Here is a 230,686-nt window from a genome sequence, read left to right as displayed (position 1 = left end):
TCTACAAGATTATTCAGCAGTATAAAAAAGATTAAGACTTTATGATAGAACGCGGATTTTTAGGATCGTTATAATTTACACAGGTTATAACGATCCTAAAAATCCGCGTTCTAGTTGTATCAAGGTGTTGGGTCCAGCACGGCCAGCCGTTTGATGATCTCGGTTTTGCTCAGGAAAATATCCGGGTTCGTCCAGTGGTTTTGCTGGCAGGTGTCATAAAACCATTTATTGATTGCTTCCAGGTTTCGCAGGCGTTTGAGTTTGCCATTATCTCCCCAAACAAACAAGTAGTCTCCAAGCTTGCCCTTATTCTCATTGATGGCATAGACCTCATCGTAAAGAGCAATTTTTCCGATAGTCAGCCGCCGATACAGGCGGTTTTTAATCCGCGCAAACATCGTTGAGTCAGATCGCGGTAGAACGGAAGTATCAGCCCCAGCAAGGGTTAAGGTTTCAAATTGGAAGAAAGGAATTTTGACGCCTTTGGTATGGCCGTTCTGGTAAAATGTAAACATAGTGCCTTTGTTGTAGAGGAATCGGCCTTGTAGCAATGAGCCATCCCCTAATCGGCCTACTCCGTCATGAAGCTGATAAACAATCGGAACAATATAGGACGACGTACGGGGAATGACGACGGCATGGGGATATGGATAGGAACCTGGGCGGGCCGTCTGTCCATAGACGGTGCACATTGATATGAGTAGCAAACCGGTAATGCTCCATCGTTTCATAAGTGTGCAGATTAGTTGTATTCCTAAAACGCTATTTATGATTGTATGGATATGGTTTAATATACTTTTAACGGTTTCCTTTCGATAGATCAGTTATAAAAGAGTAGAGTTTGAATCGATGGTAAACTCTTTGTATATCGTGGCCCGAATTTTGATAGCCTGTCAATTACGCCCCCGTACCATCAGCAATCAGTAAATCGTGATGATTCGCCAGGGGTGTATGAAGCATCCTTCAATTGCGAAACGTATGTCTCTTTGCAAACAAACTCTTCTGGCTGCCAGTCTGTTAACACTAAGCACAATCTGCCACGCTCAGGTAGGGGTTCAAAAAAAGATGATCCGGCTTGCCAGGCCCCAGAGTGAACCGACCCCCATCACGAATCAGGCGACTGGTCAGCGCATGACCATCAACGAGTATAATGAACTGGTGAAAGCCGATCCCTTTGCGTATCATCTGGTGCCCAATTACGATGAGTTCGGCCAACCGACTACGTATACGATGCGATCAGCCACTCCGGAAGAGCACGAAACACATCGGTTTCGCGATCGTGATCCTGCTAAACAACCAAAGGCAGGGCAGTCGATAGCGCCTTTTGTGATGACCGATGTAGAAGGAAATACCTACCGTTCGGCTGACCTTTTGGGCAATGTTGTGGTGCTAAGTTTCTGGGTAAGCCTGGATAAATCGGTCTGGGATGATAAACAGGCGGCTGCTTTTAGCGAAGCGTTGCGTCTTTTTCAGTCGAAAACGGCTCCGGTTGTGCTGGGCGTTCTAAACAGTGAACAGGCAAAGGCGGAGAAGGGAGTAATTGGAAAATCACTTCCCTTCAAGCCGATTCCGAACGCCTATGGCTTTCATAACAAGTACCATATCACCACCATACCGACCATCGTAGTGATTGGTAAAGATGGAAAAGTAGTGGCTAACCTACAGGGTGCCTCCAGTATTGAAAAGCTCAAACAGGTCTTGTCGACGGTTTTATAGTAGCCCAACCTACGTTTCGGGAGACGTAAATGAACGGAATGTTATGCGAATAGGTTAGTCAACACGTTACCAGTGCTGATTAACCTATTCGTTCATATGCTTAAGCCGATTGGCGGCCTGTCCCCTTTTTATCTGCGTTCACTTTGTATAAGCGCGTTCTGGATGCTGGCATCACTGAGTACCACGGCTCAGTCAGATTCTACATCGTCTAAGCCCGTTAAGCAGCAGATCGTTTCGATGCCTGATTCGTCGGCTGATATCTGGGATGTCTATTACGGATTTATCAACAAGAAAGGCCATCGTTCGGCGGAAAGTGAAAAGCCAGGTTTCCATCCGTCTTTTTTTCCTGAGTTAGCCTACGCCCTGCAAACGGGTTTTGCGGTTGGCCTCAATGCAAACCTTTCCTTTACCAGTGCAGACCCTCAGCAGAACGTTTCGGTTATCTATTCAACACCCCAATACACCCAGTATCAGCAGGTTATTATTCCTATTGAAGCCAATCTGTGGACCAAAGACAATCGCTATAATATTCTGACCGACTGGCGCTACTATAACTATTCGGCCGATAATTTTGGATTGGGCGATGATTCCCGTTCCGATGTGGACGATCATCTGGAGTATTCCTATCTGCGATTATATCAGTCGGTTTTGCGGCAGGTAGCTCCCAATTTTTCGGCAGGGATTGGCTATGCACTGGATTATCACTGGCGGATTCGGGAAGAAAATAGCACTCCTCAATTGAATAATGACTTCCAGCAGTACGGCAATACAGGTCGTTCGGTGTCGTCCGGGCCGACCTTTACACTGCAATACACGAACCGACGGAACCCAAACAATCCGCAGAACGGCTTTTTCGGCAGTATCATGTTCCGGCCTAATCTACGTTTATTGGGCAGTGATCAGAATTGGCAGTCGTTACTGGCTGATTTTCGAAAATATATTCCATTGACAGCCGATTCAAGGCATATTCTGGCAATCTGGAATGTAAACTGGTTAAGCCTGGGTGGGCAGGCTCCCTATCTGGATTTGCCGAGTACGGGCTGGGATACACATGCCAATTTGGGTCGTGGCTATACACAAGGTCGGTTTCGTGGCCGAAATCTGCTGTATTTCGAAACCGAATACCGGGCTGTCATTCTGAACAATGGCTTACTGGGTGGGGTGGTTTTTGCCAATATGCAGAGTTATAGTGATTACCCGAATACGGCCCATTTCGGAAAGTTGCTGCCAGGCTGGGGTGTTGGGTTACGTATTAAAGTAAACAAGCACTCGAACCTCAATTTTGCCTTCGATTACGGCTTTGGGATTGGAGGGTCACAGGGCGTATTTCTGAACCTGGGTGAAGTATTTTAAACGGGTTTCAGGCTCCGGTTTGTGCTAACTTCTGCTTCAGGTCAAAGGTCTGGGCTGCAAATACGATTAGAATCTGATTGTTGTCGAACGTACGCTTAATAGCCATCATGGCTTCACTTAAGGCTGTTTGCGCGTTTGTGACAGCCGGGTTAATCCAGAACAAGAGCACAAACTGAACGTTGGCGTCGGTAAACTGACGGTAATGCAACTCGACCGGATGTGATGGCAGCACGTACGGAAGAGCCGAAACGGCAGCCTGAGCCAGTTGTTTGGCTTTCGCCATGTCATCGAGGTACGAAATTCCCGCTACTACCTCAATGCGCCGTTGCCCCATTCGCGAAAAATTGGTGATAGGTTTCTGGAAAACATCCTTACTTGGTATTTCGACGGTTTGGCCTTCGCCATTGTCAATGACGATGGAACGTAACTTAATGTCGAGCACTTTACCTGTATACCCATTTGTTTCGACTTTGTCACCCACCTGAATAGGTCGGGCCAGCGCAATCATCGCGCCTGATATAAAATTGGTGGTCAGGTCCTGAAAGGCGAACCCAATGGCCAGTGCGATAACCCCGGCACCAGCCAGTAATGAAGTTACGGTTTTGTCGAGTCCTAAAATTCCCAACGCCACAAACAGGCCAGTAGCCATGACAATAACGCGCATGACGGCTCCCGTAAGATTAATGAGCGAAACATTGGTGCTGACCCGGTCGAGGCCACGAACTACCCACCGACTCAGCCAGCGTGATAGAAAGGTAAAGAATAGTAACAGTAAAACGGCAACGGCCAGTTTGGGCATGTAGCGGATGGCGGTCCGAATCCAGGTTGATAATTCGGCGTACATAAGCCCGGCAGCCTGTGAAAGATTCATAGTGTATGCAACTAGTGGTAATAGCAGAAGAGTACAAAGGTACAGCGTGAATGAGCAAAGAGCGTTTATCTGTACAATTCACTCTTTAGATCCTACATTCTTTCCTCTCTAAAAACGCGTACCTTTGCAGAATCGACAAACATGCCTACCGATGACACCAAACGCTGCCGTTTATTTAGATAATGCTGCTACCACCCGACTTGATCCTGAAGTGCTTGAGGCCATGATGCCCCTAATGACAGAGCATTTTGGCAATCCGTCGTCTATTCATAGCCACGGACGTACCGTACGGACGGCTATCGAAAAAGCGCGTAAAACAGTAGCATCTTTATTGAACACATCGCCTGCCGAAATTTTCTTTACATCAGGTGGTACCGAAGCCGATAACACGGCCATTCGGAGCAGTATCGAAACCTATAGTCTGAAACACGCCATCACCTCGCCCCTGGAGCACCATGCCGTTTTGCATACGTTGCAGCATCTGGCCGAACAGGGAACGATTCAGCTTAGTCTGGTCAATATCGACGCCAAAGGACATATCGATCTGGATCATCTGGAAGAACTACTCCGGACGAACAGCCGCTCGCTGGTGTCGCTGATGCATGGCAACAACGAGATCGGCAACCTGTTAAATCTGAATCGGGTAGGGGAGTTGTGTCGGCAATACGACGCTATTTTTCATTCCGATACGGTACAGACCATGGGCCACTTCCGGCATGATCTTCAACAATTACCTGTCGATTTCATCGTTGGAGCCGGTCATAAATTTCACGGCCCTAAAGGGGTTGGGTTTCTGTATGTAAACGCCGACCGGGTCAAAATTCATCCGTTTGTGTACGGGGGAGCGCAGGAGCGCAATATGCGAGGTGGTACAGAGAACGTCTATGGGATTGTAGGTCTGGCCAAAGCGCTGGAGATTGCCTATCGAGATATGGATGCACATAAGCAATATATTACGGCCTTGAAAAGCCGAATGATTGAGCGGTTGCGTGCCCAAATGCCCGATGTTCTGTTTAATGGTGATTCGGACGATGTCGACAATAGTTTGTATACCGTGCTGAACGTTAGTTTACCGGCATCAGACATCAGCGATATGCTTTTGTTTAGTCTGGATATTGCCCGCATTTCCGCGTCAGGTGGATCTGCCTGTTCGAGTGGTTCCAATGTCGGATCGCATGTGCTGGCGGCTTTACCCGGCCTGGACCCTGATCGCGGCTACGTCCGATTTTCGTTCGGCAAGTACAATACTACCGACGAGATTGATTATGCTGTCGATACGCTGGTAGGGCTGTACCAGAAAGAATTGGTAAAATAAACGGTTACCCATAGTTCTGCTGCCATTCCTTTTTAAGCTTCTTGTAGTCGGGGTCTTCGCGGGCTTCCAGGTATTTACCATAAAAAATACGGGCCGATTCCGCTTTTACGGGATCTTCGTCGCGTGGGAGTTGCGCCCGTCCATGCGCCCCCGATCGACCTTTTTGCTCAGTCGGTACAGGGCCATCGTATTTCTGGCCACTGGCATGGTTCGCGTAACGCCTGGATCGGGTATAGCCCATCTGTAGAAACTTACGGGCCATGTCCATACCGATGAAGTCGCCTTTTTGCTTGTAGTCCAGAAAAAGCTGATAGATTTTCTCCGACGACTCACGGGCGATGTCGGGGGTTTTAAATTTCCAGAAGGGTAATATTTCGTCTTTGTAAGGTTTGACCAGTAAAACTCCCTGTTCACCTTTACCGACACGGTACAGCTCGGGGTGCTCCCGCATATTCAGCGTTCGGTAATCAAGATCGTAGTTGAAAGCGCGATTCGTTGCGGCCATTGTCTTGTTTGCCTGTTATTAGGTATATAACAGCAAGCAAGGCGATATGGCTATTGTCGGATCAGGCGCGGATCAAATTGATAAGGCCGTTTATCCAGAATAACTACTTCTGATGCGCGAGGATGGATTGGATTGATCAGGATGTTGTATTCACCTGCTACAACAGCTGAAGGGAATTTAAGTAATAAAAAGCGATTGTCTGAAATCCAGGTTTGGGTTATCGATTTGATGGCATCGGGTGGTGTTAATCCGTTCCAGCCATCGTAGCGACAGCTTTTTTGGACAAACCTCGCCGACTCAATTCGATCAGATCAAAAATGGATTGAATAGGAGGAGCGTTTTTAGGGCCAAAATACTGATTGATGGTCGTCATACTTATAGAGTGTAGCGTCAATTGTCGCAAATATAACGACAGTTGTCACTAGCTTGTTCACTTCCCCGAAAAAATTGGCTTTCCCTTCGGCGTTCGTTTAATCAGCCGGTAATCAGCCCATTGAATTAGGCCGAAACCTACCAAAATCAACAGCATAGAGAGGCCAAACCGTGAAAATGTATTTGCTAATTCACTCAAGGCATTGTCAGGAGCCATCGTTAATAGGCCAATTGCGATACCTACGCCAACTAATACCCCCAAGCTATACAGAACAAATGCACGTCGCTCGGTACGAGCTAACTCCTGCTTCTGAATCAGCCGCGTAGTAGTAATCGCAAACGAATAGCTGAGAGCCGTTTGTGGAGGTTCGCTGCTCAATTCCTCGAACAGCCATTGGTAGAGCCTGAACTCTCTGTCATCCGTATGAATGGGTGTAGAGTTATCATGATTTCGGAACTGTGCGTCGAGAAGTTCCTGAAGTTGCTGGTCGTTTAATTGATTCATCGGTTTTGTTCGCGTGTTTGGTGCAATTCTAAAGCGGTCTTTAATAGTTTTCGTGCCCGAAACAGGTAGTTTTTAACTGTACCTTCGGGTAAGGCCGTAACCTGTCCAATCTCTTCATACGAGAGTTCATCCAGATGATACAGCGTCAGAATGGTTCGGTATTGTACTGGCAGTTTGTCGATTTGCTGTTGTAAAAAGGTTCGCCAGTCATGGTGTAGCAACAATTCTTCCGGCGTCGGTACGTCTGAATTCAGGTCTAGTTCCATTACCTGATCTGTTGCTATTGTAACGGTTTCTTTTCGATACTTCTTCAAATAATTGATACCCGTTCGGTAAGCGATGGTGGCAATCCAGGTTGATAGTTTAGCATCGAATTGATAGCTGGGCAGGTGCTGATACACTTTGATGAACACTTCCTGACAGATATCTTCTACATCGGCCGGTTGCCGAACAATGCGTCGAATCATGTGCAGCACGAGACGCTGATACCGCTCGACCAATGTTTGATAGGCCCGAACGTTACCCTGCAAAATTTGCTGTACTAATGCCTGTTCGTCATTCATCGGCCTATGAGACAACGACGTTTCGGGAAAGGTTGCAGTTTCAAAAATTTTCTCCGCTCCTGCAACATTTCGAAATCCGACCCTGTCACATAGGCAAACATGACCAACAAGCCAATGGAAAAGGAATATGGTTTACAGGCCGCTTATGTCATCCTGTCGATGGCAATAGGCCTTTACCTGACAATGCGCCCACTCACTACCTATCTGTTACGTCGTAGACTGCTCGAATTGGGCCAGTGGACCGAACAGAGGCATAAACAAATGGAACAGGAACGCGACGCGCCCTTCGAAAGCCTTAAATGGGGCTTGATTTTACTCTGTTCGGGTATCGGGCTGATTATCGTTCATTTTCTGCCGGTTCCGTCCGAATCCAGCTTGAACTATGGCGTCATTATGGTGTCGTCGGCATTTGGCTTTCTGATTTATTATCGAATCGTAACCACAAAAAAATGAACTAATGCAGACGATGACATACACGACCAATACGTCAATAGAGCAGCGCATTTGGGGAATAGCTATGATTGTAGCCCCTTTATTATATCTGATATCGACGTTCTACTGGCAGAATGGCGAATATACGATCACAGGTGGTACGCTTATGGTAGTGGCAACGGTTTTCTGGATACCAGCCCTGGCAGGGCTATTTGCGAAACTAAAAAGTACAATGCCCAATTATGCCAGTTGGGGTTGGTTGATTGCTTTATGTGGCGTTATCAGTGGTAATAACTTTGGTATGCGGGGCATTTACGCCCAGGTATTTGGAATTCCGAAAGAAACGTTGTTACACGAAGCAGCAATTCATTCCGTGAGTTTCAACATCACTATGTTTATGTCGGGGCCGTTGTTTCCGCTCAGTTTACTGGTGTTGGGTATTCAGCTCATGCGAAAAAAGGCGGTTCCCTACTGGGTTGGTTTTTTGCTGTGCGCAGGAGCCGTGGCGTTTCCGGTAAGTCGGATTGCGCGGATCGAGTGGATCGCTCACGTAGCCGATTTTCTCCTTTTTATCCCGATTGCGTACCTGGGCTGGCCATTGCTTACTAGAAATCAGGGAGCCAGCCAGGTCATTTTGGATTCGGGTTCGTACTGAAAACGGGCGCGTAGTTGGCCTTCAGGACTTAAGTACAGGTATTCCATCGCCAGTGTCCGGCATTCGATAACCGCAAAATTTTTCCGCGCCGACTGGTTCGCTTCCTTCGATAGTATTTTGTCCGACACATCATCGGGATAGCCCGGATAAGGAGCCGATAATTCTGTACCCGGAATATGCTCCGAAAAGTAAAGCTTCCGCTCGCGTTCGGTAGCCGACTCCCAATGCTCATCGGCTATATAGTCGTCCGTATGCAGGCGGGTTTCTACCGTAAGGCGGAGTTGAACATGGCGCTGTTTATCCCAGAAAAGTAGCGTGGCTGTCGGAAATGCTTCGAGTTGAAGCACCTTCTCGGTCCGGGCGTCGGTATGGAACCACACGTACTTGTGCGACGTATCGACCCGACGCAAGACAACAATCCGGGCATCGGCTCCCCGATGCGTACAGGTCGCAACGGTCATGAGTTTGAATCCGTCCTGTTCGTGATTCGCACCAGAGGCAAGCTGATGCCAGCAGGCATTCTCCAAATCGGAAAGGTTGTTCGACGTAATAGGTTGTATAGTTTGGCTGGCGTCAGAAACTTGACTCATAGAATAACAGGGCGATTAATTCGGCGTTCTGAGAAGGCTGTTTGTCTGGGCGAATCGATATCCTTAAAATCGAAAGAAATCAGGAAATCTGCTCGCATTGAGGTAACCTGAGCATCAATTTATTTGTTTACCTGATACGGACATTTAATAAGCGCTTAATTGGATCGATTCAGTGCTTGCGGAACTTTACGGCCGTTTCTGATAAACCCAAAAAACTAATGTGTTACCATAAATCGCTGATTGTAAAAGGCCCCGAACTTGAAGAGCGGTACGAAGCTAATTTGCCCGAGGCTTCTGCGTTTCAGCCGGTCTATCACGCCAATGCATACCAGTTTCCGGCCTGGCCTATCCTGACTCACCAGCAGCCCGACCAGTTTCAATATATGCGTTGGGGCCTGGTACCGCATTGGACTAAAACGTCGGATAATGCGGATGAAATACGCACACGAACGCTGAATGCCCGCTGCGAAACGATTTATGATAAACCTTCCTTTCGGTCGGCGGCCCAATCTGAAAAACGATGCCTGATTCCTGTAACAGGGTTTTATGAATGGCATACGATCGGTAGTAAGAAATTTCCCTTTTACATCAACTCGACAGCGCAAGCGATTGTCTCTATCGCTGGCCTTTGGGACGAATGGGCCGACCCCGAAACGGGTGAACTAATCCGCACGTACACCCTGCTTACGACCGAGGCCAACCCCTTGCTGGCGGCTATCCATAATTCGAAAAAACGAATGCCGTGTCTGTTATCAGAAAAAGACGAAAAAATCTGGCTACAGGATGATTTGACCGAACGGGATGCGCTGGCGTTACTAAACAAACAATATCCAGTCAGTAAACTCCATAGTTACAGTATCAGCAAACGGATTACCTCCCGTTCAGAACCGAGCGATGTACCGGAAGTACTACAAGCCAGTACCTATTCAGAACTGAAAAACCATCCCGAACTGTTTGCTGCCTAAACGGGGTATTTGCCAAATGCGTAACGCATTGGTGAAAATTAGATTTTTTCAGGAAATTTGCGGCCAATTTTGGCCAATCGGACTGCCTTTTAGGCCAGTTTTGACAGAAAGCTTACCATAAACTCATCTACTTTATTCTTACTCGCATACAACCTGTCTATGAAAAACGTATTACGTTCTCTTTTTGTAAGTGCTGTTCTGCTGACGACTGCGGTCGGAGTCAGGGCACAATTCCCGGCTATGCCTGGCAGTGGGCAACCACAACGCCCAGCCGCCATTCCGGGCACATCGAGCGATACCTCGCCACGGGGGAATGCCAAACTTACGGGGGTAGTGACTGATTCGACCAGTGGAAAACCAGTCGAATTTGCCAGTATTGCTCTGATTGATTCAAAAACTAAAAAGACTATCGACGGTACTGTGGCCGACGATAAGGGGAAATTCACGCTGAATAAACTGCCGGAGGGGGACTTTCAACTGCTGATTTCGTTTGTCGGTTACCGTAATAAAACGATCTCCAGTGTCAAACTAAATCGCAAAGGCGATGTCGATCTGGGAGCCGTAAAATTATCGGCTGATGTACGAACGCTGAAAGAAGTGGAAGTAGTTGGGCAGGCATCGCTGGTTGAAGAAAAGGTGGATCGGCTGGTATACAACGCTGACAAAGACATTACGGCGAAGGGGGGCGATGCAACGGATGTGATGCGGAAAGTACCTTTGCTATCGGTCGATCTGGACGGTAATGTGAGCCTACGGGGTAGTAGCAACGTACGGGTATTGATCAACAACAAACCGAGTACGATTGTCGCCAGTAGTGTGGCCGATGCACTGAAGCAGATTCCGGCTGACATGATCAAGACTGTTGAAGTGATTACCTCACCATCGGCTAAATATGATGCCGAAGGGTCGGCGGGTATTATCAACATCATCACCAAGAAGAATACACTTCAGGGGTTTACGCTCAATCTGGATACGGGTGCTGGTAACCGGGGAGCCAACCTGGGGCTGAATGGAAATTTGCGGACGGGTAAAATGGGGTTCAGCCTGAGTGGTTTCGGCCGGGCCAATTACAACGTGGTCGGAAGTTTTGCGAACGCTCAGAAAACGTTTGGCAGTAACGGAACAACGACAACTGAGCAATCGGCCGACACACGCAACCACGGCTTGTTTGGCCAGTATACATTGGGCTGGGATTACGACATCAGCAAAAACAGCGCGATCACAGCCAGCCTACGCTACGGAGCCCGTAATAACTATGTCAATCAGGATAACTTTATCACCCGCACGGTTTCGCCAACGTCCTATTTTCCCGTTGTATCGGACAGAAATGTGTTGACCAAAGATCTGTCAGGTACGGTCGATGCCAACATTGATTACACACGTACATTCAAGCCGCAGCAGGAACTCAGCTTTTCGACCCAATACAGCCGGAACAACCGCAACAACGATTTTACGGCTGATATTATGAGTTCACCAGATTTTTCTACGATCGCATCTCGGTTGCAAAACCTGAATAATAGTTACAATCAGGAGAGTACGGTGCAGGGTGATTATCAAACGCCTATCGGGAAGAATCAATTGATCGAGTTTGGGGGTAAGGGAATTTTTCGGCAGGTTGAAAGCGCCTATAGCTATAATGTGGCTACGGGATCGGGCGCTTTTGTTGCCGATCCAACTCGCACGGCGAATACGTTAAATTATGATCAGACCATTGGGGCTGGCTATGTATCGTATACATTGACTACCAAAAATAAGTACACGATCAAAGCTGGTACACGTTACGAACATACAACGATCAATGCCAACTACAGCCAGAGTCAGACGGGGGATCAGAACGTGAAAGCCGGGCAGGATTTAGGAATACCGAGCTATAATAATTTTGTTCCCAGTGTCAATATCTCGAAAAGTCTGAAAGGAGGGAAAACAATTAAACTAGCCTATAACCGACGGTTGCAGCGGCCAGGTATTCAGTTCCTAAACCCAAACGTGAATACGTCGAACCCAACCAACATTACCAAAGGAAATCCGTACCTCTCGCCCGAATTGACCGACAATTTTGAACTAAGCGGTAGTGCCTACGTAAAAAGTGTTTACCTGAACGTGGCGCTGTTTGCCCGTCAGACCAATAACTCGATCACCAGCGTTCGGGATACGATTACAACGGGACTAGGGCAGGTAACCAATCCTACACTCTCGCAGGCGATTCAGACCACGTACCTGAACATTGGGCGTGAGTCAGCTTACGGAACCAATGTTTTCGGCAATGCTACGCTATTCTCGAAATGGCAGATTGGGGGTGGGGTCGATGTGTATTATGCTTACCTGACCAACAACAACTCTTTGCCAGCCTATAACGCGACGAACTCGGGTTGGGTAGTTACGGGCCGTTTCTTTACGAACGTAACCCTGAAAAATGGCTGGGGCATGCAGGGTTTTGGGTTTATCCGGGGTAAGCAGATCCAGTTGCAGGGCTATCAGGGCGGGTTTGCCTTCTATAGTCTTGGGGTGAAGAAAGATCTGAAAGATAAGCGGGGAAGTTTTGGTATTGCCGCAGAAAATTTCTTCAACATGCCGTTTACGATTCGGTCTGAATCCTCCTCGCCCCTGTTTGCGCAGAGCAGCAGCACAAGTCTGTATAACGCGGGCATTCGGGCCAATTTCAGTTATAAGTTTGGTAAGTTAAGTTTCGATCAGCCGCAGCGTAAGCGAGGCCGCTCAGTCGATAATGACGACCTGAAAGCAGGCGAAGGTGGTGATGGTGGTCAACAGCAGCAGCAACAACCCGCTCAAGGTGGAAACCGGGGCGGTGGACGGCCCAGATAAACGGGTAAATTGATACTAGTACGGGGCAGAGGGCTAATTAAAAATTATCCCTCTGCCCCGTACTAGTATCAATTTACCCGTTTCCTACAACATGGCTGCGCCAAAAACACCGGCGCTATCGCCTAGTTTGGGTTTCAGGAAGTGGGTGTTCAGATCGCCACTATTGAACACGTATTTACGGGCGCGTTCTACGCCTTGCGTATACAGTAAATCGACGTTCCCTACGCCACCACCGATAACAATGACATCGGGGTCAATGATGTTAACAATGACCGATATGGCCCGGCCAAAGTATTCCAGTAAGCGGTTAATAGTTTGGCTGGCTACCAGGTCATTGCCTTGCTGGTATCGCTCCATGATTTCCTGCATGGTGCGCTGCTCACCACTGATTTGCTGATAATAATGCTGGAGAGCAGGGCCAGAAATTACCTGTTCCACACAGCCACGCTTGCCACAATAACAAGGATAACCTTTTTCTTCCAGCGTGTTATGGCCCCATTCACCCCCCAGTCCCTGAAAACCGTTGAGCACAAACGGGCGGCCGTAGGGCTTATTATGTTTGCTGCGAACCACTATGCCTCCGCCAACTCCTGTGCCCATAATCACACCAAACACACTCTGATAATCGGGAACTACCTCGGGGACAATGCCCATCGTAGCTTCGGCCAAAGCCAGACAGTTGGCATCATTAGCAATTTCGATCGGTAGGCCAAGCAGGCGAGCCAAATCCTGCTTCATGGGTTTCCCATTCAGGGAGGTAGTATTACAGTTCTTCATGGCCTGACGCGACGGGTCGAAGGTTCCGGGCGTAGAGAAGCCAATCCGTTCAGGTTTTAATCCGGTTTCGGCTTTGAGCATGTCGATCAGGGAACCAACCTGACTTAAAATATGCTCGTAACCATGCTGTGCTTCGGTATCAATGCGCTTTCGGATAAGGACTGCATCAGGCGAAGGTCCTGAAAGAACTACGCCTTCAATTTTAGTTCCGCCAAGGTCAATGCCCCAGTATGATTTCATAGAAGGGTTTCGGTTAAGGTTGTTGAGCCTTATGTTTAGAAAGCCACTAAGTACGAAGTAAAGTCGCTTTGCCGCAATTAAATAATAATTATAATCTTCTTCTCACACTCAGGAAGTTGGTAGCTAATATGTTATCCAGCGGTCAGACAAACTTTGTTTTTAGTGTGTATTGAGCCTATTTTAACCCGACTCTACATCAGGAGTTTGGTTGCTGAACATAAATCTTTCATAAGTCATCATTCTTATATGGCCTGGTACCATAACTTTTTTCACGGCCTCCCTCAGGAAGCCTGGAAGGCGGCACAAACCGAAGAGCAAACCCAGTTTGATCTAGAACTATTGGTCGATACGTTGGAGTTTGGTCCTGGCGATCAATTACTGGATATATTTTGTGGCTATGGTCGCCACGCATTGCCGCTTGCCCGGATGGGTGCGCATATTACAGGCATCGATATTTCGCCCGAGTATGTAACCGAAATCCAATCGTTGGCTAAGGCAGAGAAACTACCCATCACTACAGTCGCTGATGATTTTTTGACGATACCAGCGAGCAAGTTGGGTAATGGAAATACATTTGATGCAGCCTATTGTCTGGGTAATAGTTTTAGCTTCTTTTCTCAGGCTGATATGCTGACTTTTCTAACCCGAATAGCCAATTTATTAAAACCAGGCGGTCGGTTCTTAGCTCATTCTGAGATGATTGCAGAATCGGTGTTGCCTGACTACCAGGCTCGCAACTGGTTACCCATTGAGACGGCAGATGGCGAATCCATCCTGTTTATGGTTGAGAATGACTATGTGCCACTGGAGGGTCGGATTGATTCGCATCTGACGTATGTTAAGGGGGGGATTGTACAAACCCGACTGGCGCAGCATTACGTCTATACGTTAGCCCAACTGCGACATCTGTTTACGGAAGCAGGCCTGCAAATTATAGATTGTTACGGAACGGTTACAGGTGATCCCTTTGCGCTTGGGGATGAAGCAGTGTGGATACTGGCAGAAAAGTAAATAGCTGAGATTCGAAGATTGGGTTTTATTTCATATAAGTTACTATGAATTGTGGGTGGTAAACTCGGTAACGGTCCATCGGAAGTAGGAAAATTGCTGTATTTTTTAAGAAATTATACATTAATGTTAGAAAGTTTCGACATTAATCTGTAGTTTTCAGTCAATTAACACCGTTAACTGAGATTACTTTTACTAACCTGCTTTTATGGAAATAATTGAGCGTAAGCCGCGTAACCGTGAGCAGACCCGCTCCGGCATTTTAAAAACGGCTAAAGCTATCGCCCGTAGGGAAGGGTGGCAGGCTGTTTCGATTCGTAAGATCGCCGATGCCATTGAGTATAGTGCCCCCATTGTCTATGAGTACTTCGACAGCAAAGATGTGCTGTTGGATGAAATCCGAAACGAAGGTTTCCGCCACTTATATCAGGAGTATGACCGCATCCTGACCCTTTACCGGGACCCCGAAAAACGTCTGTTCGAAATATCGCTTGTGCAGTGGGAATTTGCCCGTCAGCAGCCTGAAATCTATCAGGTCATGTACAATTTAGATGGTGCGTTGTGTTCGCTGCCTGTTCATCAGTCCGAAGCGATGCAGGCTGTTAGTCGTATTGTATGCAAAACGATCTTCTCGTTTATTCCGAAAGCGGAGGAAAGTATCAGACGGCTCTATTTTCAGTGGTGGTCGGTTTCGCACGGGATGATTACCCTAGCGATGCTCCTGAAAAATGAACAGCCTATTGAGCAGTCGGAACAGGTCTATCGCGAAACCATGCGCCGGTTTGTACGTGATTTACGGTAAGTAAACGGTGGCGCTGTTGTGCGGGGGCACTGAACGGTGGCTGACCAATTTCCTGGATTCGTATAGCGAGTTTCTACCCGCGTGAGCGTATTATGCACATTGCTATAGTGGGTGCCACAGGTATGTTGGGACAGCCTGTCACCCGTGAACTGATTCGGGCCGGTTTTGCCGTCCGCCTGATTGCCCGTGATGTGGCCAAAACCAAGGCAATGTTCCCGAACGTTGACGTCGTTTCTGCCAATTTGCGTAATGTTGATGCGCTACATAATGCGTTGGCGGGCATAGATACTGTTTATTTGAACCTATCCATCAGGCAGGACGAAAAACAATCCGATTTTCATACCGAAGCCGAAGGACTGCAAAACCTGATTCGGGCTGCTCAATCAACAGGCATTAAACGGATTGGGTACCTCTCGTCGATTATCATTCGCTATCAGGGGATGAATGGTTTTCGATGGTGGGTCTTTGACGTGAAGCAGGCGGCCATAGAACTAATTAAGGCATCCGGCATTTCCTACAGTATTTTCTATCCGTCCTGCTTTATGGACTCTCTGAACGGAACCCAGCGGGCCGGGCGGTTTATTTTGCTCGTTGGACGTTCGGGGGTTAAGCCTATGTACATAGCCGCCAGCGATTATGGCAGGCAAGTAGCCAGGGCGTTTCAGATGGGGCAGGACAAACGAAATCAGGAGTATGTGATTCAGGGGCCGGAAGCGATCACACAACACGAAGCGGCTGAACGCTTTATAAAAGCATATAAAAAAGAAAAGTTAAGTCTGTTGACAACACCTCCGATTTTAATGAAGTTAGGCCGTCTTTTCTCCGCACAAGCAGATTATGGCTATTCTATTACCGACGCGCTGAATAACTACCCCGAAGTGTTTGAATCGCAAAAAACCTGGGATGACTTGGGTAAGCCGACCACAACAATCGAGCAATTTGCGGGTAGTTTATAATCGTATTTTAGGTCTACTGGGTTGAACCTCACATTCGTACTGTGTGAATTCTGAAACTTGACCCAGTAGGCCTAAAACGCTACGAAGCGCTTCCCGCCCGACGTTTTTCCTCTTCAGCACCACCCGTCCGTCGGCGCGATGGAGTTACCGTATCACTGCCGAAGCGGTACGAAAACGAAATGGTCGCCACGCGCGTGTCCTGACGTTGGTTGAGTTGTTCAATGTAGTTGTTATAGGTCGACGTTGCGCGTAAAGGGCTGGTGTAGAAAATGTCGGTCATATTCAGTTTCAGCACTCCTTTCTTCGCCCACATTGACTTTTGCAGACCTACATTAAGCTGCCCCTGCGGACGAATGTCGAAGAAGCCATACAACTGATGCGATTGATAGAAGCCCCCCAGGTCGGCAGTCCAACCTTTTCCGAGCGTCAATATATTGGCTACATTGATACTGTAGGCAGGTAAACCCGTATTGAGCGAAGTGCCCGCCAGATCACCTATGAATCGGTTATAGTACGCCACAATATTGTTATCCATCGTCCACCAGCTTGTGGGTTGCATAGGAACCGTCAACGTGAGGCCGTAGTAATCCGAACGGGTTAAATTCTGGAAGGTCGACACCACCTGGCGATTGCCTTCGGGGGCTGGTTGAACCACGCTGATAATGGGTTGGTCGGTACGGCTATAACTGAACGACGTAATGAATTTCTGCTTAAATGTATGCGTCAGTTCAATGTTGTAGCTTGATTGAGGATACAGCGACGGATTACCCGAAAAGTACGTTGTGGCATCAATATAGGCCCGGAATGGATTGAGTTGATTGTAAGTCGGACGGTCGATTCGACGGCTGAGCGATATACCTAAATCGTGACTTTTCGATAGGGTCTGTTTGATGAATACGCTGGGGAATAGCTGGAAGTAACGCCGTTCAAAACCATCGTTTCCAACAAGTTGTAGCCCCTTTGCATTGGTTTGCTCACCTCGTAGACCCGCCTGAATCGAGGTTTTTTTGATGGTGCGGCTAACATTAATGTAAGCCGCATTGATGTTTTCTTCGTAACGGAACTGATTACTCTTGCCTGTGTCTATTACGGTTTTTCCTTCGCTGGTATTTGTAAACAGCACGTTATTGTCAGAGCGAACCCAACTCATTTTCACACCTGCTTCCAGACGCATCTTGTTTTTCAACGTATGAACGTAATCAACTTTTACCGAACTAATATCCAGGTTACCATTCAGATTGCCATCCAGGATCGTTGCGGGTCGTACAGGAACCGAAAAAGTTGTGGCCAGATTTTGCAGGCGGTGCGTTTCGTAATGGGCGTAATCCGCGTCGGCCGTTAACTCACGACGACCTGTTGAGTCGAAACTATGTTTGAGGTTCATGTTGACCGCCGTGTTGGGTGTGGATAGGTTCCGGCGATTGGCTGACTGATAGCTGGATTGTAAGGCACCCCGTTCATCATAGGTTTGGGTAACGTTCGGAATATGGGCCTCCGCGTTCATAACTAAACCATTCACAACAACGCCCATCAGCGTTCGTTTCGATAGCGTATAATCCAGTCCTGCCCGGTAGGTTTCGGATATGTACCGGGTTTTGCCAACGTTATCCTGATCACTGCTTCCGGCAAACAGACTGTTCAGATAAAAATCGCGGTGGACTGTCAGACGAGTATATACATTTCGGTCATTGTGGTTGAAACTGCCGAACAGATTCACTTTTTTGTGGCGATGATTCAGCGAAATGCCACTCGTGAGCTTGCCATACTGACCGTACCCATAACTGGCATTCACGCTCCCATTGGTTCCCTGCCGACTATCTTTTTTGAGTTTAATGGAAATAATGCCAGCGCTGCCAGCCGCGTCGTATTTGGCAGGTGGATTCGTGATGAGTTCAATTTTGTCCACCGAATTTGCTGGAAGTCCCCGCAGCATTTCAGCGAGTTCGGTGCCAGTCATCGGTACACGTTTGCCATCAATCAGTACCAGCACCCCCTGTTTGCCTCGTAAAGCCAGATTATCGTTCTGATCGACGGTGACACCGGGCGAACGGCTGAGAACTTCGAGGGAGGTGGCTCCTGCACTTAGTGGACTCCCATCGACATTAACCACGATCCGGTCGGTTTCTCGTTCAAAAAGGGGCTTACGGGCTTGAACGGTTACTTCTTTGAGCTGGGTTTTGCTACTGGGTTTCAGTAGGATAGGAGCAAGCAATTTGTCGTCGGAGGCAATAGCAAAGGGAGCCGTTTGTACCCGCTCGAAACCAACCTGCGAGGCCGATACAAAGTAATTTCCGGCGGGCAGATGATCGAAATGAAAGTTGCCCGATGCATCGCTGAATTCGGTTTTAACAACGGTCGAATCAGAAGCCCGGTGTAAGGCTACCGTAGCAAATTCGACCGTTGAGCCTGCTGGATCGCGAACGATACCGCTGAGCACAGGATCTTTTTTCGCAAAGGCGAAGCTGCTACCCGCGAATAGAATGAGAAGAAGTAAACAAATACGTAAACGAAACGCCATGATGGAGACTGTTTAGGTTGTTGAGATAATCTAGTTTTGTGAAAAGACCGGAAAACGATTTCTCAACAAGGCAATACTCCATAAACGGACTAAAACGGGTATTAATGGTGAAGGTTTTTTGCACAATTGCCCGTCCACAAGGTATATGCTGAACGGGCAATTGGCAGTTGATCGTGGCGGATTAATGCAACGGTAGGCTTTTTACTTTACCCCCCGCCACATCGTCGACACTGTGCTGAATGATAAAAGCATTGGGGTCGATTTCCAGTGCAATTGATCGTAATCGGCTAATTTCCAGGCGAGTTACAACGGTATACAACACGCTGTCGGTATGTTGGTGGCTACCATGTTTACCGTATCCACCCTGGCCTTTCAGGATCGTAAGCCCCCAGCCTTTATCAATGATTCGCAATCGAATGGCTTCATGCTGTTTGGAGATAATCAATATAGCCGTGTATTCTTCAATACCATGAATGACAAAGTCAACGGTTTTGGAAGCAGCAAAATAGGTGATCATTGAATACAGGGCAGGGCTTACCCCTAAAAAGAAAGCGGCTGCGCCGAATATGAGTATATTAAGTACCAGAATAACATCGCTAACTTTCAGTACAGGGCTACCCCGGCTGATGAGGAGGGCTGCTATCTCTGTCCCATCCAGCACGGCGCCACCACGGATGGTCAGACCAATACCGGCCCCAATAAAGAATCCCCCAAAAACAGCGGTCAGAAGAAGATCAGGGGTGACGTCGGGAAAAGGAATAACCGCCAGGCTTATCGATAGCCCGGCAATGGCCAGCGTACTTCTGAATGCGAACTGACGACCAAACTGCCGATAACCTAGTCCGATGAAGGGAAGGTTAATTAACAGCAGCCAAATAGGTAGGGGAACCTTGAACAGCGTAGCCAGAAGCATCGAAATACCAGTAACTCCTCCGTCGATAAAATGGCTTGATGTAAGAAAACCTTTGATGCCCAATCCAGCACTAAGTACTCCGGCAATAATGAAAATATAATCTTTTATCAGTCGAAAAGAAGTCGATTGTTGAGTCATAGAAGGTGTAGTAAGTGGCGTTGGGAAAGCAGTAATATACTGAATTCATCCACTAATACAACCCATCAATAGAGAGATACCGTTCCCCGGTATCGTAACAAAACGTCAAAATACGACTTCCTACAGGAATAGCGGGTAACTTTTTAGCGATGGCAGCCAGCGATGCACCCGAAGATATGCCGACAAAAATTCCCTCTTCCCTGGCCGACCGACGAGCCATTTCAAAAGCGTCGTCTTTGCTTACCTGAATGGTACCATCCAGTAGATCGGTATGCAGATTTTGTGGAATAAATCCGGCGCCAATGCCCTGAATAGGATGGGGGCCAGGAGCTCCCCCGCTAATGACAGGCGACAGTTCAGGTTCAACAGCATAGACTTTCATCGCCGGAAATTTCTGTTTCAAAACCTCACTTACGCCTGTTAAATGGCCACCCGTACCCACCCCTGTAATCAGCACATCGAACCCTGCCGGAAAATCGGTCAGGATTTCCTGGGCTGTCGTGCGTACATGGATATCAATATTGGCTGGATTCTCAAATTGTTGGGGCATCCAGGCACCGGGGGTTGACGCTACCAGATCATGAGCCCGCTCAATAGCCCCACGCATTCCTTTTTCGCGGGGAGTCAGATCAAATTCGGCCCCGTAGGCTGCCATAATTTTCCGACGTTCGATACTCATTGATTCGGGCATGACCAGAATGATTTTGTAGCCTTTCACCGCAGCTACCATAGCCAGGCCAATGCCTGTATTCCCGGATGTCGGTTCAATAATAGTGCTACCGCTTCGGAGCATCCCCTGGGCTTCGGCGTCCTCGATCATGGCAAGGGCAATCCGATCCTTTATGCTGGCTCCCGGATTAGCTCGTTCGAGCTTCGTCCAGACTTCATAACCTGGAAATAGCCGGTTTAACCGAACGTGAGGAGTTTGACCAATGGTATCGAGGATGGTAGTCGCTTTCATAGACAGTTAAATGACAAAATTGATCGGTTCAACAGTCTCCAGTGACTTTAAACGAACCTCTGTTTGATGTTGGTGAAATACGAGCGAATGGGGTTCTACACTGCTGGTTAGCCAAACGTTGCCTCCAATGACCGAATCGTGCCCCACTACGGTATGACCGCCCAATATGGTAGCATTGGCATAAATCACCACGTTATTTTGAATAGTTGGGTGTCGCTTTTTCTGCGCCATATTTTTGGCCACATACGTTGCGCCGAGCGTAACCCCCTGGTAGATTTTGACGTTATTACCAATCACCGTTGTTTCGCCGATAACGACCCCCGTACCATGATCGATAAAAAATGACCGACCAATCCGAGCGCCGGGGTGAATATCGATACCCGTTTGTCCATGTGCGTACTCCGTCAACATGCGAGGTAGCAGAGGAACGTTTTGATTCATTAGTTCATGGGCAATTCGGTAGACGGCAATCGCATAAAAACCCGGATAAACTGCAACCACTTCTTCAACCCCAATTGACGCAGGATCATTGTCGGCTATGGAGTGAGCATCGAGCAACAGGTCGTCATAAATCGCAGGTAACCGGTCGAAAAACTGGTCGGTAATCGCTTCGGGGCTGGCCGATAAATTCTTTTCAAGTGGGCACAATAGCTTGATAAGCTGCTCATGTAACGCCTGATAGGTTTCTTCGACGTGCTGCGAAACGGACTTGCAATCCTGTGTAACGGGAAATAACAGCCGCATTAACTGGTCGATAAATCGACCGGCGTCGGGTCGTGAAGGGAGTTTGTAGCGATACTGAGAGCGTTGGGCCTGTAAATGATCGAGAAACGTATTGGTCGCCGTGGTCATGGGGGTTGTCTTTAGCTGTAAAACCATTCGGAAGTAGTAGACGTTCGATTCAGAACGAGTAAAATTAGCGTATCGTATTCAGCATCCAGTTTATGGTTTGTATCAATCCTTTGCTGTGGAAAGTAGGGCATAATAAAGCCTGGTTCCAGCAATGTCAAATACAAGTGGTCTTCATCTGAAAAGTAGAAACAACACCCCATACTGTGGAAAGACTACACAATCTATTCTTTCGACAGATGCACGGAAAGCCAGCCAATAGCCGCCAACTACCTGCTTTTGTACAAAATACGGGCCGAAAAATCAAAAGGCTGAGCTTGGAACCTTTTTTGTAAGTCAAATTTTGACGACAAATACTGTGAACACTAATGATAAGTAAAGCAATCATCGCGTTAATGATCTCACTGGTAGCTACCTCGGGGGTTGCCTGGCTGATTTCGTCAGCCTGCGAACCTGCACAGGCAGAAAATGCCGTAGAGGTAGTTACCAATCAGATCGTACCAGCCGTGTCTGCTAATCCGCTTTCTGTAAAAAAAGCTTTATCCGCTAAAGTCGTTAACGCATACCCAAAACTCACCTTCGAGTCGCCAGTCGAATTTACCCATGCCAACGATGGGACGAATAGGGTGTTTGTTTTGGAGCAGGACGGCCGCATCCGTATTTTTAACAACGACTCCGAGGCAACCTCCGCTGAGACCTATCTCGATATTCGTAAGAAAGTGGCCTCTGGTGGCGAAATGGGTTTATTGGGCCTAGCTTTTCATCCGAAGTTTAAGGAAAACGGGTATTTCTTTGTCAACTATACAAAGAATAATCCACGCGAAACCATTGTTAGCCGTTTCAAAGCCTCATCGGCTAATTCCTCAACGGTAGATCCTGGTTCCGAAGAGATTCTCTTTCGGTTCGAACAACCCTATTCGAACCATAATGGAGGAAAAGTGCTGTTCGGCCCTGATGGCTACTTGTATGTTTCTACGGGTGATGGCGGCAGTGGGGGTGATCCGCAGAATAATGCCCAGAATCGAAGTAGCTGGCTGGGGAAAATCCTGCGTGTCGATGTCAACAGCACCGAAAAAGGGCATTATGGCATCCCGGCAGATAATCCATTTAAAGGCAATACGAGTGGTTATCGGGAAGAGATTTACGCCTACGGCCTGCGGAATCCCTGGCGCATCAGCTTCGACAGTCAGGGACGTTTGTGGGCAGGTGATGTGGGCCAAAATACGTTTGAGGAAATAGATCTTGTAACCAAAGGAGGGAACTATGGCTGGCGGATCAAAGAAGCTGGGAGCGACTTCAAATCCAACGGCAATACAGTTGATGCTGCCGGGCTGATCCCACCTATCTATCAGTATGGGCGCGATAAAGGTGATGTCTCAATCACGGGGGGCTATGTATATCGGGGCCAGTCGAATCCAGCCTTAAAGGGGAAATATATTTATGCCGATTACGCAAGTGGTCGAGTATGGGCTTTGACGATGAACGGTAACAAAGCCAGCGATAATCAGGAACTGATAAACAGAGCAGGTTCTATTTCGGCTTTTGGCGAAGACCAAAAAGCCGAACTCTACCTCTGTGATCATAGTGCTGGTAAAATTCTGAAACTGGTTTCGAATTGACAGTTAGAATATCATTGACAACCTCATAAAGCAGAAACGCCTTCGAGCAATTACTCGAGGGCGTTTCTATGAGAAGCCAGGTCCATTTGGTTTCGGATGGCTGTTATGGGGGTGAATAATTCAATTAATTGCGCTTGCTCATTTCATCGCGAATCTTAGCTGCTCGTTCATACTCTTCGTTGCCGAGCGCTTCTTCGAGCATCCGCTGTAATTCTTCTGAGGAGGCATTTTTCAACTGATCGCCAAACGACCGGGTTGTGGGGCGATTCGATGAACGGACCAGCTCTTCCTGCTCTTCCTCTTCATCGTTGCCACTGGCGGTAATGCCCGCTTCTGATAAGATTGACTCGTTGGTATAAATGGGTACATCGAAGCGAATCCCGATGGCAATAGCATCAGATGGACGGGCGTCAATAACTGATTCGCGTACGCCATCGAAGCAAACGATTTTCGCAAAGAAAATTCCTTCGCGTAAATCGGAAATAACGATCTCACGAACCGTAAACTTGAATTGTTCGGCAAACTGCTTGAACAAATCATGTGTCATGGGGCGGTTCGGAACGATCTTTTCAATTTCAATAGCAATGGCCTGTGCCTCGAACATGCCAATGATTATGGGCAACCGCCGATTGCCATATTCTTCACCTAGTACCAGTGCAAACGAGCCCGATTGCGACTGACTGGGCGAGAGTCCTAATATTTCCAGCTTAATCTTATCCACGGCGTAAATTTAACAAATTTTAGTCGTCAGTTATCAGTCCATAGTCGTCAGTAATTAATAAAATAATCATTACTGATGACTATGGACTGATAACCGCTCCGGATTCCGGTTACGACTACAGCGCCTGCACGGCCTTCGTAAGGCGGGGAAGGATGTCGAATACATCGCCGACAATCCCGTAATCTGCCGATTTGAAGAACGGGGCATCTGGGTCTTTGTTGATAACAACAATTACCTTCGAGGAGTTTACGCCCGCCAGATGTTGTATAGCACCGGATATACCACAGGCGATATACAGATTCGGGCTGATCTTAAGGCCGGTCTGCCCTACGTGCTCCGAATGTGGGCGCCAGTCCAGATCCGAAACGGGTTTCGAACAGGCCGTGGCAGCATGGAGAGCCTTGGCCAGATCTTCAACAATGCCCCAGTTTTCAGGGCCTTTCAATCCACGGCCCGCCGAAACGACCAGATCAGCTTCGGGCAGCAGTATATCGCCCGACGATTTATCGGTGCTTTTCACCGAAATAGAAAAATCGGCATCATTCAACGTCGGCGAGAAGGCTTTAACCGCTGCTGATGCTTCCGTTTCTTCAGGTGTGATGGTATTTTTTTTGATCGCCAAAATTTTAACGTCAGCTTTCAGATCATTATAGGCGAACGCTTTCCCAGTGTAGATGCTGCTTTTTACCCGAAAACCGTTCGACAGCTCAGGAAGCTCAACGACATTGGCGGCTAATCCGGCTTTCAGCTTGCCTGCCAGCCGGGCTGTCATGGCATCGCCCAGCGACGATTTTGCCAAAACGATAACCTTACTGCCTTCCTGTTGGGCTGCCTGAGCAACGACTGTTGCGTAGGCCATACCATTGGGTTCTGTCAGTTTAGCATCACTGGCGTGCAGAACATTCGTAGCGCCAAAGCGACCGGCTGAAGCCAGTTCGTCGTCGCTAGCCTGACCAATGACAATAGCCGTGGCCGACGTGCCCAGCATCTGAGCTACTTTGGCCCCGTAAAAGATAGCCTCCTGGGCGGATTTCTTAATCTTACCTTCGTCTAATTCAGCAAATATGAGGACTGACATAATTTTTTAGGAATGAAAAATGAGTAATGTGCAATGAATAATGGCATAAGCTCCTGCTTTCATTATACATTCTGCATTTAAATTACTTTGGCTTCCGTGTGCAGCAGTTGGATGAGCTTTTCGGCCTCGTCGGCAGGAATCATCTTAACGGCTCCGCGAGGGGCAGGAAGTTCGTAGCTGGCAACCGTGGTGAGCTTGTCAGTGCCTGCAGGCTCAACAACTTTGAGGGGCTTGGTACGAGCAGTCATAATGCCCCGCATGTTCGGGATTTTCCATTCAGCAATGGGTTCCTGACAACCGAGTACAAGAGGCAGTTTAGCTTCCAGACTTTCTTTGCCCCCTTCAATCTCACGTGTGATTTTAGCAGTATCTCCGTCAATATCAAGCAGCATTACGGGCGATATGGAAGGGATGCCCAGCATTTCACCCACAATGCCATGCACCTGACCACCATTGAAATCGATCGATTCGCGACCCATCAGAATCAGGTCGTAATTGGCTTCTTTAGCGATGGCAGCAATTTGTTCGGATACGAAGTACGCATCGGTTGGCTCGGCATTGACCCGGATGGCATCATCAGCACCGATAGCCAGGCATTTACGGATAACGGGTTCGGCATCAGCTTCCCCTACGTTCAGAACCGTAATTGTAGCACCGGTTTTCTCTTTCAGTTCAACCGCCCGCGCCAATGCATAATCATCGTAAGGGCCCGTGATAAACGTGACGCCTGCCTTATTTAATTTCGTGTTGTTATCAGTGAAGGCAATCTTGGTAGTGGTGTCGGGGACACTCGTCACACACACTAGTATTTTCATGCTTTCTGGGGTTTTAAGAGTGAATCGTCGGTTATTGTTAGCCGTCAGGGGCTTGTTTACTGCTACTGACGGGCAATCATGACTACTTTTACGGCTCAAAAATACTAATCAAACTTAAAAAATAGTATGCAAGCATACTATTTTTCTTGAACGGATGAATACCATACGTATTGAGCAATTAAAGCAATTTATAGAAGAAGAACCGGATGAGCCGTTCAATGTTTATGCACTGGCGATGGAATACCTCAGTAGTCGACCGGAGGAAGCCCGTGTTTATTTCGATCAGCTGCTGGCTAAACATCCGGATTATCTGCCTACTTATTACCACGCAGCAGCTTTATATGCCGAGCGGGCTGAGCGTGAGTATACGGCTGAGTTATACGAAAAAGGAATTGCGCTGGCTCAGAAACAGCAAAACCAGAAAGCCCTACAAGAGCTAAAACGGGCTCAGCAGGCATTTGAAGAGGACGATGATGATTAGTAAACACGCTTATCGTCTTCTGGGGTGCTTTTTTTGCTGTACAAGTTCCTGTTTGAACAGTAAGGGGATTGTAGACAGCTCAGGGACGGTATAGCTAATAGCCAGATAGGTTGCGTTTGGCACTTTGGGTAAATAGACTAAGCCTCTCACCGATTGACCGGCTGGGAGTGTTCCCGCTTTAAGGGCTAATTCACGCCAACGGTATTCTTCGTAGTCATAACGCTGCATCCGATTGGCGAAGTTACTGTAGTTTACCACTCGCTTCACGGCCAGCGATTGATAAGCCAGGTTGCTCAAGGTTCTATTTCTGAGGTATTCGCTGTAGGTACGGCTATTGCTGGACGATGACGCATCGGCTGCAATGACAGCTACCATCAGGAGCGTGTTAATCACCTTGGCGCGTTTTAGTCGCCTGGTTTCTTCTTTTCGTTTCAGGTCCATGCGCCCTACTTCATACGATGGGTCGGCTGCCGAACGAGTCAGGATTAAGTTCGGATTAAGTGGGTCGGTGAGTGTATCATTCACCGAGTTTAGCGCTTTAAAATGAAAATCGGCCGGGTTGATGTCAATCGGGTGATCGGTATGATTTTTTAGTTCAATGTCGAGGGCAACGTATTCCAGATCTTCCTTTTCAAACGAAGCGACCACACTCACCCCATTTTGCTCTGCCTTTGTAACCTGTCGCCCGTCAATTCGAGCCACATCGCCCGAAACCGGTTCGAGCTGATAGGCCGTAATGGTGGGCGAGCAACTGCTTAAAACGCCGGCCAATAAGCCAATAGCAACAATATAAGGATAGCGGAGTAGGTAGAGTGGCTTCATAGGGAGGGAGTAATTAGGCCCGGATAAACCAATTGCTTTTGTAAAAATACGTATGAAGGTAATTTGTTGTGCTTATAACGCAATTAGTTTTTTTACAAACGGCTTATTTTAGTTACCGTATGATTCATCGTCCAATCATGGACAGCCATTCGTCCGTTTCTGGACAGTGTTTTTTATCCTTATAGGCGAATATGCACTCTAAAGGGCTTTTTTTAGTCTGGCCTTATATTTGATTTAAAATATTGTATCTAATGTCTGAGTAAGCATATTGTATGAAAAAGACTGTATTGGGTGAGTTAGAAGAAATGGTGCTTCTGGTAGTGGCTGCCAGCACGGAGGATGTATATGGGGTGCCGGTTTTGGAGCAACTTCAGCAACAAACCGGTCGAAGCTTCACCATCAGTGCTATACATACGACCCTGTATCGACTCGAAGAAAAGGGCTTTCTGACCTCCTCAGTGGGTGGTGCAACGGCCGAACGAGGAGGACGAAGCAAGCGTTTGTTTAGCCTTACAACCGAAGGGGGAAGGGTGCTGCTGGAGATTCAGCAGATGCGAACCCGACTTTGGGAGGCTATTCCTCAAGGCAAATTTCAACTTCTGGGTCTTTAAGATTTAATAAACGCATGGGTAGAAAGCCTACTTCCTCACAATCTGGCCGACAATCACCACCTCGCTGGGCTGACAGACTCCTGGAATGGTTTGTTGCTCCCCACTTACTGGAGTATGTGCAGGGCGACTTACACGAAACCTTTCATAAACAGGTAATTGAGATAGGGCCTACCCGCGCCCGACGTGCATACATCCGGGCTGTACTTCATTGCTTGACTCCATTCTTTGCCAAACGACAAACAGCTGAGCCTTCCAGAACCATTGAACATAAGTACCCTAAACCCATGCTTTCTGCTATGTTATCAAACTATCTGACCATCGCTTTCCGCAATCTGTGGCGGCACAAGGCGTTTACTGCTATCAATATTGTCGGCTTAGCTATAGGGCTGGCAACCTGCCTGCTGATTGTGCTGTTCGTACTGCATGAATTGAGTTATGACCGCTATCATACCCATGCCGATCGATTGTATCGTGTGACCTTATATGGCCGGATGGATGCAAAGGATATTAACCTGGCCTATGCATATGGGCCAACCGGACAAACTCTCCTGCAGGAATGCCCTGGGGTAGAGGCTGTTACTCGTTTGCGTCGGGAAGGGGCATTCCTGGTAAAACATGGTGAGAACATCGTTAAAGAGGAAAATGTAGCTTTTGTCGACTCCAATTTTTTCTCTGTTTTCAATTTCCCAATGCTGAAGGGTAACCAGGCGAGGGCACTTGTTGAACCTAATACGCTTGTTCTGACAGAAACCATCGCCCGAAAATATTTTGGTCAGACAGACCCCATTGGGAAAACGTTGTCGATGGGCAATTTGGGCCTTTTTCGGATAACGGGTGTATGTGAAGATGTGCCATCAAATACGCATTTTCATTACGATATGTTTGGCTCATTACAGTCTGTCAAAACAGGCAATAAATGGCTAGCCAGTGGTGCCTACACCTATGTACGGCTTCGGGAAGGGTACTCTATCCAGCAGGTGGAAGGCATAAGCCGGGGGTTTGTCAGCAAATATATGGCCTCAGAAATCAATGAATTCTTTGGGATGACACTTTCTGAGTTCCTCAAAAAAGGGAATGGATTTGGCTTTGTTTTCCAGCCTATTACATCCATTCATTTACAGTCTAATTTAGATGATGAGCTAGCGCCTAATAGCGATATCAAATACGTCTATATTTTTTCAGTGATCGCGCTGTTCATTCTTTTATTGGCGTGTATCAACTTCATGAACCTATCCACCGTCGGGTCGGCAGGGCGTTCTAAAGAAGTGGGCATACGTAAAGTGCTAGGTTCGGTTCGTAAGCAATTGGTTAGTCAATTTCTGACTGAATCAGTTTTACTCACCTTTCTGGCCTTGGGGTTGGCACTTGGACTCGTTTTGTTCCTATTGCCAAGTTTCAATGCACTGGCCGGAAAACAGTTTACGCTCGGTGCCATTTTGAATGGTAAGATGCTCGTTGGGGTAGTAATAGCCTGCCTGGTGATTGGCCTATTGGCTGGTAGCTACCCGGCTTTTGTGCTCTCTTCGTTCAAGCCCATTACAGTGCTTAATGGCAGAATGCAGGTCAGTTTGCGGAGTGGATGGCTTCGTAATGCCCTGGTGACCGTTCAGTTTGTTGTCTCGATAGGAATGATCATCGCTACTATTGTCGCTAACCAGCAACTGCGGTTTATGCAGAACAAAAAGGTTGGTTTCGACAAAGAGCAAGTCTTGGTCTTACATGATACACAGGTGCTTGGACCAAAACTCAACGCATTTAAAGATGACCTGGCCAAACTAGCATCGGTAATTCAGGTATCGAAAGCTGGATTTCTGCCTGCCGGATCGTCGAGTCAGAGTGTGGATGGGATTCAGATTCAGGATGGAGCACGAAGCGGAGTGTATCGTACAAAAAGCTATTACGTTGATGACGATTACCTGTCTACGTTAGGTATTCGTTTGGCGCAGGGGCGCAACTTTTCGAAAGCCTATCCGGCCGATAAATCGGCTGTTCTGCTGAATGAAGCTGCCGTCCGGGAATATGGATTTAAAAATTCGCCCATTGGAAAACAGCTTTCGACAGTAGGCGATGGAACCGAAGGAAGTAAACAGACATATACCGTCATTGGCGTGGTAAAAGACTTTCATTTCGAATCCATGCACCAGCGTATCGCTCCATTACTGTTATTCTACGGTGGCGACAATGGACAGTTGGCCTTGCGTATCCGAACGGACGATATCCCAAGCCTGCTATCGACCATCGAGCAACGATGGAAGGCAGAGACTGCCAATCCGTTTGCCTACTCCTTCCTGAACGAACGATTCAACACGATGTACCAGTCTGATCAACGCATTGGCCAGCTCGTCAGTATTTTCGCCGGGTTGGCAGTGATGATTGCCTGCCTGGGATTGTTCGGTCTGGCGGCTTTTACGACCCATCAACGCACTAAGGAGATTGGGGTCCGAAAGGTACTGGGAGCCTCAATCGTCAGCATTATCACGCTGTTGCTGACCAATTATCTGAAGCTGATTTTTGTCGCTCTACTGATTGCGTCGCCAATTGCCGGATATGTTATGAGCCAGTGGCTCAGGGACTTTGCTTATAGAATAGAGGTGGAATGGTGGTTCTTTGCCCTGGCGGGTGGACTGGCCATACTCGTCGCCGTGCTGACAGTCAGTTATCAGGCCATTAAAGCGGCTTTGATGAATCCTGTCAAAAGCTTACGAACCGAATAGGTTTATACACTTTATTGCAGGAAGGTGCTACCCATTATGTATACTATGCGCGTTTTTAGCCTGGGCATTTTTGGATCAATGTTGTTGATCAGCTATCAGATAATTGGGTCAAAGTTTAGCGGGTAGCTGGTTAGGGATAACGTCGTTGCCCAATGCACCGGGTACTAGGCTGCAAGTTTTACCGAATAGTAGATTTTAGGCTAATTAATGCATTCATCCATAGTGGATTGGTAATAATAGTTCGGAATGATTTTTGCTATATTTACTAAGTATTTCCGTAGCCATTTTTATTATGAAAGTTTCTACTCTCGTTTTAGCCCTGATTACTTCTGGCCTTATGGCAGAGGTGCATGCCCAGAGTCAGGTAGTTACGCCTGATAATCAGGTCGTCAGTTTTCAATCACCTAACGGTACCTATAACCTGATCATCGGCCAAAGTACGAGTGCGGTTGTCGGTGGATCTGGCACCTACAATACCTTTATGGGTAGTCAGGCGGGACAGGGTAACACAACTGGCTCCTACAACACGTATTTTGGCTATAAAGCAGGCTTCCCCAACACAGTCGGTAGCCATAATACCTTTGTCGGTTATGAAGCGGGTAAACTCAATACCGACGGTAGTGATAACGTATTTATTGGTTTCAATGCCGGTCAGGGTAACCAACGCGGTAATCGGAACCTGTTTATAGGGCCAAATTCGGGTGTTAATGGCTTAAATGGGCAGGACAACACACTGATCGGCGCTAATGCCATTGGGGTAGGAGTTGGCTTGTCGAATGCAACAGCCATTGGCGCCAATGCTCGGGTATTAACCAGCAATGCTATGGTTCTGGGTAATAACGTTAATGTGGGTATTGGAACATCCGCCCCCCAAAATCGACTCGAATTAACAGCGGGTACAGATGGACGTAGTGGTCTTCGACTAACGAATATGACGGCAAACTCGCCAGTCAATAACGCAACGGCTGCTAAGTTCCTCACGGTTGATGAAAAAGGGGATGTGACCTTAGGAGCGCATTTGTCGGCTACGGCTATGCGTGTACAACCATCGTCAGAAAATCAATGGGCCGACTATGTATTTGCACCGTCGTATAAGCTCCCGTCGTTGACCGAGGTAGAAAAATACATTCAGCAGAACAAACACCTGCCCGGAGTGCCCAGTGCTACCGAAATGGTTAAACAAGGGGTAGACCTAACCACGCTGCTGGCCACGCTGGTAAAGCAGAATGAAGAAATGACTCTTCGGCTTATTGAACAGCAAAAGCGAATCGAACAGCTTGAGCGAGAGGTGAATAAGAAAAAATAATAAGTTTTCCATGGTAAAATGAGCAGGGGCATGCAATAAGCAATTGCTTATCGCATGCCCCTGCTCATTTTGGTTTAAATCTATTGAAAGGCCAGCCAAAGGTTACGGATACCCAGGAAAGCCGTTACAACAACAACGATGACCATTGCTATGTTTTGCCACCAGGTATTCCGGTAGTTTACCGAAAGTATAGTTTTATTATTAACGGCCAGCAATAAAAACGTGGTTACAATGGGCAGCAACAGACCATTAGCAACCTGTGCCAGAATAATGATAGGGACTGGTTTAACCCCTAATAAGCCAAACGTTATCCCAATTACCATTACGATGAGCCAAACACACCTATACGCTAACGACGATTCTGACCAGCCAAGAAGGCTTTTTGCGGTAACTGCAGCCGCTAAGGGAGCCGTAAGACATGAGGTGAAGCCTGCCGCAAAAAGCCCGAAAGCAAATAAGATGCCAGCCCAATTTCCTAATCGTTTGCTAAGCTCCTGAGCAACTATCTGAAACGAAAAATCACCGGTTACCAACGTCCCGGCAATCAAAATGGACATTGAAATTATTCCTCCAATCAGTACAGCTAAACTAATACCCAATCGCATTTCTGCGAGTGATTGATGCTGCCCCAGCCCAGACCCAAGAAATAAATTGTAAGGCACTATAGTTGTACCGATCAGACCAATAACCAGAACCAAAGATTCGGAGGGTAAGCTGGGGATCACTAAGGCTTTGGCAACCGTTTCTGCAGGGGAATCAGAATTTAAAGCTACATAGACAAAGGCTGCCCCCATGGCAAAAACAATCAAACCGAGCACGTTAGCGATAAGTCGGATAGAGCCACGCCCTAGTAAAAGAATACAAACCAACCCCACCAGTACGGTCATGAATTGGGTAGAACTGCCCGTCAGGAGGGCTAAGCCCGAAACGGCACCTAATATATTTCCTGCCTGGTAAGCCGCACAACCCAGTGCTACAGCACCAAACAGCAATGACATAAGCCAGCGGATCTTAGCACCATAAAGCTGAGTAATCAACTCACCCAGGCTCAAGCCAGATGCGATCGTAATTCGGGCGGCAGCTTCCTGTAAAAGAATGGTGCCAATCGTGGAAAATGTAAGTGCCCAAAGCAGGTCTAAACCGAATCGGGAACCTGCCATTGCACAGGTAGTGACGGTACCGGGGCCAATAAATGCGGCCGAAATAACCGACCAGAATAAAATACTACCAAGACCAGAGCGAAGGGAAAGCGATTTGGGCACAGGTGAAAATAATTGATAATGTACAATGTATAATGAAAAGTGAAGAACTCCCCAATTATACATTGTACATTATCAATTATTCACTACGAAAGATATTTTCGTAGCATCCAGGCCATTGCTTCGTGATCTTCCATGGACTTCGTCAGGAAATCGGCAGTACCGGCATCATTGAGTTCATCGGCGCATTTATCAACGTCGTCGCGAAGTTCACGAATGATCTGCTCGTGGTCGGAGAGCAGGTTTTTGAACATGTCGGCCGTACTTTTCGGCGTACCTGTGTCCTCTTTCAGACTGGTATTATGGAGGAATTCAGCCATAGTGGCCAGCGGCTTACCACCTAATTGGCGAATACGCTCAGCAACTTCATCGATTTCGGCTTCGATGGCTTTATACTGACTTTCAAAGAATTTATGGTACTCCATGAAATTCGGTCCAGCCACGTTCCAGTGATATTTTCGGGTTTTGATATACAGGACGTGCAAATCCGACAGAAAGTCGTTGAGCAGGGTATTGTCCTGTTTCAGTACATCTTCTTCGAGACCAATATTGGGTTGCATAATGCTAACGTGAGTTTAATTATGTTGGTAGTTATGTGGTAGCTGTTCGGTAGCTATCAGCATAAATAACCGTCAATTAATCTCTTTGTTTCATTATCCGATCAATCCCGAAAATACCTCTTTGGCGTAGATTAAATCCTGCTTGTGCGCTTCGACAGGGCCCATGGTGTTGGGCGAACCTTTCTCAAGACATTGCTCCAGCACCAACAGAGGGCGAACATTCAGCGCTTTCAGGTCGCTAGTCAGGCGACGGTAATTGATGTCGCCGTCGCCAAATGTTTCCTGCCAGATGCCCTCCCGCGATTGCCGGATGTGAATCTCTATGATGCGCTTACCGTACAATTTAACTACGTCGAACAGAGCTACCTGCGAATTCCCGGAACCGCGATACACCCAGTGGGCATCCAGACAGAGCGACACGTTTTTGGGGTCTGTGGCCAGCAGCATGTGATGAAACTCACGGGCGGCCTGGCGGTGTTCAGGGGCATGGGTATGATAGGCCAGGGTGATACCTCGCTTGCGTAATTCAGCACCTAATCGGTCAAGGTTTTTGGCCTGCTCCGTCAAATCCGCATCGGTTTTATCTTTTTCACTACCCCATTGGATCGGACTAGGGTTGGTTACAAAAATGGTAGTACCAGCCTGCCGGGCTGCTTCGGCAATGTTTAAAACAGACTCAATCGATTTCTGCGCTTCATCGGTCCGGTGGAGTGTACTGTTCACATACAATGATGGCATTGTCAGTTTGTGCTTCGCCAGTAATGGAATCAGTTTGACTACATCATCGGCGGTGTTGACCGCAGGTTCATAAGCCGTTAGCCCTGCCTGAACAAACTCCTGAAGAGAAGCATCCGGGTCGGCCATCCAGGTTTTACCCTGGCGGTTATAGAAAGTCAGCCAGGCGTATGAATTACAGGAAACAGATGCGGTTTTGGTAGGCAAATAAGCCTGAGCAGCCTGATTCGAAGTAAGTAGAGAAGCTCCCGTACCAGCTACTAATGAACGAAGGAAGGGACGACGACCAAAGGGCATAGGAGGAAAGGCTGGTCTAAAAAAATGAGCAAACGGTTAACCTGCCAACTCAATAACCTGCCCTTCCTGACAACGCAGTACGCGAGCTGGGTATTTGTTCAACAGGTCATAGTTATGCGTAGCCATCAGTACAGCCGTACCGGCATTGTTGATAGCCTGAAATACTTTCATGATCTGGTCCGACACCGATGGGTCGAGGTTCCCGGTTGGCTCATCGGCAATAAGGATCAGCGGTTCATTGAGCATAGCGCGGGCGATAACAACCCGTTGTTGTTCGCCACCCGAGAGTTGGTGCGGCATTTTTTTCTGAGCAGTTCCCAGGCCTACCTGCATCAGCACGTCGGCAATGCGGTTGTTCATGTCAGTCTTATTGTTCCAGCCCGTTGCTTTCAGAACAAACTTAAGATTGTCTTCTACTGAACGGTCGAAAAACAGCTGAAAGTCCTGAAAGACAATGCCAATTTTCCGGCGCAGCATCGGAATGTCGCGGGGCTTTAGCGAGTCGAGCGAAAAGCCGGCCACTGTGCCTGTACCATTCTGCAGCCACAGATCGGCGTATAAAGTTTTTAGTAAGGATGTTTTTCCACTTCCCGTACGGCCAATCAAATAAACAAAATCGCCCTTATCTATTCGGAACGATACATCGCCCAGGATTAACTTCTTGCCCTGATAAATATCGGCGTGGTCGAGGGTAAGAACGGGTTCAGAGGAAAACATAAATCAGTTTTTGGTTTACGGTTTATAGATTACGGTGGCTAACGCAACCTAAAACGCACCAGCCACCGTAATCTATAAACCGAATACCCTAAAAAATTACTTTTTCTCAGCTTTTGCGTGATCGGCCAGGAATTTAGCCAGGCCAATGTCAGTTAATGGGTGGTTGAGCAACATTTTCATAACACTCAACGGAGCCGTCATTACGTCTGCGCCGATTTCAGCGCATTGGATAACGTGCATTGGGTGACGTACCGACGCAGCCAGTACTTCGGTTGTATAGCCGTAGTTGGTATAGATATTTACGATTTGCTGAATCAGCTCGATGCCATCGGTCGAAACATCATCTAACCGGCCTACGAACGGTGATACATACGTAGCACCAGCTTTGGCTGCCAGCAGTGCCTGACCTGCCGAGAACACCAGCGTACAGTTGGTACGGATGCCTTTTTCCGAGAAATATTTAATGGCTTTGATGCTATCGGCGCTCATCGGCACTTTTACTACGATGTTCTCATCGATCTCAGCCAACTCTTCGCCTTCTTTGATCATTTCGTCGTAGGTGACCGAGATAACCTCTGCACTAACGTCGTTCTGAACGATGTCGCAGATTTCTTTGTAATGGCGCATTACGTTGTCTTTTCCTGTAATGCCTTCTTTAGCCATCAGTGAAGGATTAGTTGTCACCCCGTCAAGAATCCCCATTTGCTGGGCTTCGCGAATGTCGGCCAGATTGGCCGTGTCAATGAAAAATTTCATGGTAAAATAGAGTTATTAATTGATCTGCGGTCAGTACGTGTATAAGGCTGGTTTTGGCTTATTTACTTACTAACCTATTGGTTTTTGATGATACCTGTTCCGTTCTGGATTTTACAGACGTGAAGGTACGTATCTTTAGCGGTTTGGGCTTTGTATTGTTTGGTAATCAATTCGGTAAATGAGTCAAGGGCCTCTTCGCGTACCAGATTGATGGTGCACCCACCAAAGCCTCCTCCCATCATTCGAGCCCCAAATACACCCGGATGAGTTCGAGCAATGTCGACCAGAATATCTAGTTCAGGGCAGCTAACTTCGTAGTTCTTGCTCAGACCCTCATGCGAGCCATACATCAACTGACCAAAAGCGGCTATATCGTTTGCTTCCAGGGCTTCAACGCCAGCCAGTAAGCGGGCATTTTCCTGAACAACGTAGGCACAACGCCGATAAATCAACGGCTCGGTATCCCGTAGATGCTGATCGAGCATAGTCATCGACACATCGCGCAGGCTTTTGATGTCAGGGTAGAAGGTCTGAAGGAAACGAACGCCCGCTTCACATTCGGCCCGGCGGGTGTTGTATTCAGAAGTAACCAGCGAATGTTTGACCTGAGAATCGCACAGAACAATACGGATGCCCTCCATCTGTAGAGGAGCGTAGGTATAGTTGAGGGAGCGGCAATCGAGTTTGATAACATGGTCAGCCTTGCCCATCATGCTGGCAAACATATCCATGATCCCCACTTTGGCACCCACAAACTCATTTTCAGCCCGTTGAGACAATTTAACTAAATCGATCCGATCAAGACCTAACCCAAACAGTTCGTTCAGGGCGAAGCCTACTCCATTTTCCAGCGCTGCCGACGATGAAAGGCCTGCGCCCATTGGAATCGTACCACTGAAAATACAGTTAAAGCCGGTGAATTCGTAACCTGCCAGGCGCATCTGGGCAACCACGCCAAGGAGGTAATCTGCCCATGTATGTGTTGGTTCCAGATGAGACAGTAACCCCTGATATGTTTTATTCAGATCGTGGGCTACAAAGTGTAATTCGTGATCAGTACGAGGGCCAACAGCTAGGTATATGGCTTTGTCGATAGCGGCCGGAAGCACAAACCCTTCGTTGTAATCGGTATGTTCACCAATGAGGTTGACACGGCCGGGAGAGCAGATTAACAGCGGGTCGGCCTGGAAATGTTGCTGAAACGAGGTAGTAAGCTGGTTCAGTAGATGCATGTTGGGTTTTCGGAATTTAGCGGCCTGATAGTGCTAAATGCATGACCCCTAAACGACATAACCGCAATAGGCGGAAATAAAAAATGGCAAACCAATGTCTCACCGCTACAACCACCTACCCTTGCTTCGGTCAAGACCTGGGGGATTCAGCAGGAGCTGGTAGCACCGATTTGCCGATGCAAAGTTATACAACTATTCGTCAACGACAAATTTTCGGGCATACCTTTGTAAAAAATCAATTTTGAACGTGATGTATAAAGAGCGAAAGACGGGGCCGCCCGGCGGTGAAAGAGTGAAAGTGCGAAAGAGCGAAAGATGGGGCCGCCCGGAGGTGAAAAAGCGAGCAGGAACGCGTCAGCTATTCGCTCATTCACTCATTCACTCTTTCGCTCTTTTAATTGCATGCTTTGCCTGCAACTCATCAGACAACTACCTGGAACAGGGGAGGGGGTATTTAAAAGAAGGAAAATTTCGGGAGGCTGTTCAGGCCTTAAATCAGGCGATCAATGCCGATGCCGGAAATGTGGAAGCGTTTAATTCGAGAGGAGTGGCTTATTTTGAACTAAAGGAATATGCCAATGCTACCCTCGATTATGACCAGGCTATTAAACTTCAGCCAAACTTCTATCGGCCCTATTATAACCGTGGATTGCTTAAGGTGGCTCAAAATGATCTGACAGGTGCGTTGAAAGATTATTCGGACGCGATTCGGCTGGCACCCGATACGAGCAAACAAATTAGCGCCGAACTCTTTCTGAATCGGGGGCAGTTGTTTGCAACGCAGGGGCAGATTCAACCAGCTATGACGGATTTCTCACAGGCAATCGCGTTAGATTCGCAAAATGCGCTGGCCTTTTATAACCGGGGAAACCTGCGATTCCAGCAGAAAGATCTGGCGGGGGCCATTGCCGATTTTCAGCAGGCCGTTAAGGCAGACCCTAAATTTGGGAAAGCGTTTTATGGGCTGGGTATTGCCCAGGTTTTGCAAAACGACCGTGAGTCGGCCTGCCTGAGTCTGAAACAGGCACAGACGCTGGGTTATGTCGACGCTGCCAACGCCGTGGCGGAATATTGTAACTAAGGGTGATTTTAATCAACTGGGGTAGAGCAGTAGGAACGGCACTCGTGAAACTTATTCCTGCCATCGTATGTATCGTTCTAACTCCATTTAACTCCAGTAAACTATGCGTAAAACACTGGCGATCATTTTCGGACTGTTGTTTATTCTATTTGCAGCATTCCAATACAACGATCCCGACCCTGAAGTTTGGATTCCTATTTATGGCGTGGCAGCTGCAGCCTGTTTTATGGCCTACGCCAATCTGGGGCGTTGGTGGTTTTTTGTTGTACTGGCCGTCCTGTTTTTTGCGTCAGCAGTGTATCAGTGGCCTCCGAAATTTGAAGGGTTTCTGTTCAGTGAAGTAGGTATGCGTAGTCTGAATATCGAAATGGCCCGCGAAGCCGGGGGGCTAGCGATCTGCGGAATGGTGATGCTCATGTTCGCCTTTTTGACGCGCCAAACTGTACGTCGATGAAACTAATCGAGTGTCCTCGCGATGCGATGCAGGGGCTGGACCATTTTGTTCCGACTGACCTCAAAATTCAGTACCTCAATACACTCTTACAGGTTGGGTTCGATACATTGGATTTTGGGAGTTTCGTATCGCCTAAGGTGATCCCTCAGATGCGGGATACTGCCGAGGTATTGGCGGGTCTTGACCTAACCGTTACGCGAACCAAACTACTGGCCATTGTGGCCAATCGACGAGGTGCCGAACAGGCGGTCGCTTATCCGCAAATTCAATACATTGGCTTCCCCTTATCCGTTTCGGAGACTTTTCAGCAGCGCAATACCAACAGGACAATTGCTCAGGCGTTTATTGAAGTGGCCGATATGCAGCAGCTTTGTGTAGAGTCGGGTAAGCAATTGGTGGTTTACTTATCGATGGGATTCGGTAATCCCTATGGCGATCCATATAGTTCAGCTATCGTCAGTGACTTTACGGAAAAACTTCTGCAACTGAGAATAGGTATTATTGCTCCATCCGATACCATTGGCTCTTCGACACCCGAAGCGATCGAAACACTTTTTCAACTGTTGATTCAAACATTTCCATCAGTTGAATTTGGGGCTCACCTGCATGCACGTCCGGGTGAGGCTCGGGTAAAAGTACGAGCGGCCGTTCGGGCTGGGGTTAACCGTATCGACGGTGCGTTACGCGGCTTTGGCGGATGCCCAATGGCCGCCGATGCGTTAACCGGGAATCTACCAACTGAAGAAATCATCCAAACCCTGTTGGATGAAGAGATTGCCTTAGCCATCAATCAGTCAGCTCTGCAAAAAGCCCTTATGGTATCGTCGGCCGTGTTTTGATTGACGACGACATAATGGCGGAATGGCGCATCACCGCGTTACATAAACATGGCTTGAATTTCTTCTTTCACGGCACGGAGGGCATCGGCCGTTGGTTGGCGGTCTTTTTGAATAATCCGTTCAAAAATGCGCTTTGAGAGTTCGAGGGCGGGTGCATCAGGTCGCGTATCGCCCGAGGCCTGGTTGATCAGGGTAACCACTTCGTTCATAGCCGCCTGAATCTGATCCCAGACCTTCTGACTCATGTATACCTGCTGTGACAGGTTGTGGTTATACTCATCCCGGATTTCCTGAAGAAGCCGCTGCTGGAACTCGATGACGGTAGTCGAACTATTGCCAAGTCGTAACAATAAATTATTGGGGCTGATACGTTCCAGAAAAAGTACCATTCGTTCGTAAGCCTGTAAGCGGATCGGTACAACTGTCTCCGTATATCGTGCCTGCACATCATAACGATGCCGGTCGGCCTCGCGTTCGAGTAATAGTTTAACGGTCAGATACATTCCATAAAGCACTAAGCCCGCAGGTACAATCAGTTTGAGGAAATCACTCACTAGATCCATAAAAAGAAGGAACGTTGTTCCGTAAAAATAGTAATTTTGATAAAAGGGTTTTTTAACGTTACCAGGTTTACCGGTTTCAGTTTACTGTTCAAACTTCAGTACGTCCGTATATTGGAAGCGGTAAACCAACAGAATATATGCTCATACTAGATAATCCCATTCGCGTTCGACCTGAAGCACGCCAACAGATACTGGACACACTTCAGGCTAATAAAATTCCTGGCGAGTACGGATTACGCGTAGGCATTCGCGGGGGAGGTTGCGGGTCATCATGGTTACTGGGATTTGACTTGCCTGGCCCCTCCGACGAAGTGTATAACGTAGAAGGGGTACAGGTCATTATCGACCGGAAGCATTTGCTTTATGTATTTGGTGCTGAAATCGGATATGAAACAGGCGGCTATACGGTAGAAAAACTGTCCAATGATCAATAGTCGATAGGGCGGCTAATCAGTATGCTGTTGATATGAATGATTACTAGTCCTATCGACTATTAGTCCTGGGTTAAAATCTTGGCATGATTTTAGGGATGGTTTCGGGAAAGACAAGATTGCCCACCTGGTGAAGCGTATAGAGAAACATATTTTCCTGCTCCTGGCTGCAGTAACAATCGGCTGTTCGGTTCTGTATTTCCTCTTTCTGGAGCAGAATGAACCCGGGGCTACCGATGAGCAATACCTGAGTGCGGTGCAGCAGCGGGTGAAGGAGGAGATGCAGGTGAGTACATCCGAACTGGATAGTGTGTCGGCATTGCTGGTTCGAAGTCCTAAACCCACATTTACCGACTATTTTAAGCTACCTTCTTACTACCCATTCTTTGTCTTTCGCGACGGTCGATTAGAGTATTGGTCGGATTATCGGTTTGTGCCCGATTATGGCCAGTTATCGGTCGTAACAACCATACCGAAATTAATTGACTTTGAGCAAGGCCGTTTTGTGGTCAGTCATCGTCGTCTTGCAACTGGAGGTAATGTGCTGGACGTATATTCATTGGTGACTATCCATCGGTATTATCACAGCAATAATGCCTATTTACAGTCGGGGTACAACCCAGATATATTTTCGCTTGACCCACAGGCCGTTACGGACAAACGACTCAATACATACGAGGCTATCTACGACAACACGTCAGCCTTTCTATTTTCGGTAGTACCGCCTAAAGTCGATGCCTATCGGAACCATTCAACACCCGTCAACACGGTTATTCTGGCTACACTGGGAGTTATTTTCCTGGGGTTGTATGTGTTACAACTTATGGTCCGACTCCGGAAAAAACGACGTTATGAATGGGGATTTGTGGCGTTGGCAACGTATCTGCTACTTCTGCGGGCCGTTATGCTTTTCTTCGGGGTTCCGTTTTTGTTCATCGAATCGGACCTGTTCAACCCTAAATATTACGCGTCCTCGATATTGGTTCCGTCTTTGGGCGATTTGCTGCTTAATGCGCTCGTAATGGCCATTCTGGCTTTTTACTGGGTGAGGTACTATTTCCGTTCTCAGTTCTATGTCTGGCTGCTAAATCAGCCCCAGTGGCTAAAACTTGTAGTATCAGTAGCCTGTGTTGTGCTCAGTTATGTGGCATTTACGCTATGCTACATAGAGCTGACCAATATCTACGAAAAGTCGCAGTTTACGCTTGATATTACGCTTAATATCCATTTTTCATTTCTGAAGATTGCTTGCCTGGTTGTCTTCATCATCATATCCTGTATTTATTTTCTGGTTACCCATTTGCTTGCCAGCCTGTTTTTACGCTATAACCGCATTAATCATGTTGGCATCGGCCTGTCATTGATCATGGCTGGTTCCGTATTAAGCGCAGGTATCTGGTTATTGGTAGGTGGTGCTCTGGAGCCCGTATTTCTGCTGAATGGTATTTATTTTCTGGTTGTCTATGTAAGTCAGTTACCCAAAACGCTTTATACATTTCGCTATAAAACATCCATCTATCTGTTTCTGGCGGCATTCATTTGCGCGGTGATGACATCGTACGTCGTTTATAATCAGGAGATTCGGAAACAGCTAAGTCATGAACAGCAATTTGCTGCCCAGCTTCTGGCCGAAAACGACGTATTTGGCGAATTCTTAATGAGTAAAGCACAGGAGTCGATTCAGAAGGATGCGGAAATTGGTCGTGCGCTGCGAACCGATACGCTCCTGGTTCGTGAGCGCATCCAACATCGGGTGAAAAGTTTACATCTAGACAAATATTTCGATAAGTACGATATTGAGGTGTTTTCGTTTCGGTCGAATGGTCGGCCTCTCGATATTAGCCCTGATCCTGTGTCGCTTTCGTCGCTGACAGCCCGGTATCGTCAGGAGGCTTATAAAACGGAGTATGCAGGTATTTACTTTGTCAGTGAAGCAGATAACCAGTTTGTAAAACAATACGTGTGCTTTGTGCCGATTCTTCGGTCGATGTCACCAGCGAATTCAGTTAACCAATCAGGAACGTCATCATCTGACACCTTAGGATACGTTGTACTTGACCTGCGGCTTCGAAAAGAACGGCCTAAAGGCGTGTATCCTGGGCTGCTGGTCGATACAAAGTTTACCCAAAACCAGGATACCCAGGAATACAGCTATGCCTTTTTTACAGGCCCCGACCTGGGTAAAGCATCGGCTGGGCCAGTAAAGTATAAGCTTTGGTACAGCTCTCCCGGAAATTACAACTATGACCGGCAGCTTGAACTTTCGCTGCTGAATAATCCGGCTTTGTTTACAACCGGAATTTCGAGTAATCATTATCAGCACATTGCACAAAGAGGCCAGAATGGGCGTGTTGTAGTGGTATCGTCGCCGGAGTACCCATTTCGGAATATCTTTTCCAATTTCTCATTTCTGTATCTGTTGCTGGTGCTGACGGTCATTCTGGTCATTGCCTTCTATGCGATCAATTATCGATTCTCCAAATTCAATATCAATTATTCAACCCGGATTCAGATCCTGTTGAATCTAGCCTTTTTTCTGCCGCTGATATTCGTGATCCTCATTATTCTGGGCGTCATAAGTTCGAATTACGTTGATAACCAGAAAGATACCTATATTGTCAATACCCGGAATATTGCGTCCAACTTTCTGATTTACCTCGACGAACACCTGTATGCGCAAAAGCGGAGTAAGGCGTCGATGGAAGAGGAGTTAGGAAAGATTGCCCGAGATGCTAATATCGATATTAATTTGTTCGACGCTCAGGGGAAGCTATACACCTCGACGCGCCCGATCATTTATGAAAGAGGGTATCTCTCCAAACGAATCAATCCGGAAGCCTATAACCATATTATTGAGGATAAGGAGAACCAGGTTTTGCTCGACGAATCGCTGGGAACGCTGAACTATCGGACGGCCTATGCCAGTATTAAGTCGTACGATGGGCACCTGCTGGGCGTATTGAGTATTCCGTATTTCTACGCCCAACCCGAACTTGACCGGAAAATTATTGAGGTTATTGCGACATCATTGAGCATTTTCACGGCTCTGTTCCTCTTCTTTCTGATCTTATCCTATTTCGCGTCGCATATGCTGACCAAACCGCTTCGGCTGTTGACGCAAAAAATTCGGAAAACTAATCTGGAGCGTCCGAATGATCCATTGCCCTGGCAATCGGACGACGAAATCGGCCTGCTGATTCGGGAATATAACCGAATGCTGTTGAAACTGGAAGAAAGTAAGCAGGCTTTGGCTCAAACAGAGAAACAATCGGCCTGGCGAGAAATGGCCAAACAGATTGCTCATGAAATCAAGAATCCGCTGACACCCATGAAGTTAACCTTGCAGCATCTGCAGCGGACATTCCCAAATAATGGAAAAGACACGGCAGGGCTGAACGGAGATCCTTCGCGTAAGGTGATACTTCGAACGTTCGATTCGTTGCTGGATCAGATTGATAACATCAGTGACATTGCCAACTCCTTTACAGAGTTTGCCAAGATGCCAATGCCTAAAAAAGAAGAGTTTGAAGTAACAGGCGTCTTCAATAAAACGGCAGATTTATACGCTGATGACAAACGGATTACACTTCGACGAGAAAGTGTAGAAGGCCCCATTATGGTTGTAGGTGATCGGCAGTTTATGGGGCGCATCATGACCAACCTGCTGATTAATGCCATTCAGTCGGTCCCGACCGACCGGAAGCCTGTAATCGATCTCAAGCTTTCGACCAGCAGTGATTCGGTCTTGATAGAAGTGCATGATAATGGAGTTGGCATACCCGAAACGATTCGAAATAAAGTCTTTCTGCCCAATTTCAGTACCAAAGGAGGGGGATCAGGCCTTGGACTTTGGATTGCCAAACGTGGTGTTGAACACGCTGGTGGCTCCATTTGGTTCGAGACGGATGAAGGAGTGGGAACCTCATTTTTTGTTTCGATGCCTCTGGCTGGCGCGCCAGGACTCGGTGTTGGGGCCAATGTGAATTATTGAAACAATTATGACAAATTTTTCAAAACTCAGCTTCTGATTTTGAAAAATTTGTCATCGAACATGCTACACAAAAGCAAGTGTAAATTGCCTGATCGCCAGTGGTTACCCTACTTTACTTAGTTATTTAAAGCAGACTGTATACGGGTTAGCCTTTAGATTCACTCAGAAAGAGGAGTTTATTCAATTGTGACATGCTTCCAGTTCTCACCTGACCGAATCCGGTTCAGTTGGGTGTGTGTGATACCAAACTGTTTGGCAATCATCTTTAACCGGTTTTTGTCGTTTAGTAGAAGTTTCTTGATGATCTTGACCTTGCTTTCGGTTAGTTTATAATTACGGGTTTGACGAGGAAGCTGCCGGTTTTTGAGGCTGGGATTGTTCCGATTATGCTCAATCATGTCGGCTTTTGTAACCCATCGCAGATTCTGGAAGTGGTTATTGAGTTTGTCATGATCGAGATGGATCACAAACGTTTGATCGGGATGGCTACGGGTAACAAAATGCTCGGCTACCAACTTATGGATGTACCGATTTATGGTTTTACCGCCTGATCGAATGTTAAGCGATCTGTAACCCTGTATAACAGAACCTTTTATAGGTTTGCCCGGTGTATGACCGGAAGGGCTTGCTGAACGAGTTGCGGGAACCGATTGGAAGCTTCGCAGTCGTCCGTAGTTGGAGACTTCATAATGAGGTGGATTCTCAATGCCTTCAAACACGATCGGTGTCCACTTTTCATTCCAAAAATTCTGTTTGTCTTTGGCATCCATGACCGATGATTTTTATGATTAGCCGTGAATTTCAGCCGGATAAGAGCTTTCTGATGAGTCCTTAACAACTATAGGGCAAAATAGTTGTAACATAATGATTTTACTACCAAGATTCTTTTAAAATGCTCACTTAACCTGATAAACTACTGATAATGAACAAATTTAAATCATAATGGATGTCGATTGTAAATTTTATTGATAGAGTGGGTGTAAATGGCTCCGAAACTGCTTCTTCACCAGATTGGTTAAGGGTATAGATAGGCATCTTATGCCTGCGTACGACTATGACAAAGACTGTTCAGGAAAAAAAAAACGCTTGTAGTTGGAGCAACAGCCAAAGAGGGACGTTATGCCAATCTGGCTGCTTATCGATTGCTTCGACACGGGCATGATATAGAATTATTGGGACTACGGGAGGGGGACATCGAAGGACATCCTATACGAACTGGAGAACCTGATTTACAGGGTATCCATACGGTAACGATGTATGTAGGTCCCCAAAATCAGCCTAAGCTGTATGCGTACATTAAACGGCTGAAACCCAAACGGGTCATCTTTAACCCCGGTGCAGAAAATCCCGAATTCGAAAAACAGCTTCAGGCGGAGGGAATTGAAACCATCGAAGCATGTACACTGGTCATGCTTTCGGTGGGCACCTATTAATGATTGAATTGTTGAATGACTGAATTGTTAATTTCATTCAGTCATTCAACAATTCACCATTTGATTAGTGCTGATGCCCAGGTGAATCCACTGCCAAAAGCGGCCAGACAAATCAGATCGCCCGATTTGATACGCCCTTCTTCAAAGGCTTCGGTTAACGCAATTGGGATGGATGCCGCTGTCGTGTTGCCATACTTTTGAATGTTATTAAAGACTTTTTCTTCTGGCAGATTCATCTGCTGCCGAACATACTCCGAGATTCGAATATTTGCCTGGTGAGGAACCAGTAAGGCTAGATCTTCCGGTTTGTACTCGTTGGCCGCCAAACTCTCCTGAATAACTTCCATAAACCGTACGACAGCATGCTTGAAGACAGCGTTCCCATTCATGGTCACATTGTAGTTGCCACCTGCCAGCGTTTCTTCCGTAAGCCAGCGCCCTTCACGACTACTACCAGGGTCTCGAACATACAGATCTTCCGCATAACGTCCGTCGGCATGTAGGTGAGTCGATAGAATGCGGTGTTCTGGGTCAGTCGTAGCCTGTACAACAGCAGCCCCGGCTCCATCGCCGAAAATGACGGCCACACCCCTTCCTTCATTACTTTTATTCAGGAAGGTTGATTGGATCTCTGAGCCGACAACCAGTATGGTTTTGTACATGCCGGTTTTAATGAACTGATCGGCAATGGAAAGTGCATAAACGAAGCCAGAACATTGATTCCGAATGTCGATTACGCCAACGCCTTCCAAGCCTAATTCACGCTGCATAAGAAAGGCTGAACCGGGAAAATAATAGTCGGGGGTAATGGTTGCATAAACAATCAGGTCAACTTCTTTGGCATCGACCTGGGCTCGATCAAGGGCCATGCGCGAGGCAGCCGTAGCCATGCTGGCGTTGGTGTCTTTACCGTAGGTGAAGTAGCGCCTTTGTTTAATTCCCGTCCGCTCCTGAATCCAGGCATCCGAGGTGTCCATATGTTGGGTTAAATCCTGGTTCGTTACGATGGTTTCAGGAACGTAGAATCCTAACCCTTTAATACTAGCGTAAGTGGTATTCATTCGTCAAAATCAAATAGTCGGCAAAGGTACAAAGGAATCACCCACAATCGTGTTCATTGTCCATGCAAAGGCACAGCTACTGCAAAGAAGGACACCTCATAACCAGTGAATTAATGGCCGTCGTTCTTTGGGATGGCTGTGCCTATATACTAAAGATACGTACGATTAAGCAGGTTGCAGCTCAAACGAATACTCCTCCATGATCAGGTTGGCCAGTAGCTGGCGGCAAGCCGAATCAACGGTCGTACGGGCTTGTTCTTCGGTATCGGCATCCACTTCGAGCCGGATATGTTTTCCGATCCGAACATTATCGATGGTGTCCATCTGGAGATTATGCAAACCCAGTTTTACGGCTTTGCCCTGCGGGTCCAGAATTTCCGAACGGGTCATGATGTTGATTTCGGCGATGTACTTCATTTTAATGAGTGAATGATTGAATGATTGAATCGTTGAATGAGTAAAGCGGCTCTGAACCATATTCAATCATTCAGTAATTCGATCATTCGATTATTTAGAGATTAGTGAAACAACGATATATAGCAGAATAATCAGGGGAATGGCTGCAAACTGCAAAAATAATAGCAGTAGCGCGGAAGCAATCAGAAAACTATATTTTATTCGATTGTCGGCCCAGCCAAATGATTTAAACTTCAGTGCAAAGAGGGGGATTTCGGAGACCATCAGGAATGAAAAAGCGATGATCATCCCCAGTGCGTAATCATTTTGCCAGAAAGCATCGTACTGAGGCTGATACGTATGCATGAGCGGGAAAGCCGCAATTAGCATCGTGTTGGCGGGCGTAGGCACGCCAATAAACTGGTCGCTTTGCCGGGTGTCGATATTGAATTTGGCTAACCGCAGAGCTGATAGCACAGCGATCAGGAAAGCACCGTATGAAATACTCCCCAGATTCTGATACCAGCAAAGCTGGAACATGATGGTCGCGGGAAGAACGCCAAACGTAACCATATCGGCCAGCGAATCCAGTTCCTTACCAAACGGCCCCGATACCTTTACCAGCCGGGCTACGAATCCATCTCCAAAGTCGAGGATGGCAGCTACGCCAATTAACCAGGCTGCTGTATCAAGGTAGCCACGCATGGCCATAACCAGTCCAATACACCCGCATAGCAAATTGCCGCAGGTCATGGCGTTCGGGAGATGTTTGAGCAGGTTCATATCTGTAAAACGGACTAGCCGTCCGTTTTATAGTTTTACGTATGGATTTGTTTGTTTCTCGCGACCAATTGTGGTAGGAGCCATGTGGCCTGGATACACAGTATAATCGTCGGGCAAGGTATACAGTTTTGTTCGAATACTGCTCATTAAGTCGGAATAGCTACAGTACGGAAGGTCTGTACGGCCAACACTGCCCCTGAACAATACATCACCACCGACTACATAGTGTTCGGCATGATTGACAAACGCAACATGTCCGGGTGCGTGGCCAGGTACAAACAGCGTATCCAGCACGGTATTGCCAAATAGAAATTGATCGCCCTCCTGGATAAACTCATCTATCTCTGAGGGTTCGTAGCCACGTAAGCCAAAAAGCGCACAACGGGACGCAACGTCGTTGTAGATGACCATGTCCAGCTGATTCAGATAGGCCTTTACCCCAAATTTTCGTTTTACATAGGCAACGCCAAATACATGGTCCAGATGGGCATGCGTTAACAGTAAGTACTTAACCGTTAGCTTATGGGTTTCGATAAAACGCCATAAGGTTTCCTTTTCAATTTGTTCGTAACAGCCAGGATCGATGATGACGGCTTCATTAGTCGTTTCATCGGCAATGACGTACGTGTTTTCCTGAAACGGAGAAAATGTAAAGGAGTGAATCATGCGTGACGCAGACATCTTGTCCGCTTTGTTAGGTAAGTATTCGGACAAGATCGGAAACGTCTGTCCAGCTGCCTTACGGTTACAAAAGTAGAAACACGGTTGGTTTTTTTCGTAAATCTGGTACGTTCGATTTCCATTCGCGGATGGTTAGTGTACGAACCAACGCATCCGTCGCGGTCAGGTTACTGGCTACACACAGCCGGGTGTTAGCCTGACAGCTAGCCAATATATCCGCGAAAAGTGCATCATTTCGGTAGGGCGTTTCCATGAAAATCTGGGTTTGCTGCCGCTGCTGAGCCTCTTTTTCCAGGTTGCGAAGTGTACGAGCCCGGTCTTGTCGGTCAATCGGTAGATAGCCGTGGAAAACAAATGATTGCCCACTCATGCCCGACGCCATCAGGGCCAGTAGAATAGACGAAGGACCCACCAATGGTTCTACGCGCCACCCCAGCGTATGGGCCATACCAACGACTACTGCACCCGGATCGGCCACGCCTGGGCACCCTGCTTCCGACAGGACACCTGCATTTTGTTTTCGTTCGGTCAACTCTTGAATCTGCCGCCGGGTATCGGTTGGTGGCGTTTCCTTCGTAAGATCGAAAAATAGCGTTTCGTCAATGACACGAGCGGTTTTCAACCCGCTGATAAATCGTCGTGCCGACCGTACATTTTCAACAAAATACGTATCCGTTTTTTCAATTATCTCCCGAATGGTAGAGGGGAGCACCCTGTGTGCCGTATCGTCGGCGAGTAAAGTCGGAATTAAGTAAAGTGTTGGCATTACTTATTTTCAATAAACTTCATCAACACGTCAACGAACTCGACTGGCTTTTCGGCTTGAACCCAATGCCCGGTTCCCTGAATCGTTTCAATCTGGGCCTTGGGGAATATTCGCTTGATCGTCGGAATATCATCGTCCAGAATGTAAGGAGATTCGCTACCTCGAATAAACAGCGTAGGTTCGGTGATAATCCGGGGATTGGTCAGTTCTTCTCCTATGCCATGCAGTTCGCGTTCAATGACCGGGATGTTTATGCGCCAGTCAAATCCACCCTGTTCGTTTCGGTAAAGGTTTTTCAGCAGAAATTGCCGTACGGTGTATGAGGGTTCATAGCGTTGCAAAACCGCATCGGCTTCTGTACGCCCTTTAATTGTATTGAGGTCAATGGCTTTCAGACCTCGTATGAGTTCGGCATGATGAACAGGATAGAATTTAGGGGCAATATCGACCACCACAAGTTTTTGATAGGTACCTGGGTAGAGCATGGCATATTGCATCACAGCTTTACCTCCCATCGAATGCCCGACCAGAATAGAATTATCTAATTGATGGTCGGTAAGAAACTCATGTAAATCAGAAGCCATACTCTGGTAGTCATGTTCGGTACCTCTCGGCGACTGTCCATGATTCCGTTGATCGACTGCAAAAACGCGGTAGCCTCGTGCAGCAATGGCTTTACTGGTTGTGAGCCAATTGTCTGATGAGCCAAATACGCCATGCAGAATCACAATGGCCGGACCTGACTCGCCAGTTTGGCGGTAAAATAATTTCATCCAAACGTTAGTTTACGTACACGATTTTTTCTCGTTGCTCGACCAGTTCGCCAAACGAGGTTAGATAGAATCCGTTTTCGGAGGCTACTCGTTCGAACTCGTCTGTACTCTCAGGGGCTACAGCGATGAGTAAACCGCCAGACGTTTGAGGGTCTGCCAAAACGTATCGTTGTAAATCAGTTAGTACAGCTAATTTATGTCCGTAGCTGTCCAGATTACGAATGGTACCACCTGGAAAACTTTTTTGAGCCAGGTATTCGTCCAGCATAGCCAACGTAGGAACAGCTTCGAAATTAACTATAGCACTAAGACCAGACCCTTCTGCCATTTCGATCAGATGGCCGAGCAAGCCAAAACCAGTCACATCGGTCAAAGCTTTAACGTATGGTAATTTGCCAAGTATAGCGCCAAAGCTGTTGAGTTGAGCCATCTGGCGAGGAGCGATATCAGCATGCTCGGGTTTTAGCAAACCTTTCTTTTGCGCAGTCGTCAGAATCCCCACTCCCAATGGTTTAGTCAGGTAAAGCCGGCAGCCTTTCGTCGCCGTATTGTTCTGCTTGAGGTGATCAAGTCGTACTCGTCCGGTAACTGCCAGACCAAAGATCGGTTCAGGGGAATCAATGCTGTGGCCACCCGCCAATGGGATACCCGCTTCCCGGCAAATAGCACGAGATCCTTCCAGCACCTGACCCGCGACCTCCGGTGGCAATTTGTCCAGTGGCCAACCGAGTATGGCAATCGCCATTATCGGCTCTCCTCCCATAGCATATACATCACTGATGGCATTGGCCGAAGCAATCCGCCCAAAGTCAAACGCGTCATCCACAATGGGCATGAAAAAGTCCGTTGTGCTGATAATGGCTTCACCATTGCCAATATCCATAACAGCTGCATCGTCGCGCGAGTCGTTCCCAACAATAAGTGAATAGTTGATTGAGGAATGTAAAGGTTGACCTGCTTGCACCGGTACGTCTGTATTACTGGTGCGGCCATGCAGAATCTTGTCCAGGATTTTGGGCGAGATTTTACAGCCACATCCCGCTCCATGACTGTATTGGGTAAGCTGTACAGCTTGTGTTTCCGATGGTGTCATCATGAGACAAAACTAAGACAGAAATCAGGCAGTCGGGCAAGTGCCGGTTAAGTTATTTACTGAAACAGATTTACTGGGCCATCGAAGTGGGTGAGTTGTAAAAAATGACTTAATAATATGGTAACATTGATTAATAGAACGTAAACATTTAAAAATTGTGTTATTTGTAGGAATTTGTCTATAGAAATTAATATGGTGGTACTTTTTTAAGACACCCCTCTTTTGGAAGCTTAAAAAAAATAGCATATTTGTCTCCTAATTGAGAACGCATCGAATCGATGAATACTCACCACTGCTAACCAAACAAACACTTCTATGTCTAAAAAACTACTGCAATTTCGAGCGGCTTTTATGCTAATCGGCAGTATTCTATTGGCTGTGCTCGGCGGAAGCGTAGCCATGGCGCAGGTAACGACCTCCGTAATCAGCGGACAAGTTACTGACGATAAAGGCGGCTCCTTGCCCGGAGCTACTGTCGTTGCCATTCACGAGCCGTCGGGTAGCCGGTACGGTACCACAACGAATGCATCAGGCCGGTACACACTTCCCGGTGTTCGGGTAGGTGGCCCTTTCAAAATTACCTCCACCTATGTTGGATTTAAAGATCAGGTAGTTGAAGGTGTATTCACGAACCTGGGTACAACTGCGGACGTAAACTTCAAAATGGTTGATAATAGCACCGCCCTGTCGGAAGTTGTTGTAACCGGAAACCGAAACGACATTATCAGTTCGAACCGTACGGGTGCTGCGACTTCGTATGGCCGCGCTATGATCAATACGGTTCCAACGATTGGGCGTACGCTGAATGATGTTACCAAATACAATGCCTACGGCAATGGGCAGTCATTTGGTGGTCAGGATTCTCGTTTTAACAACATCACCATTGATGGTGCGGTATTCAACAACGGATTCGGTCTGGGTAGCTCAGCGATTGCAGGTGGTCGTACCGGTACAACCGCTGTTTCATTAGACGCTCTTGACGAAATTCAGTTAAACGTTGCGCCTTACGACGTTCGTCAGACGGGTTTTTCTGGGGCTGGTATTAACGCGGTAACCCGGTCAGGAACCAACGATTTCTCAGGCTCTGCTTATTATCTCTTCCAAAACAGCAGTCTGGCGGGTAAAAAGGCAGATGGTAGAGATCTTCCTCCAGTGACGATTGATAAAAAAACTCAAGGTTTCCGTCTGGGTGGGCCAATCATTAAGAATAAATTGTTTTTCTTCATTAACGTAGAACAATTTAAGAGCAGTGTGCCTGCCTTGGATTGGGTAGCTAGCCGTCCGGGAGCAACCGGAAACGTGTCACGGGTTACGGCTGATGATTTGAATGATCTGTCTCAGTTCATGAAGACCAACTTCAATCGTGATCTGGGTGCCATTGACAACTTCAACAATGAAGTAAAAAGCTTGAAAGGCTTGATCCGACTTGACTGGAACATCAATGACAACAACAAGTTGTCGGTTCGATATTCTCATCACAATTCGCAGTCAGATCAGGCGATTAGCAACAGTAACAGTAGTAATACAGCGGGTAATGGTAACCGAACAGGGTATGCTTCTTCGGGTTATGCAGGTAACCTGGCTTTGTCTCCGCGAAATACAGGTTATCAAATTGCCGATAATACCCGCTCGATTGCGGTTGAATTAAACTCGACCTTCAGCGGTAAATTTGCCAACAAATTGGTGGCTACTTATAACTACCAAAACGAAGACCGTACGTATCTAACGGGGCTTTTCCCAACCATCGATATTTTGAAAGATGGAACGACCTATACGTCAATTGGTTTTGATCCGTTTACGCCGAACAACAAACTGAATTATTCGACGCTGAACATTACGGATAACTTCAGCTATTTTGCTGGTAAACACACGCTTACATTCGGATTGTCCTACGAAAAATATACGTCTAACAACGTATTCTTCCCTGCTTCGAACGGTGTGTATGTGTATAACTCGATTGCCGATTTTAAAGCAGCCGCCCTGGCTTCTATCAGCAATCCAACCTCAACCTCTTCGCCTGTTACACTGAACCGTTACAATTTGCGGTATTCGTTAGTACCAGGTGGTGCTGAGCCTCTGCAAACGCTACACAGAAGTACCTATAGCGCCTACGTTCAGGATGAATTCCAGGTCAACCCAAATTTCAAACTGACGGCAGGTATACGGGCTGACATCTTCGCTTATGACAACTCTACGGCTGAAGCATTTAACAACCCACGGGTAGCAAGCCTCGTTTATAAAGACGAGAATGGCGCTGATTATAAACTAAATACGGGCGCTTTCCCAAAAGCTCGTCTGTTGGTTTCTCCTCGTGTTGGTTTCAACTGGGATGTGAATGGCAACAAAATGACTCAGATCCGAGGGGGTAGCGGTTTATTCGTATCGCGTATTCCCGAAGTATTGGTATCTAACCAGTTAGGTAATAATGGTGTAAATACGGGTGTACTCAATCTTCAGAACTCGAATATTCCATTCGTTACTGATCCAAGTAAATTGCCAGCAGGGATACTGCCTGATCCATCGAAGGTAAAAGTTGAAGATTTGACGGGCTATGCTGTTAACGCAACTGATCCGAACCTGAAGTATCCGACAGTTTGGAAAACGAACCTTGCTATTGACCAACGTTTACCCTGGGGGTTAATTGGAACGGTTGAAGTTATTTATAACAAGACTATCCAGGCTCTTCGGTATATTGATGCGAACTTAAAAGCACCGACTGGCACATTGACTGGTCCTGATACCCGTGGCCGTTATCCAGCATTAGGTGTTACTGGTACTGCGGCTATCAACACGGCCCGTTACATTAACTTTCCTTACAATACAAACGCGTTTGTATTGAAGAATACGAACCAGGGTAATGCCTACACCTTTACGGCTAAGCTTGAAAAACCAACAGCCAATGGCTTCGGTGGAATGCTTGCCTATACCTACGGCCTGGCTCGCGATTTAATGTCAGTAGGTAGTACGGTAGTTGGTAACACCCCAACAGTTGGTGGACAAAACTATTTGACCGTTTCGTATGGTGATAATGACTTGCGTCACCGGATTATTGGTTACCTGAACTACCGTTTGAACTATGGTGGTAAGTTTGGGGGTTCGACTACCTTTACGCTGGGTATGCAATCGACCAGTGGATATAAGGGATCATATATTTATGGTAGCGACCTGAATGGCGATGGTCAAACGAACGACCTGATCTACGTTCCTAAAGCTGCTTCTGAGTTGACATTTGCTCCACTTACTGTGGGGTCTGGAACGTCGGCTGTAACCTATTCGGCAGAACAACAGCAAGCTGCTTTCGATGCGTATATTGAAGGTAATGATTATCTGAAAACTCGTCGTGGGCAGTATGCAGAACGGAATGGTGCATATGCTCCCTGGTTGACCCGTTTCGACTTCACTGTACTGCAGGAGTTCTACGTAGCTGTTGGATCGAAAGGAACGAAGCACACAATTCAATTGCGTGCGGATATCCTCAACGTAGGTAACTTACTGAACGATAAATGGGGTGTAGGTTGGGTTTCGACAACCGCTAACCCATTGGCTATTGCTAGTGTAAATGCGGCAGGTTTGCCAACCTACCGGCTTGCTACCCAGAATTTGAATGGTCAGACTATTCTGCTGAAAGATTCATGGGTTAAGAGCATAACGATTGATAACGTGTGGCAGGCTCAGCTTGGTCTTCGTTATTCGTTCTAAATTGATTTATTTCTGCATGAAAATCCCCCGCACAGTTTTGGCGGGGGATTTTTTGTTATTGTAGCTTTAGTCTATGAAAACTTCCTTTTTATTTTTTCTAATCAGTTTAGTGGCTATTCAGGTTGTGGCACAACGTGTTAATCGCTTTAAAGATACCCAAACGATTGACGCTTATTTTCGGCTAGATCCTGACCATAAACACCCACTGATCTTGGCTCATCGGGGTGGACCGGGCTCGACTGATACCGAGAATTCGATGACTACCTTCGATAAGACAGCCAAAGGACTTCCTGATGCCATTATCGAAATGGATGTACGCCTGACTCGCGATAGCAGCTATGTGCTGTTACACGACCCTACACTGGATCGGGAGTCGGATGCCAAAGGGGCAGTGGCTGAATGGACGCTGGCAGATTTGAAAAAAGTCAGGCTAAAAACACTGGCTGGTGAACTTACCACGCAGCAGATTCCTACGTTTACAGATATATTGAACTGGAATAAAAACCGGTATATGCTTGCGCTGGATGTAAAGCCCGGTACTGATCCGCTCCGAGTGATGAAGGAAGTGGAAAGCCACCAGGCGGTGCATTCTGTTTTTGTGATTTGCTATTCAATAGCCGAAGCACAGCGGGTACGAGATCAATACCCAACGCTCTGGCTGGCCGTTGGGGTAAATAGTATGCCCGATCTGGATCGTTTCGAAAAAACACCTATAGCCATGTCTGGTCGGCTGATTGCCCTAACGCCACAGAAACTTCAGCCTTCCTCCTTTTACGAGCGGTTGCATAAGCTCAACATTCCCTGCTCAGTTGGTACCTATGGTACGGGTCAACTGGACGAAAAAGCAATGACTGAAGCTGCGCCGGGTTATCGGGAGTTAGTTCGTCAGGGGGGCGATATTATCACAACCGATCGTCCTGTGGCGGTGGCTGCGCTGTTTTAATGGTTCATCAACTATGTGTGTTCTTCATAGAGTAATTAGTGCGCTTCTGATGGTGCTACCCGGCTGGGGGTTGGCGCAGCGAGTAGGCGAGCCAATCCCGGTCTGGCAGGAGGGGCAGCTCGATATTCATCATATAAATACTGGACAAGGCAATGCTACCTTCGTTGTTTTCCCGGAGGGCACTACGTTGTTGATTGACGCGGGTGCCATTAATTCGATGGATTGGCGGACCAACAAGCCCCGGAATATCCCAACCTGGCCCAGCAACGAACGACAGGCAGGTGAATGGATTGCTCGATATATACGAAATGTATTACGTTTTCAGCGTATCCCTGCTATTGATTATGCCGTTATTACGCATTTTCACGATGATCATATGGGCACTCCGCTCAACGTCGTTAAACGATCGAAAGGGGATTATACGCTGACAGGCATTACTGAAGTTGCAGACTACGTGCCGATTCATAAAATTCTGGACCGTGGCTGGCCCGATTATGCGTACCCTAAACCGATGGACGCTGATTCGATGGTGGTTAATTATCGCCGGTTTTTGTCGTGGCAGCAACAACATAAAGGGTTAGTTGTCGAGCGATTTCAGGCCGGTAGAGCTGATCAAATCGTTTCGGTGAAATCCGCTTCAACGCGGCAGAAAAATCCTTTTGAGGTGCGAAATCTGATGGTCAATGGCGAGCTATGGACAGGTGAGGGGGATAAAATAAAGGGCCTGTTTCCCGGTTTGCGTTCGTTGAAGCCCGCCGAGTATCCAAACGAAAATATGTGCAGTATTGCGTTACAGATTCGCTATGGAGCCTTTGATTACTTTTCGGGGGCCGATCTTCAAGGCGTACTTCAGTTTGGTGCACCTGCCTGGCATGATGTTGAAACGCCCATCGCTCAGGTCGTGGGGCCGGTGGATGTACAACTAGTCGATCATCATGGGTATCCCGATTCGCAAAATGGATCGTTGCTATCCAGGCTACAACCAAGGGTGTTGGTTCTGCCAGCCTGGGCTTCCTCGCATCCTGGTCGTGATGTTCTCGAACGGCTTTTTTCAGACCAGTTTTATAAAGGTGAACGGGATGTCTTTGCTACACACCTGCTGCCTGAAGCCAAAACGACTATTGCCGATTTGCTGCCCCACCTGAAAAGCGAATCAGGGCATATTGTTATTCGCGTAGAAAAAGGGGGCAAAACATACCACGTGCTGGTTCTGGATGACCAAAGCGAGTCATACAAGGTAAAAGCCATCTATGGGCCATATTCGGCACGGTAAGCTACACACGTTTTAGCGTATTTCTTTGTCGACCTGGCTTTTTTTTAGCAGTTCAACGCCAGCCTGATACCCTTGTACAATCATTTTACTGATATCGTCGGAGGTAAATTTCATTAGGTTGAGGTAAAGCGGTTCAGTGGGTCGAACAACCGTCAGGTTCAGCGTTCGGCCATGTAGACGTTCGCGCTCTACAAAACGTTCTGCCCAGGCAATGTCATTGTTAACCAACTGATTAACCGTGATATCTTTTACCCGGTCCATTAGGTTCAGCAGGTTACGGTAGTTAAATTTCTCGTTATATATTTTTCGGGCATGACAGGCCACACAGGCTATGTCCGTTGCCCCATCTTCAATGGCTACCCGCAAAGGAGCCACTTCGCGCAGACCACCGTCTAAAAAGGCCCGTCGATGATCGCCACCAATCTGAACGGCAGGCATCAAAAACGGTAACGAACTACTGGCATATACGTAGTCCAGAAAATGGGGATCGCTGGCATCCGCATAACACATATCACCCTGAATAATATCGACGGCACCAACTTTTATCTTCACAGGGCCTTTTCGAATAGCCTCCATATCCACATGTTTACTGATCAGATTCTGAATGGGCGAATTGTCCAGTAAACCGTCGAAACGGCTCATAATGGTATTGTAACCCATTCTAAATCTGGATCGAATCACAGCTACATCGTCGGGTTTTGTGATGTTGCGTATCCAGAATTCAATGAGGTGTTTCCCTACTTTCACCCAGTCCGTCTGTCCGGTTTCACGATGCTGACGGGCGGCTTCATTAGCAATAAAGGTTGCATTAAGGCTGCCTACCGAAATGCCATAGAGTTGATCGGGGACGAAGCCCGATTCAAAAAGCGCCATAACTGCACCAACCTGAAAAGCTCCTTTGAGTGATCCTCCGCCCAGCACAAGGGCACGCATGGGTGATTGAGGTGTAGGCAGAATTTGCTCTGCTTTTGGAACGGGCGGGGTAGGATTATCAATCATGAAACAGAAGCGACTGGATTTAGACGTCGGTAAGTTGACGCTTTTCAAATAATTATCAAAACGAATTGCCGTATCGATAGTTGTGAGAATGGACGTGTTTTTCAAAATGCCTTTTCGGCATCTGCGCTTTCCTTACTAATATTGCCAGAAATTTAGTCGATAGCCGATACGCGTTAGCTGTCAGTCAATGATAAAGAGAGAGTAGGTTTAGTGGCCGGTATCTCACTGTTGACTGAGTACTCGCGCCAATCGACTGTCAACTATCGACTCCAATATGCCTCTTACTGTCGCTGATATACAAGCTCCGATTGCTGCCGAAATGGAATTGTTCGAGCAGAAGTTCAGGAAGCAAATGAAAAGCGATGTGATGCTTCTGGATCAAATCACGAAATACATTGTCAAGCGGAAAGGCAAACAACTGCGCCCGATGTTCGTATTTCTGATGGCGGGTGTTTGCGGCCAAATTACCGAATCGACCTACCGGGGAGCGTCACTTATCGAACTTTGCCATACCGCGTCGCTGGTTCACGATGATGTGGTCGATGAGTCGAATTATCGACGTGGCTTTTTTTCAATCAATGCGCTCTGGAAAAATAAAGTTGCTGTTTTGGTCGGCGATTATTTGTTGACCCGTGGGCTATTCCTGGCTATCGACAATAATGACCACGACTTGCTGCGGATTGTAACCATGGCTGTTCGGGAACTAAGCGAAGGCGAGCTGCTCCAGATTGAAAAAGCACGTCGGCTCGATATTACCGAAGATGTTTACTACGAAATTATCCGGCAGAAAACAGCGTCGTTGATTGCAGCCTGTTGCGCAGTAGGTGCCTGCTCCGCCGGATCTGATCCCGCTACCGTTGAGCAGGCACGCGTGTTCGGGGAAAAAGTGGGCATTGCTTTTCAGATCAAAGACGATCTGTTCGATTACGGAACTGCCGAAGTTGGTAAACCGCTGGGCATCGACATCAAGGAAAAAAAGATGACCCTTCCCCTGATATATGCACTCAATAAGGCCAGGTTTCTAGAGAAACGACGGATTATCAACATCATCAAAAATGAAAGCGATAACCCGAAAAAAGTGGCTGAAGTGATTGCGTTCGTGAAAAATTCAGGCGGTATTGAATACGCTACCCAGGCTATGAATCAGTACGTTACCGAAGCTCAGAACCTATTGAACGCCTACCCTGATTCTGTCTATCGAAAATCCTTACACCAACTGGTGCAGTATACGATTGAGCGGAGTAAGTAAGGCTTAGTGCTAGGCGTGAGAAGTGAGAATGGCTGGCGCATCAAGGAAAGTATATGCGCCAGCCATTCTCACTTCTCACGCCTAGCACTGTTACTTGTTTTCTCCCCAAATGTTCGGTGGAAATCCGGACTTTCGGTTTTCATCCACTTATCCCAGAACGTAAAATAGAGGCCGTAGTTGAACCGAAATTGCGTATGATGCAGGCTATGGTGAGTAGCGCCAATTAGCCAGCGACCCAGCCAGTGATGATCGAAGTTTTTTGGGTAGATTTCCGTGTTCAGATGGTTGACCGCGCTCGAAAGGGTCATAATAATCAGAATCAGACCAACGGCTGTAAAATGCAGCGGTATAACGAACGTTAAGGCTGGAATAATAATCGCCTGTAATGTACTCTCAAGCGGGTGAAACGAGAAGGCTGTCCAGGGCGATGTGGTTATACTGTCGTGATGTGTCTTATGAACCCAGCGGTATATACCGGGCCGGTGCATCCAGCGATGCAGCCAGTAATAGTACGTTTCGTGAATGAACAGGACCAGTAGAATGCTCATCGGATACCAAAGCACAGAGTGGGCATGTATATCCGTATAAATTTGGGTAAACCCATTCTGATAAGTCAAAATAACGCCGAGACCAATTAGGGTAAAAATTAAGGACGTCACAGCCGACCATCCAATTTCGCGCCAGTCCTGACCTGCTTTTCGAGGTCGTAACTGTACCTCACGGTGGGCAAACTGATCTTTCATCGATACTTTGAATACCCACCAGAAGGCGATGGAAAAGAGCACATAGCGCCCAAAAATTGCGATGAAAAACAGGATCGCAGTTAGCCAGAAAGTAGCCGGTCCAGTAATGTGAATCATAGAGATGAATCCAATTCCAGTAGTTTGAACAAGATTAGGCTGATTTTCATTGAATAACACCTCTAAAAATATTGTCGATAAAACGTAGCACGAAAGGCGACGGCCAGTTTATGACGAAATGCCAATAACAATGACTTCATGTTGGGCAATCCATAACCCTCTGCTTTTGTTTTGTAGATTTGCAGCAAGTTACCTTAACGACTAACGAAACGGCTTTATGCGCCTGATTACTTCTGCTTTTCTAATCCCTTTAGCGGCACTCACTGCTTTCGCTCAACCCAAACAACCCTCAACCGCAACGGCCAAATCGACGGCTGGACAAGCGTTGGCCCGACCTAAACTGGTAGTGGGTATTGTGGTTGACCAGATGCGTTATGACTACTTGTATCGATACTACAACAAATTTGGCACGGGTGGGTTCCGACGCATGATGGATGGTGGCTTCAATGCCCGAAATAATCACTACCACTATGCGGCTACGTATACCGGTCCGGGTCATGCTGCCATTTATACCGGTTCAGCTCCGGCTCTCAACGGTATTGTCGGTAATGATTTCTATGAACGGAATATTGGGCGATTACTTTATTGTGCTGAAGATACAACCGTCAGCACCGTAGGTAATACCGGAACCGCCGGAAAAATGTCGCCCCGAAACTTGCTGGTAACTACGATTGGTGATCAGCTTAAACTCGCTACCGATGGTCGATCGAAAGTGATCGGTATTGCGCTGAAAGATCGGGGGGCTATTCTGCCAGCTGGGCACTCGGCAAATGCTGCCTACTGGTTCGATTCGAAAGATGGTAGTTTCATCAGCAGCACGTTTTATCAGAATGAATTACCGAAATGGGTGCAGGAGTTCAACGCGCGTAAGCTGGGTGATCAATTCCTGGCTCAAAAATGGGAGATGACTCTTCCCATGAACCAGTATACGGAAAGTACGTCTGATGATAAGCCGTATGAAAGCACGATGCCGGGTGAAGCAAAATCAGTTTTTCCCCATGAGTTCGCTGTTCAGACGGGCAGCAGCAAATATGAGGTGCTGCGTACCAGCCCTTATGGCGACCAGATCACGAAAGAATTCGCGCTAGCTGCGCTTAAAGGTGAGCAGCTAGGCCAGCATGACGTAACTGATATGCTTTGCCTGAGCTTTTCCTCGCCCGATTATATTGGTCATGCCTTTGGTACCCATGCCGTTGAAACGGAGGATAACTACATTCGGCTCGACCGGCAGTTGGCCGATATTTTTTCGCAGCTGGATGCCACAGTCGGGCAAGGACAATGGGTCGCCTTCCTTTCTGCCGACCATGGGGTTGTCGATGTGCCCGGATTTCTGCAGGAGTACCGTATTCCGTCAGGTATCAAAAGCTACGGAGAGATTGGGGAAGTGGTAAAAGCCACGCTCGAAAAAGCATACGGTCCAGGTCAGTGGATGCTGTCGTATATTAATCAGCAGGTATACCTGAATCATGCCTTACTGACAGAAAAGAAGATTTCTATTCAGCAAGTTTATGAACTTCTGCGGGCAGCATTGTTAAAGCAGAAAGCAGTCGTCAATGTCGTCAATCTACACAATCTTGGGGCAGAGGCTCTGCCAGTATTACAGGAAAATTTGTTTCGAAATGTCTATCACCCAAACCGCAGTGGCGACTTCTATGTAATGCAACCACCGGGCTGGCTGGAAGGTCGGTCGAAAGGCACGACACATGGCACAACCTACGCCTACGATACCCACGTCCCGTTTTTACTATATGGCTGGGGTATAAAACCGGGTCAAACGCTCCGTCGGACGCATATCCATGACATAGCCCCAACTATCACGGCCCTTTTAAAGCTACTTGAGCCAAATGGATGCATCGGGAATCCGGTGGAGGAAGCGTTGAAGTGATGTATGATTATGATGTAGGATGTCTTTAATTCTAGCTACACATCCTACATTATAAAACTTACTTCCTTAAACCCAAAATATCTTACCTGGCCATCGACAGCAATAGCCAGGCGTCCGGTGGTATCTACTCCAACGATTGTACCACGAAACAGTTGGCCTTCGCTTTCAAAGGAATGTTCTTCCTGATAGCGATAGAGAATTTGTAAATAGTTGATTTTTAGTGAGTCGCGCTGGCCTGAGCGTAACTGGATATAGCGTTGCTCCAGCGTTTCGCACAGCCGGCTAAGAATACCCGGCAGATCATAGGCATTGGGTAGGGGAGACTGCAACTGAAGGGACGTGGCAGTAGTGTAGCCAAATTCAGTTTGGTTAATATTGAGCCCCATCCCAACAATCGACCACTCAATATTGTATCCGTGTAAAATATTTTCAATAAGTATTCCGCCTAATTTCTGATTTCCTACGTAGATATCGTTTGGCCATTTGATCCGCAATGAGTCGCCAATTAGTGGGTGTAGCGTGTCATAAATACCAAGCGACAGGGCAATGTTTAGCCAGAATTGTTCGCTGGCCGATAAAAAAGTAGGCCGTAGGATAGCCGAAACGGTTAGATTCTGCCCTGTTTTGGCTTCCCATTGATTACCACGCTGTCCGCGTCCGGCGGTCTGATTGTCAGTTATGACAAGGGTGCCTTCGGAGGGGTCGGCATGGGCAATCAAAGCAGACGCTTCGTCGTTAGTAGACTGACAGCTTGGCAGATATTGGATTATTTGTCCAAGAAAAAGCGTTTTGGGATAGATTTTGTACAAAATATTGTATAGTTTAGTAGAAAGCTAATGAATGGTGCTTCGGGCGGATTGCCTTTTAAACAAAGTACCCGCTGATTAGTGTGGCAATGTTAAACCGAAAGCATGAGAATAAACAACAATAAAGAGTTTACCGCTGAGCAAATTCGTGACTTCGTTGTTCGGGGGATGCAGGAAAAGAAAGCGCAGGACATCGTGGTTATGGACCTTCGCAACGTTAAAAATGCAATCTGTGATTACTTTGTACTCTGTTCGGGTAATTCCGATACGCAGATTGATGCCATCTCAACGTCTATTGAAGAGGAAGTCTATAAAGCTAGTAAACAAGACCCTTGGCATAAAGAGGGGAAAATGAACCGGGAATGGATCTTGCTGGATTATGTCGATGTAGTGGCCCATGTCTTTAAAAAAGAGCGTCGTGCTTTTTACGACCTGGAGCAGTTATGGGGTGATGCCGAAATTCATTTGGTAGAAGATAACGAACTGACCCCCGCATCGTAAACCTTAAACGGCCATGTCGAATAAGGACTCTTGATTTTAGGCCGTTTATCGTTTTGTTTAACCGTCTGTCCTAACCGAATCACTAAAGAAACATTCACTTGTAAAACGGTGTTACTTTTTGAAATCCGTTTTGTATAACCTGAAAAAATGGCAGAAAACAATAATAGAAATCCGCTAGTACCCCGTGGTGGGCCACGTAAGCCCAATTTTCAGGGTTGGATTGTTGCTTTACTAATTGCCGCCATCCTTGGCATTACGTTCTTTAACAAAAGCTCATCAACGCAGGAAACGACACAGAAGCGGTTTGAGCGGATGGTGAAGGAGCATGAAGTGGCTGAGGTTGTTGTGGTTAATGATAAAATTGCGGAGGTAACGCTTACACCGCAAGCAGCGCAAAGCCCCAAATACCGAAACCTGTTTGCCGACAAACCTTATTTTGGGTCGAATAGAGGCCCTCATTTTCAATTTCAGATCGCATCTGGGGAGACCTTCAAAAAGGATCTGGATGCAATGCAACAGGGAGTACCTGATAATGAAAAAGTGGACTACCGCTTCGAACAGCGTAGCGACTTTGGAAGCATTATCAGTACTTGGGGATTCCTGATCGTTATGATTCTGGCGATGTATTTCCTGCTTGGACGTATGTCGGGTGCCGGTGGACCTGGAGGGCAGATTTTTAATATCGGTAAGTCGAAAGCCGCCCTGTTCGATGCCGATAACAAGGTGAAAATCACCTTCAACGATGTTGCTGGCCTGGATGAAGCCAAGGAAGAGATCAAAGAAATTGTTGATTATCTGAAAAATCCAACCAAGTTTACCAAGCTAGGTGCTAAAATTCCGAAAGGAGCGTTGTTGATTGGCCCTCCTGGTACGGGTAAAACCTTGTTGGCGAAGGCTGTAGCTGGGGAAGCTGGCGTTCCATTCTTCTCGCTGTCGGGTTCGGACTTCGTTGAAATGTTTGTTGGGGTGGGTGCCGCCCGTGTACGTGACCTATTCAAACAGGCGAAAGAAAAAGCTCCCTGTATCATCTTCATCGACGAGATTGATGCTGTGGGCCGTTCCCGTGGACGGGGATCAATGCCTGGAGCCAACGACGAACGTGAAAACACACTGAACTCATTGTTGGTAGAGATGGACGGTTTTGCTACTGACTCGGGTATCATTATTCTGGCGGCTACCAACCGTCCTGATGTATTGGATTCAGCTTTGCAGCGCCCAGGTCGTTTCGACCGTCAGATTAGCATTGATAAGCCAGATATTATCGGACGTGAAGCGATTTTCCGGGTGCACCTGAAACCAATAAAGCTGGCTGCTGATGTTGATCCAAAAGAACTGGCTGCTCAGACTCCTGGCTTTGCTGGTGCTGAAATTGCCAACGTTTGTAATGAAGCCGCTCTGATTGCCGCTCGTAGTGATAAGGAAGCTGTCGATATGAAGGACTTCCAGGACGCTATGGACCGAGTGATTGGTGGTCTGGAGAAAAAGAATAAGATCATCTCACCCGAAGAGAAAGAGATTGTTGCCTATCATGAAGCGGGCCACGCTGTAGCTGGCTGGTTTCTCGAACATGCCGATCCGCTCGTAAAAGTGACGATCGTGCCGCGTGGTGTAGCGGCCTTGGGTTACGCGCAGTACCTTCCTCGTGAACAGTATCTGTACCGGACCGAGCAGCTTATGGATGAAATGTGTATGGCTTTGGGTGGCCGTGCAGCCGAAGACCTAATCTTTGGAAAAGTGTCGACGGGTGCCCTGAGTGATCTGGAACGTATCACTAAACTAGCCTACAGTATGGTGACTATGTATGGCATGAACGATAAAATTGGTAACGTGTCGTTCTACGATTCGAAACAATCTGATTATTCGTTTAATAAGCCCTACTCAGAAGAGACCGCCAAACACATTGATGAAGAGGTACGAAAAATTGTAGATCAGGCGTATACCCGTACCAAGGACTTGTTGACCGACAAACGGGAAGCATTGGAGGTCATTGCTAAAGAATTGCTCGAAAAAGAGATTCTATATCAAAACGATCTCGTTCGTCTGATCGGCAAGCGACCATTTGAGCGGGAAACGGTTTATCAGGCTTATAAGAACAAAGGCACCGCTGAAGCAATAAAAGAGGAAATTGGCAAAGAGTCCAAACCTGCTGAAACTGAACCTGAGTCGTTGCCCATTTAAAAATAGTAAAAAGTAATGCGGGTGGAACCCCTCGATTGGCACAAAACTTCTTAGTCAGTTCGCCAATCGAGGGGTTCCACCCGCATTACTTTTTCCCTAATTCTATAACCTGCATATCCAGAACCTGGCCGGAATTAAGTGTAAATCGAACGACTGTACGCATTGTATGAAAGCCAGTCTTTCCTGCTGCACCGGGATTGATATACAGTAGCCGGTTTAGGGTTGAGTCTCTAATTACTTTAAGAATGTGCGAATGACCACAGATAAAAATATCGGGTGGGTTTGCTAAGAGTAGGGGACGGACTGTTGGATTATATTTTGGTGGTGTGCCGCCAATGTGCGTTATCCAGATGTCAAGACCTTCTATAGTAAAGCGCTGATTGGCCGGTAAGTCTACGGATTCCTGGTCGATATTGCCTGACACGATCCGCAATGGCCGGAAATCGCGAAGTTGTTGAGCCACCGTCAGAATACCTACGTCGCCCGCATGCCAGATTTCATCGCAATCAGCAAAATGAGTAAAAATCTGCGGATCAAGATAGCCGTGTGTATCAGATAAAAGACCAATTCGCGTCATAATAGTAGCCCGGACGGCCACGTCCGGGTAAAAGCATTGTGATAAAGCCCGGACGTGGCCGTCCGGGCTACTATTGTTAAACGACTGTCAAGACCCTAAAAGCTGTTCTTTCATTTCGGATCGAATTCGCTTTTTGTCAATTTTACCGACACTGGTCTTTGGGATTTCGGATACAAAAACGATCCGGTCTGGCACGTACCATTTGTGTAGTTCACCTCGGTCAACTTTCGTTTGTAGACTTGACCGTATGCTCTCTGGGGAGAGATTAAAACCCGGTTTTTGTACGACAAGCGCATAAGGTCTCTCTCCCCAGCGATCGTCTGGTAAACCTACCACGGCCGACTCAGCTACGCCTTCTATCTGCGAGAGTTCATTTTCCATATCTAGTGATGAAACCCACTCCCCACCAGTTTTAATAACGTCCTTGGTCCGATCTGCTATCATTACCCAGTTATCAGGCGTGATACTGGCCACATCACCCGTATGCAGCCAACCCCCTCGCCAAAGTTCGGCACCCCGCTCTGGGTCGTTGTAGTAACCTTGCGTAGTCCAGGGGGTACGTACCACAATTTCGCCTAGTGAATGGCCATCGTGGGGCACAAAATTCCCGTCGTCATCCATCAGTCGTGCTTCAACAAAAGGAGCAATTCTTCCGGCCCGTACCCGTAAGTCAATCTGTTCATCAAGCGGCAGTGTTCGTTCGGAATCATTTAGGTAAACGACAGTAAGAATGGGTGCCGTTTCGGACATTCCATAACCTGCCAGTATATTGATACCTAGCTCCATAGCTGCTTTGGCTAAACCTTTAGTAAGGGCAGAACCGCCAATCAATACGCTCCAGCGACTGAGATTATCGCGGAATTTCTGAGCCGCTGGACTACCGACGAGCATGGTCAGGATGGTTGGTACACAGTGGGATAGGGTTACGCCTTCGGTGACAATCAGTCTGCACAGCATCTCAGGTTCATATTTACCCGGATATACCTGTTTTGCCGACATCAATGTTGCCAGAAACGGGAAGCCCCAGGCATGCACATGGAACATGGGCGTTATGGGCATGTATACATCATTGCGAGACTTAAACGGGAGCGCTTCGTATCCGATCAGGTAGGTCAACAATCCCATCGTATGCATGAATAATTGCCTGTGGGAGAAATAGACACCCTTGGGATTACCGGTCGTTCCTGTTGTATAGAACGTCGTTGCCCAGGTATTTTCGTCGAAGTCCGGGAAATCGTATTCGGTAGAGGCTTCGTTCAGCAAGGCTTCGTATTCGCCCGCAAACCCTTCTGGTAATTCAGAAAGCGGCTGCGTTTCGGTAGCATTGTTATACACTTTATCGCTAAGAACAACGTAGGTATCAACCGTTTGTAGCTGGCCTTTGATTGCGTTCAGAATGGGAAGAAAATCTTCATGAATCAACACCGCTTTATCTTCTGCGTGATTCATGGTATATAGAATCTGCGCAGGCGACAAGCGAATATTAACTGTATGCAGAATAGCGCCGAGGCTCGTTACACCGAAGAAACACTCAAGATACCGATGGCTATCCCAGTCCAGTACGGCTACCGTATCGCCTGGTTTTATGCCCAGTTTAGTTAGCGCATTCGCCAATTGACGAACCCGCTGGTTAAACTGAGTATAATTGATTCGAAATAAATCCCGGTAAACAATTTCACGCTGCGGCTCGTACCGGGCAGACTGGGCCAGCAGCGATTTTATTAAGAGAGGTGGTTCATTGGCCTCTGGTGTACGTGGAATTAGTTTTGTGTGAATCATGGGTTGCCTAAGGGTTATGATCGTCTAAAAACGCGTACGTCGAAGGTAGGATTGAACGATGGAAAGAAAAAATAGTAATCCATAAAAAAGCCCTGTATCCTAGTTCAGGACAGGGCTTTTAAGTTACCAATCTTAGATTGTGTCAATTGTGGTCAGGTATAACTGAGCTTGACTTACGCTCAACACGATCTGGCTACAGGAGTAGGCCAGCTAATGTGGCTGACATATAACTGGCCAGCGTACCACAGATCAAGGCTTTGAAGCCAATACGAGCCAGATCGCTTCGCCGTTTTGGGGCCAGTTCACCAATGCCTCCTACCTGAATGGCGATCGAGCTAAAATTGGCAAATCCACAAAGAGCGAAACTGACAATAGCAATTGTTTTTGGGTCGAGTGTTTGTTTGATTTTTACCATGTCCAGGTAGGCAACAAACTCGTTTACCACCATTTTTGTACCCATCAAGGCCCCGGCCGTTTGCACATCTTTACCCGGCACCCCCATCGCCCACGCAAAAATGGAGAATACTTTACCCAATAGGAAATTCAGGCTCAGGTAGTCGATGCCTATCAGGTAAAAGCCAATCTTGAACAGAATTGTATCGAGTAGGGCGATCAGCGCGATAAAACCAATCAGCATAGCTACTACATTGAAGCCTACTTTCAAACCCTCGCTAGCCCCTGCTGCAATAGCATCCAATAAATTTGCATGGATTTTCTTGATCTCTACTTTTACGGTACCCTGTGTTTCTGAAACCTGTGTTTCAGGCATAACAATCTTACTGATTACCAGCGCTCCCGGTGCCGCCATAATACTGGCTGCCAGGAGGTAAGGGCCGGGGACACCTAAGGAAATATAGACCGCCAGTACACCACCCGCAATACAGGCAAAAGACCCGGTCATACTGGCCAGCAACTCGGAGTTCGTCATGCCATTCAGATACGGCTTAATCATGATCTGGGCTTCTACCTGACCAACAAAGGTGCTGGCAACGTTGGATAACGCTTCGGCACCACTAACTCCCATCAGCCACTTCATGGCTTTGGCCATCAATGCAACTATACGTTGCATAATACCCAGGTGATAAAGGATGTTTACCAATACGGCAACGAAAATAATGGTTGGAATAATGGAAAAGAAGAAGATGAAGTTGTTGCCTGGGCCAAACGCTTTTGTCAGGGCAGCGGGGTTCACAAGTGGGGCAAAAACAAACTCGGCTCCTTTGGCTGCCTTCCCTAACAGGCGTTCCACGAAATGCCCAACGGTCTGGAAAACCTGTTGCCCAACGGGGGTTTTCAGTACAAAAACAGCAAGGCCAAATTGTAAGGCGAGGCCTACACCTACAGTTCTGAAATTAATAGCTTTTCGGTTATCAGAAAGTGCATAAGCAATGCCCAGGATCAAGACGACGCCAATCAGTCCAGTAAAGCGCTCCATTCAGTAAAATCATAGTTACAGTTAGGTGAGCTAAGATAGGGAAAAAGTAGTTAGAAGCGAGGAGTGAGAATGCGGACGGGTATTTTTTAATGCGTCCGCATTCTCACTCCTCGCTTCTAACTACTTTCTGTTAAATATCCGCTATGGCACGCTCGGCACCTTCCTGGTATTCTTCTTCGATTTTAGCTACTTCGGCCGGTTTAATCTCCTCATCAAACAGCCGGATTGTCATAGTTTCTTTTTCGGTCACATCGAAGAAGCGCTGATGCATATTGAACGGTTCTTCACCAGCCGAAACATCGCATTTCTGGAAGTTGCCGTCTTCTTTCAATTCATACGCGTTAACATTATCAAGCAGATTATACTTTAGAATCAGCATAGCCAACTGCTTTACACGGGCATCTGCCAGATAGAATAAAGATTCAATTCGTCGGTCGAAGCTGCGTACCATAACATCAGCACTTCCACCATAGATCTTTGGATCACCATTGTTATGGAAATAATAGACCCGGGTGTGCTCCAGAAAATCACCTACTATAGACCGGACGGTAATATTATCGCTTAAACCCGGACGTTGTGGGCGTAGGCAGCAGATGCTCCGTACAATCAGGCGAACGGGGACGCCTGCCTGTGAGGCTTTGTACAGTTCGTCAATAACCTGCTTATCTTCCAGCGAATTTACTTTTATACATATGCCACTGGCCAGCCCGTGTTGGGCATTAGTGGCTTCCTGCCGAATGAGCCGTACCAACTGATCACGCATATCGCGGGGAGCGGTAATCAGATATTGGTATTCGTTGGGCAGCGAATGACCGGTAATAACGTTGAAAAACTCAGAGATGTCGTGCGTGTAAATTTCATCGGTTGTTAGCAAACCAATGTCGGTGTAGAGTTTAGACGTGTCTTCGTTGTAGTTGCCGCTTGCCATGTGCGCATAGCGTACCACACGCGTCCCCTCACTCCGAACTACCAATAGTAGCTTGGTGTGGGTTTTGTACCGGCTAATTCCATAAATCACAAAACAGCCTGCTTTCTGTAGTCGCTGGGCTTCACGGATGTTATTTTCCTCATCGAAACGGGCTTTCACCTCAAACAGAACCGATACGTGTTTACCATTTTCAGCCGCTTTCAGCAAGGCTTCGGTAATACGCGAGCGCTTGGCCAGGCGATAGACCGTAATTTTAATAGCCAGTACGTTTGGGTCTTCGGCAGCCTGTTCAAGCAATTGCAGCACAGGCTCAAAGTTGTTATATGGATGATGAAGCAGTAGATCGCGCTGTTTGATCTGCTCAAAAATGTTATCCGTTTTTTCCCGTGTCAATCCAAGCGGAGGCACCGGTGCATGAGGACGAGGCATATCATCCTTAAAATCCGGATGACCAATTATCTGCCAGAAGGCTGAAAAATCGAGTAGACTTGTCGATTCGAAAATATTCAGATCATCGATTTCCCAGCGTTTTTTTAGCAGGTTCAGCATCCAGGTTTCGCTGTCCTCGGTAATGCCATCCACTTCAACTTCGACCCGGGTAACCCGCCCCAAGCGCCTATTTTTGATTTTCTGGCGTACTTCATCCAGAAAATCGACCTCGTCATCATCGTTTTCATCAAGTGTAAAATCGCCATTACGCGTGATGCGGAACAGATTGACCGATAGGATTTCGATGTTTCGGTAAAGCTTCTTGATATTCTGACGAACAATTTCTTCAATCGGTACGAACAGTGTTATATCCTCGCGCTCAAACGACAGAAAGCGGGGTAGGTTGGCAGGTATCTGTACGAACGAAAGCCGCTGCCGATCATCATCATCCGCTGCATGACTCCCCGATGCGTTATGTTCGGGACTTTGTGTGACGACGCCAAAAATCAGCACCTTCGCCAACAGTACCGGGAAGGTGTGCGTATAGTCGTACAACATGGGAGTAAGGGTAGGATAGATCGTACGGTCGAAGTAAGCAGTGGCTTCTGCCTTTTCTTCAGCTTTCAGATCATCGAAGTTGACCAACTGGAGCCCATTTTCAGCAAAGAGCGGTAAAAGTTGCTCAGTAAATACGGCCTGCTGGTCCTGACAGAACTGATGAGAGGCTGTATAGAGCGCCTTTCGGAACGGGACCTCCCGAAGCCCGGAGTAGTCGACCCGTTGTTTGTGGTAATCAAGGTAATTATACAAACTCCCCACCCGAATCATGAAAAATTCATCCAGGTTTGAGGCCGAAATAGCCAGAAACTTCAGACGTTCCATCAAGGTGCGGTCTGTACTTCGAGCCTGATCCAATACGCGTTCGTTGAATTTAATCCAGCTTAGATCCCGACTCAAATAGTCGCTCTGGTCGATTACGCTGCTTACTTTTTCACTGACTTTTGCCATTTTATCAGTTGCCTGGGCTGCGGTTTTGGCCTGACGTTGGGTAAAGCGTGAAACCAGATTGCCCAATATGTTTCTGTTTGGGTTTAACGAATAACGCATACTACTATAAGTTTCAACGGGTGCACTATGAATTACGACTCAACTGGTCGGCTCTACGCTCAGGCGTGCATCGAATTTTATGCCTGTATTCTCCTAACTAACTTAGTAACGCCGAAATAAAACAAAAAAGCGGGCTTTAAGGCCCGCTCTATGTTATTATTCGGTTAAACATCCACTCGGGCGTATTTTGCATTTCGTTCGATAAAGTCGCGTCGGGGGGCCACCTCATCACCCATTAGTGTTGAGAACACGTGGTCGGCATCGGCGGCCGATTCAACCGTTACCACTTTGAGCGTACGGGTATCGGGGTTCATGGTTGTACTCCAGAGCTGCTCGGCATTCATTTCACCAAGTCCTTTATACCGCTGAACACCTACATTTTCTTCTTTACCGGCACCAGCGAGTTCTTTTACGGCGGCTTCACGCTGGGCTTCAGTCCAGCAGTAGCGCTCTTCCTTCCCTTTTTTGACCAGGTAAAGCGGAGGCTGAGCAATGTATATGTAGCCGTTATCGATCAGCGCCTTCATGTTGCGATAGAACAACGTCAAAATCAGTGTCCGGATATGACTACCGTCAACGTCGGCATCGGTCATGATGATGATTTTATGATACCGGAGCTTATCCAGGTTCATGATGGTCTCATCATCTTTTTTCTCAAGCCGAACCCCCAGAGCCGTCCAGATATTTTTAATTTCTTCGTTCTCGTATACTTTGTGTTCGAGCGCCTTTTCGACGTTCAGGATTTTACCACGCAGCGGCAGAATGGCCTGGAATGCCCGGTTACGACCTTGTTTGGCAGTACCACCTGCCGAGTCGCCCTCTACCAGATAAAGCTCACATTTTTCAGGATCCGTATCCGAGCAGTCGGCAAGCTTACCCGGCAGGCCCATACCGCCCATAAAGTCTTTACGGTCGGCCATGATGCGTTTATACGCCTGTTCGGCGGCTAGCCGTGCCTGGGCGGATACGAGCACTTTCTTGACAATGCCAATGGCCGTTTTAGGGTTCTCTTCCAGCCAGGTTTCGAGCAGATCGGCCATTGCCTGACTAACCGCACTCACAACCTCCTGGTTACCCAGCTTGGTTTTGGTCTGTCCCTCAAACTGAGGGTCCTGTACTTTTACCGAGATAACGGCGGTCAGTCCTTTGCGGAAATCTTCTCCGCTAAACTGTACCTTACCCGTATTTTTGGGCAGCTTATCGGCGTTGCGATCAGCGTAGTTTTTCAGCACACGCGTTAGTGCAGAACGGAATCCCTGAACATGCGTACCGCCTTCGTGTGTGTTAATATTGTTTACGTACGACTGTACGTTCTCACCAGCCTCATAGTTATAGACTAGCGCTACCTGAACGGGGGTAGAGCCTTTGTCGCTTTCCATATAGATGGGCTTCATCCCATCGAGTGAAGGGCGGGTTTCATCCAGATACTGGACAAATTCGATCAGGCCACCTTCGGAATAAAAATCATCCTGCCGAATTGGCTCACCCGCTTCATCGAGTTCACGCAGATCGCTGAGGAAGATATGGATGCCTTTGTTCAAATAGGCCAACTCGCGCAGACGACCAGCAACGGTATCGTATTTATAAACCGTTTCTGTGAAAATGCTGGCATCGGGTTTGAAGTGCGTTTTGGTGCCTGTATCAGACGCTTCGCCAATAACCCGAACATCATATTGAGGAACGCCGATTTTGTATTCCTGTTCGAAGATCTTGCCTTCGCGATGCACTTCGACCCGCACATCGGTTGAGAGCGCATTGACGCAGGATACACCAACGCCGTGCAGACCGCCCGAGACTTTATAGGTGTCTTTGTCGAACTTGCCACCAGCATGCAGAATGGTCATGGCAATTTCGAGGGCCGACTTACCCATTTTGGTATTTATACCTGTTGGAATTCCCCGACCATTATCCTGAACGGTAATTGAGTTGTCGGGATTAATCGTGACGCTGATTTTATCGCAATAACCTGCCAGTGCTTCATCGATCGAGTTGTCAACGACCTCCCAGATCAGATGGTGTAAGCCCCGTATACCAACATCGCCGATGTACATAGATGGGCGTTTGCGAACGGCCTCCAGACCTTCTAATACAGTGATGTTATCGGCACCATAGTTGCTGTTAGGTGTGGTCGCTGCAGGAGCATCAGCTTCAATCAATTCGTTGGTCATATTAGAATGAAAAAATGTCAGAAATCTGTTGCTTAAGGCTTAGGAATTTCGATGGTTCTGTATAGTATTACAGATTGTAAAAATACAAAAATTATTCGTCTTTTCCTACCCCTTTTAACAAGATTGGCTTAATATACAAAAAAATATTCTAATCAACAATAAATACCCCTTTTACTAGTTTCTAAGTAGGTTTTTATGGTGCGTGTATTTTTCCGAATATGCTTCTGATGGCTTGATTAAGGCCGAGAAAATACGACTTTAGACCTCTTTTTTCAGAGGTCGTTATTTCTAAAAAAAGTATTATTGAGGCAGTAAAAAAGTGAAGCCGAATCCAATTGGATTCGGCTTCACTTTTCTTGCCTGATTTTCAAGTCTAATCCTCTGGATATGGGATATAGACAAAGCCTGCAAAGTCTCCGTGTACCACGAATAAACAGCAGTACTCGTCAGGCTTTTTGTAGTTCTCTTTCCACAAATCGACGGATTCCATGCCGATGAGGGCTCGTTGTATAAACTCGTCCAGAAATGAGGCTTTGTAATTCCACTGATTATCTAATTCATTAGCGCCGAACAGTAGTTGGCCCATGGGTACTTCCCGGCGGGAAGCGACAAAAATGGGGTAGTCGGAAAAGCCACGTTTCCGAATCTGGTACGATGCTTCTTTCAGTTGATCGGCCACTTTGACAAAATCCGATGAAATTAGGCCCATTAACTCCTGATTCACATCGTAGGAGTTGGCGTCGTCAAGTAGGGTATTTTCGTTGCTGTGGTTAATCATATTTTTTTCGGAGTTCGAAGTGAGGAGTGAGAATGACTGGCGCTCATTTTTTCTTGATGCGCCAGTCATTCTCACTCCTCGCTCCTCAATACTATTTTTAAAACCGTGCTGCCAGCAGGAGGTCCAGATCTTTGAACCGCATGTTGAACTTACGGGCGATGTAGGCGTTTGTGAGCGTTCCCTTGTGTGTATAAACACCTTTCATAAACCAACGGTTCGCGTACATCATCTGTTCAATACCGCCCGTGGTGCCGGTTTCGAGTAGGAACGGTAAAAAGATGTTGCTCAGTGCCATACTAGCCGTATGCGCTACTCTAGCCGCTATGTTGGGCACGCAGTAATGGATAACCCCCATGTGTTTGTAGGTGGGGTTTTTATGGGTTGTCATGCGTGAAGTCTCGAAGTTTCCACCCTGATCGATGGATACATCAATGATCACTGAACCAGGTTTCATGCGGCCCACCATTTCTTCCGTCACGACTACCGGACTTAGTCCATCTTCGGCCCGCATGGCACCAATGACCACATCGGCTCGCTGAACGGCTTCGGCCAGGGTATCGGAGGCAATGATGGAGGTGTATACGTGCTGTCCAACTGCGTATTTGAGCCGCTGAAGTTTATACAGGTATTTGTCGAAAACCTTTACTTCTGCACCCATTCCCAGCGCCATTCGAATGGCATACTCAGTTACAGTACCTGCCCCCAGCATCACTACTTTCGTGGGTGGAACACCTGTGATACCGCCGAGAATAATACCTCGACCGTTGGCCGCATTGCTAAGGTACTCTCCGGCGATGAGCATAACCGTACTGCCCGCAATTTCGCTCATGGACCGAATTACAGGTAGTCCGCCTGACTGATCTTCAATATACTCGTACCCGAAAGCGGTCAGGTTTTTTTCGTTGATTTTCTCGAAATAAGACCGATCATGGGCCGGTAGGTTGAGGGCGGAAATAACCGTACTGCCAGCCTGAATAAATTCGAATTCACCGTCGATAAGTGGTTCAACTTTCAGGATCAAATTGGCCGTATACACTTCCTTGGGCGATTGCGCAATTTGCGCACCGGCTTCGCTGTATTCCGTATCGGAAAAATTAGCTTTTTCGCCAGCACCCTGCTCAACAATGACGTTATGGCCATGTCGAACCAGAATAGCCACCGCTTCGGGCGTAAGCGCAATACGATTCTCCTGAAGCGACACTTCTTTAGGCAGGCCAATTAACAGACCATTACGATTGGTCTTTACGGCTTGCAGTGCTTCTTTCGGATATAGGGCCGTCTGTTTGGCCAATTCCTCAAATCCAGTCACTTGTAAAAAGTTTACGGTTTACCGTTTTCGGTTTATAATGGGCTGACGCATCAAAGGCTTTTGCATTGGACCACTGTAAACCGTAAACGGTAAACTGAATACCGAAACTAGTCAATCAATTTAGCGTCCACGGTTCGGTGCCCTTCTAAATCAACCGAAAGATAGACCTTATAATACGTTGCTGGCCAGAGCGACTGAATGCGTTCGGGCCATTCAATGAAACAGTAATTGCCTGAATCAAAATATTCCTCAATCCCAATGTCTAACGCTTCGGCTTCATTGCGAAGCCGATAACAGTCGAAATGATATACAGAATGACCTTCATGTGTAGTGTATTCATTGACAATAGAGAACGTTGGGCTTTGGACTATGCTGATAACACCAAGGGCCCTGCAAAGTTCTTTAATAAGCGTTGTTTTACCTGCCCCCATGTCACCTTCGAATAGCCACACCGACTGCCCACGCCCCTCAGCCAACAGGTTGTGGGCTATCTGACTAAGTTGATCGAGTTGAGTCATGTGTAGTTTCATAAACATGTAACAGGAATAGCCCGCAAAGATACAGTTTTTTAGGCTGTTTACGTTGTGATAAGCCATTCGAATGATCCAGCAACTTTGTAGAAACAAAAGTGGTCAACAGGAAAAATTACCTATTGACCACTGTCGCCATGCTAAAGAAACGTTGGGGAAATATCAACAACTTTATCGTTTATCAATAGCCGGGATTTTGTGTTAACGTTTCTTTCCCATCTTTTTTACTGTTGAAGATTTCCTGAATTGGGATCGGGAAATACTCATGCTTGCCTTTTACGAACGTAACCCCTTTCAGATAAATACGCTTGCTGGCTTCGGCTGCATAATAGGCATTGAGCGTCTGATCGGCAATACCCCAGCGTACCAGATCGAACCGACGGTGTCCTTCCATCCCAAACTCCAGTCGCTCCTCAAATTGCACCGCTTTGCGGGCCGTAGCCTGGTCGGTCCAGGGAGTTGTATATTCTTTAATCAGGTAATTGGCGGCAGGGGTTCCATCCGCATTTTTAACAAACCCATCTGGATTAGCTGCCCGACGGCGAATCTGGTTCACATAGGCGCGGGCCTTATTTAGATCACCAATTTCGGTTTCGATCTCGGCCAGCCAGAGCAGTACGTGGCTGTAGCGAATCATGCGGTAGTTATTGGCATTCAAACGTGGGTTACCGGCAAAAGTATTTGTACCAACATCCGATTTGTACATGACATGCTTCTTCGGCGAATAAGGGCCACCGTATGACTGATCACGAACATAGGCTTTGCCCGGGTGAACACCCCAATCGAGAAAGGGAATACCCCGGCGACCTACCGTATGATCCAGGCGAGGGTCAACTGTACCTGCGTATGGCGTAAACGGAGCCGTCGATTCGATACCCTGGTCATTGGTCATGTCGGTAGCATTGAAGCTGTCGACCAAGGGTAAACCGTTGGCGTCGGTTTTGAAGGAATTAACCAGATTTTGAGATGGCTGGAAGAATCCGCAGCAGGTCGTTACGCCACCACCACCATAGGGGTAGTTCAGTGTGGAACCAATATTACCGTTTTCGCCACCCGGAGCCCCGTCGTTTACTGAATATTGTACCTCAAAAATCGATTCAGCGTTGTTGTTGGTTACGGCTCTGAAATTATCGTGGTACTTATCGACCAGCTTATACTGTCCACTGGCTACAATGGCTTCGAGCAAGGGTTTGGCTTCGGCATATTTTTTCTGGAACAGATAGGCTTTGCCTAACTCGGCAGCCGCAGCCCATTTGGTTGGCCGACCTACCGACGTCTGTTTGGTTGGCAAAACATCGTAAGCAGCTTTCAGATCAGCTACTATATTCGGCCAGATGTCGACGTTGTTTGGGACCTTGGTGCTTTCCAGATCATTCGGATTGTAGATTTTCTCGTCGATGTAAGGCACCATATTGAACATCTTTTTAAGTTCAAAATGGAAGTGCCCCCGCAGGAATCGGGCTTCGGCAGTTACTTGTGCTTTTTCGGCATCGGTCATGTCTTTAACTGCTGTAAGGGCCTGTAAAACGTCGTTTGCACGGGCAATTCCGTCGTACATACCCCGCCATTTACCCCGGAAATAGATGTTGTCTGACTGGCTGTTGCCTTGTTCGATCAGCGAAATGGGGGGCTGGTCACCGGCAATGGTTCCTTTGTAGGCATCATCGCTGGCTACGCTGCCGTATACCCAGTTGTCGGCGCCTACGTTGTAAGAACGATAAGCACCTTCGGCAGTAGCCCAGCCATCCAGCAGCGAATACACGCCAATCAATAAAGCATTGACCCCAACCTTATTTTGCAGCGTGGTTACGGCCAGCGCTGCTTTAGGTTGTACGTCCAGAAATTTGTCGGAGCAGGACGTAGCCACTGCCAGACAGAAGATGGTTATGAGTAGGGTAATTTTTTTCATAGTTATGTTTTTATGTATGATGTAGGAGATAGGGTGTATGAACGTTTGAGCCCATATAGCTTACATCCTGTACAGACATCAGAACGACAGATTTAAACCCACAAGAATCGTTTTTGCAACCGGATATGAGCCTCCATCGACACCAATCTGACGGTCGTTACCGGCGGTGTAGTTCCGCAGGTTGATTTCGGGGTCCATGCCAGAGTATTTAGTCACCGTAAACAGGTTCTGACCCTGGATATATACCGAGGTAGCTCCCATCTTTAGTTTGTTCAGCAACGTTTGCGGCAGTTGATAGGTCAACTGGATGTTTTTCATCCGGAAATAAGAGCCGCTTTCAAGATAATAGGTCGAGGGCAGAATACTGATCTGATCACTCGCTCTAAGCTGAGGAAGAATAGCATCGGTTTTGCCTGGCCGCCATGACTCATAAAGCATGCGGGTACTGCGGTTTCCGGCAAACGTTGGGAAATCCGTCCAGTATTTTACGTAGTTGAAAATCTGATTCCCCTGCACGCCCTGGCCAAATAAAGTCAGGCCAAAGTTTTTGTAGTTCAGATTGATGTTCAGACCGTAAGTGAATTTGGGGTGGGGATTGCCAATGATACTTAGATCGCCTGAATTAATAACACCATCGCCGTTGACATCCCGGAATTTGAAACGACCAGCCACATTTTCAGGATTGTTCGTTGTCGTTGTGCCAAACTGAGGGAGGTACGCTTTGGCTTCTTCGTTTGTCTGGAAGATACCATCAATGGTATACCCGAAGAACGATGCGATTGGGTAGTTCTGCTGCGTCACAACGAAATTCTGAATCCGTTCGTCGTTGATACCGAAGTACTGCGTGCTTGGATCGCCGTTGGTTTTGGTGACGGTGTTCCGATACGTGCTGAAATTCGCTCCGATGTTATACGTCAGGCCACTGCTCCCGATTTTGTCGCCATAGTTGATCATGAGGTCAACCCCCCGGTTGCGCATCTCGCCAATGTTCTGGAATGGGTTCGTAGCCACCCCTTGTGTGAGTGGTGCCGATACCGGGAACAACATATCGCTTGTGGTGCGCGTGTACCAGTCGAAATTAACCGTCAGGCGATTTTTCAGCAGGCTGGCGTCAAAACCGATGTTCAGGCTGGTCGTGGTTTCCCATTTGGCTTTCGCATTCCCAAACTGAGTCAACTCATAGCCTGGTACGGCTGATGTACGCGTACCATTGATGTCGTAGAACGAGGTAGCTGGATTTGTGCTGAACTGCGTGAACGAGTTATAGTTACCGATTTCCTGGTTCCCCGTCTGACCCAAACCCGCCCGGAATTTCAGATCATCGAACAAGGTGAGAGGCTTAAAGAAATTCTCCTTCGAAACCCGCCAGCCCACACTGGCAGCCGGGAATACAGCCGAACGATATTCGGGCGCAAAACGGGAAGAGCGGTCCCGACGGATGGTCAGGTCGATCAGGTACTTATCGTCGAGCGCGTAGTTGACTTTAGCAAATTCCGACGCCAGCCGCCAGTTAGAAGCACCTCCATTGTTAGTCTGCACGCCCGTACCTGCACTCAGGTAGCGGTTCTCAATGTCATCGACAGCGAAGTTGGTTCGGGTTGCATCAAAGGTTTCGAAGTAGTTTTTGATCGATTCCGTACCGGCAATTACATTGAAACGGTGTCGATCACCCAGCGACAGGTTGTAAGTCAGTGTGTTATACCAGGTCCAGGTCCACTCATAGTTGTTGTTGGTGGTAAGCTGGTTCGACCCACGCGCTTCCGCTGATTCAATGTCTCGGATGATGTAGTTGCGGTAGTTGTACAGGTTATAGTCGATACCGAAACTAGTACGAGCCGTCAGATTTGGCAGAATGTCCACCTCGGCGAATGCATTACCAAACAGACGAACTTCTTTCTGAACGTTGTCTTTGTTCCGATACAGGAGGGCAACCGGGTTGTTGGCGTTGTCGAGATCGCCACCGCGTGTACCGGCAAAATTTCCGGCTACGTCATATACGGGAATGATGGGCTGAATACGGTACGCAAATGAAATGGGGTTGCTTTCAGCGTTATTCCCGTTGGCCTGCGCAATACGCTCGCCATAGGCCACCTGAAAGTTCTGCCCCACGCGCACCCGCTTGTTGACGTTAAATTCTGTATTAGCCCGCAACGAATATCGTTTGTAGCCCGTATACTTCATAATCCCATCCTGGTTGAAGTAGTTTAACGACATGGCATATCGCCCGTTTTCGCTACCGCCCGATACACCTAGCTGGTGATTCTGAATGGGAGCGGTCTGGAAAATCTCTTCCAGCCAGTTTGTTCCTACCTTGTTCGCCTTGGTGATCAGCAGGAAGTTAGGCGAGTTGATGTCATTGTTATAGTTCTTATACGTTCCATCCGGGTTTAAGGCTACGCGTGGGTCGCTGGCCGAAGCGCCACTGGGTAGTACGAAATCTGGAATGACGGGCGTTGGGCCGTTGCCAAATTGTGAGTGAACCGGATTGCCATTGGCACCAACTACGCCCGAATTGATACGAGATTCCCAGGTTAGTTGGGCATACTCCTGCGTATTGAGCATGTCGAGGAGTTTACCATGACGTTGTGTGCCATAATAGGTATCATAGGTGAATTTTGGCTTACCGGCTTTCCCTTTCTTGGTTGTGATAATGACAACACCGTTACCGGCCCGTGAGCCATAGATAGAGGCAGCCGAAGCATCTTTCAGAATTTGCATACTCTCAACGTCGTTGAGGTTCAGCGTGTTCAGGTTGCCTTTTGTGGGAACACCGTCAATCACGTAAAGAGGTGAATTGTCGTTGATGGTCCCGAATCCTCGAATACGAACCATCACCCCGCCACCCGGCGCATTCTCGTTACCGACCTGTACACCCGCTACGCGGCCTTGCAAAGCCTGCCCTACGTTGGTAGAGGGTACGGATAATAATTGTTTGGTATCGACCGTAGCAACGGCACCAGTAATGTCTCGTTTGGCCTGTGCACCATACCCCGTTACAACCACTTCACTCAGGGTCTTAATATCAGGCGCTAATGTGATGTCTACAGAAGATCGGGAGCCGATGGTTACATCCTGCGAAACGTACCCAATAGCCGAAACGGTAAGCACATTGCGACCTGAGGCTACATTCAAGGAAAACTGCCCATTGGCATCGGTGACCACGCCCGTTTGGGTACCCTTTACCACAACGTTCGCTCCGGGGACTGCGCTGTTGTCATTTCCGTCGGTAATGCGCCCCGTTATTTTGCGGTCCTGGGCATAAACGCATATGCAAAGGAGCCAACTAAATAAAAATAAGGCCACTGTACGACATGTTTGCCGTAAATAATTGTTTGTCATAGGGTTGATTGAAATTAGTAAAATATATAGGAAAATTGGATAGGTAATTATGCCTAAATATAAAGAGTAAGACGTTTTATATAATGTTGCTTTTGTGTAAAAAATTAAAAATAAAGCACAAAAAAGCCCGTACGTTGGTGGGCGCACGGGCTTAGTATATTATTACTTCTATTTTTTAACTAAACAAAAGCGGAATTTTCTAGTTTAGCTGCAATTCGTCGATTACACGCTGGACTTTCGCCTTCAACTGCGCATAGGTTTCGTCAAAAGCTTCTTTGCTTGCCAGTGGCTCACGTACGCTGACGTAAAATTTAATTTTAGGCTCAGTACCCGACGGACGTGCTGATACTTTAGTGCCATCTTCGGTAAAGAACTGTAGCACATTGGATGACTCAATCCCCATTTTCCCCGCTTCGATAGCGGTCGTTGTACCTGTCTGTGCATCCAGTCGCGTCAGGGCTTTGTAATCATCGACACGTACGACAGGCGATCCGGCAATCGCCTGCGGAGGGTTTGCCCGGAAGTCGGCCATCATTTTCTGGATTTCTTCAGCGCCTGATTTACCTTTCTTGGTCAACGATACCAGCGCTTCGTAATAGAATCCGTTTTCCATGTACATAGCCATCAGCATGTCGAACAGACTCTTGCCCTGATCTTTGGCATAGGCAGTTAGCTCGGCAATAATTGCACAGGAGGCAATAGCGTCTTTGTCGCGGACGAAATCGCCGATGAGGTAGCCATAACTTTCTTCACCCCCTCCAATGAATTTCTCTTTGCCTTCGAGTTCACGGATAACTTCGGCGATGTATTTAAAGCCAGTGAGGGTATTGTAACAGGTGACGCCGTAGTTCTTACACATCTGATCGATCAGATCGGTGGTCACGATGGTTTTGGCGACAAACTCTTTCCCCGTCAGCTTACCGGCGTCTTTCCAGGCGTTGAGCAGGTAGTAAATAATCAGACTGGCCATCTGGTTACCGTTGAGTAGCTCAAACTCCCCATGATGGTTGCGAGCACCAGCACCAACGCGGTCGGCATCAGGGTCGGTTGCCATCACCAGGTCGGCGTTGATCGATAAAGCCAGGTCCAGAGCCAGTTGCATGGCAGCCCGTTCTTCGGGGTTGGGGGATTTTACGGTGGGGAAATTGCCATCGGGAGTCGCCTGCTGTTCTACAATATGGACATTGTTGAAGCCCAGCGCATCAAGTACGCGCGGTACCAGTGTAATACCTGTTCCGTGAATGGGTGTATAGACAATATTCAGGTTTGCCTGACGCTTAATTACATCGGGATTGACAGCGTTCGACTTTACGCGCTCCACATATGGGGCATCGATTATTTCGTCGATCATCGTGATACGTTCGGGAATACCCATGAACTTGATGTCATCAACGGAAGTAACTTTATTTACCTCGGCAATAATCCCCTTATCATGCGGAGACACAACCTGGCCGCCATCGCTCCAGTACACTTTATACCCATTATACTCAGGCGGATTGTGCGACGCCGTGATAACCAGGCCACTTTGGCAACCTAACTGCCGGATGGCAAACGACAGCTCGGGCGTTGGGCGCAGACTGCTGAACAGGTATACTTTTATGCCATTGGCCGAAAAAATATCGGCCGCTAACTGGGCAAATTCCGGACTCATCCGGCGGCTGTCGTGCGCGATAGCTACGCTCACATCTTCGCCGGGAAATGCCGCATTGATGTAGTTGGAAAGCCCCTGTGTAGCCGCACCCACGGTGTAGCGGTTCATGCGATTGGAGCCTACACCCAAAACGCCCCGAAGCCCTCCGGTTCCGAATTCCAGGTCGCGATAAAACGAGTCGGTAAGTTCAGTGGTATTTCCTGAGTCAATCAAATGCTGAATCGATTCTTTCGTGGCGGCATCGTAATTGCCACTGAGCCATTTATCAACACGTTGCTGGGTAGAAGAGTCGAGGGCAGTAGTCATATTAATAATTATAGGAATTTAGATCAACGATTATGCGTCAAAATTACAATTACCTTATAGACCACCAAATCTGCACGATAGATTCATACCGTTTTTTCCTGAGCGGCTAAGAATGCCACCGGAACCTACTCCTGCCAACCTTCTGGCTTAAACGGCGTTCGGCTGTCGCTGGGTACGCAAATGGCAGTAACCGGTCGGGGAGGGCCACCCCATATTCGGATGCTGGGGTATGGATAAATGGGTTCTGGTATCGGTTGCCTACGGTTTAAGGAATAAAAAAAGGCTGCACCAGGTTGCCAGGGCACTTTTTCAGGAACGATGTTGCCAAAGGGAAGCCCATTCACATCGTTTCGGTCGATCCAGTATCGTTTGGCCGACACGGCCGATGCTGTAAAGTACCCTACTACTTTCTCCCGACTATCAGCCATATTTCGAATGTTACCGACAGGTGCGGAAGGGGCCGTATCGGTCAGCCCATTAGTCAATTGGGTGCGCTGAAATTGATTGAAGTAGGCATGAGCGGATTGGGTTAGTGACGACTGACGAATTTCGACCAGGCAGGCAGTGCTATCATAATAAGGAATCTGAGCCACGGACCGATGCTGAATGAGACTCCCATTCGTGTATTGATCATCGAATACATTCAGTGCATAGCTATAGAGAATTTCCCAGCAATCGGTACGGCAGGGGTAATCATAGACATATAACCCAGTCTGAAAGGGCGGCTGACCAGCTTCCATATAATTTACGGGAACGAAACAGTCTTCATAGAGGTCATTGCCTGCTACGTAAAATGTTTTGTCTTTGTAGGTGTGAAGCAGGATGTTATTCACGGAATAAATTCCTTCATGACAACTCCGGCACCAGCTTTGTTTTTCCCAGAGCTTCCAGTCCCAGCGGTAATAATTTGGCTGATCGGCGGGGTCCTGCGTCTCAATAAAAACGTCGTGCCCAGCTCGGTAGCCTCCATCCAACTGCTGCTCAACGGGCAATGCCACGGGATTGAAGCGGGCTGATACACTACGAATTGGGGGTACAGCTGGCATAACCTGCTGTGTCGATTGATAGCGAGTACCATCGGAAAGGGTAAACCGCAGTTGATAGGCGTGCCCAATTTGTCCTTTAAAATCACTGGGAAGTTGATAGGTACCGTCAACGGTTTCGTGGCAGGGAATAACCTGAGTCGAGTCCACGATGATTTCTACCGTGGCTTTCGTAACGGGTACGGCTCCAAAACGACCGGTCAGCCGGTCGGCTTTGGAGCGATTCAGTCGGATCACCTGCGGCTCTGGTAGGTTTGTGATCGTGCCATCCACGACCAGCACATCGATCGAACTGTTGAGAGTAAGATCAAGTGAATCGACACAGGCGGTAAGCCAGTAGGTGATTGATAGACAGAGCGAAAGCAAAAGAAATGAACGCATACTCCTGATAAATAAGCTGTCCAGTACGGCTGGATTGCTATTTAGTTAACGAATTAAGAGGCTGTTCTAGCAAGTGGACTATGCTTATAGGTAGATTTTACAGAAAAGATGGTTTAACTAAATAGTATCATATACTGTTGAACACTAGTCTATTGTTCCCTCCTCACTGAATAGAACAAGGCTCCTGTGTGCAATAAAGTATAACCGCACCCTAGTTTACCTTTTCTTTTCATGCTTCGATTCGTATTTATCCTTCTTCTCGGGCTGAGCAGTATAGCGGCTTCTGCCCAGATTCTTTACACTCTATCGGGTACGATTCGAGACTCAACCTCCAATCAACCCGTTGTTCGGGCGGCTGTTGTGCTGGACTATGACAAGTCGGCTACGGGTACGTACACCGACGAGCAGGGGCACTATTCGATCAAGGCCCGGATGGGCCAGCACATTGTGGTGGTGCGTAGTATTGGCTTTGTCCCCTTCCGAACAACGATTTCCATTCGGGGCAACACTACCCTGGATGTACGCTTACCCTCCGTAGCCAGCCAGCTCGAAGAGGTAGTCGTTACCAGTAAAGGATACGATCGGAATGTTCGTCAGCCGTTGCTGGGTGTCAGTCAAATTAATATTGCTACGCTCAAGAAGATGCCGGCTGCTTTAGGGGAGGTCGATATTATGCGTAGTCTGCAAATGCTGCCGGGTGTTACGAGTGTGGGCGAAGCGGCCAACGGAGTCAATATCCGGGGTGGAACAACCGATCAGAACCTGATTCTGATGGACGATACGCCCATTTTTAATCCTACCCACATGTTTGGGCTTTTTTCGGTATTCCCGCCCGATGCCGTAGGAGGCCTTGATTTATACAAAGGTAATGTGCCCGCTCGGTACGGTGGGCGAGCGGCTTCGGTGCTGGACATTAGCTTGCGCAATCCTGATCTGAACGAGTTTAAGCTGAGCGGTGGAGCTAGTCTGGTTGCCAATCGGTTAACGGTCGAAACCCCAATTATAAAAGGAAAACTGGGATTATTGATTTCGGGTCGAGGTGCTTTTAACGATTTTCTGCTTCGACTGGCCTCCAAACGACTGGACGATATCCGGGCTAAGTTTGGTGATGGGACTGCTAAGCTTTTCTGGCGCATCGACGACCGCAACACGGTTACGGCAATGGGGTATTTCAGTCAGGATTTGTTCCAGACCAATCTATTGGGTAGTCTGGCGAATGTGAATGCAATTAATACGCAGTACGCCCAGCAAACAGCTAATGGGATGGTACGCTGGTTCCATGCCTTCAACCCCCGTCTGAATCTGCAAACCACAGCATTGGTGGCTCAGTATATTCCTCGTATCCTATCGACTGAGGACAGCACATTCAATAAAGTGGTCTTGAAACAGTCGCTCTTGCAACGGCAGCTCAAGTCGAACCTGAACTATCAGTTAGAGAATCAGAAAATTGAAATCGGGATTAGCGGAACCCATTACCGACTGAATCCCGGCGAGTTGATACCGAACAACAGCCTCGCGGTGAATTATCAGCGGACACCCATCGAAAATGCTATGGAACTGGGCATCCATGCTGAAGATGAGATTAGTGTTTCAGAAAAGCTGGCGGTGTCGGTGGGGCTTCGGTATTCCCATTTTCTTAGTCTGGGCCCATCAGTAGTTCGTCGTTACGGTAGTGAAGGAACGAGCGGTGCTGTTTACGATATCACCAATGTGGTTGATTCCGTCCGATACGGGGCTGGTCAGGTGGCGGGTCAATACGGTGGATTTGAACCCAGGCTGGGTTTACGCTATGCATTGGGTGATAACTCATCCATCAAACTGGGTTATAACCTGATGCGGCAGTATTTGCAGGTGATTACCAATACTACAACGCCATTACCTACGTCGCGCTGGAAAACCTCGGATGCGCACATCCAGCCGCAGGTGAGTCAGCTATGGTCGGCGGGGTATTTTCATAATTCGAAGAATAACATTTTTGAGTTGTCGGCTGAGGTGTACTGGCGTAGTACCCAGCATATTCTGGATTACAAACCGGGGGCTGATTTTCTGTTGCAACCCTATCCCGAAACGCAATTGCTACCCGGTCGAAGCAAGGCCTATGGGCTGGAAATCATGATGGCCAAAAAGAAGGGCGAGCTCACGGGTTGGGTTAACTACACCTATGCCCGAACGCTGAACCAGGTAGCCGCTGGGGTCGATTTTCAGCAGCAGATCAATGGTGGCGATTGGTACCGAGCCAATTACGACCGACCACATAGTGTCAATATAAGCCTGAATATCAACCAGGGACGACATCACAGTTTTTCGTTCAATTTTGCCTACAGTACCGGCCGACCGTATACGGCTCCAGAAGGGTTCATTCGCTATCAGGGACGCACCTATCCGTATTACGACGAACGGAATCAGTACCGGCTACCCGATTACCATCGGCTGGATTTCGCCTGGAACATCTACAACCCCAGCATGAAGCATCGTCGGTGGCAGGGGCACTGGACCTTTACCGTATATAATCTGTACGGTCGCCGGAATGTGTACTCGATCTTTTACCGGACTGAGGGACAGGCGACTAACCCGTATCGGCTGAGTATTTTCGCTGCTCCGATTCCTAGCCTGACCTACAATTTCGAGTTTAAGTAAACGGCTCAACGGAATGCGCTTCTTCTGCCTGATTTTGTTGGTTTGTGCAGGGGCTATCGGGTTGCCGATGGCCTGCTCCAGAGAGGCTACTATGGCCCCATCGCGCAACGTTGACTTTATGGCGACGGCCGCTCGTTCACTGAATTACCCTATACGTGTTCAGTTTGTAAATGTATCGGATAGTACAGGCGCTGCCCAGTGGGATTTTGGAAACGGACGAAGTTCAAAGGAATTTTCTCCTGTTATTCCGTATGATTCAAGCGGTTCATTTCCTGTACGTTTGACAGTAACGTATGGTGAGTTGAGTCAGTCGGTCATGAAACGGGTCGAGGTTCCGTTCAGACGGATTAGCGTAGCCGTGTTATATATGGTCCCTAAAGAGCGGGATTTCGACCCAGGTTTGCTGGCTGCGATCCGAAAGGCAATGCCCATTGTTCAAACCTGGTATGGTCAGCGGTTGAGTGGTCAAACTTTTACTTTAAATACACCGATTGTCGATACGCTTCACTGTAGTCGCTACAGCTATGAATATGGGGTCAACTCCATCGACCTGTTAAACAGTATTTCGGAAGAGATCTATAAAAAAACAGCAGCGAAACTAAATCCGAACGAACAGGTCTTCCTGGTATTTTATCCGATGGGAATTGCTAGTGCCGAAGGAGTAGGTATAGCTACTCAACAGAATGGAATTGACCGGCGGGTCGGGCTTATTGGGGCTAGCGCCTGTCAGAGCCTGACTAAAACAGACCCTAGCGGCCAAAATCTTGGCTATTGGACAACAGCGCATGAGTTGGGTCATGCCTTGGGGCTGTCGCACAATCTGAATCCAGATGCACTTATGTTTGGGCCAGTTGATAACAGTGGCTATTTCCCTGATGCCCCGCGTCCTGTTTTTCTGACCTGTCAGTTGACTTCGGGCGATAAAGTAATTCTACAAAACAGCTCATTCATACGGTAACGATGATACAACTCATGCGCCTTTTTCGTTGGTTTTTACGAATGAGCTTGTTACCTGCGTTGCTTATCGCCTGCGTCGATCCTGTGGACGGAATACTGCTCGGAACGGTGGATGTGCTAGTGGTGGATGGGATCATTAATAATCTGCCAGAACCACAGGTTATTCGACTCAATCGATCAAAATCCGATCCATTTACGGGACAGACCGGCTTTACGCCAATCACCGGGGCAACTGTAGAGGTCGTAGTGGATTCGGCTGAAGCGATCCCCTGCCACGAAACCATTGATGGCTCGTACCAACTCCCCAGCGATTTTAAAGGGCAAATCGGTCACGCATATCAACTCCGTTTTTCACTGGTGGATGGAACCCGGTATGCGTCGACTCAACAGATTGTGCCGGCTTATCCAGTTCCGTCGATCAATAAACTAACGGCCCGGTTCAATCCCAAAAGTTTACGAACACCACTGGATGGTTTCTATACAGCGGGGCACGACCTGTTTGTTGAATTTAAAGACCCTGTCGAGGCCCATAATTATTACCGCTGGGACTGGAGGATTTGGGAAAAGCAGCAATGGTGTCGGACTTGCCAGCAGGGCGTTTATGCCGTTTACGGAATTCGAGACAGCTTGGTATTGTCGAATGCGTCGCGGGGAAACTATTATAGCTACACGGAAGATCGGTCGACCCGGTTGGAAGATTGCTATCGGGAATTAACGCCCCCCGCTTTCTCCTATCGCACGCCTTTGCCCGACTACACCTATGATTACATGTGCCGTACCAATTGCTGGGAAATCTTTTACAGTCACGACATTACCGTCTTCGATGATGTGTATACCAACGGTGGGTTAATTACTGGACTTAAGGCAGCGCAAATTCCGTTTTATACCTATAATCCGTGTTTGGTCGAAATTCGGCAAAGCGCGCTCACAGCCGACGCTTATGGCTATTTTAAAGCGATTCAGGATCAGACCGAACGCACGGGTGGCCTGGCCGATACACCGCCGTCAGTTTTGGCGGGCAATGTGCATAATGTAGCCAATCGTAAAGAAGTTGTTGTTGGCTTTTTTTCTGCATCTGTTCTAGCCTCGTTGCGGTATTGGCTCGACCGGAAAGATGCCTCTGGTGTATCATTTGGGGGCTCCGGGCCTGCTGGGTATGGAGGTGATGTAGGGTCAGAGCTATTTTATGTGTTGAACAGACGTCAGCCTGTCATGGAGCCTACTCCGCCAGCTATTCCACAAATGGTAATACAGAATAGCCCGAACCGTCCTCCAACGGCCCTTTGTTTGCCAAACGATAATAGAACACCCAATAAACCCGAAGGCTGGCGGGATTAGTCCAGCCTGAACGTACGTTATGAAAGCCGTAGATACAACTAAACGTTTAGTGTTCTGGCTGATCGGTTGGCTTGTCATAGGCTGGTCACCGATTGCCTGTGTTAAGCCAGACGATGTACTTCTGGGTGGTACGTTGGATGTAGTAGTCGTAGATGGCACCCTGACAAACCTGATTGAGGAGCAACTTATTACGCTCAATCGCTCCCGCGCTGACCCACTTACAGGCCGATTTGGGGTATTGCCGATTACTAAAGCGCAGGTTGAGGTGATAGTAGATTCGGCCGAAGTCGTAAAAGCCGAAGAAACGGAAGATGGTATTTACCGATTGCCCAATGATTTTCGCGGGCAGGTGGGCCATGCCTACCAACTGAGGTTTACACTCAATGAAGGTCCCCGTTATGTATCCAGTCAGCAGGTGATGCTACCAGTTTCGCCAATCGATAAAGCACGCGTACAGTTCAATCCGGTCAGTTTGCCGCCGGGCCTGTACCCGACAAATTTCCGGGCAGGGTATGATGCGTTTGTTGACACCAACGACCCGCCCGATCAGCGTAATTATTATCGTTGGGACTGGATTTTGTACGAAAAGCAAAAATGGTGCAAAAGCTGCTACCAAAGTATTTACATCGACACCATGCAGACCCGCTACATCCAGAATGGTGTGGTAGCTACTATGAAACAAGCTATTGAAAACTGCGTAAATCCATTAACGGTGTTCTCCGGCTGGACTTTTCCCAATGGCGACTGGTATTCCGACTACCTGTGCCGGACACCCTGCTGGGCACGGATTCGTAATTATAACCTGAATGTATTCGACGACCAGCTCAGTAACGGTGGTTTGTTGGTGGGCCGCAAAGTAGCCCAGGTTCCTCTGTTGACCCGCCAGCCTGCGTTAATGCAACTGCGGCAGTCGTCGCTAACGGCAGAAGCCTACCGGTATTTTTATCTGTTTCAGCAGCAAACCCAGAATACGGGCGGTCTGGCCGACACGCCCCCAACGGCTTTGGTGGGGAATGTCAGAAATGTAACGAATACTAGGGAAACGGTAGTCGGATTCTTTACGGCAAGCACGGTAGCCGTGAAAGAAATCTGGCTCAATAAAAAAGACGCTACCAAACTTCCACTGGGTGCCTATGACGATGCCGGAAATATTGTACAGGACGATGATGAACTATTCTACGCGCTGAAGGTTCGTTTGCCAACGCAAGGTCCCGAAGGACCACCGTTTACGCCGGGTAGTCACGGCCGCTTTATCACCGCCCCCTGTACACCCGGCCCTAACCAAACCCCGCTAAAGCCCGAAGGCTGGCGAGATTGATCTAGCAACTTTTCGACTATGCACCTACGGCTTTTTTTTGTCGGACTTACAATGCTGGTAGTGGCCTGCGTTGACCCTGAAGATTTGTTATTGCATGGGACTAACGATATTATCGTGGTAGATGGCACAATTTCGGACCGGGCCGAAGCACAGATTATCAAACTCAATCGCTCTAAAGCAGATCCCTTCACGGGTCGTTTTGGAACCCTGCCTATTACCGGAGCGACCGTACAGGTAATGGTCGATTCTTCCGTTCTGATTACCTGCCATGAAACGATTGATGGATCGTACCAACTACCTAGCGATTTCAAAGGACAAACTGGGCATGCCTATCAACTACGGTTTACGCTAACCGATGGAACCACCTATCAATCGAGCCAGCAGGTTATGCCGACTGTAGTACCTATTCAAAAGGCATATGCTGAGTTTAATCCGAAAAGCCTGCCCGCTAATCAATTTGACGGTTTTACTGCTGGTCACGATATTTCTATCGATGTGCAGGACCCGGTTAATCAACATAATTATTATCGCTGGGACTGGATACTCTACGAGCGGCAATACTGGTGCAAAACCTGCCAGCAGGGTGTTTATTCGGTGTACAAAGTCTTGCCACATACGTATTTAAACGAATACTACTTTGTAGCCGGGAATGAGTTGTTTGAAGACTGTTTTATTCCACCTACGTATACGACCGACTATGGGGCTCCGTATGTTCCCAAAGGTTATTGGTATTACGACTACAATTGCCGAACAGCCTGCTGGGAAATTGTACGCAACGTAACGATAAATGTGTTCGATGATCAATACAGCAATGGAGGGCTACTTGTGAAACGAAAAGTGGCTAGTATCCCATTTTATCAGCATGCTCCCTGCCTGGTCGATGTTTGGCAGCTATCGCTGACGAAAGACGCTTATCGCTATTTTCAACTGCTTCAGCAACAGACGCAAAATACGGGTGGTCTAGCCGATTCGCCCCCAACGGCGCTGGCCGGAAATGTGCGAAATACAGCGAACAGCCGGGAGCCGGTGGCAGGTTATTTCACTGCTTCAGCAGTATCGTTGTATCATCAGTGGCTTGACCGGAAAGATGCAGAAGGTATCCCATTAGGGGCTATGGACCCGGCAGGACCGCACGATAACATCGGGGATGATTTGTTTTATGCCCTGAACAGCCGTCGTCCCAATCCCGAACCATCGCCCCCCTATCAAGGAAATCGTTTCCCGCCAAACGTAAGGATCTGGCCCAATAATGATCGTCCGCCTACAGCGCCCTGTACGCCCAGCGAAACAAAAACCCCTTATAAACCCGAAGGCTGGCGGGATTAAAACCGGCACTCCTTTCCTCTCTCCAACAACTGGAGAGAGGAAAGGAGTGCCGGTTGAAAATAGGTTAAGTTTACTTCAAAATAGGTTCTAGCGCGGCCCGGTTAGCGTCGAGCCAGGCATGAATGTCGGTGACAATCTCGCGGATGCCAAGTTCAGGCTTCCAGCCTGTCAGCTTCGTTACGTTCGTATTGTCGGTGATATATAGTCGAATATCAGCGGCCCGGTTTTCTGTGACCTGCTTGATCGGGATGGTTTTGCCCGTGACTTCCTGGCAAATTTTAGTCAATTCCTGGAGTGATGCACTACTTTCCACACCACCACCTGCGTTCAGAATTTCGCCATTGACTTTGTCCAGATTGTGCAGCTCCCAGTCGATCAACCGATACAGATCGGCTATGTGGAGCATGTCGCGGGTTTGTTTACCGGTACCCCCGTAGCCGATGTAGGCCAGTTGCTGCTCGAAATAGTGTTTGGCAATCCAGAGTACCATGACCCCCTGATCGACTTTACCCATCTGCCAGGGGCCGGTAATGACGCCACAGCGATTGATGACCGTTTTCAGGCCGTAGAATTCATTATACTCCTGAATCAACAGTTCAGATGCCAGTTTCGTGGTGCCATACAACGACCGGGCACCATCGAGTGGGAACTTCTCGGCAATACCTTTCGAAGAAACCCCTGACACGGGTTGATCGTCTGTCAGGACAAAGCGGGTTTCGGCTTCCTCGAAATTCAGGGTCTCAATCGTCTTGATTGGATAAACACGGCTGGTCGACAGGAAAATAAAATTAGCCCGGTGTTTTAGGGCGTAATTCAGGCAGTTGACCGTACCGAATAAGTTGGTGTTAATCAGATAATCGGGCGTTCCATCCAGACCCGCTAATACCGATGGTTCGGCCGACGCTTCGATGACGGTATCAACAGCAGGCAGCGCATCAAAATCTTCCTTATTCCGAATGTCGCCATGTAGAAACTCGATACCGGCAGCTTTCAGCCGTGCCAGACTCAGTTCTGAACCTCGACGCTTGAGGTTGTCGAGGGCAAAGATTTGATAATCAGGATAATTTTGCTTAAGCGAAATGGCCAGTGATGAGCCAACAAACCCAGCTCCGCCGGTGATGAGAAGTTTCATAAAATCAATGATTGAATGATTGAATTGTTGAATGATTGAATAAAGCTGGCATAAGGCCATTCGTCAATTCAATCATTCAATCATTCAATCATTAAGAAGTGATGCGTTTGAGTTGGACGTTTTCGACTGGACGAATAACCAGAGGGACTTTTTCGACTTTAACTGAACTGCTATCCAGACCGAACCAGCGATCTTCGGGGGTTGTGAAGTTCTTGATGGCAAAGTAGATGTTCATGATAAGCCGCTCGCGGGGAGGTAGTTCGTTCTCAAACGATAAAAATTTCTCCAATACTACGAACCGGAAATCACCAATTACATTCTGACGACTCAGCGATTCGTAACGGCTGGTAATATCCACCTCTTTATTCTTCACCATATCTTCGATCACTTTGCGGAAGAAGAGGTTAATACGCTGTTCGACCCGGAAACCCAGTTTAAACGTCACTTTATAGGCATCGTCGGGGGCAATGGTGTTTACTTTATACTCCATTGTATACGGATCATCGGTCGTATCGACGTGAACGAACCAGTAGATGTCGGCACGTTTTGGCCGCTTCTGGAAAATGGAGTAAATAATTTTTGATTCAATCTCCGACTGCCGGGCCGCGTTGCTCATAAACACCAGGTGCGTAGCATATTTGGGAATACTGATGTCGCGGCTAAGTTCTTTGATGGCCTGTATGTATTGATCGATGCGAACGTACTCGGTCAGGCGAAGTTTGATCTGGAAGGCCTGTAGCCAGATATACATGACACCGGCAATGGTAGAACCAATCAAAACAGATACCCAACCACCGTGCGGGAATTTGATTAGGTTAGCGACCAGGAATGAGCCTTCAATACCCAGATAAACCGTCAGAAACAAAACCACCCACCAGGCCTGATACTTGTGGGTGTAAAGGTAATACGACATAAGCAGCGTGGTCATGAGCATCGTCAGGGTGATCGCCAGACCGTAAGCGGCTTCCATGTTCGATGATTCACGGAAATACAGCACCACGCCAACGCAGCCTGCCCATAGCAGCATATTCACACTGGGCACATAAAGTTGTCCTTTCTGGACACTCGGATAACGTAGCCGAACTTTTGGCCAGAAATTGAGTCGGATGGCTTCACTGATCAGGGTGAACGATCCGCTGATCAGTGCCTGACTGGCAATGACCGTAGCGGCTGTAGCAATACTGATACCGATAGTCAGAAACCAGGAGGGCATTACTTCATAGAACGGAATCCGCTCATTCAGAACCTGTCCTTCCTGACCAATCAACCAGGCACCCTGTCCGAAATAGTTGAGAATCAGGCAGGTTTTGACAAATACCCAACTAACCCGAATATTGGCCCGGCCGCAGTGCCCCATGTCGGAATACAGAGCTTCGGCTCCCGTTGTACAAAGGAAAACCGAGCCAAGAAGCCAGAACCCGCCGGGGTATTCGGTTAGTAGCCAATACGCGTAATAGGGATTTATAGCCGACAGAATCCCTGGTGCCTGAGCGATTTGAATAATACCTAGTGTTCCCAGCATCACAAACCACACAAACATAATGGGGCCAAAGGCGGTCCCTACAACGCTTGTACCAAATGCCTGAATCAGAAATAGTATCGTGAGAATAGCAATTACAATTTCAATGATTTGAATATGCGTAATGGCTGGATACAGCAAACGTAAGCCTTCAACGGCTGAAGATACCGAAATTGGGGGTGTAATAATCCCGTCGGCCAGCAAAGCCGCTCCACCAATAATAGCCGGTAATGTGAGCCAGCGAGCATGTCGACGTACCAGCGCATAAAGGGCGAAAATACCCCCTTCGCCCCGGTTGTCGGCCCGAAGAATCAGGATCACGTACTTAACCGTCGTCTGGAGGGTGAGCGTCCAGAGTACGCAGGAAAGGGCTCCACGAACCACATCGGCTCGAATTGCATTATTGGGTCCAACGATCGCCCGGAGGGTGTACAGAGGGGATGTACCAATATCACCGTAGATGATTCCCATGGCTACCAGCAGTCCGGCAGCGGTAACGGTGTCTAAATGTTTTTTGTCTTCCATAAAATAGGCTTACGCCTTTTTGCCTTACGGGCGGGTCAAAACGGCGCAAAGATAACCGATGTTTAGATTCATTAATCGCAGTTTAATCGAAAGTTACCTTCCCTGTCAAAATGCAATAATCCAGCCATATACCAAATAAACGTTGGGAGGTGGCCAGAAAACTGTCGGTCGGGAAAATACGTACATACATGTGCCCATATTCTAGTCAGTTTGGGTTTTAATTAGGTGTAGTTGGCAGATGGTCTGTCTACTTGGCAGGCCATCTCTTTTGGTAGCCTGCCTATGATGAATTCCTTTGTTAGACTGGCTATTGCGAATTAAAGCCACATAATTGGATCATATTCCGATAATCCGTTATACGGATACGTTCATTAGTACCGGCTTAAATACCCTTTTTCCCCAATGCCGATCAGGGCAACAGGTTTGTTAAGTTCGGCTACGCCTTCTGTTTTAATGACGCCACCTTCGTCCAGAATATAGTTGAGTGAAATGTTTCGTTTTTCAGAGCAGCCGCAATGGTTTGCGCTTCACGGCCCGATGAAGAAACATCGGGACCAAAGGCCAGAAATAAGGTGCGCTCGGGTTGAAAATTGGTTCTGAGTAGATATTCAGTCGATTCCAATAAAGCAATAACGCTCATTTTGTCGTCGAGAATACCGCGTCCATAGAGGAAATCGCCTGCAATAATACCGCCGAACGGAGGACACTTCCACATTTTTTGCGTACCCTGAATAACGGGCACTAGATCGTAATGACCCATGAGCAACATGGGTTTCAGATTGGTATTGCGGCCTTTCCATTCCAATAGTAAACCGTATTTGTTAAACGTTTCGCGTTTCAGTCGTTGATGGATGAGTGGAAATGCCGTTTGAATGTAAGCTAGGAATTTGTCGAATTGAGCCGTATTGGTTAGGCTGTGGTCGGTATAGGATACCGTAGGGATTCGGATAGCTCCGGCCAGTCGCTGAATGGCTGAATCGGGGATGGAAATGGGAGCAGCAGGAGGTACGCTGATCAGTTGGTGCGGTGTCAGCCGAAACGTGTTGACAACCAGTACAATGAGCAGCAGCGCAAGCAAGAGCGCTAAAAATCGTAAAAATAATCGCATAGTTTAGGTCAGTATAGCCGATGAAGCCGACAAGCAAGCGGAAAACAACTAAGCCTGTTCATATCGCTGGCCCAAAAATGAAATTATTTATCAGAAAGCAAATACAGGCGAATTAAAAACAACTTGGTGGCTAAAATAAACTGACTATCGTCCTGATAAACCTATAAAAAACACCAAAACAGGGTAGTGCAGCGGAATATTTAGTCTACGATACACTACCCTGTTTTGGTGTAATTACAAAGCTACCATCGCGACGGTAAAACTCATCGACATTTGCTAGTACCTGACCAGAGGGTAGGGCAATGGTTTTCCTGGTATCGCCAAACTGCTCACTTTCATATCTCTGCACGGTTAGTCTCAAGCTATTTCAGTGTAATACAATTCCTTGGCGCTCAACTTAATGAATCGTATCCCAAAGCAAATACCCGTTCAGCCCCATGATGATCAGCGCAACGGCCCAAGAGAGTATTTTTAACCAGCTCGGATTGGCAAAGCGGCCCATTTGGGTTTTATCACTGGTGAACTGCACCAAAGGAACAACCGCGAAGCTGAGTTGCAGTGACAGGATAACCTGGCTAAGTACTAACAATTCAGCGGTTCCGCGTTCGCCATATAAAATGGCTACAATGAGGGCGGGGATAATGGCCACCAGACGAGTAACCAGCCGGCGAACCCAGGGCTTTAGCCGTAGATTCAGAAATCCTTCCATCACAATCTGACCTGCGAGTGTACCCGTCAGTGTAGAGTTCTGGCCGGAAGCGAGCAGCGCTACGGCAAACAAAATACCCGCTAATTTGACCCCAAGAATCGGATCGAGCAGACGGTGAGCATCGGCTATATCGGCCACCTGTTGATTTCCTGAAAAGTGGAATGTAGCCGCCGACAGCACAAGAATGGCGGCATTGATAAAAAAGGCCAGGAAGAGCGAAACCGTCGAATCGATTGTTGCAAACTTAATAGCGGCTTTACGACCAGTATCGTTGCGTCCGTAATCGCGGGTTTGCACAATACTGGAATGTAGATAGAGGTTGTGCGGCATAACGGTAGCCCCCAGTATGCCGATGGCTATGTAAAGCATGCCCGGATTTGTGACGACGGCTGAACGAGGAATCAATCCCGCAACAACATCGGCCATGACGGGCTGAGAAACGATCAGTTCATAACCAAAACAGCCTACGATTAGAAAGATTAAACCCGCTACAATCCGTTCCAGAATCTGAAAACCTTTGTTTTGCAGATACAGCAGAAGTAATGCGTCGAGCGCTGTTATGAGTACGCCAATCGTAATCGGAAGGCCAAAGAGTAAATTCAGCGCTATAGCTGACCCAATCACTTCAGCCAAATCGCAGGCGGCAATAGCTATTTCGGCCAGTAGCCACAGACCTATACCTACCGGGCGGCTAAAATGATCGCGACAGGCTTGTGCCAGATCACGGCCGGTGGCAATGCCCAGTTTTAGCGCCAAATGCTGTAATAAAATAGCAAACAGGTTGGAAATCAAAACGACTGATAGGAGCTGGTAGCCGAACTGGGCACCCCCGGCAATATCGGTGGCCCAGTTGCCGGGGTCCATATAGCCAACGGCCACCATCAGACCGGGACCTGCATAGGCACGCAACGTTCGGAAGAACCCCCGTCCGACCGGAACATGCACTGACCCGTGAACATCGGTCAACGGGGATGTTGTATCTTCAGCGTACCAGTGTTGCGTTGATGTATTCGTTACTTCCATTTAGCTTCAATAAGCTGCTTTAGTTGAGTCAATTGATTGTTCTCCTCTATAACGCAACAAATATAGGTAATGTTGAAATAAAAATTTAGACTGGCCTAAATTTTTAGAAAGTTTAACATAAAAACTACCTTTGTTGCCAAACTGTTTTGATTTTGTTCGTTGTTCTGAGCAAGAGCGCCGTACTATATGCAATCGTTCACGGAAGAAAACTATCTGAAGACCATCTACAACCTGGCTAACCGGCAGCAGGGCGAAGTCAGTACGAATGCCCTGGCAGAAGTAACCGCTACCAAAGCCGCTTCGGTAACGGATATGTTGCGAAAACTGTCTGACAAACAGCTTATTCATTACAAAAAATACCAGGGAGTGCGGTTGACGGAAGAAGGGGAACGATTGGCGTTGCAGATTATCCGGCGGCATCGGCTCTGGGAAGTTTTTCTGGTTGAAAAACTGGGCTTTAGTTGGGATAAAGTACATGATATCGCGGAGGAACTGGAACATATTCGATCGGAAGAGTTAGTAACGCGATTAGATACGTATTTAGGCAATCCGCAGTTTGATCCACATGGCGATCCGATTCCGACATCGGCTGGGCAGATGCCCGAAACGGGGTATCGGAAGCTATCGGAAGCTGAAGTTGGTGAAGGCGTATGCCTGATGGCTGTGCTGGAGCATTCGACAGGGTTTCTACAACACCTCGACTATTCCGATCTTTCGCTTGGAAGTACGGTTGTTATTCAGGAAATCAGTGCGTTTGATAAGTCGTTTCGGGTGCAGACCGAAACGGGCAGAACGGTGTTTGTAAGCCATGAAGTGGCTAAAAATTTATTAGTGAATTAGTGCGTGTTTACGGTTTTTGGAAATCGTAAACGATCAATCGGAATATGAAACTTTTAGACTGGTATATTCTTAAGCGCTTTTTACAGACCTACATTTTTGTGGTAATGGTGATTGTGCTGGTAGTTGTGATGATCGATTACACCGAGAAGGTGGACAATTTTCACAAGACAAATGCACCTGGTAATGAGATCCTGTGGGATTATTACCTCAACTTTATTCCCTATTGGGCCAATTACATTAGTCCGCTGATGGTCTTTATCGCCACCGTATTCCTGACCTCGCGATTGGCCGCCCGGACCGAAATTATTGCTATTCTGAGCAGTGGAGTCAGTTTTGTTCGGCTATTATTTCCCTATACATTGGGAGCAACCGTGCTGGCGGTGCTGACGTATTTTATGGTCAATTACGTAATTCCGAAAGCCAATAAAACCCGGATTGCGTTTGAGATTAAATACATTAACGATGCTTTTACGTACTCGAACCGAAACGTACACCTCAAAATAGCTCCCAATACCTACGCCTATCTGGAAAGCTATAACAACATGAGCAATACCGGGTATAAATTCACCCTGGAACGTGTAGAAGGCAATCAGTTGAAACAAAAGCTTTCGGCCGACCATATTGAATGGGATGCCAAGAAAAAGAAATGGTCGATTGTTGATTATCGGATTCGGGACATTAATGGGATGCATGAAACCCTCACACCCGGTTCCCGTATCGATACGACACTGAATCTGAAACCAGACGATTTTAGCTCTAATTTCAATCTTTTTGAAACCCTTACCCGGCCGGAACTCAACAAATACATTGATTTGCTGAAAAGCCGTGGTTCGGATGGGGTAGAGACGTACCTGCTTGAAAAATACAGTCGAGATACCCGACCGTTTGCGATTATTATCCTGACGATTATTGGGGTTATTATGTCGGCCCGTAAAAGCCGTCGGGGGGTTGGTTGGCAAGTGGCACTCGGTTTCATACTGGCCTTTACCTACCTACTATTTTTTATGCTGGCGAAGGGAATTGCCGAATCCGGTAATCTGAATCCTATTATCGCCGTATGGCTTCCCAATGCTATTTTTACCGCTATTGGTGTGCTGTTGTACAATACGATTCCCCGATAATTCTGACTGAGCGAATGATAGACTGAGTGGATGGTTAGCTGTTCCAATTCTATTATTCACTCAGCCTATCATTTAAAATTAATGACTTATAAACCCACGTTCACCGACTATCTCCAGCTCCATTTCATTGTTCTGATCTGGGGGTTTACGGCTATATTAGGAAAATTGCTGGCTCCGCTTGATGCGTCAGGAGTCGTATTGTTTCGTACGGTGCTGGCGGTAGTGGGAATGGGACTCGTTCTGTTAGGTCGCAGGCAGAATCTGAACGTAGCTTCTACCGATTATTGGCGATTACTGGCTACGGGCGGATTGATTGGCCTGCATTGGGTATTGTTTTTTCTGGCTGCCCGACTGGCCAACGTATCGGTGTGTCTGGCCGGTATGGCGACGAGTTCACTTTGGGCGAGTGTGTTGGAGCCATTGGTGTTGCGTAGGCGGGTAAGGCCGATTGAAGTCGTGCTGGGAGCCGTTGTAATGCTGGGGCTTTACCTGATTTTTCGGTTTGAGTTCGACAAAGTCGTTGGGTTGACGGTAGCCGTGCTTTCGGCTATGCTATCGTCGTTGTTCACCATCATCAATAGTCGGTTTACCCAGCGCTATAATGCCCTGGTTATTTCGTTTTATGAAATGATTGGCGCATCTGTGGCGGCTCTGGGCTTGTGGCTGCTAGTTCAATGGACGGCTTCGGTTGATACATCGGCCAGTGTTCAATATGTGCCTGAATCGACCTGGCAATGGCTCTGGTTATTGGTGCTTTCACTAGTTTGTACGGTCTATGCTTATTCGATAGGGGTGAGCCTGTTACGAAAGTTCTCGCCTTATATGGCAGTGTTGACCGTTAATTTGGAGCCAGTTTATGGTATCTTGCTGGCCGTTTTGATTTTTGGCGATACTGAACGCATGACATTGGGCTTTTACGGCGGAACGCTGGTGATTCTGGCGGCTGTACTGGCTTATCCGTTTCTTAATAGCCGATTGACGAAAACTCAAGCTCAGTTGCCCACCTCAACCTAAGAAGGTGGCTAGAGAAGCGATATATGGTTCACCGTTTACCATGATCGTAAACTGAAATGCATTTTATGTCTGGATCTTTATTACGTATTGTTACTTTTCTGCTGGGTCTGTTTGCTATTGTTGTCCTTACGCCTTTAGTTGCGCTGGCCACTTACAACCACCCATCACCCACCGACGATTATTGTTTTGCGAATACCGTGATCCACTATGGATTCTGGCAGGCTCAACAGTATTATTATGATGGATGGACCGGGCGTTTCTTTCATAATTTCATTGTTCATACCAATCCGATCATACTGGGGTGGTATAGTGCCTATAAAATCTATCCAATGGTTTTGCTGGCGCTGGTATTAGCGGGTTGCTATGCCATTGCGAACCAATTACTGTCCACGTTTTTTGATCTGGAAGCCAAACTTGCTTTAGCGTTCGGGGTTTTTATTGGCTTCATTACTACCCTGGCAGGGATTCCTGAGTATTTGTATTGGTATACAGGGCTGGCTAGCTATGGTTTGTCCAGCGCCCTTTTCCTGTTTTTACTGGCTGTCCTGATGGCGCACCAACAACGTGGATTTAACTGGAAGTCGGGTTATGTGATTACGGAAAGTTTGCTGGTTACGGCAATTATCGGGTCAAGTGAGATGACGATGGTACTAGTGTTATCCGTATTGGCGCTGATTGGCTTTGGGGAATTAATAGAGCGTCGTCGGGTATCGGCAACCCTGGTGATTTTGCTGGCAGTGGCGGCAGTGGCCTGTTATTATCTATTCAAAGCACCGGGCAATGCCATTCGGTTGGGGGGCAACCCGCATGGAAGCGATATCCCGTTCACCTTGATATCGTCGCTTAAGTTTGCGGTTACATACATTCCTAAACAACTGTTTACAACGCCCTGGCTTCCTTTGTCGATTTTATACGTGCCTCTAGCCTGGAAACTGGCGGGCACACGTCGACGCCGATCCGATTTTCCACCCTACCTGCGTTTACATCCACTTTGGGGGCTCTTGTATATGGTGGCAACGCTTCTGGCGCTTATTTCATTGCATTTTTATGGTGTGGGTATCGCTCCCATTCCCCGGCTGATCAATTTGATCAACCTGGCTTTCTGGCTATGCTTATTGTATAACCTGACATTACTGGTTATTCGTATTCGATACCGCTTCGATCCTGATTCGTTGGTTCCGTATCTGCGTCCGATTATGCTGTTGGCAGTAATCTGGGCAGTAGTTGCTGCGTCGTTGGGAACGTTGCTGCCGGTGGTATATGGCGACTGGCTTAGTGGTCGGGCTGCTCAATATGATCGGGAGATGCTCGAACGGTATGCTCAATTGTCGAAACAGGGTGATGCCAACAGTGTTATAACGCCACTGAGCCAATATCCGGTTTCCTTATTTCTGGAAGATATTCATGATAATCCACAGCACCTCTGGAATCGTTGTTGGGCCGATTATTTTCATAAAAAAACGATTATACTGAAAGGCCATCAGCCAACCCCATAATCGGTGCACGTACTAGCTGGCATATTGCCCTGAAAATTAACTAACGAGTTTCGCCAATTCGGCTTGAGTTGGATGGAATTGGTCAAATCGAATGAATGTAGCGTACCTATCTCGTAATCGGTCGTTGGTTGTTGGTCGGTTCGACAGACTCGCCTGGGTGCTGATCGGTATTCCGATTGTGTGCTTCAGCCTGTTGCTGTTTGCCTATATTGTCGATGTGCCCTGGATGGACGACATCGACGCGTTTCTGAGTTTTATTGTTGGGTATATTGATGCGCCTACGGTTGAGCGAAAAATATACTGGTTGCTGAGTCCTAACAATGAGCATCGTATTCTGACGGGTAAGCTCCTTACTTTGCTCTGTTACAACCTGACAGGAGCTGTTAATTTTCGTTGGTTGATCTTCGCGGCTTTTGCGTTTCTGTTACTGCTACTGGCGATTTTTTATCGGGTTTTTCGATCAACAGGCCTACCGATTCTGGCGTTTGTACCTATTCCTTTTTTATTGCTCCAGCCTCAATACTATCTGACAACGACCTGGGCCATTACAAGTCTACAGCATCAGGTCGTGGTGGCGATGGTGATAGCAGTCATCTATCTACTGGCCGATGGAAGCCGCAGCCGGTTTGGGTTTGGGCTTGTCCTACAGGTACTGACATCTTTTTCGATGAGTAACGGCTTGTTTGGCTGGGTGGCCGGGGCAGTGGTACTGGTTATGCAGCGGCAATGGGTTCGACTGGGCATATGGCTGGCCGTTGGGGTAGGGGCTATCGTCTATTATTTTCATGATTTTCCGAATACGCAGGGGAACGATAGTAGCGTCTCATTCTTTCTGGAACATCCGCATCTGATCTTTTTAGGCTTTTTTACCTTCAATGGCGGCCTTTTCGACTTTCTGCCTGAGACATCTATTCTGGTGCGGAGCATACTGCCTACCCTGGCTGGATTAATCCTGATTCCGGCGATGCTATGGTTACTCTGGCAAATGGCGGAACCAATTTTTCGCAGGCCAGTTAAGGCATCCGCCAATTTGGATCGGGCGACAGCAGCACTCTGGAAACGTCGCTATTTCCTGACAGGCAGTTACGCTTTTCTGATGGTCAATGCGGTAGTAGTCGCTTTTCTGCGGCCCCGGTTCGGTTATGCGGTTATGCTCATCAGCAACTACATGATTTACCCCGCGCTCCTGGTTGTACTGCTGTACCTGAATGTGTTGAGTGAGCAGTATAAAAATTCGCGTGTTCTGGAAACCTGGGTACGAGCTGGTTTGGTTGTCGGTTTCGTTGTTTGGGGCGCCTGGTATGTCTTTCGGTTGCCCAAAATTGCGTTCCGAAAAGAGCAACTCCTTACCAGCGCGTTTAATCAGAAATACAACGAAACGGGGTTAGGGCCAAGCTGGGGACATCCATTTGTGAATCTGGCTCGCCGGAGCCTCGACCAGGCCGTTCGACGAGGCCTTTATCAGTACCCTACAGATGCCTATTACTCCGCCTATGAGCAAATCCTGCTAACCAAAGGGCGGTCCATGAAACCCGACAAGAATCTTACCCTGCATCGTTCGGGTGGAGGGTACAGCTATCTGGTCGAAACCGATTATGGGGTGCTGCCCAGACCGGTTGGCCAGTCAGCGGTAGTGGTTCAATCCGATCAGCGGACGTATTTATTCCCTTCGTCGATCCATTTTTCGCCGGCTAATTTCTACCTGAATCGACCCGTTCAGACGGTTTTTGCAGAGGTAATTATTCCCATGTTACCGCCCGGAACGTATCGTCTGGGTATCCTGACAACGTCCGACGAGGCCTCTGCTCCCATACGATTTAGTCCGCAAACCATTACCATTCCTTAACAAATGCGCTGTGGGAGTGGCCAAAATGCCAAAAAAACGTACTTTTGCCAACGCTGATACCGTCTCAAGCTATACTACCTTGTTAGAACCTCAGATTTCAATCATTGCTCCACTTTATAACGAAACCGAGTCGTTTCCCTATCTGATTTCCCGGCTGAATGCCGTCATGGAGAAATCTCCCTTACGTATTGAAGTTGTGCTGATTGATGATGGAAGCCGCGACAATACGGCGCTGTTGATGCAGCAGGTAGCCTTGACCGATGCTCGTTATCACTGTGTCTTTCTATCCCGAAATTATGGACACCAGATTGCGCTGACAGCTGGTATTGCGGCCGCTCGTGCCTCCGAAGCCCTTTTTATCATCGACGGTGATTTACAGGACCCGCCTGAGTTACTGACCGAATTTTATGCAAAGCATCTGGAGGGATACGACGTAGTGTATGCGATTCGGAAGAAACGAAAAGAAAATTTCTTTAAACGAACAGCCTACGCTGCCTTTTATCGGTTTATGAAGGCCATTTCGTACGTGGATATGCCACTCGACAGTGGTGATTTTTCGCTGATAAGTCGCCGGGTGGCCGATGTACTGAACCAAATGCCCGAAGAAAGCCGCTTTATCCGGGGCATGCGTAGCTGGATTGGCTTTAAACAAATAGGGGTGGAGTATGAACGCGATGCCCGGCAGGCGGGTGAACCTAAGTACTCGTTCAAGATGCTACAGCGTTTGGCTTATAATGGTATCTTCAATTTCAGCGAATACCCGGTCAAGATTATTACCCGGCTGGGGATGCTCACGATTGGGGTCGCGATGATTTACCTGGTTCAGACGTTAATCAAGCGCTTTATTTACCATGATGTACCTCAGGGGTTTACGGCCCTGCTGTTCGTTATGGTCTTGTTCAGTGGTGTTCAGCTTATTGCGCTCGGCTTGATTGGGGAATATGTGCTTCGCATCTTTTTTCAGGCGAAAGGGCGCCCATTGTACGTCTTGCGAGACGTCATTAAAGATCAGCAGCGGCAGCCCGTAATGCCATTGAAGCAAGCCAGTGTGTCCTGATCGTTTTCAGTCGCTTTTGTATAGTGCTGGTTTGTTAGTTCGGATGCCAAGCGCTTACGTTACCGAATGCCCTAAACCGTAACGGTAGAACGGATGCTTTTTAATTCACTACAGTTTTTACTGTTTTTTATAGTCGTTACCCTAAGCTATTTCAGTTTGAAGTGGCAGGGGCGATGGATATTGCTGCTGGTAGCCAGTTGTTATTTCTACATGGTTTTCCAGCCGTCGTATATCCTGATTCTATTCCTGACTATTATCATTGACTACATCGCTGGTATCTGGATTGAGCGATCGAGTGGGCGTTCCCGGCGCTGGCTGCTTATTCTGTCGCTGATTTCGAACCTGGGGATTCTGGCCTTTTTTAAATATCTAGGTTTTTTTACGGAAAACATTGCCGGTTTATTCGACTTTCTGGATATGCCGCATATTGCCGAAACCGTAACAGCAGGAGCCAATCGAGTGTTTGTAAAAGTGTTGCATATATTCGGTAAAAGCGGTATTTCTTCCTACAAAGACAATATGAGTATTCTGCCCATTGGCTTGTCGTTTCATACGTTTCAGGCCATGAGCTATACCATTGAAGTGTATCGGGGGAACCAGAAAGCCGAGCGACATTTTGGCATTTACGCGCTCTACGTCATGTTCTACCCCCAGTTGGTGGCTGGACCCATTGAGCGCCCGCAGAATGTGCTATGGCAATTCCATAAAACCTTTGCCTACGATGCTGAAAATGTAAAGGCCGGGCTCATGCAAATGGCCTTTGGATTGTTTAAAAAGCTGGTCATTGCCGATCGGTTAGCTATGCTGGTCGATTATGCGTACGGTAACCCGTCTGAACAAAATGGGCTCACCCTGCTGGCGGCCACATTCTTTTACACCTTCCAGATCTACTGTGACTTTTCGGGCTATTCGGATGTGGCGATTGGAGCGGCCCGCGTTATGGGCTTCACGCTCATGGAAAACTTCCGAACGCCCTACATTGCCCAGTCGATTTCGGAGTTCTGGCGACGCTGGCATATTTCGCTGTCGACCTGGTTTCGGGACTACCTCTATATTCCGCTGGGGGGCAACCGGAAAGGTGAGTTTCGGCAATACCTGAACATGCTGATTGTGTTTCTGGCCAGTGGCCTCTGGCATGGCCCCAACTGGACGTATGTTATTTGGGGTGGGTTAAATGGTGTGTACCAAATTCTGGCTGTACTGCGTGATAAACTCCTGTCGAAACTGGGCTTTTCTAGTACGCAACCCAGTTTGATTACTTCGCCCGTTCATGATCGGGAAAGTCAGAAGTCGCCCGTTCGGGTAGTTATCAATACGCTTATTACGTTCGTTCTGATCATGCTGACGTGGGTGTTTTTCCGGGCGCGAAGTGTGGGGGATGCCTTTATGATTCTGGGACGAATTGGTACGCTGTCGTTCAGCGATGTCATTCAAAGCCCTATGAATGCTGTCGAAATGTGGTTCAGTCTCTTTTTGATCGTTTTTCTGCTCATTAAAGAGGCCTTTGTTCTTTCCATTCCAACGCGGAATACGGTTCAGTTTGTTCTGTTGTTTACACTCATTACGTTCGTTACCTATCTGTTTGGCGTCTTCTCGTCCAACCAGTTTATTTATTTCCAGTTCTGACAAATAGCTGATTTGCAATTCGCGAATTGCAAATTTCGTAAAACGGTTTACTTGGCAGGGGCAAACGTCAATGCTACGCCGTTCATGCAATAGCGAAGCCCAGTCGGGTCGGGACCGTCGTTGAATACGTGGCCCAGGTGGGCATCACAGACCGAACAGCGCGCTTCCGTTCGGTTACCATCGGGTTCGGTATAGATGGCGTTGGGAACAATAGGTTCATAAAAACTTGGCCAGCCCGTATGGGAATCGAATTTGGTGGCTGATGAGAACAGGGGATTATGACAGCAGACACAGGCATACCTCCCGACTCGATGTTCGTGGTTCAGTTCGCTGCTATTAGGCCATTCGGTCCCGCGTTCGCGTGTGATGGTGTATTGAGAACGCGTCAGTAGAGACTTCCATTCTTCATCGGATTTCTCGACCCTGCGGTTGCCCGGTGAGGTAGTGCCTGCCGGTGGATGATGCAAAGGGCGGGGTGTGGTTACAAACGTACCATAAAGCCATAACCCGCCAATCAGAAGCAGCGCGATGAATAAAAAAAGGTACGTTGGCTTCATTGATTAACGAGTAAAAAGAGCGAACAGTGCTAAAATTTATTTCTGAAATCTTATTCTTTCGCTCTTGATTACCGTCCAATGGCTACTTTTCGGAGTATGGAATCAATGACCTGCAAGGTGGTAACGCCATCCGCTTCGGCTTCGTAATTGAGCATGATGCGATGATTGAATACGTCGGGGGCCACTTCTTTAATGTCCTCAGGAAGGACATAATCGCGTCGGTCGAAATAAGCGAGGGCTTTGGCGGCCAGGTTCAGATAAATAGTAGCCCGTGGCGACACACCGAACTGAATGTAGCGGGCTTCGTCACGTAAATTGTACTCCAGGGGACGTCGTGTTGCAAAAACCAGTTCGATGATGTACCGTTCCAGGGTTTCCGAAATCGTGATGCTATTGATTTCATTTCGAATGGCACTCAACTCTTCTTTTCCCAGTACCGGCTGTACTTCATAATCGAAATTGAGGTTCGACATCCGACGCATCACTTCCAGTTCGTCGTCCTTGTTAAGATAATCGACAAAGACTTTCATCATGAAGCGGTCTACCTGTGCTTCAGGCAGTGGATAGGTCCCTTCCTGTTCGACCGGGTTTTGGGTAGCCAGTACCAGAAAGGGTCGGTCGAGTACAAACGTTTCCTCGCCAATGGTTACCTGTTTTTCCTGCATGGCCTCAAGTAGTGCCGATTGAACTTTGGCGGGAGACCGGTTGACCTCGTCGGCCAGAATCAGATTGGCAAAAATAGGCCCTTGCTTTACCTCGAATTCAGCCGTTTTCTGATTGAAAATCATCGTGCCAATCAGATCGGCAGGGAGTAGATCGGGCGTGAACTGGATACGCTGGAAGTCGAGTTCAAGAACTTTGGCGAGTGTGTTGATCGTAAGTGTTTTTGCCAGACCGGGAACGCCTTCCAGTAAAATATGACCACCCGTAAACAGGCCGATCAGCAGGCGATTGAGCAGGCGTTCCTGCCCGACTACAACCTTGCTCATCTCACCGAATACCTCGCGGATTTTTGTATGGTAACTGAATGAAGTGGTCGATTGCATCTTGTATCGTTTTCAGTTTATGGTTTATGGTTTATAGTAGGCTGACGCATCAATGATCTTGCGCTAACTCACCGTAAACCGTAGACCGTAAACGTATAAACTAAAACGTAGCACGGATACTGCGATCCTTGCCGTGAATATCTTTGTATACCTGTATGTTGGAGAATCCCCGATCAGCAAATACCTGCCGGGTAGCTTCGCCGAAGCGCTCATTAATTTCAACGTAACAAGCCCCATCTTTAGTGAGATGGCGTGTGCAGAAATCGGCTACGGCTTTATAGAAAACCAGCGGATCATTATCATCAACAAATAAAGCCAGATCGGGTTCGTAATTGAGTACGTTCCGGTCCATGTCAGCGGCTTCGGAACGTGTTACATAAGGCGGATTACTGACAACGCAATCAAACCGTCGGCTAAAGTCGGAAGGAACGGCCAGAATGTCCTGAATCTCGAACTGTACATCCGCTTTCAGGTTTTGTGCATTACGCTGGGCGAGTGCTAACGCTTCGGCCGAAACATCCCAGCCCGTTACAACGGATTGGGGAAGAAACCGGGCCAGGGTAATGGCAATACACCCACTACCAGTACCAATGTCAACGATCGGTACATCGTCGGTTCGGTCGGCAAAATCGTGCATAATGAGCCTGACCAGGTCTTCGGTTTCAGGCCTTGGAATGAGCACATCGGGCGATACGTCGAACTCTAATCCACAAAAGATCGTCGTACCAATAACGTGCTGAATGGGTTCCTGTCGATTGAGACGTTCCAGAATTTTAAACCAGTCGGGTTCCGTGCGGTTTGGCGGGAGTGGTTTATCGGTCAGAACATCCGTTTTGCGCAGGCCGAAGTAATGGTCGAGTAGCATGAACGCCATTTCCCGCGCTTCTTCGGGCGGGTAGGCCGTGATGTTCTTACTGAGCCGGTCGTATAGAGGTTTGGCGGTGGCCATTGGGTTCTATCAGGTAATTTTGCCAAAAATAGGGAAGTTTATGATATTCGGTTTACAGTTTATGGAAAACCCATTTATGCGCCGTGCGCTCGAACTGGCTACACTGGGTCGTGGTCGGGTGAGCCCTAACCCAATGGTTGGCTGTGTGATCGTACATGATCGAAAAGGAGAGATTGACATTCCGTTTGCCAGAATAATAGGTGAAGGGTGGCATCAACGATACGGCGAAGCACATGCCGAACGCAACGCGATACTATCGGTTCGGTCACAGGATGCCCATCTGTTGCCCGAAAGTACAGCCTATGTAACGCTGGAACCCTGCTCGCATTACGGTAAACAGCCCCCCTGTGCCGATTTGTTGATCGAACGAGCGGTCGGTCGGGTTGTATGCTGTAACGACGATCCTAATCCGCTCGTGGCTGGTCAGGGCTTCGCCCGGCTTCGTGCTGCTGGTATTCAGGTCGAAACGGGAGTTATGAACGAAATGGGTCGCCAGTTGAATGCCCGTTTTTTTACTTTTTTTGAAAAGAAGCGCCCCTATATTATCCTGAAATGGGCCGAAACATCTGACGGATTTATTGGGGGCGAAGGTGCCCAGCCTGTCAAAATCAGTGGTGAATTAGCCCATCGGCTGGTGCATCGGTGGCGAGGTGAAGAAGATGGCATCATGGTGGGTACCAATACCGCCCGCAACGATAACCCTCGACTCAATACCCGACTTTGGCCTGGTAAGAATCCTGTTCGTATTGTATGGGACCGCAACCTGACCTTACCTGCTGATCTTCATGTATTCGACGGTTCTCAACCAACAATTGTTTACCATCAACGTCTCAAAGAGCGCAACGGCGAAAGTGTGGTAGAGCAAAAAGCCGATTCAACCCTTTTTCCACCCAGCTACTCAATCGCTCAATCACTCAATAACACCTTGCAGGACCTTCATCTACAGGGTATTCAATCGGTACTGGTTGAAGGAGGAGCCTCTCTGTTGCAATCATTCCTGGACGAGGGCGTGTGGGACGAGATGCGCGTATTCCGTAGTCCTCGTATGTTGGGTAACGGAATAAAAGCACCAATAGTGCAGGGGAGACTGGTTAGCCGAAAACAGGTAGGAGAGGATGAATTGAGTATTTACCAACCCAACTAGACTATGGATTGAGATGATTCGTATGACCAGTATCGGCCGTAGGAACGCCAGCCGATCGACAGTTTTTTGTTGGTAGGGCTATACACGAAAATAGCTCCAGAAAAGAATCCAGAGCTATTAAAAAACACATTTTGCGGAAAAATCTTAACCTACTTTAGCGATATAACTCATTAGGGGTTTTGTCCATAAGCATTACGATTGGGCAACCGGCGTAGCATTAACGCCAATATTACCACTAGCTACCAGCGTTGTTCCCTGCATTACCTTCACATTGGCATCATATGTACTCAACTTATCATAAAAACCAGCTTCATTGATTGTAAAATATTTGTTGCTGGAAAATGCACCAGTGGTTCCGTTGATGGTATCCAGCGGTTTGAGTGACGTAGTCAATGCGGCCGATAGCTTGCCCTGAAAGATCGAAGATGAATACGATGTGCCGGTTGCGGTGTTGTACAGACCCACTTCTACCAGCGTAACCGACGTGTTGTATTTATAAAAAACAACACGTCCATAGATATTTTTTCCATCCGTTGAGGCTAGGGTATACGCCTTATAGGTAGACAGTGTACCACCACCTGAAGCCGCATTATAGATTGGCTCATAGTTTTCCTGCTCACAGGAGGTCGACAGTACAAGCAGTGCAAATAGCAGGACTAGTGCTGGCATTGAGCGAAAGTGATAAACAAGGTGTTTCATTGTCTGGATACATTAAAGGTTGAATAACACACGGCCATAGTAATAGGCGCCGTTTGATCCTTGCTGATAGTTGGAGTACAGATAAAAACCACGGTTTTCAGGACGAAGGATCTCTGGGTATTGGTCAAGAATGTTACTGCCACCAATGGAAAATTTCAGGCTTTTATTTACAGCGTATCCGATGCTTAAGTCGAAGATCGTTTGAGGCTTAAAGGTCTGATCGTAGTAATTCCCCTTATCGTCGGCCGATACAGAAAGGGCCGTGATTTTTCCATAATAGGTGCCACGCAGCATCACATCCCATTTGTTTTGCCGATACATGACTGAGCCAATGAGTTTGGTGCGTGGGGTTCCGGTTTCAAACTGACCGATAATATCCCGGCTAAGGTATTTTTCGACCACCTGATCGGGTGTAAGATTCTCGACCTTCAGGCTGGGCGGGTTTCGGCTCAGGATGCTGTTCTGGCTGAAAATGGCAGCCAGGCTGTAAGTGAGGCTTTTGTTGCGGGACAGATTCTGGGTGTAGTTGCCAACCAGTTCAAGGCCTTTGGAGCGTACATTGGCTCCGTTGACGAAGAACTGAGCCTGACCAGCACCGATTACTTCATCATAGTGATTACCTACTTCCTCAGCACTAAAGAAACTGGTCTGAAAAATACGGTTATCGACATCAATCTGATAGGCATCTACGGTGACCTCAAAACCCCGTGTAGGCTGGTAGGTGAGGCCCAGGCCATAAGTCCGGGAGTTTTCCTGGCTAAGACCTTTGATGCCCAGCACGCGGGCAGCTGTGCTGTTGGTCGCATAGGTAGTAACGTCCAGAGGTTGAGGCACTCCGTTGGCATCGGGTATAAAGGCCGTAGTGGTGTGGGTGAAATTCAACTCCTGCAACGAAGGTGCCCGGAAGCCTGAGGCAATAGAGCCCCGGACAGTAAGATTCTTGGCGATGTTGTACCGGGCTGCTAATTTACCAATCGCTACTCCGCCAAAGTCAGAATAGTTTTCAATCCGTACGGCAGCCGCCAGCAAGAGTTTCTGGGTTAACTCAAGCTCGGTATCCAGATATGCCGCCATCGTTGTGCGGAACGCGTTACGCTCATCTTTAGGCCCAAATCCAGAAAAGCACTGGCAGTTGGCTGCAAAGTTTTTGACCGTAATTTGCTGCCCGGCAAATACAGACAACGGTTTTCCATCGGCCCCTACAATCGGCTGAGCGGCTTCATTCTGTAACGGTAATCCGTTGGGACCAACCAGCAATCCTGCCTGCGTAGCGGTCAGAATGCCTGCATCGCCGTACGTATAGCTCTCATCCTGTCCTTTAATGATCTTGTAGTTTTCAACCCGCATCTCTGCACCAAACGCGACGTTCAGGCCGCTCATAACCCCCTTGAAATACCGCGAGAAGTCAAGGTTGGTGGAGTTCTGGGTGAACTGGTTCGTGCCAATGTTCATATCGACCGGCGAGTTAGCGCCGATTGATGCATTGAAGGTGTTGGTCATGCTAATCAGCGAGGTATTCCGACCGAATGTGTTGCTAAAATCGACGCTGAACTCACCCAGTTTACTGCGGATACCGACCGTGTTGGATATATCGGCTGTATTGGTGATCAATTGTGGCCGGAATCCATTGGGATAGAGCAGATAATTGAATCGATCCGTTTGGGCAGGGCGACGATAGTAGCAGGAGAATCCTTTCAGGTATTTGTACGACATACCCCCGAAACTGTAGAGCGTCGTATTGGCGTTGATTTCATACCCTGCGTTATAGAACATCGAACCCATCGTGATACCGGGCATACCCGCATATACCGAAAAATCGGAGGGTGTGAGGCCACGGGCGCTCAGTAAACCCGCTTCTGTTTTCAGGCTGGTGGCAGAAGTTGTGTTGCCAGCCGCCAGCGCGTTAACCAGTTCGGGATTAGTAATAATAGGGCGGCCATATTTGTCGGTACGCAGGTTGTTCAGGTATGTGTTGTCGTAGATCTCCCAGTCGTTTACAAACTGGCGAATGGTTGGCCGACGCTGGGTGATCTGGCCTGTTAGGTTAAGAAAGCCTTTGTCGCCAATCTTGAAGCCATAGTTTGCATCGAACTGGTAGTTGAAGCCATCGGGTTTGCCCGCCTTGGTCAGATCGCCAGCCTGCCCACCTGAGTTGAGATACCCACCACCCGTCAGGCTACTCGTTAATTTGTTCGTTCCTTTTTTCAGAATGATGTTCACCACCCCGGCAACGGCATCCGAACCGTACTGAGCCGCTGCACCATCGCGCAGAATTTCGACCCGATCAATCGATGCGGCTGGTATGGTCATCATATCGACCGATGTGGAAGGACTACCAACGGCCGTTGTACCGATCAGGAGCGATGACGTGTGCCGCCGTTTGCCATTGACGAGAACCAGAATCTGGTTGGGTGCCATATTTCGTAGCTGTACCGGATCGACGTGAGAGTCGAGGTCGCCCCCCTGGTTTCGGACCGCGTTAAAGCTAGGAGCAACAAAGGCAAGCATCTGGGCCAGGTCAATCTGAGGCAAGTCGCCCATAATGTCTTTAATCGAGATAACATCCACGGGTACAGGTGTTTCCAGAATGGTTCGTCCCGTATTGCGTGTACCCGTTACGACTAACTCGGTCAGTTGGGTAGCATCCTCGTCGAGCGATATGTTAATATTGGTTTGATCGCCTACTTTTATCTCTTTGGATTTGAAGCCGATAAAGCTAACAACCAATACATCACTTGGAGAAGCGTCAACCGAAAACATGCCCTGAGCATCTGTAATCGCACCTTTGCGGCTATTGCCTTTCACCAGTACATTGACGCCCTGTAAAATTTCAGCATTGCCGCTGGAGCTGACTTTCCCGGTTACTTTTCGGGTCTGAGCCAACGTCGTTTGTGGCACTAGTATTATCAGTGCTAACACGGTAACCAGCACTGGCATTACGTGAAGTAGAAGTCTCTTTTGTTTCATAATTATTGATGAAAAGTTAGATTGGATAATCCACGTTTTCCCCTGCCCAGGGGGTAGGAAAGGAGAGCAGTAAGGCATTCTGTATGCTGATGACTCACGCAATTGTTTGATTTTAGCCAGATTGATGATGAATGGGGCGTATAAATCAGCTCTGTTGCCGACGGTGTACAGAGGGATGCTGTTGGCTTACATTGGAAATGTGCTGCTTCATAGAGCGTTGCACCTCGGATCGCCCCATTGTCAGGCCGGCCGGCGATCGATAAAGTAAAATTCCCGGAGAATACCTTCGGCCTATTGTGTGTCCGCTGATTGATTCGTACGGTTTTATCATACTGATAAGTTGAACGGTAAGTAATACTTAGTTTTAATCACTAGACAATACACGACCTGACAGGGATTTTAGGGCCCATACGGAAGGCAAAAAAATACTATTGAAATCGGGCTATAGCGTATCGACTACGGGTTAGTTTCTGGCTATTAGCTTTTTTGATAGAGTGCCTCTCAGTTAAAACTCTAGCGCGCTATTGAGAGTATATTTTGTTGTACTTAGTCGAAATTACAAACTATAATAACGTTGTCAAGTGTAAATGTAGAATATAATACTGAATTATATGAATAGTGCAACAGAAAATTATATAGCTTCTATTTTTCTATTATCTGTTTTCTAAATATCCGTATTTATACTTACTTGATAAACCGTAAGCATAGTAGTTCAACTAAAACAAATTACCCCCGAAAAATAGCTGTGCAAGATGGGTTTTATCTGAGCCAGCTACCGTTCGAGGGTAACGTTAGAATATTGAAGAGGAAAGGGTAGGGTACAGCCCTCAACGGATAGCTACACCCTGGGTCCAGACCCCTTTTGTGTAGAGTGATTGATCTGTCCGTACCAGGTTAGCGACGTACCCTGGCTGAATCTTTCCCAGTTGGTGGCCCATGCCGATAATGTCGGCTGGAACCGTTGACGCCATGCGAAGCGCGTTGGTCAATGGAATCCCGGCTTTTTCAACCGCTATTCGAACGCAGTCGATTAGGGTTATGGCGGAACCTGCCAGATTTCCTTCATCGTTGACGTAACGCCCAGGTCCACTGCTATCTGGTTCATAATGAACGACAAACTGGCCGAGAGTAAACGAAGGGCGGGGTGGATTGGCGAATAAGGCATCCGAAATAAGAAATAACCGTTCGCCAAGCAATCGGTAGGCAATACGGATGGTAGTGGGATTGCAATGATAACCATCTGCAATGATGCTGGCCCGAACGGTAGGATGATCGAATACGGCCCCGACAACACCCGGCTCGCGACTTTCAAAACCTCGCATGGCATTATACAAGTGCGTAGAAAGCGACACACCATTGTCGAAGGCGGCTGTAGCTTGCTCATAAGTAGCATTACTATGGCCCAGCGAAAGCAGCGTAGTAGGATGCTTCAATTGCTTGATGGCCACAAAATGCTCTGGCGAAAAAATTTCGGGAGCCAGTGTCAGTATACGAATGATGTCGGCATTTGTACTGAACAGGGCTTCCAGCTCACCTTCGGCGGGAGTTCGTACATAGGCCATGCTATGGGCTCCCCGCTTGACAGGGTTAAAATAAGGCCCTTCAATGTGTAGACCCGGTACCCCAAATGGGTCTTCGTCTCGAACTACCACTACGGCTGCCATCGCTTGCTGCATAATAGCCAGCGAGGTTGAGTGAATGGTTGGTAGGAGAGTCGTAGTGCCATTGAAGGCATGTGAGTTATAAATGTGACGAACCGTATCGGGGGTTGGTACCTCGTTTAAGAATAGATTCGAACCACCATATAATTGAAGATCGATGAGGCCGGGAATAAGACAATCACCTGCCAGATCGATACTGGATGCTGAATCGGTAGAAAGATTGTTGGCTGTTGTAATTTCCTGAATCCGACCATTTTCTACGCGGACGGTTGCATCGGTAAGCCATTCATCGCCAGTAAAGACGGTAGCGTTGATAAACTGATTCATGTAAGGATGGAGCTTTTACCTCGTATTACAGGCAGATGATGACCGGAATCTACCCGATTTTTCGTTTTTTTGTGAACAATTTCTTTTACGTTTTTCAGTTTACGGTAGGCGGACGCCTAGTTGCTTTCGCGTCAGTCCACCCTAAACCGAAAACTATAAACAATAAACTGCTTGAACGCTGTTCGTTTAACTCCTCCTGCCAGCCTAACCAGCCCCGGCCTTGTCCAGGCTACGATTCCATTGGCTTCGTCGAAAAGTGAAAGTAACCGTGCTTTGATCATTGATGCCCTGGCTGGCTTTCAATCGGATCTGCATAACCTGTCGACCGCTCGCGATACACAAACGATGATTCGGTTGCTTAAATCGGACGACAGTACCGCCGATGTACTGGATGCAGGTACGACGATGCGTTTTCTGACAGCTTATTTTGCGGCAACCGGACAGAGTAAAACGATGACAGGCACCCCGCGCATGTGTGAACGGCCTATTGGTATTCTGGTCGATGCGTTGCGAACCCTTGGTGCTGATATTACCTATTTGAACAAAGATGGCTATCCTCCGTTGCAATTGAATGGATTTAAGCCTTTGGGCACTAGCCGAGTACAAATTCGGGGCGATGTAAGTAGCCAGTACATTTCGGCCTTGCTGATGATTGCTCCTACCTTGCCCAACGGGCTGACCCTGGAATTGACTGGGGCTATCGGCTCGCGGCCGTATATTGAAATGACGCTGGAGCAAATGATCTGCTTCGGGGCCGATGTACGGGCTGACTGGGATGCGAAAACGATTACTGTAGCCCCCAGGCCGTATATTCCTACAGCCTATACTATCGAGTCGGATTGGTCGGGAGCCAGTTACTGGTATAGTGTAGCGGCTTTAGCACTTGATGAAACGGCTGAAATCACCCTCTTAGGGTTGAAACCAAAATCGTTGCAGGGCGACAGTGCTATTGTGTCGATTATGCGATTGTTAGGTGTCGAAAGCACGTTTACAGAACAGGGCGTTCGGCTCACTAAACACCCGGCTGCTGAGTCGCTGGCCTGGGATTTTACCGATTGCCCTGATCTGGCACAGACTGTGGCGGTTTGCGCGGCTGTAAAAGGAGTTACGCTACGACTCACGGGTATCGAAAGCCTGAAAATTAAAGAGACCGACCGGGTGGCCGCTCTACAGGCTGAATTGCAGAAAATTGGCGCCGAATTAGTTGAAATAGATCCGAACCATCGGTATGAAGTTCGACGCTTGGGCCAGACGCACACGGTTCCGGCTGTCATTAAGACCTACGACGATCACCGGATGGCTATGGCTTTTGCACCTGTAGCCATGCGGGAGGAAATTATCATTGAAGAACCAGGCGTAGTCGCTAAATCCTACCCCAGTTTCTGGGACGATATGGCCCGAGTAGCTACCGTTGAGTTTGTCTCAGCAGGCCAGATAGCCAACTGACGGATACATAACAGGCGCAAAAGTTTTGGTATGCAGACTGCTCCTAGACTTATTATAGACGGGTAGTGTGTCATTAAGTATGCATTTTCTTTATTATTGGTTGCTAATTTCTTGTTGTGTATATTGCGAATAGGTATATTGCCCGCACATATTTTACTAAATTATATTCGCTAAATGACCCCTAATCGTAGACTTGATCAGTTGGAGCCACTAATGGCTGATTCACTTCAGAAGATTGATCGCTTGATCGAAGGACAAGGCCAGCTTGTTGAATTGGCTACCAATACAAAAAGTGAACTCGACCAGGTAAAAAAAACGGGAGAGCTTACAGCCATTGGGTTAGCAAATCTAACCGTTACCACGCAAAAACAACTGGAGATATTGCAAGCTGGTCAGGAAGAGCTTCGACTTGAACAGAAGAGCTTGAACGAAAACTATGATGGGTTGCGTCTAGGTCAGGAACGGATAGAAGCAAATTATGATGAATTGCGTCTAGGTCAGGAACGTTTGGAGGCAAACTATGATGGATTGCGACTTGGTCAAGAACGGATAGAAGCAAATTATGATGAATTGCGAATTGGCCAAGAAATCTTAAAAAGAGGACAAGGTCAGTTAACAAAAGCTTACGAAGAACTTAGAGTGAGTCAGGAAAAATTGGTGGCTGGCCAGGAATTGATTTTACAGATTCTACGGGAAAAACTCTCATAAATAACGTTAGGTAAAAAAGTGAATGCCGTTTTGGGCTAAATAAGATGATGACACGCCGGGAGCAATTTGATGAACAGGGGTATCTGATCGTTCGGAACGTGTTTACGCCCGACGAGGTAGCCCAGTTGCGGCAGGCAGCCTATACCTATCGAGACCAGCAGCAGAAGCTTGGCCTCGTTAAACAGGTAAAGCAAGCTGCCTCCGTAAAAGGTGATTTATTGAGTAAGGAGAAGCTTGGCTGGGTAATTTACGATCCAAGAATTGTAACCATCGCTACTGAACTTCTGGGCGATACTCCCGTTTACTTTTCCGATAGCACCTATCAGATTGGCACCGGAACCCGTGGTTTTCACCGAGACAATATCGATCGGTATCAGTTTGGGCAGGGAGCCGATTGGGATGGCCCGTATCCGCTCATCCGATTTGGTATTTATTTGCAGAATCACGATACCTACAGTGGTGGCATTCGCTTTAAGGCTGGTAGCCATAATGCAGCCGATGGTGCCGATGTATTTGCCGATACCCGCGCGGGGGATATTGTCGTCTGGAACATGCGGACTCTCCATAGCGGAAATGCCCGACGAATGAAAGTTTTTAATAGTCTGCCCCTGCACGTTGGGCTCGAAAATCGCCTGCCCAACTTTCTGTTTCGCGAGCAGCAAGGCGAACGGGTCTCGCTTTTCTTTAGCTACGGACTGGAAGGTAAACATCTCGACCGATACCTGGAACAGCATATCCAGAAACGGGCGGATATGCAGGAAAACGTCCGGCTATCGACCTTTTCGACGGATACGCTTCAAAAAGCCCAGGCGAATAATATTCGGGTGCTGGACGTGAAAAAACTGGTGGAGTAGGGCGCTATCGATCTCGTTGCTGCTTCAGTTCGTGCTGCTTGCCGTAAATGTAGCGAAGCGACATACCAAATCCCCAGCCTGTGCCGTTGGCCGTAGCAGATGCATACTGAACCGATGATTTATTAATCGAATAAATCAGGTCGGAACGAAGGGCATCGCCAATTCCCCAGTATTTTCGTAAATATCCTCCTAATTCGAGCGAAGAGGATATACGTACGTTGTATTCGAAACCTGCTTCAGCAAGCCCGGTAATCTGGTTTGTACTGGTTGAATTGTCGAGCCGCAGGGTATCGATACGATTGCCACGGCCTCCATACATATACCCGATAAGTTTGAAGTCGTCCAGTTGTTTGGTGCCGTTGGGAATCAACCACGCACCACCCGTAATCCAGAACCCTGTCCCATTTTCGGCTTTCTTACCAAATCCAATCCGTCGCTTTATCCGCAATGGAATACCGCTCCCACTATTCTGGTACGTATACACTAATGGCTGATTTCCGTTTGCGATGGTGATGTTCAGATGAATAGGCGAACGCGCATAGCCCGTTTCGACAGCCCAGGCATTGCGATAGGTATAGCCGGTCAGTACGCTCCAGACACCTTTAAACTGAGTGGCACTATTAACCAGCCGATTAAATGTGTTCGTTAGATTGCTGACGTCGCTCCGAAAACCACCTTCTATTGCTACAGACCAAGTTTGAATTTCACGAAGCTGATGAAGTAGTAAATAGTCGGACTGTCGACCACTTGCCGTTCGGCTGGTACTCGATCGGGGCCTGTTGGAGCGTTGTTCCGGGTCGTCAGTAAGTACGTTCCGGCGGATAGGAGGTGGGGCCGTTTCGCTGGTGTCAATCTCAATAATCTGAGCGAGAGCCGAGATGGATTGACAAAACAGAAACAAGAAGAGTAAACAGTGTTTCACCATATAAGCTTGTTCTGATAGGTAATACTAATCACGGTTACGCAACTTTGCGGGCAAGTGTTGCCAAATTTAGGAAGTTATATCATCCGAGTAACTCAGAGCCCATTCAGTAGCCTGTTGTGACCACTAGCCTTCATTTTTTCGTGAAAAGTCAATCGAATTGCGCGCTTTGTCAGCGACCAGTTTTGGCGTTCGTCGGACCTTTGTCATGTACTAATCGAGACACGAACCAATGAAGACCTTACTCAAATCCGAAGAGTTAATTCAATTCCTGGGTGCTATTTATCTGTTTTCCCGACTGAATTTTGCCTGGTGGTGGTTTCCCGCCCTGATTTTAGTGCCAGACATCAGCATGATTGGTTATCTGGTCAATCCGGCCATTGGGGCTGTTTTATACAATATCGTGCACCACAAAGGATTGGGGATTGCGATTGGGCTACTGGGGCTGATGCTGGGCAGTCAGAATCTGATACTGGCCGGGATTATTTTGTTTGCCCATTCAAGCATGGACCGAACGATGGGTTACGGCCTGAAATACGTCGATAGTTTCAAACATACCAGTCTGGGGAACCTGTAACGCGTTACGACGCCATTCGAAAAGCGCCCGGTGTTTGGCCTGTCCACTTTTTGAATGAGCGGAAAAAGACGCTGGGTTCTGCAAAACCAAGCAGATAGGAAATATCGGTGGTGCTAAGATTGGGTTCACGCAGGTGCCGGACAGCTAGTTCTTTTCGGGTTTCATCGAGTAATTGCTGGTAGGAGGTACCTGCCTCTTTCAGACGTAATTGTAGGGTGCGAATGCCGATCGCCAGTCGGTCGGCCACGGTAGCCAGGGTAGGCTCTTCGCCTTTCATGATCGTAACAAGTTCCGTTTTGACCCGGCTGCTGATGGATGGCGTTTTAAGCTTGTCGAGTAGATCATTGGCATGCTTCTCAAATAGCGCCGACAGGGTTGGGCTGGCGTTTAAAATGGGCAGATCGAGTAGAGAGGCATCGAGAATCATGGCTGTTTGTGGAGCGTCGAAGGTGAGTTTCGCGGGAGTAAATACCCGCTCATGCTCCCGAATGTCGATGGGACGCGGATAGGCAAATTGAATTTCCTTGGCGGTAATGGCTACCCCTGTCAACGCCCGCATAGCAGACAGGTAAACCGATAGTTCGGAATTGTAGGTATAATCCGGGTAGCGAATATCGGTGCTGGTAATGCGTAATGACAGGATGTATTGATTGCCAATTAGTCGCCCGGTTGTAGCAACCCCTTCGCAGGCAATATCCTGATAGTGACAGAGTTTCTCCAGTGCCCGGCCCAATGTAGGACTGTGCATCATCACATAAGCCAGTACACCAGCGGCAACAGGATTAACTAATTCGCCCAGTTTCAATGGAATCGTGGGGTCGCCGGTAACACGAACAATCTCCTGCCATAAAGCCTGTATCTGCCAGATAAATACGCGTCCGTCGGGGTCACGGAGTTGCTCAGGTGCAATGCCGACCGTTTGAATGAGTGGCTCCGTATCAACCCCCTGTTGTCGAACGGCAAACAAAATCAGATTGATAGATGCAACGGAAAGCGTGTCGTGAGTAGTGGACATGTAGCAAATTACGTTCGTCAGCAATAATCAATGATTGGCTCTGTCGGGTCATCGTTGCGAATAAAAGCCATGCTATTCTTTTTGGGAAAAGCGGATACTATGTTTGAGACGCAGCCAGTTCGGTACGCAAGTTCCTAAAATAGTCGGATGACCGCAACAGGCGGCTTCCGTACCAGGAAAACAGTTCGCCATCAACCAGCACCACTCGGGCGTTTGGACAAATAGCCTGCAGTTCAGCAATATGCTTGTCAGCAAATGGGTACGGCTCAGAGGATAAGAAGATCAGGTCGGGTCGGGCTCCCTGAAGATCATAGGCCGTGATTTCGGGGTAGCGTAGCCTATCTGAAAATGCGTTGGAAAAACCGGCAACTTCCAGCATGAAATGGATAAACGTTTGATCGGCGGCCACCATGTACGGATTTCGCCAGATCAGATAAGCAACCCGTTTGGGCGATGGATTAGCGAAGGAGCAAAGCCTATTGCCAATCTGACTGGCCAGATCGGTTGCTTCCTGCGGTTTACCGACTAGAGCACCTACTTCCCGAATCATCGCCAGTGCATCCGATACCGTAATCACATCCGTTACATGAACCCGGTATTGCTGCTGCAATTCTTCGATCTGCTCCCGGCTGTTTTCCTCTTTGTTGGCAATGATCAGGTCAGGGTATAAGTCTCGAATTTTGTTACTATTCAGGGTTTTAGTACCACCAACAATTGTCTTGTTCTTAACTTTATCAGCCGGATGAATACAGAATTTAGTAACACCCACTACCGCATTGTCGAGCCCAAGATCAAAGAGTAGTTCAGTTTGTGAAGGTACCAGAGAGATAATTCGTTGCGGGCTCATAACCTATGACATTCGACGGGTAAAATTACCGACTCAGCACCTAATAAACCCCTTTTAACGAGATTTGGACTGCTAGTTGAAAAAATTATGCAACGTTTACAATCAGAAATCCTCATTTCACTATGAAACCAGGTATTGTAACCCTATTAGTTATAGGTCTGACCGCAACCGCAGCGCTGGCGCAGACCAATGCCCCCACGGCGGGCAAGATTACATACGAAGGGATGCGTCAGATTGATCGTTCGCAAATGCGGATGGTTATCAACGGACAGGAGGTTCGTCCGGGTAGTGCCGGGGCTCCTGATGCACCGGAAGGGCTTCCCGAAACCATTTCGTTTACGCAGAAGCTGGTGTTTTCTGGTTCAATGGCCAAAGAGGAACGGGATCGGCAACAGGGACCAATGATGTTTCGTCGACAAATGGGCGATGGTGTTCCCGATGGAAACGGTGCATCCGCTGGTGGTGGCGAACGACCTAACCGTCCGCGTGGTGATATGCGGATGAATTTTCCATTTGAGCAACAGACGTACCTGGATCTGGCGAATAAGCAGCGCATTGATGTACTAACCGTTAAAAAAGATTCGGTTACGACCATCTACCGAACCGACCGCCCTATGCCAGCCGCAACCGACTGGCAAACCAGCGATAAAACGAAGAAAATCGCGGGGTATATTTGTCATAAAGCCACGGCCACGCATCGGAAAATGCCGTATACAATTTGGTACACCACCGATCTGCCGTTTACGTACTCACCCGTAGCCGACCTGACGCCCCCCCAGGGTGTGGTATTGCTGATCGAGTCCGATACAGAGTCGTACAAGGCGACTGGGGTGATGACAGAAAGCGTGGCCGAGGCATCGGTTCAGCCGCCTAAAGAGGCCAAAGTGGTTTCTGCTGAAGAGATGGAACAGATCCGTCGTAAGGGAATGGCTGATTTCCGGCAGCGGATGATGCAAAACATGCCATTTCAAAGGAATGACTAGTATAAAATGACTAATGTGTAATGAACAATGTATAATGGACTGTATTCGCGGTCTTAACTGTAAAATGAACACTTCTCAAGTATCTCTGAAGCGATTTCTGATTGCTGTTCTATTCATTTTTCAATGTACATTATTCATTAACTCGGCTTTTGGCCAGTCGACGGGGATCATCAGCGGGGTTGTCGTCGATTCTGTCACACGCAAGCCGTTGATGGAGGCCTCCATATCGTTGATGCTGGCTAAGGATTCGTCGCTGGTTTCGTTTGGGATTACCGATGGCGATGGCAAGTTTGTGTTTTCCAAAATAGCCGAAGGCCAATATCGCGTACTGGTTACGTACGTAGGTTATCGGAGCCGCGTCAAACGGGTAGCCATCACGCCCAATGATCACACGGTTGATGCAGGTACAATTGACATTGTCGCGCAGTCGCAAACCCTGATGGAAGTATCCGTACAAGGGGAGAAGGCTCCCATTGCCGTGAAGGGCGATACACTGGAGTTCAACGCAGGGTCGTTCAAAACCCGGCCGAATGCGCAGGTGGAAGAATTGCTCAAGAAGCTTCCCGGTGTGGAAGTCGACCGCGATGGGGCCATCAAGGCGCAGGGGCAAACCGTAACCAAGGTATTAGTCGATGGAAAGCCGTTTTTCGGCAATGATCCCAAAATGGCTACCCGAAACCTACCTGCCGATATTATCGACAAGGTGCAACTGTTTGACCAGTCGTCCGAACAGTCGGCTTTTTCGGGGGTAGACGATGGCGACCGCGAAAAAACCATCAACATAACCACCAAACGCGATAAACGAAAAGGCACCTTTGGCCAGCAGTCGATTGCCGCCGGACCCAAACCGGGTGATGATGCCCGGTATTCAGCCCGATTGAGCTTGAACCAGTTTAACAATGGTCGCCAGATTTCGATGCTAGGTATGGCCAACAATATTAACCAGCAGGGCTTTACCGCGCAGGATTTAGGTCTGGGTAATAGTTTTGGTGGCGCTGGACAGGGCCAGGGTGGGGGTGGAGGTAGCAACGTGGTGCGGGGTGGCGCCGGGGGCGGCAGTTTTGGTGGTGGCGGTCAGGTTGGGAGCAGTGCCATTACCTCGTCGTGGGCGGGTGGCATTAACTACCGCGATGGCTGGGGTAAAAAAATAGACGTCGTTAGCAGCTATAACATCAGCAATACCAATACAATCACCGATCAAAGCAGCCACCGGGTCAACGTCATTCCCAGTGCAGGCAGCACGACCCCTACACGGTCGGATGCCGGGTTTATCCGAGATCAGACCAACGGCTCCGATAACACAAACACCAACAATCGGTTCAATCTTCGGTTCGACTACCGACTCGATTCCCTCACTACGATCCGCGTAATCCCAAGCTTGTCGTGGCTGAGTTCGTCCTACAGCAACCATAGCGAAGCCACCACCAGAACCAGCGAGGGCGTAATGGCCAATACCAGCCAAACTAATTATAACTCGACGGGTAATGGGTTTACGGGAAGTAACCAGTTATTGTTCATGCGGAAGTTTCGCAAAAAAGGAAGGACGTTTTCGGTAAACTGGAGCATATCGGCTAATAATCAGGATAATGAAGGATTCAATAAGTCGCTGAACCAGTATAATGGCGCGTTCAACGGCGCTTCGACGAGCCTGACAACGGGTATCATTACAAAAGATACGGTAACAGGCATAACAACCCAAAGGATTGATCAGCGGAACAACCAGCAGACTCGTTCTATGACTAACACGATCAATGTGAGTTATACCGAGCCGCTCTCACTTCGGCAAACGCTGGAGTTTCATTACAACCTGTCGGACAATCATAATACCTCGAACCGAGCCGTAAACGATTTCAATGGAAGTACCAGCCAGTATGACCTGCCGAATACGTTGTTGAGTAATAACTTTATCAATGATTATGTGACAAATCGGGGTGGGTTGACCTGGCAGACCAAACGCCTGAAATACACCTATGCGTTTGGGGTTGATGCGCAACAGGCCAGTCTGAATTCAGATAACCTCAGCAACCGGGATCGAAGTGTAAATAAGTCGTTTTCGAATATTCTGCCGAATGCTCTGTTTACTTACAACTTTGGGAAGCAACGTACCCTGCGATTCAATTACCGTACTCGCATGAACGCACCGTCTGTCAGTCAGTTACAGGAAGTTCCGATCAATACCAATCCATTGAATATTCAATTGGGTAACTCGGGTCTGCAACCGGAATATAGCCATAACCTTACGCTGAACTTCAATCGTTTCGATGCGGCAACGTTTCGAAATCTATTTGTATTCATCAGTGGGAGCCGGACGGATAATAAGATCGTTAACTCAACGACATTTGCACCTAATGGCGCTCAGACAACCCGGCCAGTTAATACCAATGGTTATTACACAGTCAATGGCTCATTGGTTTGGGGGCAGCCGGTTAAGTTTGGTATGCAGAAAACAAACCTCAACTTAACGACCAATTTTACCTATAACAAGGGCCAGAGCTTTGTGAACAACCAGCCCAACGAAGCTAAAAATTTTCTGGTTGGGCAAGGGGTACGGCTGAGTTCGAATTTTTCGGAAAAGCTGGATTTAAATATTGCAGGCAACATCAACCTGCAATCGGCAAAGTACTCGTTACAGCCCCAGCAAAATACAACGTTCCTGAACCAGACGGCCACGCTGGATATTTTCTACCAGTTGCCGCTTCGATTCACCTTCTCAACGGATGTGTATTACAACCATTATGGCGGTAGTTCGGCCAGCTACAACCAGTCGTATACGCTCTGGAACGCTACATTATCGCGGCAGTTGTTCAAGCAGAATCAGGGTGAGATACGGTTTCAGGCGTTTGATCTGCTCAATCAGAATCAGAGCATCGTTCGAAACGTAACCGATACCTACACTGAAGAAGTGCGGAGCCGCGTTCTGAATCGTTATTTCATGATTAGCTTCGTCTATAACATACGCCGATTCAATTCAGGGGCTTCGGTTCCAAACGACCCATTCCAGCAACGTACCCGTGGGCAGGGTAATTTCCAACGCGGTCAGGGAAATGGTGGCTTCCGTCGGAATGAATAGGCGTGGTCGAATCCAATAAAACAAAACGAGCGACACAGGAAATGTGCCGCTCGTTTCATGTCTGTTATGCCTTTTTATTTGATGTACCGGAAATCCTCATCACCTTTCAGGGCCAGTAAGGTTTCATACATTAGCTTTATCACATTCTGTACATCGTCCATATGAACCGTTTCGACAGTCGTGTGCATGTATTTGAGAGGTAGTGAAATCAGGGCAGATGCGATCCCCTCGGTTGCGTAGGCAAAGGCATCGGTATCGGTTCCGGTAGAACGGCTAACGGCCTGACGCTGGAAAGCGATCTCCGCTCGTTCGGCCACGTCGATCATAAAATCGAGGACGTTATTCTGAACCGCCGGGCCGTAGCACAGTACTGGACCTGCCCCGCATTTAAGGTCGCCCTGCTCTTTTTTGTCGTATTTGGGCGATTGCGTGTCGTGGGTAACGTCGGTACAAATGGCGAGGTCGGGCCGTAGTCGACGGGCAATCATTTCAGCACCGCGCAAACCAATTTCTTCCTGGACAGCATTGACCACATAGAGCGTGAACGGTAAGGTAACATTGTTCTCTTTCAATAAGCGGGCCACTTCTGCAATCATGAAGCCTCCCATCCGGTTGTCGAGCGCCCGGCCTACGTAATACCGATTGTTCATCTCCGTCAGTCCATCGACAAACGTGCAGACTGTACCGACGTGAATACCCATGTCGAGTACTTCCTGTTTGGTATTCGCACCTACATCAATAAACAGGTCGGTTACTTTGGGAGCGGTATCTTTAGCCAGATCGCGGACGTGGATAGCAGGCCAGCCAAATACACCCTCAATAACGCCTTTTTTTGTATGCAGATTGACCCGCATCGAAGGGGCGATCAGGGCATCGGAACCACCATTCCGACGGACGAAAATGTAGCCGTCATCGGAAATGTAATTGACGAACCACGAAATTTCATCCGAGTGGGCTTCAATCACTACTTTATAGTCTTTGCCGGGGCCGATTACCCCAACGGCCGTACCGTATGTATCAACGATATACTCGTCGGTGTAGGGTTTGATGTAATCCAGCCAAATCTGCTGCCCCGACGATTCGAAGCCGGTGGGCGAGGCATTGTTGAGGTATTTGTACAGGAATTCTTTACTGTGTTCGTTCATTGTGTACTAAAAAACGGGTCTAAAAATTCTTTTAATGGTTTGAGTGATGTATGCTTCGGGTCGAGATTCCAGTGCAGCTTATTGTGATAATCAGGATTACGGTCCTTTATTTTTTCTTTCTCCGAATCAGTTTCGCCAACTAACGTTTCTATGTAGGCATAAATTTTAGTTTTGTTGGCGGGTGTTGTAAAGCTACCTGAAGGGGTTGACGAGGTTTTGTGCCCGCTTAAACAATCCTCAAATGCTTTCCAGCAATTAAAAATAACCTGATTATCTGGGCAAATGATTTCTTCAAGCAAGGTTTCTATTTCACCATCTCGTTGATTATCTGGAAATAAAAAATAGGTGAAGTTTAGTTTTTGGCTATGAAGATTTAGATTAGCCTGATTGGTTGAAAACGTATCTGCGTCGAAAATGACAACAGTTGGTATTCCCTGAATAGCTAATTGTTGGAAGACAGGAATTAACTTTTTCATCTTTTCTGGAGAATCGAAAGCTCCTTTTCCGTCCACTGAAATGATTTCACTGGATTTTCCTATGCTGCCTATTGATAGAGCAACCCCATACCATTCAGCAATTACATCCTGTAAAAACTTCTGATCGGTTACTCCCTCTACAAAGATTTGTATGCTACTCATAATACGCCACCCCTTGTATTAAAGCCAATATTCAGGGCATACTCAAACTGCTCAAAATCATAGGTTACGGCTTTTACCTCGCCTTGTTTATTTTCAAGCAACGTTATGTTTCGGGCGTCTTTCTGATACTGTTGCATTTCTGGGTCTTCTAACGCATCAACAAATGCACGCTGACATTCAAGACTATGCGTAGTAGCAAAAAGCTGAACTTTGAATTGTTTACAAAGTTGTAAAACACTTTTCCAGTAAAGTTTTAAACGTGAAAAGTGAATGCCTGAGCCGATTTCATCAACCATTAGACGCCTATTTCGAGATATAAATATTTCTAATAAGAATCGGAAATATTTTACAGTACCATCGCCAAAATAGGTAAGAGGTAATATAATATCACTGTTTAATAGTGTTACTCCAATGACTTCTTGCTCAGGTGATATTTTATGAGGCCTAATCTCTTCTAAATTTGGAATAAATTTACGAAGGTTATCTTCCGTCTCTTTTCTGTTTTTTTTGTCAGGATTTACAAATAAATAATAAAGATTTAAAAGGTCAGATTTATAGCCGATATTTGCAGGTATGAATGGGATATATGAACTTATAAAGTTATCCTTGTTATTAGTGCTAGCACCTTCCATATAGGCCGGGATTAATTGGTAATCTATCAAATTTCCGTCTTCTCCTATAAAAGAGACTTTTATCCAATAAGTAGGAATAATTGTAATAATAGCATTATTTATTAAAATCTTTTCTTCTTCTGATAATTTAAGATGCGGACGCAATTCTATAAATATATCAAAAGGCGAATCACTATTTTTGATTTTAATTGCCGAATTAAGATTTCTGAAAATGGACTCCCAGAAGCGAGTTTGTTGAATATCATCTGGTTCAAGTCTTGTTTTTTGAAATTGATACGTTCCTCGGAAAGCGGTTACTCCCCAAAAATTTGTCAATATTTTTCTTGCATCATCATCAAATGTCAACGCTTCAAGCACCGAAGTTTTTCCTACATTATTATCGCCCACAATCAGATTGAACTGCCCAAGATTATCCATCTCGAAGGAGTCGAATCGTTTGAAGTTTTCGATTTTGAAGTAGGTGAGGTGTTGCTTTTCCATATAATAGGTCGAATCAGGCTGACGGGGCACTGTGGGCAAATGTACTAAATGGGCAAGAATCTAAGGCAAACTTACTTGAACCCGATCCGCTCACGTTCCCGTTCGGGCGAAACACCCATGGAGCGTAGTAGTTCGAAGGCGATGCGATCATCGTATTTGCGTTTCCAATAGTCGGTTTCCAGGCGGAGTTTGTCCAGCTCAACCTGTTGCTTTTCGACCAGTAGCCGGAGCGTTTCCAGTTCGTGGTTGACCGCTGGTTTTTCGTCGACAACCTGTGCGGTAATGACCTCGTCGGAAAGCAGGCTCAGTGTAGAAACGTCCAAAACAGTAGCAATCTGGGTCAGACGAGAGAGAGTCAGGTCGGTTTTACCGCGTTCGATGTCGCCATACGCGGTGGTGGAAAGATTGAGCAAATCGGCCATATTTTCCTGCGATAAACCGCGCTGGAGCCGTTGTAGACGTATTTTTTCGGCGATGGAAGCTTTCATATCAAGTAACGACGATAAAATCTAAACCTAAACTGACAGGGTTTTTCGAGATGATAACGCAATTTTGTGACGAAACGATTCTCGAACTTACACCAAGTGTTCTTGGTTTTCAAATTAACGAATAGAAACCCTAGTATGAATTACGAACAAGAGTTCCGCAAATTCGCCGTACACCACATGGGCCTCAATGGCCTGACGGTTGATGGCTACATGAATCATACCGTTAATAACCTTACGGTTGAAAACATGACCCGCTCGGTCATTGAAGAACGGCCAATGAATTTCCGCGAAGTAGACGTGTTTTCGCGGTTAATGGCCGACCGGATTATTTTTATGGGCCTGCCTGTTGATGACAACATTGCCAATATCATCGTGGCTCAGTTGCTGTTCCTGGAATCGGCCGATCCGAAGAAAGATATCCTGATGTACCTGAATAGCCCAGGTGGGTCGGTATATGCTGGCCTGGGTATTTACGATACCATGCAGTATGTTCGTCCTGATGTGGCCACGGTTTGTACCAGTCTGGCCGCTTCGATGGGAGCTGTGTTACTAGCCGGTGGAGCTGCTGGCAAACGGTCGGCTCTTCCCCACGCTCGTATCATGATTCACCAACCATCGGGTGGTGCTCAGGGGCAATCGGTCGACATCGAGATTACAGCTCGCGAAATTGTTAAACTTCGCGAAGAACTGTATCAGATTCTGGCGAACCACTCCGGCAAATCGGTTGAACAAATCGAGAAAGATTCGGATCGCGATAAGTGGATGCGCGCTGAAGAAGCTAAAGAATACGGCCTGATCGACGAAGTTTTACGCCGTGAAAAATAAGAGGTCGCTCGAATAATAAGCTATGATTTCTTGTTCTGACGGAGAAAATCACAGCCCATCATTCGGTATTCGATAATCCTTTTAATAATTTTGTTACTTACAAAAGACTCAGGTTCGACCTGAGTCTTTTTTTTAGCGAAATTTAGGTCAACAACGAGTCTGTTTATAAGCAATCGGGCGAATGATAAGTCATCTGTAGTCTGCTAAACCCCAGCTCTTTTACCCTGCAAACATTCATGCCACAAATTAGCTGCTCGTTCTGTGGACGGCGCAAAAATGAAGTAATGGTGCTGCTGTCGGGCATCGACGCACACATCTGTAACTATTGCATCGAACAAGGCCACCAGGTGGTGCTGGAAGAAATGCGCCCTCGCCGAAGCGAACCGACCGAAGTGAATATCAATCTCATTAAACCTATTGAGATGAAAAAACACCTCGATCAGTATGTAATTGGTCAGGACGATGCTAAAAAAGCCATTACGGTAGCTGTTTATAATCACTATAAACGGTTGATGCAGCCCAAGACCGATGATGACGTAACGATTGAAAAGTCGAATATTATTATGGTAGGCGAAACGGGTACGGGCAAAACTTATCTGGCCCGCTCCATTGCTAAAATCCTTGAAGTGCCATTCTGCATTGCCGACGCCACCGTTATTACCGAAGCTGGGTATGTAGGTGAGGATGTTGAAACCATTCTAACCCGGTTGTTGCAGGCCGCCGATTACAATGTAGAAGCGGCTGAGCGGGGAATCGTATATATTGACGAAATCGATAAAATTGCCCGTAAATCAGATAATCCGAGTATTACCCGCGATGTCAGTGGGGAAGGCGTTCAGCAGGCTTTGCTAAAATTGCTGGAAGGTTCAGTGGTGAACGTTCCCCCCCAAGGTGGGCGTAAGCATCCCGATCAGCGACTCATCGCCCTGAATACCGAAAATATCCTGTTTATCTGTGGAGGAGCTTTTGATGGTATAGAGCGGCATATCATGAAGCGGATCAATACCCGCCCTATCGGTTTTTCGGGCGATCGTCGGTTGAACGAAACGCTGGAACGAGGACATCTGATGCGTTATATATCAGCACTGGATCTCAAATCATTTGGTCTGATTCCCGAACTGATTGGCCGCCTGCCTGTACTAACGCACCTCGAACCACTCGACCGGAAGGCACTTATGCAAATTCTGACTGAACCCAAAAATGCCATAACAAAGCAGTATAATAAGCTTTTCACAATGGAAGGTATTACACTGCATTGGGATGATAGCGCCTTGAATTATATTGTGGATCAGGCGCTTCAATATAACCTGGGTGCGCGCGGATTGCGGTCGATCTGTGAATCCATCATTATGGATGCCATGTTTGAGTTGCCTTCACAAACAGCCATTAACGAACTGACGGTTAGCCTGGAATATGCCCGTGAGAAATTCGGAAAATCGAGTACGTATCAAATGCGGTCGGTAGCTTAATGGCTTTCTGCTAGATTAAATATGCAAAATAGCGTATGCTGTATATACAAGTTGCGTGTGACCAATTAAATCCCCTGATTTTTCATAAAAAGTCAGGGGATTTTTTTGTCTGAATCAAATTTATGTGGATGGTCAGTAACAAATGCGAATTTGTCTGGTTTATCGCTTTGATAATATATTCGTTACACTAAATAATCTCTGAATTTGTTATGAAAAACACATCTAATTCACTGCTCACTAGTTTATTGATGATTCTGGTAATTGCCGCTTGTAGCCGCCCGGTGGCCCATTTCCAACCCAGCCAACGAGAATACTTCTCGGCGAGGACAACCAGCGAAACAACGTCTCCCATCACGACGCCCGTCATTGCAGAAACGCCTGCTCAACAGGCTGTTGCCACACCCGCTGAACAACTAGCTCAAACAAATTCGGCCCTTGATAAAGTAGACGCTCTCGTTCGGAACGATAGCAAACTGGCTGAGAATAAATCCGTACAGAAACGGCTCAATCGAATTCGCACGCTATTGGCTGCGCAGCCAACCGATCGTCAGACGACTACCGCTGTTACGGCTCCTAAAAAAATGAATCTGTTGGAGCGGATGATGGTAAAGAAAATGAATAAAAAAATCAGCCGCCAACTGGCACCCGCTAATCCTGATAAAACGATGATTAGCTCGGGAACCTTGGCTACGGGGGCAGTTTTGGTGCTTATCGGCCTCTTATTACTATTGCTGACAACGGGTACAGGGGCCACCTTAGGGCTCATCGCATTAATCGTTGGTGCGGTATTGCTGTTGGTTGGCTTACTATAAATACCAGTTGAATTAATAAAGTTTTTTCTTGTAAGCGCTTAGGTAAATCGCCGTTGGTCAGTTTACTGCTGACTGATGGCGATTTATTTTTTTAGCGGCCAGCGAATACTCCGGATTTAATCAGGAATTTATTTGTGGTGAGCATAAATGAATTAAGTTGCACGCCATGATGAAATCTATACGGTGTAAAGCTGTTGTCACTTATGCAGGTAGTCTTTAAAAAATCAGTTTTTCTGTTACTTGGGCTGATCAGTCTGATTTCTTGTCGCCGTTCGGTCGTATTTGTTCTACCTGAGCAACGTGCCCGTTTTGCCGAAGCCCAAACGAGCCTCAGTGTACCCGAAGCTCTGCCCAATCCAACAGATCTTTCGGCAAAACCATCACGTAGTGTATCAATTAATAACCAGGATACTGCTAGTAACCAGAATACTGCGGAGGCTTTGGTGCGGAACGACAACAAAATAAGTACGGACAATGCTGTTCGACAGCGATTTCGCCATACCAGAACCTGGTTGGGCGTACCACCCGCTACTGCCTTTGAGCAGACGGCTCAATCAACCGGACGCCAACAGATGACAGGGGTGCAGCGGCTCTTGTTAAAAAAACTGACGAAACGATTTAGACATCAACGCTTCTCGACAAATCCAGCAAAACCAGTCCTGATTGAAGGTATTTTAGTTTTGGGCGCAGTCCTGTTGCTGGGCGGAATCTTATTGATTTTACTGACGTCGGGAACGGGTTTTGCCATTGGCGTTATCGCGCTGGCGGCTGGTTTAGTATGCTTGTTGATCGGTTTGTTTTAACTTTTGAACGGTTAGAATCGAAGTCCCGTAAGATTGAATTTTAATTGTTCCACTCAACATTTTCTATTGTTTTTCAGGCTATTTCCCAACTTGTTTGAAAATTTTTTTTGCCTGAGCCCAACAAACCAATGGAGTTGTTGTTGTTGAGGATGATATTGCAATCGTTTATACTAAATCGTTCACTTTAATTCTTTACTTATGAAAACACTGTCCAAGTCATTGTTTTTCCTGCTTTTCGGTCTTGTTGTTCTGGCTTCCTGTAGCCGTCCGGTTGCCTATTTTCAACCCAGCGCCCGTGAGCATTATACGTCAACCCAACCTAAATCAATTGCTCCCACTACTCCTGTCGAAACAACAGTTCCTACAGAAACAAATATCTCTACCCCTGAAGCGACTCCGGCTGTAGCCACTCCGGCACCGGCCGAACAGCTTGCTCAGGCTAAAGAAGCCGTTAGCCAGGTAGAAGCCTATGTTCGGAACGATAGCAAACTGGCGTCGAACAAAAAACTGGCTAAACGGATGGCCCGGCTGAATGAAATGATGACGACGGCTACGGAAAAAGCAGCTGTATCGACAACAACCGCTTCTACCAAAAAAATGACGTTCATGGAGCGGACTATGTTGAAAAAGCTTGACAAGAAAATTAAAAGCCATGTAGCACCCGAAAAAACGAATGTAATGGATCGCAATGTCCGGCTGGGTCTGATCATCGGTCTGATCGGTTTATTGCTGTGGCTGCTGGGTGGGGCCAGTGTGCTGGCCGTAATTGGTCTGATCATGTTTGTTGTCGGCTTAGTACTGGTGCTGATCGGTGTTATTAATGGCTAACTGCTAATCCAACGTTGGCATGAGCCAATCTCCTGTTATTTGTCTCATCCACGGCCACGGCGTAGATGCTTCCATCTGGGATAGCATCTACGCCGATTTGGCATTGGAGACCCGTGTAGTGAAACCTGACTTCGCCTATCTGACGAACCATCGTACCATTGAAGCCTATGCTGAGGACTTATACGCTCAGTTACAGACCGCTCAAGTGAATCAGGTCGTTCTGGTTGGGCATTCGATGGGTGGGTATATTGCCCTGGCATTGGCCGAGCAACATCCCGATATGATTCATGGCCTGGTTTTATATCATTCAACCGCTCTGGCTGATGACGACAATCGTAAGGAAGTGCGAAGGCAGGCGATTAAGGACTTGAACGCGAACGGATCGGCTCCCTTTATTCGGAAACAGCTACCAAAAATGGTTGCTCCTGATTATCCTGTTGATAAAACACAGCAGTTAATAGATCGCTTTATCAAATTGCCTGCCGATGCGCTGATTGCGGGTATGGCAGCGATGGCCGCTCGCCCTGACCGAACCCACGTATTGCGGGAAGCTACCTATCCGATTTTGCTGGTACTGGGTCGGAACGATCAGATTATTGACTACGATAAAGCAGCTGAACTAGCCAATCTTTCGGACTATATTCGTATCGAAACGATTGAGGAGGCAGGACATTTAAGCATGGTCGAGCAGCCTGGCGAATCGTTTCAGATTCTCAAAGCATTCGGCACTTTGTGTTAGAATAGGCGAATAGGAAAATAAATTGGGAAGCTTAGCGGCTTCCTTTTTTGTTTTAAGCCCATTTTCAACGGATTATCCGTAAACTTGCACCTCATTTTTTTCGATAACCTGCTGACGAACCCAGGTGTGGTGAGTCGCTAATTGTTTACTAGAATGGCTGAGCTTTTTAACGTGTACCCGTTGTACGACATTGAGCCTGTTCGCGCTCAGGGTAGCTATCTTTGGGATGTCAATGGCACCCAATATCTGGACCTTTATGGTGGTCATGCCGTGATTTCGGTAGGGCATACCCATCCTCGGTACGTAAAAGCACTGACCGATCAGTTAAATAAGATTGCGTTTTACTCTAATTCGGTCAAAATTCCTCAACAACAGGAACTTGCCGATAAGTTGGGTGCCATTTCAGGGCACCCAGACTATGCGTTGTTTTTATGCAATTCAGGAGCTGAGGCCAACGAAAATGCTTTAAAACTAGCGTCATTTCACAATGGACGAACTAAGGTCGTTGCGTTTACTAAGGCATTTCACGGTCGTACGGCTGGGGCTGTAGCGGTTACCGACAACCCATCAATAGTAGCTCCCATTAATTATAAAGAGCACGTCACGTTTTTACCCTATAACGATGTAGAAGCTGCAAAAGCAGGTATTACATCCGAAACATGCGCCGTTATTGTTGAAGGAATCCAGGGCGTTGGTGGCATTCAGGTGGCAACAGATGCGTTTTTACAAACACTTCGCCAGCGTTGCGATGAAACAGGGGCTATCCTGATTCTAGACGGTGTACAATGTGGTTATGGGCGTACTGGTAAATTTTTCTCGCATCAGTACAGCGGCATCGAAGCAGATATTATTTCGATGGCAAAGGGCATGGGGAATGGCTTCCCGATAGGAGGGGTTCTGATTTCGCCCAAATTCAAAGCCAGTCATGGTATGCTGGGAACAACCTTTGGGGGCAATCACCTGGCGTGTGCAGCTGCCATTGCTGTACTGGATATTATGAAGGACGAGGGCTTGATGGAAAATGCGCTTCGTGTGGGCAATTACCTCATGGATGGTATCCGGCAGATTGGTGTCTACAAAGACTTGCGTGGTCGTGGCCTGATGATTGGGATCGAATACGATTTTCCTGTCGATTCGCTACGTAAAACGCTGCTGTTCGAACACAAACAATTTACCGGGGTAGCTGGGAAGAATACGATTCGTCTACTCCCCTCATTGGCCATCGGGGTAGATGAAGCTGATCAGTTCCTCGAAGCGTTACAATTGTGTTTGAAGGCTGAAGTTGCTTAAACGCAAAGGCGTAACGTGGAGCGCAAAGCACGCAATGGTAGAAAATGAACTACTGAGAGTAATCTTTGACTGTGCTCTCAAAGTCCATGAACCTTTGAGCCATGACTACTTGAGTCTGCTTATGAAGAGTGCTTGCTTCGTGTTGATTTGCTCGTTGAACAAAAAAGTAATAACTGAATTAAAAGCAGTTGAGTCGTTAACTAACGTTCATCTTGCTCAGATGATGACCTATTTACGTTTGTCCGGTTGCCGATTAGGTTATTGGTTAATTCAATGTGACACTCTTAAAAAATGATGTGCGCCGGATGGTTAACAATCTTTAGTGCCTTTGTGATCTTTGCGAAATACTTAGCACCTGTGCGTTTTATTACAAATGACTAATTTTCTTTCCCTTTCCGACGTAGTAAATCTCGATGCCCTCATCCAATCAGGTATTGATGCCAAAGCCAACCCGTTTGCTGATCAGCACCTTGGTAAGAATAAAACCATCGGCCTGATTTTCTTTAATTCCAGCCTGCGAACGCGGATAAGCACGCAGAAAGCGGCCCAAAACCTGGGATTGAATGTCATAACGATGAACGTTGGGCAGGATAGCTGGGGACTCGAAATGGAGGATGGTGTGATCATGAATAGTGATAAGGCCGAACACGTTCGGGAAGCGGCCGCTGTGATTGGTCGCTACTGCAACATCATAGGTATTCGTGCATTTGCCGAACTCAAAGACCGCACCAAAGACTATCAGGAGCAGGTAATGCACCAGTTTGCGAAGTATGCGGGCGTTCCTATTGTGAACCTGGAATCGGCTACCCGACATCCTTTACAATCACTGGCCGACTGTATTACCATTGAAGAAGTTAAACGCCAAACGCCTACATTACCTGCTAAACCTAAGGTAGTGCTGACCTGGCTGCCCCATTTTAAGCCACTACCGCAGGCCGTTGCCAATTCATTCTGCGAGTGGATGAACGCCCGCGCCCAATCGGGTGACGTAGAATTTGTTATTACCCACCCCGAAGGTTATGAGTTAGCCCCTGAGTTTGTTGGAAATACACGAGTCATTTATAATCAGGATGAGGCATTCGAAGGAGCTGACTTTATCTATGGTAAAAACTGGTCGTCGTATACGCACTATGGGCAGGTGCTTACGCAGGATCCATCGTGGGCAGTAACCATGAACGATATTCGCCTGACCAACAATGGTAAGTTTATGCACTGTTTACCTGTTCGTCGGAATTTAAAAGTGGCCGATGAGGTGTTGGATAGTCCGCATTCGTTGGTGATTGAGCAGGCTGCCAATCGGGAGTGGTCGGCGCAGGCGGTATTAAAGGAAATTTTAAAAAATAATTGAAACGTAGAAGCATAGAGAGTACAGAGCAACTTAGTTAAGTACGACTAGTTCTCTGTAATCTCCATGCCTCCGTGTTGATAAAACATGAATACACTTACTGTTATTAAAATAGGCGGGAATGTCATTGACGACCCGGCTGCTTTACATCGTTTTCTAACGGCTTTTACTGGTTTATCAGGCGCTAAAGTGCTTATTCATGGTGGGGGTAAGGTAGCTACCCAGGTTGCCGAAAAATTAGGTATCCAAACCACTATGGTCGAAGGTCGGCGCATTACTGATCAGCCTATGCTCGACGTCGTGACGATGGTGTATGGCGGTCTGGTCAATAAGCAGGTAGTGGCTAAGCTCCAGTCGCTGGAGGTGAATGCCATTGGCCTAACTGGAGCCGATGGGGGGACTGTTTTAGCCCGGAAGCGACCCGTAAAAGATATTGATTATGGTATGGTTGGCGATATTGAGGAAGTAGATTCGGGGCAGATTCAGTTTTTTCTTCGTCAGGATTTAACGCCGGTTTTTGCCCCCATAACGTACAATACGGCTGGTGACTTGCTCAACACCAACGCGGATACGATGGCTTCGGCTATTGCTGTCGATATGGTTAAGCACAACCAGGTAACACTGATTTACTGCTTTGAGAAAAAAGGGGTGTTGAAAGATCCGAATGACGACACCAGTGTAATTAACGAACTCACCCCCAGTGTATACGCTGACTATAAAGCGGCTGGAACAATCAATAAAGGCATGATTCCGAAACTGGATAATGCCTTTAAAGCCTTGGAAAGTGGAGTTTCGAAAGTGATTATTTGCCATGCCGATGAACTGGTTTTGGCGGTAAATCAGGGAGCAGGAACAACGCTACAGCTTTAACGAGTAAAAATTGGTCAGGCCATAGCCGTTCGTTCGAAACAGATACGAATGGCTATGGCCTGACCAATTTTATTGAAAATTGCTTATTTCTCTGCTAATAAGTGGGCAACACGTCGGACGCCCATGAATCGGCGCTGGTAATAGCTGGCATTCAGGTAATCATAGCGAACACCTCCATTCCAGGCGGAGTGAATAAATTTGATCTGATCGCCAATTACTTCCGTAATCAGGCCAACATGCCCGATCCGATTGCTACCTGAACTGTGGCCTTTAAAAAGAATCAGATCGCCGGGTTGCGCAGCGTCTTTATCGACGGCCGTTCCTACTGAGCCTTGGGCAGCACTAGAGTGGGGGAGGGAAATGCCAAATTTATTGAAGCAAAACCGGGTGAAGCCTGAGCAATCGAACCCGTGCGTGCTCGAACCACCCGATCGGTACCGAATGGAAAGATGCCGTTTGGCAAAACTTAGCACCTCATTCACGAGCGGAATCTGCTCATAAAAGCTTGTCTTTTCAGAAGATACGGTGGGTACGTCAGTTACGGCAGGTACGGAGGATACGTTCTGTGCTTGAACGATGCTAAGCGAGACAGTACAAAATACTGCCAGGAGCACTTTCTTCATCATAGAAATAGGTTAAAGCCAGGTTACATGTATAAAAGTATGGCATTGTGGGCAAACTACCTATTTTATGAGGAGGAATTTCTACAAGTTTTCCGAAATTTTTTGTGCCAGATTTGTTAAATAACTGACCGATAACTAATTAACTATTGGTATTTCGAGATTTTTATGAAAAGGTTTAGTTGAAACAAAACTTCCCGAAAGTTTTATACTTTCGGGAAGTTAATGCGTATCTGAAATCTATCAAAACCAGCCTGCACCGACAATACGGAAAGGCCAGGGAATGGAGGCCAGGATCAGGAGTAAGCCAAGTCCATAGAAAATGCCAACCAGCCGGTGTTTGGTTGTAGCGTCAGTGGCTCGTTTAGAGCGAGAATAGCCGATGGTGATCAGGGCAATGGCAATGAGCATGCCTGTTGTATGTTCGACACTATAAAAGCGGTACAGTTTCTCACTTAACATACTGAAATTGACCTTTGGGCTGATAAACAAGAGGATCAGGCCAAGAATGAATTGGGTATGTATGGAAATGAGCGTAAACAAATAAAGCTTCCGATTACCATCGGTATAACTGCCTCGACCCTGCCATTTGCTAATGCCGGTGCCAACGGCGGCAATCAATAAAACAAGAGCTATCCAGCGAAGCCCTGAGTGTGCATGAAGTAATCCAGAATACATAAAATGTCAGTTTAGCGTATAAATTGCTTTTGGGTAGCAAATAAACAACCAAAAGCCCAACTTACACTGACCATTTGGTGTTTCTGCGGTATGATTCTATATAATACTACCTATAGCGTTGCTACTGAAATTGCCGACGATTGGGTACGCTGGATGAAGCGGTTCTATTTGCCTGCTGCCATAGCCACTGAACTTCCGGTGAGCTATAAAATTCTTCGTCTGTTGACGGAACTGGATAACGGAGGGACCACATTTTCAGTGCAGCTCGATTTTACCACACGGGCCGACTACGAAACCTACCTGGAACATCATGCGGATACACTACGTCAGCGTATTCAGCATCGATTTAGCGGTCAGTTCGTTTCATTTGATACCCTTCTTCAGGAAGAGTAATAAGGAGTCATTAATTGCCAGTAATGACAGCGCAATGGCTATCAATTTTCAATGCCAACTTGCTTTCTGCGTTTATCAACAGTAAGCAGGAAAGCGGGTAAAAGGATTAGATTAGAGGCCATACCCATCAGCAACGTAATAGAAACCAGAATGCCCAAGGCAATAGTCCCCTGAAAAGTGGAAGCCGCAAAAATGGCGAATCCCGCAAACAGGATCATGGCCGTGTAAAACATGCTGATTCCTGTGTAACGAATTGTTTCGGCAACAGCCCTGTCTAGCGTAAGCTTCTGATTTCGAAGTTCATCCCGATATTTAGTGATAAAATAAATAGTCCCGTCAGATGATATGCCGAAGGCAATACTGAAAATAAGGATGGTTGAGGGTTTTAAATGAATCCCAAAGAAGCCCATTATGCCCGCCGTAACGATCAAAGGTACCACACTGGGCATAATGGCAATCAGACTCAGCCGTATATCGCGGAGCAGAATTATCAGGATTATAGAGACCAGTGCCACCGCCAGTACAGTACTTTCTGCCAGATTTTTTAGCAAATAGTCATTACCACGGGTGAATACTACGCTGTTGCCCGTAATGTTCACCTCATACTGTTCATCGGCGGCTACCCGTTTGCCGGTTGTTCGGTCGACGTTGAAAATGGAGTCGGCTTTGGGTTGTAGTGTATTGAGCAATTGGGTCGTGCGAACGGTGCCGACATCGGGCATCTGAAAACTGATGCGGGTGTATCGGAACGTCGTATCCATATACGCTTTAAAGGCAGCACCACCGCCTGTGCCTTTCGCCCCTTTCAACTGAGGAGCATAGCTGGCTAATTTACTCAATTCCAAAGCACCGGGCATAGCAAAATATTTCGGATCGCCCCCTCGATAGGACTGGTAAAAGAATTTGACGGCTTCGACCAGCGATAGAGGTCGTGTAAACTCATTGTATTTACTGAATTCCCGCTCCAGAACTTTAATTTTTGTCAGCGTTTGTGGAGTCAATACTCGGCCCGGCCGTTTGGTATCGATACTAACCTCAAATGGCATAACGCCTTTAAACCGACTTTCAATAAACTTAAGATCTTTGTATATGGGGTCGTTTTTCGGTAGATCATCAACGACGTAACCGATTGGGTTGATCTGTAAAGAGCCTATAATGGCAACAGCCGTCACGATGCTGATAAATGTGTAGATGGCGGCTCGTTTATGATGGACAATGTGGTTGACCCAGGTTAGGAAACCACTCACCTGACGGCGTTCCAAATGGCCGCGCTGCTTGTGCGAGGGAACAGGTAAGTAGCTGAAAACGATCGGAATCAGAATAAGCGACACCGCATAGGTAGTCATGATGCCAAAAGCCGCTACCAGGCCAAACTGGAGTAGCAGTGGGCTACCCGTAAAATAAAAGACAAAGAAGCCAATGCTGGTGGTAATGTTGGCGAAAAACGTTGTTTCCCCAACTTTCTCGGTGGCTATCTGTAGAGCTTCGTGCTTACTACGGTGTCGATTAAGTTCTTCATGATATCGATTAAGTAAGAAAATGGCGTTTGGAACACCAATTACAATAATGAGTGGGGGCAGTAAGCCGGTTAGTAGCGTAATATCGTAGCCAAATACGACGATGTATCCTGTTACCCAAATCACTCCAATACCTACAACTAATAAAGCGACCAGGGTAATGGTAATCGATCGGAAAAAGTAGAAGAGAATCAACCCCGTAACCAGAAAGGCCAGCCCCATGAACATGGATAATTCATGACTGATCTTAGCCGTAAACTCGGTCCGAATATAGGGCATGCCCGACATGTGGACGGTAGCATCGGGGCCAAGCAGGGTATGCCGACGTCCAAACGAATCGGCAATTGTTTCTACTTTTCGGACAAGGGCAATCCGATTTTTAGTATTGACAATCTTCTGATCGAAGGTGATGGCCATTAAATGGGCACGTCCTGTACTATCACTGACCAGGTTTCGGTAAAAGGGCAAAGCGGCTATGCGCTCACGAAGACTGTCAACATCTGATTGTGAGGTAAGTGGCCTGGTAATTAACGGACGAATGCGAAACGTATGGGCCGTATCGTCCCGAATGACTGTAAACAGGTTGGCATTCGATACTACATCCTTAATTCCCTCTATACGACGAATCTTCTGACTTAATGCATACCAGTCGTTAAAGAAAGGTAATTGATACATGCTATCGGTTTCGACGCATAATACCATAACGCTGCCGTCCTGGCCAAAGCGTGATTTGAAGGCTTCGTACCGCTGGTATTCTGGATCGCTAACGGGCAGGACCTTGGCAAGCTCGTAGGAGAGTTTAACGTTGGTGGCCTGATACCCCATGAAGGCAGTACCTAGCAAAACCACTACAATCAGCGCGATTCGATTCGATAGTATAAAGGAGGAGATTCGGGACCAGATCATGCCTGATGAACGCGGGATAAGGGCGCAAGGTACGTAAAAATGGTGGCGTTTAGGATATTGAACAGCTTACTAAACGTAATCCAGCCTGGAGTAACTAGATGCAAGTAATATTTTAGTTTTACCCAAATGGCTCAGTTATTGATAGAAATAAGTATACATAGTTTTTAATAATGATTGACTATAGGTGGTCTTACTATATTACTTTTTACGATATGCCTGATGTATATAGCAACCGTTTTGCGCTGAAGGAGAATCGATTTTGGTATGAGCTGGTTAGCTTATTCCTGATTCCGACTTGGGCATTGGTAGCACAGGTGGCTCCTCAGCCGGTAGTGCAGTGTGCTACCGAAACCCTGTCCCCTTCTGATCGGAAAGCGCTTGAGGCTGAAGCTGCACTTGCACTTCGGTTAAAACGGGCTTCGGGCTCGGTTTTTACCACGTTAACGTATGTACCGATTAGGCCCCATATACTCCGTAAATCGGATGGAACGGGCGGTTACAGTTTGGCAAGCCTGAATAATGTAATGGCGCTTACCAATAAATATTTTCTCCAGAATGGAGCGGGTATTCAATTCTATTTTGCTGGTACCACTCCCGATTATATAGACAATGATGCATTATATAATCAATATCGGCAAGGAACGGATGATGCCACTGTGGCTCCATATGATGTCGCAAATGCATTGAATCAATACTACGTGCATAAATTCGACAAGGACGGATTGGGTGGCTATGCCCAGTTTCCATCTAACAGTGTTAGCTCGACCCGAACCATTATCCTGGATGAAAATTATGATGACGATATGGGCAACCGACTGGTTCCTCATGAGCTTGGGCATACTTTTAATCTGCTACATACGTTTGAAGCTGCTTATGGATACGAACGGGTGACGCGTGGAAGCGGGGCTAATTGCAGTACTGCCGGGGATTTGGTTTGCGACACACCGGCTGATCCATACGGTCGATTCACAGGCGCCAGTGCTTCCTGTGTTACGGGGTGTCCATCAGCGTTCACCTGTACATTTACGGATGACCAGAACAACCTATACCAGCCATCGGCCACAAATATCATGTCGTATTATTACCCCTGTACACATGATTTTACAGCAGGGCAATACGATCGTATTCAGGCTGGGCTGGCGATCCGTCAAAGTCATACAGCGTATACTTTAAATGCGCCCGAAACGAGTATGGCGGCCCCGTCGAATGTAGTTGCTACGATAGCAAATGGTACTATCGTTATCAACTGGCAAGATAATTCGGGTAATGAAATGGGGTATTTTATCGAACGATCTACCTCGCCCACAACTGGGTTCATACCGATAGGCGGCCTGGCTCCCAATACAACAACCTTTACGGATGTATCGACAACAGCGCGTATCCAATACTATTATCGGATTAAAGCTTCTAATACAACTACAGGGAGCATTAGTCCAGTCGTCAGCGTTGTGGCCCCTGTCTGCCAGCCTGACTTTGATGATGATGGTTGTCCATTTGCTATCAATCTAAAGGGGGTTACGATTAATGGTGCTGTTCTAAGTCAGAATTCAGGATGTTCACCCGCCACTACTGATTACTATAGTTCATTTACAGCTGTCAGCGGGACGGTTACCGCAGGGCAATCGTCAACAGTGTCCATCAGCAAAGGAACAACCAATAAAATGGGCGTTGCTATCTGGATTGATTTGAATAACAATGGTGTTTTTGAAACCAGCGAACGGCTCTATCAAATGGCTGATGCCGATTTTGCCAGTACAGTTTCAGCGACTTTGGCAATCCCGGCCAGTACCACGGCCACTACTGTAGCCATGCGTGTTGTTGGGGCTTACGCAGAAGTTCCTGCTGACCCCTGCGGAAATTATTGGTATGGCGAAACAGAAGATTATAGGCTGATCGTAAATCCTCCTTGTATACTCCCAGTTGCTACGCTGAGTGGAACGACAACCACCATTACGGCCGGACAAGTGGCTACACTCACCGCTAGTTTAACCGGTAATTCCCCTTTTTCACTCACGCTCAATGTCAGCAATGGCGTACCGTCCATATTCACGGGTATTACTAGTTCATCATACAGTTTTACAGTTGCTCCAGCGGTGAGTACAACCTACACAATAGGCCAGGTAGCCGTTGGCTGCGGCTCGGGTACCACAAGTGGTACGGCCATTGTAACGGTCATTCCGTGTACTGTGCTATATACCCTTAAAGCTGGCAGTTGGGATGACCCAACCGTTTGGTCGTGTAATCGAATTCCCACGCAAACCGATCTGGTTCGCCTGGGGCATATGGTTACCGTTCCTGCCAGTTATATGGCCAGAGCCTTAAAAATCGAATATTCTACGAGTGGAGCCATCACACTAAGTACCGGAGCTCAACTACTTTTTACACCCTGACTACTTTTCTGACAGGGGTAAATGAGTTGCGTATAGACTGCATCGAACTCTATTTTTCGAATAATATCCATCAGATGTAAACGGGTAGTTTACCGAAAGATTTATAGGGCAAAAATGTGAAATAGTTGGATAATAGATTGCTGATAGAGAAAAAGGCCTCATTACCTTATTAAAATCTCTGAGTAGGCCAAACAAAAGGTATTACTAGTCGATTATAGTTGTATAGTTAATAGCGCGGCAACCAACCTTCTAAAAAATTAACTCAACTATATGACTACTCTTACAGGCTATACCCAACTGTCCGATCAACACGAACAAGCAGAACTTTGGAAACACCAACCCAAAAATGTTGCCTTCATTGGTGACTATCTGCCCCGGCAGTGCGGCATCGCTACGTTTACATCTGATTTATTTGCTTCATACAACTCATTTATTCCTGAATCCAGACCTATAGTTATATCGGTTAACGATACGCCCGACGGTTACGCTTACCCAAGTGAAGTACGGTACGATTTCTATCAGCAGGACCAGGAAGCTTACCGGAAAGCTGCCGAGTTTTTGAACTCGAAAGATGTTGATGTGGTCTGTCTCCAGCATGAATATGGTATTTTCGGAGGCTCGGCCGGAAACTATATTCTGACCTTGCTACGGAATCTGACCATGCCAATCATAACCACATTCCACACGATTCTGAAAGATCCCAATGAAGAACAGTTGCTCGTGCTGAAAAGCATTGCCGATTTATCGTCGCGGGTGATTTGCATGTCTGAAAAAGGGCGGGATTTTCTGATTAATATTTACGAGATACCAGCCGATAAAATTGACCTGATTCCGCATGGTATTCCGAACATGCCCTTCGTTGATCCACATTTTTACAAGGATAAATTTGGCATGGAAGGCAAGCAGACGTTGTTAACGTTCGGGTTGCTTTCGCCCAATAAAGGGATTGAAAATGTGATTCGGGCGTTACCCCGTATTGTCGCACAGCATCCCAATGTGGTGTATATGGTACTTGGAGCCACGCATCCACATTTGCTCAAACATGAAGGGGAGAGCTATCGGGATAGCCTGAAAAAATTAGCCGCCGATCTGGGGGTTCGGGATCACATCCGGTTCTACAATCAATTTGTTGAGTTAGAGGATTTGCTGGAATACCTTGGTTCGGCTGATATATACATAACTCCCTATCTGAATCCGGCTCAGATTACGTCTGGTACACTGTCATACGCGTTTGGGTGTGGGAAAGCTGTCGTGTCGACACCCTACTGGCATGCTGAAGAACTTCTGGATGACGGACGAGGGGTGTTAGTGCCTTTTGGCGATTCAGAAGCGATTGCCGATCAGATTATCAATCTGCTTACGGATGAGCCCGTACGTCATGCCATGCGTAAAAAAGGCTATATGATGGGCCGGGAAATGATCTGGGAGCGGGCCATTCAGATGTATGCGAACTCGTTTGCCAAAGCGCGCCAGGAACGTATGAGTACTATCAACAGTCAGGTGCCTTACACGATGGGGGCCAACACCAGCGCAGCATTCAAACTGCCTCCGGTTCGGCTCGATCATCTGTACCGCCTGACCGATTCAACTGGTATCGTTCAGCACGCTCGCCATCATCTGCCCTTTTATGAAGAGGGCTATTGTTCCGACGATAATGCCCGAGCCCTTATCCTGGCGCAGATGCTACTGGAGGGTGGAATAAATGACCCTAAACTGGCTCGGACGGCTGATAACTATTGTGCATTCATCAATCATGCCTATAACCACGAGTATAAGCGTTTCCGTAACTTTATGAGTTATGATCGGCGCTGGCTCGAAGAATTTGGATCAGATGATAGCACGGGTCGAACCATTTGGGCGCTGGGTACCTGCATTGGCCGGTCGTCGGACCGGAACACTATTTCCTGGGCTATCCCGTTGTTAGAGAATGTACTGCCAAGTGTCGTTCAGATGACCTCCCCCCGAGCCTGGGCATTTGCATTGCTGGGTATTTACGAGTACCAAAAGAAATTTAACGACGACCGTATGGTCAAAACCATTCAACGGCAACTACTCGATAAACTGACATTCCGGTATACTGAAACCGCCACGGAAGATTGGCCCTGGTTTGAGAATACACTATCGTACGACAATGCCGTGCTGGCACAGGCGCTTATTCGGTCGGGCGAAGAAAACCTGATGACCATTGGTTTAAACTCGCTGCGTTGGCTCATTGGACTACAAACGGCAAAGAGCGGCCATTTTCAGCCGATCGGCTCGAACGGATTCTTCACAAAAGGTCAACCTCGCGCGTATTTCGATCAGCAACCTCTCGAAGCGCAAAGTACAGTGTCGGCCTGCCTGGCTGCCTTTGATGTGACGGACAATGATGAGTGGCATCGTACCGCTATTCGTGTATTCAAGTGGTTTTTAGGATTGAACGATCTGGGGCTTTCACTCTATGATCAGCAAACGGGCGGATGCCGTGACGGTTTACATATTGATAGAGCCAACCAGAACCAGGGGGCAGAATCAACCTTGTCGTACCTGATTGCCCTGGCCGATCTGCAAATGGTCCAGAAAAAAGCGAGAGCCGTAAAGCCTGTTAATGTGGCAATGCCCGTGTTAATGAATGGGTAAGTGGAGGGTACGTCCGGTTTCAGTTTCTGGGGTAATGTGATATAATTTTGGAACTGTACGCCGTTATGGCATTAGTTCTTCTTTTTGAAACCATCCATTCCGACAATGAGTGTAAAAGCTATTCGAACCGGGATTGTGCTGCAACCCGATCCGACGCGGGTATTATTTCGTCCGTTTGAATTGGGGAGTACAACCCGTACGCTGAAAATCATCGCCCGCGTGGGCAGTATGACCGATGATGAAGCTGAGCAGAAACTTGATGAAGTAATCCGGGAGTTTGGCGGCCGTCATTATAAACTAGAGCGATTTCTGTTGCAGCGGTTTGAGCAGATCAAGCCGCAGCTTCTGACGGATGAACCTCTGACTGAAGACCGTAAACTGCTTCTGGGTGCTTATTTTACGATGGAATATTCACTCGAATCGGCAGCGTTGTTCAATCCATCGATGGTATGGCACCCTGATCAGACGAACGTTCCACCGGGGTATAAGCGATTTATTTTAAGTCTGCGGGCAACGGGCGAAGGCCACGTTTCATCCATTTCGTTCCGAATGGGCTACATTGATGAGGCTGGCAAAATCATCCTGCGCAAGCCATCGCGTTATGTTACTTCTCCCGATATGGTGCCCAATCACCTGTTCAACCGGACTGTGTTTGAACGCAAATTGTATGAGTTGCGGCTGGAAAACAGTATCCAGGAGAAAATGATGGCTGGCCTCGGTGATGAATTTAGCCTGGCCGAACTAGAAGCACAAATAAAGCGAGTGTCTTCGCAATATCGGTATAATGCAGAATATGAAACCATTGCCAGTGGTTTGTTAGCCCTGGCCAAGTCGAACTATGAGATCCATTTTGAGGAAGATCAAAGCCTGGATGAACGGTGCATTTTCCCAAACTCGCCCAACGAAACCAACGGAATTGAGGATGCCCGGTTCGTTCAGTTTACAGACGATAACGGCGAGGTAACCTACTATGCCACCTACACTGCCTATAACGGGAAAGTGACTTTTCCGCAATTACTGGAAACTAAAGATTTTACCCATTTCAGTGTTAGTACGCTCAACGGTGCCGAAGTGTCGAATAAGGGGATGGCGCTCTTTCCACGTAAAGTGAATGGAAAGTACGCCATGATTTCGCGTCAGGATGGCGAAAACATCTATCTGATGTACTCCGATGATCTGTATTTCTGGCAAACGAAAGACATTCTCCTTAAGCCAACCTATAGCTGGGAGTATGTACAGTTGGGTAACTGTGGATCGCCCATTGAAACCGAAGATGGCTGGCTGGTTTTGAGTCACGGGGTAGGTCCCATGCGGAAATATGCCATTGGCGCTTTCCTGCTTGATCTGAACGACCCCAGCAAAGTGATTGGCCGTACGGCGGAGCCAATCCTTAGCCCTGATGAGAATGAACGCGAAGGCTACGTTCCTAATGTAGTTTACAGTTGCGGAGGACTCATTAACAACGAAGACCTAATCATTCCATACGCCATGGCAGACTATGCCAGTAGTTTTGCAACAGTGAATGTAAAAGAATTATTAGCTGAGCTGAAAGGAGAAAGTACGCTAAAACCCGTAGAAAAGCAGGAAGAAATGGCCAATAAATAAGGCCATTCTACTACTAAACTAAAGTGAACTTTGAGGTTATGCCTCACTAATTTACATTCTGATAAACTGTTCGATAGTGTATAAAGAAACCCTCCTTTCTGCATTTGTAGGAAAGGAGGGTTTTGTGTATAATCAGGGAAAAATACTGACTTCAGGATAAGCTATCCTACTGCTGAGTGTTTATACTTAAATGTAAGTTAATCTTCGACCGAAAATAATTTTTGTTGTCGTCCACAGTTCAAATCATTTTTCTGAAAAACGGCAGAAATGCAGTTTGTTAATTGGCTAATCAAGTTTTAATATCCAGCACGTATTTTTTAATTTTTCTGGTATCTACGCAGCATAAAACGATTTTGTTACAAATAATTGAATAAAATTAAATTATTTTTTTTGTTCCATAGTAAGTGATAATATTCTGAAAATATATTGAGAGACGCCTGTAAAACAGAACAATATTTTGATATTATCTATTATGTAACCTTTTTTAGTATTAAGGGTGATTTTAATGTGGTTAATAATTTTTTAATACATTTGAATTGGTTTTTTACCAGTTTTTCATTCTTAACTTAAACGATAGCGTATGCGTAAATATCTACTCACACAGTTTTTACTGTGTCTGTTCGCTATTCCATTGCTTGCCCAAAATCGGACAATCACTGGGAAAATCACTTCATCAGAAGACGGCTCAGTCTTACCGGGGGTTACCGTTTTATTAAAAGGTACGAACCAGGGTACAACAACAAACTCCGACGGTACATACCAAATCTCTGCGAATAAGGGTGATGTACTTCAGGTAAGCTTTATTGGTTTTGCAACCACAAGTATTAAAATTGAAAACCAATCGACGGTTGATGTTGCGTTAAAGCCTGATGCTTCACAGCTTCAGGAGGTCGTCGTTACGGCCCAGGGTGTTCGGAAAAGCCAGCGGGAATTGGGGTATGCCGTATCAAAGGTAGCCACGGAAGATGTAACCGTGGGACGTTCTCCCCAACTGGCTCAGGCTCTTTCCGGTAAAGTAACGGGTCTTGCTGTATATAACATTAATAACAGCGTTGACCCAGCGGTAAAGGTCGTACTTCGGGGGTATCGTTCGTTGACGGGTAACAACGAAGCCCTGGTTGTATTGGATGGAATGCAGACTACGTCTACAGTTCTGGCGCTGATTAACCCGAATGACATTGAGAGCGTAACGATTTTGAAAGGTGGTCAGGCAGCTACACTGTACGGATCGGCGGGTATCAACGGGGCTATTCTGATCACGACCAAAAAAGGGGTAAAAGGAAAGCTGAAAGTAGCATACTCGAATAGCACAAACTTCGATCAGATCAGTTTCCTACCGCAACTTCAGGATAAATACGGTTCAGGCTCCCACTATGCTACCTCGTTTGGGGGTGCTGGTTATAAGACCGATTACCTGGAGCGTATGAAAGACAATTGGCGGCCGTACGAAAACCAGCAGTATGGTGATCAATTCGACGGATCGACGCGGATTCAGGGCCGTACCGCCGAAGATGGTAGCCAGCTAATTATTCCGTATTCAGCTATTCCTGATGCACGCCGGAAAGCATTCGACACAGGTGTATCAGTAAACAATCAGGTTAATTTCTCGGGTGGCGACGAAACCAGCTCGTTCTATATGTCGATTGAAAACCAGTCGATTGCTGGGATTGTACCACATGACAAAAGCAACCGGACGGGTACTCGTTTGTCGGCTACCAAAGAATATGGTAAAGTAACGGCCAGTTTCAATGCTGCTTACACGCAGGCCAGCTACGACCGTACGTCGGCTGATTTCTATAACGATGTACTGAACCAGCCTGCCAACTTACCCCTGGCCGATCTGCGCAACTGGCAAACCAATCCGTTGGCTAACCCGAACGGTTTTTATAATGACTACTATAACAACCCGTATTTCAACGCCGATAACCAACGCATGAAATACAAGGATGCCAACCTGAACGGGAACCTGAACATCAATTTCAAACCGACTCCCTGGTTGTCGTTCAATGAGCGTCTGGGGGTAATGAATAATTCGCGTACGGGCAAAAACACGACGGGCAAATTCCTGTATTCGGACTGGGCCAAAACCAAGTCGTTTATTCCTGCACCCTATTATCATGATGGTGATGGTACCGGAATCTATCGGGCAATTACTGATATTCTGGGTAGCGTTCTGGATTATTCTGGTACTGAGAATGTAATCAACAATGAATTCCAGATCAATCTAACGAAGGACTTTGGCCCGGTAACGACCAAGTTATTATTAGGTAACAGTGTTTATCAGCGTACTACTAAGAATATTGCGATTGGATCAAGCTCGATTGTTGTGCCTGATGTATACAACGTAGCCAACCGCCAGGGCGAATTGACAGGGGGCGAAATTCTTACGCAGGAACGTCGTATCGGTTATTATGCTGACTTAACCGCTAATTATAAGAACTGGCTGATTTTGAACGGATCGTTCCGTTTCGACCAGACGTCGAAATTCTTTAAGCCAAGCCGTCCATCGAATTATTATTCGTATCCGTATTATGGTGCTGCTCTTTCGTTTATCGCAACGGATGCTTTCCCAAATATTCGGTCGTCGTTCCTGAACTATGCTAAGTTCCGGGCTAACTACAACAAGAACGCGAACGATAACATCCCGCTGTATGGCCTGGATCTGACTTATCCGAATGGTTCTGGTTTCCCATACGGAAACACGGTTGGTCTGACGGTAGGTAATACACTGCCCGATGCGAACCTGAAGCCAGAGATTGTGTATTCGTCTGAAATCGGGGCTGAATTCCAGTTATTGAACAACCGGATCAATATTGACGTATCGGCGTATACCCAGACATCGCAAGGCCAGGTAATCACCGTTCGTATTCCGAACTCGACGGGTTTCCAGAACCTGCTGATCAATGTTGGTGAAACCAAGAACTGGGGGTACGAAGCAGAGTTGAAATACCTGATTGCACGGGGTAACAAATTCTCCTGGGACGCCAGCGTGCGGTATTCGTACAACGACAACAAAGTTGTAGACCTGTATCCGGGCGTGAATGAATTCCAGTATGGCGGATTCTCGTATGCCAACACGAATGTAATCAAAGACATGCGTTTCCCATACCTGAAAACGGATGGTTATCAGTACGCTCCAGATGGTTCTGGTCGAGTGTTGGTAAATGCTACTACAGGGTATCCCTTGCGTAATACGCAGTTGCAAGGTCGGGGTGGGGTATTGCCACGGCACATTGCTGGTTTGGGATCGAAAATCGAATATGGTGATTTCGGCTTTACGTTTAACTTCGAATACCGGGGTGGCAACGTGATGTTCAGTGATTTAGGTCGTCAAATGACCTTTACCGGAACGGGTAAATGGACGGAAGACCGCGCTCCGCACATCTTCCCGAATTCGGCTTATTTAGGACCAGATGGAACCACGGTTGTACCGAATACGACACTGAATGTTCGGGAAGCTGAGTACTCATTGTGGGTAGATAACTACCGGCTGATTTCGGAAAACTTCGTTACACCAGCCTGGTTTATCAAACTCCGCGACATCAACCTGTCGTATCGGTTGCCACAGAGCCTGATCAACAAAACAAAAATTTTCTCGGGAGCCAGCATCGCCCTGTATGGCCGGAACCTGCTGACGATTGTTGATAAGCTTAACTACTACACCGATCCTGAGTTCAGCTACCAGGGTAACCCCTCTCCAGGTAGCCAGGCCACTTCGACACCTACAATGACTTCTGCTATTGGAACGGGTATTAATACCACAACCCAGACTCCTCCAGTACGGCAGTATGGCGTGAACATCAACCTCTCGTTTTAATTATCCCAACGATTGACTTGACATGAAATTAAAAACATTAGCTATAGCGGCTTTTATTGTCGCAGCAGGAACCAGTTGTGATACGAAGTCATTCCTGGATATTAACACCAACCCCAACCAGTTACCAACCGCTTCGCCCAGCTACGTATTCACCAATGCCCTGAATACATCGGCACGAAATATAGCCGGAAACAACGACGGGGGCGGTTCGAGCGAAATTGGTTTCTACTGGTCGGGCCAGTGGACACAAGGGAACGGGTACATTATCAATACGGCTCAGTTCGCTTACCAGTATACCAACGGGGATTTCAACTATTGGGACCCATACTTCGATAACCTGGAAGATTATCAGTATGTAATCAACAATGCGGATGCCAACAATCAGAAGTATCTGAAAGGTCCCTCGAAAGTGATGAAGGCCATGCTTTACCAACAACTGGTCGATATGTATGGCAACGTTCCATTTACTGATGCATTGAAAGCAACGGCTTCGCTGGCGCCTAAATTCGATGATCAGAAAACGGTATACGAAGGGTTGATCTCTTTATTGGACGAAGCCATCGTTGATTTGAAAGCCAACCCGTTTGCCAGTGCTTTTACGGGTTCCGACATCGTTTTCAACGGGAATACGACCAAGTGGGCTCAATTTGCCAACTCGCTCAAAATGCGGATTCTGATTCGTCAGACTAAAGTTTCGGGAAGAGATACATATATCAAAACCGAAATCAATAAAATTGTTACGGAAGGGTCGGGCTTTATTACAGGCGCTGAAGTAGGTATTGGCGGTACTTCATTCTATCTGGCTACGGCAGGTAAACTAAATCCCGTTTATGATCGCTGGGGCTATGATGCCAACGGTGCCAAGCGGGCATTGAACAACTACCCGCGTTTGACGAAGTTCCTGATCGACAACCTCAAAGCATCGGGAGATACCCTGCGGATGAAGCGGATTGCGTATGCCAATGGTGGTGAGAACTCGTCGACACCGGGTGTTAGTACGCAGAAAGAAATTTCGGCTAACTATTCGGGAACACCATTTGGTGTAAGTTCGGGTTACCTGCCTGCCAATACGACCTCGCTGGGTCCCAGCCTGCTTGTAAAAGGTGAGTATAACCGACCATACATTATTATGACGGCTTCAGAAGTCCAGTTCCTGCTGGCGGAGGCCAAACAACGCTACAGTGATGTAACGCTTCCGAACACGGCTAAGGCCTATTTTGAAGAAGGTATTCTACAGTCGTTCCGGGTATTGGGAGCGAATACGGCAGGCGCAGCGGCCTATAAAGGTAGTGGTATCCAGAATTATGACTGGGATGCTACGACGGATAAACTGGCGGCTATCGCTATCCAGAAATGGATTTCCTTCGTGAACTTCAATGGTCTTGAGGCATGGGCAGAATACCGTCGGACAAACTTGCCGGTTATTCCGCAAAGCGTTCAGGTGCCAGAAGCTAACAAACGGCCACTGCGGTTTTTCTATCCAAATACAGAGTCGGGTTCAAACTCGGCCAACGTAACGGCACAGGGTACGATTGATGTGTTCAGCACCAAACTGTTCTGGGATGTCGATTAAGCTGTCCTGATTCAGGTCCATATAAAGAGGTTATCTTAACAGGTGACCTCTTTTTTTATGGGCCTGGTGGGCACCTGTAGATATTGGTCATAACTGTTGGGTCATAAAAAAAGCGGATCGATAAGATCGGTCCGCTTTCTGCATTACGCTTTATCCAACTATTAAAATTTACGATCCAACAAAAATTGCTTGAGCATTACAGATAAGCCGGTCAGCTTTTATAGCAAGTCTTGGTGGGCTTTACCCTATTGGTAGGGTGTAAATTTGTCAGGCAATTAAATGGCATTCCCTATCCGATCATAGAAAACCTGTAGTAATGTATATTTTGCGGTATATATATTAACTTTTCGGTAGGTAGCTCTATAAGGTTAACCGTGGTTACATCTAGTAAAAGAACTTTGGAAAGCTTTATGAAGCCTCATAAATGGATAAGTTTAGCGGTATAAAGACTGTTTGCTGTATGCCGAATGGCCTAAACTTTTTCGACATTCTGAAGTTATTTTATAAAACCAGTTGACTCAACGACATGAAAAATGAAGAGGATGTAAATCATGAAAATGCCCAGATAACGGGCCGCTCCGAAGGTCCGTTTGGGTCAGACGATACGGACCGGGATCGGCCTGTGGAAGACAACCGCAATCGATATAGCCAGGAGAATTCAGTAAATGGACTCGATAGTGAGCAGGTTCGGGGTGGTCAAGATGGCCGGAACGACCGCGCGATTGGTAGTACCGATATGGATAGTAAAAATGGCGTGCTGCGCATGGGAGACATGAGCAACAGTACTATGGAACTGACCGAAGAAGGGAAGAATGCTGCGGCAGCCGACGATGCTAAAACAAACACGGCTATGGTGGATGTAACAACGCATGGTCCCGATGATTATGCATCGGATAATGAAGTTCCCAATCCAAAAGCACAGGAAGCGGCAAAGAATCAGAATGATCCGAAGGAAAGCGAATTGGATGAAGAAACGCAATTGGATCATGAAGCATCGCTGGCTGAAACGGGTACCGATCTGAATAATAAACCCGCTTATTAGCCAAGAACCGAAAAAGAATTAAAGAAAAATTTGCCATCCTTATAGCGAGCTGATGAATCTCATCTAGCCCGCAACGAGTTTTCAACCCTAAACAAACCAACGTTATGAGCGTAAGTAGCAATTCCCGGAAAGAAAGCACTGAGTCTTATGCCGCTCAGGCCATGCACAATACTATGGGCACTCCACCCGCATTGGCGCAATTGAACGATAAAAATCTCGATAACGAGCTGCCATCGCGTGTGGCCGATAGTAACGATACGGATGTGCCTGGTGATGTAGCCGAAGCGGAAGCCATGGCTGCGGAAGTAGACGATAATATGGCTAGTGCTGAAATCGAAGAGTCGAAACGAGCTTCGTGGGGGCAACCCCCTGTATCAAATGAGCAGGATAATCCCGATTGGAACAGTGATCCAACCGAACAGGTAGTTCCAGCCACTAGGGCCAATGAGCCTGAACGAACATTAGGCAATGCCTAAACCAGTTGTCACGCGCTAGTTGTCAGTCAGTAGGTATTGGATCAATCCTTGATGCCAGCCTCTACAGACTGACGACTAGCGTTTTAATTTGTTCAATGTATAGCAGACCAGATGATTCATCAATTTTTTCTGGCCTGTATTGGCTTCTAAGTCGCCAAGCGTAAGTTCATAAATACGGCCGGGCGTCAATTCGGCGAGGGTGAGCGACACAGTTTTATGATCGTCGGAAAGCGAAACGGCAGTTACTGGAATTGATTTGACATCCATCTGCGGAGAGCCATACGCCTGGTGGTATTCGTAGTAATAACTTCGAAAGCGATAGGTCGCTACAGCCCGAGCTGATGCTTCGTCGAGGGGTTGGGTAAACGTTAGGGTAAATCCGGTAGATGTGAGTTTCATACTCATAATGTCGAGAGGGACGGCATTACCTGATGGGCCGCCTTTGTAGCGTATCCGTTGAATGCCACGAGCGCCCAGCCAGCCATGATCCGTTTGGCCGAGGTATAGGCTGCCATCCGGAGCAAATGCCAGTCGATTGTTGCCAATCCGCAATCGGACTCCACGGTTACCGCCGTTGTCGAAAAACCGCACACAAGCTCCCTGCATCTGTCCATCGACCTCATCCGGCAGCATCCGTAAGAGATGCGGGAAGTCCATCTCGCCAATAAACAGTTGATTTGTAAAGGGCCCAAACTTCCCCCCTGTATTATCCAGAACAATCTGGGTAGGGGAGTGAGCCATCGATTCATGGGGGAACGCTACACTCTCAACCGTTCGCATACTGTCAAGCGTTTTGACAGGCAGGGTTAATGGATCAATATCGGGAAAGCCTGGTCGCCAGACTAAGCTGGTCGGATGCCCATAAAATTTGCCCTCTTCAACGTGATATAACTTACTGGTGCCTAGCCAGTCGCCCTGATTGTCGGTAACGAACAAGCGTCCTTGCGCGTCAAAACCAATACCATTTGGCGACCGGAATCCACTGGCAAACGGTTTTAGCTGACCGTCGGGTGTAAGCTGCATGACCCAACCCCGGTAGGGGACACAGGCATACATACGCCCCTGGCGACCCAGGGCATCATACTGCCCACGAACTTCATCCCGAATTCCCGCTCCATTAGACGCCGTATTCAGGCTAATGTATATATTCCCTTTTGCATCTCGTACGGGGCCAAACGCAAACTCATGGTAATTGCCCGATAGGCCATATTGATCTGTAATGGTTTCATAGGTATCGGCTACACCATCACCATCCGAATCAGTCAGACGGGTTAATTCAGGACGTTGCACGACCAGAAGCTGACGGTTATTCAGGGCTATCACCCCCAGTGGATCATGTAGTCCCTCGGCAAAGAGTTTCCAGATTTTTGTTTTGGGATTATACAGCATAACCTCGCCCCGGTGAAAACAGGCTGCCAATCGCCCATCGGGCAGAAAAGACAGGCCCCCCGTTTCGGCTATCAGCCCTGGCGGTGTAGGAATCGTTTCAACCTCATAATAATCTGAGATTGTGTCGACTGGGGCAACGAGCAGGAAGGAGGAAACAAGAAGTGTCGCGAGCATAGGAAAGTGAGTAATTAATCGAACGTGAGCATAGACAGTGTACCGCTGTAGCCTACTTTATACATTAGTTGGACATGGTTAACGTAAACTGGCGGGTTCCGGCAGGTACTCGCAACGCCCCATTTTTGAACTGCCCAACCGACGATTTTAACTGGATACCTGGTTGTACCGACGTTAAAAAAGCGATAGGCTCTTTAGAAGAGCTTAGGGTAAAGAAGCGAACCAGCCCCCGCCCCGTAGGAAGTGGCCTGATAAGTTCATGTATAGTCACGCCATTGACGACATACTGAAATTCGGGATAGCGATTTCGTAACCGATACCCTTTAAACTGGGGCGTCTGTTCTGAGCCTGTACCGATCCGCCAGGGAAAGCCGCCTGTGTCGCGGAAATAAATTTCACCCACAATCCTGGTGAGACGCTGGCCCTTGCCCTCCCACTGATCTGTATTATCGACAAAACCACCTGACCACGCATACCGCAGGCGACATTGTCCCGCATCGAATACATACGATTGCCCCCCTTCCGGTCCAGGTAGCCCAACCGCGATGGCAGCAGGACCACAATCGGGCATAAACGTTCGGTAAACGGCTGGTAACTTTAGTAGGTAGGGATGGCCCGAATTCATCGGCTGGTGATGTCGATGGCCTGTTTCGGCTAAGCGTTCGGGATTTGGTATGTTCGGGTCCTGATCGGTGGGAAGGAGCCGCTTTGGCTCATTCGTAGCGTAAATGACTCCATACATGATTGATCCGTGACCCGGATACGTGCAGACAAATGGGAAGGCACCCTCGGTCAGGGTGACAACCAGTGAGTCTATGGTGCCGGGCTCAACGCTTCGGGTGTGAGCGAGTACTTCATCCATTACGGGTACATGGTGCTGTGCAGGGCCTTTTGGGCCAAGTGCCAGCGCAAATTCGACTACCCGCAAGCGTGAGTTCGGTCGGGTTACGACCAGGTTATGGGCCATGTCGTCTTTGTTCTGAAAAATAAGTTTCAGCCGCGTTTGCTGACGGACCACCAACCGCTTCTGATCGAATTGAAGCGCGGCTGTAGTGGTAATCGTAATCGTTGTATCCCGTTGCGCTTTGACTGTCTGAACGAGTAGGACAAAGCCTATCAGAAGTAATTTATACATACGAACAAAAGTAAGCAAAGTGGTGAACAGGGGATACGTTACTCCTGGTTATCTGCCAGTAATCGATTGGTTACTAAAGCCTCTACCGCTGGAGCGGGTAGGCGCTTGCCTGCCAGTACCTGTTCTTCCATCGCAGCAATCTGCTGGAGCATACCCGGCTGAGCATAAAATTGGCTTTCAAGGCGCTGTCGCAGTAATGACCGGAACCAGGTACGTTGCTGCTCCTGCCGACGCTGGCGCCAGTGCCCGTTGTTAGTCGTCAATTGCTGATGTGCCTGAATGGTTTGCCAGATAGCAGCCAATCCATCATGGGTAAGGGCTGAACAGGTGAGTACTGGTGGAAACCAGCCCGTGCCCGTGGGAGGAAACAGATGGAGGGCATTTTGGTATTCTACCTGAGCGCGGTGGGCAGCCGGTCGATTGTCGCCGTCAGCTTTGGTAATACAAAGCGCATCGGCCAATTCCATAATCCCACGTTTCATGCCCTGTAATTCATCACCTGCCCCGGCCAGCATTAGCAGCAGGAAGAAATCGACCATGCCATGTACAACAGTTTCTGACTGCCCCACACCTACCGTTTCGACCAAAATGATGTTGAAACCCGCTGCCTCGCAAAGTAGTATCGTCTCGCGGGTGCGGTGAGCCACGCCCCCTAGCGAATCGCCTGCTGGTGAAGGGCGAATGTAGGCGCTGGGGTTCATCGAGAGGGTTTCCATGCGTGTTTTATCTCCGAGCAGACTCCCTCCCGAACGTTGACTGGTAGGGTCAATGGTCAATACCGCCAACCGATGCCCCAGGTTCGTCAGGTACTGACCAAATCCCTCAATAAAGGTGCTTTTTCCAACGCCAGGAACGCCCGTAACGCCCACCCGAATCGATTGGCCGGTAGTTGGTAAAACAGCCTCCAGTACTTGCTGAGCAAGAGCCTGATCGTCGGGCCGACGGCTTTCAACCAACGTAATGGCTCGGCTCAATAACAGTCGGTCGCCAGCAAGAATGCCTTGGATGTATTGATGGGCAAGCAGTCGTTGACGCATTCCGGGCTGAGTATGGGTGATTATAATGTGTATAGGCTGTTACACTGGCTTATTTCAGATCTTCCGGTGTTGTAATCTTGATGTTTTCGTACGAGCCGTCGATCAACGTAATCGGAAATCCGGCAAACTCCATCACGCTGGCACAGTCCGTAAAAAAGGGTTGTTCCTCCACGGCAAACGCTTGCCTGAACAGATTGAGTTGAAACGTTTGTGGAGTTTGTACTAACCGATAGTGGCTTCGATCGACCGCTTGGCTTCGACCATCGGCATGAACAACGCGAACAGAGTCTTTTACCGGGACGCAGGTAACTGCCGAACCCGTGCGGGCGGCTGTGTCGAAACTGTTTTGTATGATTTCGGCTGACACAAACGGGCGTACTCCATCATGAACGGCTACTAATCCTTCGGTCACAGGTATGGCGCTTAGTCCGTTTCGGACCGACTGAAACCGGGTAGCGCCCCCATCTACAAGCGTGAGGGATGGAGAAAACTGATGCTGTTCACACAGATTTAACCAGGTTGTCCGATCCGTAACAGGCAGGACCAGAAAAATCTGCGAAGCCGGAATGACCTCTAGAAACCGTTCCAGGGTATGCTGAAGTATGGGCTTACCACGAAGCAGAAGGAATTGTTTTGGTATATCCGATTTCATCCGGCTGCCACTGCCTCCGGCAACAATAATAGCATATCGGTCAGCAGCCGGGCTATCGGCCGATTGATCGTCGTCAATCATAGGTAAATCGCAAAAAATAAGGGGCACTAAGGCCCCAAAAATACAAATGACGGATGACTAATCCCTAACGACTTACAGAATCAGCATGGCATCCCCATAGCTGAAGAAGCGATATTTTTCTTTGATCGCAATCTGATACGCTTCTTTGATGAGTTCATGCCCACCGAAAGCGCTCGTCATCATGATCAGAATTGATTCAGGAAGGTGGAGGCTCGTTAGCAGGGAGTTAGCAATTTTAAAATCGTAGGGTGGGAAGATGAACCGATCCGTCCAGCCTTCTATGGGCTTTAACCGACTATTGGCCGATACCGACGATTCAATCGCTTTTAGGGAAGTGGTCCCTACAGCACAAACCCGTCTTCCGGCATCCAGCGCCGTATTGACGATCTGAGCAGAACCCTCCGTGATTTTGAAGTTCTCCGAATCCGTTTTATGCTTGGTGAGGTCTTCCACATCCACCTGCCGGAACGTGCCTAGCCCTACATGCAGCGTGATAGGAGCGAAATGAATGCCTTTGATTTCCATCCGCTTCATCATGGCACGGGTGAAATGCAGACCGGCCGTAGGGGCTGCTACGGCACCGACATGCTGAGCAAAAACGGTTTGATAATCATCCCGGTCGGCAGATTCTGCTTCCCGATTCATAGCCCGTGGGATTGGTGTTTCGCCCAGTTCATCGATGGCTTTCATAAACTCTTCATGGTTGCCGTCGAATAAAAAGCGGATGGTACGACCCCGTGAAGTCGTATTATCGATAACCTCGGCAACCAGATCACTATCGCCAAAATACAGTTTATTGCCAACGCGAATTTTGCGGGCAGGATCGACCAGCACATCCCAAAGCTTCATTTCGCGGTTAAGCTCGCGAAGCAGAAATACTTCAATTTTAGCTCCGGTTTTTTCCTTATTGCCATAAAGCCGTGCTGGAAATACTTTCGTATCATTGATAACCATCACGTCGCCATCATCAAAATAGCTGAGGATGTCCGAAAACTGTTTGTGCTCAATGGTTTTAGTTTTCCGGTCAACGACCATCAGCCGCGATTCACCCCGCTCTACCGGGTATTTGGCAATAAGACTATCGGGTAAATCAAATTTGAATTCGGATAACTTCATAGTGTATCAGCACGGAACGAACGGTGCGTTTTTTGTAAAGGCCGCAAATATAGTGAAAAACCCGGAAAATTTACCATCTTCCGGGAGTTTTTCTTGTAAATATCCGAGAAATGATTAGTGCGGAGCCTCGTGTTGATCCAATGGTTGTACCGAACCTTCGGTAGTGGTTACATGATGGCGGTCCGAGATGTTAAATTTTGCCATTAACTCGGGCGACACTTCATTCGAATAAGTACCCTGAGCAGCAACGAAAACACCTTTCATACCATTGGAAGCTGTAATGGCGTACAATGTCATTTCATCACCAGGGTCAGAAGTACCTTCAAATCGGTAAAATTTATCGACGTGAAAATCCTCACTTTTTAGTTTGGTCTGGGTACTTTTTTCTTCCAGAAAATCTTTGCGGGGGCCAAACTCATGGGTATAGCCCTCAGTCCGAAGTTTATCCATGGCTTCGGTTAGGGTGGTCATGTGGTTCATAATGGTAGAGAATTAGTATAGAATTAAAACACAAAACAGGCTGGATGGTTTTCGGCCAATAAGTGACCGGTTAAGCCTTTTGCTAAACATTAGGCTCAAGAAAGCTATTAGATAGTTAGTATATCACACTCGAAGATTACCATGATAACTCGCACCTATTCGATTCCCACGTTGCTTTTGGTGGGATTTAGCTTAGCAGCCTGTAACTCTGCAGATCCAGAGTTTGACGCGCCGGTGATCCCCCAGCGGATCGATTTTTCAGCTACGCGTCAGTATCCGGAAGGGATTACGTACTCACCTACAATCGATAAATTCCTGGTTAGTTCGATAACGCAGGGGAAAATCGGGACCGTTGATCAGAACGGTCGGTATGAAGAGCTGATAACGGATGATAAACAGCTGATTAGCAGCATTGGCATGAAAGTGCGTGACGGTCTATTGTATGTGTGCAACGGCGATCAGGGCGTTTCGGTTAAAAGTACAGCGCAAACAGCGCTTAAAACGGCCGGTCTATTTGTCTATGATCTGGCTACAAAACAGAAAGTGCGTCAGATTAATCTGGCCAGTTTGTTGCCAGACTCGAATCATTTTGCCAATGATATTGCTTTCGATGCCGATGGAAACGCCTATATAACGGATTCATTTGCACCCGTAATTTATAGGGTGCCAGCCGATTCGACACAGGCGGTGGTGGCCGTTACGTCGACACTTTTTTCAGGTGCGCAGGGCATCAATTTAAATGGAATCGTGTATCATCCAGATAAGTATCTGCTCGTGGTAAAATCCAACGAGGGTAAATTGTTCAAAGTTGAACTGGACGATAATACAGTAACGGAAGTAACGGGTGTGAGCTTGCCAAATGGCGATGGTATGCTGCTCTACAATAATGATTTATACGTAGTAAACAACCGTAATAAAGTATCGCAGGTGCGCAGTACGGATGGATGGAAGACGGCCACGCTGGTCAAAACCGATGAGACAGGCTATGACCAGGCCACGACGAATGTCTTGGTTGGCGATAAAATTTATACGTTGAATGCCCGGATCGATGAAGTCAGTGCGGCCGCAGCGGCCAAAGATCCCAGCCGACTGCAGGCTAATGCATACAGCATTCAGCAGTTTAAATAACAAAAGACATGGGTCAGAGGGTAAAATGGCTTACCCTCTGACCCATGTCTTTTGTTATTTGCCAGTTAATCTGGCAGCACTTTAATCATGATGTCTTTGTAATACACTTTGCTTTTTGGGTCGTGGCCTTGTAAGGCAATGGTCCCCATGCTGAGCTTTTTGGGTTTAGACGACGTGCTGATGCTGTCGGGCTCGGTATAATCGTTGATCACTTTGTCATTGACTTTGATGATCACTTTTTTACCATTCACAATGATGTGTTCAGTATACCATTCGTCGTCTTTAACAAAAACCTCTTTTACGTCCTGAACGCCATAAACGCTTCCGGTTTTCCGCCAGTCGGTATGGGTTTGGTTGACCTGGATTTCGTATCCTTTTGATGGCCAGCCCGATGGCTGATAAGCCGTATGGATAAACATACCCGAGTTGGAGCCGGGCATCGTTTTGACACTGGCTTTCCACTCGAAGTTTTTGAAATTATGATTATGAACAGGGCCTTCGTAAAACAGGTGTGCCCGTGGGCCATTGACGACAATAGCCCCATCCTGAATGGTAAATGTACCTGGACTTTCTTCGGTGACTTTCCAGCCGTTGAATGTCTTGCCGTCGAAAATACTAACCCAGCCGTCGGCCGTTGGCCGAATGGTAAAACTTAAGCAGAAGCCCAGTAGAAGCGTTGCTGCTAAAAAAGTCATGCGATTTTTCATACAAATAGGGCGAGTTATGGTTGAGAGCAGCCCGTTCCTAAAAGCATAGCGTATCGAAAAACTAACGACCTGTCTGTATTCCGGCCTGGTTTTAGAATAAATCCCTGTTTCCATGCAACCCAATAGCTTTATTCCTGTGCGTTCATCATTTTTGTCCGCCAATTCGTTAGATTGGCAACCGAATCAACCAGACTATATCATGCGCAGTTTCGTTCTGCTGGTTTTGGGGTTGGTCTTCGCTTCTTGTAAGCTCACCGTTCCCAGTGTATTTGACGCTCAATTTTCATCAACACCCACCGAAGCACCCGTAACACCGGGTCAAATTGACGAGGCTTCGGGAATGGTCGACAGCCGTACTCAGCCCGGCTCTATCTGGATTGAGCAGGATAGTGGAAGCCCCAGTGAGTTGGCCTTGTTAGGCTATGATGGGAAAGTAAAAGGCAAGATTACCATACCGAATTCTACAAACCGCGATTGGGAAGAGATGTCAATCGGGCCAGGGCCTAAAGACGGTACTAATTATTTATACATTGGCGATATTGGCGATAACAACGCTCAGTATTCGGGTTACGTCATTTATCGATTTCCTGAGCCTTCATCTGTACAGGCTACTGTAACCGGCGTTGAGCGGATCAACTTTCGGTACCCTGACGGCCCACACGATGCCGAAGCCATGTTTGTCGATCCTGGAACCAAAGATATCTACATCATCACCAAGCGTGAAGAGAAAGTCCGGCTTTACAGTTTACCGTATCCACAGAATATTAATGAGGTAACGGTCGCGACAGCCTTTGGCGAACTACCTTCATTTGGGGGGGGAGGACTGGCCAATTACGTCACGTCGGCGGCTATTTCGCCGGATGGCAGCGAGATACTGGTTCGCACCTACACGCAGATGTATTACTGGAAGCGTAATAGCGGGCAATCCATTGCGGATGCATTGCAATACGGTACATCGCGCCAGCTAACGGTTCGGCTGGAGCCACAGGGGGAAGCCGTGTGTTTCGATAAGGATAACAAAGGCTTTTTTACCATCAGCGAACGAGCCAATGCGGCTTCTGTGAACCTTTATTATTACGCCAGAAAATAATTATTAATGAGCGAAAGAATGAAAGAGTGAAAGAGCGAAAAGTTGTCGAAAGCTTTATTACGTTACTTCGCTCTTTCATTCTTTCACGCTTTCACGTATGGACTCATCGATACTGATTATAGTTCTGAGTTTGTCGGTACTGATTTCGTATGCGTTTGATTTGTTCAGCAGTCGATTCAAGACCCCGTCGGTAATGTTGCTGTTACTGCTGGGTATGCTGACCAAGCAGGCAACCGACTACTTTAATGTGCAGGTTCCCTATGTAGCCACCATCTTACCGACCCTGGGTACACTTGGGCTGATTCTGATTGTGCTGGAAGGAGGACTCGATCTGGAGCTTCATACGGAGCGACTGAGCGTTATTCGACGAACACTTCTGGCATCGTTGATGGCTATTATTGGGGGGACCCTCCTGATGGCCAGTATGTTGTATCTGCTCCTGAACGATTCATTTTATCATTGCCTGATTGCCGCCCTACCGTTATCTATCGTTAGCAGCACTGTAACTGTACAGACCGTTGCCAAACTAACGGGCGGTCAGCAGGAGTACGCGGTTTATGAGTCGGCCTTTGCGAGTATCCTGGGTATTATGGCTTACAACTTTCTGTTGCTAAGCCGAAGCTCGTTGCTGGGTGCAGTCTGGTCGTTTACACGCGATACGCTGGCAATGGCCCTGATTTCGCTGGGCTGCTGCTTTTTACTTCTTTATCTGATTAGCCGAATCAATCACCGCATCAAATTCCTGCCCATTATTTCGGTGCTGTTTCTGGTCTATGCACTGGCCGAAATCAATCATCTGTCGTCGTTGCTGCTCATCCTGATCTTTGGTCTCTTTCTGAATAATACTGATCTGTTCATTCGCGGGCGGCTGAGCCAGATTTTGAAAAACGATTTGTTTGAAAAAGAGCTTGACCAGCTTAAAAGCCTGGCTGCTGAAGGCGCTTTTGTGGTACGGACATTCTTTTACTTACTATTGGGCTATGCTGCTGTGCCTCGGAGTTTAATCGACATCGATGCGCTGGTGGTGAGTGTATTGTTTGTTGGGGTAATTATTGGCTGGCGCTGGGTCACCCTTCGGGTAACGTATCAGGGCGAACTGACACCCTTGCTCTGGATTGCTCCCCGTGGCCTGATCACGATACTACTCTATCTGAATATTCCTGACGACCTCCGACTGGTCGGCTTTCGGGAGGGTATCCCGGTTCTGGTCGTTGTATTCTCGTCCTTAGTCGCAACGATTGGTATCCTGGGCAATAGGCGATTAATGAACTATAAATTATAGCGCATCATTCGTCAAATAGTGCCAGAATTGCCAGAAGGGACGATTCGGTAAATACGTTAGGTTCTGATCGTTGGCAAAGGCTTCCCGTTCGAAACTGATATTTCTGTAAGCCGTATAATGATCCCGATACTGAAATCGACGGATTAGATACTCGATTACATACCAGAGATAAAAGGGAAGTATACCAAGTTCGGCCTGTTGACGGAGATGAATCTGCTCATGATTAAGCAATGTTGGACCCGGATTAGGCCGCTTTACTAATATAAATGGAAACAAGGCCATACCGTCGGCCCGCATAAACGAGAAGCGAACGATAAACATATACGTACGTTTATGGTAACCGAACAATGATGAGCACAAAAGCATTCAGAAAGGTTCAAAAAGTACGTGTTTTAGGCTGGTTTTCAACGCATGGCCCAGCATGCATCTACTAAAAACAGTACATAATGTCAACTCTGTTAATACTCCTCTTTGTAACCGGCTACATTTTAATCACGCTTGAACATTCAATTCGGCTCAACAAAACTGCAACAGCCCTTATTACGGGCATCATTTGCTGGACGGCTTATGCGTTGATGAGCGATAATAATGAATTAGTTGGCGAGCAACTCAGCCACCATTTATCGACTATTTCCGAAATTCTGTTCTTTCTGCTGGGAGCCATGACCGTTGTCGAATTGATTGATGCTCATGATGGATTTACGCTTATTACCGATCGAATTGCTACTCGAAGTATACGCACTTTACTCTGGATAATCAGTTTGATCGCATTTTTCTTGTCAGCATTGCTGGATAATCTGACAACGGCTATTGTGATGGTATCGGTTACCCGAAAACTGATACGAAATACAGAACAACGGCATATTATGGCCGGAATGATCATTGTAGCCTCAAATGCTGGAGGAGCCTGGTCGCCTATTGGCGATGTAACCACCACAATGCTCTGGATTGGAGGGCAAGTGACGACTCTGTCCATTATTCAGGGTTTATTCCTGCCCAGCCTTGTATCGATGGTTGTGCCCTTGGTATTACTGACCCGATTGCAGCCGAAGGTAGAAATTAAATCCTCATCGCAGGGCATTAGTCGACCGTATGTAACACCCATTGCGCGTCGCGATCGACGGATCATGTTGGCTGTTGGGTTGGGTGGGATGCTGTTTGTCCCGATTTTCAAAACATTGACTCACCTGCCTCCATACATGGGTATGATGCTGGTTTTAGGATTGATATGGGTTGTATCTGAAGTGTTACATAGTGACAAAGATGAATCGGAACGGAAAAAGTTTACGGCGGCACATGCGTTAAGCCGGATTGATGCGTCAAGTATTCTGTTTTTTCTGGGAATACTACTGGCGGTAGGGGCCCTTGAGGCTACTTCTATCCTACATACATTGGCTGAATCCTTAAATAAGACAGTAGGTAATCTGGATGCAATTGTGTTCCTGATAGGGATCGTTTCAGCAGTGGTCGATAATGTGCCCATCGTAGCAGCCGCTATGGGTATGTACGATTTACAAACGTATCCGGTCGATGCTAAACTTTGGGAGTTCCTGGCCTACTGTGCTGGTACAGGAGGAAGTCTGCTGGTGATTGGTTCGGCTGCAGGGGTGGCTGTGATGGGCATGGAGCGTCTTTCATTTGGCTGGTATTTACGAAAAATAAGTTGGTTGGCACTAATCGGCTATGTGGCTGGCGCTTTGGTGTATCTCGCTGGATTTGCCTTGTCAGATTAGTAGCTGATAAGGGGAAAAGTTTTGTGCGCAAAGCATGTTGTATACTTGATGTTTACTTCTTCATATAGTACCTTTGATAGGATAAAATGTAAATAATCATGAGAAAAACAGGACTTATTGTAGCCTTCCTGCTGAGTTGGCAAACCTTGCTGGCTCAATCGACACCAACCGCCGAAGAAATCATGGATAAGTACATTGCCGCTATCGGCGGAAAAGACGCACTGATGAAAGTAACCGATCTGACCACCAATATGTCGTCGGAGATGAATGGGAATGCCATTATCATGACCCGAAAGCAAAAACTGCCGAACAAATTCTCGATGGTTATTAATGCCAATGGCATGGAGGTCATGAAGCAAACCAGCGATGGGGACAAGGTCGTAATGGGAGGGATGCAGGGAAGTCGCACCCTGGATGGACCCATGGCTAAACAGATGGTGGTTATGAATACACTTTTCCCTGAGCTGCACTATACCGAAAATGGGGTAAAAAGTGCAGTAGTGGGTACCGAAAAAGTGGATGGGAAAGACACCTATAAACTAAGTCATTCAACGGCCGATGGGGGCGCCACCTGGACGGATAATTTTGACACCGCAACGGGCCTGAAAGTACAGTCGACGACCAAAACGCAGCAGGGGGAAATGACGACGGTCTATTCTGATTATAAAGACGCTAACGGGATCAAATTTCCCATGACGCTCATGCAGCAATCACCGCGAGGGCCAATGACCATGTCGGTCGATAATGTCAAAGTGAACAAAGGACTAAAAGATGCTGACTTCAATACTGCACAGTAAACCGTGTTCTGGTTGATTCAACCTCCCAACTGTGTTGACACGTTTGGGAAGTTGTGTTTTTAAGCCCCACTGCATACGCATAGGCGATCCTTTGAATAGGTGCTGAGATGCTTCTGTCAATACCTGATACTGGTATAAAGGGCTTCACAGAGGTAATGTTTACCCGTACGAATAACCAATAACTGATCAGCAAGCTTCTACATGTTCTTAATAAATGCTTCCAGGGCGTTCAGGTGATCAGTAAACGCTTGCTGACCGGCTGAGGTAGCTGAATAGGTGGTGTTGGGTTTGCGACCAACAAACTGTTTCTGTACCAGCACATAACCCGCGTCTTCCAGCGCACGGAGGTGCGTGGCGAGGTTGCCATCGGTTAAACTAAGTAATTCTTTTAGCGCGTTGAAACTCAGTGATTCATTGACCATCAGGACCGACATAATACTCAGCCGCGCTTTGCTTTCAAAAGCTTTGTTAAACTGAGCCAGCAGGTCGTTCTTCATGGGGAGTACGTTCGTATTTATAATACATGGCTAAGCCATAGGCAATATGCAACAGGCCAAATCCAATAGCCCAGGTCAGCAGGTTATAACCTGGCCAGAACAAGGAAAGTAAGCCGAGAGCAATTTCGCAGTAGGCTAACGATTCAACGTCGCGCAGGGTATATTTGCTCCCGTTGAGCAGGGCCAGCCCGTAAAAAATGAGCGTTGCCGGAAAAGATAGCCAAATCAGGTTATAATACAGTAACGCCAGACAAAATACACCGCCTGTTGCCAGGGGCACAATCATGGCCCACAACAACCGTTTCGACGGTTGATTCCAGACGGTTAACCCCTGACGCCTGGCTTTACGAACGGTAAAATACGTGCCTGATGCCAGTGCCAATGCCAATACACTAAGGGCTACGGTTATTAGAAACTGCCTGATATCGTGTTGATTGACGGGATTGCCCGGTAGCGAATCGTATGACCCTATTGTCGTAAACAGACCCGTGCGTAATCGTGTATAAACAACAGCCGCTCCTCCGAGTGCAATTACCCCGGCTGATACGCCCGATAAACCACTCAGCGACAGAAATTTGGAAGACCGCTCCATTAATAAGCGGATCTCCGATAGGGTTTGCAGATGTTCGCGGGATTCGTGCATGGCTACGTATGAGTCAGAAACGTAAAGATTGGATACCAGGAATAGGGGTTATAAACTATAGGCTTTTAGTTAGAATCCGGCCAAATTTGGGTCGAACGAAATAGAAAACAAAGGCTTGGGTCTGCTTGACATGCTTAAGAAGCCATCGAGCAGATGGCTACCAAAAATAATAATACCAACGAGTACGGCAGCAATAACCACGATCAGCACCGCGCCGGATGAAAGGTCTTTGATTGCTTTGATTTTCGGATGGATACCCGGTGAAACAAAGTCGCACAATTTTTCGATGGCCGTATTAAAGGCCTCTGCCGCCCACACCAGGCCAATTTGGGTCAGGATAATGGTCCATTCGATATGAGTTAGATGAACCCAAAAACCTCCTGCCAAAACCAGTCCGGCTACCAATAGATGCACTTTGGCGTTGTTCTCGAAACGGAACAGGTCCAGAATGCCCTGTCCGGCAAACCCAAAACTTCGGATGACCTTTCGAAAATCAATCATACCGCAAACATAGCATTGTAGCCTGGAATAGTCTACCTCGATTTTCGAGGGCGGACATCGTTAGAGCTTGTCAAAATGAGTTTACTTCTACGATCGACTATGTTGTAGTAATACGTAAAAGCAGGTTTTAAGGTGTCTTCCGCCGATTCCACAAGAAACAAGTACCGTGTTCCCTGAATATCATTAAGGTTAGCTAATTGGTAAGGATACCACCAGGACTCCGTTGATGTATCATGAACAATACCCCCGATCCGATTGCGATTCAAGAATTTTATCACGCTTAGCAACCGAGCAACCTTGGCTTTCGGCAGATTAACAAACCCTGGATTGAGTAGGGATACCGTGTCGATTTTGCCTATGTTGTAGTGAGAGCGAAGCGTAGTAGCTTTATCAACCTTGAAATGAAAAATACTATCCTGGCGGACATAGCAACTTAAAAATATGGTTGGATTGATCGCTTCACACACTCGACGTAGTACACGCATTGAGTCCTGAACAGATTGGACCGGATCGTTCAGCACGATCTGGGATTGATAAACCGCCGGGTTCGGTCTGAAAGCAAAGTAGTAGACCAAACCAGCAATACCTATTGGAGCAATAAGAAATTTCATGTAGGGTGCTTGTAAAAAGCTGTTATATACTTGCAGGACTGTTGCAAAAGTCCAGATTGACGGATCGCTGATGGCTTAGGCGTTAGTTTTCGGCCTCAATAGTATCAGAGTTGGTGGCTAAAAGTCGTCGCTTTGAACCACCGACTTACTTTTGCAACAGGTATGATGAGGGGTAAATAAACACCCGAACTGGAGCTAAGACTGGTCGTCATGGGCTGCATACCAGTAGAAAGCGATGTAGAGAGCTACCAGAACGAAGCCATAAGCCAGGGTGAGTTGTACGCTTAAATGATCATGATAGGCATGAGCGATGGCCCTGGTCAGGGAGGTTGGGCGTGCCAGAACATCCCAACTATTCCAGCGGCCAAACCGACCCAGGTAAATCCCAAACCCCGACAGTATCTGGCTGGTCGTGATAGCCGCCCAGGTATACCCATAGCCAACCAGCGGCCTGAGCATTCTGTGGGCAAGTAATGTCGAATAAAGGCCTGTGAGTAAACCAGTTAGGGCGAATATGAAAATGGACATCGTATCGAACCAGAGCAACGGATGATCAATATACTTGAGATGAAATAAATCGGTAATGATGTAAGGTGCGTTGGGCAGAAAAGCCAGCCAGAGCATCAGACCACTAAGCAGCAGCCATGGACTTCGAAAGCCAGCCGTTCGCAGATCACGAAGGGTAAGTATGGTGCCAAGCGGAAACCAGGCTAAAGCCAGATTCCAGGTGAGGCATATAAAGAACCACCAGTTTCCGGTCAATAGCCCGCGTGCGACGACCAGACTTAGCCCAGTGGCGCTTAGCAAGGCTAAAATACGTAACCCTTTGCCTGTCCGGGCATCCCGGTGCTCCCAAAAGCCAGAGCGATACGAAGGAGAATAGAATGTTTGCATGTTTAAAGTACTTTGTTTTGCAAAGTAAAGTGTTTATTCGATTGCGAGTCAAGTCATTTGATAAAAAATAATAGGAAGGGAAGAAGCGGGTATAAGGTCGGCTGGGTGTCCGTTCGATCCATCCGGCTTTGCTGCTTTCTCCTTTTCCCGTATTTTTACCAGATGACTTTTGATCAATTACCCCCTCGCCGTCAGGAACAACTGATGGCATTCGACCGATTGCTGACTATCATGGACGAGTTGCGTGAACAGTGCCCCTGGGATCGCAAACAAACGCTGGAGAGTCTGCGCCATCTGACCATCGAAGAAACCTACGAACTGTCCGATGCCATTCTGGAAAACGATCTTCCTGAAATCCGTAAAGAGTTGGGGGATATTCAGTTACATCTAGTTTTTTACGCTAAAATCGCATCAGAGTCGGGTGCTTTCGACATGGCCGATGTGTTGAATAACGTGTGTGAAAAACTGATCAGCCGCCATCCGCATATATACGGCAACGTAGTGGCCGAAACGGAAGAACAGGTAAAAGCCAACTGGGAGCAACTGAAGTTGAAGGAGGGCAACAAGTCGGTGCTGGGTGGAGTGCCTGGATCATTGCCCGCGCTGGTCAAAGCCATGCGTATTCAGGAAAAAGCGCGGGGGGCTGGGTTTGACTGGGATGAAAAACAGCAGGTATGGGAAAAGGTGGAGGAGGAAATGCAGGAGTTTAAAGCCGAATTCAATGCAGAAGCCAATGAGACCATCGACCCGCAGCGAGCCGAAGGCGAGTTTGGGGATTTGCTGTTTTCGCTGGTCAATTATGCCCGGTTTATTGACATCAATCCGGAAACCGCGCTGGAACGAACGAATAAAAAATTTATCAGGCGTTTTCAATACCTCGAAGAGCAGGCTCGGGCGAATGGCAAAAAACTTAGCGACATGACCCTGGCCGAAATGGATGTGTACTGGAACGAAGCAAAAGTGCGTGGATGATACAGGATGTAAGAGATATAGCGTACATTGCTAGCCCATACGTGCCAGACCACAGATCACACACTGATTATGCGAATTGCGTTTATTACTGACATACATCTCGATGCCGAAGGCGAAAAGCCTCAGGGTGTCGATGTCCGTACGAATTTTTTGAATGCGCTGGCTTTTCTGGATGAGCTAAAGCCGAATTGTGTGGTGGTTGGTGGCGACATCTGCAATACGGAAGGCGATAGAGAGATTTATGAATGGGTTAAAAAGCAACTGGAGAAACTGATTATTCCGTATTACATCATTCCAGGTAATCATGACGATGCTACGCTCATTGCGGAAGTGTTTCATAAAAAGCACGACTTATTCGATAACGAGCTGTATTATGCGTTGCCGCTTGAAGGTCGCCCGGTGCTGTTTCTGGACTCATCGAAAGGCGTTTTGTCCGACGCTCAATGGACTTGGCTAACGGATTATCTGATAGCCTTGCGCGACAATAATGTTGTGATCATGATGCACCATCCTCCATTGCCAGCCGATGTCCTCTTTATGGATGCCAAGTATCCTTTTCGGCAAAGCGATGAATTCCTCGAATTGGTGCAGAGACTCCCTTGCCATGTGACCGTGATTTGTGGACATTATCATGTCGAAAAAGTAATTCAGCGAGGTAATTTGCTGGTACTGTTGTCGCCATCGACGTTTTACCAGATGAAACAGGATACACCCGGATTTGCCGTCGATAACTACCGGGTAGGCATCCGCGAAGTCAATCTGACTACGCATGGCACCATCAGCACGGTCCACTATCTCTGATCAGGCGAGCCTTCCGAAAAAAGTATAAATTTGGTACTATCTTTGACCAGAAGCATCGTTTAGATCAATGATGCAACAAGTCTATATATCTGTCGGTAGGTTCTCCCAAATCTGGGTTCTTATGGCCGTACTTTTTTTGTTCGGCGCTTCGAAAACCTATGCACAAACTGAACTTGAAACCGCAAAACGGTATATCGTTACCAATGCCGGAACGTACAAACTGACAGCAACCGATGTTACTGGATCGATTGTATCGAGTGCGTATCAATCGCCTACTACGGGCTGGTATCATGTTTATTTTAATCAGGCCTACCAGTCGGTTGAGATCTACAACCGGCTTATGAATGTGGTACTGGTCGATAGCCAGGTCACTTACCTTACGCATAATTTTATCCCCCGTGTCGACTTTGTATCCAAAAAAGGGTCGCTGAAAGGATTGATAACTCCGCTGGCTGCCTTACAGAAAGCGGTTGCCAACGTGGGACTGACGCAGGTCAGTTTGACTGCCATCCGGGAATTAATTACTACGAAACTGACCGATGGAACGCTTACGCAGAGTGTTTTCTCGATACCAGCCCTTTCGGATGAAAAAGTTAATGTCAAACTCTACTGGTTGCCGGTCGAAGTAGATCAGAAAGGACAAAAACAGATTGACAAACTGGCGCTTACCTGGAATGTGCGCTTTCTGACCAAAGATGCTCAAAAGGGCTGGAATATTCACGTAGATGCGGCCTCGGGCGATATTGTTCAGAAAACGGACGACGTTATACACTGTAATTTCGGCTTGGCCCATCAGGCAACTCATTCATCAGTACGCACGACTAATCGAGAACAGGTCCGCTATTTTGGCCAGGACAAGATAAACTTTGTGGCGAATAGTTATACCGTTTTTGATTATCCAATCGAAAGTCCGAATCATGGTTCCCGTACCGTTTCTGTAAATCCTTATACGCGTTTTGTGCCTTCCGGGACTGGCCCCAGCACGACTAATGGGTGGCATAATGACGGAACGACGAACTACCTGACAACGCGCGGAAATAACGTCTGGGCGCAGGAAGACACAACAGATATTGATAGTATTGGGTACAGTCCGACTTCGGCAACGAAAGAATTTAATTATCCCTACACGCTAGGATTGAACACGGCCGCCAGTAACCAGAATGCCGCCATCACCAATCTATTTTACTGGAACAACCTGCTTCACGACGTGTTATGGAAATTTGGTTTTGATGAACCCAGTGGAAATTTCCAGAACAATAACCGTGGGCGAGGAGGGTTGGGAAATGATTTTGTCTATGCTGATGCACAGGATGGAGGAGGCACTAACAACGCTAATTTTTATCCACCTCCCGATGGGACGAATGGTCGTATGCAGATGTACCTCTGGACTATTCCGACTACGTACCAGGCTGATGGCGACTTTGATAACGGCATCATCGCGCATGAATATGCTCATGGCTGGTCGACTCGATTAACGGGCGGCCCCGGTAACTCGTCCTGTTTGCAGAACGCCGAGCAGGGGGGCGAAGGCTGGAGTGATTATCTGGCACTTATGCTTACTACGAACTGGTCTTCGTTAAGTGCAACTGTAACCAGCGCCAATATACCACGGGGTATTGGCACCTATGCAATTGGAGAGCCGACAACTGGAGGAGGGATCAGAAATTATCCGTATTCCTACGATATGGCGAATGTAAATGGGGCTGTGACCTATGCTAAGGTGGGCGATACTGGTTTCTCAATTCCGCACGGTGTGGGCTCAATCTGGGCGACTATGTTATGGGATATGACCTGGGAAATTATTTTGCAGGATAACCAGATCACACCGTATATATACGATACGCCAACCAGTGTAACGGCAATGCGGGGCAATATTGCGGCCCTGAAACTAGTCAATGAAGGATTACGATTACAGCCTTGCAGCCCAAGTTTTGTGCAATCAAGAGACGCGATTTTGCAGGCGGATCAACTTTTATTTGGCGGCCGGTATCGGTGTGCCATCGGGCGGGCATTTGCACGCAGGGGTTTAGGAGCGAATGCGTCCACAGGAGCTTCGTCAAATGACCGAACAGTGATAGAGGATTATACGCCTTTTGGGGGCAATACGCTTAGTTCGCCAACATTACTTACGGTTTGTTCAGGAACCTCATTTACTTACACTGCCACATCAAGTACGACTGGCGTGAGTTTTAGCTGGACGCGGCCAGCCGTAACAGGTATTAGCAATGCTACAGCCAGCGCCAGCTCGGCAGTGATTAACGAAACCCTGATCAATACAACGAACCAATCCATCAATGTTCAATATAGCTTTCTGCTTAACCCAAGTGGCTGCGTAGTCGGTACATTGCCTCAGTCTGTTAGCGTAGTGGTGAACCCTGTTAGTACACCAACGGTCCGTTCATATTCGGTATGCCAGAATGCGGCAGTGCCAACGGGTGAAGGCCTTGTTGTTGCCAGACTGATTCTGAATACTGTAAAGGGAGCCTTATCTACCAGTTCACCAACCTATGTTCGGGCATCGGGCGATGATGCTACCACCTATATAGCAGGCTATACGGTGTATTATCAATCGTTTACCTTTACGGCTCCGGTTAGTGGTCCGTTAACGGTCGGCATCTCGGACGCAGGTTTAAGTGATGGATTCAATGACACTTATTTGTCGCTCTATAAAGCACCGTTTAATCCGGCTAGTCCAGCTACCAATTTCCTTCATGGCGACGACGATAGTGGCCCGGCTTATTTATCTCAACTGACGCATACCCTCACAAAAGATACCACCTATGTACTCGTGGCCGCTACTTATTTTGGGGGTGTAACGGGGCCATTCACCTTACAGGCGAGTAGTCCTGTCTTTGTTGCTGGTCCGCCGAATTGGTTTACCGCATCGACGGGGGGGGCGCCCATTGCAACTGATACCCTGTTCAATCCAGTAGGAGTGGCTGGGTCAGGTATTCCAAATACGGCCACGCCAGGTACGACAACGTTTTATGTTGCCAGGCCCGACTATTCGGCCTGTCGGGTTGCTACGACGTTTACGGTACTGACAACGGCCTCACCAATTGTATCCAGCACAACCCTTACGATGGGCAATTCTGTTTCACTGGTTGCAAGCGGCTGCACTGGCGAAGGAACAATGGTACGGTGGTATCAGGTAGCGGATGACCTTGCGGTGACTATGCCGATCTCGCCAACCGTAACCACACAATATTATGCCCGCTGTGAACGGACAACCGGAACGAAAATATGCGTAAGTGATAAAAGCCAGAATGCTACAGTAACGGTGGTGGTGCCTCCGCCCTACAACTCTGTACAATCGGGAAACTGGAATGTGGCGTCAACCTGGAATTGTAACTGCATTCCAGATGGCACGCGCTCGGTTCAGATTATGGATACACACACGGTAACGATTCCGAACGCTTATACGGGACTGGCAAAAGGAGTTCAGTTTTTTGGAACTGGAAAACTGAACGTGCAGGGCACTGGAAAAGTGAGTATTACAAATTGATTGGCTGGAAAGCTGGGACTTTCCAGCCAATCCGTACTTTATCGGGACGAGTAATTCGGCGCTTCTTTCTGAATCTGAATATCATGGGGGTGGCTTTCGCGAACACCGGCTGACGTAATTTTCACGAATTTTGCCTGTTGTAAAGCAGGAATATCGGCGGCACCACAATAACCCATACCAGCTTTCAGCCCACCTACCATCTGGTAAACGATCTCGGACACTTTACCTTTGAACGGTACGCGCCCTACGATACCTTCTGGAACCAGTTTCTTAATATCATCTTCGGCATCCTGAAAGTAGCGGTCTTTCGAGCCTTCTTCCATGGCTTCAACGGACCCCATTCCCCGGTAGGTTTTAAACCGACGACCTTCATACAGAACTACTTCACCTGGCGCTTCTTCGGTTCCGGCCAGGAGCGAGCCAATCATGACGGTACTGGCACCACCGGCCAGCGCCTTGGTGATGTCGCCGGAGAAGCGAATACCACCATCGGCAATAACGGGGACGCCTGTTCCCTGTAAAGCTTTGGCTGATTCGTAGACGGCCGTTAGCTGGGGCATACCAATACCGGCAATGATACGGGTGGTACAGATACTGCCCGGACCAACACCTACTTTTACGGCATCGGCTCCGGCATCGGCAAGGGCTTTGGCACCTTCGCCGGTAGCCACGTTACCGGCAATGACTTCCAGGTTGGGAAACTTTTGTTTAATATCCCGCACAGCATCCAACACCCCTTTTGAGTGACCGTGGGCCGTGTCGACGCTGATAACATCGACTCCCGCTTTAACGAGTGCTTCGATTCGGCGGTTGAGGTCTGGAGTAACACCCACCGCTGCACCTACCCGTAAACGGCCCAGTTCGTCTTTGCAGGCGTTGGGGTGGCTCTTTTTCTTGAGAATATCTTTGTATGTAATCAGCCCAACCAATTTATAGTCGTCATCGACGATTGGCAATTTCTCGATGCGGTATTGTTGCAGAATACTTTCCGCTTCTTCCAGGGTAAGGCCCTGGCGTGCCGTAACGAGCTTTTCGCGGGTCATAATATCGGTGACGGGCTTCGAGAGGTCGTTCTGGAAGCGTAGATCGCGATTGGTCAAAATCCCGATCAGTTTGCCATTGTCGTCGACGACCGGAATACCACCGATTTTGGATTCACGCATGATTTTATGCGCATCGCCGAGGGTTGCCGTTTCCGAAAGCGTGATCGGATCGATAATCATACCACTTTCCGAACGCTTAACCTTGCGAACCTGGTCGGCCTGAGCATCGATGCTCATGTTTTTGTGGATGATACCAATACCCCCTTCCTGCGCCATGGCAATGGCGAGTGCCGATTCGGTCACGGTATCCATAGCCGCCGAAATAAGCGGAATGTTTAGCTGAATCTTGCGGGTAAGTTGGGTAATGGTGCTGGTGTCGCGGGGAAGAACCTCCGAGTAGGAGGGCAGGAGCAGTACGTCGTCGTAGGTGAGAGCCTCGTAAAGAAACTTACTGGTATCTAAGCTCATGAGCAAATAAGCAGGTTGTGTTATTTGCCGGGTAAAATTACAAAAACTTTTCGATAATCGGCTATAAATTTAAAATATACCCCAAAAAGCTGTTGACATCTATGGGCCTATGTCACCCCGGTTTGTACTCGGTTATACGTATGACGAAATGTTTGTGTTTTGCTAGCCTTTCGTTGGCAATGGCTTGCGTGATGCTTGTGTTTAACATAGATTTGCTTGCATTAGCCACCCTGGAAAAGGCGCTGGCTACGAAGGCCGATTTTTTAAATTACCAACACCATAAACCTTTCCATATAATGCGCTACCTATTCCTTATCTGTGTTCTTTTTCTTTCTAGCCACTGTTTTGCTCAACTTGATACCATCTACACCAATAACGAAAAAATAGCCTGCACAGTAAAGGAGGTCACCCCCGATGCTGTACAGTTTACCTACCCAAACGAAACGCTGCCTAATTCCCTTTACAAAAACACGATTAGCAAAATCGTGTTCCGATCGGGCCGGGTTCAGGTGTTTTCTGAAGCCACCGCCCTTAGTCCGATCCGATCCGTTGAAGATTTCGAAAAGGTCACTATTACCCAGGTAGAAGGGGATACGAAAGGACTCTTCAAGCTGGGCGAAGTAAGCTCCTCGGCCCGTGGGGGAACAATCTATTCCAACGTAGACAAAGTGAAAGATCGGGCCATGAAAAAACTGAAAATGGAAGCGGCTATGAAAGGGGCGAACCTGGTTTATATGGCCTATCAGAAAACCGATGGCAATCACTATGGTGGCTACTTTCAGGCCTCAAAAGCAGCCGAAACAATTTATACTGGTGTCGCCTATACCAACAACACGATTAACAAGGATGACTTTTTAAAGAAAATCGGGGAGCCTAAACTGCTAATGTCAACTACCCAGATTATTCTCTTAAAGGGCATGGCTATTACAAAGTCGGAATATTCGACGGAAAATATTTCTACCCCGATTCAGATCAAACGTATATTCAATGAAGGCAGCCAACTCTTTGTCGAAGCTGATATACGCGGTTTCACTATGCCTGCTTATCGAGTCGTTCGCTTTGATGAGTATTCATTTACTCTACTGGCTGAGGATAAAAATAAAACAGTTGATTTTATCGTGCCCTTCAATCGGAATCAACCATAGGTTCCTGGAAAGGCGCTGGCTACGAAGGACGATTTTTGTGAAACCTACACCGAATTTTGCTAGCTGAGAAACACACCTAAACACGACCTTACCATGAATACGACCCAACCCGAACCCCAACCCGGCGATTATTACGGTGTCGTCTACAAGGGCAGCTTACTGAAGCCCCTTTTTCTACTGATCTTATTGGGCGTAGGTATCTGGCTGTTGATCCGCAGACGACGAAAATAGGCCCTTCAGATGACTCTGTGACGACAATAGGGCTAACCCATCAAGTAGCTGCACACCTTTCTGACGAATGAAATACCTCTTAAGTTTTCTCCTTGTATGGCCCCTCTTCGTACAGGCGCAAGAGGAATGGCATCCCCGCCCTAAAAAAACAACGACCATTACTGAGGCCGATCTGCACCAGGGGAAACGGTTGATTGGTGAGGATTTTGACTATGGGTATCAACCCTCCTCAGCTCAGGGCTGGATTATTAAAACGGGAGACACCCTGCAACTGGGTAAAGGGACTATGCCTGATAAATCGTTTGCCTTTATCTACCAGGATCCCGCCAATTTGACCTTGGCCCGTAGAAATGGATTCATGGGTAAAGATTATCTGGACAATCTGTACCCTGGTACCCGTTTAGTGGTGAAAGAATTTACGACAAGTGGATCTACAGCGATTGCGATTGTCCGATCAGGGGTTCGCTATTATATCCAAATCGAGAACGCCATCGAAGCCGGAGAACTCCTGCCCCCTTCTCAGTATAGAAAATCGATAGTATTAGCCAGTCAGCCAGTAGGTAGTGTAGCTGATGAGCTATTGAAATTTAAAAAACTACTTGATTCCGGCGCTATAACCCAACTGGAATACGACGCTCAGAAGAAAAAGCTTTTGAATCAATAATAGTCCACTCCACTCATCCTGTCCATGAAACACCTGTTTATTGTCCTTATTGCAGCTTCACTTACTGGCTGCGCCAGTTTTATACCTGCCGAAATCGAAAACGATAAAATTCTAGGTATTATACCTATACAATATGGAATGGGTAGCTATCAGGCAACCTATAAAGTCAATGCCAGTCGGGAAGATATTTTTCGACAGGTTCGCCGGTGGGCTGCTTTTCATGCCACAACAACCGTTACGACTCCCTATGGTTTGCCTTTAAAAATTAATACCCCAACAACTGCTTTTAACATTAGTGATAATATGTTAGGAGACGTTATTTCCAGTGGGGTCATTAATGGCGGACCGAGTGACTATAAAACTGTGATGTACTGGCCTGGTGGTAGTTACTCTACGAGCATAGAGTGTTATGATGGCTATTTCAGGGTAACCATCACAAACATAAAATTGTATGGCGTTCCTGCTTATCATGCCATTGAATTGCGCGACAGATCAACCCCGATCAGAAAGACGAAAGCATATTATCAGTTTATTGATAAGGAAATTATGAGTCTGTTAAATCAAATGGAGCGATTTGTATTAGCCGAGGTTCCCAATGGACGTTAATCGACAAAAACGCGCTATTGCTTCAGGAAATCGAGGAGTTGACGCTGCATGGTATTGAGCAGGGAAAGCGTATTAAGGCTCTTGAGAAGAAGCTTTCAAGGAAATAATAATCTAATCACCTCACCTTAACTTTTGTAATAAATGAGCGTTAAAGACTTTTTTAAAAAGCAGACTGCATCATCACTAATTAAAGCAAAAATAGTTGCAGAATATTTTCCTCAGTATGCTCGGATTTTGCTGTCAAGACCACAGGAAGAAATTATTTATTTAGACTTATTTTCTGGTCCGGGTGAATATGAAGACGGTTCTTTATCAACCCCAATATTATTATCACAACATGTTGCTAAAGATGCCAATCTGAGTGAAAAAGTTAGATTGATGTTCAATGATAATACTTATATTGAAGAGTTAAAAGTAAACTTTCATAAGCATTTTCCAGTAGGTACATTTAAAATCGAGCCTAGATTCGCTGATAAAACTGTTGGCGAAGACGAAGGTATTCAAGATTATTTATCCAGAGAAGCGCAAAAAAAGAACCCCAAACCCACACTACTATTTTTTGACCCTTTTGGCTATAAAGATATTGATACAAAAATTTTAGCAAAGTTTCTTGAGCACTGGGGTAACGAGTTGTTTCTGTTTTTTAATATAAAGCGCATAAATGCTGCAATTGAGAATGATAAGTTTGAAGAACTAATGCGTGCTATATTTCCCACTTCCTTTGATTCTCTAAAACATGATAAGAGGTATAAATCAACAGTTTATGAAAGACTTAATTTAATAATTGAAAATGTAGCTAAGGAGTTTAATCTACATTGCAAGCGATTTTTGTACCATTGTGCTTTTAAATTTCAAGAGGAAGATAGTTCAGCAACCAGCCACTTTATAATTCATTTTACAAAAGATAAAAAAGGGTTTGAGTTAGTCAAGCAAATCTATTATGATTTTGATAATATTGGCTCTATACTAGAAAGTAGCGGTGTGTACATGTTTGATGCCAAAAAATTAGGTAGTTTGCAACAGAATGATACATTATTTGGGGATTTAAATGTTTACTATTTGTCTTTAGATCTAGTTGAGAGATTTAAAGGGCAAACTTTATCGGCTAGGCGTTTATTTGATATACATCACACAACAAAAAATTACTGTGCTTCTCATTATGCGAAAACTTTAAGAAAAATGGTAGATGATGAAAAAATTTCCGCTAAATTTATTGATAATATCGCTCATAAAGTGAGCGTATTAATTACAGATGAATGCATATTAACTTTTAAATAATTATGGCGCAATCTTCGATTGAATGGACAGAGATGACCTGGAACCCTACGACTGGCTGTGATAAATTATCGGCAGGTTGTAAGTTCTGTTATGCTGAGATAATGCATCGAAGACTCCGGGCGATGGGCCAGGAGAAGTATAGTGCCAGTTTTAAGACAGTGCGTACCCATGAATCAGAGCTAAACCGTCCTTTCGAATGGAAAAGCTCCCGGACTGTATTTGTGAACTCAATGAGCGACCTTTTTCATAAAGACGTTCCATTGTCGTTTATTCAACAGGTGTTTACTACTATGAATCAGTGTCCTCAGCACACGTTTCAGGTATTAACCAAGCGATCTGATTTACTGGCAATTTATTCAGAGCAGCTTACTTGGACTGAAAATATCTGGATGGGCGTCTCTGTTGAGGATCACAGGGTAGTTCACCGGATTGATGATCTGCGTAGTACAAATGCTCAGGTAAAATTCCTATCGCTAGAACCGTTAATTGGACCATTACCCAACCTAAACTTAGCGGGTATTGATTGGGTAATAGTCGGGGGTGAATCTGGCCACCGACCACGGCCAATTAAAGAAGAGTGGGTTCAGGACATTCGTTTGCAATGCGAACGGGCTGGTGTCGCCTTCTTTTTTAAACAGTGGGGAGGTAAAAACAAAAAGGAATCTGGTCGATTGCTTAATGGTCGAACCTACGATGAAATGCCGAATCCAATTGCTGCCTAGTTACAGCCGATTAACTCAGTTGACCCTATTCCTCGATATATGAGTCAAGTAGATCAATAAAAGTCTTCTCAAAATTTAGGCTTTCGTTATCGCCCCATTTCTTTTCTTTGCCAAGGTTTGATAAGAATAAGCCTGTTTGATTTCGGTAATGGTCAGCAATACGGGCCAGATTATATAAATCGTCCACGTCCATTTCCTTTTTAAGAAACGAGGCTTTTAGGCTCATAAGCTGATCTTTTCGAATTCCAGATATGTGGGGTCTTACTGAGTGAAGGTCAGCGTTGCCACCAGGAAAATTGTCAGGGAATTTTGGGGATAGAAACATGATATATAAAAGTTGATTAGAGCACCAAGGTAGTTAATTTACAAGTAGTTGATACTGACTCATTGGACCATTCCGGGGCCTGGTACGCCTTTATTCTCTATCTTTTGTTTCAAATTATTTTTTTATTCCCCCATCTGCTTATCCTCTGAAACTGCCCAGATAGGAGTGGAGTGTAATCTTACTACTGGTTCAGTTTACCCCTTCTTTTTCAGTTATTTTTCAGCTAAAAATCAAAAACATCCCCACAACTAATTGGTTATAGATAGTTGTGTGTCGTTTATTTATTTGCCGGGTAAAACATGACTTACTCATTGGGTGGCCGTGAATCTTAATCGCCCTAAAAATGGCCAGTTCAGTAGTTGTATTGCTTATGAGCGTTACAGCAGCCCATTAAATTATAGTTATAATTGGCTGGCAGGATGGGCATTTTGTTTTCTACTCAGTAATTATGCCCTACGAACTCATTTGAATGGGTTACCAGAAAAAGGAATTAAACCCGGATTCACGTTGAAGTCCGGGTTTTTTGTTCGTTGTGCCGATGGGTTGCGGATTCTATTCTAATGTTACTAATTTTCTATAATGGAAATATAATGTTGTCTTTTATGATTGTTTATCAATAGGTTGTACCGTTTAATCATTTTGTTAGACGGGCTTTGTCTGCAAGGAGTTAGAAAGTAAATTCAACTCAGCAGTACATGAATAAATTAATTGTCATTCGGGGGACTTCATCAACTGGTAATGTGGTACGCATGTATTTGAATGTGGATGAACATGAAGCCCTTCAGCAATTTTTAAAGCAGTTCATCTATGTATCCAGCGATATTATCGAATTCGACCACGAACTACAGGTCGATACACCGGAACCTTATTTACGCTTTAAAGCCGTTACCGATTCTGTTAATACCCAGCCCAAACCAATCAATACCAATACGGCAACTTTTCGGCTACCCTGGCACTAGGAGTGCATAGCCTCTACGCTATAGCCTATCTTTAACTGCGTATTTAAAACAGCCTCTACTCGTATGAGTCAGAGGCTGTTTGTTGTATAGAAAAAGTAGTGGTTAATCAGGTCTGCCTATTCTGGGCGTCAATGCGAAGTCTCCCAATCATTTTACCGCAATTCGGATCGACTTGCCGCCATCTCCAGTTGTAAACTGGCAATCACTGAATTTGGGAGCCGACATTTTGGGGCGGAAATTATTGCTGAATCCATACGGCTCTTTAGGAATCCCGAACAGATTTTTATCCAGTTTCCCATTATTATTTTCATCGTGAAAAACGGCAACGGCATAATCCCCTGGGTCAACACTGAGGGTTGTCTGAACACTATTGCCTTGTATGTCCAACTTTTTTCCTTCTATGGGCTTCCCACTCGGGAATGATTCTCCCGGCTTGAATAGCGCAATAAAAACAGCTCCTTTTTGCGACTTAAGGTTATGAACCTCAATGGTTAGCGTCGTCTTTTTAGGTGACGAAGGAGCGGTATGGGGCGTCAGATAGAGGCCAAAAAGTGAAAACCAAAGCAACATACAGTACGGTGTTTTTATAAAAACGGATTTATTTTGCATATATGATAGCCCAGCGCCCACTTCCGCCAAAACGATGGATCACTAAACCGTACCCTAACCAGGCGGAATACGGAGAGATAATTGATGAATTAACGCAGTCTTTGGGAATTAGTCCAGCGTTGGCGGCCCTGCTGGTACAACGGGGGGTGACCACTTTCAATGAAGCCCGTTTGTATTTCCGTCCCGAACTTGGGCATCTGCACGATCCATTCCAGATGAACGATATGGACCGGGCTATTGAGCGGCTTCAAAAAGCCCTGAGTCCCGAGCGGAGCGAGAAAATCCTGATCTACGGCGATTATGATGTGGATGGAACAACGTCGGTGGCACTGGTCTATGGGTTTCTGAAAAACTATCATGCAAAGATAGACTATTACATTCCCGATCGCTATAAAGAGGGGTATGGGATTTCGAAACAGGGTGTTGAATGGGCCGCTGAAAACGGATTCTCGCTAATTATTGCGCTCGACTGTGGCGTCAAATCCGTGGAGCGGGTGGCGGAAGCCAAAGCGCTGGGTGTCGACTTTATTATCTGTGATCACCACCGTCCTGGAGCCGAATTACCCGATGCCGTTGCCGTTCTGGACCCCAAGCGTGACGATTGTTCGTACCCCTATAAAGAGCTAAGTGGTTGTGGCATAGGTTTTAAGCTGTTGCAGGCTTATTGCCTGAAGGCTGGTATTAGGCTTGATGTGCTTTACCCGTATCTGGATCTGGTGGCCGTAAGTATTGCTTCCGACATTGTCCCGCTGACGGGTGAAAACCGTGTGATGGCCTATTATGGCCTGAAATACCTGAATGCCGCTCCTCGTACCGGATTAAAAGCATTAATTAGCGTAGCGGGTTTCACAAAAGGGGAACTGGATATTTCTAACCTGGTTTTTGGTCTGGGCCCACGAATCAACGCGGCAGGACGGATTCAGCATGCCAAAGCAGCTGTGCAGCTTTTGCTGGCAGAGTCGAAAGACGAAGCTGATGAATTCGCGCTGGCTATCAATAAACACAACAATAGCCGACGAGAGTTTGATAGCAGCATTACTGAACAGGCACTTTCGATGATTCGACAGAGCGAAGCGCTGACTCGCGCAAAAAGTACCGTATTATACGATGCTTCCTGGCATAAGGGTGTAATTGGTATTGTCGCATCACGCTGTATCGAGCATTTTCATCGGCCAACCATCATCCTGACGCAGTCGAACGACAAGGCGGCAGGGTCGGCCCGGTCGGTGCCGGGTTTCGACGTGTACGAAGCCATTGAAGAGTGTGCCGACTTGCTGGAGCAGTTTGGTGGGCATACGTTTGCGGCTGGAATGACCATGCCTCTCGATAATATCGAGCCATTCCGCCAGAAGTTCGAAGAGGTCGTTTCGCGTACGATTAAGGAAGAGCACCTGACCCCGCTCATCGATATCGACCTACCGCTCGACTTTAGCGAGATTTCTGACAAACTTGTCCGAATTGTGAAGCAAATGGGGCCTTTTGGACCTCACAACATGCAGCCGATTTTCATGACTGACGATGTCTATCTGGCAGGGGAGCCATTTATTATGAAAGACAAACATCTGAAAATCAATGTTCGTCAGGGGCGGTCGGGGCACACATTAACTGCCGTTGGTTTCGGATTGGCCCATGTTGCCGCGCATCTTCAGCCCGGTAAACCCTTCTCGATATGCTATCTGGTAGAGCACAACGTGTATAATGGAAACGTGTCTTTACAGTTGATCCTGAAAGATGTAAAAGCCTAGTGGGCAGAGATACGATTCGTGGCAATAGCAGGCTGATGCTTCGCTTTTGGCAGCCAAAATTGAATACCAAAACTGGGTACTTGCTCGACTGGGTAAAAATCGGGTGTATATAGTTGGCTTTGCTTGATCAGACTTAACCGGTAAGGAGTCAGGGTAGTATCCATAGTCAGAGTAATCCGGCCAAAGCGTTGTAAGCTCATATTCAGTCCCCAGGCTTTTGTAATCAGCTCTTTATCCTTTACTGCGACAACGGTTCCTTTAGGAATTTGCTTCAATGCCAGAATTTCGTGAATGCCCCGACGAAAATGGGGTTCGGTGCCTGTCAATACATTATTCCTTATAAATAGAATCGTCAGCCCCAGGCTGATAAGAATAGGCGTTGAGAGGCTTATTAGCTGAATGAAAAAGGTAGGTTTAGTTGACCGAGCTGTCAGCCATTCGGTCAGGCAACCTGCGAAAACAAAAGCGATGACAATACCCAGAAATGGAACACCCGATGCAATGTAGTAGGCATTTTGTTTAGGGCTTACCATGATGGGCAGGATACCACTTAGCCCAATCAGGACCAGCCAGAGTAAGATGTGTTGGTTGCCTGTCCAAAACGTCAGCGGACGTTTTAGTCGCCACCTTGTCCAGGCCAGGCTTACACCACTGACTATGCCCATTGGAAGTAAATTTTTTACCAGCGTGACTAAAACAAAGAAACGACCCCAACCCGTTAAAGAAGATTCGCTAAAATCGGAGCGTGTGCCCTGCAGGGCTCTTATAATTTGCTGATTGAAATAGTGGTTGAAGAACGAACGGGCAGGCGAATACGTGAATAGCGCACCTATTAATAGGGCGACTACAACTGTGAGCAAGGCGGTTTGGCTACATGCACGCCCAACTGGATAAGGTCCACCTGGCCTGGCGATATAATACAATGCAGGCGTTGCCAGCAGAAATAACGCAAATGGGCCTTTGGTAAGGAATCCGAGGAAAATGCCAAAGGCTGCCCAGTATAATCCGGAAATACGGCCTCTCAAGATGAGTCGACAAAGCTGATAGAAACTAAATTGAACCCAGACCAGCAATAGACTATCCAGGTGGTTACTGGTAATACAAAAGCGGATGACTGGCAGTAGGCAGACGAATAATATAGGCAGCCAACTAAAACGATTTAGGGGAGAAGTGGGGAAAAGTAGACGCCAATTTAATCCTAAAAGCCATAAAAACAGAACCCCGATCAATGCGCAAAACAACTCCTCTACCCACCAGTGGTCGCCCAGGGAGCGAAAGAAAAAAGACTCGATAATCAGCATTAAGGGTGGGTGCTCATAAAAAGAATCTCCCCGTACACCCTCCAGCCAGAACGAATCGACTTCACCATAGCGAGGAGCCCACCACGAGCCATACCCCACGGCCATGTTGCGGGCCAAAGCCGCATAGGTTGGCCCGTCGGTAAAGGTACCTACAGTCAGAAACCGGGGTAAATAAAGGCATAGGAGAATAGAAATAGTCAGGCTGATACCAAGTCGGTAATAAAAAGAGGTGCTTAAAGTTGCTTGATTAGAGGTTAAGCGCATCGGCTAGGCTTGGCTATTAGGGTATGTAGTAACTATGCCTATATAGAGTGGTGTGGGTGAATAGCCCCTTCAACAGCAAAGATAAACGGATATCATTGTGAGTGCCAATTGAGTTTAGTAGAAAATACCCGGATGCAGCCTGAGAATAATCATGCTAATAATTGTTAATAATCAGTGCTTAAAGCGTATCGTGACGAAAAACGCTTGCCAGTACGTTGGAATAGCCCGACCTTTGTTGGAATAACTGCGTGGAAAACGTAGTTCGGTTCAGGCCGTTTTGCTATAGTATTCGAATGATTCTCAGAACTGAAAATTTAATAAAGAAATACGGGTCCCGGTTGGTCAACAATAACGTATCGTATCAGGTCGAAACGGGTGAAATTGTGGGCCTGCTCGGACCTAATGGAGCTGGTAAAACAACCTCCTTTTATATGGCGGTGGGGCTTATCAAACCGAATAGCGGTAAAGTCTTTATTGATGATACGGATGTGACCGACTTGCCCATGTATAAGCGGGCGCGACTGGGGCTGGGGTATCTGGCACAGGAAGCATCCGTATTTCGTGATCTGTCGGTTGAGGAAAACATCCTGGCTGTGCTTGAAATGACCAGTCTGCCCAAGCAGCGCCAGAAAGAGAAAATGGAAGAGTTGCTGGAGGAGTTTAGCCTCTCGCATGTACGAAAAAATAAAGGTAAGGTATTGTCGGGAGGAGAACGTCGTCGTACGGAAATTGCGCGTGCCCTGGCGGTCGATCCAAAATTTATTTTGCTGGATGAACCCTTTGCAGGGGTCGACCCTATTGCTGTCGAAGATATTCAAAGCATCGTGGCAAAGCTCAAACACCGGAATATTGGTATTCTGATCACCGATCACAACGTAAACGAAACGCTGTCCATCACCGACCGGGCTTATCTGTTATTCGAAGGGAAAATTCTGAAACAGGGTACGGCGGAAGATCTGGCCAACGATGAGCAGGTCCGGCGCTTATACCTGGGGCAACACTTTGAGCTGAAACGGAAAATCTGAAGTAAAGCAGGTGGAAACCCGCTTGTTGATAAACATTAAAGGCAGGGGAAACCTGCCTTACCCAAGTACTTCTCGCAGAACAGGCAGCGACTTAACTTCGCCAATTGAATCGATGTGAATCTGGTAATAGCCAACCAGGGCGTCCAGCAATTCATTTCGGGCAGACCGGGAGAGTTTTATGGGCGTGCCGAGTGGTTGTCGAAGCATGATATTCAGCGCTGTTTCCATTTCGGTATCGGGTAGAAATGCGTAAGAGTTTTCACGGAGCTGACTTTCAAATTCGCGGGCCGATTCGGGGCCGAAGCCTAAAAAGAACGAGAGTTTGAGTAAAAAGGCAAGGTGGAAATTCTCGAAGTGGGTGTGAGCAGTTTCCAGAAACACGATCGAATCGACCAGAAATCGGAATAACGCCGGGTTGGGCGCTTCTTCTTTCAGCACTTTGTTCAATAGCTCAGTCACAAACAGTGCGATCGTTGATTTACTGACGTCGAAAGGAATACTCTGGAATGGATAGCTCGTTTTGAGCTCCGACAGTCGGTGTAAATCGCGATCAGGCTTGTTATAAACCACCATGTCCAGCAGGGTCAGTGGCTGAAAGAGCGCAATTTTGTTATTCTTACTGCGGGCTGTTCGGACGCTATTGACCAGATAGCCCTGCAGGCCAAATTCTTCGGTGTAGATGCGGGCAATAATGGAGGTTTCGCGGTAACGGATGTAGCTAAGGGCAATTCCCTGCGTTTTTTGCAGCATTGTGAGTTGACCGCCGAAACGGTAGAACATGAGTTTACTAAGATAGCTCTTTTTCAGCGAAATTCCGGTCAAATGCCCGAATTTCGTCACCCCCCGAACCGTAGCAGCCAACTCGCCTGAGACAAGTTCGTATACGTATACACGTGGTGATTCGACAACAATTTAGGTTGGGGTAAATTTTATAGATGCCTATAGTCGGTTAATCAGTGATAGCCGTATTCACTAATAGGCTGTTTCTACCAGATCAAAATCGGCTCACCTACAAACTCATCTACCGGATGTGCCGAACCCGATGAAGTAAAAGTAAAAACAAGCTTACTTTGTAAAAATGAATTCACCTTTATTCTATGAAACTGTATAAAACCCGTTCCGGTATCGTTGTCGAGAATGAAAATACGTTTTACACCATGCCTGATGCCGATTGGGATGAACTGGTAAACCGGGATGACCTGCACGAATTTTTGAATACGTTTACGGCTCTTCCAGCCATATCCGATGAAGGCCAGGCCTGGATACAGGCTGGATTACTGGCCCCCATTGGCCGACAGGAGGTCTGGGCATCGGGGGTAACCTACCTGCGCAGCCGTAATGCGCGTATGGAAGAATCCAAAAAATCAGGGGGTGATAACTTCTACGATCGGGTGTATGATGCCGAACGGCCGGAATTATTCTTTAAAGCTACGCCTGAGCGGGTGGTAGGGCCAGGTGCTAATGTCCGTATCCGTGCCGACTCGACCTGGAATGTTCCTGAGCCCGAACTTACCCTGTTTATCACCTCTGCCGGGAAGATAGTCGGGTACACCTGCGGTAATGATATGAGTTCGCGGAGTATTGAAGGCGAAAATCCACTGTATCTGCCTCAGGCCAAATCGTACGATGGCAGTGCTGCATTGGGGCCTTGTTTATACGTACCTGAATCACCGATCTCGCCCGATACTACCATCCGCTTGGAAATTATTCGCAATGGGAAGGCGGTCTTTTCCAATAGCATTGCCATTAGCCAGATGAAACGGCAGCATACCGAACTGGTTTCGTTCCTTTTCCGTGAATGTTCGTTTAAAAACGGCTGCTACCTGATGACCGGAACCGGTATCGTGCCTTCCGATGACTTTACGCTTCGGTCGGGCGATGAAATCAGCATTACCATTGATGGTATTGGTACGCTGACCAACATAGTCGAGTAGGCGAGGGCTTGCATCATTTTGGCAGGGGCCAACCCTTCTCAACTGGATCCGAACGATACCTATACCTACGCGGATTATCTGAAATGGCGTTTTGAAGAAAGCCCTACACGCTCTTCAAAATGCCATTTCAAGCTGTTAAATTTGAAATAGGGGAATGGACCAGCTACTCGGAGGCAATGACTTTAATGCCCTTCCTGACGTCGGCAACTTTTTCACGCAAAGCGTCCAGCGAATCGTCCATTACCGTGACATGTCCCATTTTTCGAAATGGTTTAGTAATAGCTTTCCCGTAAAAAAACGGAAATACACCGGGCATGGCCAGCAGCGTTTCGAGTCCTTCATAGTGGGCTGGACCAGTATGCCCATCTTCACCCAACAGATTGATCATAGCGGCAGGCTGGTAGGCTGAGGTGTCACCTAATGGATAATTCAGAATAGCTCGCCAGTGTTGCTCAAACTGCGAAGTGACATTGGCCCGGATCGTGTGGTGACCACTATTGTGCGGACGTGGCGCAACTTCGTTGATCAACACATTTCCCGCTTTATCGAGAAATAATTCGACGGCCAGCAACCCGACAATCCCAAACGCTTCAGCCGTTTTCCGGGCAATTTGTTGCGCTTGCCGATCAATCGCTTCGGCTATTTCAGCAGGGGCAAACAGGTACTCGACCAGATTATGTTCGGGATGAAAGACCATTTCCACCGTCGGGAACGTAATTATATCTCCCTGTTCGTTGCGGGCTACGAGTACAGCCAGTTCTTTTTCAAAATCGACCGCTTTTTCCAATACGCCGGGTGCATCGAACGCTTTACCGACATCGGAGACGCTGGCAATACGCTGAACTCCCCGACCATCGTACCCGTCGCGGCCGAGTTTATGAAAGGCTGGTAAAAAATCAGGCTGCTGGATGTCAATCATCGCTACATCAGCCCGGTTCTCTGTCAAAATAAAATCGGAGGTTGGGAGGTTGTGATCCCGGTAAAATTGTTTCTGCAACCGTTTGTCCTGGATCGTTCGGATGACAGAGGGTTGCGGGAACACGCGCTTTCCTTCACGTTCGAGCGCTTCCAGCGCTTCGACGTTGACGCGTTCAATTTCGATGGTTAGCACATCAACCCTCTGCCCGAACTGATACACAGTGTCGTAATCAGTTAGCGAGCCCTGCACAAACTGGCTGCAAAGATGCCGACAGGGCGCTTCGGCATCTGGATCGAGAATATGAACGCGAAGGTTCCAGTCAATAGCGGCTTGCAGGAGCATCAGGCCGAGCTGGCCACCGCCTAGAATACCAATGGTAGGTGTCACTTTTGTGAACGAGCGAAAGAGTGAAATCGGACGGCTCAGGCCGCCCTGCGCCGAAGCAGAACGAATAATAGGACAAAGTTACCGCTTCGCTCGTTCACTCGTTCGCCCGTTCGCTCTTTTTCTAGTCTCTTCGCTTAATATCGCCACCACCCGACTCACTTTTCGAGAGCACTTTGGCTGAGCCAGAGTAATAAATGTCGGCTCCGCCAGAGGCTTTCAGGGTCAATTCCTGATTCGCATTGACATATACATCCGAGCCACCTGACGAATTGGCGTTACAAACATCGACGGTCAGTTTGCGAGCGTCCAGATCCGCTCCCCCAGACCCGTGGGCATTGAGTGTACGGGCCGAACCTTGTAAAATGGCATCGGCTCCACCCGATGCGGATACGTTTAGCTCATCGGCTTTGAGATCGAGTTTAACATCCGAGCCACCCGAAGCTTCAAGGTTTAAATCATTGAATACCAGTTTTCCTTGTCCAAATACGTCCGCTCCACCCGATGCCTGTAAATTCGACAATTGCTTGAAGGTTACGTACGCTTTCACGTAGTTGTTGCGACCAAAATTCCAGCCGCTGAACCCTTTTCGCTCAATGTACAGTTTTAGGGTGCCATTTTTAACTTCGGTAATGACCCGATCTTCATCAATCCCTTTTCCTTCGAGGGTTATTTTCTCTGAATTTCCCTGGGTTAAGTAGAGGTCAATGCCACTGCTGACACTGAGACCGGTGAAACCTGAAACAGATCGATCTTTTTTCCAGTCCTGCGCATGCAGGGTATATGTCGTGGCAGCTAAAAGAATTGTAGCGAAGAAGATGGTTTTCATTGGCAGGTTTGTTTTTGGATTTTTGAAGAAGATGACAAAACTTTCGGCAACGTTGCATGGCAACTGAAAAAAGATGTCCGATTTCAATGGTAGCTTTGTCCGTTACCGGACGGTGTTTAGTAAGTAGCTATACCTAATGACTTATTAGTCAGATAGCTATGACTTTGGCACGACGGTTGAGTAACATGGATAAAGGCCAATAGGGCAATCTCTTAACTGAACGAACATAATTTCAAAAGTAAACTAAATATGATTCAACTACGCAACGTCTCTAAGTTCTACCCAGCGGGTTTTGGCCGGGTATATGTGTTGCGCAATATCAATCTCGACATTGCTCAGGGTGAGTTTGTTTCCATTATGGGGCCATCGGGTTCGGGTAAATCGACTCTGTTGCATATTCTGGGATTATTGGAAGAACCTTCCGAAGGAGAATACTTCTTTGATGACCAACCCGTACAGAAATTGTCGGAGAAACGTCGGACCGAGCTGCACCGTACCCGAATCGGCTTTGTATTCCAGGCCTATCACCTGATTGATGAACTGACGGTTTATGAGAACATCGAAACCCCATTACTTTATAAAGGGCTGAGTGGTTCTGAGCGAAAAAGCCGTGTCGCTGAATTGCTTGACCGATTTAATATGGTTGCCAAAAAAGATTTGTTTCCATCACAGTTATCGGGGGGGCAACAGCAGTTGGTGGGTATTGCACGGGCCCTGGCCGCTGAGCCTTCCGTAATTTTTGCCGATGAGCCAACTGGAAATCTCCATTCCGATCAGGCCCGTGACATCATGGAGCTATTTCGCGAACTGAATAAGAAAGATGGCGTAACCATTGTACAGGTCACGCACTCCGAAATCAATGCCGAATATGGTACACGTATCCTTCGATTGAAAGATGGCTGGCTGGACGATTCAGCCGTGAAGTTGAGCGAACAGGAGGTTAAGTAATGTAAAAGCATCTGACGAGGAGGCCGTTTCTATCCTGATGCCATTCACTTGATTCAACCATTGAATGCCCATAACGTTCGTACAGAATACGGCTTCGGCCTGCATAAGTGAAGCTGGTTGAAATAAGCCTTCCTGAACGGTAAGACCTTTTTGTACTGCCAATCTGAGCAGTTGCCGACGCAGAATACCATTGATACATCCCGTGTCGAGCGAAGGGGTAAAAAGGGTTTGCCTGCTGAACCAAAACAGATTGGATGCTAAACATTCACCTAGGTTTCCATTGGTATCGAGTAGAATTACCTCGTCGAACCCATGCTGTTGTTTATAGAGTCCAGCCAGCACATAAGAAAGGCTATTGATCGTCTTGAAGGATGAAACAGGCGATTTCAATACCCGAAAGTCTTCAAAGATGCCTACTGCTGTTTTTTCGCTGATCGAAAATGAACTGCTCGGTTTGGTAGTAATGAGCAGATTGAAGCTATTCTGGGCAGGGGTATATAAACCACCCGACTGACGCCAAACCTGAACCTTAATCCGTACCGACTGATCGGTTAACTGATTCGCTGACAGAAGCGTCTGAATATGTTGAAAAATGGTTTCGGCGAAGTGTGGTTCAGGTTGATTAAGTTGGAGAGCAGCCATCCCGTCCGTGAGCCGATCCAGATGATCGGGCCAGAACCAAACCTGGTGATCTTCGTAGCGAATCGTTTCAAACAGGCCGTCGCCATATTGAAAAGCCCGGTCATTTGCCGATAGGCAAAAATCGTTCTCAGAAAGTACATCCGAATTATAAACCAGAAACATACTTAGTTTGCGCCGTTTATCCCAAAATGATAGTGGCACCGAAGGTAAGTTTGTAACATTGAACCATCAAAATTATGAGTATGCAGCGCGTGCTTTTTTTAGGAATCGGAATCGTTGGGTGTTTACTGACCACCAGCCTGACGACTATACGGGCGCAGAGCGCATCAACGGCTGTAACGGCAGGAACCGGGGCTGTCAAAACGGATACACTGCCCGTATTGAATTTGCCGCAGTGCATTGAAATTGCTCTGCAAAATAACATCACAGTTCGGCAGGGCCAGCTACAGGTTCAAAACAGTAACCTGCTTCTGAAACAGTCGAAGTATAACCAATTACCGACCATTAACGGATTTGCCTCTCAGGGATTCAGTGCTGGTCGGAATATTAACCCAGGAACCAACCAATTTACCGATGTAGCCGTACGGTCCAATAACTTTCAGCTTTCCGGTTCGATGCCAATTTTTCAGGGGTATCAGCTTCGGAATCTGATTCGGCAGAACCAGACCATCGTTCAGGCCACGGAGAAAGAACTGGCGGCTACCGAAAATAACGTCATCCTGAATGTGATTCAGCAGTATCTGAACGTACTGACCGGGGCTGAGCAATTAAATGTTGCCCGTCGACAGGCCGAGACGTCGCGATTACAGGTAGATCGTACACAGCGGCTGGTCAACGCAGGTTCGGCTCCCGAAGCTAATCTATATGAAATTAAGGCGACACTGGCCAATGACGAGCTGGCTATTGTAAACGCTCAAAATACTGTCGATCTGGCAAAACTGGCGCTTCTTCAGGCGATGAATCAACCGGGCGGACAACCGTTTGAAATTGAGTATATCAAGCTCCCCGATCCACGTATTGAAGGCTATGAAGTATCGGCCCTGCAAGTGTATGAAAGCGCTTTGGCTACTCAGCCACAGGTTCTTGCAGCAGACTTGCGGACACAGAGTGCTAAAATTGGTATTGATGTAGCCAAAGCTGGCCTTTATCCACGACTCTCTGTCAGTGGTAATTTATCGACACTTTATTCAACTGTTGGGCTTCAGCGTTTTGTGGCCGATGGAACGACAAATGTTAATTCAACGAGTGCCCTGGTAACCCTGGGTGGTATTACGCAACCCGTTACGATCAGTACAACATCGCCGGGGGGATATAATGAAACCTATCCTTTTTTTGAGCAATTAAGTAATAACCTCAACCGGGGGGTTTCGCTGAACCTGAACATTCCGATTTTTACAAACCGTCAGTATCGTACGAACGTAACGAGTGCAATCATTCAGCAGCAAAATGCCCAACTGACCGCCGACAACACCCGCCTGCAGTTGCGTCAGCAAATTGAAACAGCGTATACCAACCTGTTGGCGGCTTCGAACCGATATCGGGCTACCGAAGCATCGGTTGCCTCGCTGGAGCGGGCTTTTCAGGCATCGGAAAGCCGATTCAATGCAGGAGCAATCAACGCAGTAGACTACAGCCTGGCAAAACTTCGGCTGGATAACGCCCGAGCACAACTGGTTCAGGCGAAATACGATTACGTTTTCCGAACGAAAATTTTAGATTTTTACCAAAATAAACCGCTTAGTTTTAATTAATGGGCGAACGAGCGAAGGATAGAAAGAGTGATCGTTTCAGATCGAAAACACTCTTTCGCTCATTCATTCTTTCGCTCTTTCATTCATTATGAAGAAGAAATCGAACCGTATCTGGTGGATATTAGGTGGCGTACTTGTACTGATCATTGGGGGGCTGGTAGCAGCCAAACAGTCTGGAATTATTGGGCAACCCAAAGCAACTGAAGTAGACTTTGCCTCGGTCAAACGATTAAATATTACTGAGCGGGTAAGTGCCTCGGGCCGGGTTCAGCCCCAAGTTGAGGTTAAAATCAGCCCTGATGTTTCGGGCGAAATTATTGGCCTGTATGTTAATGAAGGAGATCCAGTTAAAGCTGGTCAACTTCTGTGTCGTATTCGCCCGGATAACTATGAGTCGATGATGGCGAGAGCTAAAGCGACCGTCAATCAGAGTAAAGCACAGCTAGAACAATCCAAGGCGTCGGTAGCTCAGTCGAGTGCGAGATTGATTCGCTCGAAGGCCGATTACGAGCGGAATAAAAAATTGTTTGCTGATAAAGTTATTTCGTCGGCTGATCTGGAAACCAGTGAAGCTAACTATAATGTAGCTCAGCAGGAAGTAGAAGCCGCAAAAGCCAACGTACGGGCGGCACAGTTCAATATCCAGAGTGCAGAAGCCAGCCTGCGCGATGCCAGCGAAAATCTTCGTAAAACTACCATTTATGCGCCCGTCAATGGAACCGTATCCAAGCTTAATATTGAGTTGGGTGAGCGGGTTGTCGGAACTTCGCAAATGGCTGGTACCGAAATTATGCGTATTGCCAATCTGCAAAACATGGAAGTACGCGTGAATGTCAACGAAAACGATATTGTACGAGTCAATCTGGGCGATACAGCTGATATTGAAGTTGATTCATATACGACGGCTGGCCGGAAGTTTAAGGGTGTCGTATACGAAATTGCTAATACCGCCAATGGGATGACCAGTTCGTCGGGTTCTGCAGCAGCTGCTTCGGTTTCGAGCGATGCGGTAACGGAGTTTGAGGTAAAAGTAAAAATTCTTAATACATCCTACGCCGATTTGCTGGCTGAGAAAGATAAAAAAGGATACCCCTTCAAGCCCGGTATGACAGCCTCGGTCGAAATTATTACTGATCGTAAAATGGGTGTGTTGGCCGTACCTATTGCTGCCGTGACAACGCGGGGAGCCGACTCTACGGCTATCGACACCGAAAAAATGGCCGATAACAGCAATGGAACCGTAGCCGAAAAACCGGCAAGTCAGGCAGACAAGAAAGATAAGCCTAAAGAAATCGTCTTTGTTAATGTAGGCGGTAAGGCTAAACAGCGGGAAGTGAAAACAGGCATCAGTGACTTTGAAAATATCGAGGTTATATCGGGCCTGAAACCTGGCGAACAGATTATTTCGGGCCCATTCATCGCCGTTTCGAAAAAGCTTAAAGACGGAGAATTGATCTCCAAACGAGACCCAAAAAAGACGAAGAAAAAAGAGGATAAAGAAGAGTAGCCCGAACCGGGATTTAACGGATTTGCGGATTAAATAGATTTTGTTTGTCCCAAGCTTCTGTAAAGCTGCTAACAAAATCTGCTTAATCTGTAAATCCGTTAAATCCCGGTTCTGATTTTATTTCTTTTCTTTACCCCATGAAAGTAACACAACCTGTCCGGCTAACCATGGTGGGAGGAGGGAGTTGGGCCACAGCACTCGTTAAAATCCTTACCGAAAACAATGTCAATATAAAGTGGTGGCTCCGCAAAGCCTCTGATGCGGAACATATTAAGAAGTTTGGGCATAACCCCAGCTACCTGAGCGATGTCCAGATCAATACGAGGAAGGTAAAAGTCTGCACCAAGATTCGGGATGCTGTCCGCGATAGTGAATACATCATTTTGGCCGTCCCGGCTGCTTTTGTATCCGACGCGCTTACGGGATTAAAACCAGATCATTTTGCCGGAAAATATGTGGTTTCTGCCATTAAAGGAATGATTCCTGAGGCTAACCAGCTTGTCACCGACTGGGTGAGTGATCAGTATGGCGTCCCGCCGGAACGTATGTCAGTTATTGCCGGGCCATGTCATGCGGAGGAGGTGGCACTTGAAAAGCAATCGTACCTGACTATTGCCTCATCCGATCCGACTTCTGCTGAAAAAGTGGCCAATTTGCTTCGTTGCCGTTTTGTCCAGACAACCCCCGTTGATGATATCTATGGCATTGAGTACAGTGCCGTCATGAAAAATATCATAGCCTTGGCTTGTGGTATTACGCATGGTTTAGGTTATGGCGATAATTTTCAGGCGGTTCTGGTTTCCAATGCCATGCAGGAAATCAAGCGATTTGTCGACGCAATCTATCCCAAGCACCGTGACCTGAGTGGTTCGGCCTACCTTGGCGATTTGCTGGTTACAGCTTACTCGCCTTTTAGCCGCAACCGAACGTTCGGAACGTTAATAGGAAGGGGATATACGATTCAGTCGGCTCAGGCTGAAATGAATATGATTGCCGAAGGGTACTATGCGGTAAAAAGTATTTATGCGATTAACCGAAAGTTTGGCGTCAACATGCCCATTACCAACGCTGTTTACAACGTTCTCTATGAACGGGCAGTACCGACTACTGAAATGAATGCGCTCAAAGGATTGTTAATGTAGAGCGGCAACGGCACGAACTGACCAGTCTTAGTATTGTTACCTTATATATGCAAAAAGCCCCCTGACCTGTCAGAGGGCTTAATACCGTATATAGCGTTGTCGGTAAAAGTTACCGGCAGTTGTGCCTTAGCAAAAATTACTTCGCGCTATCTGCAGACATCGTCGAAGCCGAATCCGTAGCCATCGTAGAGTCCGTAGCTGCAGTAGAGTCAGACATCATGGTCGACGTAGAATCGGTCGTAGTGGTCTCAGTTTCAGTTTTTTTCGAGCTGCAAGACGTAGCCAGGGCGATCATCGCCATGAAAAAGAAGGCAGATTTCGTGATTGCTTTCATAGTTTTGAGAAAGTTTTCGTTTAAGTGATTAATGATAAATGTCAACCTTAATACCCGATCGGGAAAAAGGTAACCCACTATTTTTAAATTTTTTTTGGGTTACGTATCAGGCATTTTTGTATTAAGTAATGACTCGACTCAATGAAGGAAAGTAAGCGCCCCGTATTGACTGATGAAGAGTTGCTTATGGGGTTGGCCAGTGGCTCCGATGACGCCCTTAGGCAGTTGTATGGCCGATACTTTCCAATGGTGCTTCACCTGGTGATGACCAATACAGGTACTGAAGATGATGCAAAAGATATTTATCAGGAAGCATTGATTGTGCTGTATGAGAAAGTGAGGAGTGGGTCACTGGAGTTGCATTGCCAATTGAAAACCTACTTATATTCTGTAAGCAGGCGATTATGGCTTAAGCAATTGGCTCAACGGAGTCGATTTATGGTACGCGACATTGAGTCGCCTGTGTCGGACGACGTTGCGCTGGATCATCTGACCGATGATCTGTCTGTACACGAAGAACGCGACCGTCAGTTTGACCTGATGGCTGATTCGCTTGATCGGCTTGGGGAACCCTGCCGGACATTGCTAGAGGATTTTTATATCCAGCATATGAGTATGCAGGATATAACCGAAAAGTTTGGCTATACCAATGCCGACAATGCCAAAACGCAGAAGTATAAATGCCTGATGCGGTTGAAGCGGCTGTTCTTTTCGGAGTATAAACAGGGATGAGTTACAGCGTTGTAGAATTGAAAAATTGTAGCGATAGTTAATGGTCTCAATTTTTCAGCACTAGAACGTTTCAACCAGACAACTTTCTTTAAAGATGGACGAGGAAAGAGACATTGAGAACGCATTACATGCCTATGGTGAGCGAATCCGGTTTAAACAGCGACTGGCTAAAATTCATGCCGAAACTGACATGAATGCCATGCGCCGGGCAGCCGATTTGTATCATTCCAGTTTAGAGCAGTCGGGGCAGGTTCGTGGATTATGGAAAACCTACCGTACTACGCTGGCCGTGGCAGCATCGGCGGCTATCATTACCACGTTTGGCTCTATTTTTCTATATCGCTCGTATCAGCAAAGCCACAAGCAGGAGCAGCAGTACAGCCAATTAAGCAAAGAGATTCAGGCAGTTAAATCATCGCAACGGAAGCTGCTGAGTGATCTGAATGGACGCGGACGGGCGCTGAGCCTAAACCCTGGTCAGGTAGCCGGGACTGGATTTCTGATTACGGGTGATGGTTACTTTGTTACCAATAACCACATTGTCCGTGATGCGGATTCGGTTTATGTGCAGAGTAACAAAGGCGAAGTGTATAAAGCGAGAGTCGTTTATACCGATCAGTCGCATGACCTGGCTTTTCTGCAACTTTGTGATGACAGTGCATTCCGGCCGATGCCAACAGTGCCGTATAGCTTCGATGCCCATTCCTCCGATTTAGGTGAGCGCGTTTATACGTTGGGGTATCCGCGTGAAGAAATTGTATACGGCGAAGGCTATTTAAGTTCAGGCACAGGGTTCCGGGGGGATTCAACGGCCTATCAGGTAGCTATTGGTGTGAATCCAGGTAACTCGGGTGGGCCGCTTTTGAATGAAAAAGGAGCTATAATTGGCATTATCAGTGGGAAGCAAACCACATCGGAGGGGGTAAGTTTTGCCGTTAAAACAAACTACCTGCTTGAATCGCTGAATAGTATTCCTGCGGATTCGCTGAAAGGGCAACCGATTCGTTTGAATAGAAAAAATGCACTGGCAAACTTGCCCCGTAAGCAACAGATCAAGCGAATGCAGGATTATGTTTATCAGGTAAAAGTGTTTAAGCATAAAGAATAAAAAACGACGTAAGTAGCTAAACAATGCGATACAGGTTCGAGTTATTGGAAATGAAAAATAACTCAACAATCATGAAAAAGCTCGCAATACTGACTACTATGCTTCTTATGACGACTGGAGTCGTTGTGTTCGGTCAGGATACGAAGGAAAAAGCAAAAGAAGCTGCCCATCAGGCTAAAGAAACAACCAAAGCGGCCGGTCGTAAAGTAAGCCGGGAAGCGGATAAAGCGGGTGATAAGATTTCAACCGCTGCCAAAAATACTAAAGAAGACGTTAAACAGGGTACCGATAAGGCACTGGATAAAGCCGACCGAAAAATGAAAAAGGCTGAACGTAAACTTGACAAATCCAACTAGGTTTAGCCTAGGTAGAAAACGGTGGTACCTCTAAAAGTTGTACCACCGTTTTTTATTGGTTCAAAAACGAACTTCAATCGGTCATTGATACGTTCTTCGAGGGATCTCTCTGTTGATTTACTCATGAATTCATCCGTTTCAGTGCTGTTGTTTGGTATTACCCGCGATCTGACTGGGCAGTCTTCTGTATCAGTATCTCTTTTAGAAGAGGCTCGTGTAGGCGATCTGTTAACGCAATTGCATCGACAGTACCCCCAATTAGCAGCCATTCGGTCTTTGTTAGTAGCTGTTAACGGTGAATACGCCGAAACCGATCAGATTCTTACACCGAACGATGAAGTTGCTTTGATTCCTCCTGTTAGTGGAGGATAACCATAAAAGGCGGAACAGGGTAAGAATTATGTAATTCGCTCTCTATTTCACCCTTTCTCGTATGATTACACTTACTTCCGATCCTATTGATGTGACCGCTGCCTTGGAGAAACTGCAATCTTCACAAGCGGGTGCCATTGATATTTTTCTTGGCGTTGTTCGGGACAACACACAACAAAGAGCTGTTGACCGACTTGAATACGAAGCCTATGACCGTATGGCTATCAGCGAAATGCAGAAAATTGCCGACGAAGCTCAGCAACGATGGCCGATTCTTAACTGTATCATCATTCATCGCAAGGGAATTTTACAAATAGGCGAAACCGCTGTTCTGATTGGCGTGGCTACTGCCCACCGGGCTGATGCGTTTGAAGCCTGCCGATTCATTATTGATACCATCAAACAGACCGTCCCTATCTGGAAAAAAGAAGTGTTTACGGATGGCGAGCAGTGGGTGAATGCCCATCCTTAAAGTAATAGGAGAAAATAAGTGTTAGTAACTCTTATTACTTTAAAAGATAAGTCCCGACGATAGGGTAGTGGTCGGAATAAGTGATGTAATTGATGGTTTCGAAGTTTACAACAGACAGTCTGGGGTCGTGAAACTGGTGATCGATGCGAATAAATTTGGGCAGTCGGTTATAAGTAAAGCCAAATCCTCGTCCGGCATCTTCAAAGCTATTGGGCAACACTCGGCGCATTCGTTCATAAACGACACTATAAGGCGTGTCATTATGATCGCCAGTTACGATAACTGGATACGGGCTTGTCCGAATATATTCCTCAACTCGTCTTACCTCATTGTTACGGTCGATAAATCCCATACGAAGCGCACTTAGAACCCCACGTGTTTCGTGTTGCACCCCTTTGATTTCGTTCTGCCGAAGCACCCGTCCCACCCGGATGCCCATTGAGTGTAAGTGGACGTTGATGACACGTATAGTATCATTCCCTATCTTGATATTGGCCCAAACCAGGCCATTGTGGGTTTCAAAGACTTCCTGACCCGAATCGACAATCGGAAATCGGGAGAAAATGGCTACCCCAATGTCACCATTCGATTTAAGGCCTTCTTCGGGATGTAATAATGCGTTATAGGCATAACCAGCCTGACGGAATCGGTTTAGCAGGTCATATTCTGGAATATTACTCTGGGTGTACGTTTCCTGGAAGCACTTGATAGGTGCATCAAAGCGTAACACAAAATTAAGCATACGCTGGGTAAGTACTTTGTTTGAGTTGAGCAACGGATTATCCCCCGTTCCAAATTCATTGAATTGATGAACATTATAGCTGAACACTTTTACCGACGCTCCCTGATTGGTAGAGTCGGCAGGTGAATGCCAGACAAAGGTGCGGGAACCAAACAGAGCAAAACCCAGAATGAGAATAATACCCGATAGCCAGCTTCGCCATGGGCGGCTAGTAAGCCAGAGACAAATGACAATAAAATTCAATCCCCAGACGATAGGGATGCTGATCATAATCATACCAGCCGACCAATGTTCAATCTGTAAGCTATACAGGAGCCAATAAGCCAGGCATGTATACAAAGCCAGCATTAAATTGATCGACCACAACAATGACCGAAAAAAAAAGGAGATGAGTTGTCCGACCCGAGTTCGTATTGTCATAGTATCGGCCTTGAGCGCGCCAGATAGGTAATTTATGAGCCAAAAATAAGGTATTGTGTCGGCAACGTATATAATAGAGTGCACTCAGTGTTTGCTAAACCCGCAAAAAACTATTATATTTGTGCATTAAAACCATATGGCATTGATTAAAAAAGGGAGTCGCACTCCCTTTTTTGTTAGCCCTACCTTATGGACGATAAAGCAAAAGTAACTGAACTGCTCCAGCCTTATTTGGCTGATGGACGGTTATATATTGTTGATTGCCAGATAGCTGGTCGGCAGGGAGGCCGAATTAAAGTAACCGTCCTGCTGGATAGCGATGAAGGAATTACGATTGATGAGTGTGCTAATATCAGTCGTACATTAGGCACGCAAATGGACGAAATGAATTTTTTTGGTGATTCTCCCTTTACGCTTGAAGTTTCGTCGCCGGGAGTCGATTTTCCACTAAAGTTCATGCGTCAGTATCTCCGAAACATTGGTCGTACGCTGATAGTGGCCTTGGCAGACGGGAAAACACAAAAAGGTAAATTAATTTCGGTAGCCGACGATCATATCGTTTTGGCTATTGAACCCGAAAAAAAATCAAAAAGTAAAAAGAAAAAAGAAGCTGATTTAATGGTTGATGCGGCTCCGATTGGGCCTACCCCAATCCCGTTTGAGCAGATTAAAAAAGCGAATGTAGAGGTATCTTTTAAATAGTTTTCAGTTTGCTGTTTTACAGTTCGTTAGAGTATAACGAGCAGCAAGCAGTAAACTGAAAACAGTAGACTGAGAACAAAAAAATGACCAGTGGACTTTTAATTGAATCGTTTGCTGACTTTGCCCGGTCGAAGAATATTGACCGGCCTACGATGATCGCTATTCTGGAAGACGTTTTCCGAACGATGATTCGTAAAAAATTTGGCACCGATGAAAATTTCGACGTGATTATAAACGCCGAAAGCGGTGACCTTGAGATGTGGCGGACGCGTGAAATCGTCGACGATAATTCCGAAGATATTTGGGATTATGACAAAATTCCGCTTGCCGAGGCCCGAAAGATTCAGGATGACTTTGAAGTAGGCGAGCAGGTGGCCGAGGAAGTTAAACTCGAAGATTTTGGCCGTCGGGTTGTGCAAACGGCTCGCCAGACGCTTATCCAGAAGATAAAGGATATGGAAAAAGAACTCCTTTATCAGAAGTATAAAGATCAGGTAGGCGATCTCGTCAGTGCCGAAGTATACCAGCTTCTGAAGCACGAAATCATTCTGGTTGATAGCGAAAACAACGAACTAAGCCTGCCCCGAACGGAACAGATTCCGAAAGATCGTTACCGAAAAGGGGAAGCCGTAAAAGCAGTTATTAGCCGGGTCGATATGTTGAATGGTACGCCTAAAATTATTCTGTCGCGTACATCACCCGTCTTTTTGGAGCGCCTGTTTGAAATCGAAGTGCCTGAAATTTACGACGGCTTAATCTCGATTCGTAAAATTGTTCGAGAGCCGGGCGAACGGGCCAAGGTGGCTGTTGAATCGTACGACGATCGCATTGACCCAGTTGGTGCCTGTGTGGGGATGAAAGGGTCCCGTATTCACGGTATCGTACGTGAACTGGGCAATGAAAACATCGACGTAATCAATTATACGGAAAACCTTGAATTGCTGATCAGTCGTGCGTTGAGTCCGGCTAAGATCAGTTCGATGCAGATTGATCGCGATCATAAGCGGGTATCTGTTTTCCTGAAACCCGATCAGGTGTCGTTAGCTATTGGTAAAGGTGGCCAGAACATTAAACTCGCTGGGCGGTTGGTGGATATGGAAATCGACGTATTCCGCGACAACGAAGGCCAGGAAGATGATGAAGACGTTGACCTGATGGAGTTCTCCGATGAGATCGATGGCTGGATGATCGAAGAGCTTCGCAAGGTTGGTCTTGATACCGCTAAGAGCGTGCTGGCCCTAAGTAAGGAAGAACTCGTTCGCCGAACCGACTTGGAGGAAGATACGGTTGAGGAGATTGTTAATATTCTGAAACAGGAATTTGAATAACAATGCATAAAGGCTAATGAATAATGTAAAATGAGTCGATAATAGACTGCGAATCATCGTTCATTTTACATTATTCGTTACACATTCTTAAAATAAGGGATTTTAATTACCCTAAGTATTGTTCATACCATAGGAACAACCATTAAATTTGCCGAATATAGACCGAACGTATGGCAGAAGAAAAGTCAATGCGCCTGAGCCAAGTGGCAAAAATTCTCAACAAAGGACTTTCCTCTGTTGCGAGTAGTCTGTCTGCCAAAGGGTTTAAGGTTGAAGTAAATCCTAACACCAAAATCAACATGGAACAGTTGGAGGTGTTAGCGAAAGAGTACAAATCAACGGAACTCCTGAACGGAGCTCGCCGGACCGAATCGTCGGTTACCGTTGCCGAGCCACCGCGTTCTCGGGAGGAGGATGTCGTTGCCTGGCGTCGTGATGATGCCGGACGGCCACTAGTCGACAAGAAACCCGAATCAGCTCCGGCTGAATTGCCTAAACCACCCACTTCGGAACCTCGATCAACGCCACAAACGGCCCAGACAGGGTTGCCGGGATTAAAAGTGGTGGGTAAAATCGATTTGAATCCCAAACCAGCAACTCCCCCTGTGACGCAGGCAAAAGTAACGCCACCACAGGAAGTAAAAACACCTGAACCACCTAAGCCTGTTGAGACTAAGCCTCAGCCGGTCAATGTGGTGACGCCTACGCCTGAGCCTCCCAAACCCGCTGCTGTTCAGCCACAGGCTGAAGTGGTAAAACCTGTAGAGACGCCACCCACACCTGTTGTTGAGGTAAAACCCATACCAGCACCGGTGCAAGTGTCTGCGCCGGTTAATACGCCATCCAAGGAAACTCCTCCGGCTGTCGTAGAGAAGCCGAAGGTAGAACCTGTAAAAGCTGAATCGGTAAAACCTGTACCAGCTCCTACTCCACAAGTGAAAGCTGAGCCAGAGAAACCTGTTGTTAAACAGGAATCTACTAAGGCTACACCTACTCCTGCACCACCTATGCAGTCGAAACCAGAGCCCCCACAGGCTAAACCGGTATCGGCTCCGGCGAATGAGGAGGAGGAGGAAGTGCCTACCGAAACGATTCGGGCTGCCGGTAGCCATCAGCTCGGTGGATTGAAAATCCTGGGTAAAATTGAGCTTCCTGTCAATAACCCACGTCAGGGACAGGGGGGAGGCAATAATAATAACGCAGATAAGAAAAAACGCAAGCGGATTCGCGGTGGACGCGAAGGTGCGTTGGGTAGTACCTCACAGCCTCAGCAGGGGCAGGGGGGCGGACCTAACAACCGAAATGACCGTGGGCCACGGGATGGTGATCGCAGCCCAGCCAATCGGAATCCGAATGACCGGAATCAAAACGATCGCAACCAGGCTGGTGGCCAGCGCGATGGCAATCGTCAGCAAAATCAGGCGGGTGGCCAACGCGACGGTAACCGTCAACCGAATCAGCAGGCTGGTGGTCAGCGCGATGGTAATCGTCCGCAGGCTCAGAATGCAGATACCGATCGTAACCAGGCTCCTGCCAATCGTGCAGCAGGGCAAGGCCAAGGCCAAAATGCGAACACCAACAACAACCGGAATCAAGGTGGTGGACGTAATAATAATAATGGTCGGGACCGAGACCAGCGTGGTAATCGGAATAATGATCGAAACAACAATCGCCGTGAAGCGCCTACCCAGGCCGATGTTCGGAAAGCTATTCAGCAGACCAATGCCCGGATGCAGGGTAATACTCCGAACCGGGGAGCTGATCGTCGACGTGATCGGCGGAATCAACGGGAGGAAGATCGTCGTTTGCTGAACGAACAGGAAGAGCTGGAAGCAAAAACGCTGAAAGTGACCGAATTTGTGTCGGCTAATGATCTGGCATCCTTAATGGATGTGTCGATCAACGATGTCATTTCGGTTTGTTTGAATCTGGGTATGTTCGTGTCGATTAATCAACGGTTAGACGCTGAAGCGATTACGGTTATTGCCGATGAGTTTGGTTTTGATGTACAATTCGTATCGGCCGAAGATGAAACGGAAGCCGGTATTGATGTAGAAGCCGATGCTCCAGAGGATCTACAACCACGGGCGCCTATTGTGACTATCATGGGTCACGTTGACCACGGTAAAACATCGTTGCTTGACTACATCCGTCGGGCTAAAGTGGCGGCTGGTGAGGCTGGTGGTATCACACAGCACATTGGTGCCTACAGCGTAAAAACCTCCGATGATCGGATGATTACCTTCCTCGATACACCGGGTCACGAAGCCTTTACGGCTATGCGGGCACGGGGAGCCAAGGTAACTGACGTAGTTATCATCGTGATTGCTGCCGACGATAGTGTGATGCCGCAGACTCGTGAAGCGATCAATCACGCTCAGGTAGCAGGCGTTCCCATCGTGTTTGCTTTCTCGAAAGTAGATAAACCAGGAGCTGATGCCGAGAAGATTCGTACCGAGCTGGCTGCTATGAACTTCCTTGTTGAAGAATGGGGTGGTAAGTACCAGGCTCAGGAGATTTCATCGAAATCGGGTATGGGCGTTGATGATCTGCTTGAAAAAGTATTGCTCGAAGCCGAATTACTCGAATTGAAAGCGAATCCTGACCGCCGGGCATTGGGTACGGTGATTGAAGCATCGCTCGATAAAGGTCGTGGCTATGTATCAACTGTACTGGTTGAAAATGGTACGTTACGTCAGGGCGATGTCATGCTGGTAGGCGCCCATTATGGTCGTATTCGGGCGATGACCAACGACCGGGGTGAACGGATCAAAGAAGCGGGACCAGCAACACCCGTTCAGATTTTAGGTCTGCCGGGCGCACCTCAGGCAGGGGATAAGTTCAACGTGATGGAGACGGAGCGTGAAGCCCGCGAAATCGCAAATAAACGTGAACAGCTCTTGCGTGAACAAACTTTACGGACCCGCAAGCACATTACGCTGGAAGAGATCGGTCGTCGTAAAGCCATCGGTACATTCAAAGAACTGAATGTAATTGTGAAAGGTGACGTGGATGGATCGGTAGAAGCCCTGTCGGATTCGCTGTTACAACTTTCGACCGAAGAGGTACAGGTGAATATCATCCATAAAGCTGTGGGGCAGATTTCCGAATCGGATGTACTGCTGGCTTCGGCTTCGGATGCGGTCATTGTCGGCTTCCAGGTTCGTCCGTCGTCGAGTGCCCGTAGACTAGCCGAGCAGGAACAGATCGAAATCCGTCTCTACTCGATCATTTACGACGCAATCAACGAGGTGAAGGATGCCATGGAAGGCTTGCTGGCACCAACGGTTGAAGAAGTAATTGTCGGTAATATCGAAGTTCGCGATGTGTTCAAGATTAGTAAAGTTGGTACGGTAGCAGGTTGCTACGTAACCGAAGGTACAATCAAGCGAAACAACAAAATCCGGATCATTCGCGACTTTATTGTGATACATACCGGTGAAATCAGTGCACTGAAACGCTTTAAGGATGATGTTAATGAAGTGAAAACAGGCTACGAATGTGGCTTGAGCATCAGGAACTTCAACGACATCGAAGTCGGTGATATCATCGAAAGCTTCGAACTGAAAGAAGTTAAACGTACACTATAGTCTGAACTAGTCCTGGATCGGATTGCCCCAACTGGTAAAGCCAGTTGGGGCTTTTTTGTGCCTGAAATCCAGTTAGATTACCGAATGTCAAAATTTTGAGTAGATTAGCCAGGTCGATCCATTTTAAATGGATTGTTCACTACCGCGCCTTAACCTATTCTGTAATGGCCTACCGACCAGGCTTACATTTACTATCTACGTTTACGGCTTCAGCCGATCAATTGGTCGAGCCTTCAGGCTGTCAGGCTCTTTTCGATCGGTTGATTGACTCATTGGAGCTCACAAAAGTTGGGGAGGTATATCATGCGTTCCCGAATGGCGGGTTTACGGCTGTTGTCTGCCTCGCCGAATCGCACGTGTCCATACATACCTGGCCCGAACTAGGAATCGCAACCTTCGATGTATTCCTGTCCAATTACCTGCATGACAACACCGCAAAAGCTCGTCAGTTTTACGTGGATGTCCTATGCCATTTTTCCGCCACCGAACTTTCTAAACAGGAACTGACCCGATGACTGATATGGCTTCTTCCGGCCAGACTCCTCCGTCGGCCACGCTCAACTGTCCGAAATGCCAAACGGAGATTACGTACTACGATGTATCGGGGAGTTCGTATTATGGATGCCCGAATTGTCATGCGTTTTTTCAATATGAGTACGAAAATCCACCCTATATTCTAACGGCTTTTTCAAATTCGGCTTCGCCAGTTGTTTTACCAATCGGAACGGAAGGTTACCTGAATAACCAGTTTGTAAGAGTGGTTGGGTTTATTCATAAACGGGAAGCGGGTACATCATACAATTGGGTCGAATACATGCTTCTGCAAAAGGATGGCCGATACTGCCAATTGGCAGAGTATGATGGCCATTGGATGCTTATCGAGCCGATGGGCAAGCCGTATCAGTATCAGGCCAATATTGTTCGGACGGACGAGCGGCAGTATAAAATTTTTAGTCGGTATAAGGCCGAAGTGATCAATGCTGTGGGTGAATTTGACTGGAACCTTCTGAATGATGAACAACTGACAATCTCCGAATACATTCAACCGCCCTACATGGTGGTTCATGAACAGGATCAGCAACGATCCGACTGGTATAAAGCTCGTTATGTGAAACGGTCTGAATTGGCAACCGCCTTTGGTATGACCGAAAAGAGTTTGCCACCGTCTGTCGGCGTTGGGGCTATTGAACCGAGCGATGCCAACCAGGAAGCCTGGAGGGCCACCTGGGCATTCACTGGGCTGGCGCTCGTTTTGATTCTGGTTTTACAAGTCATTCTGATGATTGTCAGGCCATCGAAAGAATTAATCAATCAATCTTATGACACCCAACCCGATTCGGCTGGCGTTAGTAAACCGATTATAACCTCATCGTTTGATGTGCAGGGACCAACTTCCTTACTCATTGATTTGTCGGCAAATACCCTGACCAACCACTGGCTTGAGTTGAGCATTACGTTGATGAATGAACAATCGGGGCGGGTTTATGAGGTGTCAAAATCGTTGGAGTATTACGAAGGTGTAGAGAGTGGCGAAAGCTGGACGGAAGGAAGCCGAACCGAAGAGGCCATTTTGTCGCGGGTCCCGTCAGGAAGATACCACATGAACATCTACCCGGTATCGGAAAAATATCAGACAATTTCGTATGCAATTCGAGTTCGTCAGAACAAAGGGCTAGGTTCAAATCTGGTTCTATTTATCTTGTTATTAGCGGTTTATCCAATTATACAGGTATTCCATCGAAGCTCGTTTGAAAGTCGACGGTGGGCTAATAGCAACATTCAAAATGAACAGGCAGAATGAATACAGGCTTTTCAAAAATCAAATACTATGTTTTGGTGGTGATTATTGCACTGGGCGTATTTGTATGGGCAGGTTTCACGGGTACGCGTCTGTTGGGTGATGATCATCTAAATGACGATACCAACAATAGCTATTACGGAAGTTCAGGTCGTTCCTACTCCAGCCATCGGCATTTCTATCACAAATAACCTTTACCCCTATATGGAATATAAGTACATTACCGCTTCCATCGTTTACTCGCTGCTGGGCATTATTATTCTGATTATCTGTTTTGTATTGATCGAAAAAATAGCCCCTGAAAATCTTTGGAAAAAGATTGTTGACGAGCAAAACGTAGCGCTGGCCATTTTAGCAGCCGCCTTTATGATTGCTGTGTCTATTATCATCAGTTCGGCCATTCATGGTTAGTCCTCCGAAGCAGGTAAAGCCACCGTCGGAGTTGCGCCCATTACATTGGTTACTGCTGGTATCCGTATTTGTGATTGCGACCTGCGGACTCATTTATGAGCTTGTAGCTGGCACGCTGGCGAGCTACCTGCTGGGTGACTCTGTTACCCAATTCTCGACAATCATTGGGGTGTACCTGTTTTCGATGGGCATTGGTTCCTGGCTATCGAAATATCTGGACGGCAACTTATTGAAGTGGTTTATCCAGATTGAGCTACTGGTAGGGCTGGTTGGCGGTTTTAGTGCACCCTTGTTGTTTGTTTTGTTTGAACAGGTCGCTTCTTTTCGATTATTGCTTTACCTCTTAGTAGGGCTCACCGGGACGCTGGTAGGGCTGGAGATTCCACTGCTGATGCGGATACTGGAAAACCAGATTACCTTCAAAGATCTGGTGTCGCGCGTTTTTACCTTCGATTATATTGGCTCCCTGCTGGCTTCGCTCGTATTTCCCTTGTGGCTCGTGCCTCAATTAGGCCTGATTCGGACATCGTTATTTTTTGGTTTGCTAAATGTGGGAGTCGCTGCATTTCTGTTGTTTCGCTTTGCTGAAACTCGCTCATTTCGAACCACTTTTACAGCTATTTTAGGCTTGAGTATAATTGGGTTAACAACTGCGTTTGTATATGCCGAGAAGATAATGGCCTACAGTGAAGGGGCTACTTTTCAGGACGCCATTATCTACAGCAAAAGCACCCCGTACCAGCGTATTGTACTGACTCGAAATAACCGAGAATTAAGACTCTATCTGAATGGAAATCTTCAGTTCAGTTCGGCCGACGAATACCGGTATCATGAAGCCCTTGTGCATCCGGCTATGCAGGCGCGTCCAAACGCCCAACAGGTGCTTGTATTGGGCGGGGGCGATGGGCTGGCGGTTCGGGAGCTGCTAAAATACCCGGCTATTCGGCAAATCAGACTAGTCGATCTCGACCCGGCCATGACGTCGTTGTTTCGGCAAAATCCAGTTCTGGTAAGGCTCAATCAACGTGCGCTCCTGTCGCCTAAGGTGCAGATTATCAATAAGGATGCGTTTACGTGGGTAAGAGAAGACACCGTTCGTTATGATGTAATCATTGTCGATTTTCCTGACCCTTCCAATTACTCGATTGGAAAGTTATACAGTACAACGTTCTATAATGAACTGGAAAAACGACTGGCCCCTGATGGGTTAATTGTTGTACAGTCGACCTCGCCCTATGTAGCTCGAAAGTCGTTCTGGTGCGTGCGGAATACGTTGGCTGCGGTAGGTTTTCAGACGATTCCGTATCATGCCTATGTACCCTCATTTGGTGAATGGGGCTATGTGCTGGCGTTGCGAAATCAGCACTGGCGAGTTGGTGGCGCCTTGCCCGCCGGATTGCGTTTTGTGAATGCTCAGACGATTCGCGATATGCTCTACTTTCCACCTGATATGGCAGCAATACCAACGGAAGTGAATAAATTGAACAATCAGGTTCTGGTTCAGTCGTTTGAGGAAGAGTGGGCACCGTATGGACAATAATCCCGATTCAATCAGTCGTCGTCAATTCTTGGTTCAGGCTGGGGCAGGAACTACCACCCTACTAGCTGGTTCGTCAGCTTTACTTTCCTGCAAATCACCCCGTTCGGTTAGTCATATTCGGGGAAGCATCAATGGCGCCAATCATCAGGTGGGGCATAAACTGCGGTCGATCCCCGATCTGGTCAAACTCCCGATCAAGGAAAACGTATCGGCCGATGTGCTGATATTAGGTGGGGGAGTGGCTGGTTTATCGGCTCGTCGCTGGTTGCAAAAGCAGGGTGTTAAAGATGTACTCTTACTGGAAATGGCATCGCAAACAGGGGGCAATGCGGCTTATGGACAGAACGATGTTTCGGCCTATCCGTTAGGGGCTCATTATCTGCCTATACCCGATATTCGAAATAAAGACTTGCTTCAGTTTCTTCAGGAGTGTGATGTGATCTCCAGATATGACAGCCACAAATCCCCTGTTTATAACGAGTACTTTCTTTGTCACGATCCAGAGGAACGGTTGTTTATCAATGGATTATGGCAGGAGGGGCTGGTGCCCGATACGGGTTTATCTACAGAAGATAAACAGCAGATAGCTCGTTTTTTTGCCCTGGTTGATCAACTGAAGCAGGCTAAAGGTGCCGACGGTCGTGATGCCTTCGCCATTCCCCTCGATCAGTCATCAGCAGATGACCAGTTCCGGTCATTGGATGCAATTTCGTTTGCCAGTTATTTAACTCAGGAAGGCTTTATGTCTCCGTATCTGCGTTGGTATCTAAACTATGGTTGCCGCGATGATTATGGAACTACACTTGCCAATACATCGGCCTGGGCGGGTTTGCATTATTTTGCCTCGCGTAAAGGGAAAGCAGCCAATGCCAGTGCGTCTTCTGTGCTGACCTGGCCGCAGGGAAATGGCTTTCTGGCAGATCATTTGCGTAAACAGGCCGATTCGCCAATCCGGGCCAATCTGCTGGCCTATGATATACAGGTAAAGAGTACCGGCGTAATGGTGCGGGTCTATGATGCTGTGGCCAATCAGAATGTTGTGGTACAGGCAAACCGGGTTATTCTGGCGACTCCACAGTTTATAACCCAACGATTGCTTCACTCGCTTGTCTCAGAACGAAGTACGTTGGCTGGATTTCAGTATGCCCCCTGGTTAGTCGCCAATCTGACTGTATCGGGGTTACCACAGGGAAGGGGGGTATCACTTTGCTGGGACAACGTGCTGTACAACACCGCATCGGTCGGTTATATCAACGCCAATCAGCAGGACCTGCACGATAGCTCCCCAAAAGTAATTACCTATTACAAACCCCTGACAGACATTGGCCCCGATTTAGCCCGACAAACTGCCTACACAACTACCTACGACCAGTGGCTTTCCCAAATTCTGGATGAGCTGGAGATGGCTCATCCGGGCGTAACGGCCTATGTGTCGCAGGCCGACATCTGGCTATGGGGACATGGGATGATTGCGCCATCACCTGGCTTTATTTGGGGTAATGAACGTCGGAAAGCAGCACAGCCGTTGGCCAATCGTGTTTTTTTTGCGCACTCCGACCTGAGTGGTATCTCAATTTTCGAAGAAGCATTTTATCAGGGTATTCGTGCAGCCCAGGAGGTGGTTGGTTCTGTATGAAACAGCCTTGGATCAAAAGCCCCCGTTTCGATGGTTGGTTTGTGCTGGCTCCTCCATTTGTGGCACTACTAGTTGTCCTGTTATTGCCCGAACGGTTTCGAACGACCGATGAAATGCCACTGATCGGGTGGGTAGTTCTGGTGATGTTGGTCGATGTGGCGCATGTGTATAGTACCTTGTTTCGTACCTATGCGGACCCTGTACGCTTTCAAAAACGAAGACTGCTCTTTCTAGGAGTACCCCTGGTTTGTTATCTGGTGGGTGTAGCCTTGCATAGCCTGGATGGACTTTGGTTCTGGCGGGTATTGGCGTACCTGGCCGTTTACCACTTTGTTCGGCAGCAGTATGGATTTCTGCGTATTTATACTCGGTTGGAAATGAACCCTGCTTGGTCTGTCCGGCTCGATACCCTAGTGATTTATGCAGCTACCCTGTATCCGATTTTGTGGTGGCACCTGACCCCTGATCGTCATTTTACCTGGTTTGTCGAAGGCGATTTTGTCCAGCATGAAGCCGACGGGGTTAAGGGTCTGCTAACAGGATTGTATGGCTGCTTGCTGGTTGGATATATAGGCAAGGAAGTATGGCTGTATCGCCAGCATGGCTGGTTGAATGTGCCCCGAAACCTGCTTGTTCTGGGAACGGTTGTTTCCTGGTATTTTGGAATCGTTCAGTTCAATGGCGATCTGGCGTTTACTATGCTCAATGTGGTATCGCACGGGATTCCGTATATAGCGCTGATTTGGGTGAGTGATGGAAAAAATGCACTCCCTCGAAAATTACCTGACACAAGTTTAATGAAATGGGTTTTGCAAAACCGTTGGGTCACTTTTCTTGGTGTACTCGTTTTGCTGGCCTATCTTGAAGAAGGTTTATGGGACAGTCTGATCTGGCGTGAACATGCTTCTGTTTTCGGCTGGTTTCAGGGATTCCCGGCCATATCCAACAAAAAGATTATGGCGTTGCTGGTGCCCTTACTGGCATTGCCACAAATGACCCATTACGTGCTGGATGGTTTTATCTGGCGCGGTAAACAGAAATTATGACTATTCTTACCGTTAGTGACATTCATGGTCGAAACGTTTGGAAGGAAATCAATACAGATATTTATGATCAAATTGTTTTCCTGGGCGATTATACTGATAGTTACGTATTCGACAATGAAACAATTTACAACAACCTGATTGATATTATTCAGCTAAAACGTAGCCAGCCCGATAAAATCGTATTATTGATAGGTAACCACGATGCGCAGTATATGCACTTTCCGCATTACCGCTGCTCTGGGTTCCGGCCGTTGGCACAACCTATACTGAGCGAGTTGTTTGAGCAGTATGAGGGGCTGTTTCAAATTGCCTATCAACAAGGATCTTATCTGTTTACGCATGCAGGCGTTACCAATCGATGGCTGGCGCATCTTCTGGAGAAAACAGAAAATAATTCACTTACCATTACACCCGACTATGATTTGGCTGAATTATTGAATGATGTTCATCAGCGGTCGATGTCCTACCGAAATTTATTGTTTGAAGTGGGCCCCCGGCGTGGTGGGCATGATCCATTCGGTGGGCCAATCTGGGCTGATCGTCAGGAAACGAAAGTGGATTATTTGACTGGCTTTCATCAGGTAGTAGGGCATACCCCTATAAATGAATTTACCACGTTTGGCGATGCGGTAAGCTCCATTACATACACGGATGTTTTGCAAACCAAATCAGCATTTTACGAAATCATAATACCTGATTAACTTAGGCTCAAAGAAGCGATTTACGAGGTAAATCGGCTTCCGAAAAAACGAAAGACCCATTGCAATTCGTTTAAAAACAATGAGGTTGTCAAGTAATTGTTTTCATTCGTTGTTTATTACTCTAAAATGACGTCGAATGACTATGAATGACTATTTGATAGCCATGAATGACTTTCTCTGTTTCGTCTGAATGAATTTTTTATATCCTACATTCCTGTTTGGCCTGATGGCCGTATCGGTTCCGATAGCCATTCACCTGTTCAATTTCCGGCGAACCCGACGGGTATTTTTTACCAACGTAGCTTTGCTACGGACGGTACAAACGGAGACCAAGTCATTTCGTCGGCTGAAACACTGGCTCATTCTGGCCTGCCGCTGCCTGTTTCTGATTTGTCTGGTGCTGGCGTTCGCTCAACCTTTTATTCCAAGCAAAAATAAACTGGGTTTATCGCGGCAGGGCGTTACGAGCTTATATGTCGATAATTCGTTCAGTATGCAGAACGAACGGAACACCAAACGGTACCTCGACATTGCTATAAGCAAACTGGATGAACTGCTGACGCTTTTTCGGAATGCTGCATCGCTGCAGTTGATCACCAATGATTTTTCGGCGGCTGAGCAACAGGCTGGTACTGCGGAAGCCGTACGAGACCGGGTAACCTCTATTCGATTTGCTCATACACCCCGTAGCTTGGAGACGGTCTATCGTCGCCAGCGAAACCTGCTGAGCTCGCTCAACCCAAGCGGACGAAATCAGCTATTCTGGTTTTCTGATTTTCAGAAAAGTACCGTAGGCGATCTATCCCGGCTAAAAATCGATACTACTGATCGGTTGTTTATTGTCCCCCTGGATGCACAGTCAACCAAAAACGTATATGTCGATTCTGTCTGGCTTAGTACGCCGTTTATTCGTGAATTGCAGAACAACAGCGTGAATGTCAAGCTGAATAATGCCGGTCGGGAAAATGTCAAAAACCTGCCGATACGACTTTATCTGGATGATACTCAAACTTCAACAGCGTCGGCTACACTGGCACCGGGAGCTTCGGCTACTGTATCGCTTAATTTCAACGTCACCTCAAAAGGGTTTCACCGGGGGCGTATCGTATTCGAGGATTTTCCCATCACATTCGATAATCAATACTTTTTTGTGATCGAAGCGTCGCCCGCCGTTCGGGTGTTGCACCTGTTTGAACAAAAAGCCAGTTCACCCACCCGTTCAACGGATTATGTCGACGCAGTATATTCAAACGACAGTTTGTTTGTACGGAGGAGCTTTAATGCCCAGAATTTCGATGTTGGCCAACTGAAAGAAACGGATCTGGTTGTACTGGAAGGCGTTTCCGACGTGAGTGGTACGCTTCGGACCGAACTGGAACGGTTTGTCCGGCAGGGAGGAAGCTTGACGATTATTCCGCCTACTAATCCAAACGCTGCTTCCTACGAACCATTTCTACGGTCGTTAGGCGTTGGCAGTATCCAGGTAACGGCATCCACTGGAGGTGCACCATCACCATTGCCCGTTGCCGACCCCGACCGGCGAAACCCGTTCTTTGTCGACGTATTTCAGCAGAGTTACCAATCGGATCGGCTGAATATGCCAACCGCGGCTCCGGTCTGGCGTTGGAATTCGGGGGATCGCCTGTTAAGCTTGCGCGATGGAAGCCCTTTGCTGACACGAACAACTGTAGGTGGACAGGCGGGGCGTCAGGGTAGTGTTTATCTGCTGGCTAATCCGTTATCAACCACTTACGGCAATCTGGCCGAACACGCGTTATTTGTTCCTGTCATGTACAAAATGGCGGCCATGAGTGTCCGTCCACAACGAACGGCCTATTCGTTCGACGAAAACCTGATTACCATTCCGGTTGCTAATCCGTCGGAGAAAGCAGTTTACAAACTAAAACATGATAAGCTGGAAATTATTCCAATTCAACGGGTTGTGGGGAATCAGTTGCTCCTCGAAATGCCGAAAAGTAACGAACTGGCGGCTGGACAGGAAGTTGAAGCAGGCTATTATGCCTTGCAGTTGGATGGAAAAACTGAGCGATTGTTAGCCTTTAACCACGGTAATCAGGAATCGTCGATGGATTTTTATTCAGCCGATGAACTTCGCCGGGCATTTGCGAATCAGCCTAATGTAGAGGTGTTCGACAGCATTCAGGATGGTGATTTTGTGCAGGTGCTGGAACAGGAAAACCTGGGCAAAAGCCTATGGAAATATTTTCTGCTGGCCGCACTGGGCTTTCTATTGCTCGAAGCCGGGTTAGTTCGGTTTATGAAAGGGTAATTCAGTGTTTCGTTCACGGCATACGATGTTTGGTGAAATAGTTCTGGTTTCGAACCCGCGTCCGCAAAATGGATGGTTTCATAGGCCAATACGATTTCGGGATACGTTTCAGGTAAATTTATGTGTCCTCTATCTTTGCTGAGTATGAAAACAATCTTTCGCCTTTCTGTGATGCTGGTGGCCGTGGGCTTACTGGCTATGACGGTTGCTAAACCAACACGCGTCGTTTTTTTTGGTGATTCTATCACGCAAGCGGGTGTTAAGCCCGGTGGATACATTGATAAGTTAAAAACCATGTTGCCATCTGATCAGTATGAACTGATTGGCGCAGGTATTGGAGGTAATAAAATTTATGACCTCTTCCTGCGTATGGACGACGACGTGATTGCCCAGAAACCCGATGTAGTCGTGATTTGGGTGGGTGTAAATGACGTCTGGCATAAAGCCACGTCGGGTACTGGTACCGATCCCGATAAGTTTGTCCGGTTTTACGAAGCGGTTGTGAAGAAATTGCAGGCTGCAAATGTTCGGGTGGTTTTATGTACGCCAGCCGCCATTGGCGAAAAAACCGATATGACGAATCAGCAGGATGGCGACCTGAACCAGTACAGCCAGTTTATTCGTAACCTGGCTAAACAATACAATCTCCCCTTGGTCGATCTGCGGAAAGCGTTCCTGGACTATAACCTTAAAAATAACCCTGAGAATAAAGATCGGGGCATTCTAACCACCGATCGCGTCCATCTTAACGATGCTGGTAACATGTTTGTGGCCGAACAAATGCAAAAAGTACTGACTTCAGCGAAGTAATGATCACTATCCGTCACAATATACCGTGCCAGGGCTCTATGCTATGGCACGGTTTTTTGTACCCAGAAACCTCTAGCATTTTCAGACTATTGATCTGGACCGTTTGCCGAAAAATGGTTCAACGGTAAAACCATTGGGGCGGGTTGTAGTTTACACGCTATTCTGACAAATCTCACCAGCTAATCGACTATGATGACCGAATTATTTGGCGATTTGCTTCATAAAGACGATCAATTGACTGATGGCCAAATGATATGCCGGGCGGTAGTGGCCTTTCTATTGACCATTGCGCTGGTGCGATTGGCTGGTCGGCGTTCATTTGGGATGCGTTCTCCCTTCGATACGGTAATTTCGCTGCTTTTAGGGGCAACCCTGAGTCGGGGTATTGTAGGCGCTTCATCCTTTACGGGTGTTCTGGGTGCAAGTCTGGCGCTGGTTATTCTACACCGCTTGCTGGCCTATCTATGCGTTCAAAGCCCTTTGTTAAGCCGTCTTGTAAGTGGTAATGACAAAGTACTGTTTGAAAATGGACATTTCATCCGCAGCCATATGAGAGCGATGCTGGTGAGCGAACAGGACTTACGGGAGGCTGTCCGGCAGGTAGGGCAGAAGGATAGTATTGATGACGTAAAAGCGATACTAATCGAACGAAATGGTCAGATTAGCGTCGTAAAAAAGGAGAAGTACTGATTCAATACAGGGTTCAATGGGGGAGGAGAAGATACGGTCCCTCATTGAACCCTGTATTGCAGAAATTTCTAGTAGTTCTTGTCAGAGCCGAAATTTAGAAAACGACTGTTGCCGCTACCACGACCTGGTTTGTTTTGAGGGGCACCCTGCTTTGAAGGATGCTGATTCGGCTCTGATGTACGTCCGAAAGAACGATTTTTATCAAACTGTCCGTCAGGTCTATTTCCCTGATTTTTGCTGTCGGAAGAATTCGTCGTCCGATTCGCATGACTATTCGGACGTTGGCGAGACTCCTGCCTGGCGGGGCTACCTGATCCCTTCGGTCGGGCACTCGGCTGAGCGTTCCGTCGGTTTTGGCCCTGACGCTGAACCGGAGCGGACGTTACAGCGACTGTCGCCATATCGAGAACATACGGATGGTCCGTAACGACAGGAACGTTTTTACCAATTAGCTTATGGATGTCTTTCAGATACGCCGTCTCTTCCGAATCACAAAAGGACAACGCAACGCCATCGTGGCCCGCTCGACCCGTTCGCCCGATACGGTGTACATAGGTTTCCGGGATATTGGGGAGCTCATAGTTTATCACATGCGAGAGCTCGTCCACATCGATACCGCGAGCGGCAATATCAGTAGCTACCAGTACACGGGTTTCGCGGCTTTTAAAATTCGAAAGCGCGCGCTGACGGGCGTTTTGTGATTTATTCCCATGGATGGCTTCAGCCTGAATCCCAGCTTTTTGCAGATCCTTGGCAACCCGATCAGCGCCGTGTTTGGTACGGGCAAAAACCAGGGCCGAGCGGATGTTTCGGTCATTCAGGATATGAACCAGTAGTTTCCGTTTGTCTTCTTTGCCTACAAAATACATCGCCTGCTGGATGGTATCGGCGGTCGATGAGACGGGCGTTACTTCCACTTTGGCGGGATTGTGCAAAATCGTATCGGCTAGTTTCGCTACATCGGGGGGCATGGTAGCCGAGAAAAACAACGACTGTCGACGTTCGGGTAGACGTGCGATGACTTTTTTGACGTCGTGAATAAAACCCATATCGAGCATACGGTCGGCTTCGTCAAGGACAAAGAACTGAACATCACGAAGGTTAATGAAGCCTTGGTTCATCAGGTCCAGCAAACGGCCAGGGGTAGCGATCAGCACATCAATGCCAGCTTTTAAGGCATTCACCTGAGCGTGTTGCGAGACCCCGCCAAAAATAACCGTATGGCGAAGGTTCAGGTGACGTCCGTAGGCGGTAAAGCTTTCGGCGATTTGAATGGCTAACTCGCGGGTTGGCGTCAGTACCAGTGTTTTGATGCGCCGGGGAGCTTTCGGATTTTTAACCCGGTCTTCATTGAGCAATTGCAGAATAGGAATGGCAAAAGCGGCTGTTTTACCAGTCCCGGTTTGCGCACAGCCCAATAAGTCGCGACGACGCAGCAAGATGGGAATGGCTTGTTCCTGAATGGGGGTTGGGGTGGTATATCCTTCTTCAGCAAGCGCTTTCAGGATAGGATCTATTACTGATAAATCGGAAAATTGCATGAATTGGTTGGACGTCGGCAGGCTAGGAAACTTGGTTTACGATAAGGTCTGCATCCAACGTCTTTATATAGTTATATGTCTAAAACTATAGTATGACAAATAAAGTGCCATTTATTAGCGGAATGCAAAAATGGTTATTCGTATATGCTGCCAGCGGTCTTTTCCACAAGTCCTTTAGGGAGCAGCCAGGCCATGAATTTTCCTGCTTTATTGAGTAAGCCCGTTACGACTTCGGCCTGCCCGGCTAAGGTGGCCTCAACGGCCTGACGGGCTACTTCCTGGGGCGTCATATTCACTTTTGCGGCTGCTTTCCGGCCTTTCTCACCAATTTGAGCCCGATCAACGAAGTTTGTATCGGTAGAACCAGGACATACACAGGTAACCGATACAGCTGAGCGTTTTAATTCCTGGTGCAGACCCCGGCTAAACTGGAGCACAAACGCTTTGGAGGCAGAATATAGACTAAGCCCCGGTACGGCCTGATAGGCTGCAGAACTTCCAATATTCAGAATGTAGGCTTTAGGCTGTTGTCGCAGGACAGGAAGAAACAAGTAGGTTAGTTCTACCAGAACCGTCATATTTACCGCCATCATATCTGTATGTTCGGCTAACGGATGCTTTTCAAAGGGCCCACTCAGACCATAGCCTGCATTGTTAACTAGCATCTGTATGGCATATCCTTTTTGCTGACACCAGGCAAGTACGTGTTGAGCAGCGCCCGTGGCGGCTAGATCGAGGGCCAGGAAATCTGTTTTGATTCCATGTTCGCTGGCTAGCTGACTGGCTGCTTCCCGGAGCAATGTTTCAGAACGGGCAACCAGCAATAGATCAAATTTTTGCCGGGCCAGTTCTGTCGCAATGGCTAAGCCAATGCCCCGGCTGGCTCCTGTAATGAGGGCGTAGGCCATATAAAATGATTTAGCTAAGTAAAGTTATAGGGTTATAAAGTTGCAGGCTTTGCCAGGAGCTGCTTACAACTTTATAACCCTATACTTTATAACGCTTAAATATTGACTTTAGAGATAAAGCGGTGATAGAACGGCGTTTTGCTGTTCTCATGCTTAGGCATATACTTACCCGTTACGACAGGTACATACATCACGCGTCGACGGCTGGCTTCACCAAAGTAAGGCGATTGCTGTGCCCGGTGCCAAAGCCGTCCGTCATGTACCGACAGGTCACCTGCATTGATGTCGAAGCCCACTTCATGCTTATCTGGCTCGTTGTCGACGAAGTATTTTTTGCGGAACAGCATTTTAAGAATACCCTGTTTGTGGGTGCCAGGAATCACACGAAGTCCTCCGTTTTCGTAAGGTGTCGCATTGAGGTGTATGCCTACGTTAAGCATGGGCATAATGCGCTGACCGAGGAAAATGTCGCGAGGGCTATCCGTATGCCAGCCCATTTGCGAGAACTTACTGTTGGGGGTACGAACGTAATGGTTCAGAATAAGACCATCTTTTTCAATTTCAGCAATGCGGCCCTCATAAGGTTGCAACAGGTCTACAACAGCCTGAAGGCGAGGGTCCTGCAAAAATTCATGAAGAGCTGTGCTGTGCTGCGACAGGAAGCACATGCGCTGAATCATAGGGTTCCCTTCTTCGTCCTTACCAAATTTTAGTGGAACGCCATTTACCTTATCACGCCCTTCGTCGAGCCATTGTTTTTCGATCCGCTCCGTTTCACTGATAAAAAGTTTAACTGTTTCGGGCTCAATGAAGTTACGAAATACAATGACACCATATTTGTTGAAAAACTGGCGTTGTTCTGGAGTGATAGATTCGCCTAACGTAAAGGGCGGTAAGTTTAATTTGCTCATATCGGTGGTTTACAAATCGGAGGTTCCGTAGTTGATGCCAACCCATTGGCTGCCCCCTATTGAATGGGTGCAGACTGTGTCGGTTAATAAAAGCCCAAATCTACGAAATTTACAATTTTAGGATTACTTTGCCGCAATTTAATTAATGCGAGTTTAATTAACGGTTAATTCGTTTACAGTGTCAGTTTTACTTGATAAAAGGTTGGTTTTGCTGTTAATCAGCCAATTAATGGGCCTGGGACAAGCACTTCGAGCGCAGCCCGACAGCCTCCGTGTTCCGCGCGAACCCATTCCCAGTCAGCTAATTCGTACCCGAAATACGCTGATTTTGCCGCTGGTAGCCCGTTCTATCGAAACAGACTGGTCGTTTGGCCTGGCTGGATCCTTTACATTTCGGTTTAATCGGCATGATACCATTACCCGTACGTCAAACACTCAGGCTCTTGCATTATACTCCCTTCGGAAACAATTTATTGCGGCAGTGAATGGAACAACTTATTTTCCGGGCGAACGAATTATCCTAAATTATCAATTGTCGTACAGCTATTTTCCCGACCGATTTTGGGGACTTGGTAAGGATGCTCCTGATGAACAGGTAGAAGCCTATATTTTTAAACAATACTACATTTATCTGCATGCCCAACGTAAACTTAAAGAGCGCGTTTTTGCCGGATTGGTTTACGAATACCAGCGATTGCTGGATGTCGACTATCAGTCGGGAGGACTTTTCGATCAGCAGCAGGTGATTGGCCGTCAGCCGTACCACATTTCCGGAGCTGGATTAAGTCTTACATACGACTCCCGGAATAATGCATTTGCACCCGATCGGGGTGGCTTTTTACAGGTGTATTTCAACCATTTTAATCCTGCACTTGGTTCAAATTTTCGGTATACCAATTATGTGGTCGATTTTCGACGTTTTCTTCGGACATACCGACAGCAGGTATTGGCCATTCAGGCCTATGGATTTTTCAATGGAGGCAATACGCCCTTGCGAAGTTTAGCCAGCTTTGGTGGGTCTAATAGTATGCGGGGCTTTTATGATGGGCGTTATCGTAGTGAAGATCAGATTGTAGCCCAGGCTGAGTACCGGGTGCCGTTGTTCTGGCGATTTGGGGCTGTTGGTTTTTTTGGGGTTGGTAACGTAGGCGACAACCTGCATGAACTGAATTTTCAGGAGCTTAAATACTCATTTGGTGGTGGACTCCGACTGGCCCTGAATCAGAAAGAACGCTTAAACCTTCGTGTCGATTATGGTTGGGGCATTGGCCAGAGTGTGTCGAACGGCCTGTATTTTCAGTTAGGTGAGGCATTTTAAAATTTCTTTTCAATAGGATGTACAGCCGAAACGTCGGCCCGGCTGTACATCCTGTCGAAGAAAATCAGTCCATTGCTTCCAGGATCACTGTACAGGCTTCCCGAATCTGTTCTTCGGTAATAATCAATGGGGGAGCTATTCGCATGGAATTAGTACAAAACAGGAACCAGTCGGTTATAATACCCAGACCGTTTTGGCTGTTTGCTATGGCACGGTCGATAATGGGTTTCAGGACGTCAAAAGAGTCGAATTCAACGGCCAGCATCAACCCTTTACCACGGATTTCCCGAATGGCTGCATGCCTTAACAACTGCCTGAATAATTGTCCTTTAGCCTCAGCCTGCTCATGCAATTTTTGCTCCTGAATGATTTGTAGCGTGGCCAGTGAGGCAGCACAGGAAACCGGATGTCCACCGAACGTTGTGATATGACCGAGAATCGGATTATTTTTAAACACACTCATTAATTCATCTGAACTGATGAAGGCTCCAATGGGCATGCCGCCCCCCATGCCTTTGGCGCAAAGAAGGATGTCGGGCACAACCGAAACGCCCTCAAATGCCCAGAACGTACCCGTGCGTCCGTAACCCGTTTGAATCTCATCAAAAATCAATAAAGCACCTGTTTCGGAGCAGCGTTGACGAAGCGCCTGAAAATAGGCTGGCTCCGGCACGCGGACACCTGCTTCACCAGCGACAACTTCAATAATCACGGCGGCCGTTCGAGTCGTAATTTGGCCGAGGTCGGTTGGGTTACCATGTCGAATATGACGTATATCGGGTAGGAGTGGGCGAAAATTTCGTTTAAAATTTTCATCCCCCGATAATGACAGGGCTCCCTGTGTAGACCCATGATACGCATTAAAGCAACTAATGATCTCGGAACGCCCCGTGTATCGCTTCGCCAGTTTCATAGCCCCTTCAACCGCTTCGGTTCCCGAATTGGTGAAATACACATTGTTTAGGCTTGGAGGTAACGTTTGGGCAAGTGCCTGGGCAAGCTGGGTTTGAGGAGTTTGGATGTATTCCCCGTACACCATCAGGTGCATGTACTTATCCAACTGCTGGTGGATCGCTTCCAGCACACGTGGATGCCGATGCCCAACGTTGCTTACTCCGATGCCCGAAATAAGGTCAATGTAGCGGCTGCCATCACTTTCGTATAAATAAATACCTTCGGCTCGTTCGATTTCCAACCCTAATGGAAAATCGGAGGTCTGAGCTATATGCTGAAAAAATAATTGTCGGTGTGTAACCGTTTGCATAAAGAAATATAAACGCCAATTCTTCAACCTTAACGTCTTCTATTGTGAAAACAGTTCTATTTCTTTTATTCCTATGCCCATTTCTAGCCCAGGCACAGCTTATTAAAATAACACCAGAAGACACCTATCGCAAACACTCTTACCTGCTCATGCGTGACGGCTCGGTTGTACGGGGACAGATTGTCCGACAGGATAGTTCGATCATCAGTGTTCGGGTTCGGGGTGGTGATCTGTCTTTTGTAGAGGCTGATCAGGTCGTGAAAATACTGGCCGAACGTCCGAAGGACGACAATTTGATCATTAACCCATCTGCTTCCCAAACGGTTTTTGTCTTAAAAGATGGCACGCAGTTGCCGGGTACGTTTGTCCGTAAGAATGAGACCATGATTACGGTGCGTAAGCAGAATGGACAACTCACCTATTTTGAACCTGAATTGCTGCTTCGGGTCGATACAGTACGGGCAGGGGGAGATGAAAAGGGCCTGACTACTTTGGGTAAACCCGCCTTCGCTAATCGATTTTGGCCGTTTCTCCCGCTTACCGCTACTGCTTTTAACGCTGAGAAAGGGAAAGGATATTATCGGAATGCGTTGTTACTGCTCAATGAGTTTCATTACGGAGTTACCCAAAATTTGAGTATCGGGGCTAGTGTGAATCCCTTTATCGATGTGTTTGAACGGGAAAATATGGCGAGAGAAACTGTTTTGAGTACTAATTATCGTTTCTTTTCGAAGCTGACATTTCCTATTGGTGATCAGTTCCGATTTGGGGTAAATGTGACGTATCAGCCCCGACAAAAAGGTACGCTCTTTTCAATGCCTCAGCAACTTCTTTTACATGGTTTGTTTTCGTTAGGAAGTAACCAGCGCAATGTAACACTGGGTTATGGCATGCGACTTTTGCCTGATTACACTGTTTACAGTAAGACTCCGTTTATATCGGCTGGCGCTATGCATAAAATCAGCCGTAATCTGACCGTTTTAAGCGACAATGTATTCTATTTGAATCCATATCAAAGTAACGCTAGTGCAAACTTGTCGCTGGCATTTCGCTTTGATCGACGTCGACACGCGTTCGATCTGGGAGCTTTATCGGTTATACAACCCCGGCTTGCATACTATGGAATGTCGACTAGTCCGAGTACATACAGCTACTTCTATCCCTATATTGCGTATAACCTGCTTATTGGGCGTAACTAATTCGGATAGAGTCTGGCATTTCGTTTGTAAAGGTTTAGGAGAAATAAGCCATTCCTGTAGTTAATCGGAGTCGATACATCTATTTCTGCTAATTTCGCCGTTATAGATCCGACGACCCATTCATTCATGACCCGTAATCCAACTGATTTACCTCCTTTCGTGCGTTCCTGGCCACAGCTTTATGCTATCGTTATCGGTAGCCTGGTTGTCGAAGTGATTCTATTTTATGGTTTAATGCGCTGGTTATCATGAGTATTCTTGATTGGGGCGTATTAGTGTTCACGCTGGTGGGCATCATTACCTATGGCATTGTTCGAAGTCGGGGAAGCCGGAGTATGAATGATTACCTGCTGGCCGGTCATTCGCTGCCCTGGTATCATGTTGGGCTGTCGGTGATGGCTACGCAGGCCAGTGCCATTACGTTTTTATCGGCACCGGGGCAGGGCTTTACCGACGGTATGCGGTTTGTACAGTTCTATT

204 protein-coding genes (2 of these 204 cut by a window edge) are annotated in these 230,686 nt (G+C 47.2%); 110 read left to right on the top strand and 94 right to left on the bottom strand.

Annotated features, from left to right (window positions below; all coding sequences use genetic code 11):
- A protein-coding gene (locus B5M13_RS18750) for a tetratricopeptide repeat protein (protein ID WP_080057118.1) crosses the window boundary here: on the top strand, window positions 1-35 show its 3' portion. The gene continues 1,369 nt to the left of window position 1, outside the view; only the last 35 of its 1,404 coding nucleotides appear in the window; its start codon lies off the left edge, out of view; it ends in the stop codon at window positions 33-35.
- Window positions 36-119: 84 nt separating this feature from the next.
- Here the strand turns inward: B5M13_RS18750 and B5M13_RS18745 are convergent, their stop codons facing one another.
- On the bottom strand, window positions 120-731 hold the full coding sequence (locus B5M13_RS18745; protein WP_155297285.1) for a hypothetical protein: 612 nt from the start codon (window positions 729-731) through the stop codon (window positions 120-122).
- A gap of 247 nt (window positions 732-978) precedes the next feature.
- Between B5M13_RS18745 and B5M13_RS18740 the strand changes: the two genes are divergently transcribed.
- Both B5M13_RS18740 and B5M13_RS18735 read left to right on the top strand, forming a co-directional pair.
- Complete coding sequence (locus B5M13_RS18740; RefSeq protein WP_170061151.1) at window positions 979-1,716, top strand: TlpA family protein disulfide reductase; 738 nt, start codon at window positions 979-981, stop codon at window positions 1,714-1,716.
- A gap of 96 nt (window positions 1,717-1,812) precedes the next feature.
- Window positions 1,813-3,069, top strand: a complete 1,257-nt coding sequence (locus B5M13_RS18735; RefSeq protein WP_245859387.1) for a BamA/TamA family outer membrane protein — start codon at window positions 1,813-1,815, stop codon at window positions 3,067-3,069.
- Window positions 3,070-3,076: 7 nt separating this feature from the next.
- Here B5M13_RS18735 and B5M13_RS18730 read toward each other — a convergent pair whose 3' ends face one another.
- The gene (locus B5M13_RS18730) at window positions 3,077-3,940 is read right to left on the bottom strand and encodes a mechanosensitive ion channel family protein (protein WP_080057114.1); all 864 of its coding nucleotides are present in this window, start codon (window positions 3,938-3,940) and stop codon (window positions 3,077-3,079) included.
- A gap of 151 nt (window positions 3,941-4,091) precedes the next feature.
- On the opposite strand from B5M13_RS18730, the gene B5M13_RS18725 reads away from it, so the two are divergent.
- Window positions 4,092-5,255: a cysteine desulfurase family protein gene (locus B5M13_RS18725; protein WP_080057113.1), complete on the top strand. Its 1,164-nt coding sequence runs from the start codon at window positions 4,092-4,094 to the stop codon at window positions 5,253-5,255.
- 4 nt (window positions 5,256-5,259) lie between these two features.
- On the opposite strand, the gene B5M13_RS18720 is transcribed toward B5M13_RS18725, so the two are convergent.
- The 5 genes from B5M13_RS18720 to B5M13_RS18710 are packed head-to-tail and all read right to left on the bottom strand — an operon-like array spanning window position 5,260 to window position 7,200.
- Window positions 5,260-5,760, bottom strand: coding sequence for a DUF4385 domain-containing protein (locus tag B5M13_RS18720; protein WP_080057112.1), 501 nt, complete (start codon window positions 5,758-5,760; stop codon window positions 5,260-5,262).
- A 50-nt stretch (window positions 5,761-5,810) separates the two neighbouring features.
- Window positions 5,811-5,966 carry an RES family NAD+ phosphorylase gene (locus tag B5M13_RS34655; RefSeq protein WP_394334319.1) on the bottom strand — a complete coding sequence of 52 codons (156 nt, stop codon included), beginning with the start codon at window positions 5,964-5,966 and terminating at the stop codon, window positions 5,811-5,813.
- 38 nt (window positions 5,967-6,004) lie between these two features.
- On the bottom strand, window positions 6,005-6,133 hold the full coding sequence (locus tag B5M13_RS34450; protein WP_262508048.1) for a hypothetical protein: 129 nt from the start codon (window positions 6,131-6,133) through the stop codon (window positions 6,005-6,007).
- A gap of 57 nt (window positions 6,134-6,190) precedes the next feature.
- Window positions 6,191-6,637 carry a hypothetical protein gene (locus B5M13_RS18715; protein WP_080057111.1) on the bottom strand — a complete coding sequence of 149 codons (447 nt, stop codon included), beginning with the start codon at window positions 6,635-6,637 and terminating at the stop codon, window positions 6,191-6,193.
- Window positions 6,634-7,200 (bottom strand): RNA polymerase sigma factor, encoded by a 567-nt coding sequence (locus tag B5M13_RS18710; RefSeq protein WP_080057110.1) that lies wholly within the window; start codon window positions 7,198-7,200, stop codon window positions 6,634-6,636. Before B5M13_RS18710 ends, B5M13_RS18715 begins: the two co-directional genes overlap by 4 nt.
- A gap of 114 nt (window positions 7,201-7,314) precedes the next feature.
- Here B5M13_RS18710 and B5M13_RS18705 point away from each other — a divergent pair, with 114 nt between their 5' ends.
- The gene (locus tag B5M13_RS18705) at window positions 7,315-7,653 is read left to right on the top strand and encodes a DUF6249 domain-containing protein (protein ID WP_080057109.1); all 339 of its coding nucleotides are present in this window, start codon (window positions 7,315-7,317) and stop codon (window positions 7,651-7,653) included.
- A gap of 4 nt (window positions 7,654-7,657) precedes the next feature.
- A complete protein-coding gene (locus B5M13_RS18700; RefSeq protein WP_080057108.1) occupies window positions 7,658-8,287 on the top strand; it encodes a hypothetical protein in 630 nt (209 codons plus the stop codon).
- On the opposite strand, the gene B5M13_RS18695 is transcribed toward B5M13_RS18700, so the two are convergent.
- Complete coding sequence (locus B5M13_RS18695) at window positions 8,245-8,877, bottom strand: pyridoxamine 5'-phosphate oxidase family protein (protein ID WP_080057107.1); 633 nt, start codon at window positions 8,875-8,877, stop codon at window positions 8,245-8,247. The genes B5M13_RS18700 and B5M13_RS18695 overlap by 43 nt on opposite strands.
- Window positions 8,878-9,095: 218 nt before the next feature.
- Here B5M13_RS18695 and B5M13_RS18690 point away from each other — a divergent pair, with 218 nt between their 5' ends.
- Both B5M13_RS18690 and B5M13_RS18685 read left to right on the top strand, forming a co-directional pair.
- Window positions 9,096-9,842: an SOS response-associated peptidase gene (locus B5M13_RS18690; RefSeq protein WP_080057106.1), complete on the top strand. Its 747-nt coding sequence runs from the start codon at window positions 9,096-9,098 to the stop codon at window positions 9,840-9,842.
- A 159-nt stretch (window positions 9,843-10,001) separates the two neighbouring features.
- Window positions 10,002-12,665, top strand: coding sequence for a TonB-dependent receptor domain-containing protein (locus B5M13_RS18685; protein ID WP_245859386.1), 2,664 nt, complete (start codon window positions 10,002-10,004; stop codon window positions 12,663-12,665).
- An 84-nt stretch (window positions 12,666-12,749) separates the two neighbouring features.
- Here the strand turns inward: B5M13_RS18685 and B5M13_RS18680 are convergent, their stop codons facing one another.
- Window positions 12,750-13,682 carry an ROK family protein gene (locus tag B5M13_RS18680; RefSeq protein WP_080057105.1) on the bottom strand — a complete coding sequence of 311 codons (933 nt, stop codon included), beginning with the start codon at window positions 13,680-13,682 and terminating at the stop codon, window positions 12,750-12,752.
- A gap of 246 nt (window positions 13,683-13,928) precedes the next feature.
- Between B5M13_RS18680 and B5M13_RS18675 the strand changes: the two genes are divergently transcribed.
- The 3 genes from B5M13_RS18675 to B5M13_RS18665 all read left to right on the top strand — a co-directional run bounded on the left by B5M13_RS18675 (window position 13,929) and on the right by B5M13_RS18665 (window position 16,448).
- Window positions 13,929-14,693 carry an SAM-dependent methyltransferase gene (locus B5M13_RS18675; protein WP_080057104.1) on the top strand — a complete coding sequence of 255 codons (765 nt, stop codon included), beginning with the start codon at window positions 13,929-13,931 and terminating at the stop codon, window positions 14,691-14,693.
- 205 nt (window positions 14,694-14,898) lie between these two features.
- Entirely contained in the window at window positions 14,899-15,492 is a 594-nt protein-coding gene (locus B5M13_RS18670) for a TetR/AcrR family transcriptional regulator (protein WP_080057103.1), read from the top strand.
- Between the two features lie 92 nt (window positions 15,493-15,584).
- The gene (locus B5M13_RS18665) at window positions 15,585-16,448 is read left to right on the top strand and encodes an SDR family oxidoreductase (RefSeq protein WP_080057102.1); all 864 of its coding nucleotides are present in this window, start codon (window positions 15,585-15,587) and stop codon (window positions 16,446-16,448) included.
- Between the two features lie 79 nt (window positions 16,449-16,527).
- On the opposite strand, the gene B5M13_RS18660 is transcribed toward B5M13_RS18665, so the two are convergent.
- The 4 genes from B5M13_RS18660 to B5M13_RS18645 form a co-directional block, all read right to left on the bottom strand.
- Window positions 16,528-18,966 carry an outer membrane beta-barrel family protein gene (locus B5M13_RS18660; protein WP_080057101.1) on the bottom strand — a complete coding sequence of 813 codons (2,439 nt, stop codon included), beginning with the start codon at window positions 18,964-18,966 and terminating at the stop codon, window positions 16,528-16,530.
- A gap of 181 nt (window positions 18,967-19,147) precedes the next feature.
- Complete coding sequence (locus B5M13_RS18655; protein ID WP_080057100.1) at window positions 19,148-20,017, bottom strand: YitT family protein; 870 nt, start codon at window positions 20,015-20,017, stop codon at window positions 19,148-19,150.
- Between the two features lie 52 nt (window positions 20,018-20,069).
- A complete protein-coding gene (gene cysK / locus B5M13_RS18650) occupies window positions 20,070-20,978 on the bottom strand; it encodes a cysteine synthase A (protein WP_080057099.1) in 909 nt (302 codons plus the stop codon).
- Between the two features lie 6 nt (window positions 20,979-20,984).
- Complete coding sequence (locus B5M13_RS18645; RefSeq protein ID WP_080059985.1) at window positions 20,985-21,830, bottom strand: serine O-acetyltransferase; 846 nt, start codon at window positions 21,828-21,830, stop codon at window positions 20,985-20,987.
- Window positions 21,831-22,195: 365 nt separating this feature from the next.
- Between B5M13_RS18645 and B5M13_RS18640 the strand changes: the two genes are divergently transcribed.
- Window positions 22,196-23,446, top strand: a complete 1,251-nt coding sequence (locus B5M13_RS18640; protein ID WP_170061150.1) for a PQQ-dependent sugar dehydrogenase — start codon at window positions 22,196-22,198, stop codon at window positions 23,444-23,446.
- Window positions 23,447-23,570: 124 nt separating this feature from the next.
- Here B5M13_RS18640 and B5M13_RS18635 read toward each other — a convergent pair whose 3' ends face one another.
- The 3 genes from B5M13_RS18635 to B5M13_RS18625 all read right to left on the bottom strand — a co-directional run bounded on the left by B5M13_RS18635 (window position 23,571) and on the right by B5M13_RS18625 (window position 26,060).
- On the bottom strand, window positions 23,571-24,167 hold the full coding sequence (locus B5M13_RS18635; protein WP_080057097.1) for a bifunctional nuclease family protein: 597 nt from the start codon (window positions 24,165-24,167) through the stop codon (window positions 23,571-23,573).
- A 115-nt stretch (window positions 24,168-24,282) separates the two neighbouring features.
- Entirely contained in the window at window positions 24,283-25,245 is a 963-nt protein-coding gene (locus B5M13_RS18630; protein ID WP_080057096.1) for an electron transfer flavoprotein subunit alpha/FixB family protein, read from the bottom strand.
- A 77-nt stretch (window positions 25,246-25,322) separates the two neighbouring features.
- Entirely contained in the window at window positions 25,323-26,060 is a 738-nt protein-coding gene (locus B5M13_RS18625) for an electron transfer flavoprotein subunit beta/FixA family protein (RefSeq protein WP_080057095.1), read from the bottom strand.
- A 154-nt stretch (window positions 26,061-26,214) separates the two neighbouring features.
- Here B5M13_RS18625 and B5M13_RS18620 point away from each other — a divergent pair, with 154 nt between their 5' ends.
- Window positions 26,215-26,541 carry an enzyme of heme biosynthesis gene (locus B5M13_RS18620; protein ID WP_080057094.1) on the top strand — a complete coding sequence of 109 codons (327 nt, stop codon included), beginning with the start codon at window positions 26,215-26,217 and terminating at the stop codon, window positions 26,539-26,541.
- Window positions 26,542-26,550: 9 nt separating this feature from the next.
- Here the strand turns inward: B5M13_RS18620 and B5M13_RS18615 are convergent, their stop codons facing one another.
- A complete protein-coding gene (locus B5M13_RS18615) occupies window positions 26,551-27,363 on the bottom strand; it encodes a hypothetical protein (RefSeq protein ID WP_080057093.1) in 813 nt (270 codons plus the stop codon).
- Window positions 27,364-27,635: 272 nt separating this feature from the next.
- Here B5M13_RS18615 and B5M13_RS18610 point away from each other — a divergent pair, with 272 nt between their 5' ends.
- The 3 genes from B5M13_RS18610 (at window position 27,636) to B5M13_RS18600 (ending at window position 31,994) form a co-directional block, all read left to right on the top strand.
- The gene (locus tag B5M13_RS18610) at window positions 27,636-27,974 is read left to right on the top strand and encodes a PadR family transcriptional regulator (protein WP_080057092.1); all 339 of its coding nucleotides are present in this window, start codon (window positions 27,636-27,638) and stop codon (window positions 27,972-27,974) included.
- Window positions 27,975-27,988: 14 nt separating this feature from the next.
- The gene (locus tag B5M13_RS18605) at window positions 27,989-30,688 is read left to right on the top strand and encodes an ABC transporter permease (protein WP_080057091.1); all 2,700 of its coding nucleotides are present in this window, start codon (window positions 27,989-27,991) and stop codon (window positions 30,686-30,688) included.
- 292 nt (window positions 30,689-30,980) lie between these two features.
- On the top strand, window positions 30,981-31,994 hold the full coding sequence (locus B5M13_RS18600) for a hypothetical protein (protein ID WP_080057090.1): 1,014 nt from the start codon (window positions 30,981-30,983) through the stop codon (window positions 31,992-31,994).
- Window positions 31,995-32,074: 80 nt separating this feature from the next.
- Here B5M13_RS18600 and B5M13_RS18595 read toward each other — a convergent pair whose 3' ends face one another.
- The 6 genes from B5M13_RS18595 to galK form a co-directional block, all read right to left on the bottom strand.
- Window positions 32,075-33,256, bottom strand: a complete 1,182-nt coding sequence (locus B5M13_RS18595; protein ID WP_245859385.1) for an Nramp family divalent metal transporter — start codon at window positions 33,254-33,256, stop codon at window positions 32,075-32,077.
- Window positions 33,257-33,339: 83 nt separating this feature from the next.
- Complete coding sequence (locus tag B5M13_RS18590) at window positions 33,340-33,813, bottom strand: Dps family protein (protein ID WP_020595466.1); 474 nt, start codon at window positions 33,811-33,813, stop codon at window positions 33,340-33,342.
- Window positions 33,814-33,906: 93 nt separating this feature from the next.
- On the bottom strand, window positions 33,907-34,845 hold the full coding sequence (locus B5M13_RS18585; RefSeq protein WP_080057088.1) for a sugar phosphate isomerase/epimerase family protein: 939 nt from the start codon (window positions 34,843-34,845) through the stop codon (window positions 33,907-33,909).
- A 36-nt stretch (window positions 34,846-34,881) separates the two neighbouring features.
- A complete protein-coding gene (locus B5M13_RS18580; protein ID WP_080057087.1) occupies window positions 34,882-35,562 on the bottom strand; it encodes a cell division ATP-binding protein FtsE in 681 nt (226 codons plus the stop codon).
- A gap of 96 nt (window positions 35,563-35,658) precedes the next feature.
- Complete coding sequence (gene fsa, locus B5M13_RS18575) at window positions 35,659-36,318, bottom strand: fructose-6-phosphate aldolase (RefSeq protein ID WP_080057086.1); 660 nt, start codon at window positions 36,316-36,318, stop codon at window positions 35,659-35,661.
- A gap of 74 nt (window positions 36,319-36,392) precedes the next feature.
- On the bottom strand, window positions 36,393-37,550 hold the full coding sequence (galK, locus tag B5M13_RS18570) for a galactokinase (RefSeq protein WP_080057085.1): 1,158 nt from the start codon (window positions 37,548-37,550) through the stop codon (window positions 36,393-36,395).
- 250 nt (window positions 37,551-37,800) lie between these two features.
- On the opposite strand from galK, the gene B5M13_RS18565 reads away from it, so the two are divergent.
- The 3 genes from B5M13_RS18565 (at window position 37,801) to B5M13_RS18555 (ending at window position 39,924) form a co-directional block, all read left to right on the top strand.
- A complete protein-coding gene (locus B5M13_RS18565; protein WP_245859384.1) occupies window positions 37,801-38,631 on the top strand; it encodes a tetratricopeptide repeat protein in 831 nt (276 codons plus the stop codon).
- Between the two features lie 103 nt (window positions 38,632-38,734).
- On the top strand, window positions 38,735-39,085 hold the full coding sequence (locus B5M13_RS18560) for a transmembrane 220 family protein (RefSeq protein WP_080057084.1): 351 nt from the start codon (window positions 38,735-38,737) through the stop codon (window positions 39,083-39,085).
- Window positions 39,082-39,924 carry a hydroxymethylglutaryl-CoA lyase gene (locus B5M13_RS18555; protein ID WP_080057083.1) on the top strand — a complete coding sequence of 281 codons (843 nt, stop codon included), beginning with the start codon at window positions 39,082-39,084 and terminating at the stop codon, window positions 39,922-39,924. The genes B5M13_RS18560 and B5M13_RS18555 overlap by 4 nt, the downstream gene beginning before the upstream one ends.
- 38 nt (window positions 39,925-39,962) lie before the next feature.
- Here the strand turns inward: B5M13_RS18555 and B5M13_RS18550 are convergent, their stop codons facing one another.
- The gene (locus B5M13_RS18550) at window positions 39,963-40,487 is read right to left on the bottom strand and encodes a DUF7935 family protein (protein ID WP_020595458.1); all 525 of its coding nucleotides are present in this window, start codon (window positions 40,485-40,487) and stop codon (window positions 39,963-39,965) included.
- A 137-nt stretch (window positions 40,488-40,624) separates the two neighbouring features.
- On the opposite strand from B5M13_RS18550, the gene B5M13_RS18545 reads away from it, so the two are divergent.
- Both B5M13_RS18545 and B5M13_RS18540 read left to right on the top strand, forming a co-directional pair.
- Window positions 40,625-40,921, top strand: coding sequence for a HesB/IscA family protein (locus B5M13_RS18545; protein WP_080057082.1), 297 nt, complete (start codon window positions 40,625-40,627; stop codon window positions 40,919-40,921).
- A 127-nt stretch (window positions 40,922-41,048) separates the two neighbouring features.
- Window positions 41,049-44,909 (top strand): sensor histidine kinase, encoded by a 3,861-nt coding sequence (locus B5M13_RS18540; RefSeq protein ID WP_080057081.1) that lies wholly within the window; start codon window positions 41,049-41,051, stop codon window positions 44,907-44,909.
- A gap of 176 nt (window positions 44,910-45,085) precedes the next feature.
- Here B5M13_RS18540 and B5M13_RS18535 read toward each other — a convergent pair whose 3' ends face one another.
- Window positions 45,086-45,679 carry an HNH endonuclease gene (locus tag B5M13_RS18535; protein ID WP_080057080.1) on the bottom strand — a complete coding sequence of 198 codons (594 nt, stop codon included), beginning with the start codon at window positions 45,677-45,679 and terminating at the stop codon, window positions 45,086-45,088.
- 294 nt (window positions 45,680-45,973) lie between these two features.
- Here B5M13_RS18535 and B5M13_RS18530 point away from each other — a divergent pair, with 294 nt between their 5' ends.
- Entirely contained in the window at window positions 45,974-46,342 is a 369-nt protein-coding gene (locus B5M13_RS18530; protein ID WP_080057079.1) for a CoA-binding protein, read from the top strand.
- A 53-nt stretch (window positions 46,343-46,395) separates the two neighbouring features.
- Here the strand turns inward: B5M13_RS18530 and B5M13_RS18525 are convergent, their stop codons facing one another.
- From B5M13_RS18525 to selD, 7 genes are all read right to left on the bottom strand, one after another.
- Window positions 46,396-47,403 carry a 3-oxoacyl-ACP synthase III family protein gene (locus B5M13_RS18525; protein WP_080057078.1) on the bottom strand — a complete coding sequence of 336 codons (1,008 nt, stop codon included), beginning with the start codon at window positions 47,401-47,403 and terminating at the stop codon, window positions 46,396-46,398.
- A gap of 165 nt (window positions 47,404-47,568) precedes the next feature.
- On the bottom strand, window positions 47,569-47,820 hold the full coding sequence (gene purS / locus B5M13_RS18520; protein ID WP_080059983.1) for a phosphoribosylformylglycinamidine synthase subunit PurS: 252 nt from the start codon (window positions 47,818-47,820) through the stop codon (window positions 47,569-47,571).
- A 90-nt stretch (window positions 47,821-47,910) separates the two neighbouring features.
- Entirely contained in the window at window positions 47,911-48,582 is a 672-nt protein-coding gene (pssA, locus tag B5M13_RS18515) for a CDP-diacylglycerol--serine O-phosphatidyltransferase (protein WP_080057077.1), read from the bottom strand.
- A gap of 27 nt (window positions 48,583-48,609) precedes the next feature.
- A complete protein-coding gene (locus B5M13_RS18510) occupies window positions 48,610-49,248 on the bottom strand; it encodes an MBL fold metallo-hydrolase (protein ID WP_080057076.1) in 639 nt (212 codons plus the stop codon).
- Between the two features lie 79 nt (window positions 49,249-49,327).
- Complete coding sequence (locus B5M13_RS18505; protein WP_080057075.1) at window positions 49,328-50,029, bottom strand: SAM-dependent methyltransferase; 702 nt, start codon at window positions 50,027-50,029, stop codon at window positions 49,328-49,330.
- Window positions 50,029-50,802, bottom strand: a complete 774-nt coding sequence (locus tag B5M13_RS18500; RefSeq protein ID WP_080057074.1) for an alpha/beta fold hydrolase — start codon at window positions 50,800-50,802, stop codon at window positions 50,029-50,031. The genes B5M13_RS18505 and B5M13_RS18500 overlap by 1 nt, the downstream gene beginning before the upstream one ends.
- Window positions 50,803-50,809: 7 nt before the next feature.
- Window positions 50,810-51,895 carry a selenide, water dikinase SelD gene (gene selD, locus B5M13_RS18495; RefSeq protein WP_080057073.1) on the bottom strand — a complete coding sequence of 362 codons (1,086 nt, stop codon included), beginning with the start codon at window positions 51,893-51,895 and terminating at the stop codon, window positions 50,810-50,812.
- A 315-nt stretch (window positions 51,896-52,210) separates the two neighbouring features.
- Between selD and B5M13_RS18490 the strand changes: the two genes are divergently transcribed.
- The 3 genes from B5M13_RS18490 to B5M13_RS18480 all read left to right on the top strand — a co-directional run bounded on the left by B5M13_RS18490 (window position 52,211) and on the right by B5M13_RS18480 (window position 57,810).
- Window positions 52,211-55,594 (top strand): TonB-dependent receptor, encoded by a 3,384-nt coding sequence (locus B5M13_RS18490; protein ID WP_080057072.1) that lies wholly within the window; start codon window positions 52,211-52,213, stop codon window positions 55,592-55,594.
- A 73-nt stretch (window positions 55,595-55,667) separates the two neighbouring features.
- The gene (locus tag B5M13_RS18485) at window positions 55,668-56,537 is read left to right on the top strand and encodes a glycerophosphodiester phosphodiesterase family protein (RefSeq protein WP_080057071.1); all 870 of its coding nucleotides are present in this window, start codon (window positions 55,668-55,670) and stop codon (window positions 56,535-56,537) included.
- 13 nt (window positions 56,538-56,550) lie between these two features.
- Window positions 56,551-57,810: a ComEC/Rec2 family competence protein gene (locus tag B5M13_RS18480; protein WP_080057070.1), complete on the top strand. Its 1,260-nt coding sequence runs from the start codon at window positions 56,551-56,553 to the stop codon at window positions 57,808-57,810.
- A gap of 12 nt (window positions 57,811-57,822) precedes the next feature.
- Here the strand turns inward: B5M13_RS18480 and B5M13_RS18475 are convergent, their stop codons facing one another.
- Window positions 57,823-58,809, bottom strand: coding sequence for a patatin-like phospholipase family protein (locus tag B5M13_RS18475; RefSeq protein WP_080057069.1), 987 nt, complete (start codon window positions 58,807-58,809; stop codon window positions 57,823-57,825).
- A 274-nt stretch (window positions 58,810-59,083) separates the two neighbouring features.
- On the opposite strand from B5M13_RS18475, the gene B5M13_RS18470 reads away from it, so the two are divergent.
- The gene (locus tag B5M13_RS18470) at window positions 59,084-60,058 is read left to right on the top strand and encodes a polyprenyl synthetase family protein (RefSeq protein ID WP_080057068.1); all 975 of its coding nucleotides are present in this window, start codon (window positions 59,084-59,086) and stop codon (window positions 60,056-60,058) included.
- Window positions 60,059-60,126: 68 nt separating this feature from the next.
- Here the strand turns inward: B5M13_RS18470 and B5M13_RS18465 are convergent, their stop codons facing one another.
- The gene (locus B5M13_RS18465) at window positions 60,127-60,918 is read right to left on the bottom strand and encodes a sterol desaturase family protein (protein ID WP_080057067.1); all 792 of its coding nucleotides are present in this window, start codon (window positions 60,916-60,918) and stop codon (window positions 60,127-60,129) included.
- A gap of 217 nt (window positions 60,919-61,135) precedes the next feature.
- Here B5M13_RS18465 and pafA point away from each other — a divergent pair, with 217 nt between their 5' ends.
- A complete protein-coding gene (gene pafA / locus B5M13_RS18460; protein ID WP_080057066.1) occupies window positions 61,136-62,803 on the top strand; it encodes an alkaline phosphatase PafA in 1,668 nt (555 codons plus the stop codon).
- 44 nt (window positions 62,804-62,847) lie between these two features.
- On the opposite strand, the gene B5M13_RS18455 is transcribed toward pafA, so the two are convergent.
- Window positions 62,848-63,612 carry a biotin--[acetyl-CoA-carboxylase] ligase gene (locus B5M13_RS18455; protein WP_080057065.1) on the bottom strand — a complete coding sequence of 255 codons (765 nt, stop codon included), beginning with the start codon at window positions 63,610-63,612 and terminating at the stop codon, window positions 62,848-62,850.
- A 102-nt stretch (window positions 63,613-63,714) separates the two neighbouring features.
- On the opposite strand from B5M13_RS18455, the gene rsfS reads away from it, so the two are divergent.
- Complete coding sequence (rsfS, locus tag B5M13_RS18450) at window positions 63,715-64,110, top strand: ribosome silencing factor (protein WP_080057064.1); 396 nt, start codon at window positions 63,715-63,717, stop codon at window positions 64,108-64,110.
- Window positions 64,111-64,257: 147 nt separating this feature from the next.
- On the top strand, window positions 64,258-66,288 hold the full coding sequence (gene ftsH / locus B5M13_RS18445) for an ATP-dependent zinc metalloprotease FtsH (protein ID WP_080057063.1): 2,031 nt from the start codon (window positions 64,258-64,260) through the stop codon (window positions 66,286-66,288).
- A gap of 85 nt (window positions 66,289-66,373) precedes the next feature.
- Here ftsH and B5M13_RS18440 read toward each other — a convergent pair whose 3' ends face one another.
- The 12 genes from B5M13_RS18440 to B5M13_RS18385 all read right to left on the bottom strand — a co-directional run bounded on the left by B5M13_RS18440 (window position 66,374) and on the right by B5M13_RS18385 (window position 85,957).
- The gene (locus B5M13_RS18440; protein WP_080057062.1) at window positions 66,374-66,865 is read right to left on the bottom strand and encodes a metallophosphoesterase family protein; all 492 of its coding nucleotides are present in this window, start codon (window positions 66,863-66,865) and stop codon (window positions 66,374-66,376) included.
- 87 nt (window positions 66,866-66,952) lie between these two features.
- The gene (locus B5M13_RS18435) at window positions 66,953-68,644 is read right to left on the bottom strand and encodes a fatty acid--CoA ligase (protein ID WP_080057061.1); all 1,692 of its coding nucleotides are present in this window, start codon (window positions 68,642-68,644) and stop codon (window positions 66,953-66,955) included.
- 193 nt (window positions 68,645-68,837) lie between these two features.
- Window positions 68,838-70,079 (bottom strand): NupC/NupG family nucleoside CNT transporter, encoded by a 1,242-nt coding sequence (locus tag B5M13_RS18430; protein WP_080057060.1) that lies wholly within the window; start codon window positions 70,077-70,079, stop codon window positions 68,838-68,840.
- 130 nt (window positions 70,080-70,209) lie between these two features.
- Window positions 70,210-72,543 (bottom strand): polyphosphate kinase 1, encoded by a 2,334-nt coding sequence (gene ppk1, locus B5M13_RS18425; protein ID WP_080057059.1) that lies wholly within the window; start codon window positions 72,541-72,543, stop codon window positions 70,210-70,212.
- A 164-nt stretch (window positions 72,544-72,707) separates the two neighbouring features.
- A complete protein-coding gene (gene gyrB / locus B5M13_RS18420) occupies window positions 72,708-74,711 on the bottom strand; it encodes a DNA topoisomerase (ATP-hydrolyzing) subunit B (protein WP_080057058.1) in 2,004 nt (667 codons plus the stop codon).
- A gap of 373 nt (window positions 74,712-75,084) precedes the next feature.
- Entirely contained in the window at window positions 75,085-75,489 is a 405-nt protein-coding gene (locus B5M13_RS18415; protein ID WP_080057057.1) for a hypothetical protein, read from the bottom strand.
- A gap of 97 nt (window positions 75,490-75,586) precedes the next feature.
- Window positions 75,587-76,798, bottom strand: a complete 1,212-nt coding sequence (locus B5M13_RS18410) for an alanine dehydrogenase (protein ID WP_080057056.1) — start codon at window positions 76,796-76,798, stop codon at window positions 75,587-75,589.
- A gap of 107 nt (window positions 76,799-76,905) precedes the next feature.
- Window positions 76,906-77,334, bottom strand: coding sequence for a tRNA (adenosine(37)-N6)-threonylcarbamoyltransferase complex ATPase subunit type 1 TsaE (gene tsaE / locus B5M13_RS18405; protein WP_394334300.1), 429 nt, complete (start codon window positions 77,332-77,334; stop codon window positions 76,906-76,908).
- Window positions 77,335-77,509: 175 nt separating this feature from the next.
- Entirely contained in the window at window positions 77,510-79,237 is a 1,728-nt protein-coding gene (locus B5M13_RS18400; protein WP_080057055.1) for a RagB/SusD family nutrient uptake outer membrane protein, read from the bottom strand.
- 78 nt (window positions 79,238-79,315) lie between these two features.
- Entirely contained in the window at window positions 79,316-82,576 is a 3,261-nt protein-coding gene (locus B5M13_RS18395; protein WP_080057054.1) for a SusC/RagA family TonB-linked outer membrane protein, read from the bottom strand.
- Window positions 82,577-82,775: 199 nt separating this feature from the next.
- A complete protein-coding gene (locus B5M13_RS18390; RefSeq protein WP_080057053.1) occupies window positions 82,776-84,533 on the bottom strand; it encodes a phospho-sugar mutase in 1,758 nt (585 codons plus the stop codon).
- Between the two features lie 125 nt (window positions 84,534-84,658).
- A complete protein-coding gene (locus B5M13_RS18385; RefSeq protein WP_080057052.1) occupies window positions 84,659-85,957 on the bottom strand; it encodes a DUF4249 domain-containing protein in 1,299 nt (432 codons plus the stop codon).
- 231 nt (window positions 85,958-86,188) lie between these two features.
- Between B5M13_RS18385 and B5M13_RS18380 the strand changes: the two genes are divergently transcribed.
- From B5M13_RS18380 to B5M13_RS18360, 5 genes are read left to right on the top strand one after another with little or no spacing between them, the layout of a single operon-like run.
- Window positions 86,189-88,594 (top strand): TonB-dependent receptor, encoded by a 2,406-nt coding sequence (locus B5M13_RS18380; protein ID WP_080057051.1) that lies wholly within the window; start codon window positions 86,189-86,191, stop codon window positions 88,592-88,594.
- Window positions 88,595-88,607: 13 nt separating this feature from the next.
- Entirely contained in the window at window positions 88,608-89,552 is a 945-nt protein-coding gene (locus B5M13_RS18375) for a matrixin family metalloprotease (RefSeq protein WP_080057050.1), read from the top strand.
- 41 nt (window positions 89,553-89,593) lie between these two features.
- Window positions 89,594-90,889, top strand: a complete 1,296-nt coding sequence (locus B5M13_RS18370; protein WP_245859382.1) for a DUF4249 domain-containing protein — start codon at window positions 89,594-89,596, stop codon at window positions 90,887-90,889.
- Window positions 90,890-90,908: 19 nt separating this feature from the next.
- Window positions 90,909-92,207 (top strand): DUF4249 domain-containing protein, encoded by a 1,299-nt coding sequence (locus B5M13_RS18365; protein ID WP_245859380.1) that lies wholly within the window; start codon window positions 90,909-90,911, stop codon window positions 92,205-92,207.
- 18 nt (window positions 92,208-92,225) lie between these two features.
- Window positions 92,226-93,533: a DUF4249 domain-containing protein gene (locus tag B5M13_RS18360; protein WP_080057049.1), complete on the top strand. Its 1,308-nt coding sequence runs from the start codon at window positions 92,226-92,228 to the stop codon at window positions 93,531-93,533.
- A gap of 70 nt (window positions 93,534-93,603) precedes the next feature.
- On the opposite strand, the gene B5M13_RS18355 is transcribed toward B5M13_RS18360, so the two are convergent.
- The 5 genes from B5M13_RS18355 to B5M13_RS18340 all read right to left on the bottom strand — a co-directional run bounded on the left by B5M13_RS18355 (window position 93,604) and on the right by B5M13_RS18340 (window position 99,549).
- Window positions 93,604-94,665 (bottom strand): NAD-dependent epimerase/dehydratase family protein, encoded by a 1,062-nt coding sequence (locus tag B5M13_RS18355; protein ID WP_080059979.1) that lies wholly within the window; start codon window positions 94,663-94,665, stop codon window positions 93,604-93,606.
- A gap of 91 nt (window positions 94,666-94,756) precedes the next feature.
- Entirely contained in the window at window positions 94,757-96,709 is a 1,953-nt protein-coding gene (locus B5M13_RS18350) for a KUP/HAK/KT family potassium transporter (protein WP_080057048.1), read from the bottom strand.
- Window positions 96,710-97,145: 436 nt separating this feature from the next.
- A complete protein-coding gene (locus B5M13_RS18345; protein WP_080057047.1) occupies window positions 97,146-97,817 on the bottom strand; it encodes a M20/M25/M40 family metallo-hydrolase in 672 nt (223 codons plus the stop codon).
- A gap of 205 nt (window positions 97,818-98,022) precedes the next feature.
- Window positions 98,023-98,166 (bottom strand): hypothetical protein, encoded by a 144-nt coding sequence (locus B5M13_RS33485; RefSeq protein WP_155297283.1) that lies wholly within the window; start codon window positions 98,164-98,166, stop codon window positions 98,023-98,025.
- 48 nt (window positions 98,167-98,214) lie between these two features.
- Window positions 98,215-99,549 (bottom strand): Nramp family divalent metal transporter, encoded by a 1,335-nt coding sequence (locus B5M13_RS18340; RefSeq protein ID WP_080057046.1) that lies wholly within the window; start codon window positions 99,547-99,549, stop codon window positions 98,215-98,217.
- Window positions 99,550-99,735: 186 nt separating this feature from the next.
- Between B5M13_RS18340 and B5M13_RS18335 the strand changes: the two genes are divergently transcribed.
- The 7 genes from B5M13_RS18335 (at window position 99,736) to B5M13_RS18305 (ending at window position 108,549) form a co-directional block, all read left to right on the top strand.
- The gene (locus B5M13_RS18335; RefSeq protein ID WP_080057045.1) at window positions 99,736-100,389 is read left to right on the top strand and encodes a metal-dependent transcriptional regulator; all 654 of its coding nucleotides are present in this window, start codon (window positions 99,736-99,738) and stop codon (window positions 100,387-100,389) included.
- Between the two features lie 44 nt (window positions 100,390-100,433).
- On the top strand, window positions 100,434-101,510 hold the full coding sequence (locus tag B5M13_RS18330) for an LptF/LptG family permease (protein WP_080057044.1): 1,077 nt from the start codon (window positions 100,434-100,436) through the stop codon (window positions 101,508-101,510).
- Between the two features lie 81 nt (window positions 101,511-101,591).
- The gene (locus B5M13_RS18325) at window positions 101,592-102,524 is read left to right on the top strand and encodes a DMT family transporter (RefSeq protein WP_080057043.1); all 933 of its coding nucleotides are present in this window, start codon (window positions 101,592-101,594) and stop codon (window positions 102,522-102,524) included.
- A 65-nt stretch (window positions 102,525-102,589) separates the two neighbouring features.
- Window positions 102,590-104,020: a DUF6056 family protein gene (locus B5M13_RS18320; protein WP_080057042.1), complete on the top strand. Its 1,431-nt coding sequence runs from the start codon at window positions 102,590-102,592 to the stop codon at window positions 104,018-104,020.
- A 91-nt stretch (window positions 104,021-104,111) separates the two neighbouring features.
- Complete coding sequence (locus B5M13_RS18315) at window positions 104,112-105,866, top strand: hypothetical protein (protein WP_080057041.1); 1,755 nt, start codon at window positions 104,112-104,114, stop codon at window positions 105,864-105,866.
- 25 nt (window positions 105,867-105,891) lie between these two features.
- On the top strand, window positions 105,892-106,923 hold the full coding sequence (locus B5M13_RS18310; protein ID WP_080059978.1) for a glycosyltransferase family 2 protein: 1,032 nt from the start codon (window positions 105,892-105,894) through the stop codon (window positions 106,921-106,923).
- Window positions 106,924-107,016: 93 nt separating this feature from the next.
- A complete protein-coding gene (locus B5M13_RS18305; RefSeq protein WP_080057040.1) occupies window positions 107,017-108,549 on the top strand; it encodes an MBOAT family O-acyltransferase in 1,533 nt (510 codons plus the stop codon).
- Window positions 108,550-108,596: 47 nt separating this feature from the next.
- Here B5M13_RS18305 and msrB read toward each other — a convergent pair whose 3' ends face one another.
- From msrB to prmC, 3 genes are all read right to left on the bottom strand, one after another.
- Window positions 108,597-109,106, bottom strand: coding sequence for a peptide-methionine (R)-S-oxide reductase MsrB (gene msrB, locus B5M13_RS18300; protein ID WP_080057039.1), 510 nt, complete (start codon window positions 109,104-109,106; stop codon window positions 108,597-108,599).
- 68 nt (window positions 109,107-109,174) lie between these two features.
- The gene (locus B5M13_RS18295; RefSeq protein ID WP_080057038.1) at window positions 109,175-110,152 is read right to left on the bottom strand and encodes an AAA family ATPase; all 978 of its coding nucleotides are present in this window, start codon (window positions 110,150-110,152) and stop codon (window positions 109,175-109,177) included.
- A gap of 100 nt (window positions 110,153-110,252) precedes the next feature.
- Window positions 110,253-111,101: a peptide chain release factor N(5)-glutamine methyltransferase gene (gene prmC, locus B5M13_RS18290; protein WP_080057037.1), complete on the bottom strand. Its 849-nt coding sequence runs from the start codon at window positions 111,099-111,101 to the stop codon at window positions 110,253-110,255.
- 40 nt (window positions 111,102-111,141) lie between these two features.
- On the opposite strand from prmC, the gene ribD reads away from it, so the two are divergent.
- Window positions 111,142-112,245 carry a bifunctional diaminohydroxyphosphoribosylaminopyrimidine deaminase/5-amino-6-(5-phosphoribosylamino)uracil reductase RibD gene (gene ribD, locus B5M13_RS18285; protein WP_245859377.1) on the top strand — a complete coding sequence of 368 codons (1,104 nt, stop codon included), beginning with the start codon at window positions 111,142-111,144 and terminating at the stop codon, window positions 112,243-112,245.
- Window positions 112,246-112,437: 192 nt separating this feature from the next.
- Here the strand turns inward: ribD and B5M13_RS18280 are convergent, their stop codons facing one another.
- The 3 genes from B5M13_RS18280 to nagA form a co-directional block, all read right to left on the bottom strand.
- Window positions 112,438-112,944: a hypothetical protein gene (locus tag B5M13_RS18280; RefSeq protein WP_245859376.1), complete on the bottom strand. Its 507-nt coding sequence runs from the start codon at window positions 112,942-112,944 to the stop codon at window positions 112,438-112,440.
- Window positions 112,945-112,956: 12 nt separating this feature from the next.
- Entirely contained in the window at window positions 112,957-115,911 is a 2,955-nt protein-coding gene (locus B5M13_RS18275; protein WP_080057035.1) for a TonB-dependent receptor, read from the bottom strand.
- A gap of 827 nt (window positions 115,912-116,738) precedes the next feature.
- Window positions 116,739-117,899: an N-acetylglucosamine-6-phosphate deacetylase gene (gene nagA / locus B5M13_RS18270; RefSeq protein WP_080057034.1), complete on the bottom strand. Its 1,161-nt coding sequence runs from the start codon at window positions 117,897-117,899 to the stop codon at window positions 116,739-116,741.
- A gap of 171 nt (window positions 117,900-118,070) precedes the next feature.
- Here nagA and B5M13_RS18265 point away from each other — a divergent pair, with 171 nt between their 5' ends.
- The 3 genes from B5M13_RS18265 to B5M13_RS18255 all read left to right on the top strand — a co-directional run bounded on the left by B5M13_RS18265 (window position 118,071) and on the right by B5M13_RS18255 (window position 120,907).
- Window positions 118,071-119,345, top strand: a complete 1,275-nt coding sequence (locus tag B5M13_RS18265; RefSeq protein ID WP_080057033.1) for a 3-phosphoshikimate 1-carboxyvinyltransferase — start codon at window positions 118,071-118,073, stop codon at window positions 119,343-119,345.
- Between the two features lie 174 nt (window positions 119,346-119,519).
- Complete coding sequence (locus B5M13_RS33815; protein WP_179950453.1) at window positions 119,520-120,053, top strand: hypothetical protein; 534 nt, start codon at window positions 119,520-119,522, stop codon at window positions 120,051-120,053.
- A 44-nt stretch (window positions 120,054-120,097) separates the two neighbouring features.
- On the top strand, window positions 120,098-120,907 hold the full coding sequence (locus tag B5M13_RS18255; RefSeq protein ID WP_080057032.1) for a phytanoyl-CoA dioxygenase family protein: 810 nt from the start codon (window positions 120,098-120,100) through the stop codon (window positions 120,905-120,907).
- 4 nt (window positions 120,908-120,911) lie between these two features.
- On the opposite strand, the gene B5M13_RS18250 is transcribed toward B5M13_RS18255, so the two are convergent.
- Window positions 120,912-121,832 (bottom strand): hypothetical protein, encoded by a 921-nt coding sequence (locus B5M13_RS18250; protein WP_245859374.1) that lies wholly within the window; start codon window positions 121,830-121,832, stop codon window positions 120,912-120,914.
- 229 nt (window positions 121,833-122,061) lie between these two features.
- Between B5M13_RS18250 and B5M13_RS18245 the strand changes: the two genes are divergently transcribed.
- Window positions 122,062-122,406, top strand: a complete 345-nt coding sequence (locus B5M13_RS18245) for a DUF4260 domain-containing protein (RefSeq protein ID WP_080057031.1) — start codon at window positions 122,062-122,064, stop codon at window positions 122,404-122,406.
- Window positions 122,407-122,410: 4 nt separating this feature from the next.
- On the opposite strand, the gene B5M13_RS18240 is transcribed toward B5M13_RS18245, so the two are convergent.
- Window positions 122,411-123,421 carry an AraC family transcriptional regulator gene (locus B5M13_RS18240; protein WP_080057030.1) on the bottom strand — a complete coding sequence of 337 codons (1,011 nt, stop codon included), beginning with the start codon at window positions 123,419-123,421 and terminating at the stop codon, window positions 122,411-122,413.
- Between the two features lie 97 nt (window positions 123,422-123,518).
- Window positions 123,519-124,268, bottom strand: a complete 750-nt coding sequence (locus B5M13_RS18235; RefSeq protein ID WP_080057029.1) for a helical backbone metal receptor — start codon at window positions 124,266-124,268, stop codon at window positions 123,519-123,521.
- 122 nt (window positions 124,269-124,390) lie between these two features.
- On the opposite strand from B5M13_RS18235, the gene B5M13_RS18230 reads away from it, so the two are divergent.
- Together B5M13_RS18230 and B5M13_RS18225 are read left to right on the top strand one after the other, a co-directional pair.
- A complete protein-coding gene (locus B5M13_RS18230) occupies window positions 124,391-125,251 on the top strand; it encodes a GLPGLI family protein (protein WP_080057028.1) in 861 nt (286 codons plus the stop codon).
- A 64-nt stretch (window positions 125,252-125,315) separates the two neighbouring features.
- Window positions 125,316-128,321, top strand: a complete 3,006-nt coding sequence (locus tag B5M13_RS18225; protein WP_080057027.1) for an outer membrane beta-barrel protein — start codon at window positions 125,316-125,318, stop codon at window positions 128,319-128,321.
- 74 nt (window positions 128,322-128,395) lie between these two features.
- On the opposite strand, the gene B5M13_RS18220 is transcribed toward B5M13_RS18225, so the two are convergent.
- The 4 genes from B5M13_RS18220 to B5M13_RS18205 all read right to left on the bottom strand — a co-directional run bounded on the left by B5M13_RS18220 (window position 128,396) and on the right by B5M13_RS18205 (window position 131,704).
- The gene (locus B5M13_RS18220) at window positions 128,396-129,466 is read right to left on the bottom strand and encodes a M42 family metallopeptidase (protein ID WP_080057026.1); all 1,071 of its coding nucleotides are present in this window, start codon (window positions 129,464-129,466) and stop codon (window positions 128,396-128,398) included.
- Complete coding sequence (locus B5M13_RS18215) at window positions 129,463-130,104, bottom strand: DUF3226 domain-containing protein (RefSeq protein ID WP_080057025.1); 642 nt, start codon at window positions 130,102-130,104, stop codon at window positions 129,463-129,465. Before B5M13_RS18215 ends, B5M13_RS18220 begins: the two co-directional genes overlap by 4 nt.
- The gene (locus B5M13_RS18210; RefSeq protein WP_080057024.1) at window positions 130,101-131,216 is read right to left on the bottom strand and encodes an AAA family ATPase; all 1,116 of its coding nucleotides are present in this window, start codon (window positions 131,214-131,216) and stop codon (window positions 130,101-130,103) included. Before B5M13_RS18210 ends, B5M13_RS18215 begins: the two co-directional genes overlap by 4 nt.
- Window positions 131,217-131,287: 71 nt before the next feature.
- Window positions 131,288-131,704, bottom strand: coding sequence for a helix-turn-helix domain-containing protein (locus B5M13_RS18205; RefSeq protein WP_080057023.1), 417 nt, complete (start codon window positions 131,702-131,704; stop codon window positions 131,288-131,290).
- Between the two features lie 135 nt (window positions 131,705-131,839).
- Between B5M13_RS18205 and B5M13_RS18200 the strand changes: the two genes are divergently transcribed.
- From B5M13_RS18200 to argB, 10 genes are all read left to right on the top strand, one after another.
- The gene (locus B5M13_RS18200) at window positions 131,840-132,529 is read left to right on the top strand and encodes a ClpP family protease (protein ID WP_080057022.1); all 690 of its coding nucleotides are present in this window, start codon (window positions 131,840-131,842) and stop codon (window positions 132,527-132,529) included.
- Between the two features lie 236 nt (window positions 132,530-132,765).
- A complete protein-coding gene (gene clpX / locus B5M13_RS18195; protein ID WP_080057021.1) occupies window positions 132,766-133,998 on the top strand; it encodes an ATP-dependent Clp protease ATP-binding subunit ClpX in 1,233 nt (410 codons plus the stop codon).
- A gap of 209 nt (window positions 133,999-134,207) precedes the next feature.
- Window positions 134,208-134,810, top strand: coding sequence for a hypothetical protein (locus B5M13_RS18190; protein WP_245859372.1), 603 nt, complete (start codon window positions 134,208-134,210; stop codon window positions 134,808-134,810).
- 203 nt (window positions 134,811-135,013) lie between these two features.
- Window positions 135,014-135,613, top strand: coding sequence for a hypothetical protein (locus tag B5M13_RS18185; RefSeq protein WP_080057019.1), 600 nt, complete (start codon window positions 135,014-135,016; stop codon window positions 135,611-135,613).
- 198 nt (window positions 135,614-135,811) lie between these two features.
- Window positions 135,812-136,441 carry a hypothetical protein gene (locus tag B5M13_RS18180; RefSeq protein ID WP_080057018.1) on the top strand — a complete coding sequence of 210 codons (630 nt, stop codon included), beginning with the start codon at window positions 135,812-135,814 and terminating at the stop codon, window positions 136,439-136,441.
- Between the two features lie 19 nt (window positions 136,442-136,460).
- Complete coding sequence (locus B5M13_RS18175) at window positions 136,461-137,180, top strand: alpha/beta fold hydrolase (protein ID WP_080057017.1); 720 nt, start codon at window positions 136,461-136,463, stop codon at window positions 137,178-137,180.
- A gap of 153 nt (window positions 137,181-137,333) precedes the next feature.
- Entirely contained in the window at window positions 137,334-138,470 is a 1,137-nt protein-coding gene (locus B5M13_RS18170) for an aspartate aminotransferase family protein (RefSeq protein ID WP_080057016.1), read from the top strand.
- A 34-nt stretch (window positions 138,471-138,504) separates the two neighbouring features.
- A complete protein-coding gene (locus B5M13_RS34205; RefSeq protein ID WP_317046933.1) occupies window positions 138,505-138,765 on the top strand; it encodes a GxxExxY protein in 261 nt (86 codons plus the stop codon).
- Between the two features lie 78 nt (window positions 138,766-138,843).
- Complete coding sequence (locus B5M13_RS18160; protein ID WP_080057015.1) at window positions 138,844-139,818, top strand: N-acetylornithine carbamoyltransferase; 975 nt, start codon at window positions 138,844-138,846, stop codon at window positions 139,816-139,818.
- Between the two features lie 84 nt (window positions 139,819-139,902).
- Window positions 139,903-140,685, top strand: coding sequence for an acetylglutamate kinase (gene argB / locus B5M13_RS18155; protein ID WP_080057014.1), 783 nt, complete (start codon window positions 139,903-139,905; stop codon window positions 140,683-140,685).
- 83 nt (window positions 140,686-140,768) lie between these two features.
- Here argB and B5M13_RS18150 read toward each other — a convergent pair whose 3' ends face one another.
- Entirely contained in the window at window positions 140,769-141,311 is a 543-nt protein-coding gene (locus tag B5M13_RS18150; RefSeq protein WP_080057013.1) for a C40 family peptidase, read from the bottom strand.
- A gap of 237 nt (window positions 141,312-141,548) precedes the next feature.
- Window positions 141,549-141,983: a cytochrome B gene (locus B5M13_RS18145; RefSeq protein WP_080057012.1), complete on the bottom strand. Its 435-nt coding sequence runs from the start codon at window positions 141,981-141,983 to the stop codon at window positions 141,549-141,551.
- A gap of 90 nt (window positions 141,984-142,073) precedes the next feature.
- On the opposite strand from B5M13_RS18145, the gene B5M13_RS18140 reads away from it, so the two are divergent.
- Window positions 142,074-142,376: a DUF4286 family protein gene (locus tag B5M13_RS18140; RefSeq protein WP_080057011.1), complete on the top strand. Its 303-nt coding sequence runs from the start codon at window positions 142,074-142,076 to the stop codon at window positions 142,374-142,376.
- Window positions 142,377-142,417: 41 nt separating this feature from the next.
- Here B5M13_RS18140 and B5M13_RS18135 read toward each other — a convergent pair whose 3' ends face one another.
- The gene (locus B5M13_RS18135; RefSeq protein ID WP_080057010.1) at window positions 142,418-144,799 is read right to left on the bottom strand and encodes an efflux RND transporter permease subunit; all 2,382 of its coding nucleotides are present in this window, start codon (window positions 144,797-144,799) and stop codon (window positions 142,418-142,420) included.
- 212 nt (window positions 144,800-145,011) lie between these two features.
- On the opposite strand from B5M13_RS18135, the gene B5M13_RS18130 reads away from it, so the two are divergent.
- The 7 genes from B5M13_RS18130 to B5M13_RS18100 all read left to right on the top strand — a co-directional run bounded on the left by B5M13_RS18130 (window position 145,012) and on the right by B5M13_RS18100 (window position 158,321).
- The gene (locus tag B5M13_RS18130) at window positions 145,012-147,189 is read left to right on the top strand and encodes a GEVED domain-containing protein (RefSeq protein WP_155297282.1); all 2,178 of its coding nucleotides are present in this window, start codon (window positions 145,012-145,014) and stop codon (window positions 147,187-147,189) included.
- A 270-nt stretch (window positions 147,190-147,459) separates the two neighbouring features.
- A complete protein-coding gene (locus tag B5M13_RS18125; protein WP_080057008.1) occupies window positions 147,460-149,808 on the top strand; it encodes a glycosyltransferase family 4 protein in 2,349 nt (782 codons plus the stop codon).
- Between the two features lie 105 nt (window positions 149,809-149,913).
- Entirely contained in the window at window positions 149,914-151,413 is a 1,500-nt protein-coding gene (locus tag B5M13_RS18120) for a glycoside hydrolase family 130 protein (protein WP_080057007.1), read from the top strand.
- A 580-nt stretch (window positions 151,414-151,993) separates the two neighbouring features.
- The gene (locus B5M13_RS18115; protein WP_080057006.1) at window positions 151,994-155,230 is read left to right on the top strand and encodes a SusC/RagA family TonB-linked outer membrane protein; all 3,237 of its coding nucleotides are present in this window, start codon (window positions 151,994-151,996) and stop codon (window positions 155,228-155,230) included.
- Window positions 155,231-155,252: 22 nt separating this feature from the next.
- A complete protein-coding gene (locus B5M13_RS18110; protein WP_080057005.1) occupies window positions 155,253-156,803 on the top strand; it encodes a SusD/RagB family nutrient-binding outer membrane lipoprotein in 1,551 nt (516 codons plus the stop codon).
- Window positions 156,804-157,329: 526 nt separating this feature from the next.
- Window positions 157,330-157,845: a hypothetical protein gene (locus B5M13_RS18105; protein WP_080057004.1), complete on the top strand. Its 516-nt coding sequence runs from the start codon at window positions 157,330-157,332 to the stop codon at window positions 157,843-157,845.
- 104 nt (window positions 157,846-157,949) lie between these two features.
- A complete protein-coding gene (locus tag B5M13_RS18100; RefSeq protein WP_080057003.1) occupies window positions 157,950-158,321 on the top strand; it encodes a hypothetical protein in 372 nt (123 codons plus the stop codon).
- 75 nt (window positions 158,322-158,396) lie between these two features.
- Here B5M13_RS18100 and B5M13_RS18095 read toward each other — a convergent pair whose 3' ends face one another.
- The 6 genes from B5M13_RS18095 to B5M13_RS18070 all read right to left on the bottom strand — a co-directional run bounded on the left by B5M13_RS18095 (window position 158,397) and on the right by B5M13_RS18070 (window position 164,385).
- Complete coding sequence (locus B5M13_RS18095) at window positions 158,397-159,884, bottom strand: PQQ-dependent sugar dehydrogenase (protein ID WP_080057002.1); 1,488 nt, start codon at window positions 159,882-159,884, stop codon at window positions 158,397-158,399.
- Window positions 159,885-159,948: 64 nt separating this feature from the next.
- Entirely contained in the window at window positions 159,949-161,019 is a 1,071-nt protein-coding gene (locus B5M13_RS18090) for a plastocyanin/azurin family copper-binding protein (protein ID WP_080057001.1), read from the bottom strand.
- Between the two features lie 38 nt (window positions 161,020-161,057).
- Complete coding sequence (meaB, locus tag B5M13_RS18085) at window positions 161,058-162,056, bottom strand: methylmalonyl Co-A mutase-associated GTPase MeaB (protein WP_080057000.1); 999 nt, start codon at window positions 162,054-162,056, stop codon at window positions 161,058-161,060.
- A 49-nt stretch (window positions 162,057-162,105) separates the two neighbouring features.
- The gene (locus B5M13_RS18080) at window positions 162,106-162,789 is read right to left on the bottom strand and encodes a 2-C-methyl-D-erythritol 4-phosphate cytidylyltransferase (RefSeq protein WP_080059975.1); all 684 of its coding nucleotides are present in this window, start codon (window positions 162,787-162,789) and stop codon (window positions 162,106-162,108) included.
- 72 nt (window positions 162,790-162,861) lie between these two features.
- Entirely contained in the window at window positions 162,862-163,905 is a 1,044-nt protein-coding gene (queA, locus tag B5M13_RS18075) for a tRNA preQ1(34) S-adenosylmethionine ribosyltransferase-isomerase QueA (protein ID WP_080056999.1), read from the bottom strand.
- Window positions 163,906-164,019: 114 nt separating this feature from the next.
- Window positions 164,020-164,385: a hypothetical protein gene (locus B5M13_RS18070; RefSeq protein WP_080056998.1), complete on the bottom strand. Its 366-nt coding sequence runs from the start codon at window positions 164,383-164,385 to the stop codon at window positions 164,020-164,022.
- A 141-nt stretch (window positions 164,386-164,526) separates the two neighbouring features.
- Here B5M13_RS18070 and B5M13_RS18065 point away from each other — a divergent pair, with 141 nt between their 5' ends.
- Window positions 164,527-165,513: an SMP-30/gluconolactonase/LRE family protein gene (locus B5M13_RS18065; RefSeq protein WP_080056997.1), complete on the top strand. Its 987-nt coding sequence runs from the start codon at window positions 164,527-164,529 to the stop codon at window positions 165,511-165,513.
- A gap of 65 nt (window positions 165,514-165,578) precedes the next feature.
- Here B5M13_RS18065 and B5M13_RS18060 read toward each other — a convergent pair whose 3' ends face one another.
- Window positions 165,579-166,220, bottom strand: coding sequence for a 3-keto-disaccharide hydrolase (locus tag B5M13_RS18060; protein ID WP_080056996.1), 642 nt, complete (start codon window positions 166,218-166,220; stop codon window positions 165,579-165,581).
- A 199-nt stretch (window positions 166,221-166,419) separates the two neighbouring features.
- Between B5M13_RS18060 and B5M13_RS18055 the strand changes: the two genes are divergently transcribed.
- Complete coding sequence (locus B5M13_RS18055; protein ID WP_080056995.1) at window positions 166,420-167,310, top strand: PE-PGRS family protein; 891 nt, start codon at window positions 166,420-166,422, stop codon at window positions 167,308-167,310.
- Between the two features lie 97 nt (window positions 167,311-167,407).
- On the top strand, window positions 167,408-168,592 hold the full coding sequence (locus B5M13_RS18050; RefSeq protein WP_080056994.1) for a sodium:proton exchanger: 1,185 nt from the start codon (window positions 167,408-167,410) through the stop codon (window positions 168,590-168,592).
- Here B5M13_RS18050 and B5M13_RS18045 read toward each other — a convergent pair.
- Window positions 168,587-168,913, bottom strand: a complete 327-nt coding sequence (locus B5M13_RS18045) for a hypothetical protein (RefSeq protein ID WP_080056993.1) — start codon at window positions 168,911-168,913, stop codon at window positions 168,587-168,589. The genes B5M13_RS18050 and B5M13_RS18045 overlap by 6 nt on opposite strands.
- A gap of 125 nt (window positions 168,914-169,038) precedes the next feature.
- On the opposite strand from B5M13_RS18045, the gene nhaD reads away from it, so the two are divergent.
- Together nhaD and B5M13_RS18035 are read left to right on the top strand one after the other, a co-directional pair.
- Window positions 169,039-170,325 carry a sodium:proton antiporter NhaD gene (nhaD, locus tag B5M13_RS18040; protein ID WP_080056992.1) on the top strand — a complete coding sequence of 429 codons (1,287 nt, stop codon included), beginning with the start codon at window positions 169,039-169,041 and terminating at the stop codon, window positions 170,323-170,325.
- Between the two features lie 98 nt (window positions 170,326-170,423).
- Window positions 170,424-171,122: a hypothetical protein gene (locus B5M13_RS18035; RefSeq protein WP_080056991.1), complete on the top strand. Its 699-nt coding sequence runs from the start codon at window positions 170,424-170,426 to the stop codon at window positions 171,120-171,122.
- A 197-nt stretch (window positions 171,123-171,319) separates the two neighbouring features.
- Here B5M13_RS18035 and B5M13_RS18030 read toward each other — a convergent pair whose 3' ends face one another.
- The 5 genes from B5M13_RS18030 to B5M13_RS18010 all read right to left on the bottom strand — a co-directional run bounded on the left by B5M13_RS18030 (window position 171,320) and on the right by B5M13_RS18010 (window position 174,268).
- Entirely contained in the window at window positions 171,320-171,619 is a 300-nt protein-coding gene (locus B5M13_RS18030) for a winged helix-turn-helix domain-containing protein (protein WP_080056990.1), read from the bottom strand.
- Window positions 171,591-172,262 (bottom strand): hypothetical protein, encoded by a 672-nt coding sequence (locus tag B5M13_RS18025; protein WP_080056989.1) that lies wholly within the window; start codon window positions 172,260-172,262, stop codon window positions 171,591-171,593. The genes B5M13_RS18030 and B5M13_RS18025 overlap by 29 nt, the downstream gene beginning before the upstream one ends.
- Before the next feature lie 69 nt (window positions 172,263-172,331).
- Window positions 172,332-172,763 carry a diacylglycerol kinase family protein gene (locus tag B5M13_RS18020; RefSeq protein WP_080056988.1) on the bottom strand — a complete coding sequence of 144 codons (432 nt, stop codon included), beginning with the start codon at window positions 172,761-172,763 and terminating at the stop codon, window positions 172,332-172,334.
- A 32-nt stretch (window positions 172,764-172,795) separates the two neighbouring features.
- Window positions 172,796-173,374: a hypothetical protein gene (locus B5M13_RS18015; protein WP_080056987.1), complete on the bottom strand. Its 579-nt coding sequence runs from the start codon at window positions 173,372-173,374 to the stop codon at window positions 172,796-172,798.
- A 195-nt stretch (window positions 173,375-173,569) separates the two neighbouring features.
- Window positions 173,570-174,268: a DUF1361 domain-containing protein gene (locus B5M13_RS18010; protein ID WP_080056986.1), complete on the bottom strand. Its 699-nt coding sequence runs from the start codon at window positions 174,266-174,268 to the stop codon at window positions 173,570-173,572.
- 162 nt (window positions 174,269-174,430) lie between these two features.
- Here B5M13_RS18010 and mazG point away from each other — a divergent pair, with 162 nt between their 5' ends.
- From mazG to B5M13_RS17995, 3 genes are all read left to right on the top strand, one after another.
- Window positions 174,431-175,240 carry a nucleoside triphosphate pyrophosphohydrolase gene (gene mazG / locus B5M13_RS18005; RefSeq protein ID WP_080056985.1) on the top strand — a complete coding sequence of 270 codons (810 nt, stop codon included), beginning with the start codon at window positions 174,431-174,433 and terminating at the stop codon, window positions 175,238-175,240.
- Window positions 175,241-175,309: 69 nt separating this feature from the next.
- Window positions 175,310-176,041: a metallophosphoesterase family protein gene (locus B5M13_RS18000; protein ID WP_080056984.1), complete on the top strand. Its 732-nt coding sequence runs from the start codon at window positions 175,310-175,312 to the stop codon at window positions 176,039-176,041.
- A gap of 121 nt (window positions 176,042-176,162) precedes the next feature.
- Window positions 176,163-179,546 (top strand): M36 family metallopeptidase, encoded by a 3,384-nt coding sequence (locus B5M13_RS17995; protein ID WP_245859371.1) that lies wholly within the window; start codon window positions 176,163-176,165, stop codon window positions 179,544-179,546.
- 38 nt (window positions 179,547-179,584) lie between these two features.
- On the opposite strand, the gene guaB is transcribed toward B5M13_RS17995, so the two are convergent.
- The gene (gene guaB / locus B5M13_RS17990) at window positions 179,585-181,057 is read right to left on the bottom strand and encodes an IMP dehydrogenase (protein WP_080056983.1); all 1,473 of its coding nucleotides are present in this window, start codon (window positions 181,055-181,057) and stop codon (window positions 179,585-179,587) included.
- 296 nt (window positions 181,058-181,353) lie between these two features.
- Here guaB and B5M13_RS17985 point away from each other — a divergent pair, with 296 nt between their 5' ends.
- From B5M13_RS17985 to B5M13_RS17965, 6 genes are all read left to right on the top strand, one after another.
- The gene (locus B5M13_RS17985; RefSeq protein ID WP_155297281.1) at window positions 181,354-182,202 is read left to right on the top strand and encodes a hypothetical protein; all 849 of its coding nucleotides are present in this window, start codon (window positions 181,354-181,356) and stop codon (window positions 182,200-182,202) included.
- A 93-nt stretch (window positions 182,203-182,295) separates the two neighbouring features.
- Window positions 182,296-182,433, top strand: coding sequence for a hypothetical protein (locus B5M13_RS33480; protein ID WP_155297280.1), 138 nt, complete (start codon window positions 182,296-182,298; stop codon window positions 182,431-182,433).
- Between the two features lie 67 nt (window positions 182,434-182,500).
- The gene (locus B5M13_RS33880; protein WP_080056981.1) at window positions 182,501-183,097 is read left to right on the top strand and encodes an SHOCT domain-containing protein; all 597 of its coding nucleotides are present in this window, start codon (window positions 182,501-182,503) and stop codon (window positions 183,095-183,097) included.
- Between the two features lie 24 nt (window positions 183,098-183,121).
- Entirely contained in the window at window positions 183,122-183,703 is a 582-nt protein-coding gene (locus B5M13_RS17975) for a hypothetical protein (RefSeq protein WP_080056980.1), read from the top strand.
- A 141-nt stretch (window positions 183,704-183,844) separates the two neighbouring features.
- Complete coding sequence (gene tcmP / locus B5M13_RS17970) at window positions 183,845-184,981, top strand: three-Cys-motif partner protein TcmP (protein ID WP_080056979.1); 1,137 nt, start codon at window positions 183,845-183,847, stop codon at window positions 184,979-184,981.
- Between the two features lie 2 nt (window positions 184,982-184,983).
- On the top strand, window positions 184,984-185,703 hold the full coding sequence (locus B5M13_RS17965) for a DUF5131 family protein (protein WP_080056978.1): 720 nt from the start codon (window positions 184,984-184,986) through the stop codon (window positions 185,701-185,703).
- Between the two features lie 25 nt (window positions 185,704-185,728).
- On the opposite strand, the gene B5M13_RS17960 is transcribed toward B5M13_RS17965, so the two are convergent.
- A complete protein-coding gene (locus B5M13_RS17960) occupies window positions 185,729-186,028 on the bottom strand; it encodes a hypothetical protein (RefSeq protein WP_080056977.1) in 300 nt (99 codons plus the stop codon).
- A gap of 695 nt (window positions 186,029-186,723) precedes the next feature.
- On the opposite strand from B5M13_RS17960, the gene B5M13_RS17955 reads away from it, so the two are divergent.
- Window positions 186,724-186,987, top strand: coding sequence for a hypothetical protein (locus tag B5M13_RS17955; RefSeq protein WP_080056976.1), 264 nt, complete (start codon window positions 186,724-186,726; stop codon window positions 186,985-186,987).
- 147 nt (window positions 186,988-187,134) lie between these two features.
- Here B5M13_RS17955 and B5M13_RS17950 read toward each other — a convergent pair whose 3' ends face one another.
- Entirely contained in the window at window positions 187,135-187,557 is a 423-nt protein-coding gene (locus B5M13_RS17950; protein WP_080056975.1) for a DUF2141 domain-containing protein, read from the bottom strand.
- A gap of 41 nt (window positions 187,558-187,598) precedes the next feature.
- Between B5M13_RS17950 and recJ the strand changes: the two genes are divergently transcribed.
- Complete coding sequence (recJ, locus tag B5M13_RS17945; RefSeq protein WP_080056974.1) at window positions 187,599-189,341, top strand: single-stranded-DNA-specific exonuclease RecJ; 1,743 nt, start codon at window positions 187,599-187,601, stop codon at window positions 189,339-189,341.
- Here recJ and B5M13_RS17940 read toward each other — a convergent pair.
- On the bottom strand, window positions 189,338-190,906 hold the full coding sequence (locus B5M13_RS17940) for an ArnT family glycosyltransferase (RefSeq protein ID WP_080056973.1): 1,569 nt from the start codon (window positions 190,904-190,906) through the stop codon (window positions 189,338-189,340). The two genes, recJ and B5M13_RS17940, sit on opposite strands and share 4 nt — an antisense overlap.
- A gap of 293 nt (window positions 190,907-191,199) precedes the next feature.
- Between B5M13_RS17940 and lptB the strand changes: the two genes are divergently transcribed.
- Window positions 191,200-191,931 carry an LPS export ABC transporter ATP-binding protein gene (gene lptB / locus B5M13_RS17935; RefSeq protein ID WP_080056972.1) on the top strand — a complete coding sequence of 244 codons (732 nt, stop codon included), beginning with the start codon at window positions 191,200-191,202 and terminating at the stop codon, window positions 191,929-191,931.
- Between the two features lie 57 nt (window positions 191,932-191,988).
- On the opposite strand, the gene recO is transcribed toward lptB, so the two are convergent.
- A complete protein-coding gene (gene recO / locus B5M13_RS17930; RefSeq protein WP_080059973.1) occupies window positions 191,989-192,681 on the bottom strand; it encodes a DNA repair protein RecO in 693 nt (230 codons plus the stop codon).
- A 347-nt stretch (window positions 192,682-193,028) separates the two neighbouring features.
- Between recO and B5M13_RS17925 the strand changes: the two genes are divergently transcribed.
- On the top strand, window positions 193,029-193,865 hold the full coding sequence (locus tag B5M13_RS17925; protein ID WP_080056971.1) for a fumarylacetoacetate hydrolase family protein: 837 nt from the start codon (window positions 193,029-193,031) through the stop codon (window positions 193,863-193,865).
- A 163-nt stretch (window positions 193,866-194,028) separates the two neighbouring features.
- On the opposite strand, the gene B5M13_RS17920 is transcribed toward B5M13_RS17925, so the two are convergent.
- The gene (locus tag B5M13_RS17920) at window positions 194,029-195,126 is read right to left on the bottom strand and encodes a 5-(carboxyamino)imidazole ribonucleotide synthase (protein ID WP_245860085.1); all 1,098 of its coding nucleotides are present in this window, start codon (window positions 195,124-195,126) and stop codon (window positions 194,029-194,031) included.
- Window positions 195,127-195,292: 166 nt separating this feature from the next.
- Entirely contained in the window at window positions 195,293-195,997 is a 705-nt protein-coding gene (locus B5M13_RS17915; protein WP_080059972.1) for a head GIN domain-containing protein, read from the bottom strand.
- A 249-nt stretch (window positions 195,998-196,246) separates the two neighbouring features.
- Here B5M13_RS17915 and B5M13_RS17910 point away from each other — a divergent pair, with 249 nt between their 5' ends.
- Window positions 196,247-196,945: an ABC transporter ATP-binding protein gene (locus B5M13_RS17910; RefSeq protein ID WP_080056969.1), complete on the top strand. Its 699-nt coding sequence runs from the start codon at window positions 196,247-196,249 to the stop codon at window positions 196,943-196,945.
- On the opposite strand, the gene B5M13_RS17905 is transcribed toward B5M13_RS17910, so the two are convergent.
- Complete coding sequence (locus B5M13_RS17905) at window positions 196,910-197,788, bottom strand: aminotransferase class IV (RefSeq protein ID WP_245859369.1); 879 nt, start codon at window positions 197,786-197,788, stop codon at window positions 196,910-196,912. The two genes, B5M13_RS17910 and B5M13_RS17905, sit on opposite strands and share 36 nt — an antisense overlap.
- 35 nt (window positions 197,789-197,823) lie before the next feature.
- Between B5M13_RS17905 and B5M13_RS17900 the strand changes: the two genes are divergently transcribed.
- The 8 genes from B5M13_RS17900 (at window position 197,824) to B5M13_RS17860 (ending at window position 205,361) form a co-directional block, all read left to right on the top strand.
- Window positions 197,824-199,338, top strand: a complete 1,515-nt coding sequence (locus B5M13_RS17900) for a TolC family protein (RefSeq protein WP_080056967.1) — start codon at window positions 197,824-197,826, stop codon at window positions 199,336-199,338.
- 88 nt (window positions 199,339-199,426) lie between these two features.
- Entirely contained in the window at window positions 199,427-200,845 is a 1,419-nt protein-coding gene (locus B5M13_RS17895; protein ID WP_080056966.1) for an efflux RND transporter periplasmic adaptor subunit, read from the top strand.
- A 137-nt stretch (window positions 200,846-200,982) separates the two neighbouring features.
- Entirely contained in the window at window positions 200,983-201,987 is a 1,005-nt protein-coding gene (locus B5M13_RS17890; RefSeq protein ID WP_080056965.1) for an NAD(P)H-dependent glycerol-3-phosphate dehydrogenase, read from the top strand.
- Window positions 201,988-202,462: 475 nt separating this feature from the next.
- Window positions 202,463-203,053: an RNA polymerase sigma factor gene (locus tag B5M13_RS17880; protein ID WP_080056963.1), complete on the top strand. Its 591-nt coding sequence runs from the start codon at window positions 202,463-202,465 to the stop codon at window positions 203,051-203,053.
- A 94-nt stretch (window positions 203,054-203,147) separates the two neighbouring features.
- Entirely contained in the window at window positions 203,148-204,161 is a 1,014-nt protein-coding gene (locus B5M13_RS17875) for a S1 family peptidase (protein ID WP_080056962.1), read from the top strand.
- Window positions 204,162-204,232: 71 nt separating this feature from the next.
- Window positions 204,233-204,517 carry a hypothetical protein gene (locus tag B5M13_RS17870; RefSeq protein WP_080059971.1) on the top strand — a complete coding sequence of 95 codons (285 nt, stop codon included), beginning with the start codon at window positions 204,233-204,235 and terminating at the stop codon, window positions 204,515-204,517.
- 123 nt (window positions 204,518-204,640) lie between these two features.
- Complete coding sequence (locus tag B5M13_RS17865; protein WP_080056961.1) at window positions 204,641-204,889, top strand: MoaD/ThiS family protein; 249 nt, start codon at window positions 204,641-204,643, stop codon at window positions 204,887-204,889.
- 61 nt (window positions 204,890-204,950) lie between these two features.
- Entirely contained in the window at window positions 204,951-205,361 is a 411-nt protein-coding gene (locus B5M13_RS17860; RefSeq protein WP_080056960.1) for a molybdenum cofactor biosynthesis protein MoaE, read from the top strand.
- A 34-nt stretch (window positions 205,362-205,395) separates the two neighbouring features.
- Here B5M13_RS17860 and B5M13_RS17855 read toward each other — a convergent pair whose 3' ends face one another.
- On the bottom strand, window positions 205,396-206,523 hold the full coding sequence (locus B5M13_RS17855; RefSeq protein ID WP_170061148.1) for an endonuclease/exonuclease/phosphatase family protein: 1,128 nt from the start codon (window positions 206,521-206,523) through the stop codon (window positions 205,396-205,398).
- A 189-nt stretch (window positions 206,524-206,712) separates the two neighbouring features.
- Here B5M13_RS17855 and B5M13_RS17850 point away from each other — a divergent pair, with 189 nt between their 5' ends.
- From B5M13_RS17850 to B5M13_RS17785, 14 genes are all read left to right on the top strand, one after another.
- The gene (locus B5M13_RS17850) at window positions 206,713-207,225 is read left to right on the top strand and encodes a ribosome maturation factor RimP (protein ID WP_080056958.1); all 513 of its coding nucleotides are present in this window, start codon (window positions 206,713-206,715) and stop codon (window positions 207,223-207,225) included.
- A gap of 83 nt (window positions 207,226-207,308) precedes the next feature.
- The gene (nusA, locus tag B5M13_RS17845) at window positions 207,309-208,553 is read left to right on the top strand and encodes a transcription termination factor NusA (RefSeq protein WP_080056957.1); all 1,245 of its coding nucleotides are present in this window, start codon (window positions 207,309-207,311) and stop codon (window positions 208,551-208,553) included.
- Window positions 208,554-208,723: 170 nt separating this feature from the next.
- Entirely contained in the window at window positions 208,724-212,143 is a 3,420-nt protein-coding gene (gene infB / locus B5M13_RS17840) for a translation initiation factor IF-2 (RefSeq protein WP_080056956.1), read from the top strand.
- Window positions 212,144-212,307: 164 nt separating this feature from the next.
- Window positions 212,308-212,658 (top strand): S-adenosylmethionine decarboxylase family protein, encoded by a 351-nt coding sequence (locus B5M13_RS17835; RefSeq protein ID WP_080056955.1) that lies wholly within the window; start codon window positions 212,308-212,310, stop codon window positions 212,656-212,658.
- A gap of 5 nt (window positions 212,659-212,663) precedes the next feature.
- Window positions 212,664-213,944 (top strand): DUF4178 domain-containing protein, encoded by a 1,281-nt coding sequence (locus B5M13_RS17830; protein WP_245859368.1) that lies wholly within the window; start codon window positions 212,664-212,666, stop codon window positions 213,942-213,944.
- Entirely contained in the window at window positions 213,941-214,132 is a 192-nt protein-coding gene (locus B5M13_RS17825; RefSeq protein WP_080056953.1) for a hypothetical protein, read from the top strand. Before B5M13_RS17830 ends, B5M13_RS17825 begins: the two co-directional genes overlap by 4 nt.
- Window positions 214,133-214,145: 13 nt before the next feature.
- Complete coding sequence (locus B5M13_RS17820; RefSeq protein ID WP_080056952.1) at window positions 214,146-214,352, top strand: DUF350 domain-containing protein; 207 nt, start codon at window positions 214,146-214,148, stop codon at window positions 214,350-214,352.
- The gene (locus B5M13_RS17815) at window positions 214,345-215,892 is read left to right on the top strand and encodes a polyamine aminopropyltransferase (RefSeq protein WP_080056951.1); all 1,548 of its coding nucleotides are present in this window, start codon (window positions 214,345-214,347) and stop codon (window positions 215,890-215,892) included. Before B5M13_RS17820 ends, B5M13_RS17815 begins: the two co-directional genes overlap by 8 nt.
- Window positions 215,882-217,528 carry an NAD(P)-binding protein gene (locus B5M13_RS17810; RefSeq protein WP_080056950.1) on the top strand — a complete coding sequence of 549 codons (1,647 nt, stop codon included), beginning with the start codon at window positions 215,882-215,884 and terminating at the stop codon, window positions 217,526-217,528. The genes B5M13_RS17815 and B5M13_RS17810 overlap by 11 nt, the downstream gene beginning before the upstream one ends.
- Window positions 217,525-218,574 (top strand): hypothetical protein, encoded by a 1,050-nt coding sequence (locus B5M13_RS17805; protein ID WP_080056949.1) that lies wholly within the window; start codon window positions 217,525-217,527, stop codon window positions 218,572-218,574. Before B5M13_RS17810 ends, B5M13_RS17805 begins: the two co-directional genes overlap by 4 nt.
- On the top strand, window positions 218,571-219,275 hold the full coding sequence (locus B5M13_RS17800) for a metallophosphoesterase (RefSeq protein WP_080056948.1): 705 nt from the start codon (window positions 218,571-218,573) through the stop codon (window positions 219,273-219,275). The genes B5M13_RS17805 and B5M13_RS17800 overlap by 4 nt, the downstream gene beginning before the upstream one ends.
- A 190-nt stretch (window positions 219,276-219,465) precedes the next feature.
- Window positions 219,466-221,565 carry a BatA domain-containing protein gene (locus B5M13_RS17795; RefSeq protein ID WP_080056947.1) on the top strand — a complete coding sequence of 700 codons (2,100 nt, stop codon included), beginning with the start codon at window positions 219,466-219,468 and terminating at the stop codon, window positions 221,563-221,565.
- Between the two features lie 144 nt (window positions 221,566-221,709).
- Entirely contained in the window at window positions 221,710-222,375 is a 666-nt protein-coding gene (locus B5M13_RS17790; RefSeq protein ID WP_080059970.1) for an SGNH/GDSL hydrolase family protein, read from the top strand.
- A gap of 189 nt (window positions 222,376-222,564) precedes the next feature.
- Entirely contained in the window at window positions 222,565-223,065 is a 501-nt protein-coding gene (locus B5M13_RS17785) for a DUF421 domain-containing protein (protein WP_245859367.1), read from the top strand.
- A 68-nt stretch (window positions 223,066-223,133) separates the two neighbouring features.
- Here B5M13_RS17785 and B5M13_RS17780 read toward each other — a convergent pair whose 3' ends face one another.
- From B5M13_RS17780 to B5M13_RS17770, 3 genes are all read right to left on the bottom strand, one after another.
- Entirely contained in the window at window positions 223,134-224,606 is a 1,473-nt protein-coding gene (locus B5M13_RS17780; RefSeq protein ID WP_080056946.1) for a DEAD/DEAH box helicase, read from the bottom strand.
- A gap of 134 nt (window positions 224,607-224,740) precedes the next feature.
- Window positions 224,741-225,514, bottom strand: a complete 774-nt coding sequence (locus tag B5M13_RS17775) for an SDR family NAD(P)-dependent oxidoreductase (RefSeq protein WP_080056945.1) — start codon at window positions 225,512-225,514, stop codon at window positions 224,741-224,743.
- Between the two features lie 95 nt (window positions 225,515-225,609).
- Window positions 225,610-226,425, bottom strand: a complete 816-nt coding sequence (locus B5M13_RS17770; protein ID WP_080056944.1) for a phytanoyl-CoA dioxygenase family protein — start codon at window positions 226,423-226,425, stop codon at window positions 225,610-225,612.
- Between the two features lie 229 nt (window positions 226,426-226,654).
- Between B5M13_RS17770 and B5M13_RS17765 the strand changes: the two genes are divergently transcribed.
- On the top strand, window positions 226,655-227,743 hold the full coding sequence (locus B5M13_RS17765; protein WP_080056943.1) for a BamA/TamA family outer membrane protein: 1,089 nt from the start codon (window positions 226,655-226,657) through the stop codon (window positions 227,741-227,743).
- 64 nt (window positions 227,744-227,807) lie between these two features.
- On the opposite strand, the gene B5M13_RS17760 is transcribed toward B5M13_RS17765, so the two are convergent.
- Entirely contained in the window at window positions 227,808-229,007 is a 1,200-nt protein-coding gene (locus tag B5M13_RS17760; RefSeq protein ID WP_080056942.1) for an aspartate aminotransferase family protein, read from the bottom strand.
- Between the two features lie 44 nt (window positions 229,008-229,051).
- Between B5M13_RS17760 and B5M13_RS17755 the strand changes: the two genes are divergently transcribed.
- Window positions 229,052-230,206 carry a hypothetical protein gene (locus B5M13_RS17755; protein ID WP_080056941.1) on the top strand — a complete coding sequence of 385 codons (1,155 nt, stop codon included), beginning with the start codon at window positions 229,052-229,054 and terminating at the stop codon, window positions 230,204-230,206.
- A gap of 248 nt (window positions 230,207-230,454) precedes the next feature.
- On the top strand, window positions 230,455-230,686 hold the 5' end (the start) of the coding sequence (locus B5M13_RS17750; RefSeq protein WP_080056940.1) for a sodium:solute symporter. 1,451 nt of this gene lie beyond the right edge of the window; the window shows 232 of its 1,683 coding nt (coding positions 1-232); its start codon is at window positions 230,455-230,457; its stop codon lies beyond the right edge, outside the window.

The organism is Spirosoma aerolatum, from assembly GCF_002056795.1.
Taxonomy (GTDB): Bacteria; Bacteroidota; Bacteroidia; order Cytophagales; family Spirosomataceae; genus Spirosoma; species Spirosoma aerolatum.
This window is presented reverse-complemented; position numbering and strand designations above follow the sequence as displayed.

Bases quoted from the DNA above. Each gene is read 5' to 3' on its own strand.
- B5M13_RS18490 (WP_080057072.1), top strand. From the start codon at position 52,211: ATGTCTAAAAAACTACTGCAATTTCGAGCGGCTTTTATGCTAATCGGC.
- rsfS (WP_080057064.1), top strand. From the start codon at position 63,715: ATGAGAATAAACAACAATAAAGAGTTTACCGCTGAGCAAATTCGTGAC.
- B5M13_RS18545 (WP_080057082.1), top strand. From the start codon at position 40,625: ATGCTCATACTAGATAATCCCATTCGCGTTCGACCTGAAGCACGCCAA.
- B5M13_RS18230 (WP_080057028.1), top strand. From the start codon at position 124,391: ATGAAACCAGGTATTGTAACCCTATTAGTTATAGGTCTGACCGCAACC.
- B5M13_RS18735 (WP_245859387.1), top strand. From the start codon at position 1,813: ATGCTTAAGCCGATTGGCGGCCTGTCCCCTTTTTATCTGCGTTCACTT.
- B5M13_RS17940 (WP_080056973.1), bottom strand. From the start codon at position 190,906: ATGCGCTTAACCTCTAATCAAGCAACTTTAAGCACCTCTTTTTATTAC.
- guaB (WP_080056983.1), bottom strand. From the start codon at position 181,057: ATGAGCTTAGATACCAGTAAGTTTCTTTACGAGGCTCTCACCTACGAC.
- B5M13_RS18045 (WP_080056993.1), bottom strand. From the start codon at position 168,913: ATGTTTATCGTTCGCTTCTCGTTTATGCGGGCCGACGGTATGGCCTTG.
- B5M13_RS18105 (WP_080057004.1), top strand. From the start codon at position 157,330: ATGAAAAATGAAGAGGATGTAAATCATGAAAATGCCCAGATAACGGGC.
- B5M13_RS18035 (WP_080056991.1), top strand. From the start codon at position 170,424: ATGAGAAAAACAGGACTTATTGTAGCCTTCCTGCTGAGTTGGCAAACC.
- B5M13_RS18535 (WP_080057080.1), bottom strand. From the start codon at position 45,679: ATGGATGCCAAAGACAAACAGAATTTTTGGAATGAAAAGTGGACACCG.
- B5M13_RS18315 (WP_080057041.1), top strand. From the start codon at position 104,112: ATGAATGTAGCGTACCTATCTCGTAATCGGTCGTTGGTTGTTGGTCGG.
- B5M13_RS18305 (WP_080057040.1), top strand. From the start codon at position 107,017: ATGCTTTTTAATTCACTACAGTTTTTACTGTTTTTTATAGTCGTTACC.
- B5M13_RS18060 (WP_080056996.1), bottom strand. From the start codon at position 166,220: ATGAAAAATCGCATGACTTTTTTAGCAGCAACGCTTCTACTGGGCTTC.
- B5M13_RS18220 (WP_080057026.1), bottom strand. From the start codon at position 129,466: ATGAACGAACACAGTAAAGAATTCCTGTACAAATACCTCAACAATGCC.
- B5M13_RS18350 (WP_080057048.1), bottom strand. From the start codon at position 96,709: ATGGAAGACAAAAAACATTTAGACACCGTTACCGCTGCCGGACTGCTG.
- B5M13_RS18370 (WP_245859382.1), top strand. From the start codon at position 89,594: ATGAGCTTGTTACCTGCGTTGCTTATCGCCTGCGTCGATCCTGTGGAC.
- galK (WP_080057085.1), bottom strand. From the start codon at position 37,550: ATGCATCTACTGAACCAGCTTACTACCTCGTTTCAGCAACATTTCCAG.
- B5M13_RS18120 (WP_080057007.1), top strand. From the start codon at position 149,914: ATGAGTGTAAAAGCTATTCGAACCGGGATTGTGCTGCAACCCGATCCG.
- B5M13_RS18660 (WP_080057101.1), bottom strand. From the start codon at position 18,966: ATGGCGTTTCGTTTACGTATTTGTTTACTTCTTCTCATTCTATTCGCG.
- B5M13_RS18360 (WP_080057049.1), top strand. From the start codon at position 92,226: ATGCACCTACGGCTTTTTTTTGTCGGACTTACAATGCTGGTAGTGGCC.
- B5M13_RS18585 (WP_080057088.1), bottom strand. From the start codon at position 34,845: ATGCCCTTTGGTCGTCGTCCCTTCCTTCGTTCATTAGTAGCTGGTACG.
- msrB (WP_080057039.1), bottom strand. From the start codon at position 109,106: ATGAAGCCAACGTACCTTTTTTTATTCATCGCGCTGCTTCTGATTGGC.
- B5M13_RS17775 (WP_080056945.1), bottom strand. From the start codon at position 225,514: ATGGCCTACGCCCTCATTACAGGAGCCAGCCGGGGCATTGGCTTAGCC.
- purS (WP_080059983.1), bottom strand. From the start codon at position 47,820: ATGAAGTACATCGCCGAAATCAACATCATGACCCGTTCGGAAATTCTG.
- clpX (WP_080057021.1), top strand. From the start codon at position 132,766: ATGCCACAAATTAGCTGCTCGTTCTGTGGACGGCGCAAAAATGAAGTA.
- B5M13_RS18600 (WP_080057090.1), top strand. From the start codon at position 30,981: ATGAAAGTTTCTACTCTCGTTTTAGCCCTGATTACTTCTGGCCTTATG.
- B5M13_RS18240 (WP_080057030.1), bottom strand. From the start codon at position 123,421: ATGTCCACTACTCACGACACGCTTTCCGTTGCATCTATCAATCTGATT.
- B5M13_RS18355 (WP_080059979.1), bottom strand. From the start codon at position 94,665: ATGAAACTTCTCATCACCGGCGGAGCTGGGTTTGTTGGCTCATCACTG.
- B5M13_RS17925 (WP_080056971.1), top strand. From the start codon at position 193,029: ATGAAACTGTATAAAACCCGTTCCGGTATCGTTGTCGAGAATGAAAAT.
- B5M13_RS17880 (WP_080056963.1), top strand. From the start codon at position 202,463: ATGAAGGAAAGTAAGCGCCCCGTATTGACTGATGAAGAGTTGCTTATG.
- B5M13_RS18720 (WP_080057112.1), bottom strand. From the start codon at position 5,760: ATGGCCGCAACGAATCGCGCTTTCAACTACGATCTTGATTACCGAACG.
- B5M13_RS17870 (WP_080059971.1), top strand. From the start codon at position 204,233: ATGAAAAAGCTCGCAATACTGACTACTATGCTTCTTATGACGACTGGA.
- B5M13_RS18215 (WP_080057025.1), bottom strand. From the start codon at position 130,104: ATGAGTAGCATACAAATCTTTGTAGAGGGAGTAACCGATCAGAAGTTT.
- B5M13_RS17965 (WP_080056978.1), top strand. From the start codon at position 184,984: ATGGCGCAATCTTCGATTGAATGGACAGAGATGACCTGGAACCCTACG.
- B5M13_RS18505 (WP_080057075.1), bottom strand. From the start codon at position 50,029: ATGCCAACACTTTACTTAATTCCGACTTTACTCGCCGACGATACGGCA.
- B5M13_RS17875 (WP_080056962.1), top strand. From the start codon at position 203,148: ATGGACGAGGAAAGAGACATTGAGAACGCATTACATGCCTATGGTGAG.
- B5M13_RS18310 (WP_080059978.1), top strand. From the start codon at position 105,892: ATGCCAAAAAAACGTACTTTTGCCAACGCTGATACCGTCTCAAGCTAT.
- B5M13_RS18090 (WP_080057001.1), bottom strand. From the start codon at position 161,019: ATGTATAAATTACTTCTGATAGGCTTTGTCCTACTCGTTCAGACAGTC.
- B5M13_RS17955 (WP_080056976.1), top strand. From the start codon at position 186,724: ATGAATAAATTAATTGTCATTCGGGGGACTTCATCAACTGGTAATGTG.
- B5M13_RS18010 (WP_080056986.1), bottom strand. From the start codon at position 174,268: ATGCAAACATTCTATTCTCCTTCGTATCGCTCTGGCTTTTGGGAGCAC.
- B5M13_RS18180 (WP_080057018.1), top strand. From the start codon at position 135,812: ATGAAAACACTGTCCAAGTCATTGTTTTTCCTGCTTTTCGGTCTTGTT.
- ppk1 (WP_080057059.1), bottom strand. From the start codon at position 72,543: ATGCGTTATTCGTTAAACCCAAACAGAAACATATTGGGCAATCTGGTT.
- B5M13_RS17785 (WP_245859367.1), top strand. From the start codon at position 222,565: ATGATGACCGAATTATTTGGCGATTTGCTTCATAAAGACGATCAATTG.
- B5M13_RS18325 (WP_080057043.1), top strand. From the start codon at position 101,592: ATGACTTATAAACCCACGTTCACCGACTATCTCCAGCTCCATTTCATT.
- B5M13_RS18065 (WP_080056997.1), top strand. From the start codon at position 164,527: ATGATAACTCGCACCTATTCGATTCCCACGTTGCTTTTGGTGGGATTT.
- B5M13_RS18205 (WP_080057023.1), bottom strand. From the start codon at position 131,704: ATGAAAGCTTCCATCGCCGAAAAAATACGTCTACAACGGCTCCAGCGC.
- prmC (WP_080057037.1), bottom strand. From the start codon at position 111,101: ATGGCCACCGCCAAACCTCTATACGACCGGCTCAGTAAGAACATCACG.
- infB (WP_080056956.1), top strand. From the start codon at position 208,724: ATGGCAGAAGAAAAGTCAATGCGCCTGAGCCAAGTGGCAAAAATTCTC.
- B5M13_RS18140 (WP_080057011.1), top strand. From the start codon at position 142,074: ATGATTCTATATAATACTACCTATAGCGTTGCTACTGAAATTGCCGAC.
- B5M13_RS18250 (WP_245859374.1), bottom strand. From the start codon at position 121,832: ATGGTGAAACACTGTTTACTCTTCTTGTTTCTGTTTTGTCAATCCATC.
- meaB (WP_080057000.1), bottom strand. From the start codon at position 162,056: ATGCGTCAACGACTGCTTGCCCATCAATACATCCAAGGCATTCTTGCT.
- B5M13_RS18580 (WP_080057087.1), bottom strand. From the start codon at position 35,562: ATGTTTTCCTCTGAACCCGTTCTTACCCTCGACCACGCCGATATTTAT.
- B5M13_RS17765 (WP_080056943.1), top strand. From the start codon at position 226,655: ATGGGCCTGGGACAAGCACTTCGAGCGCAGCCCGACAGCCTCCGTGTT.
- B5M13_RS18235 (WP_080057029.1), bottom strand. From the start codon at position 124,268: ATGAGCCCGCAACGAATTATCTCTCTGGTACCTTCACAAACTGAACTA.
- B5M13_RS34205 (WP_317046933.1), top strand. From the start codon at position 138,505: ATGGTAGAAAATGAACTACTGAGAGTAATCTTTGACTGTGCTCTCAAA.
- B5M13_RS18095 (WP_080057002.1), bottom strand. From the start codon at position 159,884: ATGCTCGCGACACTTCTTGTTTCCTCCTTCCTGCTCGTTGCCCCAGTC.
- nusA (WP_080056957.1), top strand. From the start codon at position 207,309: ATGACCAGTGGACTTTTAATTGAATCGTTTGCTGACTTTGCCCGGTCG.
- B5M13_RS17810 (WP_080056950.1), top strand. From the start codon at position 215,882: ATGGACAATAATCCCGATTCAATCAGTCGTCGTCAATTCTTGGTTCAG.
- B5M13_RS18605 (WP_080057091.1), top strand. From the start codon at position 27,989: ATGGGTAGAAAGCCTACTTCCTCACAATCTGGCCGACAATCACCACCT.
- B5M13_RS18185 (WP_080057019.1), top strand. From the start codon at position 135,014: ATGCAGGTAGTCTTTAAAAAATCAGTTTTTCTGTTACTTGGGCTGATC.
- B5M13_RS18440 (WP_080057062.1), bottom strand. From the start codon at position 66,865: ATGACGCGAATTGGTCTTTTATCTGATACACACGGCTATCTTGATCCG.
- B5M13_RS18480 (WP_080057070.1), top strand. From the start codon at position 56,551: ATGTGTGTTCTTCATAGAGTAATTAGTGCGCTTCTGATGGTGCTACCC.
- B5M13_RS17860 (WP_080056960.1), top strand. From the start codon at position 204,951: ATGATTACACTTACTTCCGATCCTATTGATGTGACCGCTGCCTTGGAG.
- B5M13_RS17825 (WP_080056953.1), top strand. From the start codon at position 213,941: ATGAATACAGGCTTTTCAAAAATCAAATACTATGTTTTGGTGGTGATT.
- B5M13_RS18210 (WP_080057024.1), bottom strand. From the start codon at position 131,216: ATGGAAAAGCAACACCTCACCTACTTCAAAATCGAAAACTTCAAACGA.
- B5M13_RS18710 (WP_080057110.1), bottom strand. From the start codon at position 7,200: ATGAATGACGAACAGGCATTAGTACAGCAAATTTTGCAGGGTAACGTT.
- B5M13_RS18110 (WP_080057005.1), top strand. From the start codon at position 155,253: ATGAAATTAAAAACATTAGCTATAGCGGCTTTTATTGTCGCAGCAGGA.
- B5M13_RS18670 (WP_080057103.1), top strand. From the start codon at position 14,899: ATGGAAATAATTGAGCGTAAGCCGCGTAACCGTGAGCAGACCCGCTCC.
- B5M13_RS18320 (WP_080057042.1), top strand. From the start codon at position 102,590: ATGTCTGGATCTTTATTACGTATTGTTACTTTTCTGCTGGGTCTGTTT.
- B5M13_RS17865 (WP_080056961.1), top strand. From the start codon at position 204,641: ATGAATTCATCCGTTTCAGTGCTGTTGTTTGGTATTACCCGCGATCTG.
- B5M13_RS18000 (WP_080056984.1), top strand. From the start codon at position 175,310: ATGCGAATTGCGTTTATTACTGACATACATCTCGATGCCGAAGGCGAA.
- B5M13_RS18470 (WP_080057068.1), top strand. From the start codon at position 59,084: ATGCCTCTTACTGTCGCTGATATACAAGCTCCGATTGCTGCCGAAATG.
- B5M13_RS18700 (WP_080057108.1), top strand. From the start codon at position 7,658: ATGCAGACGATGACATACACGACCAATACGTCAATAGAGCAGCGCATT.
- B5M13_RS18430 (WP_080057060.1), bottom strand. From the start codon at position 70,079: ATGGAGCGCTTTACTGGACTGATTGGCGTCGTCTTGATCCTGGGCATT.
- B5M13_RS18280 (WP_245859376.1), bottom strand. From the start codon at position 112,944: ATGAAACACCTTGTTTATCACTTTCGCTCAATGCCAGCACTAGTCCTG.
- B5M13_RS17900 (WP_080056967.1), top strand. From the start codon at position 197,824: ATGAGTATGCAGCGCGTGCTTTTTTTAGGAATCGGAATCGTTGGGTGT.
- B5M13_RS18630 (WP_080057096.1), bottom strand. From the start codon at position 25,245: ATGTCAGTCCTCATATTTGCTGAATTAGACGAAGGTAAGATTAAGAAA.
- B5M13_RS18695 (WP_080057107.1), bottom strand. From the start codon at position 8,877: ATGAGTCAAGTTTCTGACGCCAGCCAAACTATACAACCTATTACGTCG.
- B5M13_RS33480 (WP_155297280.1), top strand. From the start codon at position 182,296: ATGAATACGACCCAACCCGAACCCCAACCCGGCGATTATTACGGTGTC.
- selD (WP_080057073.1), bottom strand. From the start codon at position 51,895: ATGACACCATCGGAAACACAAGCTGTACAGCTTACCCAATACAGTCAT.
- B5M13_RS18170 (WP_080057016.1), top strand. From the start codon at position 137,334: ATGGCTGAGCTTTTTAACGTGTACCCGTTGTACGACATTGAGCCTGTT.
- B5M13_RS18200 (WP_080057022.1), top strand. From the start codon at position 131,840: ATGAATTACGAACAAGAGTTCCGCAAATTCGCCGTACACCACATGGGC.
- lptB (WP_080056972.1), top strand. From the start codon at position 191,200: ATGATTCTCAGAACTGAAAATTTAATAAAGAAATACGGGTCCCGGTTG.
- B5M13_RS18645 (WP_080059985.1), bottom strand. From the start codon at position 21,830: ATGACCACGGCGACCAATACGTTTCTCGATCATTTACAGGCCCAACGC.
- B5M13_RS18225 (WP_080057027.1), top strand. From the start codon at position 125,316: ATGAACACTTCTCAAGTATCTCTGAAGCGATTTCTGATTGCTGTTCTA.
- B5M13_RS18610 (WP_080057092.1), top strand. From the start codon at position 27,636: ATGAAAAAGACTGTATTGGGTGAGTTAGAAGAAATGGTGCTTCTGGTA.
- B5M13_RS18615 (WP_080057093.1), bottom strand. From the start codon at position 27,363: ATGAAGCCACTCTACCTACTCCGCTATCCTTATATTGTTGCTATTGGC.
- B5M13_RS17790 (WP_080059970.1), top strand. From the start codon at position 221,710: ATGAAAACAATCTTTCGCCTTTCTGTGATGCTGGTGGCCGTGGGCTTA.
- B5M13_RS17805 (WP_080056949.1), top strand. From the start codon at position 217,525: ATGAAACAGCCTTGGATCAAAAGCCCCCGTTTCGATGGTTGGTTTGTG.
- B5M13_RS18365 (WP_245859380.1), top strand. From the start codon at position 90,909: ATGAAAGCCGTAGATACAACTAAACGTTTAGTGTTCTGGCTGATCGGT.
- B5M13_RS18655 (WP_080057100.1), bottom strand. From the start codon at position 20,017: ATGACTCAACAATCGACTTCTTTTCGACTGATAAAAGATTATATTTTC.
- pssA (WP_080057077.1), bottom strand. From the start codon at position 48,582: ATGAACCTGCTCAAACATCTCCCGAACGCCATGACCTGCGGCAATTTG.
- B5M13_RS18150 (WP_080057013.1), bottom strand. From the start codon at position 141,311: ATGATGAAGAAAGTGCTCCTGGCAGTATTTTGTACTGTCTCGCTTAGC.
- B5M13_RS18465 (WP_080057067.1), bottom strand. From the start codon at position 60,918: ATGATTCACATTACTGGACCGGCTACTTTCTGGCTAACTGCGATCCTG.
- B5M13_RS17770 (WP_080056944.1), bottom strand. From the start codon at position 226,425: ATGAGCAAATTAAACTTACCGCCCTTTACGTTAGGCGAATCTATCACT.
- B5M13_RS18275 (WP_080057035.1), bottom strand. From the start codon at position 115,911: ATGAAACAAAAGAGACTTCTACTTCACGTAATGCCAGTGCTGGTTACC.
- B5M13_RS18375 (WP_080057050.1), top strand. From the start codon at position 88,608: ATGCGCTTCTTCTGCCTGATTTTGTTGGTTTGTGCAGGGGCTATCGGG.
- B5M13_RS18330 (WP_080057044.1), top strand. From the start codon at position 100,434: ATGAAACTTTTAGACTGGTATATTCTTAAGCGCTTTTTACAGACCTAC.
- cysK (WP_080057099.1), bottom strand. From the start codon at position 20,978: ATGAAAGCGACTACCATCCTCGATACCATTGGTCAAACTCCTCACGTT.
- pafA (WP_080057066.1), top strand. From the start codon at position 61,136: ATGCGCCTGATTACTTCTGCTTTTCTAATCCCTTTAGCGGCACTCACT.
- B5M13_RS18380 (WP_080057051.1), top strand. From the start codon at position 86,189: ATGCTTCGATTCGTATTTATCCTTCTTCTCGGGCTGAGCAGTATAGCG.
- B5M13_RS18640 (WP_170061150.1), top strand. From the start codon at position 22,196: ATGATAAGTAAAGCAATCATCGCGTTAATGATCTCACTGGTAGCTACC.
- B5M13_RS18175 (WP_080057017.1), top strand. From the start codon at position 136,461: ATGAGCCAATCTCCTGTTATTTGTCTCATCCACGGCCACGGCGTAGAT.
- B5M13_RS18340 (WP_080057046.1), bottom strand. From the start codon at position 99,549: ATGGAAGTAACGAATACATCAACGCAACACTGGTACGCTGAAGATACA.
- B5M13_RS18475 (WP_080057069.1), bottom strand. From the start codon at position 58,809: ATGATTGATAATCCTACCCCGCCCGTTCCAAAAGCAGAGCAAATTCTG.
- B5M13_RS18390 (WP_080057053.1), bottom strand. From the start codon at position 84,533: ATGACTACTGCCCTCGACTCTTCTACCCAGCAACGTGTTGATAAATGG.
- B5M13_RS18145 (WP_080057012.1), bottom strand. From the start codon at position 141,983: ATGTATTCTGGATTACTTCATGCACACTCAGGGCTTCGCTGGATAGCT.
- argB (WP_080057014.1), top strand. From the start codon at position 139,903: ATGAATACACTTACTGTTATTAAAATAGGCGGGAATGTCATTGACGAC.
- B5M13_RS18690 (WP_080057106.1), top strand. From the start codon at position 9,096: ATGTGTTACCATAAATCGCTGATTGTAAAAGGCCCCGAACTTGAAGAG.
- B5M13_RS18125 (WP_080057008.1), top strand. From the start codon at position 147,460: ATGACTACTCTTACAGGCTATACCCAACTGTCCGATCAACACGAACAA.
- B5M13_RS18050 (WP_080056994.1), top strand. From the start codon at position 167,408: ATGGACTCATCGATACTGATTATAGTTCTGAGTTTGTCGGTACTGATT.
- B5M13_RS18730 (WP_080057114.1), bottom strand. From the start codon at position 3,940: ATGAATCTTTCACAGGCTGCCGGGCTTATGTACGCCGAATTATCAACC.
- B5M13_RS17895 (WP_080056966.1), top strand. From the start codon at position 199,427: ATGAAGAAGAAATCGAACCGTATCTGGTGGATATTAGGTGGCGTACTT.
- B5M13_RS17835 (WP_080056955.1), top strand. From the start codon at position 212,308: ATGGCCTACCGACCAGGCTTACATTTACTATCTACGTTTACGGCTTCA.
- B5M13_RS18015 (WP_080056987.1), bottom strand. From the start codon at position 173,374: ATGAAATTTCTTATTGCTCCAATAGGTATTGCTGGTTTGGTCTACTAC.
- B5M13_RS18685 (WP_245859386.1), top strand. From the start codon at position 10,002: ATGAAAAACGTATTACGTTCTCTTTTTGTAAGTGCTGTTCTGCTGACG.
- recO (WP_080059973.1), bottom strand. From the start codon at position 192,681: ATGCTGCAAAAAACGCAGGGAATTGCCCTTAGCTACATCCGTTACCGC.
- B5M13_RS34450 (WP_262508048.1), bottom strand. From the start codon at position 6,133: ATGACGACCATCAATCAGTATTTTGGCCCTAAAAACGCTCCTCCTATT.
- B5M13_RS18590 (WP_020595466.1), bottom strand. From the start codon at position 33,813: ATGCAACCCAATATTGGTCTCGAAGAAGATGTACTGAAACAGGACAAT.
- B5M13_RS18435 (WP_080057061.1), bottom strand. From the start codon at position 68,644: ATGATTCACACAAAACTAATTCCACGTACACCAGAGGCCAATGAACCA.
- B5M13_RS17960 (WP_080056977.1), bottom strand. From the start codon at position 186,028: ATGTTTCTATCCCCAAAATTCCCTGACAATTTTCCTGGTGGCAACGCT.
- B5M13_RS18565 (WP_245859384.1), top strand. From the start codon at position 37,801: ATGTATAAAGAGCGAAAGACGGGGCCGCCCGGCGGTGAAAGAGTGAAA.
- B5M13_RS18385 (WP_080057052.1), bottom strand. From the start codon at position 85,957: ATGCGTTCATTTCTTTTGCTTTCGCTCTGTCTATCAATCACCTACTGG.
- B5M13_RS18135 (WP_080057010.1), bottom strand. From the start codon at position 144,799: ATGATCTGGTCCCGAATCTCCTCCTTTATACTATCGAATCGAATCGCG.
- ftsH (WP_080057063.1), top strand. From the start codon at position 64,258: ATGGCAGAAAACAATAATAGAAATCCGCTAGTACCCCGTGGTGGGCCA.
- B5M13_RS17920 (WP_245860085.1), bottom strand. From the start codon at position 195,126: ATGCTCCTGCAAGCCGCTATTGACTGGAACCTTCGCGTTCATATTCTC.
- B5M13_RS17855 (WP_170061148.1), bottom strand. From the start codon at position 206,523: ATGACAATACGAACTCGGGTCGGACAACTCATCTCCTTTTTTTTTCGG.
- tsaE (WP_394334300.1), bottom strand. From the start codon at position 77,334: ATGTTTATGAAACTACACATGACTCAACTCGATCAACTTAGTCAGATA.
- B5M13_RS18020 (WP_080056988.1), bottom strand. From the start codon at position 172,763: ATGATTGATTTTCGAAAGGTCATCCGAAGTTTTGGGTTTGCCGGACAG.
- B5M13_RS18400 (WP_080057055.1), bottom strand. From the start codon at position 79,237: ATGAAAAAAATTACCCTACTCATAACCATCTTCTGTCTGGCAGTGGCT.
- B5M13_RS17985 (WP_155297281.1), top strand. From the start codon at position 181,354: ATGCGCTACCTATTCCTTATCTGTGTTCTTTTTCTTTCTAGCCACTGT.
- B5M13_RS17975 (WP_080056980.1), top strand. From the start codon at position 183,122: ATGAAACACCTGTTTATTGTCCTTATTGCAGCTTCACTTACTGGCTGC.
- B5M13_RS18080 (WP_080059975.1), bottom strand. From the start codon at position 162,789: ATGATTGACGACGATCAATCGGCCGATAGCCCGGCTGCTGACCGATAT.
- B5M13_RS18705 (WP_080057109.1), top strand. From the start codon at position 7,315: ATGGAAAAGGAATATGGTTTACAGGCCGCTTATGTCATCCTGTCGATG.
- B5M13_RS18055 (WP_080056995.1), top strand. From the start codon at position 166,420: ATGCGCAGTTTCGTTCTGCTGGTTTTGGGGTTGGTCTTCGCTTCTTGT.
- B5M13_RS18525 (WP_080057078.1), bottom strand. From the start codon at position 47,403: ATGAATACCACTTACGCTAGTATTAAAGGGTTAGGATTCTACGTTCCT.
- B5M13_RS17995 (WP_245859371.1), top strand. From the start codon at position 176,163: ATGGCCGTACTTTTTTTGTTCGGCGCTTCGAAAACCTATGCACAAACT.
- B5M13_RS33815 (WP_179950453.1), top strand. From the start codon at position 119,520: ATGACCCCTAATCGTAGACTTGATCAGTTGGAGCCACTAATGGCTGAT.
- B5M13_RS17760 (WP_080056942.1), bottom strand. From the start codon at position 229,007: ATGCAAACGGTTACACACCGACAATTATTTTTTCAGCATATAGCTCAG.
- B5M13_RS18555 (WP_080057083.1), top strand. From the start codon at position 39,082: ATGAAACTAATCGAGTGTCCTCGCGATGCGATGCAGGGGCTGGACCAT.
- B5M13_RS18485 (WP_080057071.1), top strand. From the start codon at position 55,668: ATGAAAACTTCCTTTTTATTTTTTCTAATCAGTTTAGTGGCTATTCAG.
- B5M13_RS18130 (WP_155297282.1), top strand. From the start codon at position 145,012: ATGCCTGATGTATATAGCAACCGTTTTGCGCTGAAGGAGAATCGATTT.
- B5M13_RS18620 (WP_080057094.1), top strand. From the start codon at position 26,215: ATGAATACCATACGTATTGAGCAATTAAAGCAATTTATAGAAGAAGAA.
- B5M13_RS18295 (WP_080057038.1), bottom strand. From the start codon at position 110,152: ATGCAATCGACCACTTCATTCAGTTACCATACAAAAATCCGCGAGGTA.
- B5M13_RS18345 (WP_080057047.1), bottom strand. From the start codon at position 97,817: ATGCGATTATTTTTACGATTTTTAGCGCTCTTGCTTGCGCTGCTGCTC.
- B5M13_RS17850 (WP_080056958.1), top strand. From the start codon at position 206,713: ATGGACGATAAAGCAAAAGTAACTGAACTGCTCCAGCCTTATTTGGCT.
- B5M13_RS18745 (WP_155297285.1), bottom strand. From the start codon at position 731: ATGAAACGATGGAGCATTACCGGTTTGCTACTCATATCAATGTGCACC.
- B5M13_RS17950 (WP_080056975.1), bottom strand. From the start codon at position 187,557: ATGTTGCTTTGGTTTTCACTTTTTGGCCTCTATCTGACGCCCCATACC.
- B5M13_RS18725 (WP_080057113.1), top strand. From the start codon at position 4,092: ATGACACCAAACGCTGCCGTTTATTTAGATAATGCTGCTACCACCCGA.
- B5M13_RS17830 (WP_245859368.1), top strand. From the start codon at position 212,664: ATGGCTTCTTCCGGCCAGACTCCTCCGTCGGCCACGCTCAACTGTCCG.
- B5M13_RS18625 (WP_080057095.1), bottom strand. From the start codon at position 26,060: ATGAAAATACTAGTGTGTGTGACGAGTGTCCCCGACACCACTACCAAG.
- B5M13_RS18715 (WP_080057111.1), bottom strand. From the start codon at position 6,637: ATGAATCAATTAAACGACCAGCAACTTCAGGAACTTCTCGACGCACAG.
- B5M13_RS17795 (WP_080056947.1), top strand. From the start codon at position 219,466: ATGAATTTTTTATATCCTACATTCCTGTTTGGCCTGATGGCCGTATCG.
- B5M13_RS18550 (WP_020595458.1), bottom strand. From the start codon at position 40,487: ATGGATCTAGTGAGTGATTTCCTCAAACTGATTGTACCTGCGGGCTTA.
- B5M13_RS18030 (WP_080056990.1), bottom strand. From the start codon at position 171,619: ATGAAGAACGACCTGCTGGCTCAGTTTAACAAAGCTTTTGAAAGCAAA.
- mazG (WP_080056985.1), top strand. From the start codon at position 174,431: ATGACTTTTGATCAATTACCCCCTCGCCGTCAGGAACAACTGATGGCA.
- B5M13_RS18070 (WP_080056998.1), bottom strand. From the start codon at position 164,385: ATGAACCACATGACCACCCTAACCGAAGCCATGGATAAACTTCGGACT.
- B5M13_RS17820 (WP_080056952.1), top strand. From the start codon at position 214,146: ATGGAATATAAGTACATTACCGCTTCCATCGTTTACTCGCTGCTGGGC.
- B5M13_RS17910 (WP_080056969.1), top strand. From the start codon at position 196,247: ATGATTCAACTACGCAACGTCTCTAAGTTCTACCCAGCGGGTTTTGGC.
- B5M13_RS18560 (WP_080057084.1), top strand. From the start codon at position 38,735: ATGCGTAAAACACTGGCGATCATTTTCGGACTGTTGTTTATTCTATTT.
- B5M13_RS18665 (WP_080057102.1), top strand. From the start codon at position 15,585: ATGCACATTGCTATAGTGGGTGCCACAGGTATGTTGGGACAGCCTGTC.
- B5M13_RS17800 (WP_080056948.1), top strand. From the start codon at position 218,571: ATGACTATTCTTACCGTTAGTGACATTCATGGTCGAAACGTTTGGAAG.
- B5M13_RS18100 (WP_080057003.1), top strand. From the start codon at position 157,950: ATGAGCGTAAGTAGCAATTCCCGGAAAGAAAGCACTGAGTCTTATGCC.
- B5M13_RS18675 (WP_080057104.1), top strand. From the start codon at position 13,929: ATGGCCTGGTACCATAACTTTTTTCACGGCCTCCCTCAGGAAGCCTGG.
- B5M13_RS18500 (WP_080057074.1), bottom strand. From the start codon at position 50,802: ATGAAATTATTTTACCGCCAAACTGGCGAGTCAGGTCCGGCCATTGTG.
- B5M13_RS18255 (WP_080057032.1), top strand. From the start codon at position 120,098: ATGATGACACGCCGGGAGCAATTTGATGAACAGGGGTATCTGATCGTT.
- tcmP (WP_080056979.1), top strand. From the start codon at position 183,845: ATGAGCGTTAAAGACTTTTTTAAAAAGCAGACTGCATCATCACTAATT.
- B5M13_RS33880 (WP_080056981.1), top strand. From the start codon at position 182,501: ATGAAATACCTCTTAAGTTTTCTCCTTGTATGGCCCCTCTTCGTACAG.
- B5M13_RS18335 (WP_080057045.1), top strand. From the start codon at position 99,736: ATGCAATCGTTCACGGAAGAAAACTATCTGAAGACCATCTACAACCTG.
- B5M13_RS18680 (WP_080057105.1), bottom strand. From the start codon at position 13,682: ATGAAATCATACTGGGGCATTGACCTTGGCGGAACTAAAATTGAAGGC.
- nagA (WP_080057034.1), bottom strand. From the start codon at position 117,899: ATGAATCAGTTTATCAACGCTACCGTCTTTACTGGCGATGAATGGCTT.
- fsa (WP_080057086.1), bottom strand. From the start codon at position 36,318: ATGAAATTTTTCATTGACACGGCCAATCTGGCCGACATTCGCGAAGCC.
- B5M13_RS18740 (WP_170061151.1), top strand. From the start codon at position 979: ATGTCTCTTTGCAAACAAACTCTTCTGGCTGCCAGTCTGTTAACACTA.
- B5M13_RS18115 (WP_080057006.1), top strand. From the start codon at position 151,994: ATGCGTAAATATCTACTCACACAGTTTTTACTGTGTCTGTTCGCTATT.
- nhaD (WP_080056992.1), top strand. From the start codon at position 169,039: ATGTCAACTCTGTTAATACTCCTCTTTGTAACCGGCTACATTTTAATC.
- B5M13_RS18245 (WP_080057031.1), top strand. From the start codon at position 122,062: ATGAAGACCTTACTCAAATCCGAAGAGTTAATTCAATTCCTGGGTGCT.
- ribD (WP_245859377.1), top strand. From the start codon at position 111,142: ATGATATTCGGTTTACAGTTTATGGAAAACCCATTTATGCGCCGTGCG.
- B5M13_RS18160 (WP_080057015.1), top strand. From the start codon at position 138,844: ATGACTAATTTTCTTTCCCTTTCCGACGTAGTAAATCTCGATGCCCTC.
- B5M13_RS17915 (WP_080059972.1), bottom strand. From the start codon at position 195,997: ATGAAAACCATCTTCTTCGCTACAATTCTTTTAGCTGCCACGACATAT.
- B5M13_RS18025 (WP_080056989.1), bottom strand. From the start codon at position 172,262: ATGCACGAATCCCGCGAACATCTGCAAACCCTATCGGAGATCCGCTTA.
- B5M13_RS17780 (WP_080056946.1), bottom strand. From the start codon at position 224,606: ATGCAATTTTCCGATTTATCAGTAATAGATCCTATCCTGAAAGCGCTT.
- B5M13_RS18415 (WP_080057057.1), bottom strand. From the start codon at position 75,489: ATGATTAACCACAGCAACGAAAATACCCTACTTGACGACGCCAACTCC.
- gyrB (WP_080057058.1), bottom strand. From the start codon at position 74,711: ATGACCAACGAATTGATTGAAGCTGATGCTCCTGCAGCGACCACACCT.
- B5M13_RS17890 (WP_080056965.1), top strand. From the start codon at position 200,983: ATGAAAGTAACACAACCTGTCCGGCTAACCATGGTGGGAGGAGGGAGT.
- B5M13_RS17815 (WP_080056951.1), top strand. From the start codon at position 214,345: ATGGTTAGTCCTCCGAAGCAGGTAAAGCCACCGTCGGAGTTGCGCCCA.
- B5M13_RS18395 (WP_080057054.1), bottom strand. From the start codon at position 82,576: ATGACAAACAATTATTTACGGCAAACATGTCGTACAGTGGCCTTATTT.
- B5M13_RS18510 (WP_080057076.1), bottom strand. From the start codon at position 49,248: ATGATTCACTCCTTTACATTTTCTCCGTTTCAGGAAAACACGTACGTC.
- queA (WP_080056999.1), bottom strand. From the start codon at position 163,905: ATGAAGTTATCCGAATTCAAATTTGATTTACCCGATAGTCTTATTGCC.
- B5M13_RS18190 (WP_245859372.1), top strand. From the start codon at position 134,208: ATGAAAAACACATCTAATTCACTGCTCACTAGTTTATTGATGATTCTG.
- recJ (WP_080056974.1), top strand. From the start codon at position 187,599: ATGATAGCCCAGCGCCCACTTCCGCCAAAACGATGGATCACTAAACCG.